We start from the raw sequence: 230,686 nt of genomic DNA, 5'->3' as shown, positions 1-230,686 counted from the left end.
TCGACCTTCAGATACTTGGTATTGGGCAAAATGGCCATATTGGTTTTAATGAACCTGGAACTTTTTTCACATCCGGTACACATGTCGTGACACTTGAAGATTCAACGCGCCAGGCAAATGCACGTTATTTCGACTCCCTAGACGAAGTTCCCACACATGCCGTTACGATGGGCATTTCAACAATCATGAAGAGTAAAGAAATTCTGCTGCTGATATCCGGTGAAGAAAAAGCCGAAACCTTAAAGAAATTGATACACGGTGACATTTCAGAGGAATTCCCTGCATCTATCCTAAAAAAACATAATAGTGTTACAATTATCGCAGACCAAAAAGCGTTATCCGGAGTGATACTTCCCTAAAAGGAGCGAAAGTCGATGATTGATAAAAACTCACCTCTTCCGATTTATTTTCAAATCGAAGAACAAATAAAAAGACAAATAGAAAACGGTGAGTTCCAAGCGCACAATGCCCTTCCATCTGAACGTGAATATGCGGAGCAGTTCGAAATTAGCCGAATGACCGTCCGGCAAGCCATAAATAACTTGGTTAATGACGGATACTTATACCGTCAAAAAGGCAGGGGTACCTTTGTTGCCGATAAAAAATTGGAGCAGCAGCTCAATGGGTTGACCAGTTTTACAGAGGATATGAAAGCCAGGGGATTAAATCCAAGCAGTAAGCTGCTGAGTTTTGAAATCATTCCAGCTGATAAGAAAATTGCCAGTGAATTGCTCATTTCCCTTCATGCACCCGTTTATGAAATAAAACGCATTCGGTTGGCTGATGATGTTCCAATGGCACTCGAGACCGTGTACATGTCTGCTAATTTAATTAAAGGGTTAACGGAAGAAATCATTAACCATTCCCTTTACCAATATGTGGAGAATTACGTAAAACTTAAAATAGATTATGCTACACAAACATTGGAATCATCGATTGCATCTGAATTAGAAGTCACCCATTTAGCGATTCCAAAGCACTCACCCATATTATTCATTCAAAGGAATACGTTCCTAATAGATGGAACTCCCCTTGAATATGTTAAATCGGCTTATCGTGCGGACAGGTATAAGTTCACTATCACCATAACCAGATAACTTGAATTTTTCGGATATAAAACAAGGGCAAATTTCATCACTAAAGTCTTTAATGCCAAAGGTAATCGGAGGTTGCACATATATGAGCTCATACTTTGAAGAAGTGCAGGCGTTACTCACAATTGTGGGAGAAGAGGAAAAGCATTCAATTAAGAAATCCGTGGAACATATCTCAAAAGCAGTGATGTCGGATGGAGTCATCCATTTATTCGGAAGCGGACACTCTCATATTTTGACGGAAGAGGTATTCTACCGGGCAGGTGGGTTAGCCGCGATTCGTCCTATTTTCGTTGAAGATTTGATGCTTTTTAAGGGTGCATCAAGGGCCTCCCAACTTGAACGGCAAAATGACCTAGCAGAGAAATTCATGCATGATGAGGATATCCGTCCTGGTGATATCTGTATCGTCATTTCATCATCTGGCGTGAATCCCGTTCCCATTGATGTCGCGACAATCGCAAAAGAAAAAGGGGCCTTTGTCATTGGACTAACATCACCGGAATATGCAAAAAGTTGTCTTTCACGGCATAAACAGAAGCATTATCTTCACGATGTCGTTGATTTGGTCATAGATAATCATATTTCCAAAGGTGACACATTACTGAAATCAAATAATATATCTTTTGGTTCTGGATCGACCGTGATCGGGGCCGTTCTCCTCAATATGATTTTTACGCAAGTCATCCAAACGATTATTGAATCGGGGGAAACCCCTCCCGTATTCCTAAGCAGTAATATCGAAGGGGCCGATGAACACAATCAAAAGATCATCGCGAAATATAAAACAAGAATCCCCCAATTGTGAATCGGTTTAGCCAAAAAGGAATACATAAGCTTTTATGTTCCTCATAAAGCAGTCACGATGAAATATTAAAGAAGGCATCCATGCGGATGCCTTCTTTAGTTTAAAGGTACTTCCCTTTATTCCTTATTTTTTAAAAACGGCCACCAATTCGCATTTCCAAACGTCGCAACCATCACTGGAATAAACAATGGCAATATGACAAACGCATATAAAGCAAGCCCCACCAATATTAAAGTGGCAATCTCCATTAGCGATAATACGCCTGCTGGCATCATGGCAGCAAAAGTTCCGCCAAGAATTACGGCTGCCGAGATGATCACCGTTCCCATTTTCCTCATGGATAGTAACATCGCTTCCTTGACCGGCTTATCTTTCCATTCGTTAAAGCGATCCATCAAGAAAATGCTATAGTCAATGCCAAGAGCAATCAAGATGACGAATGCAAAGAAAGGAACGGCCCAGCCGATGCCTGCATAACCGAGAATATTAACAAAAATCAACTCTGTAATGGCTGCCGCTGTATAATAGGTCAAAACGAGCGAAACAATCAAATATATCGGCATGACCAGGGATCGGAGCATGAAAAAGAGAATGATTGCGATACCCGACAGCATCAAAACGACCGTCCGGGAAAAATCCTCCTCAGACATCGTTCCCAAGTCATGATGCGTACTTGTGATACCGCCTATCGCCACTTGCGCATTTTCTAGCTTTGTATCTTTCGTTACTCTTTCAACGGTTGCTTCAATCGAATCGATTTGCTCGATTGCTTCATTGGAATATGGATTCGCCTTGAATACCACATCCATGGTCATGATCTTACCATCTTCAGATAAATACGAGTTCAATGCTTCCTTGAATTCTTCGCTTTCCACTACTTCTTTTGGAATGTACATACCTGTTACAGTTTTATCCGTTTTTGCCAGCCCTGATAAATAACCCTGTGCAGATGATAGTCCATCATGGACTTCATTCAGTCCATCCGCACTTTCATTCAATCCATCTGTCAAATCAGTAAGTTGCCCGCCGAGGCTTGAAAAACCATTTAGGAGTTCTTGCTGCCCATTACTTAAGCTGGTAAGTCCTCCTTTAAATCCTGACAGATTATTTATGACTTCACCCTGACCATTGGCCATGGTGCTTAGGCCTCTTTGTAAAGTGTCAACACCTGAAATCAATTGGTTCAGGCCCTCCCCAAGAGAGGTTTGACCCTTTACGATATTTGCCATACTTTGGTTCGCTGTATTCAAACCGCCGGACACTGTACCAAGACTCCTATTGAGTTCGGAAAGGCCTGCTGCCATGGGCTCCAAGCCACCCTGTGCCCCTTGTACGGTTTGCTTGATCGTTTGATAGGACTGATCAGCCTGTAATTCTGGATGAGTGGCTTCCATTTGCTCAAAGGAAGTATTTAAACCAGCAAGGCTTTGTGATACGCCCGTAAGGTTAGTTTGAATCTCTTTGTAACCCCCTGTGAGCTCACTTAACCCATTAGCTGATTGTTTATAGCCTTCGAGGAGCTGTCCGCTTCCGGTGGCGAGCTTCTCCAGATTTGCCTTGACCTCATTCAGTCCGTTTTTTATGTCCCCAGTCCCTGAAGACCCATCGCGTATGCCTGCTTCAATGCTTGTTAACGCCTTCTCGACCTGACCTACGCCACTTTTTAATTCATTGGTCCCGGATATGAGACCCCCTATACCGTCCGTCGCTTGCTTCAAGCGCGGCCCTGAATCGGAAAGCTCACTGCCTGCCGTTTTTAACCCCTCACTTATTTGTTTAATGCCTTCATTTCCTTCCCCGATACCCTTTTCCAAAGTTTCGGCTTGATTCGCGACAAATAAGTCCTTAATCGGTTCACCTGCCGGGCGGGTCATGGAACGAACTACATCGACTTCATCCACCTTGACGACTTCCTGGCTGATTTTTTCAGCAAGTGCGACGTAATCTTCCGAATCCATACGTTCGTCATTTTTGATGACAATCTGTGTTGGCATCGATTGTCCGGGACCGAATTCATCGGAAATGATATTAAATGCCATGATGGAAGGAACATCATCACCCGCTTCTTCAAGGGAGTTATAAGAAATTTCCCCATCATACATAACCAAAAAAGGAACACAGACGATTGCAACGATCATTAGCGCCAACAATGGGCGGTTCAAGGAGAAGTTACCGAGCATTCCCCATAGTTTACTTTCACTATGCGCAAGCTTCCCTTTTGCCGGCCAGAATAGCTTTTTGCCAAGAACCGCCATGAAAAATGGAACGATCGTATAAAGGGCGATCATTAAAATGAAAACCCCTATGGCAACGGCCGCCGCAGATTGATAGAGCTTAAAAGTAGAAAAACCTATTGCCGCAAAGCCAATCATTACGGTTAGCCCACTGAAGAATACAGTCTTACCGGCAGTTCGGTATGTTTCCATGATCGCTTCAGGTAAGGACTCCTGTGACGATAGCTCCTCCTTGAAGCGACTAAGCAGCAGTATGCAATAATCAGTCCCGATTCCAAATAAAATACCAACCAGGAATATTTGGGTGTAAGACGAAATCGGAAAGTCCCATTTATCCACCAGGAATGAGACGATGGATTGTGAACATAAATATGTGAAGCCGACTGTTACCAACGGAATGATCGGTGTCACCACTGAACGGAAGACTATCAGCAATACCGCCAGAATGAAGACAACCGTGATGCCTTCAGTTTTCTTAAGCCCCTCTTGGGAATTGGCATTAAGATCTTCATCGATCATCCAGCTGCTTGTGTAATAATGCTCGACATCCACTTCCTTCAACTCTTTATAAAGGGAATCGATCACTTCCTTAGCTTCTCGGTCACCCTTGACCATCGTGATGGATGTCAAAACCGTGGTTTCATTCTCCGAGACCAACTGACCTTTTAGCGAGGGCTCATTAAAATGGGTCATGACCTCTTTGATGCCAAGCTCCGCTTTATTCTTTTCAAGCTTTTGGATCGCTATTTCAATCTCTTTCAATTCCGAGGAAGACAACTTCTTATCACCATGAAATACGAGAGCCACTTGTGACTCATCCTTATCCTGGATCTCTTTCATTAGCTCATTGGCCATCCCAGAGGAATACTCTGCCGGTACATCCAGCTGTCCCTTATTCCGGACAAGGTCCGCCATATTCGGTGCGGCAAACAATAAACCTGCTGTAATTGCAACCCAAGCGATAATGACCAGCCATCTTCCCTTTATGATTCCCCTCATTTATATTTCCTCCCATTCCTCATTCTTCATTTGAATGAAAATTTGTGCCAGCTTCTCATATGTATCAAGGAATCTAACGATCTCTTCATAATCGAATTTCGTCATGATGCTCTCTACCAATTTATGAATCTTATTTTCCGTTTCCTGTAACAATGCTTTCCCCTCTTTGGAAAGCTTCAAGTGAAAGACCCTCCGGTCAACCAGGTCCTGTTCCCGTTCTATCAATCCTTTGCCTTCCAGCCTGTTGATATTGGAAGTGACGGCACTCTTATTAATATAAAAGGCATCACTGATTTCCGTCGAAGTACATAATCGTTGTTGTTCAATGAACCGTAAAGTATAGTATTGTTCGTTCGTCAGCACATCACAAATCTGATCTTTTATTAAAAGTTCCCCCATCTTATTTACATAGAAGGAGACTTTCATATATCGATCAATCAATTCGGAAACTTTTTCATTAGTCATCGTTACACCTCACAAAAGTAGTTCAGTCATTTAACTATATGTAGCTTACTATTGTTTTATTTATTTCGTCAATCCCATGAAAGTTTATTATTTCCAGTTTAACTTATGGTAAATAAGGGAAAACCAAAGTAAGCAAACAATCTACTATTCTTAAGGAGGAAATATAAATGACTCAAACAACTATCGAAACTCAATCGAATAGCAAACTATTAAAAGGGATTCTAATCGGGGGACTTGTTGGTGGTGCGTTAACCTTGCTTGACTCCAACACAAGAAATAAAGTGAAGCGTTCAGCCGTCCTTTTAAAAGACAACTCCATGAATATGATTGAACAGGTTAAGGAAAATCCCAGCGAAATGAAGGAACAGATGGTATCAGGAGTCAAAGGGGCAACAGAGACGATTAAAGAAGCCATCAACGACGTTGAAACCTTATATGAAACTGTCAATGAAGACGTGGTGGGTAAAGTTTCCGAAGTAAAGGATATCTCCACTAATGCCCTTGGTACAGCTAAGGACGCCACAAGTGAATTAAAAGACATCAGTTCAAAAGTGGTCGTTGCCGGTAAACAACTGAAAGAAACGCCATCACAATCATTGAAATCCGATAATAAAAAAGGTGAAAAAGAGAGTGATGAAGTCGTTACCAAATCAGGTTTATCCAATAAAAAATCCATTTCATCCAACTTTTAATATAAAAAAAGCTGAGGCAATATGCCCCAGCTTTTTTTATATCATTTAATAACCTTATTCAGAACCCTCTAGTTTATTCGTTATCTCATGGTCCTTTTTCACTTCAGCTAACCAAACGGGATATTCCTCTTGTAATCTTTCAGAAATCAGTGTTTCCTTGATCACTTCTTTACTGTCTTCTAAATTAGCTTTTTTTGCTTCCTTCTTACCGGTTACCTTTATGATGTGGTAACCATAATCGGATTTGACTGGATCACTGACTTTATCGATATCAAGATCAAAGGCAACATCTTCAAACTCATCCACCATATCACCTTTCCCAAAATACCCCAAGCTTCCACCCTTATCTGCCGTTTCTGTATCAGTGGAATATTTAGCTGCCAATTTAGCGAAATCACCGCCGTCTGCAATTTCCTTCGCAACTTTTTTAGCCGTTTTTTCGTCTTCGACTAAAATATGACTAGCCTCCACTTGTTCCGCTTGTGCAAATGTATCTTTATTATCCTCAAAATACGTACTGATTTCATCGTCTGTCACGGTAATTCTCGGTTCAATCAGTTTTTTCGTTTGCAGATAAACCACGATGTCCTTTTTCAAGGCTTCCATGGACGAACCGCTTGCTTCCAATTGCTCTTTTAATGCCTTTTCATCACCGTAGGACTCAACCATCGTATCGATTTCTTTCTGGATTTCTTCATCCTTAATTTTAATTCCTTCTTTTTCCGCTTCCAATTCAACCAATTTATTCGTAATTAACAGGTCTAAAGTATCTGCTCCGTACCCTGCAACAAGCGCGTCATACAGCTCATCCTTATTGATTTTCTCACCATCTATACTTGCCATTGTCTTATCCGTGGACGAAATCATCGCAAAAGCCATGATCCCGGCAATGATTAAAATGCTCCCTGCCCAAACATATGCCTTCGTGCTTCTTAATAGTTTCATGAATAGTCTCCCTTATTTTTTCTATTATCATAGCTTGGGAATATTAATTAATCCTTAAGATTTTAATTCCACCTGCAGTATGCATTAATTCAATCATTATACTAACATACTTATATCCCCACTGAAATTTTAGAGTATTACTAAAAAACTGACCTGCTACCAACTTACATTGCTATACAGTCTCAATCTAAATTATACCGTTATATTGACTTTGACCATATAGGTTACAGAGGTGAAGCTGTGGGAGAAAATCTCGTCAAAACCAGAAAAAAGCATGGTGTAAGGGGAATTCCTTTACACCATGCTTTTTCGTTTTATTTACGATGCATCTTAAATTCAAGGAAGAGTTCATTGTAATGGGCCAAGTTTTTCTTGCCAAGGTTTTCGTATACTTCCAGTTTCTTTGTCATTTCCGGTGATGGATAGAAACGTTCATCCTTCACCACTTCTTCAGGCATATATTTCAACGCTTCCTTATTAGGTGTCGAGTAGCTTACATATTCAGCATTCTGTGCTGCAACTTTCGGGTCCAGCATGAAGTTGATGAACTGGTGAGCCGCATCGACATTTTTGGTTGTTTTCGGGATGACCATATTATCAAACCATAAATTGGACCCCTCTTTTGGTACTACGTATTCGAGATCTTCATTTTCAGCCATTATTTCAGAGGCAACTCCAGACCAAACAAGACCAATCGCCGCTTCCTGGGCTTCCAATAGCATGCGGCTTTCATCTCCAACGATCGCTTTAATATTCGGGGTGAGTGCATCAAGCTTGGACTTTGCCTCTTGAAGGTGTTCTTCATCTATATCATTCAATGAATAGTTCAAAGAGTTCAGTCCCATGCCTATCACTTCTCTAGCCCCATCCGTCAAAAGGATTTCATTTTTTAAATCTTTATCCCATAAATCCGCCCAAGCCGTTATCTCTTTGCCACCGAGCATCTTGGAGTTGTAAACAATTCCAACCGTTCCCCAAAAATACGGCACGGAATATTTATTCTCCGGATCGAATGGCAGATTGATGAATCGTTCATCGATATTTTTCAAATTTGGTAGCTTGGAATGATCCAAGGGAACCAGTAAGTCCTCTTGCCTCATCTTATCGATCATATACTCAGACGGAATGGCAATATCATAAGTCGTACCGCCCTGTTCGATTTTCGTCATCATTGCCTCATTGGAATCGAACGTCTCATAAATGACCTTTATACCTGTTTCTTCTTCAAAACGGTCGATTAGATCCGTATCGATGTAATCGCCCCAATTATAGATGGTAAGCGTATTGCTGCTAGTAAACCCCTGCGATGAATTCAATCTGGAAATCGCATATAGCAGCAAAGCGGATACGAGGGATATGATCAAAAACATTTGGACCAGCCTTTTCATCGTTTCCCCCCCATTCCCGTTTGCCTTACACGTTGAGTTATATAGTAATAAACGACAACCAACAGTAGTGTCACGACGAATAGCAGTGTCGATAGGGCATTGATATTCAATGAAATTCCACGGCGGGCCAATGAATAGATTTCCACAGATAGAGTGGAAAAGCCATTACCGGTCACAAAGAACGTAACCGCAAAATCATCAAGGGAATAAGTCAATGCCATAAAAAAACCAGCAAAGATACCTGGTAAGATGTATGGCAGGATGACCTTCGTCAATACATCCCACCGACTTGCCCCTAAATCTCGGGCCGCATCAATTAAGGTAGGGCTCATTTCCTGAAGTTTCGGAAGGACCAGCAGCACAACGATCGGGATGCTGAAAGCGATATGCGACAACAGTACCGAGTAGAATCCAAGCTTGATCCCGGCCATTGTGAATAAAATCAGGAAGGAGGCACCGATGATGACATCGGGACTGACAATCAATACATTATTCAATGACAATACCGTATTCCTAGCTTTACTGCTCGTAAAGGACCGAATTCCAATGGCCCCTATCACCCCTATGATAGTGGCGATCAGTGCAGATAATAAAGCGATCACAAGTGTATTCAATACAATGATCAACAGCCTTGTATCTTGGAATAGCTCTTTGTACCACTCCATCGTGAACCCTTTAAAATCATACATCGTTCCACCGCTGTTAAAAGAGTAAAAGACTAAAAAGAAAATCGGTGCATAGAGTATGAGAAAAATCAACACGAGAAACGCTTTTGATATTGGTGATAATTTATTGCCCAATTTACACACCCTGCTTTCGGTTACCCGTTACAAACATAATCAGGAACATTATAATAATCAAAAATACCGCGATAGTGGAACCCATGCCCCAATCCTGTGTCACAAGGAAGTGCTGCTCGATAGCCGTACCAAGCGTAATGACGCGGTTACCGGCAATCAGCCTTGTAAGCATGAACAATGAAAGTGCCGGGATGAAGACTACCTGGCATCCCGTCTTCACACCATCTAACGTCAATGGAAAAATGACGCGGCGGAATGTCATCCATCGGGACGCTCCCAAGTCGTTGGCCGCATCCAAAAGGGTTGGATTCATTTTATCAAGCGCATTGAATATCGGTAAAATCATAAACGGGATGAAAATATAAACCGAAACGAAGATGAAGCTGAAATCCGTAAAGAGAATCTGCTGCTTTCCAATCCCTACAGCCTCCAGAAAACCATTCGCCACACCATACGTGCCAAAAATACCAATGAAGGCATAAGCTTTCAAAAGTAAATTGATCCAGGAAGGTACGATAATCAACAAAAGCCACAACTGCTTATGCTTGGTTTTCGTTAATAGATATGCTGTCGGGTAAGCCACTAAAAGGGATATTCCCGTAATCAGGAAAGCATACCAAAATGAACTTAAAGTCATTTTTAAATATACTGGCGTAAAGAACTTTTGATAGTTAATCAAAGAGAGATTGCCTTCAATGTCAAAGAAGGAATAGTAAAGGATTAACAAAATGGGTGCAATCACGAATAAAGCAATCCATAAGACATAGGGTATGAAGTAAATATTCCGGGATATTTTATTCTGCATGACTTTCCCCATCATGATAAGCTTCCAAACGCTTATCGAATTCTTCTTCAGTTTCACCCAATCGCATGACATGAATCGATTCTGGATCGAAATAAAGACCTATTTCATCTCCCACCGCCACTTTTTTCGTTGATTGGACAAGCCATTCATTTCCATCATGGTCATAACAGCTGATTTCATAATGAACACCACGAAATAGCTGGGAGTCCACCCGAACTTGCAGTTTTCCGCGATCGACGGAGGTTATCTCTAAATCTTCCGGGCGGATGACAATATCGACAGCTTCATTACTGTTCAATCCTTGGTCGACACATTCGAACTGTCTGCCGACGAATTCCACGAGGTAATCTTCAATCATTTTTCCTTTTACAATATTAGACTCACCGATGAAATCGGCAACGAATCGATTCAGCGGTTCATCATAAATATCCGTAGGGGTCCCACTTTGCTGAATTTTCCCTTTGTTAAGGACAAAAATCTCATCTGACATCGCTAATGCTTCCTCTTGGTCATGAGTGACGAAGATAAACGTGATTCCAAGTCTTTGTTGCAGCTCCCGCAATTCATATTGCATTTCTGTACGCAATTTCAAATCGAGGGCAGATAGCGGTTCATCAAGAAGGATGACTGCCGGTTCATTAACAATCGCCCTGGCAATCGCTACCCTTTGCCGTTGACCACCGGACATTTCCCTGATCTCCCGTTTATCATAACCCTCCAAATTTACAAAGCTAAGGGCTTCCTTCACCTTTTTTTCCACTTCCGTATTTTTCATTTTCTTGATCCGAAGGCCGAATGCTACATTTTCAAACACATTTAAATGCGGAAAAAGTGCGTAATCTTGAAATACCGTATTTACTTGCCTTTTATTGGCTGGTACATCATTGATCCTTTTTCCTTCAAAGTAAATATCACCTTTGGATGCCTCCGTAAATCCAGCAATCAAGCGAAGGATCGTGGTCTTCCCACAGCCGGAAGGACCCAAGAGCGTATAGAACTTCCCTCTCTCGATTTCAAAACTAACATTATCGAGAACTATCGTATCATCATCGAATTGCTTCGTAACCTGATCGAAGCGTATTATATTCCCGTTTGCCATAGCTACTTCCCTCTTTCCATTCCCTTACTTCATCCATCTTTACCTTAAATGAACCAATGCATTTGTCTTGAATTCTACAAGTAGGATTCCGTCACCACTAGCAATAACTCGGATGGACCTTTAAAATCATTGATGATTTGATGTTCATCTGAAGCATGAAAATAAATCGATTCCCCTGCCTTGACGAAATACGCATGAGTACCAAGCTTTACAATGACTCTTCCGCTTAATACATAACCGAATGTTTCCGACAAGGATGGTTCAAATTGTTTGAACTCCCCTTTTTCCTGAAGAGTCAAGCGAATCGGTTCCATTTCCTTCTCATTCGATTCAGGCACGAGCCACTGGATTTGATACCCTCGTTCCTCATCAATGAAAAATGTTTGCGCTTCTTCTTCATACACCACTTTTTGGACGTGATCCTCTTCATCGAAGAACTGCTTCGGCTTACAGCCGAGTACTTCTAAAATGTTGAAAAGAGTTTCAATTGAAGGGGAACTGAGATCCCTTTCTAACTGTGAAATATACCCTTTGCTTAAATCCGTTCTTTCCCCCAATTCTTCCTGGGTCAATCCTTTTTTCAAGCGAAGATTCTTAATTTTTTTTCCAATTTGCATCCTATTTACCCTCAATTGGTTTACTTATAGTAAACCCACAGTAGATAAAGTTTTATATAAGTAAACTTCCAGTTTAATTTTACGAATATTATTATACAGGAAATACTGGAAACTTCAATTGAAAGTTCCAGGAATGCATGAAAAAAGGACCGCCTACTGGCAGTCCTTCTTTTACAGCTTCAGACAAATCTCTTGCGCTTTCTTTTCGCCATCTGCAATACAGTCCGGGATTCCAACACCATTGTATGAACAGCCCGCAAGTAAAACATTCGGATAATTCTCGGAGATTTTCGCCTCCAGGGATTGAACGATTTGAGGATGTTTTATATGGTAGTTTGGCATATTTTCATGCCATTTCGTCACTTCACTTGTAATTGGAGTCCCAGAAATACTTAAACTTTTTTTAATGTCGCGTAAAGCCACCTGAATTAATTCCTGGTTTGTAAGGGACCGTAATCGTTCATATTCCGGACTTGAGCTTTTATAAAAAAGCCTTACTAAAAGCTGACTGTTTTCAGAAGTATGCTCCCATTTCCGGCTTGTCCAGGTACATGCATTACAGATCAAATCACTATTATCACCTGCAATGAAACCAGTCCCGTCTTTAGGAAGCTTACTGTCCGGGATATCGAATCCAAGATAAACGCTAATCATTGAACTATTGATCAAGCCAGCGAAGACTTGATCCAACTCCCGATCACCCAATAGTTTCTGGGCAGCTGTATGCGGTGTACTCAAAACAATGAAGTCCGTTTCCAGCGTTTCACCGTTTGCCAATGAAATGATATACCCCTGATCATTCTTTCTAATTTTTTCTGCCTTGATCCCTTTTAAAATTTCCACCATATCGAGGCTCTCCTCAATACGTTCAATCAATGCCGATAAGCCATTTTTAAACGAAAGGAACTTCCTATTTCCCTTGCTTTGGTATTTCTGCTTATTTTCCGATAAACCGCGTATTATGCTGCCATATTCATTTTTATAATCCAGCATCTCAGGCAGTGTTTTGGCAATGGTCAATTCATTTAATTTCCCTGAATAAACGCCCGATAGGACAGGTGATATCTGTTTTTCCACCAATTCCTTACCTAAGAAACTTTCAAGGAATAAACCGATTGAGTCATTTTTCGTAAACGTCTCATTTTTTGTATAGAAATCCTTTAAGGCGTCGACCTTCCCTTGTGCGGAAACCAGATCACTTTTCGCCAGGGACTCCAGGCTCATTGGAATTCCGAATAAGGCATCTTCCGGGATTCCCTTCAGCATGCCATCCGTATGGATAAATGATTTTCCCGTCGCATTATAGACAACTTGGTCCTCTAGGTTCAATTCTTCAAGAAATGGTACTATATTTTGCTTCCTTGCGACAATCGAATCGGCACCCGCTTCGATTTTAAAAGGACCATCATGCACTGTCCTGATTTTACCGCCTAATTTCTCATTTCCTTCTATTAATATCAATCGTACGGAGAGACTGTTCGCTTTAGCCGTTTTTTGTAAATAATACATGGTTGATAAACCGGTAATGCCTCCACCTACGACTACGATTGTTTTCATTAGGACTACACCTCGATTAACGAAATTTTCATTAAGTAAAGTGTACCATAAGGCAGCAGCAATATTAAAAACGGCCCTTCTAAATCATTAGTTTCGTAATGAAACCTGTAACAAATTGGACAAAAAAAGACCTCTCCTCTTTGGAAAAGGCTACATGCCAATTTGTCGTTTCTTATTCCATATCCTTGTTCATCGTATCTAATCTATACTCCATTATTTCCATCAACCCGCTTCTGCCTTCTTTTTGAATCCCTGTATCCTGATACCCCGCTTTCGCATAAAGCGTTTTTGCAATCACGTTCATGACGTCCACTGCCAGAATGATCGAATCCTTGTTTGGAAAAATCCCTTTTGCGAATTCCGGAAGGATTTGCAAAGCTTTCATTGCAACTCCTTTACCTTGATGCTTTTGATCAACAAGAAATCCACGGAGTAATATCGCTTTTTTATCGTTGGTGAAAGGGGTGATGGTCTCGCCAATATGTAAAACGAAAAAGCCAACTGGGATACCCTCAACCAATATTACGATAGGATGCCTGTCACAATCTTCCCGGCAATATTTCAGTGACTCTTCGGGCAAAGCTGAAAAAGGGGTTTGTGTATCCGGTAAATAAAACTGGGAAAGCTCGTGAAGATGTTCCGGTAAATAAGGCGTTAAGGTAACGGTCTTGATTTCCTTGTCCTGTTCCATTGGGCACACCACTTTCATCAATTATTGGATACTTAAAGATTCCATGCCTCCTCTTAAAATCCCTCCCCTAACGGGAAGAAGCACTGCCGAATATTTCGGCAGCGCTCCTTAAGTCAATCAATGGGTTTTTTCATTGATTGTCAGTGCTTCTCGTAAATTGATTTGCTGTCGGAGTATATTGGCAACATCACGGGAAATTTGTCGTTTTTCAAACATATCCTGCACTTCGTCCCGCTCCGCCTGAATCGCTTTATAAAATAGTTCCCTTTCATAATCGACCATTTTACTAGGGATTCGGCCTCTATTTTCCCGTTTGCATTTTAAAATCAACACTTTATACTCTTCTATGATCATCGAAGATGTCTCATGATTTTCAGAAGTGATACCCGCTTGCATCTCTTGGATGGCGGCTTTGTACATCCTGATTTTAAGGTCTCTCACCTTTTCCAATCTTTCTATATTGATCCTTCTTATTTCACTTTTATTAGGGAAAAATAATTTAAAAACCCTCAGCATACTTCTTCTGAAAAGCGTTACTGTCCTGAAAAAACGGAATTTCATTCGGTTTGTGACCGCGCCTTCCATACGCTGGATGTATTCCTTGCATATATACGCCGTCTCCCGATCCACTTTTTCATCCTTAATAAGTTTATCAAGGAATCTTTCCTCTGCTTCAAGGGCCTTGAAGCGAAGGACCTTCTCTTCTTCTCTTAATGCAGCTGGCTCTTTCTCCTGTTCTACATAGGACAATTCATTGATCTTTGAACAGTACCTCGAAATAATCGATAAAGCCGCTTCACGGTTTTCATCTGTCATTTGGGACTCAACCACCCGGATGGCCGCTTGATGTGTGTGAATGGCAGCAGCTTTCGTTTTGTCAGCCTGCTTGTCCACTACATCCTCCTCTTCGGATCGTGCTACGATTGGCAGAAATACACTTGCAACAATCAAGGTCAGCAATATGACGCCTGCTGCGATGAAGATGATTAACGAACGCTCAGGAAAAGGACTTCCATCTGCCAATACATATGGAATCGAGAACGAACCCGCTAACGTTACAGCTCCGCGAACACCGGAAATGGTAATGATTCCGGCAGCTTTGAAGTCTGGTTTTTGGGCGCCTGCTTTTTTCGTCATCCAACCAATCGACCAGGCAGCCGTAAGCCAAATGAATCGTAAAGCGAAGAGGAAAAGTGTAATGATCACGATATAAAGGAGCACTTGTCCATTATTGAAGGCTGGATCTTGAAAGATAGTCTTCGCAACGCTTGGGATTTGCAAGCCAAGCAAAACGAATACAAGTCCATTCAATACATATAAAATGACGGACCATGTACTCTTTGAAACGACCTGAAGTTCTACAGTTGGTGATATTTCCCGATCTCGTTCAATGGCATGGACAATTCCCCCAGCCACGACCGCTAAAATCCCAGAAAGGTGGAAATGTTCCACAGCGAGGAAAATAATAAAAGGAGTTAGGATTTGGATCAACATATGCATCGTGACGTCTTCCATCCCTAAGCGGCGAAGAAATACACGAAGCCTGATTACAACGAAAGCAAGTATTGCTCCACCTACAAACCCACCAATTGCAATCCATATGAAACTGAAGGTTGCGTCGACTAAGGAGAAAACACCAGTGACTGTAGCTGCTACGGCAAACTTGAAGGCAACCAGACCTGAGGCATCATTCATTAGCCCCTCTCCTTCGAGAAGGTGCATAATGCTCTTAGGCAGCTTAACCCGACTCGCCAAAGCGCTTACTGCCACTACATCTGTAGGTGACAAAATGGCAGCTAAAGCAAATGCTGCCGGCAATGGAATCGATGGAATCATCCAATTAATTAGATACCCGCCTGCCCAAACCGTTATGAATACTAGGCCCAGTGCAAGCATTAGAATGGGTGCTCTCAACTTCCATAGCGCTGTGCGGGGTACATTTTTGCCATCATTGAATAAAAGGGGCGCGATGAATAGCAGCAAAAACAATTCCGTCTCCATCTCAACATGCATACCCAAGGGTAAAAGTGCCAGTATGACACCTAGTGCTATTTGTATTAATGGTACAGGTATAAAAGGTATAAAATGGTTAATTACATTAGACACTCCAATCAATATAAGAAGGGCTAATATAACAAGGAAAAACTCCATACAAACATCAAACTTCCTCTCTCATCTATTATCATAACTATAAGCGTAACATATTTATACCCAACCATTCATGCATTAACTATTCTAACCTAGAACCCTCCTGAATAATGATGCTTTTTATATAAGCAAAGGACCTTATGAATACAAAATCAACCCAATACCTCAACGGATTTACATCGGAAAATATGGTGACCGTCTATTGAATGGAAAAAAGCTGATTGGCTATCCTAATCAGCTTTTCCCACATGATAATGACAATGGTCATTGTGAAAGATATGACCCACATAACAAGTTGGCACTAACACGCTCATTTTGTTCCCGGGACAAACAGACGAAGATGTTTGTGCAGTACATTCGCCTTAAAAGGAAGAAGAAAGCCTTCATCACCATCTATATTGACTGCAAGTTCCTCTGTTGTGGATAAATGGAGCTTGGATGTTTGAATATATTCAACCTCATCATGTCCTTTGATCTCTCCCCTCATTAAACTGGGAATGATCTTGACGATAAGAGGAAGAGATAAATCCTTAATGATGAATGTGTGCAGCTTTCCATCATTCACTTCCGCCTCCGGTGCAAGTTGTTCGAAACCGCCGACAGAGTTAGTCATTGTCGCAATCAGTAAATGAGCCTCACCCATCCACCTGCCCTGATCATGTTCAACCGTTAAAGGAAACGGATTCTTTTTAATGACTGCTTTTGCTCCTTCAATGAAATATGCAAAAGACCCCAGTCGGGTTTTTTGTTCAACGGACACATTATAGGTAGCCTCGGCGATTGCCCCTACTGCCAACACATTCATGAAGTAACGATCATTGATCTTCCCTATGTCCGATTCCTTAATATGCATATCCTTTAGTATCTCAATAGCTGCATCGGGATTCATGGGTATACCCAATGATCTAGCAAAATCATTAATGGTTCCTAGTGGAATGATTCCGAAAATTGGCCGATGTTGCTGCTCGCCCAAGCCATTCACTATCTCGTTCACCGTTCCATCCCCACCCATGGAAATGACCGCATCGAACCTTTCTTCACAGGCTTCCATAGCAAAACCCGTAGCATCCCCCTCTCCTTCGGTTTTCCTAACGGACACCTCATCATAAATATCACCAAGCGCCTTTTCCGCTTTCGGCAAAATCTTTCCTGCCTTTTCCTTACCTGAAGATGGATTTATGATAATCATCACTTTCGACATATGCTACCTCCCATTATTTGTACTTCTATTAGCAAGTTACCTCTTTACTGAAGTACTAAAACCAAACGGACAATTTTTCTGATTGTTGAATAAAGAAGTTATCCAGTAACTTCCAAATTATTGCTTCAGTTTAGACGGTTTGCTGTCATTTTAGAACAAGCTCTTATTGTTACATGGACTGTGAAACAGGCATTCATTGATCACTGATCTTCCTGTTCTACATCTGTTACAATTACACCTATTCATATCAATTGAAAATTGTCTGTCCCTTTCGCTCCTTCGTATTTTTTTTCATCTATAAAATGAATTTTCTCTTCAAATCCCTCCTTACCATGAAGAAAAAAACAAAAAATAATAGCTGATAAACCCCTTCTCTATAGGGTTTTCAGACTCTACATGAAATAAATTTCAAATTTTCTGTAAAATACCTATACATTTTCCAAATTCGGGTATATACTGTATTATAACAACAAACAAACAACAATAACTGTACTATAAAGAGGAGGAGCGAGACATGCAAGATTATCAATCAGATTCATTCATAATCGATTCATTTAAATATTGCCCTGAATGTGGTGAAACACATGTGGACCACTCAGATTCCTATCTGTTGGAATGCGATCGCTGCCTTTCCAAACGTGAAGAATAATTCGGTCGAAAAAAAAAACATTATTAAGGAGGAAATAATCATGCAACTGAAAAAATCCATTGAATTTTTCAACAATATCCCTGCTAAAAATTGCCCTGAGTGCGGTGACCATATTATTGAACACTCCGAATCCTACTTAATGGAATGTGATCGCTGCCTTTCCAAACGCGAAGACTAATTAAACCAATTCAAAAAGGAGGGAACCATCATGCAAACTAAAAACCCATTGGAATTCTTCAGGTCACTGCCACCTAAACAATGTACGGAATGCGGCACCCATATCATCGAACAAGCTGAATCCTACCTCTTGGAATGTGACCGCTGCCTTTCCAAACGCGAAGACTAATTAAACCAATTCAAAAAGGAGGAACCATCATGCAAACTAAAAACCCATTGGAATTCTTCAGGTCACTGCCACCTAAACAATGTACGGAATGCGGCACCCATATCATCGAACAAGCTGAATCCTACCTCTTGGAATGTGACCGCTGCCTTTCCAAACGCGAAGACTAACTAAACCAAATCATAAGGAGGAACCATCATGCAAACTAAAAACCCATTGGAATTCTTCAGGTCACTGCCACCTAAACAATGTACGGAATGCGGTACTCATATCACTGAACAAGCAGAGTCCTACCTCTTGGAATGTGACCACTGCCTTTCCAAAAAAGATGAATATTAAAAAAAGATGCTGACATCAAAAAGCTATAAAGGCCATTTTGATGTCAGCATTAACCTTGTATTAGTTTCCCTTTCCTTACATTCAAAAAAGGATGTCCTTGGGACACCCTGCAGTCGCAACTATTTTTTACTTACCAATATATTTATCTACATATTTTCCACTGACCTTCCTGCTGCTGTACTGTAAGAAGTCCAATGCAAAAATCATGAATTCAAGGCCAAGACGCTTATCTGAACGCATAAAATCCGCACCTAAAAGTTTCTCCAATTTTTCAAGCCTATGATATAGCGTTTGCCGGACAATGAATAGTTGTTTTGATGTTTCCTGTTTAGAACCATTACAAGCAAGATAGGTCTTCAGGGTTGGCATTAACTCACCATTGTTTTGCTTGTCATATTCAATGACGGGACCTAAATACTCATGCACCGTTTCCTCCAGATTACCATGTTTATTTATGAGCGAAATCATGCGATGCATATGTAAATCCTGATAAAAGAAGCTCCTGTTATCCTCTGGTAAGGTATCCTGAAGCAGCAGAGTCTCGCGGGCCGTTTCATAACTTTTATAAATCTCACTTAACCTTTGAACATGCTTTCCAAAACCAATGGAAAGCAGACTCATACGATTACGCCCGCTTACATCCATTTTCATGATTCGGTCCACTGCGCTTGTCACCCTTGATTTCCAATCTTCAGATGAACGATTATCACCTAAAATAAAAACTAGATGCTGATGTATTTCCATAGAAAATATCTGAAAGCCGTACTGTTCAAAAACTGTCTTAAACATTATCTTAAAATAGGTTCCATCTAATTTTGCAGAACTTTTATTATACCTTGGGTGTTGTTTGCAAATGCAAACAATTCCGCCATCCAACTGCATTTTCGGATCAATATAGGAAAGCCTTTCCCGGATTGCTTCGTCACTATACTCACCTTCAATCCAATTTGTAAGCCATTTACTCTCCTCCGACATTTTCTTTTCTTCTATATATAATTCCCTTAATAGATGCTGTGCCAATGCGGTAGCCGTTCGATCCAAAATCAGTGAATCAAAGTCCGTCAGTTCTCTGTCGTTGCTGCAAATAAGCAGTTCCGCATAATTTTCACCAAGTACTTGAATTGGCTGTCTAAAAACGGATTTATCCATTTTTCGCTTTTCTTCGTATATGTCCGCTACCATTTGATAGGTTATTTTTTTCTTTGTTTTTGGAATGCTGGCTATATCGTTCTCATTGAAGATAAGAATAACCTGTACATTTAAATAGCTGTGGAGAAATTTTAGAATTGGTTCATAATGGTCAATTTCGAGGAGATTTTTATTTAACTGCTGGGAGTAGTTTTCTAAGTTGGAGATCATTTGATATTGTTTATTGATGATAAGGGAATGAATATCCTGAGTGATTTCCACGAAAGGGACTTCTTCATGAAAAAGGATGATAGGGAATTGCTGTTCATTTGCAAGATCAATTGCACATTGCGGCACTGCCATGGTGTTGGCGCCAATCTCTATACAGAGTCCAGCTGCATTACATTCAATTAACTGTTTTAAGTAAGATAGAAATGTGTCATCGCAATCTTTCCACCCTAAACCGGTAGTCAGAATCAGTTCATTTCCATTTAACAAATGGCTGATTTGGGTGACTTCCATGCAGTGGACCCACTTCACTTGACGCTTTATCCCACTGCTACCTGCAATTATATCCGTCAGATTAAAATGCTTGCGTGTTAGAATTTCCTCGATTGTAATCGATGTATTCATCCATCCACATCCTTTTATAAAACTGCTTTAAAATCTATTATAAACGGACAATCCTTAAATCTCCAGACACTTGTCAGAAAATCTAACGTCAAAATTCTACAAAAAATTCGCCACTTTTCCACACGCACATGGCTCCTGGGAAAACAAAAATCCACATTACCTGTTCATTCACTTTCAACATCTATCATTACCCTCTTTTAATGAAAGTCTAAACAGGTACAAGAATAAGGACCCATTCATGTGGAATAGGCCCGGTTCATAACTATTTCAATTCAATTTCCTGAAAAGCAGGGTAGAGAAGTATTTTCTTCCTTCAGGGGTTTTGATGTTCAATTGCTTCCATTCCTGCTTCGTTCCTTCAATCAGTTCAAAATCGAGAAAAGCTCCGCTTAAATTTTCTGAAACCCGGGTGATTCGATATCCTCTTTCAAGTAAAAAATCAATTTGTTCCCTTTCTAAGCGATACTCTTGATATTCGGACATTTCCATTCCCCCTTTTTTTTACACGTTCCCCTTACCAGCTGAAGCCGTAATAACCATCTCTTCTTCAAGTTCTGGACCTTTTTCGACTTTCCAATCCCTGCCGACGGAAATACCCAAATATTTCTCATCGCTTGGATCAATGATTTCAGCTTGTTCATATTTCTTGAACCACCAATACTTAGCCAAGATATAATAACTTGCACTCCCAAGAACAAAGCCAATAATAAACGAATAATTTGAAAAAATCGTTGCACCGATTCCTCCAATCACCCAAGAAATGATTCCTGCCCAATTCACTCCATTCAAGTATTTATACTGACCATCGCTCTCATAGAGCTCCTGGACATTAACCCGCCGTTTACGGAGAAAATAATAATCCGCTATCAGGATGCCGACAATGGATGCCAAGATTCCACCTATTATTAATAAAACTTCTATTATGATGCCGAACAGGCTCCATGGCTGAACTACTATCCCAATAACCCCTGCTACAACGACGCCTGCCCAAAATGGCATTTTAGGACCCATGATATTGGAGAAAATGGTAGCTGCGGGAATGACATTGGCCGTAGTATTCGTCGACCATTGAGCAAATACGATCATGATTAATAGGACCCCGAGAGCAACTCCACTTGCTGATCCCTGAATAGCAACTACGGGATCATAATTGGAAACAGCCATATAAGAAACCGCTCCGATTATGACCATGAAAGTCTGAGTGATGGGATAGGTGATAATATTCCCAATTATCTGCCCCTTATTGCGCTTGAACCAATTTTTTTCATTTTTTGGTGCCTTTATATAGCGGGAGAGTGTTGGCATATCTGCAGTTAATGTGCCCCAAAATCCCATATTGGCCATAATGACGACCATGAATGCCGTAACGGCAGCCCCGCCAGTGACCGGACTTTCAATCCAGGACCATACATCCCTTCCTTGGGCCACAGCTTGATCGGAAAGAGTGAAATACATCCAGCCAGAAATTAAAATGATAACGGGCGCTGCCAAGTCGGCAAAACGTTCTATCGACTTTATTCCCATTGCTGTGTTGACCAATTGTAAAACGGCAAAAATGAGGAAGCAGATAAACCAATTATCAAAATCAAAAAGGGTTGTAAAGATAGCATTCATTGCGGTAGCTCCAAAGTATGTGTTAAGGCCAAACCAGCATGAAGCTACAAACCCCCGTACAACCGAAGGGATATGGGTGCCAATCGTACCGAACGGCGCCCTCATATAGACTGGGAAGGATATTCCGTGCTCAACACCAATATCCCCTGTCATTGTCATCAGAAAGCCGAGAACCACACAGGCAATGATCGTTGCAAGAACGACCCAGCCTAAAGATAAACTTTGAACACCGTTCCCACCGATCGCGAAGGCAGCCAATACTACAGCCATGCCCACCCAAATAAAACCAAATCCGGCTGCACTTATGTTTTTCTCACTATGAGGTATAGGCAGCAAATCGGGAGACTTTAAATAATCTTTCTTCTCACTCATATAAAATCCCCCTATATTAATTTGCATGATTCCTTACCGAAGTCAGACTGGAAGCTTTTTCCCTGAATGCGGCTTCAGAGCCGTATTATATTTTGCCCGTTTCAGGAATTGCCCTTTTCCAGCCTCACCTACAAATTGTTTGTCTTTAATGACGAATTGACCTCTGGATAAGACGGAAACCGGTTCACCTGTAATTTCCATACCTTCAAACGCATTATAATCCACAGCCATGTGATGAGTATCTGCAGAAAGGGTCCTTTCCACTTCCGGGTCAAAAATGACAATATCAGCATCAGACCCTACTGCAATCGTCCCTTTCTTAGGGAATAACCCGAATAGTTTCGCAGCACGCGTGGAAGTCAGGTCGACGAATTGATTCAAGGTAATACGCTCTTTCTTGACGCCTTCTGAAAAAAGGATACTCATGCGGTCCTCAATCGTTGGACCGCCGTTCGGTATTTTCGTGAAATCTTCACGTCCAAGGTCCTTCTGTCCCTTAAAGTCAAAAGAGCATTGATCTGAGCCGATCGTTTGCAGCTGTCCCATTTTTAAAGCATTCCAAAGCACTTCCTGGTTTTTCTTCTCCCTTAATGGCGGGGACCATACATACTTAGAGCCTTCGAAATTGGGCTTTTCGAGATAAGATTGGTCAAGGACCAAATATTGCGGACAAGTCTCCCCCCAAATATCCACCCCTTTATTTCTGGCCTCGATAATCTTTTCAACTGCATCTGCACAGGTGACATGAACGACATAGAGCTGACCGTTTGCCATTTCCGTCAGTTTAGCTGCCCGTCCAGTTGCTTCCCCTTCAAGCTCTGGCGGTCTTGTTAACGCATGATAAATTGGATCTGTGTTACCTTCAGCAAGCGCCTGCTTTGTAAGATAATCGATGACATCACCATTTTCAGCGTGAACCATGACAAGTGCACCAAGTTCCTTCGCTTGCAACAAAGTGCGGTATAGCGTGGCATCATCGGCTTGAAAAACATTCTTGTAAGCCATGAACACTTTAAAGGAAGAAATCCCTTCATTATCGATGATACTTGGCAACTCAGACAATACCTCATCATTAATCTCACTGATCATTAAATGAAAACCATAATCTATGGCCGCTTTTTCATTGGCCTTTTCATGCCATGTTTTTATCGCTTTCTTTAACGGCACCCCTTTTTCGGTCAAACAAAAGTCAATGATCGTTGTCGTGCCTCCATAGGCAGCCGCAATCGTCCCCGTTTCATAATCATCTTTTGTCGTTGTCCCCCCAAACGGCATATCGAGATGGGTATGTGGGTCAATGCCTCCCGGAAAAATATAAGCACCTTTTGCATCAATGATTTCAGCCCCCTCAGCAGTCAGGTCCATGCCAATCATTGCAATCTTCTCATTTTCAATTAATATATCGGCTTGATACGTATCTGCAGCCGTAGCGATCGTTCCATTTTTAATGATTTTCTTCAAATTCGTCCCCTCCATCATTTTACGAAATCAACACTTTCACTGCCGATGCCCCCAAGGAACGATTGGCGTTCATTCCACGTCATTGGCGGTAACTCATTTGTCAATTCGATCATATCGATAGCCCCATCTACCGGACAAACGATCGAGCAAAGATTACAGCCTACGCAATCTTCCTCGCGCACTCGCAAGAAGGAGCTGCCTGACGTGTCCTTTAACATATCTATACATTGATGAGAAGTATCTTCACAGGCAATATGGCATTTGTTGCAGTTAATGCACACATCATTATTAATGCGTGCAACGACCTTATAATTAAGGTCTAAATTCCCCCAATCGGAATAGCGCGGTACTGACTTACCGACAATATCCATCACAGACGAGATCCCTTTTTCATCAAGGTAATTGGACAGGCCATCAATCATGTCCTCCACTATCCTAAAACCGTGATGCATGGCAGCCGTACAAATTTGCACTCCCGTTGAACCCATCAATAAAAATTCCACTGTATCCTGCCAATTTGAAATGCCGCCTATTCCGGAAATGGGAACATTAATCATTGGATTCCTTGCACACTCTGCCACCATGTTCAATGCGATTGGCTTCACAGCAGGGCCACAATACCCTCCGTGAGCTCCCTTTCCGCCTACATGGGGAATCGTATTCCATGAATGGATATCCACTCCTGCCAAGCTGTTAATTGTATTGATCATGCTTATTGCATCCGCACCGCCGCGCACCGCCGCTTCAGCCGTAACTGTAATGTCGGTAATATTCGGTGTAAGCTTGACGATGACCGGTTTGGATGCAGCTTCCTTCGCCCAATATGTTTGCTTTTCCACAAGTTCGGGAACCTGTCCCGAAGCAGCTCCCATCCCCCGCTCTGCCATACCGTGCGGGCAGCCAAAGTTCAATTCGTAACCATCAACCCCTACATCTTCTATTCGCTTGATGATCTCATGCCACTTTTCCTGTTGTGGCTCTACCATCACTGATGCAATGATTGCATGATTAGGGAATCTCTTCTTCGTTTCATATATTTCTTTCAAATTCACTTCAAGCGGACGATCCGTAATCAATTCTATATTGTTGAACCCGGCAACTCTCTGTCCATTAAAACTGACAGCTGCAAAACGTGATGAGACATTCAGGATGGGGTCACCCAATGTCTTCCAAACAGCTCCTCCCCAGCCAGCTTCAAATGCCCGCTGTACTTGATAACCCGAATTAGTAGGTGGTGCTGAAGCAAGCCAAAAAGGATTGGGAGATTTAATACCTGCGAGATCAATTGATAAATCAGCCATGATTAGCCTCCTAATTTTCATAGTTATTAAGCAATATCCACCGCTTCGTTCATTAAAATCGAGTCAATTTCATAGGCTGTCTTCTTCCCTTGCTGGGCAGCTGAAACAACCATTGCTTCACCTTGGCCTTTTCCAAAAATCACGTCCCCGCACGCAAAAACTTTTTCATTAGATGTTCTGTAGGAATCTCCCTCCAATGTAACGACGCCATCTTCATGTTGTATGCCAAACTGTTCAATCAATCCTATATACCTGGATTGGCCTATAGCACGAATGACTCCATCAACCGGTATGACGAACTCTGATCCCGAAATCGGGACTGGACGGCGGCGGCCATCATCCCCTGCCTCGCTAAGAACCATTTTCACACACTCGATGCCCGTTACCTGACCGCTTTCATCCGATAGGATCCTGGAGGGGTTAGTCAGCCAGTGAAACCCGACACCCTCTTGTTTGGCAAACTCATATTCAAAATCATAAGCTGTCATTTCCTTTTGGGTACGACGATAAATAATGCTCACTTGTTCGGCACCCAGTCGGACAGAGCAGGTCGCTGCATCGATCGCCGTGTTTCCAGCCCCTATTACCGCCATCTTCTTCCCAATGAATTTATTAGTGATGGCCTCCGTTTTCGTTGCTTTGACGAACTCGATTGCATCATAAACTCCATCCAAATCTTCTCCTTCAATTCCAAGCTTCGGAACATCGGACATGCCAATCGCTAAAATGACCGCATCATAGTCGGCTGTCAGCTGATTTACGGAAACATCAACCCCGACCCGTGTACTCGTTTTAATTTCAACATCCAAACTCTTCACTTGTTCGACTTCCCAATAAGAAATGCTCTGAGGCAAACGGAAAGACACAATTCCGTAAGTATTTAAACCGCCTGGATTTTTTTCAGCTTCGAAAATGGTTACACTGTAGCCAAGCAAGGCTAATTCCCTTGCTGCAGATAAGCCCGCTGGACCGCTTCCTACAATGGCAACTTTTTTGCCATTCTTCTTCCCGGCCTTGAACAGGGCTTGTTTATTTTGGATGGCCCAATCTGTGGAATAACGCTGGAGATCGCCAATCATGATTGGCTTTGTAGAATGGTTCAGGACACATGCCCCCTCACATAACTCTTCTGTCGGACATACCCGCGCGCAGCTGGCACCGACAGGATTGGCCGTCATGATCGTCTTGGCTGAACCTTTAAAATTACCTGAAGCTATCTTCTTAATAAAACTTGGAATATCTATCCCTGTCGGACAGGCTTGGATACATGGGGCGTCATAGCAGTATAAACATCGATTCGATTCTTCCAAAGCTTCCCTAGGGGACAAACCCCTCTCCGCTTCCTGAAAGTTAATCTCTAGGCCACCTTTTAACGGGCTAGTCATACTCATCCACTATTTCTCCTTCCAAAAATTTATTTTTTGAAAAATAAAAAGGGAGGATTTGCATCCATTACTCTAAAAATACAATTCTCACACATTTAAAGGATTGAAAAAATTGCCACATGGCTTTCACCAATTTATTCAACAGACAGTCATGGCGATTTCCTTGCCAGAATTCTCTCGTTCCGTATATTATTTTCTATCATTCTCTCACTGGCCATGCCTCGGTCCCCGCTTCCTTCGGCCATAAAAAGCCCCCCCTACTAATCTTAAAAACTCAAATCCTGATGATTATCTTAGAAATGAGTATTCTTTATTTTATAATGTTGAAAAGTAAGTTACATTATACAAAGTGTAAAGTATTGCCAGCTGTAAGATATGCAATATGTAATATCCATGTTATATTTCCTAACAATAAATGATAAACATCGTCATTTTTCTACATTCAAACTTATTATTCATCATACCTAATGATATTCTTTGATGATTTGTTCCGAAAATCTACTTATCAACACTTTGTCCACATAAAAAAAAGCCCAGAAACTTTATTCAAGATTCCCTAGGACTTTTACTTTTATCCACAACTTATACACAAAACATATTGCTTTATTCTCTTTGTTTTCGCAGAACAGAAGCACATATACAAAAGTTATCCACATTTACCAATTTATTTTTCCACTTATCAACATGCTGTTAACAACTTATCAACAACCAATCTCATTCTTGATGAATAACGTACCGATTATATTTCTCATAATCTGTTTTCCTGCACTCAAGCTTAATTCGATATCCGTTTGCCTCATATTCAGTTTCCGTAATATGACCATTTTCATTGAAATAGGAAACCAGCTGTCCTTGATCAAATGGAATCAGCATTTCACAGTGAGTATAGTCGACAAAAATATGCTTGCGAATTTGATTGATCAATTCCTCGATGCCAACTTTGTTTTTCGCTGACATATATACAGAGCCACGATTCACCTGAGGGATTTCCAAATCGGTAAGGTCCGCTTTATTATAGGCAAAAATCGTTGGAATCCCTTTAATGCCTATCTCATTTAACGTCTTATCAGTTATCTCTATTTGCTGTTCATGATTAGGATTGGAAAAATCGACAACATGGATCAACAAATCCGCTTCCACCACTTCTTCTAAGGTGGATCGGAATGCTTTCACAAGATGATGGGGCAATTTAGACACAAAGCCCACCGTATCCGTCAATAAGAATTCCTTGTTATCCGGCAGCGGTATGTTTCGTATGGATGTCTCAAGTGTAGCGAAAAGCATATCCTTTTCCAATACCTGCTTTTCGGCTGTTGGATGGTACATCCCAATCAGAGCATTCATGATCGAAGATTTCCCTGCATTGGTATAACCGACTAAGGATACGACAGGGATGCTATTCTTTTTTCGCTGTTTCCTCTGCGTTTGCCGGTGTGCAACAAGGTCTTCCAGTTCTTTATTCAAAACACTTATATTTTCCTCGATTCTCCTGCGGTCAAGCTCTAACTGCTTTTCACCTGCCCCTTTGTTTGTACCGACTCCACCACTTTGACGCCCTAATGACTCCCTTAAACCAACGAGACGCGGGAGCATATACTGAAGCTTCGCCACTTCCACCTGAAGCTGCGCTTCCTTCGTTTTCGCCCGATGCGCGAAGATGTCCAGAATCAAGATTGTCCGATCGATCACCTTGCAATCCATGTCCCTCTCCAGATTCCGAAGTTGCGAAGGGGAGAGCTGATCATTAAAAATGACGACATTAGCTTCTTTATACTCAACGAGATTTTTTACTTCCTCAATCTTCCCGGTACCGATAAAATGTGATGAGTTCACCCGATGCAAATTTTGTGTGATGGTCCCTGCAACCTCTACCTCACACGCTTCCGTTAAATTGGCCAATTCCTCCATTGAATACTCAAAATCCTTTTGACCGTTGAGATTGACGCCAACCAAGATTGCCCTCTGCTGTAATTCCATCATTTCAAATCCTTTCCGTACATACCTTACTCCCTATATTATACTTAAACAAACCTACCATGCTTCTAAGTCAGCCACATTGTAGCATACTGACCATCTCTTGGATAACGATCTTGCCCAAGCAAATGTTCTTATTAGAATTCCTTTTACTTAAAAGAAAATTCAACAAAAAAATAACAGACTGATTAGGACCTGTCATTTTATATCCTATTGATATTTTTACTATAGATTGACTATCATGATTTTTCCCTTGGGACACCCTTAACATTTTCAGTGCTCTGATCCATTTACGTTTTCAAAGGAAAAATGGATGCATTTTTTCAAAGTTTCACATGAAACAATTGGAAAGTGCATAAAAAAAGGCTTCCCCGAACCTTAATAAGCACCAGGAAGCCCATATCATTCTATTCTTTTATTCTCAGTAATCTAAGACTGTTCAATGTAACTAATAACGTCGCACCCATGTCGGCAAAAATTGCCATCCAAAGTGTTAACCAGCCCGGTGCTATCAATAATAACGCCAGGATTTTTATCACCAATGAAAACGTGATGTTCTGCTTAATAATTTTTAATGTTTTGCGACTTAAGCTGATTGTATACGGCAGCTTCGATAAGTCATCACCCATCAAGGCAATATCGGCTGTTTCAAGGGCCGTATCAGTACCCGCCCCGCCCATTGCAATTCCTACCGTGGAAGCTGCCAAGGCCGGAGCATCATTGACACCATCGCCTATCATGGCCACTCGATCATATTTTTGTTTCCATTGTTTGATGATGGTCAGTTTATCTTGTGGCAATAGCTCCGCCTCGATCTCGTGAACGCCTGCTGCCGCTCCAATAGCTTTTGCCGTTCCAATATTATCCCCGGTCAGCATTATCGTTTTTTCAATGCCCAATGCATGCAGTTTCCGAATTGCTTCCTTACTGCTTTCCCTTATTTCATCTGCCACAGCAATGAGTGCCAGGAGCTTCATTTGATCGCCAAGCACCATCACCGTTTTCCCTGCATTTTGATAGCCGCTGATTAAATTAAGGACATCATCAGAGAATACTAGGCCTGTCACTTCCTCAAAGAGATGGGGTTTACCAATGTAATAGATTTCTTGATTGATTTTCCCTTTTATACCTTTACCCGTGATCGCAGTAAAATCCTCTACTACTACAGAATGATAATTCACATCATGATTTGCCGCCTTTTGAAGAATGGCCGTGGCAAGTGGGTGCTGTGATCTGCTTTCTAAAGCAGCAGCGATCGCCAGCACCTCCTGTTCATTCAACACATCGGATAACACTTTGAAATCAGTCACTTCCGGTACGCCCTTTGTTAAAGTACCCGTTTTATCGAATGCAATCGCCTTTAAGGCTCCTGTTTCCTCCAAATGGACCCCGCCTTTAATCAACACACCATGTTTCGCGGCATTTCCGATAGCTGTCACAATGGCGATGGGGGTAGAAATGACCAATGCACAAGGACAGCCGACAACCAGTACAGCCAATCCCCGGTAAATCCATTCACTCCAATCCCCGTTCATCACAATCGGGGGTACCACGGCAATGGCCAAGGCTATAAGCATAATGGCCGGAGTATAGAATTTTGCGAATCTATCCACGAATGCTTGGGAAGGGGCCTTTTCAGCCTGTGCTTCTTCAACAAGGTGGATGATTTTTGCAATAGTCGTATCCTCGACTCGCTTCGTGACCTTCACTTCGAGCAATCCTTCACCATTTAAGGTTCCGGCAAATACTTCACCCTCAACCGTTTTAAAAACCGGCTCAGACTCCCCTGTAATGGCTGCTTGATTAAGTGTCGACGCCCCTTTCATGATCCTGCCATCCATAGCAAGTTTTTGACCGGGTTTAACGATCATGATGTCGCCCACTTCAATCTCATCAACAGCAACCATCATTTCGTGATGTCCTCTACGGATCAAGGCTTCTTTAGGTGCGATATTCATTAATGATTCTATAGAATTCCGGGCTTTATCCATCGAATACTTTTCCAGTGCTTCACTTATTGCAAATAGAATGACAACAGTTGCCCCCTCACCCCATTCACCCAGCACAGCCGCTCCGATGATGGCAACCGTCATAAGGGTGTGCATATCAAAGCGAAGTCTGACGAGGTTTTTCAACCCATTGACAAATAATGAATATCCGCCAACAATGATTGCAGCCGCATAACCGATTACCGGCATGATGCCTCCATCAGCATATCGATTATCCAATATCCAGCTGATTAGCAAAAGGATAACCGAGAACACCACTTTAATATTTTCTTTTTGCTTCCAAAATGGTTCCTTTTGCGTCACCCGTTCCTGCTCACCACGGATTCTCAGGTTATCAAAAGCACCCGCCTTTTCAATCTCTTCAATGGTCGCGCTACCCTGTACCGAAATCTTTGAAGCCCCAAAGTTGATTTTGGCATCCTCCACACCCTCCAGATCACGGACATTGTTCTCAAATTTAGCCGCACAGTTCGTGCAAGATAGACCTTGAATACGATATGTTTTTAATGGGGACTCAGCCATCGATCCTTACCTCCTGCTGATGTTCTAATGCAATGAGAATCAATTGTTTAATATGGTGATCGTCCAAAGAATAAAAAGCTAACTTTCCTTCTTTTCGGTATTTTACGATTGCATGTTTATAAAGGGTACGAAGATGATGTGACGTTGTCGCCATCGAAGCACCAATGATATTGGCCAGATCGCACACACATAATTCCTCGTCCGTACAGAGCGCATAAGCTATCTTTGCCCTATTTTCGTCGCCTATCACTTTAAACAGCTTCGACATGCTGGATATATTCACCTGGCTCATTTCTTCTTGAATGCGATTAACCTTCACTTCATCATGCAGGTGGACATCACATATATCTTTCAGTTCCGCCATCTTCTCACACCTCTCATTCAAATCTTCGTTTGATTATAATATAACATAATTCCCTGAATATTCAAATCCATATTTGAATGTTTACTATTCTTGCTTCTCCTTTTCCGATACCTTAACGAAAGTGCCCTATATGCCTTTATATGAGGGCCATCGTTTTTTGTTTCACTTCCCACGATTTTGATCCGCCCTTAAAGGGCAGGCTGTCCTCTTTCCAGGAACCCATCCAACCTTCCCGAATCACTTTTATCTTCGTGACAAAAAAAAGAGGGGACAGAAATTCCTTCATGTCCCTTCAATCCAATGATTTCAGTAATTCCCTAACAGTACCTTGATAAGTATTATATATTTAATTTAGTATTTTCTAGAAAAACTATGATATACTTAGTCAAACCTTTTTAAGCGTTTTACTTTACTTGTACCGTTTACCCTGCTTTTCGTTGAGCAGGGTTTTTTGTAATGTTTTTTTCAAAACAAAAAAAGACAGATCCCATTACTAGGATCTGTCTTTTTTTGTTTTTGAAATTATGCTTTTTGAACGTTAGAAGCTTGAGGTCCACGTTGACCTTGTTCTACTTCAAAAGTAACTTCTTGGCCTTCGTCTAAAGATTTGAAACCTTCGCTTTGGATAGCTGAGAAATGTACGAATACGTCGTCTCCGTTTTCGCGTTCGATGAATCCAAAACCTTTTTCTGCGTTAAACCATTTTACTTTACCTTGTTCCATTGTTGTTGCCTCCTAGTGCATTTAAGCACATTGTATTACTATCCTTGCTCTAAGTCATCATCGAAAACGAAAAGTAGTACTTTTAGTATCCTTAGTACCGAACAAAAATAATTAAGACTAAGCATAACATTAAATGGCAGCGATTGCAAATGGTTTGGATAAACTTTTTTCAAGCAATTTTTAATACTCTATAAATTCACATAGAAATAATCTTGGTCTAATGTGACTCTATCTATTACAGCAAATGACCCACATGCCATTTCCACAAAAAAAAACCTCTTGTAAACAACGTTAACAAGAGGTTTTTTTTTACATCAAATATATCATTTTTCCGTAATGAACTTTTTTACCATCCCCTCTAATATGGCCGATTCATTTGCTAACTCTTCGTTTTGCTCCTTCAATCCAGTCATTATGGTACTTTGTTGAATTGCGGCTGCCGATATTTGCTCCGTTGTTGCGACTCCTTCTTCTGAAATCGCTGCAATTTCCTGAATGGATGCTAGGCTTTCATCCGAAGACTCATTGATTTTTTTCGAATGGCTTGCTAATTGTTCTGTGCCTTTCAACAATTTCTCTACGGATTCGAATATCTTATTGAAAATCTCTCCATTGTTTTCCACTAAGGAAACACCATTTATTATATCCTGAAAACTTTCATCATTATTTTGGATGACTTTGGCTGTTTGTTCATTGATCCGCGTAATCGACTCAGAAATGATATCGATTGATTCATCTGTTTGCACAGCCAATTTTTGCACCTCTTGAGCGACTACAGCAAAACCTCTGCCTGCATCCCCCGCCCGTGCCGCTTCAATGGAAGCATTCAATGATAGCAGGTTGGTCTGGGAAGCAATGCCCCTTATTAAGCCAATCACTTCGTTTATCTTCACTACATCAGCTTCCAGGCTCACCAAATTCACTTTATTCGATTGGCCGTTTTCCATGATTTTATCCATCTGTCTGGTTACATCCTGCACTTGTTTACTTCCTTGTTCAGCAAGTGTATTCGTATGCATCGTAAATTCATTCATTTCATTCGTTTGTTCGCTCATTAAACGGATTGTATCCGTTAAGTCACTGATCATATTGGAAATTCTGTCAATATGATGGGCACGTTCTTCTGAGGCTTTTGCTTCTTCCGTTGTCCCAGTCACTATCTGCCCATAGGATTCCACCATCTCCTCAAAGGATTGGTGAATGGACACTGTCGTTTGATTCATCGTTTGAGCGTGTTCACGGACATTCTGAATTATATGGGACAAACTTAATCTCATATCTTCGAATCCATCTGACAGATCGCCAATCTCATCCTGTCTACCAATGGGCATCGATTTACTTAAGTTCCCTTCTGCCATTTCATTCGTGTAACCTACAAGTTCATTAACGGGTCCCGAGATCTTTTTCCCGATGACAGCGGCGCATAGCACACCTAATATAATGGCACTTGCAAGAAATAAGATATTATAGAATAACATTGTGCTCTTCAATTCATCAATGAATTTTGCATCCATATCGATTCCCACAATGGCGTCTGTTCCTTCGATTGGCGTAAAGTACGACTTGTGTGTGCCCCACTTATCTTTATATATTTCACTCAATACGTCTTCTTTTCCATTTATCGATATTGCTTGTTCCGGCGTAAAAGGGGATTCCACCATGAAATCCGTGCTGCCATTCAAGGCTACAATCACATCGGCATCATTCTCCCGCTTCAATACATAAACGTACTCAATTCCCTTTTTATTTTCTACAAAAGCATCTAGCTGCCTCACAATCACTTCTCCCCGTTCCGAAGCATTCTTTATCAAAGTAGGATTGAGGCTTGCTGCTAAACTGTGGGCATTTTCAGAAAGACGCTCATCGAATTGCGGAAGGACATGCTCATTGATCATTTTATTAGTAATATAGGAAAAGCAAAGGCCCATCGCCCCTGCGAAAAGTATGAATGGAATGATATAAAACAAGAATAGTTTTGCCAGTAAAGATTTTTTAGGATTCAGCTTTGAAAATCTCATTCCCATGCCCCCCTTAGATAAAAGCCAGATGTTTTATAGTCAAATATGGTATTAAATCCAAATGAAGCAACTGGAGATTTTTGTTCAAATCCTCACTTCTATAAAATATGATTGCCATGCTCCGGTCATTTTGAAAAGGAAGCTGCCTATATTCCAAAACATGTTCAAATTCACGACAAAGTGCATCATGATCAATACGTGCAACATCTTCCAGATTTATTTCCAGTGGTAACTCTGCAAAGAAAAAGCTATATATATTATCGTCCATCTCTTCCAATATCCGATTCCAATCGGGTTTGGTACCTGAAAAATAATGTTCATACATATTCATCCCATACGCATGGTACCCTAGATCCGTTGTACCCGCTCCAGCAAAACGCAGAGGATTGATTTCGATAGGTATCACCCAGTTTCCTTTTTTGCGAATTTCGAAGTGTACAGGGTAATTCCTAAGTGGAAGGACCGTTTGGATATTCTTCATGAACTTTAGTGCATCATTATAGATTTCATTAATGGCCAACTTCGAAGTATAATAAATTCGATCGGAAGTTTCGTAATCGTCCTTGAATAATCGTTTGAAGACATTCAAAATGACCGGTTCGCCATCTTGATTGTAATAACCATCAATGGCATACTCTTCACCCTGAATCCACTCCTCTATTAAAACGGTCTGGGAACCGACCACTTCTGAATCATATAATCCATCCGAATGAAGTAAATCTGCTTTAAGCTGGTTCACGGCTATATCCCAGTCCTGTTCATTCTTGACTTTATGCACCCCTACACTTGAATAGCCAATATTGGGTTTGATAACTACCGGAAACGGTATTTGATTTTTATCCAGGTCACTTATCATGGATAAATCAATATCTTGGAAATAGAAATCAGGATATAAAGATTTCGTTAAATTCCGCACCTGACTCTTATCCTTCAATAACTTTGACCATATGTACTCATTGTTATTTGGTCGGAAATGACCTAATAATGTAATGCCATTTTCAGAGTTTGTAAGAATTCTTTGGCCCATTTCCATGGACTTGAAAAATTCGGTATCTTTTTGAATGTTTAGCTTTTCTGATGTTGATGTTTCTCCCCATTGCCCTTGTTCCAGCACTGGAATTTGCTGTTCCTCCAACACCTTTAGAAGAATTGGCGACACAATGGACTCATTCAAAATAATCATTTTTTCCACCTAACTTATACTGTTTTTTGTATCTCCATATTTAATCGGTTAAAAGCGGTAAGTATTTAGCTTATATAGGTATTTATTATTAATTTCACATTAAAAAAATAAAATTTCAATATACCTTTTTACCTATCGACTCCAACTAAAAAAAGCATTTGAGGACATAGAAAAAGCCCGGATCTAGCCCCGGGCTCTCCTTTTTTCTATGCTCATGTTGAAGGAACTCCTTTCATTCTTGTACATCTACAATAATACTTGATCGTTTTTCGATTAGATGCCGAACTTGAATAGGGCATACCCTAGCATTCCGCCAAACGTATTTAATAGAAGATCATCCACATCAAAGATGCCGATATTAAAGACAGCCTGAGAGACTTCATAACAAAGACTTACTATAAAGGAAATACAGCATACCCTCTTTAGATTTATATATCCCTTTCCAATAACGAGAGGTAGAAATATACCAAAAGGAATGAATAATGCGATGTTTCCTAGCAAATTGAATATATTGTGATACGTTCTATTTTGGACAGCACTCACTATTTCATTAAGCGGTATGAAATTACCGAACAATAATAATCTATCCTTCATATTTACTGGGTTCTTTAGATTACTTTGAAGCTGTTCCAGAAGAAAAGTTATATCAATATGGCCAAACTTAAATAAAATGACTTTGGTTAGCAAAAATATATAACTAGCAAACAAAGCTGGAATAATGATATCCTGTATTATTTATTTTCTTCATTTCTCTTGCCCATCACGTGCATGCACAGAAGAAAAAGCAGTCACGATGACTCCACCCATATTATCTCCAGATACTTCATACGCGTTGGCCTGTAGCTTAACCGTCTTTTTTGAGGATACAGGATAATAAGAGACTTCATATTCCACACCCGCTATGGTTCCCCCAATTTTCTTTTTCTCTTTTATATAAGTAAGGTATTCTTCCAATGTAAAATTCTTTTTCTGCATGATTCTACTATGGGGAAGACCAACATAGCGGAAATGCCATGGCTCATATTCTATTCCTGTAATAGCCTTTTTATTTTCCGGATAACGTAAAATAAAACCGTATTTCGAGGCATTCTTTTGCAGCCACCTTCCTTCCGGGGCTTCATTCATACCTGATAAGGTGGAGCCTATATCAAGTGATAACCCTAAGTTGTGCTCACTATAGCCAGCTGGTAAAGCAAATGCAGACCCCTTTTCTTGATAGAGCTGACTTTGCTCCTCTTCATTCCGATACCCGCTGCTAATCATGAAATGACGGACATTGTCTTTTTCAGCCGCACGAACCATTTCCAAGAATTTCTCTGCCACACCCTGTGACAAGCGAATCCTTTCGTCCGACAGACCATATCCCTCTATTAGTTCTTTGTGTTGAAATAGATTAACCACATCAGATTTGATCCCTCCCCGATGTACAGGATGTTCCTTATTGACCAATAACAAATTCCCTTGGTAAACCTGATCCTTAGCTATTTCTAACGTTCCACTCTCCTTCGGAACCCTTAGACCATGTCTTTCATCAATAATTTGAAAATCACCGTCAGATTTATATTCGTTTACTTCACGTGCAAACAGCAAAAATAAAACAAACAAAAAAACCCACTTCTTCATGAACAGTCCTCCTTACCTTCTTTCTATAGGTTAGGAAAAATAGTTTAAAAAAATAGTGGGGAAATTATAAAATTTTTCTTAAATCACTGCGGTAATCGCACTTCAAATAGAGTCTGTACAGAATCGCTTTTAACGGATATCGTTCCATTATGCTGTTCGACAATATTTTTTGCGATGAATAAACCGAGACCCGTGCTTCCATCTTTATGGGACCGCGCCCTATCATTTGTGTAGAACATATCAAAAACATAAGGTAGTTCTTCCTCAGGTATACAAGTTCCATAGTTGATAACTTGCACCACAACCTCCCCTTTATCAGTGAAACCAAGGATATCCACGAACTGTCCATCGTTTCCATAACGTACGGCATTGGTCAATAAGTTTTCGAATACACGCGCCAATAGGTCGCCATCACCTGAAATATCTAAATGCGATGGAAGAGTCGATCTTGCACTCAAGTGGTTTTTTTCGAAGAGTGGATATAGTTCTTCACTTAATTGAATGAGCAATTCACTTAAATTGAGGGATTTTTTCTCTAATGGAAGCATGCCATAGTTCATTCTGGTTATTTCAAAAAGTTCATCAATAAGTTTCTCTAAACGTTGGGATTTCGTATAAGCAATCTTCGTAAAATGCCTGATTCGTTCTGCAGGTAAATCTTCTTCTCGAAGGATAAAGTCCAAATATCCCAAAACGGAAGTTAGAGGTGTACGTAAATCATGGGCCAAGTTCAGAACCAATTGATCCTTACTGCTTTCTGCAAAATCGCCTCTTTCTACGGCTTCTTGTAATTTCTCACTTGCCCGGTTAATATCTTCCGCTATATCCTGGAACTCATCTTTTGATAAGATGTCGACTCTGCTTTTAAAGTCACCATTTGCGAGATCATTAATATTCCATTGGAAATCTTATTAAAGTATGTCGCATAAGGTTTTGTAAGGAAAAAGAAGAATAGTATCGAAAGTGGGACAAAAATGATTAAAAAGAAGTTTAGATCTCCATATATATTCATGATCAAACGCAAACGGAACAATGGATCTTCGACCTTTACATTCGTATGATAATAAAGTTGAAGCCCTTTATATATCAGGAAGGTAATGGTTCCGGCTATCAACATACTCAATGCAAGCAATACAATCATTTTAGCCCGGAAGCTTCGTAACATGTCAGCCATTGAATTTATATCCCACTCCCCAAACTGTCGTGATGAACTTGTTTTTATTTTTATCCTCGCCAAGCTTTTTTCTTAGCGTACGAGTATGAACCATGACAGTATTATTGCCCTTTCATAATACGCTTCGCCCCATACATTTTGAAAAATACTTTCCGCACTAAATACTTTTTGGGAATGACCGGCTAAGAGAACCAAAATATCGAATTCCTTCGGAGTTAGTTCGATGGCTTCATCATATAGTATCACTTTGCGCTGATCCGGATAAATGATCAAACCGCCGACTTCCAATATAGATTCGTTTTCGTTTGAAACTTGATTCAACTGCATTGCCCGTCGCAATTGCGCATTCACGCGTGCGACCAATTCCATTGGGTTGAAAGGCTTGGTCATATAATCGTCCGCCCCCATCACCAATCCGGAGATTTTATCCAGATCGGAACTTTTTGCACTAAGAAAAATGATAGGCATTTGATATTTCGCTCTAATTTGACGGGTAACTTCATAGCCATTCAGCTCCGGCATCATGATATCCAAGATGGCCAAGTCTATCTTCTGATCGCTAATAACACGAATGGCCTCTTTCCCATCCGATACCTTGATATAGTTATATCCCTCTTTCTCCAAATGCAAAGCGACCAGGTCAGCAATTTCCACCTCATCATCAGCTATCAATATAGTAATCCGCTTCATCTGTATCTTACTCCCTTTTACATATTCCCATTACTTTAATTGTACTCCATTCCATTCCGATTTTCCAAATTGCTACTGGTGACCCATTATAACTGATATGCCTTTTCATTAACCAAGAACTTCATATACCTAACATCCATATTCACCTGAATATTTCAGTCCGATTCTTTATTTTTCTTGTATCTTAATTAAAAAAAGCCGACACTATTTTAAGTGACCGCTATTTTTTCAACTTTATCATTCAGTAAAAATCCAACAGTAATTTCGTGGAATTTTTCTTTAATACCCAAAAGTTCATATTCAATTCATAACTTCTTTGTATACTTCCTCATGTAAAGGTCAAGAAAGGATGTATTTAAATATGTCAGAAGCAAAAAATCAAAAGGGATGGCGCCAGTTCATTCGGTTAGTTCAACAAACGAAGCCTTCTAAACTAATGATAGGGATTGCATTGGCATTAAGCCTAGGTACAACGGGTGTGGGTTTATTAGTCCCTTTATTCACAAAAAATTTAATTAATGATTTTTCGATCAGCTCACTAAGCACTGAACGGATCACCCTTCTCGTTCTTGCCATCATTGTTCAAGCATTGGCCAGTGGATTTTCCATCTATTTATTAAATCGGATCGGTCAATCTGTAGTGGCGGGTATCCGCGATCAACTATGGAAAAAAATACTCGTATTGCCCGTGAGTTATTTTGATGAACATCCGTCAGGCGAAACAGTCAGTCGAATGACAAATGATACAACAGTAGTGAAGGGATTAATCTCTGAGCACCTCTCTAATTTCGTTACAGGAATCATTTCCATCGTAGGTTCCATGATCGTGTTATTCGTACTGGATTGGAAAATGACATTATTGATGTTCACTGCAATTCCACTCTCTGTTTTGATATTAATGCCACTAGGGAAAAAAATGCATGAAATATCAAAAGGGATGCAGGACGAGACAGCAAGCTTCACCTCAGTCCTCCAGCAAGTGCTAACGGAAATCCGTCTTGTTAAAGCCTCAAATGCTGAAACTCTAGAATATGAAAATGGAAAAAAAGGAATCCATAAATTATTTCAATTCGGATTAAAAGAGGCAAAAATCCAAGCGTTGATTGCGCCGCTAATGAGTTTTGTCATGATGGCATTACTCGTGCTGATTTTAGGTTATGGGGGAATGCGCGTTTCTTCAGGAGCCCTGACTGCTGGAGCCCTAGTTGCATTCATCATGTATCTTTTCCAAATAATCATGCCAATGGCTCAATTAGCCAGTTTCTTTACACAATTTCAAAAAGCCACGGGTGCAACAGAGCGCATCATTTCCATTTTGGATTCAGTAGAGGAGGAAGATGCGAAGCAGCCAGTTCAGAATATAAGTCAATCAATCACCGTGGATCACCTGAACTATAGTTACAATAATGGAGAACAGGTACTTAAAGATATAAGCTTTAACGTTGAATCCGGTAAGGTCACAGCAATTGTCGGACCAAGCGGCAGCGGCAAAACAACCCTTTTCTCATTATTCGAGCGTTTCTACAAACCACAGCAAGGCTCCATTTCCATAGGCGGGAAATCCATAAATGATTTCACACTGCTTTCATGGAGAAGCCAGATTGGGTATGTTTCACAAGAAAGTCCGATTGTATCTGGCACAATTCGAGATAATATCTGTTATGGAATCGATCGGGATATAACAGATGAGGAATTAAACCAAGTAGCTAAAATGGCGTATGCAGATCAATTTATTTCTGAGCTTCCTAACGGATATGATACAGAGGTTGGCGAAAGGGGCATGAAATTATCCGGCGGTCAAAGACAAAGAATTGCAATCGCCCGAGCATTTTTAAGAAACCCAAAAATACTGATGCTTGATGAAGCTACCTCCAGCCTGGACAGCAAATCAGAAAAAGTTGTTCAACAGGCGTTAAATGAATTAATGAAAGGCAGAACAACAATAGTTATTGCTCACCGCCTATCGACCGTTGTTGGTTCAGATCAAATCATCTTTCTGGAAAAAGGGAAAATAACGGGCAGCGGAACACATAAGGAGCTATATAAAACGCACTCATTATATCGCGAATTCGCTGAACAACAGTTAAACAAACTTGAACTCGCCTAATTTACCGAAAGGAAAGAAGACGGATGACAAAAATACTAATTGTCGATGATGATGCACATATTCGTGAACTTATACAACTCTTGTTAAGAAAAGAAGGATTTGATCTATATGAAGCCTCAGATGGACTGCAAGCATTGAAAGTAATGGAGAAAGTGAAAATCGATTTGGCAGTCATCGACATTATGATGCCCAACATGGATGGATGGCAATTATGCAAAGAGTTACGGGAATTTAGTGATATCCCCATTTTAATGCTGACTGCAAAAGGGGAAACAACACAGAAAGTAAAAGGTTTCGGGCTTGGGGCAGATGATTATCTTGTAAAGCCATTTGAACCGATCGAATTGGTTCTGAGAATAAAGGCATTACTAAAACGCTATAAAATTACTATTTCACAAACATTAAATATCGGCGAATTAAAGATGAATCGCAACACACATGAAATTTCATTCAAAGAAAAGGAATTTACGATTCCCTTAAAAGAATTTGAATTGTTGTTTAAATTAGCAAGCTATCCTGGAAAAACTTTTTCCAGGGAAAATCTTATCGAAGACATTTGGGGCTATGATTATGAAGGTGATGAACGAACTGTCGATGTTCATATTAAAAGAGTGCGAGAACGGTTTCCTGAATCGGATTTCCCTTTCCGGATTAAAACGATCTGGGGATTGGGCTACCGTTTGGAGATAACGAGATGAGAAGCAATCGATTTTTCAAACAAATGCTTGGCACACTGTTTTTTATTGCATATATTTCCATATGTTTTTCCGCCGGTTATTATATCATTGAACTATTGCCCTTAAGATTAACCGATTATGTTCGGTTTCTGGCCACTATCATGACAAGCATCGCAATCATGATATCCATCGGTTATCTTATCCGCGCTATCCATCACAATAAACGGGTTAATATTTACCTCGAGATCATAGATGCCTTAAGGAAAATAGCAAATGGCGATTATAATGTACAATTGGATTTTAAAACGGGCAAGAAAAACGAAATGACGGATATCATTAACCACTTCAATCACATGGCCAAGCAATTGAAGCAAATGGAAGAAATGCGGCAAGAATTCATCTCTAACGTCTCACACGAAATACAGTCGCCCCTTACCTCCATTGTAGGATTTGCCCAGGCTCTTCAATTTAATAAGCTGACAACCGAAGAACGAAATCATTATCTTAATATAATTGAGACAGAAAGCCGGAGATTATCTAAATTAAGTGATAACCTTCTAAAGCTTACATCCCTTGAATCCGACCATCATCCTTTTGAAAGGACCGATTTCCGGCTCGATCAGCAAATACGAACCATTATTTTGGCATGTGAACCCGCTTGGTTGGAAAAAGAACTCGAATTGGATATATCCTTAGAAAAGGTTCCAATAGTTGCAGACCAGGACTTAATGAGCCAAGTATGGACGAATTTAATACACAATAGTATCAAGTTCACCCGCCATCGCGGAAAGATCACGATTCGATTACAACAGATTGATGACCGGGCATCCATAACGATATCCGACAATGGAATCGGCATTTCCGAAAACGACCAGTTCCATATATTCGAGCGATTCTATAAAGCCGACCTGGCAAGGGAACGCTCAAAAAGCGGCAGCGGTCTAGGTCTATCCATCGTGAAAAGAATTATAGAGATGCATGAAGGGACCATATCCGTGGAAAGTGAACTCGAAAAGGGAACTACTTTTACGATTCTGCTTCCTATTTCATAAAAACCAGCTGACTTGTCAGCTGGTTTAATTCTATTTGTAGTTATTGTTGCTTCAGATTAATATCCGACCACATTTTTGGCCTTCCGTAGAATTAAAATGAAAGCTAAATAAAATCACCTATCCTGGATAGGTTTTTGAGGGATTAAAATTTGAACGTTACTTTCCACTTTGTTTTAAGATGAGTTCGAGGCCAACCTTCCATTAATTTACATTTCAGAAAACCAAGCATTTCGAAGTACAGCAATTCCTTTTTCTATCTCTTCTTCTGAAAGTCCGCCAAAACCGATCATCACCAATGAAGGCTCCATCTCCTTTCCATCCATAATGGGCCGTTCTACTTCATTTCTTAACAAATATTCCGGTAGACTACTTAGAAAAGGCAGTAGATAGAGATATTACTTGAAAGAGTTATGTGCAATATGTTACCTCTTTTTTTCTTTTTCAATATTAGAGATGATTATTTTGATATTTTTAAATAAATCCGTCTGATAATAAACCCTATTCCTGCAATCGCCAATAACAGAATAATTGTTCCAACCAAACTAAAATTGTTTAAAACTTTAATCACCTTCTTTACTATATAAAAAATTATTTAGCAGTAACTCCGAGTGCCCCGCCACTATAACTAATAGTCGCTTCAGCATAAGTTGTCGAATATGCTACAGAGGCTGTATATGGATATGTTTGTTTAAGTGCACAAGACTTTCCAGAAGTGCATGACACTGTTAAGGTTTTATCTTGCACCTAACCAACACCACCAGATCCAACTAATCCATAGGCAGTATGCCTAATTTTTGTAGTGATTTTTGTAGGAGTTCCTTTGGTAACTGTTGTCGTTACATTACCACCAAAAGAATTATTAACAATTCCATGATTTGATGATACAGATCCTTTCAAATTTGCACTAATTTTTGAATTAGAATTACTTCCTAAGACGGTGGCAGTTTTTACAGGCATGATAGGAGAGTTTGATGTCTTCGCATAAAGCTTCACAAATTCAGCATCGTCAAAACTTAATTCTTCACCAACATCGTAGTAATCTGATATTTCTGAAAATTTTTGATAAATTTCTTCTTGTGTTAAATCCTTTTGAAGACTCTCAGCTGAAGAATTTACTTCTGGAAAACATACTAACATAACAAATACAGCAATGATTGGCCAAATGGTCTTTTTCATTTGAATCCCCTGTAATAAATATCTTAAAGTAGTTTGGTTGCAATATTTTTATATCTTCACTTTATCAAAAATCAATAGCACAAGGAGTTCCAAATTTGGAACACCCTGTGCTTTTTTTGAATTTAAAACTATTTATGACTCGCAACCGTAAAGGTGAGGTCATAAGGACCGAGGAATCTGCCTTTTTGCCTATGGAGTTAGATCAGACGGCAGATATGAGATATTATAACCTAAGGACCACATCGTTTCACTTTTTATATGAATAAACCCCGAATAATGGACACTTTAATAGAGGGTCAACTCACCCTTAATAATCAGCTTTTATTATTTCCGCCAAAAAGTTGAACAGTCTGTCTTATCAAAAATATTAAACTCAATCATTTTTTCAAGTAATGAGTAATCAACCGGATTATCCCACTTGATACGTACCAACTGCTTGGTGTAATCATAGCCAGCCTGCACGATTTCATCAGAGAAATGATCGATCCCTGCCTTTTCAGGGGCAACAGCCAAATGATGTTTGGCTACGCTAAAGCCAATGATATATGTGTCATGATCGGTAAACATAGGCTGATTCCACGCAATTTTCGGCATTAAATTTGGAAATTTCTTAGTTACCCAAGCCAAGACTTCTTCCGTTCGTTCCCTATGTTGCGGGTTATCAATATTCGCTAAAAATTCCGCAAAAACTTCCATGTCATTCTCTCCTAAATTAAAAAAATTTTATGAAGACTTCACTTTCAACAATGCACCATAGGAAGATCTTTAACTTTGCTCTAATGAATGCCGTGATTCCCTACCGATGGATGTAATAGAATGCATTAAACAACTTTATTGTCACTGCACATCGTTTCCTATTCCTTAGCCTGCTTTAATCCACTTATCAACTTGAGAGGTTCACGTTATTTTAGACATTAAAAATACCCCTTTGGCTAATCATAGCCAAAGGGGTAAAGCTTCGCAACTTTTTATAAACAGTTAATCTTTATTTAGATCTACTTAACTTCGTTGAGGAAAAAATCTTGTATTATCGTACCTCTACGACAAAAGTATAAGAGGAGTCTCCATTTGACCATTTAGCGTTCATTTCAATTACATACTTTCCTTTTTCCGACGGTAAGGTTATGTTGTGTTGATTCAAAGGTAATTCTTCGCCACGCTTTTCTTCTTCCCATAAATAAGCCTGTAATTGTGGTTGGGAGCCATCATTAAACTCTACATTTGCAACTGAACTTTGTTCAACTATTTCCGCTTTCATATCTTCAGCAATTTGAAAGGGTGCAGCAGCATCGGCGATAACCGTCGTATTGGAGAGGAAACTCTTTTTTTCCCACTGATAAGTACCTCTAGCTGTTTCGATATTTACATCGTTTATTTTCACTTTCGCTTCTGGTGGTTCTTCTTTGGTTTCATTCGAACAACCTCCTACTATAAGTAAGAGCAGCATCAATATAGCGTATAATTTCTTAACTTTCACGTTAATCCCACCTTTTTTTGTTAGACGTTAACTATGTATAAAAGTTACATGCCTACTTCTAACTTTTTGGGTTCACTTCAAATAGGTGGTCTCTTCTATTTGTTTTAAACCAACAATAAGATTAACAATCTTATCCAAAAGTAAATTAATACTGTATCTCGAAATAAAAAGGATAAATTTAAAGGACCAGCCTGATATCCAGGCTGGTCTTTTGGTTTATTCGTAACATGAATTATTTTTAATTACCAATCTCGTTAGAACAGGACTACCACAGGAAGAACTATCCTTTGATTCAGTTGCTGAAGTAACAGAATAGCAGCAACTAGAAGCTAGATTCATACTGCACACCATAAAAAAGTATTATATATAAAAAAAGAAGCATAGGATATAACCCTATGCTTCTAGTGCTTAATCTTTATATCGAGTACCCAACTTTGTTGTTCAGTACCCGACTTTGTTGTCTTTCAACAAACATACGTTGCATTCATTCCAACTTACTCAACCGTTACACTTTTCGCAAGGTTACGTGGTTTATCCACGTCACATTCGCGGTGCAAGGCAGCGTAGTAAGCAATGAGCTGCAGCGGGATAACAGAGATAAGGGGTGTTAATAGTTCATTCACTTCCGGGATGACGAAACGGTCATCCTCTTCTTCCAGACCCTTCATGGAAATGATGCAAGGGTTGGCGCCGCGGGCAACCACTTCTTTAACATTTCCACGGATGCTTAGGTTGACGCCTGCTTGAGTGGCAAGGGCTATGACAGGTGTACCTTCTTCAATCAAGGCGATCGTTCCGTGTTTAAGCTCTCCGCCAGCAAAGCCTTCTGCCTGGATGTATGATATCTCCTTCAGCTTAAGGGCCCCTTCAAGAACAACATAGTAGTCAAGGGAACGGCCAATGAAGAAGCAGTTTCTTGTAACGGACATATATTCACGGGCAATGGCTTCCATCTCTTCTTTCGAGTCACAGAGGGCTTCCATTGCTGTCGCAACGATTCCAAGCTCTTTTACAAGGTCGAAATCATACTCCATTTTACGGAATTTGCCAGTTACATTTGCTAATATGGACAGGACTGCCACTTGAGCTGTGTAAGCCTTTGTAGAGGCCACGGCTATTTCAGGGCCAGCATGCAGCAAGAGCGTATAATCCGCTTCACGTGACAATGTAGAGCCCGGTACGTTCGTGATGGTCAGAGCTTTATGACCAAGCGCTTTGATGGACACTAATACGGCACGGCTATCTGCAGTTTCACCACTTTGTGAAATGAAGATGAATAACGGTTTTTTCGATAATAACGGCATATTGTAAGTGAATTCCGATGCCACATGGACCTCAACCGGAATTTCAGTCATTTTTTCGATGAACTGCTTACCAATCAATCCTGCATGATAGCTGGTTCCGCAAGCGATGATATAAATACGGTCAGCCTCACTTACCGCTTCAGTAATGCTATAATCGATTGCAAGTTTACCTTCTTCATTTTGGTATGCTTGAATGATTTTACGTATGACAGCTGGCTGCTCGTCGACTTCTTTAAGCATATAGTGAGGATACGTACCTTTTTCAATATCACTTGCATCCAGTTCAGCAGTATATGGAGCTCGCATAACTTCTTCGTTGGAAAGGTTCTTGATCGTTACCTTTTCACTTGTCACGATAACCATTTCTTTATCCATCAGTTCAAGGAATTGATCTGTGACTTGCAACATGGCCATTGCATCTGAAGCGATAACGTTAAAATCATTTCCCACACCGATCAGCAGCGGGCTTTTATTTTTTGCGACAAAAATGGTTTCATCATTTTCAGCATCCAAAAGGGCAATGGCATATGAGCCTTCTAATAGAGTGAGTGTTTGACGGAACGCCTCTTCCACTTCCATACCATCGTTTACGAACTTCTCAATTAGTTGAACGATGACTTCCGTATCCGTTTCGCTTTTAAAGGCAACATCCTTTAAATATTCACGTTTTAGAATCGCATAGTTTTCAATGACCCCATTATGAACTAAAGTCAAGCGACCTGAATTACTTTGGTGAGGATGAGCATTCTCACGGCTTGGCACACCATGGGTGGCCCAGCGTGTATGTCCTATTCCAGTATATGCAATAGTGTTATCATCCACGGCACCGCGTAAGTCCGCGATTCGTCCCTTTTCCTTGAAGATTGTCACGCCTGCATCATTTTTCACAGCAATCCCTGAAGAGTCATATCCGCGGTATTCAAGTTTTTCAAGACCTTTTAATAAAATTTCCTTTGCATCACTAAGTCCAATATATCCAACAATTCCACACATAATTTCTGTTCCTCCAACCGATTCGAGGGAACAGGAATGCACGGGGGCATCCCTGCCCCCTCATCTCTAATATATTTTTATAAAGGAAATGCCCTAAAGCACTTTTTCCCATTGTGCATTTCCAACCCTTTGTGCAGTAAGTTGCCCTACTGTTTTATGATTGGAATTACTGCGGCTGTGCACTTCAGCCGGGAGGTATCCGCCGATCATTCGATAAACCTCCTCCTCGTCAACTAAGCCTTTCTCGACCAGACTTAGTTCAGGCGCTTTTGTAAATCTGTTTCTCCTTGCCTACCCTCCTTTTTAAAAACAACCATTTTAGAGAAAATGAGTTGTAAATCAGGATAATCATACCTTAAACAAGGGACATAGGTCAATTCTTTATTACCAAGACCTACGAAAAAGAACTTCTTTATAAAAATATGCATAAAAGGAAATTTCGTTCCTTTTATGCATTGGATTGGTTATTCGTTTATTCCCATTTCCGCTCTTACCACTGAGACGATGCGATCTACATAATTAGTGCATTCTTCAGCAGTCGGTGCTTCAGCCATAACACGGACTAGCGGTTCAGTACCGGATGGTCTCACCAAAATGCGACCGTTTCCGTTCATTTCCCCTTCGACTGCCTTAATGACTTCCTGTACCTTTTCATTATCAGTTACAGCATGCTTATCGGTAACTCTGACGTTGATGAGTGTCTGTGGATATTTCCTCATCTCGCCAGCGAGCTCTGATAAGGTTTTTTGGGTGTCACTCATGATGTTCACAAGCTGTAAGCCCGTCAATAAGCCATCTCCTGTGGTGTTATAGTCCAGGAAGATGATATGTCCGGATTGTTCGCCGCCAAGGTTATAGCCGCCTTTTCGCATCTCTTCCACCACATAGCGATCCCCCACTGCCGTTTGGGCGCTTTGTATACCGTGCTCTTCAAGACCTTTATAAAAACCAAGGTTGCTCATGATCGTAGAAACCACTGTTCCCTGTTTCAGACGATTATTTTCTTTCAAGTATTTCGCACATATATACATGATTTGGTCGCCGTCCACTATATTTCCTTTTTCATCTATGGCAATGACGCGGTCTCCGTCACCATCGAAAGCAAGTCCAACATCCGCACCTTTTTCTTTTAAGAATTCAGCAAGTGCTTCAGGGTGGGTGGAACCTACCTTGTCATTGATGTTCAAGCCATTGGGCGATGCCCCCATTGTAGAGATGTCTGCATCAAGATCCGCAAACAAATGCATGGCCAAGGCTGATGTCGCCCCATGTGCACAATCGAGCGCAACATGAATGCCTGTAAAGTCTTCATCCACTGATTGTTTCAAGTACTGGAGATACTTTTGCCCACCTTCGAAATAATCGTTCAAATGGCCTAAATCTCCGCCAACCGGGCGTGGAAGTTCATCCTTTTCCAAATCTAACAATGTTTCAATTTCCGCTTCTTGATCATCGGATAGCTTAAAACCATCCGGTCCAAAGAATTTAATGCCATTATCCTCTACTGGATTATGCGAAGCGGAAATCATGACACCTGCTTCGGCACTTAAGGCCTTTGTTAAATAGGCAACTCCCGGTGTCGAAATTACACCCAGGCGCATCACTTCAGCCCCAATGGATAATAGACCGGCAACAAGTGCACCTTCCAGCATTTCACCTGAAATTCGTGTATCGCGCCCTATGAGCACTTTGGGTTTTTCTGTATTTCTAGTAAGAACGTAGCCACCAAATCGGCCCAGTTTAAATGCCAGCTCCGGTGTTAATTCGCTATTCGCTATACCCCTTACTCCGTCTGTTCCAAAATATTTACCCATCTTTATCGCTCCTTCTTCGAATCGTTACTGAATTAAATGATGTTAAAGGAAGGTTATGTCTCTTCGGCTTTTGGAGTAATGGTGACCGAAACCGTTTCAGAATCCAGCTCCCAGTCCACTCCCTCAGGCACGTTTACCACCAGTTCTACATCATGCGTACCTTCATCTAAATTACTCACATCTACTGTAAGATTAATGTCGTCTTTAGTTATTTTCTTCAAGTCATCCGCCTCACCAAGCAAGGTGATGCTTGTTACATCGGATTCCAATTCGGCATCTTTGTCTTCCTGTATGCCCACAGGAACTATTTTTATATTGCTGAATGTTTTAGACTCAATGGCAGCCGGTTCATCTTCTTCGATTACTTGCTCTTTTTCTTCTTGTTTTGGTTCAGTTTCTGGTTCTTCCTCTTCTTCAACTGGCTCTGCAGTCACTTCATCTTCATCTACATCCACTTTCTCTGTACGAATCTTGACCTTTGCCTTACCCAAGGACATTTTTTGTACATTTTCCGGTTTAGTAAGATCGAGTTCCAATTCTGTATCACCATCAATTTTCGAGATATTTACAGGAAGATTTATTTCACTTATATCCCCAAGGCTCGTTTCTGAGCCAAATAAGGTGACCTCTTTTGGATCGACACTTATACTCTTGATCCTGATGCCATCCTTTGCCTTCCCAGTTTGCTTTGGTGTTATCGACACCGTTTTGGAAGGAATGCTCACTTTTAAGGAAACGGCAACTGAAGCTGGCTCAATCGTCACGTCCAACTTATTCAAGTCCCTGTCCAGGGCTTTAACGGTTGCCTTGCCGTTCACCGTTTCGTTAAGTCCCTTACTTATTTCAAGGTTTGCCTTTACATAGGAAATTTGTTCAATCGCATCTTTAGCACCCGTAATTTTGACAGTTTTCGGGCTAACTGTTGGTTGACCGGCAGTATATCCCTCTTCAAGTAAAGAGCTATTATACTCGGCTTCAACGGAGAATTCCTTCGTCACCCGTTCCTGAACGTTGACTTCCGCATATTCCGGATCGATCGTCGCCACTAACTTTTCATTCAACTCACTTATTTTAAATGTGACGGTTCTGTCCCCCATTGAGATTGCAGGATCAGAAAGGTCTACATACACTTTAAAGTCCCTTTGGTTTTTCGCATTTATCAATAGGCTTTTTGCTCCCTTTAGAGTAACATCAACCGTTTCCGGCACTCCGCTGACCACTAGATTCTCACGGTCATAGTACACTTCAACCGGTACATTTTCGATGGTCTCCGTACTGATTTCAGGGGCCGTCGATAAACCAAGGGATTTTTTATCCGACTCCATCTCAAAGTTAATGGAAATGAACAAAAGTGCTGCCAAGGCAAAAGCTACGATTCTCATAAACCAAGCGCTATTGGTGAATTTATCCATTCTTTTTCCCCCTCCAGTTAAAGATGCTTGAGGAAGTTGATTTGATGTTTTCCACTACCAGTTCACTTGTAAGCATGGCCCTAAATGATTCTTGATTCAAATCCCGGTAAAGTTCCCCGTTTTTAGTGACGGATATCCCACCCGTTTCTTCAGAAACGACAATCGTAAGACTATCCGTAACTTCACTCATGCCTATGGCTGCCCTATGCCGTGTGCCAAGCTCCTTTGATATGAATGGACTCTCTGATAATGGCAAATAGCATGCTGCAGCCGCCACCTGGTTATTTTGTAAAATAACTGCGCCATCATGGAGCGGCGTATTTGGGATGAAGATATTAATGAGCAGTTCTGAAGAAATATAGGATTTTAGGGGTATCCCCGTTTCAACATAATCCCCCAGCTCCGTACCCTTCTCTATCGTAATCAAGGCCCCAATCCGCCTTTTTGCCATATAAGTGGATGCCTTTAGGATTTCTTCGACTAAACGCTCTTGCTGATTCTCTTCTGGAACGGTGCCCCTTGCAAAGAGCTTCCCGCGTCCTAATTGTTCAAGTGCCCTTCTCAGTTCAGGTTGGAAAATGACGAGAATCGCCAATACTCCCCAATTCATGACTTGTGCCATTAACCATCCGAGTGTATTGAAACCAAACAGGTTGCTTAAGCTTTTTACAATGACAATTACAAAAATTCCTTTTAGCAGCTGAATAGCCTTCGTGCCTCGAATAATAGTTAACAATTTATATATCACAAACCATACAAGGAGAATATCAATGAAATTTACTACATAGTCCCAAACAGTCAAATTGGTTAAAGACATGTTGTTTCCTCCAGTCAGTATTACTCCAAATACCAATTACAATCTTTATACGATAACCTTAATAGTATACCATTTTTTAAATGATACATCTAAAAACTAGTGTGGGAAATTTACATGGCAAGAACGAACCATGCAAAATGGTTCTCTTCCCTTTAAAAAATAAAGCTGAGCGAAGTCACCGTATATGAAAAACGATGCTCTCCTCCCAGCTCTATTCCTTATTCATTTTTTTCCTCTTTAGCAGGAACCAACGAGGTTGCAGTATCCTTTACTTTATACCACATCCACTCAAAAGCTTGGTCAATAACATGGATGCTCCCAGTCACATTCCCTGCCTTAGACATATATTTATGCCCATTTATGACTGTCACATCTCCCTCTACTTCACCATCTATTTGAATGTTGCCATTTTGAACTACCACATCACCCTTGATTGTCTCACCCGCAGGCACAATCACAGTTTCACCTGCGACCACTAAGTTAGGCTGCTTTGATACTGAAAAATGTTCGTCCTGATTATAAGTGGAAAAAACAGATCCTGTCATCAATATGATGAACATCGCTGCCGCTGTCATGAAGGGATGGCTTTTGAACCAACGTTTGGCGCCCGTTGTTTTCGTTTCCTTTGGCAATTGAGCCATAACCTTTGCTGTAAAGTCATCCGGGGCCTTAATATGGGAAGTGCTTTGTACAAGAGCGACCGCCTTTTTCATTTCATGAAAGTAATTCCGGCATTCAGCACAGTTGTGCAAGTGCTCCCGTAAAACTTCTTTATGCTCCGGTTTGATGTCCTCATCTAAATAATCATGCATATATTCAATGATTTCCTCATGGCAGTTCATTTTTCTCACCTTCTTTTTATAAATGGCGTAGTTGTTTACGCAAGGCTTCCCGACCACGATGTATTCTCGTCTTAACCGTACCGACTGGCAAATCTAATATTTCACTGATTTCCTTTAAAGATAACTCTTCAATATACTTCAATACGATAACCGATCGGTATTTCTCGGGCAATTTCATTATTTCCACTTGAATGGTTTCCTGTAGTTCTAAAGATTCAACTTCTTCCTCGGGTTTCGCCATATCTGATGCTATTTGGGAATACATATTCAATCCCTCTGTCCCTGCCACCTCTGCATCTAGATAGTAATCCGGCTTTTTCTTGCGAAGGCGGTCAATACAAAGGTTGGTCGCAATCCGATATAACCATGTAGAAAATTTCATTTGTATATTGAAACTACGAATATTCACGAAGGCCCTTACAAAGGCCTCTTGTGCCAAATCCTCTGCTTCTTGCCTGTTTCCGAGCATCCTGAAACATATCTGGAAAACTTTGTCCTTGTAAATTTCGACAATTTCCCCAAATGCATTATGGTCTCCCTTTAATACTTGATTAATTCTCTCTTTAATGAGTGCATCCATTTTCCGGTATTACCCCCGCTCATGCGGCTATACGATTACTACGAATCGTAAGCTAAAAGGTTTCAAAAATTTAATACATTAATTTTAACAAAGTTTTACATTTAATGTTTAAGAAAAAAAAAAAAGGGCTATATAGTAAGAAATTGTAAAATTCGAGGGAGTGAATCTCTATATGACTGCTGAACAAATTTTAGACCATATTGAACAATACAGACAGAAGATGATGATTTTGGCTTCCCGTTCTTCGATGGTTGATAATGAAGTTATTGAAGTTAGCAGCAAACTGGATACTTTAATCAACCAATACCTCCATTTAACTAAAAATGGAGATCTCACACACCGACGTGCTCTTAAGTGAATATGGATATGCGATTGCAACCATCTATTTATAGATATGTTCATGTTACATACACCCTGGAAAATAAACCTACGTCTTCTAGCATATAAAAAACAGTAACCCATTACAAGCCGGTTACTGTTTCTTTTATTTTTTCAGTTATAATAACTTTTCTCCAAATAGCGAACCCATTAGAGCCACCGCAACGATTGCCGTTTTATTCCGCTCATCTAAAATGGGGTTCACTTCAACGAATTCAGCTGATGTAATCAAGTTGGCTTCAGCGAGCATTTCCATGGCCAAATGACTTTCCCGATAACTTATGCCACCAATCACCGGTGTCCCCACTCCGGGAGCATCTGCTGGGTCAACTCCATCCAAATCCAATGAAAGATGGACACCATCCGTTCTTTCCCTTAAATAATCTATGCATTCTTCCATGACCTTTGTCATTCCCATGCGATCAATCTCATGCATCGTAAATACTTTAATCCCTTTATCACGGATAAGTTCTTTTTCCCCTTCATCCAAAGACCTTGCCCCAATTATTACGATGTTTTCCGGTTTCACTTTTGGACCGGAACCATGGATATTGATCAGGTCCGGATGTCCAAGTCCAATACTGACAGCCAGGGGCATTCCATGTATATTCCCCGATGGCGAGGTTTCTTCCGTATTTAAATCCCCATGTGCGTCATACCAAATCACACCTACATTTTCATAGTGCTTTGCGACTCCCGCCAGTGTTCCTATAGCTATTGAATGGTCTCCTCCCAATACAAGCGGGAAGGAACCACCTTCTATTATTTCATCAACCCTTGCAGCTAACAGGGCGTTACCCTTTGCAACAAGCGGTAAGTTTTTCAGGTTGGTCCCAGGCTTATTTGCTTTTTCAGGCCGTCCTACAATTATATCTCCTAAATCCTCTACTTCTATATTTAACTGTTCAAGACGCTCGAAAATATCTGCGCAGCGGATGGCACTAGGTCCCATATCCACGCCCCGCCTTGCTTGACCAAGGTCCATAGGCAATCCAATGACGGAAATTTTCTGAATAGACATATAATTCCCCCTTTCACCCATTTTATATCGTATACGCCAAGTGGTTCAACTCGACATTTCCATGTATAATGATGCAACCTTTTCATACCTAATACGCTTTTTTTATAAGACCTATGAAAAAAAACCTTTCTAGACATAGGTTAACCAAAAAATGCTTTTATACAAAAAAAGTCTTAAACCATTTTGGCTTAAGACGTAAGTTTTGGTGTATGTAGTTGATGGTGGAGCCTAGCGGGATCGAACCGCTGACCTCCTGCGTGCAAGGCAGGCGCTCTCCCAGCTGAGCTAAGGCCCCTAAGGAATTTAAAATATATTAAGCGGAAGACGGGATTCGAACCCGCGACCCCAACCTTGGCAAGGTTGTATTCTACCACTGAACTACTTCCGCAAATGGCTGGGCTAGAAGGGATCGAACCTTCGCATGACGGAATCAAAATCCGTTGCCTTACCGCTTGGCTATAGCCCAATATATAATATGTAACAATTAATGTTCAACAAAATAAAAAGGTGGTAATCATATAATTCCCCATTAAAGAGAATATATAACTGATCCACAGGATTTTATTAAAATGGTGGAGGGGGGCAGATTCGAACTGCCGAACCCGAAGGAGCGGATTTACAGTCCGCCGCGTTTAGCCACTTCGCTACCCCTCCGCAATATATGGTTGTAAATGGTGCCGGCAAGAGGACTTGAACCCCCAACCTACTGATTACAAGTCAGTTGCTCTACCAGTTGAGCTACACCGGCAAGTAAAGAATAAATGGTGGAGGATGACGGGATCGAACCGCCGACCCTCTGCTTGTAAGGCAGATGCTCTCCCAGCTGAGCTAATCCTCCGGATTAATGAATTAAGAATGGTGACCCGTACGGGATTCGAACCCGTGTTACCGCCGTGAAAGGGCGGTGTCTTAACCGCTTGACCAACGGGCCGGACTACTTTGTGTACATAGATAGATTGGGAAGCTCCCAAGCGGATTCGAACCGCTGACCTCTTCCTTACCATGGAAGTGCTCTACCTACTGAGCTATGGAAGCATATGGCTCCGCAGGTAGGACTCGAACCTACGACCGTTCGGTTAACAGCCGAATGCTCTACCACTGAGCTACTGCGGAATAATATAATGTTTCCTAAAACCCATTTAAAGATTTAAATGAATTGCTTGGCGGCGTCCTACTCTCACAGGGGGAAACCCCCAACTACCATCGGCGCTGAAGAGCTTAACTGCCGTGTTCGGAATGGGAACGGGTGTGACCTCTTCGCTATCGCCACCAAACAATAAAGGAACGTTGTTCCTTCAAAACTAGATAATAAGAAGGTATTTCATTTTTTAAAAAGCGTTGGTTAAGTCCTCGATCTATTAGTATCAGTCAGCTCCACATGTCGCCACGCTTCCACCTCTGACCTATCAACCTGATCATCTTTCAGGGATCTTACTAGCTTGCGCCATGGGAAATCTCATCTTGAGGGGGGCTTCATGCTTAGATGCTTTCAGCACTTATCCCGTCCGCACGTAGCTACCCAGCTATGCCTTTGGCAAGACAACTGGTACACCAGCGGTGCGTCCATCCCGGTCCTCTCGTACTAAGGACAGCTCCTCTCAAATTTCCTGCGCCCGCGACGGATAGGGACCGAACTGTCTCACGACGTTCTGAACCCAGCTCGCGTACCGCTTTAATGGGCGAACAGCCCAACCCTTGGGACCGACTACAGCCCCAGGATGCGATGAGCCGACATCGAGGTGCCAAACCTCCCCGTCGATGTGGACTCTTGGGGGAGATAAGCCTGTTATCCCCGGGGTAGCTTTTATCCGTTGAGCGATGGCCCTTCCATGCGGAACCACCGGATCACTAAGCCCGACTTTCGTCCCTGCTCGACTTGTAGGTCTCGCAGTCAAGCTCCCTTGTGCCTTTACACTCTACGAATGATTTCCAACCATTCTGAGGGAACCTTTGGGCGCCTCCGTTACTCTTTAGGAGGCGACCGCCCCAGTCAAACTGCCCACCTGACACTGTCTCCCACCCCGATAAGGGGCGCGGGTTAGAATTTCAATACAGCCAGGGTAGTATCCCACCAACGCCTCCACCGAAGCTAGCGCTCCGGCTTCTCAGGCTCCTACCTATCCTGTACAAGCTGTACCAAAATTCAATATCAGGCTGCAGTAAAGCTCCACGGGGTCTTTCCGTCCTGTCGCGGGTAACCTGCATCTTCACAGGTACTATAATTTCACCGAGTCTCTCGTTGAGACAGTGCCCAGATCGTTACACCTTTCGTGCGGGTCGGAACTTACCCGACAAGGAATTTCGCTACCTTAGGACCGTTATAGTTACGGCCGCCGTTTACTGGGGCTTCGGTTCAAAGCTTCGCTTGCGCTAACCTCTCCCCTTAACCTTCCAGCACCGGGCAGGTGTCAGCCCCTATACTTCGCCTTGCGGCTTCGCAGAGACCTGTGTTTTTGCTAAACAGTCGCCTGGGCCTATTCACTGCGGCTTTTCCGGGCTATTCACCCTAAAAAGCACCCCTTCTCCCGAAGTTACGGGGTCATTTTGCCGAGTTCCTTAACGAGAGTTCTCTCGCACACCTTAGGATTCTCTCCTCGCCTACCTGTGTCGGTTTGCGGTACGGGCACCTTACATCTCACTAGAGGCTTTTCTTGGCAGCGTGGAATCAGGAACTTCGGTACTATATTTCCCTCGCCATCACAGCTCCGCCTTAATGGAAACGGGATTTGCCTCGTTTCCGGCCTAACTGCTTGGACGCGCATATCCAACAGCGCGCTTACCCTATCCTTCTGCGTCCCCCCATCGTTCAAACGATGTATAGGTGGTACAGGAATATCAACCTGTTGTCCATCGCCTACGCCTTTCGGCCTCGGCTTAGGTCCCGACTAACCCTGAGCGGACGAGCCTTCCTCAGGAAACCTTAGGCATTCGGTGGAAGGGATTCTCACCCTTCTTTCGCTACTCATACCGGCATTCTCACTTCTAAGCGCTCCACCAGTCCTTCCGGTCTGACTTCAACGCCCTTAGAACGCTCTCCTACCATCGACACCTAATGGTGTCAATCCACAGCTTCGGTGATACGTTTAGCCCCGGTACATTTTCGGCGCGGAGTCACTCGACCAGTGAGCTATTACGCACTCTTTAAATGGTGGCTGCTTCTGAGCCAACATCCTGGTTGTCTAAGCAACTCCACATCCTTTTCCACTTAACGTATACTTTGGGACCTTAGCTGGTGGTCTGGGCTGTTTCCCTTTCGACTACGGATCTTATCACTCGCAGTCTGACTCCCAAGAATAAGTATTTGGCATTCGGAGTTTGACTGAATTCGGTAACCCGTTGGGGGCCCCTAGTCCAATCAGTGCTCTACCTCCAATACTCTCATCTTGAGGCTAGCCCTAAAGCTATTTCGGAGAGAACCAGCTATCTCCAGGTTCGATTGGAATTTCTCCGCTACCCACACCTCATCCCCGCACTTTTCAACGTGCGTGGGTTCGGGCCTCCATTCAGTGTTACCTGAACTTCACCCTGGACATGGGTAGATCACCTGGTTTCGGGTCTACGACCTCATACTCATTCGCCCTATTCAGACTCGCTTTCGCTGCGGCTCCGTCTTATCAACTTAACCTCGCATGAAATCGTAACTCGCCGGTTCATTCTACAAAAGGCACGCCATTACCCATTAACGGGCTTTGACTACTTGTAGGCACACGGTTTCAGGATCTATTTCACTCCCCTTCCGGGGTGCTTTTCACCTTTCCCTCACGGTACTGGTTCACTATCGGTCACTAGGGAGTATTTAGCCTTGGGAGATGGTCCTCCCTGCTTCCGACGGGATTTCTCGTGTCCCGCCGTACTCAGGATCCACTCAGGAGGGAACGAAGTTTCAACTACAGGGTTTTTACCTTCTTTGACGGACCTTTCCAGGTCACTTCATTTACCCCGTTCCTTTGTAACTCCATGTTGAGTGTCCTACAACCCCAAGAGGCAAGCCTCTTGGTTTGGGCTAATTCCGTTTCGCTCGCCGCTACTCAGGAAATCGCATTTGCTTTCTCTTCCTCCGGGTACTTAGATGTTTCAGTTCCCCGGGTCTGCCTTCAGTACCCTATGTATTCAGGTAAAGATACTGTTCCATTACGAACAGTGGGTTTCCCCATTCGGAAATCTCCGGATCAAAGCTTACTTACAGCTCCCCGAAGCATATCGGTGTTAGTCCCGTCCTTCATCGGCTCCTAGTGCCAAGGCATCCACCGTGCGCCCTTTCTAACTTAACCGTTAAAAAGATCTTACAGATGCTTTGAAAAAAATTAATTGCCTTCTATCTATTATCTAGTTTTCAAGGAACAAAGCAGAAAGAATCCATCACATCGTGATGTTTTTCTTCCCTATCTGAATGAATTACTCATTCAAAACTGAACAAAACAAAAGCGCTCTCGTAATTATCCTTAGAAAGGAGGTGATCCAGCCGCACCTTCCGATACGGCTACCTTGTTACGACTTCACCCCAATCATCTGTCCCACCTTAGGCGGCTGGCTCCATAAAGGTTACCTCACCGACTTCGGGTGTTACAAACTCTCGTGGTGTGACGGGCGGTGTGTACAAGGCCCGGGAACGTATTCACCGCGGCATGCTGATCCGCGATTACTAGCGATTCCGGCTTCATGTAGGCGAGTTGCAGCCTACAATCCGAACTGAGAATGGCTTTATGGGATTCGCTTACCTTCGCAGGTTTGCAGCCCTTTGTACCATCCATTGTAGCACGTGTGTAGCCCAGGTCATAAGGGGCATGATGATTTGACGTCATCCCCACCTTCCTCCGGTTTGTCACCGGCAGTCACCTTAGAGTGCCCAACTGAATGCTGGCAACTAAGATCAAGGGTTGCGCTCGTTGCGGGACTTAACCCAACATCTCACGACACGAGCTGACGACAACCATGCACCACCTGTCACTCTGTCCCCCGAAGGGGAAAGCCCTATCTCTAGGGTTGTCAGAGGATGTCAAGACCTGGTAAGGTTCTTCGCGTTGCTTCGAATTAAACCACATGCTCCACCGCTTGTGCGGGCCCCCGTCAATTCCTTTGAGTTTCAGCCTTGCGGCCGTACTCCCCAGGCGGAGTGCTTAATGCGTTAGCTGCAGCACTAAAGGGCGGAAACCCTCTAACACTTAGCACTCATCGTTTACGGCGTGGACTACCAGGGTATCTAATCCTGTTTGCTCCCCACGCTTTCGCGCCTCAGTGTCAGTTACAGACCAGAAAGTCGCCTTCGCCACTGGTGTTCCTCCAAATCTCTACGCATTTCACCGCTACACTTGGAATTCCACTTTCCTCTTCTGTACTCAAGTTCCCCAGTTTCCAATGACCCTCCACGGTTGAGCCGTGGGCTTTCACATCAGACTTAAAGAACCACCTGCGCGCGCTTTACGCCCAATAATTCCGGACAACGCTTGCCACCTACGTATTACCGCGGCTGCTGGCACGTAGTTAGCCGTGGCTTTCTGGTTAGGTACCGTCAAGGTACCAGCAGTTACTCTGGTACTTGTTCTTCCCTAACAACAGAACTTTACGACCCGAAGGCCTTCTTCGTTCACGCGGCGTTGCTCCGTCAGACTTTCGTCCATTGCGGAAGATTCCCTACTGCTGCCTCCCGTAGGAGTCTGGGCCGTGTCTCAGTCCCAGTGTGGCCGATCACCCTCTCAGGTCGGCTACGCATCGTCGCCTTGGTGAGCCATTACCTCACCAACTAGCTAATGCGCCGCGGGCCCATCTATAAGTGACAGCGTAAACCGTCTTTCCATCTTCTCTCATGCGAGAAAAGAACGTATCCGGTATTAGCTCCGGTTTCCCGAAGTTATCCCAGTCTTATAGGCAGGTTGCCCACGTGTTACTCACCCGTCCGCCGCTAATCTCAGGGAGCAAGCTCCCATCGATTCGCTCGACTTGCATGTATTAGGCACGCCGCCAGCGTTCGTCCTGAGCCAGGATCAAACTCTCCGAAGAAATGTTTGACTTGCTCATTTTGCTTTTTTGATAGTGTGTGCTCACTTAAAATTTAACGTTGGCGCTTTGTTTTGTTCAGTTTTCAAAGAGCGATTTTTTCGCCATCTCTCTTAGCGACTTTAATATCTTAACATCTCATTACCACTTCGTCAATAACTTTTTAAAAAAGTTTTTTTCGCTTTTTTTAAAAGCTATTACTACGTTGCAGCAACTTTTATAATATACCAGCGTATAAATCAATAGTCAATAGATTTTTTGAATATATTTCACTTTTAAATATCATGACTGATTCCCCTTGGATAAGTTCGTTTTCACCCTCATATATATAAGGCATTCCTCCTCGGTGCTCACCCTTTTAAACAGTCTGAAAAGGATGTTATATTTCTCGTTTATTGCCCTTTTGACTAAGTGATCAATTCTGTCATCCTGTAAATCGAATAGTATTTCATCCATCTCTCTTTTTAACAGATACTCCAATTCCATCTTCTCCTTATCATTAATCAATAAACCGAGCATGATTCACACCTCCACCAGACATCTTTCCCCATTCCCTTCAATTTTATGAATTTCCAACTGATTTTTTTTGCATAACAATAATCCTTGCGCATAAATTTGAAGACAAGAGTCTTTTGGACAAGGGGATGGATTAATGAAATTTTTCATGGTGCTTCATGCAAAGAACATCAAATTTTATTCGTTAATTTTACTTACGGCACTTTTTACCGCTTGGTTCCTTTTTGTACAAAACATTCTTCATGCCCCTGTTTTTTCTACAGAAGATGGGCCAAAAGCGGTTTATAAAGGGGAAAAGAATGTCGCGATCACGTTCAATATTGGCTGGGGTGATGAGAAAGCCGCTCCAATAATAGAGACATTGAAAAGGGAAAAGATTGAGTCTGCCACTTTTTTCCTTTCTGGCTCTTGGGCTGAGCGTCACCCGGACATAGTAGAGGAAATTGGGAAAGAAGGATATGAAATCGGTATGCTTGGTTACGATTATAAGGATTATTCCGAAATGGAAGATCAAGAAATCATCCGGGATATTTCTAAAGCTCAGGAAGTATTCAAAAAACTGAATGTAAAGAATATAGAACTTTTACGAGCGCCCACAGGTCACTTTGATAAACGACTATTAAAGATCAGCGAAAATTTCGGATATACAGTTGTTCATTGGAGTATCGATTCAAAGGATTGGACCAATCCAGGTGTGGATCGAATCGTTCAGAACATCACCAAGGCCCAAAAGGGTGATATCATCTTATTACATGCTTCAGACTCAGCAAAACAAACAAATAAGGCTTTGCCTGAATTAATAAGTGAACTTCGAGCAAAAAATTTAAATTTCGTTAATGTTTCAGAAATGATCTCCAATTCATCAGCCAGCAGTGAGGAAATCCGCTGACTGAAAAAACTGCGTACTAATGTTCTCCATGAACTTTATTACGCAGTTTTTATGTTGGCTTCATTATGTATGGCCTACGACTTACATATAGGTTAGCTGCTGCCTTTACCTAATTCGCCAGCTTTCATTTTCTTCCCCTTTACTGGAGTTTGCACCTGTGCTCTTTTACTGGCCAATTCCTTTTGTGAACGTTCAATCAATTTGCTTAGGACCAATAATTGATATGCATTACAGACCAGTAACGGAAACAGCATGAAGTAAAGCCAGCTTTCATCATCGGAACTTAGGACAGGTATCCACTCCAAAACCGTGACTACGACCATGAAAAACAAAGCCGGTATAAACGATTGTTTATTCGTTTGTTTCATTTTGAAATAAGCTGTAATAAGTCCTGCAGCCAATACAACCAACGCCAGGACGATGTATGAACTAATCCCCTCACCTGAACCAAAATTAAGATATCGCAGATACACCAAATCAAATACAACAAAAAGAATGAGTACAATTTGAACGGCATTCCATAAGGTAGCGCTTTTAAATATTCCCAGACCGAAACGATGTATCGTTAAATAGGCAAAAAAGCCGGCTTGGCTTATGACACTGAAAATTAATCCAACACCGAATAACCAAATAAACGTTGATAGGATGGCACTGACTTCAAAAGAAGAAAAATAAGGCTTAAACTCACTCCATCGAGCCAAGAACCCTACAACTCCGCCCGTTACACCACCGATAAGCAATGTTGTTAAAAACAATTTAACTAAATTACGGCTGTTCATTGTTTTCCTCCATAAAATTTCTATTTCATTTCCTTAATTGTACCAACCAAATTTGGAAAAATCCACTTATTCCACCAAGGAATAATATCGCCGATTGGAACCATATTAACAATAAGAAGGATGAAAGGGGCCCTGCGTATGAGAGTGGGAGTTGCTTTGCTTTTCACGTCATTCTTACTCGTTTGTTCCGGTTGTGCTCAAAATGGAGCAGGCGCAGATAAAATGGAGTATGAAGAGACAAAGAAAATGGTCGTCGATATCTTGAAAACAGATGATGGAAAAAAAGCCATCCAGGATATCATTTCCGATGATAAAACGAAAGCTGAACTTATTATGGACTCGGATGTCATTAAGAAATCCATTGAAGATATGGTCACTTCAGATAAAGGGAAGGAATTTTGGAAAAAGACATTTAATGATCCTGAATTTGCCTCCGCTTATGCTAAAGCTTTAGAAGATGAACATAAAAAGGTATTGAAGGACTTAACTGCTGATCCTCAGTATCGTGGAATGATCATGGAAGTAATGAAAGAACCGGACTTGGAAAAAGAAATGAATAAATTATTAAAAACCAAGGAAATGCGCTCCGTCTATAAAGAGCTGATCATAGAAACCATGGAGAGTCCTCTCGTTCAAGCAAAAATGCAAGAGAGATTGGATAAAGCAGCTACTAAAGCGGTAGAGAAGGAAAACAAGGATAAAAAGGAAAAGTAATGAAATAAGGCTGATTCCAATTGGAATCAGCCTTCATTTTATTGTAGCTTTTCAATGACCTTTTTAGCAATATCCTCGTAAATCCTTCCAAGCCTATGGTCCGCTGCGTAAATGGAGGGAGCAAAGTCCTCTTCGTTCCAATCTGGCTGTTGCAGGGGCAGTTGACCTAAAACTTCTGTACGAAGTTCTTCTGCCAGCTTCGCGCCGCCGCCTTTTCCGAATACATATTCTTTTTCACCGGTCGTTTTACTTTCGAAGAATGACATATTCTCAATGACACCAATGACTTCATGTTCTGTCTTGATGGCCATTGCACCAGCTCTTGCAGCAACGAAGGCTGCAGTCGGATGCGGTGTCGTAACAATGATTTCTTTACATGAAGGGAGCATCGTATGTACGTCCAACGCAACATCGCCTGTACCTGGTGGTAAGTCAAGGACTAAATAGTCCAATTCTCCCCATTCCACTTCATTAAAGAAACTGTTAAGCATCTTACCCAGCATCGGTCCTCTCCAGATGATAGGCGCATTATCTTCTACAAAAAAGCCCATTGAAATAACTTGAACGCCAAATCGTTCTACAGGAATGATCTTTTCCCCACGAACAACCGGTCTTTTTGTTATCCCCATCATATCAGGTACACTGAATCCATAGATATCTGCATCAACCAGTCCGACCTTTTTACCCAAACGGGCAAGTGAAGTAGCGAAATTCACTGAAATCGTAGATTTTCCCACTCCGCCTTTACCACTGGCAATCGCGATGAATTGTGTCTTGTTGTTAGGTCCAAGCAAACCTTGGTCCGCTTCACCCTGCGGAATGCTTTCACGGTGCTTAGCCAACTCATCTTCAGTAAGTTCCGTGAAACGGATGCCTACAGATTCCGCTCCGTTCGTTTTCAGCAAGTCCACCACTTCCGATTGCATTTGCATTTGCTCGGCAGTCCCAGTTTTCGCAATCGCAAGTTTAACGCTTACATGATTCTTTTCAGGCTTTATTTTTATTTCTATAATTCCATTTGTCTCTTCAAGGTTTTTATGTAAAAAAGGGTCTTTAAGATCCTTCAATAAATTCAGTACTTTCTCTTCTGTTAACAAGTCGAGCACCCCTTTGAATTCGTTTTTTTTTCCCATTTTTCAGTATAACATATTACCGAAATAAAGCTTATTATCTGTCCTGTATTCGAAACCGATTATTTCCCATAGTAAAAAGGCCTTGTACTTTACAAGACCCAGACGTCACTCTTTATCCGATAGTTTTTCCTCTGTAAAGTAACGTAAAATGCCCATATAAATCGAACTGGCAACCTTTTCTTGATACCCATCACTGATAAGGCGTTCCCTTTCCTCAGTATTGGAAAGAAAGCCAATTTCCACAAGCGCTCCCGGTTTTTTAGCATAATTCATCAAATACACATTATTGATCGTTTTTGCATCACGCTTTGTATTTTCCAGGTTTCTAATGATTTCAGTCTGAATGAATTTGGCTACCTGTTCATTTTCCTCAAACCTGTTTGTATAAAAGGTTTGGGCACCTTTCGATGACGCTGATGGAAAAGAGTTCAAATGAATGCTTAAGAATAAGTCCGCTTCCGAATCATTGATCATTTCAACCCGATTCCGTAAATCTTCCTGTTTGCGCTGGCGAATCCCCTTTGTATTACCCTGTGCCAAATCCTCATCCTTCTCACGGGTCATGATGACAAGGGCACCCTGTTCCTGTAAATAGTCCCTTACCTTCAATGATACGGAAAGGGCAATTTCCTTTTCCATTACCTCTTGTACATTTGCCCCTCCGTCCATCCCTCCATGACCGGCATCCAAGATGATTACCTTACCTGCCAACGGAAGGTTCCAAGAGTCCCAAGAATCATCTTCAACAAATTTAAAAGTCACAATTAAAAAAAGGACAAACAATCCCATAGCGATTCCTGTATATTTCAGCTTTCTGCGCATGACCGTTCCCCTTCCATGATCCCTCTATTAAAAAGTATGGGACAAACCATGAAATTAGAACAAGGAACGAGATTTTTGCCTTCTTAATGCAATTTCATTTTATATCGTTTTTCACCAGTCTTAAAGCCGTCCAGCCACCACTCTCCCACAAACCCCTCACAGCAATAAAACAAACCTTCATCGAAAGCGTTATTTGCTGTAACTTCCCGCCAATACAAAATAAAGTTAAAAAGAGTATCGGTCAAAAACTTTTCTTCCTTCCAGGACCTGGCCCTTACATCGTCTTCTGACTCACCGTAATAGCCAAACTTACTATAGTTCGCCCCTAATAAATAAGCCTCGATAGCTACATCAAAGTAGCCTTCTTCCAAGACATCCATCAAATCCTGTCCAAAGTAACGCTGGATTCTTCCCTTCATATCCTCGATAGAAAGATCCCTGAGCAATCTACGTTCGAACTTCAGTTGCTTTTCCCTTTGCATCTCCTGTAAACCTAATATCACAGCCATATTTCACCTCCGGGGCTTTCCCCATTTCCCAAATTATTTCCCAAGACATAATTTAGTTTTTGCGTTCTATTTTGAACCATTCATTTATTCTATTGGCAAAAAATAATGAGGATAAGTTCAGCAAGCGCAGGACGATGATCTAGTTTTATAAGAATACTGTTAAAAGGAAGACTGCACATTACGGATGATAAAAGTCTGCCTGCACGGATTATAGAACAGAGATGTAAACCGTTGAGAAGGAGCCAGTATTTCCTTTGAAATATGATGTGATTCGCGCGGACCTGCAAACGCACCTCCTGGGTAACAAGGCATACGATTGAATTTTCCGGAGGTTTTCTCGTTTTACGCTTAGATCATATGGACCCAAGAAACTTTCCCCCCCGATAACTTGCAACTCAGGACGCTACCCGAGGCTGTCTTTGCCGACTTGGGTGCTCACCGGGCATATCTCTCTGGACATTGATTAATACTAGTTATTCAAGTCCTGTTCTTCTATCTCATGAGCATCAAGCTTATCCATGTTTTGTTTCCTCTTCTTTCCCCCTTAGTAAAGAGTCGATTAGGATGACAAATGAATCATCTTTAACAAAACAGACGGATGTCGTGGAAAAAATTCTAATCTTGGCTTTAAGATTAAATAAAAAGGACATCCCTGATAAACGGATGCCCATGATATAACTTTTTATAATAGCGAAGTCATTTAATAGCTGCTTAATTAGCAGGTATCTTATCTTTAATTGTCCGGAATTCCCGGCGCAGTTTGTCATCAAACGGATACTTTTTTGGTCGTAACATCAATCCCTATATCTGTCCGGCTCTTTTCTTTAAGCGGCCTACAAGCGGCACTACAATTATACCGGCTATTATGACCTGCATTACGTTACCAGGGACGGAGCCGAATGGCTGTATCCAGTTACCGTAAAGGATAACTTCAGCAAAATAATAGCCCACGATTTTTATGATCAACGCAAGGGCAATGGCCAATGTGTATACATATTCTCTTTTGCCGGGTACCTTTTCGGATATGAGTCCGACTAAAAAGCCCATTGCACCTACTATGATGAATGTAAACGGTGCCCATGCTGCCCAACCAGATAAAAGATCAAATAGGGCCATTCCGAATGCTCCTGCTATGGCCCCTGTTTTTTTGCCGTAAACCAAGGCTGCTATAAAAAGAGGAACGTTACCCAGATGGATTAGGCCTCCGTTACCCATTATCGGGAGCTTGATGTTGATGAATGTCGCTACAATGGTTAATGCGATGAAAAGGGCATTGATGACTAAGGCCTTTGTTTTAGTTCTTTCTGTCGCTGAGAATGTTGAATTCATATGAAGTCCTCTTTCTTTTTTTAGTATTATCATACTCCTAATCAGAAACTTAATAAATATGGATTTTACAAATAAACCTGTATTACATAAATAAACTCATCTTCCAACGAATGGCACGCAACTGTCTCCAACTCTGAAACGCCTTTACTGCGGCGTTTCATTTGTATTTGATGCTGGAAAGACTAGGATGAATTGAAAAATGACGCAGAAAGGCATTCAGAATTCATGATGTGGTCTAATCTTTTACAGGGCCTAAAAAAGACACTGAACCATGAAGGACGACTATTAAAAACTGTGAAAATCTAAAACATCAGAACAAAACCGCGACATTAATGAAATTCAAGTTTGATTCAAACGAAAGTAGAATTAGTGCACTCTGTACATTAAATAAATTTGATTGGCAATATAATCTGAACTAAAATGAAGCCCCAGTCTTAACCACCATATTATAATGCCTACCAATGAGGCTGTTTTAATATCAATGGCAACATAATCAGCTGGTAAATCCTTCTTGGAATTCTTCCTCCTTATTTCTACTAATTGCTTTAATAATGAAAACAATTGGTCCTCAAACTGATTCGTATTAAATAAAATAAGTAAATAATTTCGATGGATATATAAGTAATCAAGCAATTGTGTTAGCTGTTGTTTTTCTGATAAATCTTTTGCATGTATTAAAGCAACAATTTTATCAGAAAGCTCATTTAAAATCTCATCGGTGATTTGCGTTAGTAAATCTTGAATATCCTGATAATGTAAGTAAAATGTTGTTCGATTTAATCCTGCATTGGCTGCGATTTTCTGAACCGTTAAATTTGAAATTGCGGGATCCTCGCATAAGAGAGCAATGACAGCATGTTTAAACATTTCTCTTGAACGAATTGTACGAGGATCTTCTTTTTTAGGTATAGACATTTTTAACTCCTTTATAGCTTTTTTTTTTACTTTCTCAACAGCATATATTTCTATGTCGATTAGTGAACATTTTCATGAAAACTGTTCATGGTAAGGAACATATATTTTTGTTACCATCGATCTTATCGACACAATGTTGAGAATGCAAGTCAAAAATAAAGGGGTTGTCGACAGAAATGGACATAACAGAAGGAAATAAAAAAGTTTTATTAATTGTATTGATTGCTGGCTGTTTTTTATCAACATTAAATCAGACTTTATTAAATGTTGCATTGAGTGGTTTAATGGATGTATTTCAAGTAACGGCTGCAACTGTACAATGGTTATCAACAGGCTTTATGCTAGTAAACGGTGTTTTAGTACCAATTACGGCTTTTTTAATGAAACGGTTTACAACAAGGCAGCTATTTATTAGCTCGATGTTTTTTTTGCTCATCGGATCGGTAATTTGTGCATGTGCGATGAATTTTGGCATGCTGTTAACGGGAAGAATGATTCAAGCAATTGGTGCCGGGATTATTATGCCTCTAATGATGACAGTTATTTTATATTTATATCCTAGCGAAAAGCGTGGAAGTATTATGGGGACAATTGGCTTTGCGATGATTTTTGCTCCAGCCATCGCTCCTACATTTTCTGGTTTTATCATTGAGTATGTTTCATGGAGATGGCTATTTATTGGGTTAATCCCATTTATATTAATTGTCATTGTTCTAGCGTTCAAATACTTAATGAATGTTGCAGAGACAACAAAAGCAAAATTAGATATCACAACTGTCATTTTATCAACGATTGGTTTTGGCTGCATTTTATTTGGATTCAGTAGCGCAGGAAGCAAGGGTTGGGATAATCTCGTTGTCATTACTACAATTATCGTCGGAATAATCGTGACGACTCTATTCTGTTTACGTCAAATGAAATCCAGCGATCCATTATTAAATTTATCCGTATTTAACAATAGAATTTTCACTCTGACATCATTCATCAATGTACTAATTACGATGATTATGTATGCTGATTTAATTCTTTTACCAATTTACTTGCAGAATGGACGAGGTTTTACAGCACTTGAAGCAGGTTTGCTGTTATTACCTGGAGCTGTGATTAATGCCTTCTTATCCCCTATCACTGGTAAAATGTATGATAAATACGGTGCTAAACCACTCTTTATTACAGGTTTACTATTTATCATTGTTTCGATGTGGGGAGTCATTGATATAAACGAATCAACAACCTATATGTATTTAATGGTTCGTACCATTATTTTACGAATTGGATTAAGTTTTATTACCATGCCTTTAAATACAGCAGGGTTAAATGCTTTACCACGAGAATTGGGTTCCCATGGTTCAGCTGTAAATAATACCATTCGCCAATTGTCAGGTGCTATTGGCACAGCAGTTGTCATCACAGTGTATACAATGCAAGCAACTTTACATGCCTCTGAGCTATCAATGCAAAATGAAAACATTACAGCTATACGACTAGAGGCATTAGCTTCTATCTTTGGCTCAAGTGATGCCTATGTTTTTATGTTAATCTTATCTATTGTGGCGTTAATTTTTACATGTTTTATGCCTAAAAAAGCCACAATCAAAAAAAGTGAAAGTGAATCCCATAACTAAAATTATTAATAATGGAGTCTTTAAAATAAAGCATATCTGGGATATCCCAGATATGCTTTATTATTTTTAATATATCTCAGTCCCACATAATAAGGTTCATGGAGCATGATGTGATCAAAATATTTTTCCGGACAAAAAAAAGACCCCCAACCAAATGGTTGAGAGCTTTTCGAAACGATAATGGAATTAACGTTTTGAGAACTGAGGTGCACGACGTGCGCCTTTAAGACCGTATTTTTTACGTTCTTTCATTTATATATTAAATATGAAGAAACTAGGAATAAAATGATTTACTGAAGGCCTGATTTATCGGGCTTTTTTTCTTTTTAATGAGAATTAGAAAAAATATAGTTATATATGTTTGGTGGTCAGAATGTAGTCAAAAAATAATCTATGCTTTTCAACTAAAGCACCCTTTACTTTAAGTGCAATTCTTCACAATCTGCATCGATATTCCAACTAGAAAATTCCATGACTACTTAAAGCCATAAGCAGAAGGTTAAAAATAGGATAAACCATATCGGGCGACGCTTACTTAGCATCGCTTTTTATTTTTGCCATTAGAAACTACTTCAAGGGTTAATTCTTGTAATTAGGTATGTTCTTCTATCTTGACATGTGTAATTACTTGAATCGTTGTTTTTTAGACTCTAGAGGATTTTTTGGAAAATCGGGTACAAACCTAAAGCCTTTCTTAATCGTGATACATAAAATACAGTACAACATCACAAGAGGGATAGATGGAAGGGGGGGACAAGAGTGGACTTGCTCAATGAAGGGGTTAGGTCGTCTCATGAAAACATCATGAAAAACTAGCTAGAGAGAAGGAGAAAAATATGCAACCAATGGTTTGGATAACCGTTTTATCTTTTTTGGTTACCCTCGGATTGATTCTTTGGAGGCCTAGAGGCATTAATGAAGCTATACCTGCCACGATAGGTGCGATTATTGTCATACTCAGTGGAAGTGTTTCTCTAACAGACCTGGGTTTAATTGCAGAAACGATAAGTGGTGCTGCGATAACTATTATGGCAACGATTGTAATGGCGATTGTCTTAGAGAGTTTTGGATTCTTTAACTGGGTGGCAGAGAAGCTTGCGGAAAAAGCAAATGGGTCTGGCTTCAGATTATTCTGGTATGTCAATCTTTTATGTTTTCTCATGACACTCTTTTTCAATAACGATGGAAGTATCTTAATTACAACCCCAATTCTAATCATGTTATTAAACAACATGGGCTTAAAAAACCATCAAAAAATTCCGTATTTGCTGTCTGGAGCCTTAATTGCGACTGCTTCGAGTGCTCCAATAGGTGTAAGTAACATTGTCAATCTGATCGCTCTAAAAATCGTGCATATGAGCTTGTATTTGCATACGGCGATGATGTTTGTCCCTGCCACGCTTGGTTTACTACTGCTGACGTGGCTCTTGTTCCTTCGCTTCAAAAAAGTCTTACCGAAAACCGTTCCTACTAAGATTACTGGGCTGTCACACCCTTCTTACCATCCACTTAAGCCAAGCCCTATGAAACATGGTTCAGAGAAGGAACGTTCAAGGTTTATGCGAAACATCCTGCTGTTTGTATTTGCAGTCCGTGTCAGTCTATTTGTAGCTTCGTTTCTTTCCATTCCAGTTTCTCTTATGGCTGTAATTGGCTCTCTGGTCCTTTTAGGATGGAGATGGGCTTATTTAAAAATACCTCCAACCGATATGCTGAAAAAAACGCCGTGGTATATTATCGTGTTCGCTTTTAGTATGTATGTGATTATTTACGGTCTGAATAATGTCGGTCTAACAGACTGGTTGATCCAATTTATGCGTCCAATGGTTTCTGGAAGCCTGCTCAATGCAAGTGTGATGATGGGTGTACTTCTATCAGTACTCTCAAATATTTTTAATAATCACCCTGCACTCATGATTGGAACCCTCACGTTAACGGATATGAATCTAGATTTACTCTCCTTGAAAATCGCCTATCTGGCGAACGTCATTGGCAGCGACATGGGTTCCTTACTACTTCCAATGGGAACGTTGGCTACGCTGATGTGGATGCACATTGTAAAGCGTGGAAAAGTAAGAATCACTTGGTGGGAATATATAAAAGTAACAGCTGTCGTTATACCGCCTACTGTATTATTCACATTAGTGGTTTTATATTATTGGGTTTCTTGGCTCTTTGGTGGAGCACTTTAAGGATAAAACAATATGAGGAAAAAGGAGAATAAATATGCTTTCTGATTTTGTAGATTTATTGGGAAAATATATCGAGGTGGAAATTTCTGGAGGAGATTTTCACAAGGGAATCCTAATAGATGCTGGGTTGGACATCATTGTTTTAAACGATGGCTGGACAAATTCATTCCTCTACATTCCATTTGTTCATGTTCAAAGATGGAAAGAAGCCAGTTTAGATGAAGAATATACCTCTTTTAACCCTCCTTCAGAAAAACCAATTGAAGCTGATACCATTTCGTTTCGTAAAGTATTAACTATTGCTAAAGGTTTGTTTGTCAAGGTTTACGTCACAGGGAATAAATCCATTCATGGTTATATAACCAGCATTATGAACGACTATTTTGTCTTTCACTCCCCAGTGTACAAAACAATGTTTATTTCGATGAATCATGTTAAGTGGCTAATTCCGTATTCTCCTAATACAATACCGTATTCTTTAAACAAGGAAAATCTACCCCTTGTGCCTATATCCACTCCTTTAGCCAGATCCTTTTATGAACAGTTGAAAAGATTGGAAAATCAACTAGTGATTATTGATGGTGGAGACCATACTGAAAAAATAGGCTTACTCCAAAAGGTTCGAAATAACAAAATGATGCTGATAACAGCTGAAGGGGAAACGGTTTATCGGAATTTAGAGCATATCAAAACAATACAATTACCGTAAATACCTTATGTAATTGATAAGGAACTTAATAAACTCATCTTTAAACAAGAATAAGTAGGTAGGTGATGTTCACATGAGCAAAAAAATAAACAAAAAGAATAATCCACCCTGTTTTTGCTGACGAGGATGGATTACTCAATTACTTCTATAATTGTTTGTTAGACCGTGACGTTTGAGTCACGATCTTCTTTATGGTGTACCACATATTGTTATTATATGTTGTTTGGTTGAATTTTGTTTAAGGTAGAAAAAATTTTTTAGTTCTATTTTCATGTATTATCTCCTAAATTAATTAAGTCAATCTTAATTGGCACACCCAATAAAATAACTTTTGAAAATCCCTCATATTTAAATATTTTTGCATTTATTCTTCAACTAAACTGCCCCGCCTTAAAGACAGCTCCGATCTTCAGCTAACATACCTTTTAGTTCATTAAGAAAACCGATTCTTATTAAAGAATCGCGCCCGATTTTATCATCGGTTCCCGATTCACACCTCCTACGGTTCCGGAGGTGTCTTTTTATTTTTCGTTATACTGTGGTTTCATTCTTCCCACTCATAATCGGGATTAAATTCTTGCGGCTCTATTTCTGCTTCTTTATATGTAACGGGGGTTTTCACTTGGCAACGTGACAGTTATTTCGGTTTTTTCTTTATTTAATTCTAGCGTTAGAAAAGAAGTCTTGTTTGATTCTTTGCTAGATATTATACCTGTTAGTTTTGATCCAGTAGATTCTGATAACTGGAAATGCTTTATGATTTTATCTTTTCCCGTTTTAGTGAATTTTTCTAATGTGAACTTGGATCTACCCTCGCCATCGAACGGCTATTATTAATCTTAGCTAAATCTGATTCAGGGATAGGTTTAGGAGTGAAGAAATCATTCATCAGCTACCCCCACCATATCCTTTGTCTGTAACTTAGCTATGGAGGAACGTTACTTCCGGTAGAATGTTTGCTCACTTAAACTACCACCGTCCGGTTTCCATTTCTCTAATAGTTCCAGTATGGTCCCTTTCCCATTTATAAAAGTCCTCTATAGCTCCTTCATAAGCTTGGTCATGCTTAGACTTCGGACCAAATTTCGTACCTGACTTCATAGCCATTACACGTCCAGCATTAGTACGCTCTAATATGAATTGCCTTTCCATGTCTGCGAAAAGGGCCATCATAGTAACTTGTAAATTTGTTAGTGCTGTAATCAAAAGTTTTGTGCACCACTTCCGAATAGAAAAAGAAGCACATGTGAAAACACATACAATCAGCAGAAGAAAAGATTAAAAAAACAAAGGAGAAACTAAACAACTAATTGGAGGAACAGAGATGGCATCATTTCAAAAATATACAACCAAACAAGGTCAAATGTGGTTATTTAAAATAGATACAGGTATAAATCCTGAAACAGGAAAAAGACAAACAACCACACGTAGAGGATTTAAAACGAAAAAAGAAGCACAACTAGCTTTCGCGAAGGTTGAACTGGAGTTAGCTAATGGTGGTATATCACTAAACAATAATCATCTTACCTATAAGGACGTATTCGACCAATGGTTTTCATACCACTCTAAAACCATTAAAACAAGCACAAAAAAAAGCATTGAATCAAAATTCAGTAAGCACGTCTTGCCCCGCTTTGGTCAATTGAAGATTCGGGAAATAACGCGACCCTATTGCCAAAAATGATTAACGAAATAGCTCAATACATCGGTTAATGATATAAAGATTCAAGCAAACCAAGTTTTTAAATATGCTTTAAAAATGGATATTATCTCAAAAAAACCAATGGAGTATACAAGTATACCTAGACGGCAAAAAGAACTAATTAATGAGGAAAGTGAAAATGATGAGCGGAATTACTGGAGAAAGGATGAGATAAACAATTTCTTATCAATAACAAAACATGAATTATCTTTCCGTGACCATATTCTTTTTTACCTTTTAATTTATACTGGTGCACGTAAGGGGGAATTATTAGCAGTTACATGGGATGACATTGACTTTGAGGCTGGTTCAATTCGCTTAGCCAAGACACTTTATCACGCTGAGGGGGAATTCATCTTACAAACGTCAAAAACAAAGGAATCAAAACGTTTAATCAGTTTAGGCACTAATACCCTTACTTTGCTTAGAAAGTGGCGTATGCGGCAAAATGAGGCTAATCTAGGTAGTATCCATGACTGGGATGATAATAAAGTTATTTTCACCCGTGATGATGGTTCTCCACTCCGCTTAGCTTATCTAAATGAAAAGCTCGATATAGTGATTAAAAAACACAACCTTCATAGAATTACTATTCATGGGTTACGTCATACACATGCTTCCCTTTTATTCGAATCTGGTGCAAGTATAAAGGAGGTTCAAGAGCGGTTAGGTCACTCTAATATTCAAATGACCATGAACATCAATACACACGTAACAGACACCGTTAAAGAGCAAACAGCGACTAAGTTCCAAAGATTCATGGAGCTATGATGTGGGCAAAAAATATTTTCGTGGTCAAAATGTGGGCAAAACGATTTTTTAAGAATAAAAAAGACCCCCAACCAAATGGTTGAGAGCTTTTCGAAACGATAATGGAATTAACGTTTTGAGAACTGAGGTGCACGACGTGCGCCTTTAAGACCGTATTTTTTACGCTCTTTCATACGTGGGTCACGAGTTAGTAAACCAGCAGTTTTAAGAGATGGACGGTATTCTGGATCAACTTGAAGCAATGCACGAGCGATACCGTGACGGATTGCTCCAGCTTGACCAGTGTATCCACCACCGCTAACGTTTACTAGAACGTCGTAATTTCCAGTAGTTTCCGTTGCAACTAGTGGTTGGTTAACAACTTCACGTAATGCTGCGAAAGGAATATATTCATTAATGTCACGACCGTTAATAACGATGCGACCTTCGCCTGGTACTAAACGTACACGAGCTACTGAGCTCTTACGGCGACCAGTACCATAATATTGAACTTGTGCCAAGATAGTAACCTCCTTAGTAATTATCCGCGTAATTCGTATACTTCTGGTTGTTGAGCAGCGTGAGGGTGCTCAGCTCCAGCGTATACGTGTAATTTTTTGTAGATTTGACGACCAAGAGAATTCTTTGGAAGCATACCTTTGATAGCAAGTTCAAGCATTCTCTCAGGGTAGTTTGTACGCATTTCAAGAGCAGTTCTAGTTTTAAGACCGCCTGGATGCATAGTGTGACGGTAATAAATTTTGTCAGTCAATTTTTTACCAGTCAAGTGGATTTTTTCAACATTGATTAGAATTACATGATCACCAGTGTCAATGTTAGGTGTAAAAGTTGGTTTATGTTTACCACGTAAGATGGATGCTACTTCAGTAGAAAGGCGACCCAAAGTTTTGCCTTCAGCGTCAATCACATACCATTTACGTTCTACTTCATTAGCTTTCGCCATAAATGTCGTACGCATGGTTAACCTCCTAAAAAACTTTTTAATTTTTTATATTTATTTTCAATCACAATAAACTTCCGGGGCTTATCGTGGGATTAAAATACATACCATATTATATTAACTTCTCCCAGATTCATTGTCAAGGGAATGTTACACTAGGATAAGTTGTCTATAAAATACTCTCTGCAACTCCATGAAAAGGTCAGTATAGCGCCAAACCGCTCCATTACTGATTTCTTCCCGTTTATCAGTTGTAAAAAAACTGGTATCACACGAGAAATATTTTTATTTGTAAAATACTTTCCATAAATACAAGCCTTGGGCTGGTGCTGTTTTCCCTGCAAAACTGCGGTCTTTTTTATCCAATATCCCGATCATATCCCGGGGTGCCATCTTGCCGCTGCCGACTTCCAGGAGTGTCCCAACCAAGATACGTACCATATTATACAAAAAACCTTCCCCAACGAAGCGAAAAACCATGACACCATCGCTCTTTTCAAAATCGATTTCTTGAATAGTTCGAACTTTATCGACCACTTCCGTTTTTGCCGAACAAAAACTTGTAAAGTCATGTGTCCCTATCAAATAGGAAATGGCTTCCCTCATCGCCTTCCCATCTAATGGGTAGGGATAATGGTAGGCGTAATTACGTTGGAACGGATCCCGTAGATTGGATCGGGCTACGATATAACGGTACTCTTTCCCAGTCGTATGGAACCTCGCGTGAAAATCGTCAGGCACGATATCGACTTCCAAAACGACAATATCGGCCGGAAGAAGGGCGCTGAACGCCTTTACCCAATTTTCAGTAGGAAATGTAAGGGGTGATTCAAAGTGAATGACCTGCCCCTTTGCATGGACCCCTGAATCTGTCCTGCCTGAAGCAGTCACCTTTATAATTGAGCCTTTGTGCATTTGTGCTAAGACTGCCTCGAATTCACTTTGTATGGTTCGTTTCTCAGGCTGCACCTGATACCCAGCGAAATCCGTGCCGTCATACGCGATCACACATTTATATTTTGGCATAGTAGTCTTCCTTAATATGAACGTAATAAAAATAACATGACCGTAAGAAGACCTATTGAGACCATTAAAAGGCTATCACTCGTCTTCCAGTCCAATTGGCGGTATTTCGTACGGCCTTCCCCACCACGATATCCTCTTGATTCCATGGCAGTTGCCAATTCTTCTGCCCGTTTGAATGAACTCACAAATAAAGGAACAAGCAGCGGTACAATCGATTTAACCCTGTCCTTTACTGGACCAGATGAAAAGTCAACTCCCCTTGCCGTTTGAGCCTTCATGATTTTTTCCGTTTCCTCCATTAGCGTTGGAATGAACCGAAGGGCAATGGACATCATCAATGCTAGTTCGTGTACAGGCATTTTCCACTTTTTCAAGGGACCCAACAGCTCTTCCATTCCATCTGTAATGGATATCGGAGTTGTCGTCAATGTTAATAGTGACGTAACAAGGATTAGTAAAGTAAATCTTACGGATATGAACAAACCTTGAATCAAACCGCCTTCATAGATCTCGAACCAACCGTATTCAAAAAGCAATTCCCCTTCTTTCGTAAACAATACATGGAGAAGGAAAGTAAACACGATTAAGAAAAAGATAGGTTTTAACCCATTATAAAGATAGCGAAGGGGTATCTTCGAAAGGCTAATCAAAAGGATGGTGAATACCGCGAGTAAACCATAAGAAACGACATTATTCGCCAAAAAGATGACACAAACAAACAGAAACACAAGGAGCAATTTAGCCCTTGGATCCATCCTGTGTATCAGGGAGTCAGCAGGTACATAGCGCCCGATGATCATTTTATCCAGCATCAGCGGTTCCCCCGTTTCATGGCTTTATCTATTTCTATCGCTAAATCACCGATATTAAGACACGGTTGATCAAATCTAACCCCAAGTTCCTTCTGGAGCTTGAGCTGAAAACGCACCGTATCAGGTACATCCAGGCCAAGCTCAAGTAATTGTTCTGGCTCGGAGAAGATTTCCTGCGGAGTTCCTTTTTTGAACACCGTACCCTGATGCATGATAATTATGTCATCCGCGTACTTTGCTGCATCCTCCATACTATGTGTCACCAGAATTGTAGAAATGCCCCTTACTTTATGCAAATCATAAAACATGTTCATTATTTCTTTGCGTCCCCGTGGATCCAGTCCCGCTGTAGGCTCATCCAGTACCAATACTTCCGGCTCCATCGCAAGTACCCCGGCAATGGCCACCCGTCGCATTTGTCCGCCGGATAGATCGAATGGAGATTTTTCAAGAATTTCCTCACTCAATCCAACTTGAGCGATGGCTTTCCTGGCCAGTTTCTTAGCATCGGTTTCAGAAACCCCAAAATTCATAGGTCCGAAACATATATCCTTTTCAACCGTTTCATCAAATAGCTGATGTTCCGGAAACTGAAAAACAATTCCGACCTTTTGTCTAATTGGCCGCAATGCCTTTTCTTTTCTTCCAGCCTCGATCGTCCGGTCCCCAATGAAGACCCGACCCTTCGTCGGTTTTAAAAGAGCATTCAAATGCTGCAGTAGCGTCGATTTCCCGGACCCTGTATGCCCGATGATTGCGGTATAGGTTCCCGGCTCCATAGAAATATTGACATCATGAAGGGCGAGATGTTCAAAAGGAGTATTCACCTGATAGCGGTATTCTACATCATCGAGTGTAATTCGCATAAATCCTTCACCAACTCTTCCTCTGTCAAATGCCCATCAACCACACGAACACCATTTTTTTGTAACTCTTTGGTAAGTTTCACTGAAAAGGGAATATCCAGACCAAGAGCAATTAATTCTTCCTCTAATTCAAAAATATCCTGAGGCGGTCCTTCACGATATAACCGACCTTGGTTCATGACTATCATTCGATCAGCTTTCGCAGCTTCCTCAAGATCATGGGTGATTGATATGACGGTAATCTCGTTTTCCTGTTTTAACTCCCTAACTGTTTCAAGCACTTCTTCACGGCCTCTTGGGTCAAGCATGGAGGTTGCTTCATCTAAGATGATTATGTCTGGCTGCAAGGCTATTACACCTGCTATGGCCACTCTTTGCTTTTGACCGCCGGATAGATGGTGCGGCTCTTGATTAAGAAAGGCATTCATTTTAACCTTATTTAACGCACCATGAACACGCTCCACCATAACCTGCTGAGAAACACCGGCGTTTTCTAAACCAAAAGCCACATCATCCTGAACTGTAGTGCCTACAAATTGATTATCTGGGTTTTGAAAAACCATGCCAATTTTTTGGCGCGCATCCCAAACGGTTTCTTCCGTCAATAGTTGATCATTAATCGTAATGGTACCTGAGTTAGCGAACTGAAGTCCATTCAGTAACTTCGCTAATGTCGACTTGCCAGAACCATTATGCCCGACAATCGCAAGCCACTCCCCCTGATGAATATCAAATGAAACATCATCCAAGGCGTTTCGAGACTGACCCTCATATTTAAAAATAATATTTTTTAAAGAAACCAGCTTCTTCCCCATGTGGCCCTCCTCATCCTCGACTGCACTCGTCTAAACTAAACTCTGCTCAATCAACATAAACATAGTGGTATTTCTTCTGAAAATATAAAAAAACGCTGCACCCCTTCCACCGAAAGAATTTTCGGTAAATTAAGAGCAGCTTACAGCGGGCCTGTTACGAAAAACAGGTTATCTTATAATCGCTTATCAAAAGCGGGAAGGGATGCTTGAGCTAGACGTGAAGGCTCCCTGTATAAACAGGTTCCGCCAGCCATCGTAACACTCAATGCGAATTTCTAAATAACAGAATTTCTATTTTAAAAAAAGAAAAAGGGCATAGAACAAGTGAGTTTATTCATTTGTCCCGCCCTTTTTCATCGTTGTTATTAAACTAATTCAATAACCACGACTGGTGCACCGTCACCGCGGCGTGGACCAACTTTCATGATACGAGTGTATCCACCTTGACGTTCTTCATAACGTGGAGCCACGTCACTGAATAGTTTTTGAAGGGCATCTGTGCCATTCTCAGCGTCAGCGATTTCGTTACGGATGAATGATGCAGCTTGACGGCGTGCATGCAAGTCACCACGTTTACCAAGAGTGATCATTTTATCTACTACAGAACGTAATTCCTTTGCACGTGCTTCAGTAGTTTCAATGCGCTCATGGATAATAAGATCCGTAGCTAAATCACGAAGTAATGCTTTACGTTGTGCGCTAGTGCGTCCTAACTTTCTGTAACCCATTAGAGATTCCCTCCTTTGTTGAAGTTCTATATTGTGTGTCTAAACAAGGCTCACAACATAATGGATTGATTCCGCCATGTTATCAGTCGTCTTTACGAAGACCTAAGCCTAATTCTTCTAGTTTCGCTTTCACTTCTTCAAGTGATTTACGGCCTAGATTACGTACTTTCATCATATCTTCTTCCGTTTTATGAGCTAGCTCTTGAACGGTATTGATTCCAGCACGCTTCAAGCAGTTGTAAGAACGAACAGAAAGGTCTAATTCTTCGATCGTCATCTCAAGAACTTTTTCTTTTTGATCTTCTTCTTTTTCAACCATGATTTCAGCATTTTGAGCTTCATCGGTTAACCCAACAAAGATATTTAAATGCTCTGTTAAAATCTTAGCTCCAAGTGCTACCGCTTCTTGCGGACCCGTACTGCCATCAGTCCAAACATCGAACGTTAACTTGTCAAAGTTAGACAACTGTCCAACACGTGTATTTTCAACTTGGAAAGATACGCGTGAAACTGGAGTGTAAAGAGCATCGATTGGAATTACACCAATTGGCTGATCTTCTCTCTTGTTTTGAACAGCAGGAGTGTAGCCGCGGCCGCGACGTGCAGATAAACGCATACGCATATGACCGTTTTTACCAATTGTAGCAATATATAAATCCGGATTAAGAATTTCTACATCACTATCATGAGTGATATCAGCAGCCGTGATGACTCCGTCACCTTGAACGTCAATTTCCAGCGTCTTCTCTTCATCAGAGTAAATCTTAAGAGCTAGTTTTTTCACATTAAGAATGATAGATGTTACATCTTCCACGACGCCTTCAATTGTTGAGAACTCATGTAGCACTCCATCAATTTGTATAGCTGTGACAGCAGCACCTGGGAGTGAGGATAAAAGGATACGACGTAAGGAGTTACCCAATGTAGTACCATACCCACGCTCTAGTGGCTCTACGACGAATTTACCGAATTTGGTATCGTCGTTGATTTCAACCGTTTCGATTTTTGGTTTTTCTATTTCGATCATCAATAAACCCTCCTTCAAAACGTCAAAACCCCGGCAAGTAAACTAAGTCACTTAAACCGAAATTCCCCATGTATACGTTCCCGCTGTGCGCAACAACTGAAAATTAATCCTCTGTAAGAACGCAAACTCAGTATTATATCCCATTATTGACAGGAATACAAAATCTATACAGAAAAATTAAACACGGCGACGTTTTGGTGGACGGCATCCGTTATGTGGAACTGGAGTTACATCTTTAATTGCAGTTACTTCTAGGCCAGCAGCTTGAAGTGCACGAATAGCAGCTTCACGTCCAGCACCAGGTCCTTTAACTGTAACTTCAAGAGTTTTCATACCATGTTCAATTGATGTTTTAGCAGCTGTTTCAGCAGCCATTTGTGCAGCAAATGGAGTGGATTTACGAGATCCACGGAATCCTAGAGCTCCAGCACTTGACCAAGAAATAGCATTACCATGAGAGTCAGTGATCGTAACGATAGTGTTATTGAAAGTTGAACGAATATGTGCAATACCAGTTTCTATATTCTTTTTCACACGACGTTTACGTGTATTAGTTTTACGTGCCATGAAAAGTAACCTCCTTTACTAATTATTTTTTCTTGTTAGCTACAGTACGACGAGGTCCTTTACGCGTACGAGCATTGTTTTTTGTATTTTGACCGCGGACAGGAAGACCACGACGGTGACGTAAACCACGGTAAGAACCGATTTCCATTAAACGTTTGATGTTTAGGGAGATTTCACGACGAAGGTCGCCTTCTACTTTAAGCTTGTCAATGATATCACGAATTTTATTCAATTCGTCTTCCGTTAAGTCACGAACGCGAGTTTCTTCAGAAACGCCTGCTTCTGCAAGAACTTTCATCGCTGTTTGTTTTCCAATACCATATATATATGTTAATGAGATAACAATACGTTTGTCACGGGGAATATCTACTCCAGCAATACGTGCCATGCTTGAGTGCACCTCCTTCTATTTAGCCTTGTTTTTGTTTATGTTTAGGGTTTTCGCAAATAACCATAACTTTACCTTTTCTGCGGATAACTTTACACTTTTCGCAGATTGGTTTGACTGATGGTCTGACTTTCATTGCTATCTAACCTCCTTATACAGATCGGAGCGTAACCGGATTATTTGAACCGGTATGTGATTCTGCCGCGAGTTAGATCATACGGGGAAAGCTCAACCGTAACTTTATCTCCAGGCAAAATGCGAATAAAGTGCATACGAATTTTACCGGATACATGAGCTAAAACAGTATGACCATTTTCTAATTCTACCTTAAACATTGCATTTGGCAAAGTCTCTTGTACTGTGCCTTCTACTTCAATTACATCATCTTTCGCCATTAAAGTGATTCTCCCTTCTCTATGCGTGAACCTATTAAAGGTACACATCTTTCCGTCAACATTACTACAGTCCAATTATCCTCATAAGTCTTACAATTCTGCATCAAGTATTCACCATTTTGTAGAACCAGGCTTTAACTGAGGACCTTTATCAGTTGGACCGAAATGAGGATTTTATGGGTCCTCATGTAAGTCTTGACCGATTCCGTGACCGACATACTCTCGAATAGAGAAGCATTTAGTCTCGACATAGGTTTGAATAGCATGGGAGATGTTTGAAAGGCGCACGCCTGACATAGCTTCTTTCAACCCTCTATATCACGACTCTTTAGGAATCCCAATAGAGTCACTGCATTTCTTCATCAATTTTGCCGACCGGATATGTCCATGAAGATCACTTAAAAAGTAATCGCCCAATTCAGGGAATACCAAGTACAAGAACCTGATTAATAAATGTGCGAATGCTCTCGCGAAATCCATTATACCCTTTGTATTAAAGGAATGCACCAAGTTTAACTAGTAAGATATAAAAATGGTATGAATTTCATAAATCAATACGAATGATTAATTTTGTAAAGCACCTAATAACACATCGATATTTTCAAATACCTTATTAATATCTTGCTGTCCATTAATGTTGACCAAGTATCCTTTGTCTCCGTAGAAATCAAGAAGTGGCTTGGTTTGTTTCAAATTCACATCTAAGCGATTTTGAACCGTTTCTTCATTATCGTCAGCACGTTGATATAATTCTCCGCCACAGCGGTCGCATACATCATCTTTAGCAGGAGGATTGAATACAAGATGATATGTCGCACCACATGATTTGCAAATACGACGTCCTGTCAATCTTTCCATTAAGATGCTTTTATCCACATCGATATTAATGACAAAATTTATTTTTCGATCTAAATCAGTGAGAATGCTTTCAAGTGCCTCTGCCTGTGCCACAGTACGTGGAAATCCATCAAGCAAAAAACCCTTTAGGCAGTCTTCCTTGCTTAAACGTTCACGTACAATGCCAATGGTAACTTCATCAGGTACCAATTCGCCTTTGTCCATGAATGATTTTGCCTTTAGACCTAATTCTGTTCCATCTTTGATAGCTGTTCGGAACATATCTCCAGTAGAAATATGAGGGATATTATATTTTTCTACGATTTGTTCAGCTTGAGTGCCCTTACCAGCACCCGGCAGACCCATTAACACTAGATTCAATTTTCTTCCCCCTCAAACTCTATAATGGGTAAAGGGAACAAACCGTTCCCAAAACTCATTACTTTATAAAGCCTTTATAGTGTCTCTTCACAAGTTGTGATTCTAGTTGCTTCATCGTATCAAGGGCAACCCCCACTACGATTAGCAAACTAGTGCCACCAATCTGTGCAGATTGAGGTAGATCAGCAAGCTTAATGAAAAATACCGGTAAAACGGCAATGATGGCTAAGAATATAGAGCCTACAAACGTTAATCGGTATAAAACACGTGTTAAATATTCTTGTGTACTCTTACCTGGACGAATCCCCGGCACATAGCCACCTTGCTTTTTCAAATTCTCAGCCATTTGTTCAGGGTTAACCTGAATGAATGCATAAAAATACGCAAAAGCAATGATAAGAGCAACATAAATGATCATACCAATTGGCTTGGTGTAATCAAGATTTGTTGATATCCAACTAGTGACGCTGTTCTTTCCGAAGAAAGAAGCGATTGTAGTGGGAGTAATGATAAATGCCATTGCAAAGATTACCGGAATAACCCCCGCAGCATTTACTTTCAATGGTAAATGTGTAGACTGGCCACCCATTTGTGTACGACCTACCGCAGCACGTTTCGCATACTGAATAGGAATTTTTCGTAATGCCTGCTGAATGAAGATGACAGCAACCACGATTGCTAATACTGCTAAAACAATGAGGATAATCGTTATGATTCGTAAGAATAATTGATCCCCGGCATTTTCAAATTGTTGGGCGTAGATCTGATTTGCCGTAGTTGGCAAACTAGCTACGATACCAGCAAAGATTATGATGGAAATCCCATTACCCACACCCTTAGCAGTGATCAGCTCCCCTAACCACAAAAGAAAAGCTGTTCCTGCCGTTAAGACAGTCGCAATAAGCAAGTATGTTGCAATTCCAGGATTTTCAATCAACTGGCCACCTGACATATTATTGAACCCATAAGACATACCCAAAGCTTGGATGAATCCTAGGATAATAGTGAAGTAACGAGTGAATTGAGCTAATTTACGGCGCCCTGCTTCTCCTTGTTTAGACCATTCAGTGAACTTAGGTACAACATCCATCTGTAATAGTTGAACGATGATAGATGCCGTGATGTATGGCATGATACCCATCGCTAATATGGAAAAGTTTTGTAGTGCTCCGCCGCCAAAGGTATTTAAAAGACCGATGACGCTCAGCTGGTCCTGTTCAGCGAGAAAATCGGCATTCACATGCGGTACAGGTATAAATGTACCGATGCGATAGACGATTAACATTAGAAGGGTAAAAATAATCTTATTCCTTATTTCACCCACGCGCATAAAATTGGAGATCGTGCGAAACATTAGATCACCTCTGTATTACCGCCAGCAGCTTCGATAGCTTCTTTAGCAGTAGACGAGAATTTGTGAGCTTTAACAGTAAGCTTTTTCTCAATGCTTCCTTTGGCAAGAATTTTGATTCCTGCTTTTTCTTTACTTACAACTCCAGTCTCAAGTAAAAGAGCTGGTGTTACTTCAGTACCGTCTTCGAAAAGATTTAACGTATCGAGATTCACGATAGCATAGTCTTTACGGTTGATGTTGGTAAATCCACGTTTAGGTAGACGTCTGAATAGAGGAGTTTGTCCCCCTTCAAATCCAAGACGCACACCGCCGCCGGAGCGAGCGTTTTGTCCTTTATGTCCTTTACCTGCTGTTTTACCGTTACCAGATCCAATACCGCGACCTTTACGTTTACGTTCTTTACGAGAACCTTCTGCAGCTTTTAACTCATGAAGTTTCATGTTGGCACCTCCTTGTTAAGTTAAAAATTATTTTATTGTTCTTTTACAGTAACAAGATGAGCAACTTTGGTAATCATACCGCGAATCGCAGGGTTATCTTCATGAGTAACCGTTTGATGCATTTTGCGTAAACCCAAAGTGTTAACTGTAACACGTTGATCTTCTGGACGACCAATCAAGCTGCGAGTGAGGGTAATTTCTAATTTATTAGCCATAATTCGATTTCCCTCCTTATCCTAACAGTTCTTGTACTGATTTTCCACGTAACTTAGCTACGTCTTCAGCACGTTTCAATTGCTTCAATCCTTCAAGTGTTGCGCGAACCATATTAATAGGTGTATTAGTACCTAGTGATTTAGACAAGATATCGCTAACTCCGCCTAATTCAAGTACCGCACGAACAGGACCACCAGCAATTACTCCTGTACCTTCAGAAGCTGGTTTCAATAGAATGTGACCTGCGCCATAGCGACCGTTCACAAGGTGAGGAATTGTAGTTCCAACCATTGGTACTGTAATTAGATTTTTCTTAGCATCCTCAATAGCTTTACGGATAGCATCCGGAACTTCTTGAGCTTTACCAGTACCAAATCCAACATGACCATTTTTATCACCAACAACAACTAGTGCAGTGAAACGGAAACGACGTCCGCCTTTAACAACTTTAGCTACACGATTTACTGTAACTACGCGTTCTTCAAGTTCTAATTTATTAGGATCAATGCTACGCATCTGTTATGTCCCTCCTTATCCATTAAAATTCTAAGCCGTTTTCACGAGCAGCGTCAGCCAATGCTTTAACACGACCATGGAAGAGGTAACCACCGCGGTCAAATACCACAGCTTTGAAACCTTTTTCAACAGCACGTTTCGCAATAAGTTCGCCAACTTTTTGAGCTGCTTCAGCATTGCTACTAGCTTCGATACTGATCTCTTTATCAAGAGTTGAAGCACTTGCTAATGTTACGCCTTGTGCATCGTCAATTAATTGTGCGTAAATGTGTTTGTTTGAACGAAACACATTTAAACGAGGACGAGCTTCTGTTCCAGAAAGCTTAGCACGTACACGTGCATGTCTTTTCTGACGAGTAGCATTTTTATCAAGCTTCGTAATCATTTACGTCACTCCTTTCGTTTACTTATGCGGCATTACTTACCAGTTTTACCTTCTTTACGACGAACGAATTCGCCTTCGTAACGAATACCTTTACCTTTATACGGTTCAGGTGGGCGAACATCACGGATATTAGCTGCTAGAGCTCCTACGCGTTCTTTGTTTGCACCTTTGATGATTACTTTTGTATTAGAAGGAACTTCGACTTCAACGCCCGCTTCTGGTTCTATTTCTACAGGGTGGGAATATCCAACGTTAAGGATAAGCTTAGTACCTTGCTTTTGTGCACGGTACCCAACCCCAATAAGTTCAAGTGATTTTACAAATCCTGTTGATACACCTTCAACCATGTTAGAGATAAGTGCGCGAGTAGTTCCGTGTAAAGAACGGTGAGCCTTCTCGTCAGACGGACGTGTTACAGTTAACACGTTCTCTTCAACAACGATTGTAAGATCAGGATTGAATGATCTAGTTAATTCACCTTTAGGTCCTTTAACAGTTACTTCACTTCCGTTAACAGTAACTGTTACGCCTGCAGGGATTTCAATAGGTTTTTTACCTATACGAGACATATTGTGCACCTCCATTCTTGTGAAAATGTATTACCAAACGTATGCTAAAACTTCTCCGCCAACTTGTTTAGAGCGAGCTTCCTTGTCTGTTAAAACTCCGTGAGAAGTAGAAACAACTGCGATACCTAAACCGTTAAGAACGCGTGGTACCTCTCCAGTTTTTGCATATACACGCAAACCAGGTTTGCTGATACGTTTTAGACCAGTGATAACACGTTCGTTGTTTGCACCGTATTTTAAGAAGATACGGATGATACCTTGTTTGTTGTCTTCGATTAATTCAAAGTCACGTACGAAGCCTTCACGCTTTAAGATCTCAGCAATTTCTTTCTTGATCTTTGAAGCAGGAACTTCTAGTTTTTCGTGACGAACCATATTCGCATTACGGATGCGAGTAAGCATATCTGCAATAGGATCTGTCATGACCATTATATTTTACCTCCTTCCCAAACTCGGGTTTTACCAGCTAGCTTTTTTAACGCCAGGAATTTGTCCTTTATATGCAAGTTCGCGGAAACAAATACGACAAAGTTTAAATTTACGTAATACAGAATGTGGACGTCCGCAACGTTCGCAACGTGTATATTCTTGTACTTTAAACTTTTGTTCGCGTTTTTGCTTTACGATCATAGACTTTTTAGCCACGATTTCGCCTCCCTTTATTTAGAGATTACTTTTGGAACGGCATTCCAACTTGAGTAAGTAGTTCACGAGCTTCTTCGTCAGTGTTGGCAGTCGTTACGATAACGATATCCATACCACGAACTTTGCTCACTTTATCGTAATCAATCTCAGGGAAGATAAGTTGTTCTTTAACACCTAATGTATAGTTCCCACGTCCGTCAAAGGATTTCTTTGAAACGCCGCGGAAATCACGTACACGTGGTAAAGATACAGATACTAGCTTATCAAGGAATTGATACATACGCTCTCCACGTAATGTAACTTTCGCTCCGATAGGCATACCTTCACGCAAACGGAAGCCTGCGATTGATTTTTTAGCTTTTGTTATAACTGGTTTTTGACCAGTGATCAATGTAAGTTCTTCAACAGCTGTATCTAAAGCTTTTGAGTTAGATACTGCGTCACCCACACCCATGTTAATAACGATTTTCTCAATGTTTGGTACTTGCATTACTGATTGATAGTTGAATTTACCCATCAATGATGGTGTAATTTCACTTCTGAATTTTTCTTTAAGGCGGCTCATTGCTTAGTGTACCTCCCTTCATTTATGACTTATTTATCTAAAGATTCACCTGATATTTTAGCTACGCGTACTTTTTTACCATTTTCAATCTTATATCCAACACGAGTCGGTTTACCTGATTTAGGATCAAGTGGCATTACATTGGATACGTGAATAGCAGCTTCTCTGCTGATAATTCCACCTTGTGGATTAATTTGAGATGGCTTGGAATGCTTTTTCACGATGTTAATTCCTTCAACAAGCACACGATTTTGTTTCGGATATGCTTCAAGAATTGTTCCTTGTTTGCCTTTGTCCTTACCAGAGATGACTACGACTTTGTCACCTTTTTTAACATGCATTAGCTTGGCACCTCCTTGAAAGGCTTTATACAATTTTTACATATTATAGAACTTCTGGAGCTAGAGAAACGATCTTCATGAAACTATTGTCACGTAATTCACGAGCAACAGGTCCAAAAATACGAGTTCCACGTGGGCTCTTATCGTCACGGATAATTACACATGCGTTTTCATCAAAACGAATGTAAGAACCGTCAGGACGACGCATACCACGTTTTGTACGGACAACAACAGCCTTAACGACTTCACCTTTTTTAACAACGCCTCCTGGTGTTGCCTGTTTAACTGTACAAACGATGACATCACCGATGTTTGCAGTTTTACGGCCAGAACCACCTAGGACTTTAATTGTTAGCACTTCACGAGCACCTGAATTGTCAGCGACTTTTAAACGAGATTCTTGTTGAATCATGTACGGTACCTCCCTTCGGAATTAGCTTAATCCGAACTATATTAAATGATTACTGCTTTTTCTACTACTTCTACAAGACGGAAGCGCTTTGTAGCTGAAAGTGGACGAGTTTCCATGATACGTACTACGTCGCCTGCTTTAGCTTCGTTTAGCTCGTCATGAGCTTTTAACTTTTTAGAGTATTTCACGCGTTTACCGTATAAAGAATGCTTTTTATAGGTTTCTACAACAACTGTTACTGTTTTATCCATTTTATCGGATACTACGCGGCCAGTGTAGATTTTGCGTTGGTTGCGTTCGCTCATTCTGCAAACCTCCATTCATTATCGATTAGTGACACCGATCTCTCTTTGACGAACAACTGTTTTCATACGAGCAATCGATTTGCGAACTTCACGGATGCGAGCTGTATTTTCAAGTTGTCCAGTAGCTAACTGGAAACGAAGATTAAATAGTTCTTCTTTAAGAGATTTTAGTTTTTGTTCAATTTCAGCAGTGGTTAGATCTTTGATTTCATTAGCTTTCATTTGTTTCACCACCAATTTCCTCTCTTTTTACAAACTTGCATTTGATTGGAAGTTTGTGTGCTGCAAGGCGCAATGCTTCTCTTGCCACCTCTTCAGATACACCAGAGATTTCAAACAATACTTTGCCCGGTTTAACAACTGCTACCCAACCTTCAGGAGCACCTTTACCGGAACCCATCCGTACTTCAAGCGGCTTAGCTGTGTAAGGTTTGCTTGGGAAAATTTTGATCCAAACTTTTCCTCCACGTTTCATATAACGAGTCATCGCAATACGAGCTGCTTCGATTTGGCGGTTAGTGATCCAGGAAGCTTCTTGAGCTTGAAGTCCAAATTCTCCAAAATGAACTTCAGTGCCGCCCTTAGCCATCCCTCTCATCTTACCGCGGTGTTCACGACGGTATTTTACGCGTTTTGGCAATAACATATTATTTTCCTCCTTCCTCAGATTTCTTCTTAGTAGGAAGAACTTCTCCACGGTAGATCCAAACTTTCACGCCTAGCTTACCGTAAGTAGTATCTGCTTCAGCATGAGCATAATCTATGTCAGCACGAAGTGTGTGAAGTGGAACTGTTCCTTCGCTGTAATGTTCAGCACGAGCAATATCAGCACCGCCAAGACGACCAGAAACCTGAGTTTTGATTCCTTGTGCGCCAGAACGCATAGTACGTTGGATAGCTTGTTTTTGAGCACGACGGAATGAAACACGGTTTTCTAATTGACGAGCGATGTTTTCAGCAACCAATTTTGCGTCAAGATCTGCTCTTTTAATTTCAATGATATTGATATGAACTCTTTTGCCAGTTAACTGGTTCAAAGCTTTGCGAAGTGCTTCAACTTCAGTACCGCCCTTACCGATAACCATTCCTGGTTTAGCAGTGTGAACAGATACATTGATACGGTTAGCTGCACGTTCGATTTCAACTTTGGATACAGAAGCATCACTTAAACGTTTCGCGATATACTCACGAACTTTAAGGTCTTCATGCAAAAGAACTGCGTAGTCTTTATCAGCGTACCATTTGGATTCCCAATCACGGATGATCCCGATACGCAAACCGACTGGATTTACCTTTTGACCCACAGATTACCCCTCCTTCTTTTCTGATACAACGATTGTAATATGACTAGTACGTTTGTTAATTGCACTCGCACGACCTTGAGCGCGAGGACGGAAACGTTTTAATGTTGGTCCTTCGTTAACGTATGCCTCTGAAACGACTAGGTTATTGATATCCATTTCGTAGTTATGTTCTGCATTTGCGATAGCAGATTTCAGAATCTTTTCTACGACTGGAGAAGCAGATTTTGGTGTTAAGCGAAGAATCGCTACTGCTTCACCTACTTGTTTTCCTCGAATTAAATCTGCGACTAAACGCACTTTACGAGGAGCAATACGAACTGTTCTAGCGACAGCTTTTGCTTGCATGAGATGCCCTCCTCTCATTAACGTCTTGTTTTCTTGTCATCACTTGCGTGACCTTTATAAGTGCGTGTAGGCGCGAATTCGCCTAGTTTGTGACCTACCATATCTTCTGTTACATAAACCGGCACATGCTTACGACCGTCATAAACAGCGATTGTATGTCCGATGAATTGCGGGAAGATTGTTGAGCGACGAGACCAAGTTTTTACTACCTGCTTCTTGTCAGCTTCATTTAATTTTTCAACTTTTACCAATAAATGATCATCAACAAAAGGCCCTTTTTTTAAGCTACGACCCATGCGAGTACCTCCCTTCGTGACTGTTCTACGGTTCTATATATGAACCGTAGGTCAATCCCGTTATTTTTTACGACGACGTACGATAAATTTATCGGATTTGTTTTTCTTCTTACGAGTTTTGAATCCAAGAGTAGGTTTACCCCATGGAGACATTGGTGATTTACGTCCGATTGGAGCTTTACCTTCACCACCACCATGCGGGTGATCGTTCGGGTTCATTACTGATCCACGAACTGTTGGGCGTTTACCTAACCAACGGTTACGACCAGCTTTACCAATGTTGATAAGTTCATGTTGTTCATTACCAACTTGACCGATTGTAGCACGGCAAGTTGCAAGAATCATACGAACCTCACCTGAGTTTAAACGTACAAGTACATAACGACCTTCTTTACCAAGTACTTGGGCAGATGTTCCTGCTGAACGGACTAATTGTCCACCTTTTCCTGGTTTAAGTTCGATGTTATGAATTACTGTACCAACTGGGATGTTAATAAGAGGAAGTGCGTTACCCACTTTAATGTCAGCTTCTGGACCTGACATGATTTCCAAACCTACTTCTAGGTTTTTCGGAGCTAGGATATAACGTTTTTCTCCATCAACGTAATTAATTAATGCAATGTTTGCAGAACGATTTGGATCGTACTCAATAGTAGCAACGCGTCCTGGTATACCATCTTTATTCCGTTTGAAATCGATGATACGGTATTGACGCTTGTGGCCGCCACCTTGATGACGAACTGTTAACTTACCTTGGTTATTACGGCCGCCTTTGCTGTGTAAAGGAGCAAGTAATGATTTTTCCGGTTTGTCTGTAGTAATCTCAGCAAAATCGGAAGTTGTCATATTACGTCGACCGTTAGAGGTAGGTTTATACTTCTTAATCGCCATTTGTATTTCCCTCCTTCTCTAATGAATTAAGCCTCGAAAAGCTCGATTTCTTTGCTGTCAGCAGTTAATTTAACAATTGCTTTACGGCGCTTGTTAGTATAGCCTGCATGTTTGCCCATACGTTTAAATTTACCTTTGTAGTTCATGATGTTTACTTTCTCAACTTTAACGCCGAAAATTTCTTGAACAGCATCTTTAACTTGAGTTTTGTTAGCTCTAACATCAACTTCAAAAGTATATTTTTTTTCAGCCATTATGTCTGAAGAGCGTTCAGTGATTACGGGGCGCTTAATGATATCGCGTGCATCCATTATGCAAGCACCTCCTCTACTTTTTCGACAGCTGATTTAGTCAAGATCAATTTGTTGTGTGATACAACATCAAGAACATTAAGACCAACAGCTTCAACTACAGTAACACCAGGGATGTTACGTGCAGAAAGAGCAACTTTCTCATCTAATCCGTCAGTAACAATCAACGTTTTAGTATCAATAGAAAGGTTATTAAGTACTGCTACAAATTCTTTTGTTTTTGGAGCTTCGAAAGACAAGCTTTCAAGTACCAAAATGTTCTCTTCCAATGCCTTTGCAGACAATGCAGATTTAATAGCTAAACGACGTACCTTTTTAGGTAGCTTGTAAGCGTAAGATCTTGGAGTTGGTCCAAAAACAACGCCACCGCCACGCCATTGTGGAGAACGGATAGAACCTTGACGCGCACGTCCAGTTCCTTTTTGTTTCCAAGGTTTACGTCCACCGCCTGCAACTTCAGAACGGTTTTTAACTTTATGAGTTCCTTGACGTAAGGAAGCTCGTTGCATAATGATTGCTTCAAATAATACATGATTATTAGGTTCGATACCAAAGATGGATTCATTTAGTTCGATGTCGCCAACTTGTGAACCTGTTTGGTTGAACAATGTAACTTTTGGCATTCTATTGCTCCTCCTTTCTCAGAAATTACTTTGCTTTAACAGCAGTTTTAACTTTGATCAATGCTTTTCTTGCACCAGGTACATTACCTTTGATCAATAGTAGGTTGCGTTCAACATCAACTTTAACGATAGCCAAGTTTTGAACAGTAATTTGTTCCCCACCCATACGTCCTGGTAATAATTTACCTTTGAATACGCGGTTTGGAGCTACAGGACCCATTGAACCTGGGCGACGGTGGTAACGAGAACCATGTGTCATCGGTCCGCGAGATTGTCCGTGACGTTTGATAGCGCCTTGGAATCCTTTACCTTTTGAAATTCCTGATACATCTACTAAATCGCCTTCTGCGAAAATACTAACATTGACTTCTTGACCGATCTCATATTCAGTAAGATCCGTTCCGCGGAATTCGCGAATGAAGCGCTTAGGAGTAGTATTTGCTTTTTCAACATGTCCCTTTTCAGGTTTGTTAGAAAGCTTTTCACGTTTGTTTTCAAAACCAACTTGAACTGCTTCATAGCCATCAGTTTCAACAGTTTTCTTTTGAAGAACCACGTTATTAGCAGCTTCGATAACTGTTACCGGGATAAGTTCGCCGTTTTCAGCAAAAACTTGAGTCATACCGATTTTTCTTCCTAAGATTCCTTTGGTCATAAGTCACACCTCCTAGAGTAATTGTTCATATTTATATGAATTATAATTTGATTTCAATGTCAACGCCTGATGGTAAATCTAAACGCATCAATGAATCAACTGTTTGTGGAGTTGGATTAACGATATCGATTAGACGTTTATGCGTACGCATTTCGAATTGTTCACGAGAGTCTTTGTATTTATGAACCGCACGTAGGATCGTGTAAACCGATCTTTCAGTAGGCAATGGAATCGGACCAGATACAGCCGCACCAGAACGTTTTGCAGTTTCAACAATTTTCTCAGCAGATTGATCAAGAATTCTGTGATCATATGCTTTTAAACGGATACGAATTTTTTGTTTTGCCATAATTTTCCCTCCTTTTCGCCTATTTTAAAATAGACCTTCTCAATGGAAATTTCCCACACACTCGCCATGGCAAAGCGGCCGGGTGTGTCAGCAACCTTCCATATCATCGCAGTCAAAGACCAACATTGTCTATTATACATAAAGCACAAGTAGAATGCAAGTTAAACTTAAATTTTTCTTGTGCAACACACTTTTATTATTATACATACTATCTCAAGTATTTACAAGTACATTCTACACGGTCTTTCATATCCATTTTCTTCATTTGATAAATCAACAACATTCTCTTTGGAATACATCCATTTTTCAATGGATATGGATATTATAGAAGTAAACATGAAAAGTCCTCTAAATAGAAAAAAAGCAGATGGCGTCCCATCTGCTTTTCCCGGAAGGCGTCCCTTCCAATATTCATTTAAGAATTAATTACTCAGTGATTGTAGCAACGACGCCAGCGCCTACAGTACGTCCACCCTCACGGATAGAGAATTTAGTACCTTCTTCGATAGCGATTGGAGCGATAAGTTCTACAGTCATTTCGATGTTGTCTCCAGGCATAACCATTTCTACGCCTTCTGGAAGGTTACAAATACCAGTTACGTCAGTTGTACGGAAGTAGAACTGAGGACGGTAGTTTGTAAAGAATGGAGTGTGACGTCCACCTTCTTCTTTAGATAGAACATAAACTTCAGCTTTGAACTTTGTGTGTGGAGTGATTGTACCTGGTTTAGCAAGTACTTGTCCACGTTGGATATCTTCACGGGATACACCACGAAGAAGTGCACCGATGTTGTCACCAGCTTCAGCATAGTCAAGAAGTTTACGGAACATTTCAACACCTGTTACAGTTGTTGGTTTAGACTCTTCGTTGAAACCGATGATGTCAACAACGTCACCGACTTTAACTTGTCCACGCTCAACACGGCCAGTAGCAACTGTACCACGACCAGTGATAGAGAATACATCCTCAACTGGCATCATGAATGGTTTGTCAGTGTCACGAGTTGGTTCTGGGATATACTCGTCAACAGCTGTCATTAATTCATGAATTTTTTCTTCCCAAGCAGCTTCTCCTTGAAGAGCTTTTAGTGCAGATCCTTTGATAACTGGAATGTCATCGCCAGGGAATTCATATTCAGAAAGAAGGTCACGAATTTCCATTTCTACTAATTCAAGAAGTTCTTCGTCATCAACCATGTCGCATTTGTTCATGAATACTACTAGGAATGGTACACCTACTTGACGAGAAAGAAGGATGTGCTCACGAGTTTGTGGCATTGGGCCATCAGCAGCAGATACTACTAGGATTCCGCCGTCCATTTGTGCAGCACCAGTGATCATGTTTTTAACATAGTCAGCATGTCCTGGGCAGTCAACGTGTGCATAGTGACGAGTAGCTGTTTCGTACTCAACGTGTGCAGTAGAGATTGTGATACCACGTTCTCTTTCTTCTGGAGCACCATCGATTTGGTCATAAGCGCGAGCTTCTGCTCCACCAGTTTTAGCAAGTACAGTTGTGATTGCAGCTGTTAGAGTTGTTTTACCATGGTCGACGTGACCAATTGTTCCAACGTTAACGTGCGGTTTTGAACGATCAAATTTAGCTTTTCCCATTAGGAATTCCTCCTTAAAATTATAAATAAAAGATTAAGTATATAGGGCTGTGAAAGAAGACTAATTCTTCCATCACAGCTTACATAAGATAGTTATACTTTAATAAGAGGTGAAAATCAATTATTCACCTTTATTTTTTTTGATGATCTCTTCAGAAATGCTCTTAGGTACTTCTTCATAATGGTCGAAGTGCATAGAGAATGTTCCGCGTCCTTGTGTGTTAGAACGTAGAGATGTAGCATATCCGAACATTTCAGATAGTGGAACCATCGCTTTAACCATTTGCGTGTTACCGCGAGCTTCCATACCCTCTACGCGACCACGACGAGATGTGATATCTCCCATGATGTCGCCTAGATAATCTTCAGGAATAACTACTTCCACTTTCATGATTGGTTCAAGGATAACCGGTTTACACTTAGAAGCAGCATTTTTAAGTGCCATTGAAGCAGCAATTTTAAATGCCATTTCGTTGGAGTCAACGTCATGGTAAGAACCGTCAAATAATTTTGCTTTGATGTCGACTAGCGGGTAACCAGCAAGTACACCACGGTCAAGTGAATCAACTAATCCAGCTTGTACAGCAGGGATATATTCACGTGGTACTACACCACCGACGATAGCATTTTCAAATTCGAATCCTTTACCTTCTTCGTTTGGACCAAATTCAATCCATACGTGTCCAAATTGTCCACGACCACCTGATTGGCGAACGAATTTACCTTCAACCTTAGCTGAACCACGGAAAGTTTCACGGTATGCTACTTGAGGAGCACCAACGTTTGCTTCCACTTTGAATTCGCGACGCATACGGTCAACAAGGATGTCCAAGTGAAGTTCACCCATACCAGCGATGATCGTTTGACCAGTTTCTTGGTCAGTATGCGCACGGAATGTTGGATCTTCATCTTGTAGCTTTTGTAAAGCTTGAGACATTTTGTCTTGGTCTGCTTTTGATTTCGGTTCAACTGAAAGTGAAATAACCGGCTCTGGGAATACCATTGATTCAAGAATTACTTGGTTCTTGTCATCACATAGTGTATCTCCAGTTGTAGTATCTTTCAATCCAACAGCAGCAGCGATATCCCCTGCGTATACAGTTGATATTTCTTCACGGCTGTTTGCGTGCATTTGAAGGATACGTCCAATACGTTCACGTTTACCTTTAGTTGAGTTGATTACATATGATCCTGATTCTAATGTACCTGAGTACACACGGAAGAATGTAAGTTTACCAACGTAAGGATCAGTCATAACTTTAAACGCTAAAGCTGAGAACGGTTCAGAATCATCTGAATGACGTTCTACTTCTTCTTCTGAATCCGGCAGAATACCTTTAATAGCTGGTACGTCCAATGGAGATGGAAGGAAGTCGATAACGTTATCAAGCATTAATTGAACACCTTTGTTTTTGAAAGCTGATCCACAGATAACTGGGAAGAATTCAACATTAACGGTTGCTGTACGAATAGCAGCTTTTAATTCAGCAACGCTGATTTCTTCGCCGCCAAGGTATTTTTCCATTAAGTCTTCATTAACTTCTGCAACTGCTTCAACTAGCTTTTCACGGTATTCTTCAGCTAATTCGCGATGTTCTTCAGGAATTTCACCAACAGAGATATCAGTTCCTAGGTCATTACCATAGAAATGAGCTTTCATTTCAATAAGGTCAATGATTGCAGAGAATTGATCTTCAGCGCCGATTGGTAACTGAACCGGGTGTGCATTAGCTTGTAGACGGTCGATGATAGTTCCAACTGAGTAAAGGAAGTCTGCACCGATTTTGTCCATTTTATTTACGAATACGACACGTGGTACACCGTAAGTTGTAGCTTGGCGCCAAACTGTTTCAGTTTGAGGCTCAACACCTGATTGGGCATCAAGTACAGCTACAGCTCCATCAAGTACACGCAAAGAACGTTCAACTTCAACTGTGAAGTCTACGTGTCCCGGTGTATCGATGATGTTTACACGGTGACCTTTCCACTGTGCAGTTGTTGCAGCGGATGTGATCGTGATTCCGCGTTCTTGTTCCTGTTCCATCCAGTCCATTTGTGAAGCACCTTCGTGTGTTTCACCAATTTTATGGATTTTACCAGTGTAATATAGAACACGTTCTGTTGTTGTCGTTTTACCAGCATCGATGTGAGCCATGATACCGATATTACGAGTGTTTGCTAAGGAGAACTCTCTTGCCATTTGTCTTTCTCCTTCCTTCTATAAGGATTTTATAGTAATTAATCTTACCAGCGATAATGAGCGAATGCTTTGTTAGCTTCAGCCATTTTGTGTGTATCTTCACGTTTCTTAACTGCTGCTCCAGTATTGTTAGCAGCATCCATGATTTCATAAGCTAAACGCTCTTCCATCGTTTTTTCTCCACGAAGGCGAGAGTATTTTACTAACCAACGAAGTCCTAGAGTCGATTTACGGTCTGGACGCACCTCAACTGGTACTTGATAGTTAGCTCCACCCACACGGCGTGCTTTTACTTCTAATACAGGCATGATGTTTTTAAGTGCTTGATCAAAAACTTCGATCGACTCATTGCCAGTACGTTCTTTGATTAAATCAAATGCAGAGTAAAGAATTTTTTGTGATTTACCTCTTTGTCCATCAACCATTAATTTGTTGATTAAGCGAGTCACAAGTTTTGAATTATAAATTGGATCTGGTAATACGTCTCTTTTCGTTACAGGTCCTTTACGAGGCATTATATTTCCTCCTTTCAAGAAAGTTTAATTTTTGTTTGAGATTATTTTTTTGCTGCTTTCGGACGCTTAGTACCGTATTTAGAACGGCCTTGCATACGATTGTTAACTCCAGCAGTATCAAGAGCACCACGTACGATGTGATAACGTACTCCTGGTAAATCTTTTACACGACCGCCACGGATAAGAACCACGCTGTGTTCTTGTAGGTTGTGACCGATACCTGGGATATAAGCTGTTACCTCGATACCGTTTGTTAAACGTACACGCGCATATTTACGTAACGCGGAGTTTGGTTTTTTCGGTGTCATAGTACCCACACGAGTGCAAACACCACGTTTTTGCGGAGATGATACGTTAGTTTGTGCTTTTTTAAAGCTGTTGTAGCCTTTGTTAAGTGCTGGAGATTTTGATTTAACCTCTTTAGACTCGCGTCCTTTACGCACTAATTGATTAATAGTAGGCATTACATTTTTCCTCCCTTCACGTTTTCATTTCTAGTACCACACATCCAGGTGGTTCATAAATGGGTAAAAACAAAGTCTTTGCAAATATTATTGCAAAAACATTTTTACTTTTTAATGGCAACAGTTGCTGCTCCGACATCAATACCACATGCTTTGCCAAGCATTCTCATCGAATCAACATATGTGATAGGAACATCCAATTCTTTAGCGGTCTCAACGACACGCCCAGTCAAGTATATATCTGCATCATCAGCGATGATAACTTCTTGAATTAAATTGTTTTTAAGAGCTCTAACTGCTTGTTTCGTCCCTATAATCACTGACTTTGCCTGTATTACTTTTTCATAAGACATGGTCCATATCCTCCAAAGTTACAGGGTAACATAGGAGCACCTTTGCTATAGTATCATTATAAGTCGGATACTGTCAACTTCTTTCATAAAAAATATTTCAAGCAAAAGGTTTTCCTTACATAATTCTATTAAGATTATCAATTTGCCTAGAGGTAATATATCCATTCCTCATACTTCTTTTCAGGCTTCCTTGAGTAATAAGAGAGACCAGCACAATAAATTCTGACCCTTCAGCTCCACTCGAATACAGGAGTGCGGTTTTCAGTTTTAATTGAGCTGGTCCTTTTTCCTTTAATCCACTGTTACTGTATCGGCACTTTCGTCACCAACAACGACAGGGTTTGCTTTTCTGTATCTAAGCATTCCTGTTCCTGCAGGGACAAGTTTACCGATGATGACATTTTCTTTAAGTCCAAGCAATTCATCACGTTTTCCTTTTATTGCTGCATCAGTCAAGACTCTAGTCGTTTCTTGGAATGACGCGGCGGACAAGAAGGAATCCGTTTCTAGGGATGCTTTCGTGATACCCAGTAATACAGGGCGTCCTGTAGCAGGTAACTTGTTAGTCAGCAATGCATCTGTGTTTGCAGTAGTGAATTGGTTAACATCCAATAATGTTCCTGGAAGAACTTCAGTTTCACCTGCGTCAAGCACACGGACTTTACGCATCATTTGTCTAACCATTACCTCGATGTGTTTATCACCGATTTCAACCCCTTGCATCCGGTATACTTTTTGAACTTCATGAAGCAGGTATTCCTGAACAGTAAGTACATCTGTAACCTTCAGCAATTCTTTCGGATCGATAGAACCCTCTGTTAACTCTTCACCACGACGGACAGGCGTATCAACAGTTACTCTTAAACGCGCTGTGTACGGCGCAGTATATGTGCGTGATTCAACTGCTCCTTGAACAACGATTTCCTGTTGTTTATCCCGAATTTCATTAATCGAAACAATCGTTCCTTCGATTTCGGAAATGACAGCTTGACCTTTAGGGTTTCTCGCTTCAAATATCTCTTGGATACGAGGAAGACCTTGAGTGATATCGTCCCCAGCAACCCCACCAGTATGGAATGTACGCATCGTTAACTGTGTACCAGGTTCACCGATTGATTGAGCGGCGATAATACCGACTGCTTCGCCCACTTCAACTTCTTGACCGGTAGCCAAGTTGCGTCCATAACATTTTTTACATACACCATGGCTGGTGTTACATGTAAAGGCAGAACGAATCCAAGCTGTTTCAATTCCAAGTGAATCAATATAATCAGCAAGATCTTCAGTGATAAGATCATTTTCAGCCACGATCACTTCATTTGTTTCTGGATGTTTAATCGCTTTTCTTGCATAACGGCCTACTAGGCGCTCTTCAAGATGCTCGATTATTTCAGTACCCTCTCTCAAGGCTGAAATTTTCAAGCCGCGGTCCGTTCCACAATCGTCATCACGGATGATGACATCTTGGGCAACGTCAACAAGTCGACGGGTAAGGTAACCTGAATCGGCTGTTTTAAGTGCTGTATCGGCAAGACCTTTACGCGCACCATGTGTAGAGATGAAGTACTCCAACACTGTTAAACCTTCACGGAAACTTGACTTGATCGGTAATTCAATGATACGTCCAGCCGGGTTGGCCATCAAACCTCGCATACCAGCAAGCTGCGTAAAGTTGGAAGCATTACCACGGGCACCGGAGTCACTCATCATGAAGATCGGGTTGCGTCGGTCCAGTGAGTCCATAAGTTTGGACTGGATGGTATCCTTGGCAGCACTCCAAATTGAGATAACGCGATCATAACGCTCATCCTCTGTAATCAGACCACGTCTGAACTGTTTCAAGACGTTATCCACTTTGGTTTGAGCCTCAGTGATGATCTCTTGTTTTTCTTTTAAAACGACAATATCAGCCACACCAACGGTAATACCAGCTTTTGTCGAATATTTGAATCCAAGATCTTTCATCCGGTCAAGCATTTTGGATGTTTCGGTAATTTTAAAACGTTTAAAGACTTCCGCAATGATATTCCCAAGAATTTGTTTCTTGAATGGATCAATAGCCGGTTGGGCCTTAATCATTTCAGGGATATTAGCGCCTTTTTCCACAAAATATTTCTCTGGAGTTTTCGTTTCCAAATTATATCGTGTTGGTTCGTTAATATACGGGAATGATTTTGGTAAAATTTCATTGAAGATCAATTTACCGACAGTCGTAATTAGAAGTTGGCTGTTTTGCGCTTCAGTGAAAGTTTCATTATTTAGTGATGATGCATGTACGCCACAACGGGAATGCAGGTGTACATATCCATTTTGGTATGCAAGTAATGCTTCACTTGTATCTTTAAAGATCATACCCTCTCCGATAGCGCCTTCTCTTTCCAATGTTAAGTAATAGTTACCTAATACCATATCTTGAGAAGGTGTTACGACAGGTTTACCATCTTTAGGGTTCAAAATGTTCTGTGCTGCAAGCATAAGCATGCGTGCTTCGGCTTGGGCTTCAGAAGATAGAGGAACGTGGACCGCCATTTGGTCACCGTCAAAGTCAGCGTTGTAAGCTGTACATACGAGCGGATGCAAACGAATTGCGCGACCTTCAACCAACGTTGGTTCAAACGCTTGGATACCAAGTCTGTGAAGAGTCGGTGCACGGTTCAATAGTACTGGATGTTCTCTAATGACTTCTTCTAGTACATCCCATATTTCAGGAGATAAACGTTCAATTTTGCGCTTGGCAGATTTGATGTTATGCGCTAGACCTCTTTGAACAAGCTCCTTCATAACGAATGGTTTGAATAATTCAATCGCCATTTCTTTCGGAAGACCACATTGGTACATCTTTAAGTTTGGTCCAACTACGATAACGGAACGGCCAGAATAATCAACACGTTTACCAAGAAGGTTTTGACGGAAACGACCTTGTTTACCTTTTAACATGTGAGATAAAGATTTCAACGGACGGTTACCAGGTCCAGTTACCGGACGGCCGCGACGGCCATTATCGATAAGAGCATCGACAGCTTCTTGTAGCATACGCTTCTCATTTTGAACGATAATGCTTGGTGCTCCAAGGTCCAGTAATCTTTTCAACCGATTATTACGGTTGATAACACGGCGATATAAATCATTTAGATCAGATGTGGCAAAACGTCCACCATCAAGTTGAACCATCGGGCGAAGTTCCGGTGGAATGACCGGAAGCACGTCCAGGATCATCCATGAAGGCTCATTTCCGGAGTTACGGAATGCTTCAAGCACTTCCAAGCGTTTGATTGCACGGGTCCTGCGTTGTCCTTGAGCTGTTTTAAGCTCCTCTTTCAACGACTCTACTTCCTTTTCCGTATCAATATCTTGTAAAAGTTTTTTAATAGCTTCCGCACCCATGGCAGCTTGGAACTTCTTACCGTATTTCTCACGGTATGTACGATATTCCTTTTCAGAAAGAAGTTGTTTCTTTTCTAAAGTTGTATCGCCCGTTTCAGTTACTACGTAAGATGCGAAGTATATAACTTCTTCCAATGCACGTGGAGACATGTCAAGAACAAGACCCATACGGCTAGGGATTCCTTTAAAATACCATATGTGTGAAACTGGAGCTGCCAGCTCAATATGACCCATACGCTCACGACGTACCTTAGCACGAGTGACTTCGACGCCACAACGGTCACAGACTACGCCTTTATAACGAACACGTTTATATTTTCCGCAATGACATTCCCAGTCCTTTTGAGGTCCAAAAATTCTCTCACAGAATAAACCGTCTTTTTCTGGCTTTAACGTACGATAGTTGATTGTTTCTGGTTTTTTAACTTCTCCATGGGACCAAGAACGAATCTTGTCTGGTGAAGCAAGACCAATTTTCATATACTCAAAATTATTAACGTCTAACAAGGGGCCTACCTCCCTTTTAATCTCCAGGTTTAACCCTCGATTGCCGTCAAGTATCAGGCAATCTTACACCGGATGATGGTTGATTGAATCAATAAGGCTCTAACAAGGCAGCATGATCTTCAAAGAAACATCTTGCTGCCAGTCAGAGCGGGTGATATATAACTAGAAATGTTTATATTTATTCTTTGACAGGTGCCCCTACTTCGGAAGCAACCATATCTTTAGTTTCTGAATCAAGGCTTAATTTGTCTGCTTGGTTGGCTTCTTCTTCATCTTCCAAATCACGCATTTCGATTTCACGATCTTCGGCATTAAGAATTTTAACATCCAATCCTAAACTTTGAAGCTCCTTAATCAATACTTTGAAGGACTCAGGAACGCCTGGTTCAGGGACATTTTCACCTTTGACAATCGCTTCGTACGTTTTAACACGACCTACGACATCATCTGATTTAACGGTTAGGATTTCTTGTAATGTATAAGCAGCACCATAAGCTTCAAGTGCCCATACTTCCATCTCACCGAAACGCTGTCCACCAAATTGCGCTTTACCACCAAGTGGTTGCTGCGTAACAAGGGAGTAAGGTCCAGTTGAACGTGCGTGAAGTTTATCATCGACCATATGTGCCAGTTTGATCATATACATGACACCAACGGATACACGGTTATCGAAAGCTTCACCTGAACGGCCATCATAAAGAACAGTTTTTGCATCACGGGACATCCCGGCTTCTTCAATCGTACCCCAAACGTCTTCCTCAGTAGCACCATCGAATACAGGAGATGCTACATGAATGCCAAGTGCGCGTGCAGCCATACCTAAGTGAAGCTCCAACACTTGACCGATGTTCATACGTGAAGGTACACCCAATGGGTTTAACATGATGTCGACTGGAGTGCCATCTGGTAAATAAGGCATATCTTCTTCAGGAAGGATCCTGGAGATTACCCCTTTGTTACCATGTCGTCCAGCCATTTTATCGCCTTCATGGATTTTACGTTTTTGTACGATATAAACACGTGCGAGCTGGTTTACACCAGGAGGTAGTTCATCGCCGTCTTCTCTGTTAAATACTTTAACATCAAGAACGATTCCACCGCCGCCGTGAGGTACACGAAGTGATGTATCCCTTACTTCACGAGCTTTTTCACCGAAGATTGCATGTAATAGACGTTCTTCAGCAGTCAGTTCCGTTACACCTTTAGGCGTGACTTTACCAACTAGAAGGTCTCCGTCTTTTACTTCAGCCCCCACACGGATTATTCCGCGCTCATCAAGATTACGAAGCGCATCTTCCCCTACATTAGGGATATCACGGGTGATTTCTTCAGGTCCTAATTTCGTATCGCGTGATTCAGACTCATATTCTTCAATATGAATAGAAGTGTACACATCATCTTTAACCAATCGCTCACTCATGATGATGGCATCTTCATAGTTATACCCATCCCATGTCATGAAGGCAACCAATACGTTACGTCCAAGTGCTAACTCACCTTTTTCCATTGAAGGACCATCAGCAAGAATCTCACCTTTTACGACGTTGTCGCCAACACTGACGATAGGGCGTTGATTATAGCACGTTCCTTGGTTAGAACGAATGAATTTTAATAGACGGTATTTATCAAGGTTTCCTTTTACTTGCTGTCCGTCAACTTCACTTACCCTGCGAACCCATACTTCACGTGATTCAACGTGCTCTACGATACCAGGGTGTTTACAGATGACAGCAGCACCGGAGTCTTTCGCTGAAACATATTCCATACCCGTTCCGACTCGAGGGGCTTCCGGTTGTAGCAAAGGCACTGCTTGACGTTGCATGTTCGCTCCCATAAGGGCACGGTTGGAGTCATCATTCTCCAAGAAAGGAATACATGCTGTCGCAGCAGATACAACCTGTTTAGGAGATACATCCATGTAATCTACGCGGTCACGCGGAACAACGGTATTTTCACCGCGGAAACGTGCAACAACATCATTATCAAGGAATGAGCCGTCATCTGATAGACGTACATTCGCTTGGGCAACTACATAGTTATCTTCCTCATCAGCTGTTAAGTAATCGATTTGGCTTGTAATTCTACCAGTTTCAGGATTCACACGGCGATATGGTGTTTCAATGAAACCATATGGGTTTACCTTTGCAAAACTGGACAATGAGTTAATCAAACCAATATTCGGGCCCTCAGGCGTTTCAATCGGACACATACGGCCATAGTGGGAATAATGAACGTCACGTACTTCAAAGCCAGCACGCTCACGTGTCAGACCACCAGGCCCCAATGCAGATAGACGACGTTTATGCGTCAATTCTGCAAGCGGATTCGTTTGATCCATGAATTGGGAAAGCTGTGAGCTTCCAAAGAACTCTTTAATAGACGCAATGACTGGGCGAATGTTAATTAGTTGCTGCGGAGTGATTGTATTCGTATCTTGAATAGACATTCTTTCACGAACGACACGCTCCATACGGGATAAACCAATTCTAAATTGGTTTTGCAGCAATTCACCAACGGAACGCAGACGACGGTTACCTAAATGGTCAATGTCATCTGTGATTCCCACACCATGCAATAAGTTAAAGAAATAACTAATGGAAGAAATGATATCAGCCGGTGTAATGTTTTTGACCTGGTCGGTCACATATGCATTCCCGATGATATTGATCACTTTTTCGCCTTCAGCATCGTTTGGTGCAAAGACTTTAATAGGTTGAAGAAGAGTTTCTTCCTCTACTACGCCACCTGATGGATGGAAAGTTTTGAATCCGATTCCAGCTTCGATATGAGGCAGAATCCTATCAAGAGTCCGACGATCAAGCATTGTACCTTTTTCAACGATGATTTCCCCTGTTTCAGGATCAATCAAAGTCTCTGCAATACGTTGTCCGAATAAACGGTTCTTGATATGCAGTTTTTTGTTTATTTTATAACGACCTACGTTAGCTAAATCATAACGTTTCGGATCGAAAAAGCGGGATACTAAAAGACTTTTCGCGTTATCGACAGTAGGTGGTTCACCTGGGCGTAGACGCTCATAGATTTCTAGCAATGCTTTTTCTACACTCTCGGTGTTATCCTTTTCAAGAGTGTTGCGAAGGTATTCGTTGTCACCGATCAAATCAATGATTTCTTGATCAGTTCCGAATCCAAGGGCACGCATCAATACCGTTATCGGTAATTTCCTGGTGCGATCGATTCGAACATACACAACATCCTTGGCATCTGTTTCATATTCGAGCCATGCGCCACGGTTAGGAATGACGGTCGCAGAGAACCCAAGCTTACCGTTTTTATCCATTTTCCCATTGTAGTAAACACTCGGTGAGCGCACTAATTGGGATACAATTACCCGTTCAGCACCATTGATGACAAATGTACCTGTTTCAGTCATCAGCGGGAAGTCGCCCATAAATACATCCTGGTCTTTCACTTCCCCTGTTTCTTTGTTAACAAGGCGCACTTTCACACGAAGTGGTGCAGAATACGTAACATCGCGTTCTTTTGTTTCTCCCACAGAATACTTCGGCTCAGCTAAGCTGTAATCGATGAATTCTAACGATAAATTACCTGTAAAATCCTCAATAGGAGAAATATCCTGGAACATTTCCTTTAAACCTACATCTAGAAACCATTGATAAGAAGCTGTTTGAATTTCAATCAGATTCGGAAGATCCAAAACCTCACTGATTCTTGCATAACTTCTACGTTGGCGGTGTCGTCCATACTGAACAAGTTGACCTGTCAACTGATTCACCCCTTAAATCAAGCGTTATAAGGATCCATTTGCCCCGGAAAAGGAATCATTTCCATAGACAAAAAGAAAATGGTTTTTATTTTAAAAACCACTATTTCTCATAAAACGAACTATTATTTATATATTTTTCCCATATTATCCATTGGTTATACACCAATGGTATAAAAATTGCATAGTTACGGAATTATATATATGCATTTTATAATACTAACATAGCGAAAATTTAGAGTCAAACCTTTTTGGATAATAGTATATAGTAACCTTTTTTCTTAACGGGCACTTCAATATTGCCAAATAATTGCTCCATTTTATCCATTGCGGATGGAGCCCCTTGTTTTTTTTGAATGACAACCCATAATTCTCCACCAGCTACCAAACTGCGATAGCTTTCTTCTAAAATTTCGTGGACTACACTTTTGCCTGCGCGAATGGGAGGGTTCGTAAGAATTGCCGCGAATTGATTGGAGCCAACTTTGTCAAAACGATCACTTTCGTAAATCTTCACATTTGCGATCCCATTAGTAGCTGCATTCTCTTTTGACAACTCAACTGCCCGGCTATTTATATCAATCATTTCTATCGCTCTATCGGGATAAGCTGCCGCAATCGATATTCCGATTGGTCCATAACCGCAACCAACATCAAGAATATCTCCTTCCACAGCTTCATTAAGGTTAAAACTCTCAACCAAAAGACGCGATCCGAAATCAACTTCCTTTTTCGAAAAAACACCATTATCACTTTTGAAGCGAAAGGTACGTCCCTTTAATGTAAAATCCCAAAACTTCGGATTGCTTACGACATCCGGTTTATGTGAGTAGTAATGCTCTGTCAGAGTCATCTCCCCCTATCAGAAAGGAATATTGAAGATTTAATGAGAGAAGAGATTTGAAGAATGGATGCTTGCATGCCGGAATGTTTGAATAACGAAAACCTCTTAATTAATCAAACCATTAACGGCGTATTTCCGTCATTTCATTAAAATGAAGAAAAAAAGCCCGCCAGTGATAGCGAGCTTTTTGTTTATGCAAGATTACTTAACTTCAACGCCAGCTCCAACTTCTTCAAGTTTAGCTTTAACTTCTTCAGCTTCTTCTTTAGTAGCGCCTTCTTTGATTGCTTTTGGAGTGTTGTCAACAAGTTCTTTTGCTTCTTTAAGTCCAAGACCTGTAACTTCACGTACAGCTTTGATAACTTTGATTTTTTGATCTCCAGCAGATGTAAGGATAACATCAAACTCAGTTTGTTCTTCAGCAGCAGCGCCACCAGCAGCAGCTACAGCTACAGGTGCAGCAGCAGTTACGCCAAATTCTTCTTCGATTGCTTTTACAAGGTCGTTTAATTCTAAAACAGTCATGTTTTTAACTGCTTCTAAGATTTGATCTTTAGTCATTTTTATTTCCTCCTCGAAATGGTTGGTTTTTTTTTTGAATCAATAGGCAAAATAAGCGGTTAGCTTACGCGCCTTGTTCTTCTTTTTGATCTGCAACTGCTTTTGTAGCAATAGCAAGTCCGCGCATAGGTGCTTGTAGCACGCTGAGTAGCATTGAAAGTAGGCCTTCGCGTGAAGGTAGTTCTGCAAGAGCTTTAATTTCTTCAGCAGTTGCAACATTTCCTTCGATAACTCCAGCTTTGATTTCTAAAGCTTCATGTTTTTTCGCAAAATCGTTAAGGATTTTTGCTGGCGCAATAACATCTTCAGTTGAGAATGCAATTGCGTTTGGTCCTGTTAGAGATTCGTTTAAAGTGCTAAGTTCAGCACTTTCCGCAGCACGGCGAGTTAAAGAGTTTTTGTAAACTTTAAACTCAACGCCAGCTTCACGAAGTTGCTTACGAAGTTCTGTTAATTCAGCAACAGTCAATCCACGGTAGTCAACAACTACTGTTGATTGGCTTGCAGTTAATTTACCAGTAATCTCAGCAACGATTTTTTGCTTTTGTTCAATAATTGCGTTCATCCTTACACCTCCTGTAGATTTGCTTGAAAACATTTATACCGTTTCAAAGAAAAAGCCTTCATCTCTATTGCAGACATGAAGGCAGTAATTTCAAAAGTCATAGTCAAGGACTATTATTATCGAATTACCTCGGCAGGGAATTAAGCTCGTAACGAGCACCTACTGTCTACGGTACAAATGATATTCATTTATTCACAACAAAACTTATTATAACAACAATAGTTTTGGAATGTCAATTATTATTTATTGAAAGTAGAAGGATCAACTTTCACACCAGGGCCCATTGTAGTAGTTACAGAAACGTTTTTCATGTATGTTCCTTTAGCCGCCGCAGGTTTAACTTTCATTAACGTATCATAGATAGTAGTGAAGTTTTCCACTAGTTTAGCATCTTCGAAAGATACTTTACCGATTGGAGCATGGATGTTACCTGCTTTATCTACGCGGTATTCAACTTTACCAGCTTTGATTTCATTAACAGCTTTCGTTACGTCGAATGTTACAGTGCCAGTTTTAGGGTTAGGCATTAATCCTTTAGGTCCTAATACACGGCCAAGTTTACCAACTTCACCCATCATGTCTGGAGTCGCAACGATTACGTCGAATTCGAACCATCCTTGTTGGATTTTGTTGATGAAGTCAGATTCGCCAACGTAGTCAGCACCAGCAGCTTCCGCTTCTTTTGCTTTTTCGCCTTTAGCGAATACTAATACGCGTTGAGTTTTACCAGTACCATTCGGTAGAACAACCGCTCCACGAATTTGTTGGTCAGCTTTCTTAGGGTCTACGCCTAAACGGAAAGCAACTTCAACAGTCGCATCGAATTTTGCGAAGTTAGCTTTTTTAGCAACTTCGATTGCTTCAGTTACAGCGTAAGCCTTAGAAACTTCTACAAGCTTAGCTGCTTCAAGATACTTTTTACCTTTTTTCGCCATGATATAAATCCTCCTAAATTGTGGTTTTAACGGTATAACCTCCCACGAATAAAGGTTGCGAGTATCAATCGCAACCCCGTAGAAACAAATAGCAATTACATGGATTAGTCTTCGATGACAATACCCATGCTGCGAGCAGTACCTTCAACCATACGCATTGCAGCTTCAACGCTTGCAGCGTTTAGGTCAGGCATTTTAGTTTCAGCAATCTCGCGCACTTGATCACGCTTGACTGTAGCAACTTTATTACGGTTAGGTTCACCAGAACCAGACTCGATACCAGCTACTTTCTTAAGCAATACTGCAGCCGGTGGAGTTTTTGTAATGAATGTAAATGAACGGTCTTCAAATACCGTGATTTCAACAGGAATAATTAGACCAGCTTGATCTGCTGTACGAGCGTTGAACTCCTTACAGAATCCCATGATGTTTACACCAGCTTGACCTAATGCAGGACCGACTGGCGGTGCCGGATTCGCTTTACCAGCAGGAATTTGCAATTTAACCATTTTAATTACTTTTTTAGCCACGAGACACACCTCCTTATAAGTCCGTGATGTGGTAATAGGGATATACCCTCCCACTCATCTTGAATTCTTTATATATTAATAAAGAATGCTTGTATCGTTGAGGCCTAAAAATTGAAACATACTGACCTTTGAAATTTTACCACTTTCAAATGACAATTTCAAGTTTTTTTCCGTTTATAATTTTTCCACTTGATTAAAATCAAGTTCAACCGGTGTATCACGACCGAACATATTGACTAGAACCCTTACTTTACCTTTATCTTTATCAAGTTCTTCAATAGGTCCTGCAAAGGTTGCAAATGGTCCTTCTTTAACTTGAACCGTTTCACCGATTTCAAAATCAACTTCGAATTTACTTTCATCCACGCCCATTCGTTTAAGAACGACTTCAATTTCTTCCGGCAGCAACGCAGTCGGTTTTGACCCAGCTCCAGATGAACCTACGAAGCCTGTTACGCCAGGCGTATTCCGGACAACATACCAAGAATCATCCGTCATGATGATCTCAACCAGTACATAACCTGGGAATACTTTCTTTTTGGTCACTTTCTTTTTGCCATCTTTAATTTCTGTTTCTTCTTCTTCTGGAACTACAACGCGAAAGATCTTGTCTTCCATCCCCATAGTCTCAACACGTTTTTCCAAGTTAGCCTTAACCTTATTCTCATAACCTGAATAGGTGTGAACTACATACCAATTCTTTTCCATGTGTTAGGACTTTAACGTCCTTCCCTCCCTGCAATCAATCATTTTCTTTATTAATCTTTATCTTTGAACGTTTTAGCCAAAATACCAAACCGTCGTCATCCCGACTTAACTAGAATAAATTATGATGATTCATATTACAGCAGTGCTCGATTTTGAACTTCTTCACTTCTTAAAAAAGACAAATTAAAAAACCCGTTTCCGGGCTTTTCTGCTGACACATATTATTCTATCACTATTATACCTTATTTTCGAATCTCTTATTCAATAACTAAGCGAATTAATTCGGAAATGCCCAAATCGACCACTGTAAAGAATAAAGCCATAAACAATACAGTCGTCACTACCACGATTGTATATTTGGTAAGCTCCTTGCGTTTAGGCCAGCTTACTTTTTGCATTTCGCGAGCGACTCCGCTGAAAAATTCGGTAAAACGTTTCATGAATGTATCCTCCAAGCATTAGAAGCTTCTGTCAATCTATTTATAAAACGGTTATTTCGTTTCTTTATGAATCGAGTGTGAGTTGCACGTGCTGCAAAATTTCTTGATTTCCAGGCGGTCTCCGCTTGTCGATTGTTTGCTTTCATAACTATAATTTCTTGAACCGCAATCAGTGCAGGCAAGAACTATTTTTTTTCGCATTAGATACACCTATCCTATCTACTATATCCATAAAACCTTATCACGGCTGTTTTTTATTGTCAATGTCAAAGCGGGTTTAGCCCATTATGGATACCGGAAATCAAACCATTGGTTTCTTAACATGCCATTAAAAATTTCAGTGAATAATAAACTTCCATGTGGAGAAGGGACAGATGAAATTAAGCGGAAAAAGCGGAGGGATTATAAACTGATTTCCCTTACTTCCAGATAGCGCTCGAGCTTTCTTTTCACCCGCTGAAGGGCGTTGTCGATTGACTTAACATGTCGGTTCAACTCTTCCGAAATTTCTTGGTAGGTTTGTCCATCTAGGTAAAGAGCTAACACTTTTCTCTCAAGATCACTCAGGAGCTCGGCCATCTTTAATTCGATATCGTCAAACTCTTCTTGGTTGATGATAAGCTCTTCCGGGTCCAAAACTTTCGTACCCGATATAATATCCATTAGAGTTCGGTCCGAATCCTCATCATAAATGGGCTTGTCCAGGGAAACATAGGAATTGAGCGGAATATGTTTTTGACGTGTTGCTGTTTTGATAGCTGTTATGATCTGCCTCGTAATGCACAGTTCTGCAAATGCTTTAAAGGAAGATAACTTATCCCCTTTAAAATCACGGACGGCTTTATATAAACCAATCATACCTTCTTGCACGATGTCTTCCTTATCTGCACCAATTAAGAAATAAGTCCTTGCTTTTGCTCTAACAAAATTACGATACTTTTGGATCAAATAATCCAGCGCTTCACTATCACCAGTGTGAACCAACCCTATCAATTCATCATCCTCAAACTGCAGATACTTTTCGTTCAGCTTCATTCCGAATTTGAGACCCACATTATATCCCCCTGACCTGACTCAGATAGAAATATTATACAGCAGGTAAAATTTACCCGTCAATGGTTCAAATTTTACCTCGGCGCCATTTTTCGAAAATTTCTGCCACTTCTTCACTTAAAGGAATTTTAACAGCGGGTTTTATTGTCGTTGTTTTTCTTACATCTTTCTTGATTTCCCCTTGAATTTCTTTCATTTCAATAAGCAGTTCACGAGCGGATTTCCTTAGAGCCCCTTGGCCAAAGATCACCCACTGTTCTGTAAAGTCAGAGGTTGCCACTTGGATTTGCGTTTTAACGTTATTCAGTTCAATGGCCATCTTTTCTATTCTTTCATCCGCAGTTTCATTTTCTTTTGTGAAAATTACATCAACTTTATGATTTTTGAATATACGGGCAATCCCCTGAACATATTGAGCGTCAAATACGACAATTACACGGTATCCGGTAAATGCTTGATATTCCGCCATCATTTCAATCAACCGGTCTCTTGCAGCAGCAAGATCCCGTTCTTTTAATTCTCTCAGTTCCGGCCAGGCTCCAATAATGTTATAACCGTCCACCAACAGAATGTTCATCCCATCATTGCCCTAGAGGATTTCTTTTTCTATAAACCTCATACATCAATAAACCGGCTGCTACCGATGCATTTAACGAAGTTACCTGTCCTGCCATGGGAAGACGGATGAGAAAATCACATTTATCCTTCATTAACCGGGCCATACCTTTTCCTTCGCTACCGATAACAAGTCCGATAGGCATCTTTCCGTCCATGTTACGGTAATCATCGCTGCCTTTCGCATCGGTACCCACTATCCATACCCCTCGCTCTTTCAACTCTTCCACTGCCCTTGCCAAGTTTGTCACGCGAGCAACCGGAATATATTCAATCGCACCAGTTGAAGCTTTCGCCACTGTTGCCGTCAAGCCCACCGCTCTTCTTTTTGGAATGATGATTCCATGGGCACCGACTGCATCAGCCGTCCTCATGATCGAACCTAAATTATGCGGATCTTCAACTTCATCAAGAATCATGAAAAAAGGTGCTTCGTCCCGTTCAGCCGCTTTTGCGAATAGGTCATCCAATTCCACATATTCATATGCAGCCACTTGTGCGACAACACCTTGATGGATGCCTTCTGCCATTTGGTCAATTTTTTTCTTCGGCACGATTTGCACGAATACCTTCTTTTCCTTCGCCAGACCGATAAGTGGTTGCATCGAGCCTTTTTGCGAGCCTTCGGCTATCCAAATTTTATTAATATCCCGTTCGGAGCGAAGAGCTTCCAATACGGGGTTTCTGCCAATGATATATTCTTCGCTCATGGGTTACTCCCCTTTTCTTCTTCAATGTATTCAATAGATTTTTTGATTAGTTCTTCCATTCTTTCTATTCGACCGGATAAATACAAAAATCCCATAAGTGCCTCGAAAGCGGTACTGTAGCGATACGTTTGCACATCCGTATTCTTCGGGACCGAACCGGATTTTGCATTTCGGCCGCGCCGAACCACAGCGGATTCCTCTTCCGATAACCAATCTGACTCAAGGAAAAAATGGATAATCTTATTTTGAGCTTTAGCCGCTACAAAAGATGTAGCTTTTTTGTGAAGTAGATTGGGCTTGACCGCACCATTTTGAATGAGATGATGCCGGATATACGTTTCGTATACAGCATCACCTATATAAGCTAAAGCCAAACTGTTCAGCATTTTTGCATCTACGTTACTATCGTAATGAAGCATTAATTACCCTCTTTTCCATCTTGTACCTTGAGGGGTATCCTCTAATATGATATTCATGTTTTTCAAACGATCACGAATTTCATCAGATAACCCAAAATTGCGGTCTTTCCGCGCTTGAATTCTCTGCTGGATCAAACCTTCGATTTCTTCATCCAAAAGCCCATCTTCTTCAAGTGACAAACCTAGGACAGAAAATAAGGTATTGAATTTTTCAAGGAAAGCATCAATGACTTCCTTGTCTGTGTTTTTCTCCATCAAGTAATAATTTGCCTGTTTGGAAAGTTCGAAGAGTATGGATATTGCATTAGCTGTGTTGAAATCATCGTCCATTTCCTTAATGAATTGTTCATGTAATCCATTAAGCTTCTCCAACCAAATATCATTATTCTCAGTCAATCCGTCGCTTACCTGAAGGCGATGCTTTAAGTTTTGATAAGATGTCCTTAACCGATCAAGGGACGCTTTTACATTTTCAAGCACTTCTTCACTATAATTGATGGGATGACGGTAATGTACGGATAACATAAAGAAGCGTAACACTTGTGGATCATGCTTCTGAATGATGTCATGCACAAGAACGAAATTGCCTAATGACTTAGACATTTTTTCATTCTCAATATTTATATACCCGTTATGCATCCAATAATTCGCAAAGGTCTTACCTGTCAAAGCTTCGGATTGTGCAATTTCATTTTCATGATGCGGGAAAGCTAGATCTTGACCTCCTGCATGAATATCGATTGTATCGCCCAAATACTTTTTGACCATTGCGGAGCATTCTATATGCCAGCCAGGACGCCCTTTTCCCCATGGGCTCTCCCAAGATATTTCATCATCCTTGGCCGTCTTCCAAAGGGCAAAATCAAGGGAATCTTGTTTTTTCTCACCTATTTCAATACGGGCCCCTACTCGCAGCTCATCGATGGACTGATGTGAAAGTTTTCCATACCCCTCAAACTTACGGGTACGGTAATACACATCCCCTTCAGATTCATAAGCAAATCCTTTTTCAATCAATGCCGAGATGAATTCAATGATTGCATCCATGTTCTCCATTACGGTTGGGTGAGCATCCGCTTTTTTGCAGCCCAATGCGGACACATCTTCAAAATAAGCCTTGATGAAACGCTCTGATATTGTCGGGACATCTTCGCCCAATTCTTTTGCCGCGCGAATCAGCTTATCATCCACATCCGTAAAGTTCGAAACGAATTGCACATCATATCCACGGTAGTCCAAATACCTACGAACGGTATCGAATACGATTGCCGGTCGTGCATTACCAATATGAATGTAATTATAGACAGTGGGTCCGCATACGTACATCTTCACCTTTCCCTCTTCAATCGGGACGAAGGTTTCCTTTTTTCTTGTAGCTGTGTTATATATTTTAATCGCCATATTATAGACTCCTTTCTTCCTGCTTTTGTTCAGCCAGCTTCGCTCTTAAGGCCCTGAGTTCACTATCCAATTCCTTAAAGCGATCAGCGATTGGATCAGGAAGATCACAATGATTTAGGTCTTTGTTGATTTTGATACCATCTTGAATGACTACTTTACCTGGAATTCCCACCACTGTAGAATTAGGTGGCACTTCCTTTAAAACGACCGATCCTGCACCGATTTTTGAGTTTTCCCCAACAGTTATGGAACCCAGCACTTTTGCTCCTGTAGCAATCAACACATTATCCTTTATCGTAGGATGACGTTTTCCCTTTTCCTTTCCTGTCCCCCCAAGGGTTACACCTTGAAAGACAGATACATTGTCACCAATCTCACAAGTTTCGCCAATGACGATTCCCATACCATGGTCAATGAAGAAACGACGGCCAATGGTAGCTCCTGGATGAATTTCAATTCCGGTGAAAAACCGGCTGATTTGAGATATACTTCTCGCTAGGAAAAAGAACTTCTTCTTGAATAGCGCGTGAGCCATCCTATGACTCCAAATCGCATGTAAACCTGCATACGTCAAAATGACTTCCACATAACTGCGCGCAGCAGGATCTTGATCAAAAACCACTTCGATATCCTCTTTAAACATCTTTAACAAAATGATTCCCCCTATGTTCCGTCCTTTTCCTACATCCCCTTTTGAAGCTTTTAATGCATATAAAAAAGCGTCTCTGTCCAAATAGACAGAGACGCTTTAAGCGCGGTTCCACTCTGTTTGGAATATACGAAGCAGGTAAAGCTTTCCCCTGTTTTTTCATCCCCAACTTTAATCCCTGTAACGGAGGACATTCCGCCTGTGCCTACTATAGGTTAGTTCAGCAAAGGACTCAAGGGTGCATTTCAGAAAACGAGAGGCTTGAACCACTTTCAGCAGGTTATGGTTCTCTCTAAAAAGCTTCGTTTACTTACTTCTCCCCATCTACGCGTTCTTTTGTAAGATTATTAAATACTATATTACATTTTTGACAAATTGTTAATATAAAATACTCTGAATACGCTGTTTAATTTTTTCTTTGCCCAGTAATGAAATGGCCTTAGGCAAGTCAGGACCATGTGTTTGACCCGTGACGGCCGCCCTTATCGGCATGAATAATTTTTTCCCTTTATGCCCTGTGCTTTTTTGTACCGCTTTAATCGACTTCTTAATTTCATCCGCATTAAATTCTGCAAGCCCTTCGATTTCCTGAAGGAAAGCTTCCATGACTTCCGGTACCTGTTCTTCTGCCAATACTTCCTTAGCTTCTGGCTCAAACTCGACCTCATCCTTGAAAAACAGTTCAGATAGCTCAACTATTTCCGCTCCATAGCTCATCTGCTCTTGAAAAAGGGAAACAAGGCCATGTACCCACTCTTCTTCTTCAGCGGTTAGTGTTTCTGAGACCTTCCCAGCTTTAATTAAGTGAGGCATTGACAATTCCACTGCACGATTTACGTCCAATTGCTTCACGTATTGGTTATTCATCCATGTAAGCTTTTGCTTATCGAAAAGTGCAGGTGATTTAGACAACCGAGCAGCATCGAAAAGATTAATGAACTCTTCTTTCGTGAAAATCTCTTCCTCCCCGACCGGAGACCATCCTAATAATGTAATGAAATTGAATAAAGCCTCAGGTACATAACCAAGCTCTTCATATTGCTCAATGAATTGAATGATCGATTCATCACGTTTACTCAGTTTCTTCCTGCTTTCGTTTACAATTAGCGTCATATGTCCGAATACCGGCGGTTCCCAGCCGAATGCTTCATAAATCATCAATTGTTTCGGAGTATTGGAGATATGATCATCACCGCGAAGGACATGGGAAATCTTCATCAAGTGATCATCGACTGCCACTGCAAAGTTATAGGTCGGTATGCCATCTTTTTTAACGATAACAAAATCACCAAAACCATCTGTTTCAAACGAAACGTCATCCTTGACCATATCTTTGAAAGTAAGGACTTTCCCCGCTGGAACGGCAAAGCGAATGCTAGGTTTTCGTCCTTCAGCCACTAGTTCACTTTGCTCTTCTTCAGTTAAATGCCTGCACTTCCCTGAATATTTTGGCGTCTCATTCCGTTCGACCTGTCCTTCACGCTCTGCTTCAAGCTCTTCTTCCGTACAATAGCATTTATATGCCAAACCCTTATCTAAAAGCTCTTGATACAATTCCTGATAAAGGTCGTTCCTTTCTGATTGACGATATGGCCCGTATTCACCGCCAACATCCACACCTTCATCCCAGTCCATACCAAGCCATTTCAAATATTTAAGCTGACTTTCCTCTCCACCTTCAATATTTCTCTTTTGGTCGGTATCTTCAATCCGGATGATGAATTTCCCGCCTTTGTTTCGTGCGTATAAATAATTAAATAAAGCCGTCCGTGCATTACCTATATGTAAATGTCCAGTCGGACTCGGTGCATAGCGAACTCGAATATCACTGCTCATGATATATATAGACCTCCCAGTCGTTCTTTTCTATTGTTTATTTTATCATTTATATACATTTGGTTAAAGGCATACACTCTAAAAACAAATTAGTTTGATTTAACCAATAAGACAACAGCCTGTGCAGCGATTCCTTCGCTTCTGCCTGTAAATCCAAGTTTCTCTGTAGTGGTCGCCTTTACATTAATTCTATCTATCGAGGCATCTAAAAGTTCTGCAATCCTGCCTCGCATTTCCTCAATATACGGTGCCATTTTCGGGCTTTGTGCAATGATTGTACAGTCCGCATTACCTAAAGAATATCCTTCTTTTTTTACAATCGCCCAAATATACTGCAACAGCTTTGCCGAATCGGCATCTTTAAATTTAGGATCGGTATCCGGAAAATGCTTACCGATATCCCCTGCACCGATTGCCCCCAAGCAGGCATCAGCAACAGTATGCAAAAGGACATCCGCATCCGAATGACCTAACAAACCTTTCTCATGCGGAATCGTAATTCCGCCAATAATCAAAGGTCTACCCTCTACAAGCTGATGAACGTCATATCCTTGTCCAATTCGAAACATATCATTCTCCCCAATCATCGTTTTCCATGTTGTTGTTTATGTAAAATCGCTTCTGCAAAATATAGGTCTTCCTGAGTCGTAATTTTAATATTATCATAATTGCCCTCAATAATAACTACCTGTTCATTGATCCGTTCTAGCAAACTTGCATCGTCCGTCCCTAAAAAAGCTTCAGCCTCTGCCTGTTCATACGCCCTTTTTAATATGGATACACGAAAAGCTTGTGGAGTTTGCACCGCCCACAAGCTTGATCGTTCCACCGTTTCCAATACCATTTTATCAGTAACTTTTTTAATCGTATCCTTTACGGGCACTGCAATGACAGCACCTCCATGAAGGGAAGCTGCGGTAGTCAATTCTCCGATTTGCCCTGGATTGATAAAAGGGCGAGCCCCGTCGTGGACCAGAATGATTTCTTCCCCAGCATGTTGCAGCCCATTATAAACGCTTTGTTGGCGCTCCTTGCCACCCATGACGAGTTTCTTGACCTTTTTAAGCCCATACGTTGCTATCAATTGACTGAAATAATCCTTTTCTGCCGGGTTTATTGAAAGGATAATCCCCCGGCAGTCAGGATCTTCTTCAAAGACACGAAGTGTATAAACAATAATCGGGATACCCGATAGTTCAATAAAAAGTTTATTCTTGCCCGCCTTCATTCTTTTTCCTTGTCCAGCTGCAGGTATCACTACTTCATAAAACATAACGGTTTCTCCTACTCTTCTTTATAATGCTTTTTCTAATAGTTTCGGTTTAGCGAATATCATACGTCCTGCAGAGGTTTGCAGTACACTTGTGACAAGTACATCGATTCGTTTCCCAATATGGTCACGACCACCTTCTACAACGATCATTGTACCATCGTCTAAATAAGCAATGCCCTGATTCTGCTCTTTCCCGTCCTTAATGACCTGAACATTCATCTCTTCCCCAGGAAGTACAACAGGTTTTACGGCATTGGCAAGGTCATTGATATTAAGGACCGCCACATTTTGAAACTCGCATACTTTGTTTAAATTGAAATCATTGGTAACGACCATTCCGCCCGATATTTTGGCAAGCTTCACAAGTTTACTATCCACTTCCTGGATGTCTTCAAAATCTCCCTCGTACATCTCCACTTTAATCGGAAGGTCTTTTTGAATCCGATTCAGGATATCCAAACCACGTCTTCCACGATTCCTTTTCAATGCATCAGATGAATCAGCAATGTGCTGTAGTTCGTTTAATACGAATTGAGGGATGACTATGGTACCCTCCAGAAAGCCTGTCTGACAGATATCCGCAATTCTACCGTCAATGATGACGCTTGTATCGAGAATCTTCAGCCGCTTGCTATACCCCTCTTCGTCCTCTTCACTTACTTCACCATCAGTATTCTTTTTCTTATTACTTTTCGTAAATAAACTCAATAGTTCATCACGTTTTTTAAAGCCCACCTGGAAACCAAGATAACCAAATAAAAGCGTAAGGATGATAGGAACCACCTTGATGGCACTGAAGGCGGAACCAACCAAGAACGCCGCAAGCAGTCCCACTAAAAGACCGACGCTGCCAAAGATTATGTCCGTAATCGGTATCTTAACAAGCTGTTCCTCCAGCCACTTCATAAAATAGATCACATGATCTACTGCCCAAAAAGTAATAAGATAAAAGATAATGGCACCCAACAGTACACTTACATAAGGATTGTTTATTAAAGCAATATCGTCTGCATGTAAAACAATTAATAATTCTGGAATAAGTAACATACCAAGTGTTCCGCCGACTATTAAGAAGCATGCTTGTATAATGCGTTTTAACATCCCTTTCACCTCCCTCTACTCATTATTGACCAATAAAATAAAATGAAACCTTCGAAAATTCGTTTTCATTATATACGTGAAATTCACTTAAGGAATTAGTGGATTTACTAATATGACTCCTTCTCTTTTTCGTAATATTAGCCTAGCACCCTGAGTTTTGAGTGTCAAAAATAAACACTAATCAATTTCAAGCTAATCCAGGGAAATTTTGAAGGCCAGCTGCACCTTATTACATCCTTCTATTTGTGACCAACTGATTTTTTAAAATGCGGAGTCCTTCTTTAATTTTATTGGCACGAACTTCGCCAATACCCTCTACATCGTCAAGGTTTTGAACTGTTGCTTTATTGACTTCGCTAAAGCTTCCGAACTGTTTCACTAAATTTTCGATAATCAAACCCGGCAAGCGTGGAATCTTATGAAGAATACGGTAACCACGGGGATGTACTGACTCATCAAGATGTATGTATCCGTGATAGCCCAGCACCTTTAGAAGTATGCTTTCGTCCAATTTTTCCTGCATGGCCAACTCTTGAAGCCGAAAAATGATATCCTCTGGTTTTTCATCATTACTGGAAATATAGTCCTTGATAAGCCACTTTCCTTCCGTTTCAATATCTGCCAGGATTTCATTCATTTGCAGACGGATCAATCTTCCTTCCGTACCAAGCTCATTAAGGTAAGTAAGTAGCTCCGCCTTGATTCTGAGTACCATTACATAACGGTGCAATACCTGCAAAAGATCAGCATAGGTCACGATTTCCTCAAACTCTAATGCTCCTAATACTGATATGCTCTGCTGTAGGACCACCTTGTATTTTTCCAAGGTTTGAATGGCTAAATTAGCCTTAGCAAGTATGACCCCTATATCTTTGAGGGCATACCGGAAATTGCCTTGATATAAAGTGATGACATTCCGGCGTTGTGATATTGCGACGACCAACGACTTGGTCTCCCTTGCTACACGTTCCGCTGTCCGATGCCGCATTCCCGTTTCAGTGGAAGGTGTACTGTTATCCGGCACTAATTGGGCATTTGCGAAAATGATCGTATCGGCTTTTTCATTTAAAATGATGGCCCCGTCCATCTTCGCCAGCTCATACAATGTACTTGGGGTACAGCTACAGTTGATTTCGAAGCCGCCATCTACGATAGTGCGAACCTTCTCGTTATATCCAACCACTATCAAACCACCCGTATTTGCCCTCAGGACATTTTCAATACCCTCCCGAAGCGGGGTACCTGGAGCTACAATTTGCAGAATCTCCAATTTTGTTTTCTCATACCCTTTTTTATCTGTCATACTTACCCCCCTAACGATTGTTGAAGAGCCTCCGAGACCGATGAAACACCAACGACCTTAATACCTTTTGGCGCGGTCCATCCCCCTATATTATTAGCCGGTATGATCACCCGCTCAAACCCTAGTTTTGCTGCTTCTTGCACCCTTTGTTCAATTCTTGACACTCTTCTTACCTCCCCAGTCAGCCCCACTTCACCAATGATGCAATCGGTAGGGTTTGTTGGTTTATCACGGAAACTAGAGGCAATGCTGATTGCGACGGCGAGATCAATTGCCGGTTCATCCAGCTTGACACCACCAGCAACCTTTAAATACGCATCTTGGTTTTGGAGCAGCAAGCCCACTCTCTTTTCCAGAACAGCCATTAAGAGCGAAACTCGATTGTGGTCTATCCCTGTGGCCATTCGCCTTGGATTGCCAAAACTAGTAGGTGAAATCAATGCTTGAATTTCAACAAGCACCGGCCTTGTTCCTTCCATGGATGCGACTACTGTGGAACCCGAAGCTCCTTGAGACCGTTCTTCAAGGAAAATTTCCGATGGATTCGCGACCTCTTCCAAACCATGTTCTTTCATTTCAAATATACCCATCTCATTCGTCGAACCAAATCGGTTTTTGACAGCACGTATGATTCGATATGTATGGTGTCTTTCACCTTCGAAATATAAAACGGTGTCTACCATATGCTCAAGCAGCCGTGGCCCTGCAATGGCCCCTTCTTTTGTAACGTGTCCGACGATAAAGATCGCAATCCCATTCGTTTTAGCAATGCGCATGAGTGAGGCTGTGCATTCCCTAACTTGTGAAACGCTTCCCGGGGCAGATGTAACCTCCGAATGGTACACCGTTTGAATGGAGTCAATAATGACCAAATCCGGTTTTACCTCTGTAATCGCCTGTTGGATATAGTCCATATCGGTTTCAGCATAGACAAATAGATTTTCTGACATGGTCCCAAGCCGGTCCGCTCTCAATTTGGTTTGCTTGACTGACTCTTCACCTGATATATAAAGCACTTTTTTCTGTTTATGTGCCAATTGGGAGGATACCTGCAAAAGTAGAGTCGATTTACCTATACCCGGATCGCCTCCGATCAATACAAGTGACCCCTGTACGATCCCGCCCCCAAGAGCACGATTCAATTCCATTAAATCCGTCTTAATCCGTGGTTCTTTTTCTGATTGAATAGTAGTTATGGGCGCTGCCTTTTCCCTTTCCCCGGAACCTCTAACCTCGGAATGGGTAAAAGCACCTTTTCTAGCAGGTTTAACGATTTCAGTTTCCTCGACCATTTTGTTCCATTCACCGCAACCTGGGCATTTCCCCATCCATTTCGCGGATTCATATCCACAAGACTGACACATAAATTTGGTTTTCTTCTTTACAGCCATAAATTACTCCTCTTTCTTTGGAAAAAATACCTATTTTAAGGATATTATATCTCTGTTTTATTTAAACCTTCTTAAGGCTAAGTTTTTTAAAAAAAATAATCATTCTACATTGTCCAACTTATACTCATTTTTACCTATGGATAAAAAACAGAGGTACACTGCAAAAAAATCTGCCGTGTACCTCGAAGTTTAGAAACAGGTTATTCACTTACATTAACAGGCTCACCTTGTCGGATTGCAAACTCATTATTCACGACATCCATCACGACCGTTTGCCCTTTTTTCACGTTACCCTTAAGCAACTCCTCGGAAAGATAATCTTCTACATGCTTCTGAAGCGCCCTGCGGATTGGTCGTGCCCCATATTCAGGATCGAAACCTTCCGTAGCAATTTTTTCTCTAGCAGCATCTGTCAGTTCCAAGTATATTTCCTGTTCTTTCAAACGGGTAGTAAGCTGATTTGACATTAATGTGACGATTTGTTTTAAATGATCCTTCTCTAATGAGTGGAACACGATAGTTTCATCAATACGATTCAGGAATTCCGGACGGAATGCTCGTTTGAGTTCTTCCATCACTTTCCCTTTCATATTTTTGTAATCCTGGCCGGTATCCTGGATGTTAAAGCCGACATACTTATCAATTTTCAAGGCAGATGCCCCTACATTCGATGTCATAATCAGAATGGTATTCCTGAAATCGACAGTACGCCCCTTGGAATCTGTCAGTCTTCCATCTTCCAAAACTTGAAGAAGAATATTGAAGACATCTGGATGTGCCTTTTCTATTTCATCAAGCAGAACGACTGAATATGGTTTCCTCCGCACTTTTTCCGTTAACTGTCCGCCTTCTTCGTATCCAACATATCCTGGAGGGGATCCAACAAGACGTGAAGTCGAATGTTTCTCCATATATTCGGACATATCTATACGGATCATAGCATCTTCATCACCAAAAATGGATTCAGCTAAAGCACGGGCAAGCTCGGTTTTACCGACCCCTGTAGGTCCCAAGAAGATGAATGAACCAATTGGACGTTTAGGATCTTTTAAACCTGCTCTTGCGCGTCGTACTGCTTTAGAAACCGCAATGACGGCCTCTTCCTGCCCAATTACGCGATCGTGGAGGATTGATTCCATATTAAGCAGTTTATCTGACTCTGTTTGCGCCAGTTTAGTGACTGGAACTCCCGTCCAGCTGGATACGACGTGCGCAATATCATCCACAGTCACTTCACTGTTCTCTTGCCCTTGTTTTTCTTTCCAAGTCTTTTTCGTTTCTTCCAATTGTTCTCTTAAGCGTTGTTCTGTATCGCGAAGCGAAGCAGCTTTTTCAAATTCCTGGCTCTGAACGGAAGCATCCTTTTCCTTACGAACATCATCTAGCTTCACTTCAAGTTCCTTTAAGTTTGGTGGCGTTGTGTATGAACGTAACCTAACCTTGGATCCAGCTTCATCAATCAAGTCAATCGCTTTGTCCGGTAAAAAGCGATCGGAAATATAACGGTCGGATAATTTGACTGCGGCATCAATCGCTTCGTCAGTAATCGAGACACGGTGATGGGCTTCATAACGGTCACGCAAACCCTTGAGAATTTGAATGGATTCTTTCATGGTCGGTTCATCTACTTGGATTGGCTGGAAACGACGTTCAAGCGCAGCATCTTTTTCAATATACTTACGGTACTCATCCAAAGTGGTAGCACCGATACATTGTAATTCACCACGGGCCAATGATGGTTTAAGGATATTGGAGGCATCGATTGCACCTTCTGCACCGCCTGCACCAATCAATGTGTGCAATTCATCGATGAATAAGATGATATTACCCGCCTGACGAATTTCATCCATCACTTTCTTCAATCGGTCCTCGAATTCACCCCGATATTTAGTACCTGCCACAACAGTACCCATATCTAGGGTCATTACGCGTTTATCTCGTAAAATTTCAGGTACCTCATTATTGATGATCTGTTGGGCAAGCCCTTCAGCAATGGCTGTTTTACCTACCCCAGGTTCACCGATTAATACTGGGTTATTTTTTGTACGACGGCTTAATACCTCAATGACACGTTGTATTTCCTTACTTCTTCCGATAACGGGATCCAAGCTTCCTTCCCGGGCAATCGCTGTTAAATCACGGGCAAGGCCATCCAGTGTCGGTGTGCTAGCATTTGAAGCAGCTGAACCTTGATGACCACCTGATTCATTGCTGCCCAAAAGTTGTAATACCTGTTGTCGGGCTTTATTTAAACTTACTCCCAGATTATTCAACACGCGGGCGGCTACACCTTCCCCTTCTCGTATCAGACCAAGAAGTACATGCTCTGTTCCAACATATGAATGACCTAATTTTCTCGCCTCATCCATGGAAAGCTCAATGACTTTCTTAGCTCTTGGGGTATAATGTATCGTTTGAGCCGTATCCTGTCCACGGCCAATTAAATTTTCCACTTCTTTCTGAATCTTATCCGGTCCCAATCCAAGAGCATATAACGCTTTGGCTGCAATGCCATCACCTTCTCGGACCAGGCCCAGTAAAATATGTTCCGTGCCAATATTGTTATGACCTAAACGGATTGCCTCTTCTTGGGCTAATGCTAATACTTTCTGGGCTCTTTCAGTAAAACGACCAAACATCATAGGGAATTCCTCCTTAAGAATTTTCGTTTTGAATAAAGTTGTAGACAATTCTCTAAGTAATGGCAGGTTCTTGCTCCATATCTATTCATGAATATTGGTACTCACCAAAGAGGATAATGACCTCTATGAGGAGGAAGATTCCGTGAAATTCAAGCGTTCTCGGATGAGTGCTGCTCTACGGATATCCCTTTCATGGGATTTTAAAGGGCCACCTGCATACTTTTGTAAAAATCCCGACTGTGTCAAAATCATCAACTCATTTAGAATGCTTTTAGAAATATTTTTTATATACCCAAGATCTATACCTAGCCTAACATCTGAGATACAGGTAGCAGCTTCCTTGGTCTCGATGATTCGAGCATTGGACAATATCCCATATGAACGGAAAACTCTATCTTCTAATTGTATGTGGGAAGTCCTCGCTAATGCATCCCGCGCTGACCGTTCCTGGGCTATGATTTGTTGCACTACACTTGTTAGATCTTCAACGATATCCCTCTCCGACTTTCCGAGAGTGATTTGATTAGAGATTTGAAAGATATTCCCTAACGCTTGACTGCCCTCTCCATAAATCCCTCGTACCACCAACCCCAATTGGTTGATAGCCGGTATGATATTATTCATTTGCTGAGTAAGGACCAGGCCTGGCAGATGCATCATGACTGAAGCCCTTAATCCTGTTCCCACATTAGTTGGACAACTAGTTAGGTATCCTCTTTCTTCATCATATGCATAGTCTATGGATTCTTCAATCCAATCGTCAAGAACATTTGCAATCTTTAAGGTTTCCTTTAGCTGCAACCCCGACATTAAACACTGAATACGAAGATGGTCCTCTTCGTTTATCATGATACTGATTTCTTCATTTTCCGAAAGGAGACATGCGCTTTTCGCTGATTCCTCAACTAAATGAGGGCTGATTAAATGTTTTTCAACGAGAACGCGCTTTTCCAGTGGCTGTAATTGGTCAATCTCTAGAAGTTCCAGTTTCCCAATCTCTGGAGTAACTTCCTCTTCAATTCTTTTTTTGACCAATTCAATTATTTTTTTAGCTTCTTCGTTAGAAAAGGAGGTTGGGAAGGTAAAGTCTTTGAAATTCCTGGCCAATCGAATCCTGGAACTCAATACAATATCGATCTCCGGCCCTTCGGCACTCATCCAGGAACTCAAGGCGTTTTCTACAAACTTTTCCAAGCTCATAATTCCTCGCCTCCCTCTTGTGCATCATACCTTTTTTCAAGGGAACGAACCTTATCTCTTACCTCTGCCGCTTTCTCAAACTCCTCTTGAATAATGTGGGTCTTTAAAACTTCTTTCAAATCCAAAATTTGCTTTCGAAGATATATGGTGCCACCAATCCTTTTTGGAATTTTCCCTATATGTGCTGTATTGCCGCTATGAACCCTTTTTAAAATAGGGTTTAACTGTTCATTGAATGTTTTATAACATTCGGCACAGCCAAACTTACCAATATGGACAAATTCTTTATAGGAACGATGACAATTCGGGCAACGCCTCTCTTCCGATTTGGGAAATGCATTTGCCTTTGTCTGTTGAATATTCGACTCCATATTCAACAATCCTGCTAATAAATTATTTATTGAAAAACCAGGTCCCCCTGCATCCATGAACATCTCACCTTTTTCCTGAGCACATTTCTCACAAATCATGACTTCAGTCTTTTTTCCATTGATGATTTTGGTGAAGTGTAGGGTAGCAGACCTTTGATGACATTCTTGGCAAATCAACGTTCATCACCTCTGCCAGTTTCATTTATATTTTAAAGTCGTAAGCATCGCAGTTAAAATTCTTGCCCTAAGCTCATCGCGGTCAGGTAGGTCGATATAAATCACCGATCTATCTATGACACTCATCATAATCTTTGCTTCTCTTTCATTAATGACTTCCTCATTCATCAGCCGGGAAATTACTCCTTCAGCCATCGATTGAGTTACCCTAGAGCCAATAAGCGATAATAATTGGTTAATAAGTTGCACGGAATCCTGTGATTCCACTTTCATGATGCGTATATAACCGCCGCCTCCACGCTTACTCTCTACAACATAACCTCTCTCGATTGTAAACCGGGTATTGATTACGTAATTGATTTGAGAAGGAACACACTGAAATTTATCTGCTATTTCACTTCTTTTAATCTCTAAGATATCTTTTTGACTTATTTCCAGCACTTGCTTCAAATAAGTTTCGATAACATCAGATATGTTTCTCACTCAGCCTCCTCCATTCTGACTTTGACTATATTTGACTATTATTATACAAGGAAAAATGCATTTTGCAACTTAAACGCACTTTCTTTCTGTATTATCCATTTTCTCCAAATTATATGTAGTTACATACCCCATTGAACATTAAAGTTGAAATATCTTACATAAATACCCTGAAAAGATAAATGCAAAACCTGCAATTTTTTCTTCTCCTCAAAGCTCCTTCACCTAAATTCAACCTTTTTCTCCAGCTCGTCCGTTCCCTCTAATGGTATTTTAACCAACAAATAGATCCAGCCCTATGCTGACCCTGGAGATAAAAAACCTATTCGTTAATTAGAATATCAAAAAAGACCAGCCAGAATGGCTGATCTTAGATATGGCTTGGCGGCGTCCTACTCTCACAGGGGGAAACCCCCAACTACCATCGGCGCTGAAGAGCTTAACTGCCGTGTTCGGAATGGGAACGGGTGTGACCTCTTCGCTATCGCCACCAAACAATAAAGGAACGTTGTTCCTTCAAAACTAGATAATAAGAAGGTATTTCATTTTTTAAAAAGCGTTGGTTAAGTCCTCGATCTATTAGTATCAGTCAGCTCCACATGTCGCCACGCTTCCACCTCTGACCTATCAACCTGATCATCTTTCAGGGATCTTACTAGCTTGCGCCATGGGAAATCTCATCTTGAGGGGGGCTTCATGCTTAGATGCTTTCAGCACTTATCCCGTCCGCACGTAGCTACCCAGCTATGCCTTTGGCAAGACAACTGGTACACCAGCGGTGCGTCCATCCCGGTCCTCTCGTACTAAGGACAGCTCCTCTCAAATTTCCTGCGCCCGCGACGGATAGGGACCGAACTGTCTCACGACGTTCTGAACCCAGCTCGCGTACCGCTTTAATGGGCGAACAGCCCAACCCTTGGGACCGACTACAGCCCCAGGATGCGATGAGCCGACATCGAGGTGCCAAACCTCCCCGTCGATGTGGACTCTTGGGGGAGATAAGCCTGTTATCCCCGGGGTAGCTTTTATCCGTTGAGCGATGGCCCTTCCATGCGGAACCACCGGATCACTAAGCCCGACTTTCGTCCCTGCTCGACTTGTAGGTCTCGCAGTCAAGCTCCCTTGTGCCTTTACACTCTACGAATGATTTCCAACCATTCTGAGGGAACCTTTGGGCGCCTCCGTTACTCTTTAGGAGGCGACCGCCCCAGTCAAACTGCCCACCTGACACTGTCTCCCACCCCGATAAGGGGCGCGGGTTAGAATTTCAATACAGCCAGGGTAGTATCCCACCAACGCCTCCACCGAAGCTAGCGCTCCGGCTTCTCAGGCTCCTACCTATCCTGTACAAGCTGTACCAAAATTCAATATCAGGCTGCAGTAAAGCTCCACGGGGTCTTTCCGTCCTGTCGCGGGTAACCTGCATCTTCACAGGTACTATAATTTCACCGAGTCTCTCGTTGAGACAGTGCCCAGATCGTTACACCTTTCGTGCGGGTCGGAACTTACCCGACAAGGAATTTCGCTACCTTAGGACCGTTATAGTTACGGCCGCCGTTTACTGGGGCTTCGGTTCAAAGCTTCGCTTGCGCTAACCTCTCCCCTTAACCTTCCAGCACCGGGCAGGTGTCAGCCCCTATACTTCGCCTTGCGGCTTCGCAGAGACCTGTGTTTTTGCTAAACAGTCGCCTGGGCCTATTCACTGCGGCTTTTCCGGGCTATTCACCCTAAAAAGCACCCCTTCTCCCGAAGTTACGGGGTCATTTTGCCGAGTTCCTTAACGAGAGTTCTCTCGCACACCTTAGGATTCTCTCCTCGCCTACCTGTGTCGGTTTGCGGTACGGGCACCTTACATCTCACTAGAGGCTTTTCTTGGCAGCGTGGAATCAGGAACTTCGGTACTATATTTCCCTCGCCATCACAGCTCCGCCTTAATGGAAACGGGATTTGCCTCGTTTCCGGCCTAACTGCTTGGACGCGCATATCCAACAGCGCGCTTACCCTATCCTTCTGCGTCCCCCCATCGTTCAAACGATGTATAGGTGGTACAGGAATATCAACCTGTTGTCCATCGCCTACGCCTTTCGGCCTCGGCTTAGGTCCCGACTAACCCTGAGCGGACGAGCCTTCCTCAGGAAACCTTAGGCATTCGGTGGAAGGGATTCTCACCCTTCTTTCGCTACTCATACCGGCATTCTCACTTCTAAGCGCTCCACCAGTCCTTCCGGTCTGACTTCAACGCCCTTAGAACGCTCTCCTACCATCGACACCTAATGGTGTCAATCCACAGCTTCGGTGATACGTTTAGCCCCGGTACATTTTCGGCGCGGAGTCACTCGACCAGTGAGCTATTACGCACTCTTTAAATGGTGGCTGCTTCTGAGCCAACATCCTGGTTGTCTAAGCAACTCCACATCCTTTTCCACTTAACGTATACTTTGGGACCTTAGCTGGTGGTCTGGGCTGTTTCCCTTTCGACTACGGATCTTATCACTCGCAGTCTGACTCCCAAGAATAAGTATTTGGCATTCGGAGTTTGACTGAATTCGGTAACCCGTTGGGGGCCCCTAGTCCAATCAGTGCTCTACCTCCAATACTCTCATCTTGAGGCTAGCCCTAAAGCTATTTCGGAGAGAACCAGCTATCTCCAGGTTCGATTGGAATTTCTCCGCTACCCACACCTCATCCCCGCACTTTTCAACGTGCGTGGGTTCGGGCCTCCATTCAGTGTTACCTGAACTTCACCCTGGACATGGGTAGATCACCTGGTTTCGGGTCTACGACCTCATACTCATTCGCCCTATTCAGACTCGCTTTCGCTGCGGCTCCGTCTTATCAACTTAACCTCGCATGAAATCGTAACTCGCCGGTTCATTCTACAAAAGGCACGCCATTACCCATTAACGGGCTTTGACTACTTGTAGGCACACGGTTTCAGGATCTATTTCACTCCCCTTCCGGGGTGCTTTTCACCTTTCCCTCACGGTACTGGTTCACTATCGGTCACTAGGGAGTATTTAGCCTTGGGAGATGGTCCTCCCTGCTTCCGACGGGATTTCTCGTGTCCCGCCGTACTCAGGATCCACTCAGGAGGGAACGAAGTTTCAACTACAGGGTTTTTACCTTCTTTGACGGACCTTTCCAGGTCACTTCATTTACCCCGTTCCTTTGTAACTCCATGTTGAGTGTCCTACAACCCCAAGAGGCAAGCCTCTTGGTTTGGGCTAATTCCGTTTCGCTCGCCGCTACTCAGGAAATCGCATTTGCTTTCTCTTCCTCCGGGTACTTAGATGTTTCAGTTCCCCGGGTCTGCCTTCAGTACCCTATGTATTCAGGTAAAGATACTGTTCCATTACGAACAGTGGGTTTCCCCATTCGGAAATCTCCGGATCAAAGCTTACTTACAGCTCCCCGAAGCATATCGGTGTTAGTCCCGTCCTTCATCGGCTCCTAGTGCCAAGGCATCCACCGTGCGCCCTTTCTAACTTAACCGTTAAAAAGATCTTACAGATGCTTTGAAAAAAATTAATTGCCTTCTATCTATTATCTAGTTTTCAAGGAACAAAGCAGAAAGAATCCATCACATCGTGATGTTTTTCTTCCCTATCTGAATGAATTACTCATTCAAAACTGAACAAAACAAAAGCGCTCTCGTAATTATCCTTAGAAAGGAGGTGATCCAGCCGCACCTTCCGATACGGCTACCTTGTTACGACTTCACCCCAATCATCTGTCCCACCTTAGGCGGCTGGCTCCATAAAGGTTACCTCACCGACTTCGGGTGTTACAAACTCTCGTGGTGTGACGGGCGGTGTGTACAAGGCCCGGGAACGTATTCACCGCGGCATGCTGATCCGCGATTACTAGCGATTCCGGCTTCATGTAGGCGAGTTGCAGCCTACAATCCGAACTGAGAATGGCTTTATGGGATTCGCTTACCTTCGCAGGTTTGCAGCCCTTTGTACCATCCATTGTAGCACGTGTGTAGCCCAGGTCATAAGGGGCATGATGATTTGACGTCATCCCCACCTTCCTCCGGTTTGTCACCGGCAGTCACCTTAGAGTGCCCAACTGAATGCTGGCAACTAAGATCAAGGGTTGCGCTCGTTGCGGGACTTAACCCAACATCTCACGACACGAGCTGACGACAACCATGCACCACCTGTCACTCTGTCCCCCGAAGGGGAAAGCCCTATCTCTAGGGTTGTCAGAGGATGTCAAGACCTGGTAAGGTTCTTCGCGTTGCTTCGAATTAAACCACATGCTCCACCGCTTGTGCGGGCCCCCGTCAATTCCTTTGAGTTTCAGCCTTGCGGCCGTACTCCCCAGGCGGAGTGCTTAATGCGTTAGCTGCAGCACTAAAGGGCGGAAACCCTCTAACACTTAGCACTCATCGTTTACGGCGTGGACTACCAGGGTATCTAATCCTGTTTGCTCCCCACGCTTTCGCGCCTCAGTGTCAGTTACAGACCAGAAAGTCGCCTTCGCCACTGGTGTTCCTCCAAATCTCTACGCATTTCACCGCTACACTTGGAATTCCACTTTCCTCTTCTGCACTCAAGTTCCCCAGTTTCCAATGACCCTCCACGGTTGAGCCGTGGGCTTTCACATCAGACTTAAAGAACCACCTGCGCGCGCTTTACGCCCAATAATTCCGGACAACGCTTGCCACCTACGTATTACCGCGGCTGCTGGCACGTAGTTAGCCGTGGCTTTCTGGTTAGGTACCGTCAAGGTACCAGCAGTTACTCTGGTACTTGTTCTTCCCTAACAACAGAACTTTACGACCCGAAGGCCTTCTTCGTTCACGCGGCGTTGCTCCGTCAGACTTTCGTCCATTGCGGAAGATTCCCTACTGCTGCCTCCCGTAGGAGTCTGGGCCGTGTCTCAGTCCCAGTGTGGCCGATCACCCTCTCAGGTCGGCTACGCATCGTCGCCTTGGTGAGCCATTACCTCACCAACTAGCTAATGCGCCGCGGGCCCATCTATAAGTGACAGCCGAAACCGTCTTTCCATCTTCTCTCATGCGAGAAAAGAACGTATCCGGTATTAGCTCCGGTTTCCCGAAGTTATCCCAGTCTTATAGGCAGGTTGCCCACGTGTTACTCACCCGTCCGCCGCTAATCTCAGGGAGCAAGCTCCCATCGATTCGCTCGACTTGCATGTATTAGGCACGCCGCCAGCGTTCGTCCTGAGCCAGGATCAAACTCTCCGAAGAAATGTTTGACTTGCTCATTTTGCTTTTTTGATAGTGTGTGCTCACTTAAAATTTAACGTTGGCGCTTTGTTTTGTTCAGTTTTCAAAGAGCAATTTGATCCTTTTAAAGAATCAACTTTCTAATCATATCAAAGCCATTTGGGCTTGTCAAGTTTTTTTTGGTGGAGCCTAGCGGGATCGAACCGCTGACCTCCTGCGTGCAAGGCAGGCGCTCTCCCAGCTGAGCTAAGGCCCCAAAAAAATCATGGTCGGGAAGACAGGATTCGAACCTGCGACCCCTTGGTCCCAAACCAAGTGCTCTACCAAGCTGAGCTACTTCCCGAAAAAAATATGGTGCGCCCGGCGGGAGTCGAACCTACAACCTTCTGATTCGTAGTCAGATGCTCTATCCAATTGAGCTACGGGCGCATATTAAGATGGTGCCGAGGACCGGAATCGAACCGGTACGGTAGTCACCTACCGCAGGATTTTAAGTCCTGTGCGTCTGCCAGTTCCGCCACCCCGGCATAAATAAATAGTGGAGCGGAAGACGGGATTCGAACCCGCGACCCCAACCTTGGCAAGGTTGTATTCTACCACTGAACTACTTCCGCAAACATGCGGGTGAAGGGACTTGAACCCCCACGCCTTGCGGCGCCAGATCCTAAGTCTGGTGCGTCTGCCAATTCCGCCACACCCGCATAATAAAATGGTGAGCCATGAAGGATTCGAACCTTCGACCCTCTGATTAAAAGTCAGATGCTCTACCAACTGAGCTAATGGCTCATATAAACTATTTATATATGCTATATTAAGCTTGTATGAAGATGGTGCCGGCAAGAGGACTTGAACCCCCAACCTACTGATTACAAGTCAGTTGCTCTACCAGTTGAGCTACACCGGCAGGTGTAAAATGGTGGAGGATGACGGGATCGAACCGCCGACCCTCTGCTTGTAAGGCAGATGCTCTCCCAGCTGAGCTAATCCTCCATATATAACTGCTTGGCGGCGTCCTACTCTCACAGGGGGAAACCCCCAACTACCATCGGCGCTGAAGAGCTTAACTGCCGTGTTCGGAATGGGAACGGGTGTGACCTCTTCGCTATCGCCACCAAACAATAAAGGAACGTTGTTCCTTCAAAACTAGATAATAAGAAGGTATTTCATTTTTTAAAAAGCGTTGGTTAAGTCCTCGATCTATTAGTATCAGTCAGCTCCACATGTCGCCACGCTTCCACCTCTGACCTATCAACCTGATCATCTTTCAGGGATCTTACTAGCTTGCGCCATGGGAAATCTCATCTTGAGGGGGGCTTCATGCTTAGATGCTTTCAGCACTTATCCCGTCCGCACGTAGCTACCCAGCTATGCCTTTGGCAAGACAACTGGTACACCAGCGGTGCGTCCATCCCGGTCCTCTCGTACTAAGGACAGCTCCTCTCAAATTTCCTGCGCCCGCGACGGATAGGGACCGAACTGTCTCACGACGTTCTGAACCCAGCTCGCGTACCGCTTTAATGGGCGAACAGCCCAACCCTTGGGACCGACTACAGCCCCAGGATGCGATGAGCCGACATCGAGGTGCCAAACCTCCCCGTCGATGTGGACTCTTGGGGGAGATAAGCCTGTTATCCCCGGGGTAGCTTTTATCCGTTGAGCGATGGCCCTTCCATGCGGAACCACCGGATCACTAAGCCCGACTTTCGTCCCTGCTCGACTTGTAGGTCTCGCAGTCAAGCTCCCTTGTGCCTTTACACTCTACGAATGATTTCCAACCATTCTGAGGGAACCTTTGGGCGCCTCCGTTACTCTTTAGGAGGCGACCGCCCCAGTCAAACTGCCCACCTGACACTGTCTCCCACCCCGATAAGGGGCGCGGGTTAGAATTTCAATACAGCCAGGGTAGTATCCCACCAACGCCTCCACCGAAGCTAGCGCTCCGGCTTCTCAGGCTCCTACCTATCCTGTACAAGCTGTACCAAAATTCAATATCAGGCTGCAGTAAAGCTCCACGGGGTCTTTCCGTCCTGTCGCGGGTAACCTGCATCTTCACAGGTACTATAATTTCACCGAGTCTCTCGTTGAGACAGTGCCCAGATCGTTACACCTTTCGTGCGGGTCGGAACTTACCCGACAAGGAATTTCGCTACCTTAGGACCGTTATAGTTACGGCCGCCGTTTACTGGGGCTTCGGTTCAAAGCTTCGCTTGCGCTAACCTCTCCCCTTAACCTTCCAGCACCGGGCAGGTGTCAGCCCCTATACTTCGCCTTGCGGCTTCGCAGAGACCTGTGTTTTTGCTAAACAGTCGCCTGGGCCTATTCACTGCGGCTTTTCCGGGCTATTCACCCTAAAAAGCACCCCTTCTCCCGAAGTTACGGGGTCATTTTGCCGAGTTCCTTAACGAGAGTTCTCTCGCACACCTTAGGATTCTCTCCTCGCCTACCTGTGTCGGTTTGCGGTACGGGCACCTTACATCTCACTAGAGGCTTTTCTTGGCAGCGTGGAATCAGGAACTTCGGTACTATATTTCCCTCGCCATCACAGCTCCGCCTTAATGGAAACGGGATTTGCCTCGTTTCCGGCCTAACTGCTTGGACGCGCATATCCAACAGCGCGCTTACCCTATCCTTCTGCGTCCCCCCATCGTTCAAACGATGTATAGGTGGTACAGGAATATCAACCTGTTGTCCATCGCCTACGCCTTTCGGCCTCGGCTTAGGTCCCGACTAACCCTGAGCGGACGAGCCTTCCTCAGGAAACCTTAGGCATTCGGTGGAAGGGATTCTCACCCTTCTTTCGCTACTCATACCGGCATTCTCACTTCTAAGCGCTCCACCAGTCCTTCCGGTCTGACTTCAACGCCCTTAGAACGCTCTCCTACCATCGACACCTAATGGTGTCAATCCACAGCTTCGGTGATACGTTTAGCCCCGGTACATTTTCGGCGCGGAGTCACTCGACCAGTGAGCTATTACGCACTCTTTAAATGGTGGCTGCTTCTGAGCCAACATCCTGGTTGTCTAAGCAACTCCACATCCTTTTCCACTTAACGTATACTTTGGGACCTTAGCTGGTGGTCTGGGCTGTTTCCCTTTCGACTACGGATCTTATCACTCGCAGTCTGACTCCCAAGAATAAGTATTTGGCATTCGGAGTTTGACTGAATTCGGTAACCCGTTGGGGGCCCCTAGTCCAATCAGTGCTCTACCTCCAATACTCTCATCTTGAGGCTAGCCCTAAAGCTATTTCGGAGAGAACCAGCTATCTCCAGGTTCGATTGGAATTTCTCCGCTACCCACACCTCATCCCCGCACTTTTCAACGTGCGTGGGTTCGGGCCTCCATTCAGTGTTACCTGAACTTCACCCTGGACATGGGTAGATCACCTGGTTTCGGGTCTACGACCTCATACTCATTCGCCCTATTCAGACTCGCTTTCGCTGCGGCTCCGTCTTATCAACTTAACCTCGCATGAAATCGTAACTCGCCGGTTCATTCTACAAAAGGCACGCCATTACCCATTAACGGGCTTTGACTACTTGTAGGCACACGGTTTCAGGATCTATTTCACTCCCCTTCCGGGGTGCTTTTCACCTTTCCCTCACGGTACTGGTTCACTATCGGTCACTAGGGAGTATTTAGCCTTGGGAGATGGTCCTCCCTGCTTCCGACGGGATTTCTCGTGTCCCGCCGTACTCAGGATCCACTCAGGAGGGAACGAAGTTTCAACTACAGGGTTTTTACCTTCTTTGACGGACCTTTCCAGGTCACTTCATTTACCCCGTTCCTTTGTAACTCCATGTTGAGTGTCCTACAACCCCAAGAGGCAAGCCTCTTGGTTTGGGCTAATTCCGTTTCGCTCGCCGCTACTCAGGAAATCGCATTTGCTTTCTCTTCCTCCGGGTACTTAGATGTTTCAGTTCCCCGGGTCTGCCTTCAGTACCCTATGTATTCAGGTAAAGATACTGTTCCATTACGAACAGTGGGTTTCCCCATTCGGAAATCTCCGGATCAAAGCTTACTTACAGCTCCCCGAAGCATATCGGTGTTAGTCCCGTCCTTCATCGGCTCCTAGTGCCAAGGCATCCACCGTGCGCCCTTTCTAACTTAACCGTTAAAAAGATCTTACAGATGCTTTGAAAAAAATTAATTGCCTTCTATCTATTATCTAGTTTTCAAGGAACAAAGCAGAAAGAATCCATCACATCGTGATGTTTTTCTTCCCTATCTGAATGAATTACTCATTCAAAACTGAACAAAACAAAAGCGCTCTCGTAATTATCCTTAGAAAGGAGGTGATCCAGCCGCACCTTCCGATACGGCTACCTTGTTACGACTTCACCCCAATCATCTGTCCCACCTTAGGCGGCTGGCTCCATAAAGGTTACCTCACCGACTTCGGGTGTTACAAACTCTCGTGGTGTGACGGGCGGTGTGTACAAGGCCCGGGAACGTATTCACCGCGGCATGCTGATCCGCGATTACTAGCGATTCCGGCTTCATGTAGGCGAGTTGCAGCCTACAATCCGAACTGAGAATGGCTTTATGGGATTCGCTTACCTTCGCAGGTTTGCAGCCCTTTGTACCATCCATTGTAGCACGTGTGTAGCCCAGGTCATAAGGGGCATGATGATTTGACGTCATCCCCACCTTCCTCCGGTTTGTCACCGGCAGTCACCTTAGAGTGCCCAACTGAATGCTGGCAACTAAGATCAAGGGTTGCGCTCGTTGCGGGACTTAACCCAACATCTCACGACACGAGCTGACGACAACCATGCACCACCTGTCACTCTGTCCCCCGAAGGGGAAAGCCCTATCTCTAGGGTTGTCAGAGGATGTCAAGACCTGGTAAGGTTCTTCGCGTTGCTTCGAATTAAACCACATGCTCCACCGCTTGTGCGGGCCCCCGTCAATTCCTTTGAGTTTCAGCCTTGCGGCCGTACTCCCCAGGCGGAGTGCTTAATGCGTTAGCTGCAGCACTAAAGGGCGGAAACCCTCTAACACTTAGCACTCATCGTTTACGGCGTGGACTACCAGGGTATCTAATCCTGTTTGCTCCCCACGCTTTCGCGCCTCAGTGTCAGTTACAGACCAGAAAGTCGCCTTCGCCACTGGTGTTCCTCCAAATCTCTACGCATTTCACCGCTACACTTGGAATTCCACTTTCCTCTTCTGCACTCAAGTTCCCCAGTTTCCAATGACCCTCCACGGTTGAGCCGTGGGCTTTCACATCAGACTTAAAGAACCACCTGCGCGCGCTTTACGCCCAATAATTCCGGACAACGCTTGCCACCTACGTATTACCGCGGCTGCTGGCACGTAGTTAGCCGTGGCTTTCTGGTTAGGTACCGTCAAGGTACCAGCAGTTACTCTGGTACTTGTTCTTCCCTAACAACAGAACTTTACGACCCGAAGGCCTTCTTCGTTCACGCGGCGTTGCTCCGTCAGACTTTCGTCCATTGCGGAAGATTCCCTACTGCTGCCTCCCGTAGGAGTCTGGGCCGTGTCTCAGTCCCAGTGTGGCCGATCACCCTCTCAGGTCGGCTACGCATCGTCGCCTTGGTGAGCCATTACCTCACCAACTAGCTAATGCGCCGCGGGCCCATCTATAAGTGACAGCCGAAACCGTCTTTCCATCTTCTCTCATGCGAGAAAAGAACGTATCCGGTATTAGCTCCGGTTTCCCGAAGTTATCCCAGTCTTATAGGCAGGTTGCCCACGTGTTACTCACCCGTCCGCCGCTAATCTCAGGGAGCAAGCTCCCATCGATTCGCTCGACTTGCATGTATTAGGCACGCCGCCAGCGTTCGTCCTGAGCCAGGATCAAACTCTCCGAAGAAATGTTTGACTTGCTCATTTTGCTTTTTTGATAGTGTGTGCTCACTTAAAATTTAACGTTGGCGCTTTGTTTTGTTCAGTTTTCAAAGAGCAATATCTTTCGAAACAGCTTATTTATAATAACATTTTTCATTACTTTAAGTCAACAACTTTTTTAAAACTTTTTTAAAGTTTGTAATCCGTTTGTAACTCGTTCGTAACGACAGATATAAATATAACACCATTACGTTAACTGCGCAATACCTTTTATAAAGTTTTTTTGAGATAATGTTGTTTTTCTTTCAAACCCTAGAATCCAATCACTTAAAAGACATGAAATTATAATTAAAAAACAAAAACCGAATCGGACATACCAGGATCATGAGCTAAACCCCATGGACCCAGCCATCCGAATTCGGCCCTGCAATCATTACTCATCTTGCATTATTAGCGATGTCTCATTAGCGGGAATAACAGGACGTCACGTATAGAAGGAGAATTGGTCAATAGCATAACCAAACGGTCAACACCAATTCCCAATCCGCCAGTTGGCGGCATTCCGTATTCTAACGCCTCCAAGAAATCTTCATCCATTTCATGTGCCTCATCATTACCTTGCTCTCGCTCTTTCAATTGAGCTTCAAAACGCTGACGTTGATCAATAGGGTCATTTAGTTCCGTGAAGGCATTTGCATGCTCCCTACCTACAATGAATAACTCGAAACGATCTGTGAAACGGGAATCTTCCGGATTTTTCTTTGCTAACGGAGAGATTTCCACTGGATGTCCATAAATGAATGTAGGTTGAATTAACTTATCTTCTACCTTCTGTTCAAAGAATTCATTTACAATGTGACCAAACTCCATGGATTCCTTAACTTCAATCCCATTTTCTTTAGCGAGCTGTTGGGCTTCTTCTTTGCTCATTTGAGTCCAGAAGTCCACACCTGTATATTCTTTTACAGCGTCAACCATGTGAAGTCGTTTCCATTCCGGTTTTAACTCTATCTCATACTCCCCATACTGGATGGAAGTCGTCCCTAGAACTTCTTGGGCTATATGGGCAATCAGGTTTTCCGTTAAGCTCATGATATCTTGGTAATCCGCATATGCCTCGTATAATTCAATCAATGTGAATTCAGGATTGTGTCTTGTAGATACTCCTTCATTCCTGAAAACCCGGCCAATTTCATAAACTTTCTCTAAACCGCCAACGATTAAGCGTTTCAGATGAAGCTCGATGGCAATCCTAAGATTCAAAGGCATATCCAAAGCATTATGGTGAGTAAGGAATGGGCGTGCAGCAGCTCCACCGGCAACAGAGTGCAACAGAGGCGTCTCCACTTCAAGGTATCCATGATCGTCCAAATATCGTCTCATGGCTTGTACAATACGACTGCGCATGATCAACGTATTTTTACTTTCCTCATTTGTAATTAAATCAACATAACGTTTCCGATAACGCTCTTCAACATCCTTCAGGCCATGAAATTTATCAGGCAAAGGGCGAAGCGCCTTTGCAAGGAACACATATTCTTTAGCTTTAATGGAAAGTTCCCCGACTTTCGTTTTGAAAATAACGCCAGTGACCCCTACGATATCGCCAAGATCTGTTTGGTTGAAAATTTGGTAAGAATCTTCACCTATTTTATCTAAACGGACGTAGATTTGGATTTGACCGCTAATATCCTGGATATGGGCAAATCCCGCTTTCCCTTTTCCACGCTTAGTCATGACACGGCCAGCGATCGTAACTTCGATTTCTTTTTCTTCAAGATCTTCTTTTTCTAATTCCCCATAAGCACTAACTATCTCCTGAGTGTTATGCGTGCGCTCGAATCTGCTCCCGAAAGGGTCTTGTCCATTATCAATCATTGCCTGCATTTTATCGCGTCTTACCTGCAATTGGTCATTCAATTCTTCATGACTCACGAAAATCATCTCCATCTTTATTAATAAACGCTTTATATAATTAATCAAAAATTCTTTTGCATACGTATTTATTCTTACATAAAGTAAAGGAATTCAACAGCTTTTTATCTTAAAAAGTTGTTTATGTACATATAAAAACTGCCAGGATTACTGGCAGTTCAAGATAAGCGTATTATAGGAAAACAGGAAGGTAATGTCAAACATCAGACCATTTGGATATTCTGTTGCTTCGCTTCAATCTCATCAACAAGTTCATAAAGAAGACTTACAACATCTTCCCTTGTTTCACAATCATTAATCCCTTTACGAGCCTTAGCATTCCCTTTAACACCTTTTAAATACCAAGATGCATGCTTACGCATTTCACGAACGGCAACATTTTCATTTTTCAATGCTATTAGACGATCCATATGAAGTACGCAAACATCCATCTTTTCACGAACTGATGGTTCATCCATCAGTTGACCGGTTTCTAAATATTTTACAGTCCGGTAAATCATCCACGGGTTACCTAGAGCTGCACGGCCAATCATGACTCCGTCAACACCAGTTTCCTTCAGCATTCTTTCCGCATCCTGCGGAGTTTCCACATCACCGTTCCCGATAAGCGGAATATTAATCGATTTCTTCACTTCACGGATGATGTCCCAGTTAGCTTTTCCTTCATACATTTGAACCCGAGTTCTACCATGCATGGAAACAGCTTTACCACCTGCACGCTCAACTGCCTGAGCATTTTGAATGGCAAACACATGCTCTTCATCCCAGCCTATGCGCATTTTCACCGTTACCGGCTTTTCAACTGCATCTACCACTGCCGAAACCATCTCATAAATTTTGTTTGGATCGAGAAGCCACTTCGCACCCGCATCACATTTAGTGATCTTAGGGACTGGGCAACCCATGTTGATATCAATGATGTCAGCATTTGTATTTTTATCTACAAACTGTGCAGCTTCGACCAAAGATTTCTTTTCTCCGCCAAAGATTTGCAAACTCAATGGCTTCTCTCTTTCATCTATATAAAGCATATTCATAGTTTTAGCATTTTTAAGTACGATTCCCTTATCACTAACCATCTCCGCACAAACTAAACCAGCACCAAATTCCTTGACGGTCAAGCGGAATGCTGAGTTACAGACTCCCGCCATCGGTGCTAGCACTACCGGATTCTTCATTTCTATATCGCCTATTTTTAACACATTGTCACCTCCTATAACATTCGTTCATTTATCCTCAGGTGGCTGAAGCTCCTCAATGGAAACATGAAGAATTTCCGCCACTTCCAGTAAAAATGCCTCTGAAGGGTTGCGGTTTCCTCGTTCGACTTCTCCCAGCAAGGAAACGGAAACACCTATTTCTCTCGCAAACCCTTCCTGGGTATAACCCTTTAACTTTCGAAAAGCGCGAATACGCCTTCCCCATTTTTCACCTTCCATAATCGAACTCCTTCTTTATCCGAAATCTGTTCAAGCAGGTCGCTCAAAGGTGCATGCATTTGCGGAAGTGAGATATCAGGGTCCACTTCCATTAAGGGCACGATAACAAAAGCCCTCTCGTGCATACGAGGGTGCGGGACTGAAAGAATCTCTGTCTCAATATTTTCATGATTATATAACAAAATGTCAAGGTCTAAAGTACGGGGACCCCATCTGATTTCCCTTTTTCTCCCTAAATCTTGTTCAATTTTCATACAAGCATGAAGTAATTCCTCGGGTTCTAAATCGGTTATCACTTTAAGGACAGCATTTAAAAAACAGTCTTGATCGGCATATCCTATCGGGTCCGTTTCATATAAAGAAGAGCAGGCCACCAACTTGATATGTGGATTTTCAGATAATAATTGGAAAGCCCTTAGGAATGTTTCAAGGCGATCCCCTAAGTTCGACCCTATTGAAAGGTAAGCAATATTTACCACAGTCAGCGTCCCCTTACAATCTCTATGGCAACTGAATCATAGTGACCCGCTATTGGGGGATCTGGTTTATAAACCTTCACGGTGCATGTCTCGATGGAGGAATATTTATTAAGTAGTTCAGAGGCAATTTTTTCAGCGACAGCTTCCACTAACTTAAAAGGTTCTCCCTCAACAACACTTTTACACACTTCATATAACTCTCCATAGTTGATTGAGTCTTCAAGGTTGTCACTCTTCCCTGCCTTGGCTAAATCAGTCTGGACGATTAAATCCACTTTAAACCGCTGACCAAGCTTCGTTTCTTCTGGAAATACTCCATGATAACCGTAAAACTCCATTTTATTCACATATATCTTATCCATTTCATTCACCTTTTCCTAATAGAGCATCCATCATCTTTGCAGTCCGCGCCATTTCCTTCACATCATGCACACGAACCATTTGACAGCCTTGTTGAATTCCATGGCAAATTGTAGCCGATGTTCCTTCCATCCGCTCACTAGGCGGCAAGTCCAGAACATGTCCAATCATGGACTTTCTTGATGTGGCTAGCAACACGGGATAACCTAATGATACCAGCTTATCAAGATTCCTCATCATTTCCAAATTTAACTTTAAATCTTTCGCAAAACCAATACCTGGATCGAGAATGATGTTTTCATCCTTGACCCCCGCATCTTTTACCAACATGATGCTTTCGAATAAATCTTGAAGTACATCCCGGACAAAATGTCCATAACCCATATTATCCCGGTTATGCATCAAGATGATCGGCACCTTATATTCCGCAGCAACCTTTGGCATCAATGAATCGGCTTTACCTCCCCAAATGTCATTTAATATATGGGCTCCTGCTTTTACCGCCGCTTCCGCTACTCTTGATTTATACGTATCGACCGATATTGGAACCTCAATATTACGGGATATGGCTTCAATAATTGGGGCGACTCTCTCTATTTCCTCTTCATCCGATATCCTCTCATAGTTAGGACGGGTGGACTCTCCGCCTACATCCAATATATCCGCTCCATCGTTGACCATCCGTTCGGCATGCTTCAAAGCAGCATCTATCCGATTATATTTCCCGCCATCCGAAAAGGAGTCCGGCGTAACATTCAAAATCCCCATTATTAAGGTTTTAATGCTGTAATCCAAATCAAATGAACCGCATTTTATTTTTGACGCTCCAGCTAATGACATCCAACGTTCTCCTTCGCCTAAAGAAATCTATATATACGAGTTTACCCATTTACATAGGCATAGTGCAAGCTCCATGAAGATTTGGAACACTTCAGCTACTTTACTACAAAAAGAAAAGCAAAGCCCCTAAGGAACTTCGCTTCTCATTTTTAGTGTCTGGTTTTACTCAAAGTTATATAATGGTGTACTTAAGTAGCGTTCACCGTTACTTGGTATGATAGCAAGTACCTTTTTGCCTTTTCCCAGTTTGTCAGCCACTTTAATGGCAGCTGCAATTGCGCCTCCAGAAGAGATTCCACCAAGGATTCCTTCCTCTTTTGCTGCGCGGCGGGCATAATCAAACGATTCCTCTGTATTGACTTGAATGATTTCGTCATAGAGATCTGTATTCAAAATACTTGGAACGAAGCCTGCACCGATTCCTTGGATTTTATGAGGACCTGGAGTACCCCCCGATAATACTGGAGAGTCTGCAGGCTCAACAGCGTAAATTTTGATGTCAGGGTATTTTTCACGCAGGACTTCACCAGCTCCTGTTATGGTTCCACCAGTACCGATTCCGGCAACGAATGCATCCAGGCCTTCATCTCCAAAGGCTTCCACGATTTCAGGGCCAGTAGTGTTACGATGAACTTCAGGGTTGGCTTCATTCTCGAATTGCTGCGGGATGAAGTAACCTTTTTCTTTAGACAGCTCAGTTGCTCTAGCGATCGCACCTTTCATTCCTTCTGGTCCAGGTGTAAGAACTAACTCAGCCCCATAAGCGCGAAGCAAGTTACGGCGTTCCAAGCTCATCGTCTCCGGCATTACCAGAATTGATTTATAGCCCTTTGCTGCAGCTACCATCGCTAGTCCTATTCCAGTATTTCCACTTGTTGGTTCAATGATAGTATCACCTGGCTTAAGGTTACCGTTTTTTTCTGCTGCTTCGATCATCGCAAGGGCGATGCGGTCTTTAACACTACTGCCTGGGTTAAAATACTCAAGTTTCAAATAAATATCTGCACTGTTTTCATTTTGAAGCTTGTTTAACTTCACAATAGGTGTTTGCCCAATTAAATCGATTACAGAATTAGCTATACGTGCCATTTTCTCCACTCCTTATCATTTCAATACCGAGTATGTTTATTGGTTTTATTAAATTAAAGTTACCAGTTTTAATAGTTCATTGTCAATGATTATATACTATATTCTAAATTTTCTCACACAACCATTGACCTACTTTTGTTCTTTCAATCCATAAAACCATTCTACATCAAATTCGTCCCAGAAAATCTTCCCTGAGACCGGTGCCTGAATCTGTTCAAGAGCTATTTGGCGGCGAATTTTGTCTTTGACTTCAGCATATTCATACTGCTTGCCCTCTATTCTTTCATGCAGATAGAGAACGGCCCAGCCATCTTCCGTTTGGATTGCATCACTCCACTTTTTTACCTTCAATCTCTCGGCAGCACTAATGTATTCCTTGGAGACTTGCTCGTTATCCTGTGATATATAACCCATGTCGCCCCCTTGATTGGCAGTGAATTCATCAAGGGACTTTTCCATCGCTAAGACATCAAAAGAGACGCCTTTCTCCAGTTCACGTATGATTTGGTCTGATTGTTTTTTTGTAGACGAGGTAATATGGGAAATATGAAAAGTAGTAGGGATCCGGTAGATATCCTTATTATTATCATAATAATTCCGCATTGCTGTTTCGGAAACCGAAACATCCTTGGTGAGGAGCTTCTCTAGGAGGAGACTCGATTGAATCTCCTGCCTCAATTGATCGCTACTTTTATTAAGAGTCTGACCTGCAGTCCCATACATTGTTTTCATCATTTTAAGTTCCCGATCGAGCTCTTCATCCGTAATTTTCACTTTATATTTTTCTGCTGCCTGTTTGACTACCTCTTTATCGACCATTTCCTCAAGTACATCTTCCCCATATCTTTTTTCAAGCTCATTAATCCACGCTTCCCGGGAAATATCCTTGGAGCCAACCTTTGCGGCCGTTTCTTCCCCAATGACGGATTTTGAAATGATTAATGGTCTTATGAAAAAGATAATGATTGTCAATAGGTTCAACAAGGCAAGGCCGGCAATAATCGCCCGAAGCTTTTGTTTAGGCAAAACCCTTATCCCCCGTCAATTATTTTTTGGTTTCTGCTTCTAGTTCCTCGAGGTCTTCCTTCGAGAATTGGTAGGTCTCATTACAAAAATGACATTGCGCCTCTGCTTGTCCCTCTGTCTCAATGATATCCCGAATCTCTTCTTGTCCAAGGCTAATCAATGCATTGGCAATTCTTTCCCTTGAACATTGACAGGAGAACTCGACATCCATTTTTTCTAAGATATTTACATTGCCCTCACCTAAAATCTCGGTTAGGATTTCTTCAGGAGTCAGGCCATTTTGAATCATCTTAGAGACAGGAGTTATCGTGCTAAGTCTACTCTCGATTTTGGATATCGTTTCATCGGATGTACCAGGCATCAGTTGAATGATAAATCCACCTGCAGCAAGGATCGAATTATCTGGATTCACCAGAACCCCAACACCCACAGAAGAAGGCACCTGCTCGGAAGTAACAAAGTAATAAGTGAAGTCTTCACCTAACTCTCCCGATACAAGCGGTACTTGCCCTGAAAAGTGATCACGCAGACCAATATCTTTCACAACAGTCAACAATCCATCAGTTCCAACCGCTTTCCTGACATCAAGCTTCCCTTGTTCATTCAAATCAAAATGGGTTTGCGGGTGAGTGACATATCCACGGACTTCTCCTTTGGCATTGCTGTCGACCAGGATGGATCCAATCGGGCCACCACCCTCTATTTTAATCGTCAGCTTTTCTTCACCTTTTAACATTCCGCCCATCATTACACCTGCAGTCATTGCACGCCCAAGGGCAGCGGAAGCAGTAGGCCATGTATAATGGCGTCGCTGAGCTTCTCCTACAGTATCAGTTGTTGAAACAGCATATGCCCGAACCTGTCCTTCATAGCCTAACGCCTTTATTAGATAATCCTTCATTTATTTTGCTCCTTCCATGCTGTGTATTACTTCTTCACTTGCTCACGATTTCGTATATATATCAGCTGCAGCCCCTTTAGGGTCAAAAATGGCTCAACAACGTCAATGACAGTAGACTCATTAGCAATTAGGGTAGCCAGTCCGCCTGTCGCTATTACCGTTGGTTCTAGATTACTTTGCGCCTTAATTCGATTAACGATTCCTTCAACCTGTCCAACATACCCATATAAAATACCAGACTGCATGGCAGATACCGTATTTTTCCCAATGATTCCTTCAGGTCGGCTGATTTCTATCCTGGGAAGTTTGGCTGCTTTTGAATAAAGTGCTTCTGTGGAAATGTTTATACCCGGAGCAATTGCTCCTCCCATGTATTGTTTATCCTCATTTATATAGCAATATGTAGTTGCCGTGCCAAAATCCACGATAATGAGAGGGCTTCCATATTCCTGAATGCCAGCAACAGCATTAACAATTCGGTCAGCTCCCACCTCACGGGGATTTTCGTATTTAATATTCAATCCAGTTTTAATTCCAGGTCCAACTATAAGCGGTTTAACTCCAAAGTATTTTTTGCACATACGTTCAAGTGCAAACATAATAGGCGGAACTACCGAAGAAATGATGATTCCATCAAATTGATCAAACGAAAGACCTTCATGTTGCAGCAAAGACTTTATGACCATTCCATACTCATCTTCTGTCTTGTTACGGCTAGTCTCAATTCGCCAATGATATTTTAAAATATCTTCATCGTATACGCCTAATACAGTATTCGTATTCCCAACATCCAATACAAAAATCATCGTTTCATCACTCCGGTAAATTATTCTCCAACATCATACCACACTGTTATTTCCCACGCTATCAGTCGCACTTTTCGAATGGTACCCCAGCATCTTTTTCTTATATCCCAAATTCATTTAAGGGTTAAGAAAAGGGTATTTCCGAGGCGGAAATACCCTTTTGAATTTAGTCGATTTAAGACTTTTTATTGTCATCTTCGTTCGGGAAGGAAAGCGGCTGATCTTGAGGTGTACCTTCTTTGATTGGAGGAGTATTCAATCCTTCCTCCGTTATTTCAAGGTCCTCAGGTCCTCTCTTATCCAATGGATCTAATAGGGCCTCTTTTTCTTCCTTCTTCGTATTGATGTTCACCTTGACATTCTCATCAGTGGTTAAATTCCCATTTAGAGCGGTATAATCCCGTTCTGGCAATTTTCCGTTATGAAATAAACTTTTGATTTGTTCAGCATCAAGTGTTTCCACTTCAAGCAAGGTTTTTGCAACCAAATCAAGTTTTTCACGATTTTCAGTAAGAATCTTCTTACATCTTTCGTAAGCTTCCCTGATGATACGTTGAATTTCAAGATCGATTTCATATGCGATTGCATCTGAATAATTTTGATCATTGTTGAAATCACGGCCTAGGAAGACCTGACCTTGAGAATTACCGAATTGAAGAGGTCCGAGCTTACTCATACCATATTCCATAACCATGCTTCGAGCTATGCCCGTTGCACGCTGGAAGTCATTATGAGCACCGGTACTCACTTCTCCGAATGTTACTTCTTCGGATACGCGGCCACCCAAAAGTCCTACGATTTTATCTTTAAGTTCAGGTTCCGTCATGAAGAAACGATCTTCTTTCGGCAGCATAACTGCATAACCGCCAGCTTGACCACGAGGGACAATCGTAACTTTATGAACGACTTCCGCATCATCCAGAACCAATCCAATAATGGTATGGCCCGCTTCATGCCATGCAACAATATTCCGTTCCTTTTTGGAAATCACACGATTTTTCTTGGCAGGCCCCGCGATAACGCGATCCGAAGCTTCATCCAAATCGGACATGTCGATCTTCTTCTTATCTTGACGGGCAGCTACAAGCGCCGCTTCATTCAGTAAGTTTTCAAGATCTGCACCAGAAAACCCTGGTGTACGCTGAGCGATTGCTTTCAAATCGACAGTTTCTGCTAAAGGTTTATTACGTGCATGCACTTTCAGGACTTCTTCACGGCCCTTAACATCAGGGCGGCCTACCGTTATTTGACGGTCAAAACGTCCTGGACGCAATAATGCAGGATCCAATACATCAGCACGGTTAGTTGCAGCAATGATAATGATTCCTTCATTCCCACCGAAACCATCCATTTCTACCAGTAGTTGGTTCAGTGTTTGTTCACGTTCATCATGACCGCCACCAAGACCTGCGCCCCGTTGACGTCCGACTGCATCAATTTCATCGATAAAGATGATACATGGTGCATTCTTCTTAGCATTTTCAAACAAATCACGAACACGGGATGCACCGACACCCACAAACATTTCAACAAAATCAGAACCACTGATTGAGAAGAAAGGAGTACCGGCTTCACCAGCTACTGCCCGTGCAAGTAAAGTTTTACCTGTACCAGGAGGCCCAACTAAAAGTACCCCTTTAGGAATACGGGCTCCGAGCTCGGCATATTTGCGAGGATCTTTTAAGAATTCAACGACCTCGACAAGTTCCTGCTTTTCTTCGTCCGCTCCGGCAACATCATTGAAGCGTACTTTTTTCTTATCATCATTATACAATTTCGCCTTACTTTTCCCGAAGTTCATGACACGGCCACCACCGCCGCCCTGAGCTTGGTTAAGTAAAAAGAAGAAGAGGATAAAAATGATTACAAATGGAATGATGGAAGTGAAAAATGTCACCCAACCACTTGTCTTTTCTGGAGGTTCAACAGTGATGATGTCTTTATCCAACTTGGTTACGGCATCATTAATTCGACTCTGCGAATATTCACTGAAAGGCACGTAAGTCACAAAGAATTTATTTTCCTCATAACCTTTGAGCTTCCCTGTGATTTCAAATACACTGCTTTCGGGCTGCATCGTTAGTGCTGTGACGTCCCCACTCTCCAAATGCTTATAGAATTCATCTTGGGTCATTTTCTCTGTTGGTTCATTGTTATTATTAAAGATGCTTACAATCCCAATGATGACCAAAAAGATCAGTAAATAAAATATGGTATTACGGAAGATCCGATTCATCCCTTACCTCCTCCCACGGGTAAACAAACTATAGTAAATACTATCATACAAAATTAATGAATTACAATAATTTAACACCGCTGTTTTTATCTGGTCTTCTCTTTCAAACAGGTACGATTAATTCGAGTAAATTTCAGGCTTCAATATGCCAATATACGGGAGATTACGATACTTTTCTGCAAAATCAAGACCATATCCGACAACAAATGCATCCGGAACGATAAACCCAGCATAGTCCGGAGTGATATCCGCTTTCCTGCCTGTTGGTTTATCCAATAGGGTAACGATTTTAATTGATTTTGCTTTTCGATAACGGAAAAGTTCCGCAAGATAGCTAAGGGTTAAACCGCTGTCGATAATATCTTCGATGATTAAAATATCCCGGCCTTCTACAGATGCATCAAGATCTTTGATGATTTTCACTTCACCGGAAGATACAGTGGAGTTACCATAGCTTGAAACATCCATAAAGTCCATTTCAAGATGTGTATCCACACGTTTCAGTAAATCTGACATAAATGGCATGGCGCCTTTCAGCACTCCGATGGCCAACGGGAACTTTCCTTGGTAATCAGCTTCAAGCTGCGCACCCAATTCCCTGATTTTTTTTTGAAGTTCTTCCTCAGTTATTAAAACTTTTTCAATGTCGTTTTGCATGGTCATTGTAATTAATTGCCCCCCATGAAGAATTAAGCTTTTTTATATTCTAAGTAGATTAAAGATTTTTCATCAGAAATTATATCCGGTTCAACATTCGATTTCTTTAAACCAGGAAGCCAAATGGCCGTTCCAGCTTGATCGATGATGACCGGCCACACATTTCTTTCTAGCATCGGGATCTTTTCATTAATAAAAATCTCCTTCAACTTTTTAGTTCCACCCAATCCCTTGACTGCCATCCGTTCGCCTTCATTCCTGGTTCGGGCTGTAAGCGGAAACTGAACTGCAGATTCGGGAAGTATAAAAGAATTGTTTCCTCTAAGAGCCGGAATTTCTTCTTTTATATAGTGCGCTTTAATCTTATATCCATTCGGAAGAATAGTCTCACCGGGAATTTGTAATTTAAGGGAATATTTATGGCTTTTTTGCCGGAAAAATCTAAACGTGCAAGTTTGATATGATTTTTCAGCAATAAGGCCCTCCGGAAGATGCAATTCAGCAGATGGTTGAGGATTTAAAAACAAAACTAAAAGTTGGTCAATATGTAATGCCGAAAGCGATGAAGGTCTCTCCAAATAAAGATAGTTTAATATTAGTTGAATCGCCCTTCTTTGTAAAGGTTTAGGCATCGCGAGAACCTTATCAATCTGAATAACCGCTTGATCTTTATCCTGTTGTATCCAAACCTCTGACATTTTGCTTGAAACCAGGTTCTGAAAAAACTCTTCATCTTCATAAAGCTCTTCACTGAATCTTTGAAAATGCTCATGAACCTTTCTATTTTCTTTCTTTAAAAATGGAAGGACTTCATGTCTAAAACGATTTCTTACATAGACATCTTTTTCGTTACTCGGATCAAACCTTGGTTCAATATTATGAAGACCCGCATATTCGATAATTTGGCTTTTCGTGATTTCAAGAAAAGGCCTGATCAGGTGACCGGTATGAAAACGTCTCTTTATAGGAATACCTGCTCTTGCCTTACCTGTCGCCCCTCTTGTTAAACGCATGAGCATCGTTTCAATTTGATCATCTCCATGATGTCCCAGGACAAGGGTGGAGGCTTGATGCTTATCCATCATTTCTTCATAGAAAGCAAAACGTAACTTTCTTGACGTTATTTGGGAACTTTCCCCCGTCTGTTCCATCCTGGCAGGAACATCGATCCTTTTTCCTTCAAATGCGATGCCCCACCGTATACATATTTGCTCTACATATTTATAATCCTCATATGATTCTTCACCACGGAACATATGGTCAACACTTGCAACAATCATCTCGTAATGAAAAATAGATTGAATTTCCTTAAGGATATGGAGAAGCACCAACGAGTCCGGTCCCCCGGAAACGCCTATGAGCAACTTCGAGTTTTCCTGAATCAATTCGTTTCTATAAATGGTGTTCAGAACTTTTTCCTTTAACATACAATCTTCCTTCTTTATGACAGGCATTAGTTTATACGATTCAAACATGAAATGGTTTCAACTATTCCACGCATTCATCAATTAACTATATCATAACAACTGTTCATATATGTAAAGAACATAGAGCATCGATATTATGGCAACCAGAAAAAAAGTTTCAAAAAAACCTCCCCTTTTCTTATTGGAGTAGTTTTGGGACCTTCTAGCTTGCCTCGTTGAGGGTTGGATTGTTGATGGCTGACCTGTCGCTGCCTGACTCTGGCCCTTTTTCTTCAAGTTATTTTGCTTACTTATCACAGTTATCAAATCCTCCCGCATTTGGAGGGCTGAATCATACTGCCCGTGGAGTGCTTTATCCAACATCTTTCTATATGGGTGCAATTCCTTTTTCTGCTTAATCAAGTCGTTAAGCTGTCTATACCCCTCCCCTTTCTTATGGAAACGTCCAGGATAGGCAGAATTGATTATAATCATCGCCACAGCGAACAAGTCATATTGCGGATCAGCCTTTCTTGATCCAAGTCCCCAGTACCCTCTATCGAAGAACTCGGTGAATTCTTTAACAGATCGCCCAATCAAGGTGGTTCCGCCTACATCCACGCACCGGACTTTATAGGCTGGTGAAGTCACTATCAAATTCTCAGGTTTTAAATCCCCGAACACCCAGCCATTAGTATGCAAGGAAGCCAAACTGGTTAAAAGCTGAAGCGTCAAGACCCCAATCCACGATGACCCTTTCTTATCGATGAAACGCAAAAAATCGTGTCCATGGATATATTCCATGACATAAAAAGGGAGCTGCTTTCCTGTTTTCATGAAATCATCCGCTTCCAAAAAGGAAGGTCCAAGGGTAGACCCCTGGACCTTTGAAAAGGATTTTAGGATATTCATCTCCGAAATAATGGACGTCCCATTATCACTGAGCTTTAAAGCATAATGACGATTTTCTCTTTCAACCAAATAGACGATCCCGTTCGCTCCACACCCCAATTCCTTAATTATTTTGTACTGGTTCTTATTCCATTTTCCAGTGACCAAACTGTCAGGCAGGAGTTTACATTGATTCCTCAAAGTATTGTTCATCATCATGTGATAACAATCCCCTCAATGAACGTTTTTTATTGAAAAATGTTAAAGCTTCACGAATGGCCGGACCTGTCGGAGTGAGTCCCCCAGTACTAAGCTTAGGAAAAGTTGCCGTCAAGGCTTCAAGGTTCGGGGTCCAATCCAGCAACTTTTCCACATCATTTCTTTTCCCAGGAAATACGAATACGGAAAAACGGCTGTCACCCATTCTTGCATTCATACTCAGGGAAAGATCCAATAAAGAATCTTTTACGGTAGGCAGTTTATGCTTCATGCTTGCACTGGTATCGACAAGAATCAGTACTTCGAGCTTGCTTGTTTCCCCAAGCTCATCAACCACCTCCATCACTTCCCCTCGTTTTTCCGGCGGAAGATCTTCCATCGTTCTTGAGTCTCCAAGTATTTGTTGAAGTTCACGATTGATAACTCCCTGTATAGTTTGAGTCATTGCCTTTTGGGTCACCATTTGGACGGTTTGGGACAACTGCTGTGCATAGACTATTTGACTTACGCCACCTCCTGAACCAGCAATCTTCTCTATTTCCTTAAGTCCCTTTTCATCTATCACATCATTTTCCATAACACCTATGACATTGATGGTTATACCTTGCTTCCTTGCTAATTCGGCCATGGCAGAAGGCTCCTCACCATGATTTGAACATCCGTCGGTTATAAGCAAAATCTGTCTTAATGTTCCTGCTTTCATGTTTTGCTCTCCCTTCCTTTCAATCTGTTACCATAATTGACTAAAAAGGGGGAATTTATACGCCAAAGACATACGCAATCAAGTCACATTCATGGCCTTGTGTTCATCTTTTTACCTTTTATCCGTCTTCCAATAAATCACCTCATTTATCGTTTTATTTATTTGATATATATAAACGGCCCCCTACTGGGCCTTTTTTCGTTTTGGAGAAACGGGAATCGATGCCCATTTCGGTGTATTGTGTTTAATTTTGGATGTTACCACTGTCATATCATCATCTATAATCCCTTTTGTTCGGATGACCTCCTCCAATATTAAATCGGAAATTTCCTGTGGATCGTCTGTCTCCATTTCTTTTATTTTTCGTTTAAGCCAGAACTCGATATTTTCGACATGGGAGGGACCATCGAATACTCCATCGCTCATCATGATTAATATATCCCCTGCCTTTAGCTCTTCTGATACAACATCAACATCGAAATCCTGGATGATTCCCATAGGGAGGTTACTCGATTCAATTTTTATTATCCTATCCCCCCTTTTAATGAAACTCGGTATCGAACAGATTTTTAAAAACTTAGCCCTTGCGTCCTGAAGATCAATCATTGCCAAATCAAGAGTTGAAAAAATTTCATCGGTAGTGCGTAGAGATAATACGGAGTTTACGGATTTAATGGCTATTTTTTCTTCTATTCCCGATTGTAAAAATTTTTGAAGCAGCTTCAATGTCTCTGTACTCTCAAAATGGGCCCTTTCCCCATTTCCCATGCCATCACTAATGGCTATTGCGAATTTTCCGCAACCAATTTCCATGGTCGTATAACTATCTCCTGAAACAAGCCCTCCCCCCTTGGCAGCATGAGCCACACCCGTTTCGACCGTGAATTTTTTTGCTGACCTAAATATCACCTCACATTGCCCGTTTGGATACGTTGCACACTCTTCTGAATGAACGACTATCGTTTCCCCTAAAATGTCCGAAAGCATTGGTGCTATTAACTTTTCACATTCCCCTCTGCCCTGGCAGTATGGGACACTCATCTCTATATCAACATTTCCTTGTTCTAGACTGTATATTTCAACATAGCCTATATGCAGGCCAAAATCCTGGATGGCCTCCATAATGGATTCTTCATGTACATGATGATTCTTCCTTTCCCTTTGAATTTCTTTTGCAAAATCATCCATTACTGCAGAAACGCCCCGCAGCTGATCCGCAACCAGTTTCCGGCTTTCTTTCACCTGCCTTTTTAACTTTTGGTTTGCTTCAAAATAAGTAAGCTCCTGTGATATCGCCCCAATGACCTGAGGTCCGCGACTACAATATTTCCCCCATTCTTTCGAAGTCTTTTGGGGTAGTTGCCCACCATTTTCACTTAACTGAAGCATAATTTCCTGCATACCTTCATAAGTTGTATTAAAGTTCTTGGACCAGCATTGTTCCTTTTTAAAACAGAGCTGGCACGTCTTTTCCGTTACATTACTTAAGAAGTAGTCGAATTCTTTCTCATCTTCCTCCAATCTCCCCCTTTCATCCACTTGGGAAAAGCTATTTGAGAGCGCCTCAAATACATGCGAGAATTGCTCCACCCTTTGAGCGGTAACATCCCTCACTTTCCGGGCATACTGCTGCTGTTCATCGGAATTCTCGACGGTTCCCGGTATATGTTTCGCTATTTTGTTGATTATGGATGTCGGTGTTAATATAAATAAAGCCACCGCTACAAGTGATTCATAAAGGGTCACCATAATATTATTGGTGCCCTCACCATATAAACCTATCAGTGTCGTAGCGATTAAGAGGCCTGCTGCGACCCCTATCTTCCTTCCCTCCTTCAACAACCCGCCCAAAAGCCCGGAAAAAGCGAGAAGGCTCATTTGATAAAGACTTGCGATACTTGCCAAGCTGAATATCAATCCAGTAACTACACCTACAGTGGAGCCTATGGCGGCCCCTCCCGCCAGCCCGAAGAGGAGGACCAAGTATCGTGAGAATATATGGTCGAGTGATAAATCGTATATCATCCAGCCTATGGTTCCGGTCATCACCGAAGCCAGCAAGATGATGATACTGACGATTTCCTCCGTCTTTAATGATTGGGTTTTTGTCCGTACGGTTAGCAGCGGGATGGACTGTATGAAGATTAAGGTTAAGATCATGGCGAGTCCCGCCTCTACTCCTATCATCATCAGGTCGTACAGCTGAATCGTTCGAAATACCAGATATTGCTCGGCCAGGTTGACCAGGAATAGTGAAGCAAAGACGTACATCGACATCGTCTTGAATTGTCCTTCTACGGCGGGCTTCTTGATCTTATGAAATAACAGAAGCAGGAACGCCGATGCAAAGATGACTAAACTATTGGAATAGTGAACGGTCAGCCCACCTGCAATCAATCCGAATAATGCAAGTGGAGCCCTGTCACGCCTCATGAGAAAAACGGCTGCGAAAAACGGAAGTCCAAATGGTGCCAGCTGCGAAAGAATTAATGCTCGTCCTAATAAAAAACCGATAATGGCTAAAGAGATACCTTTCTTTATGAATATGTCTTCCGACTTCATTTGCAGTTGTTGGATCCAATTGATGGCTCCTGCCTTCGCTTCTTTTAACTGAACATCTCCAAGCGGTTCCATCATGGGTCTTTCTACTTTTTCCATTTCAACACCCCATTCGTATTAGTGATTTTTATTATATAGAGGGCTTGTTTATTTTTTTGTCAGAATTTTATAAGCTGATAAGAAAAACGTTCGACGAAATTCTTCTTGAACAATCATTTGTATACAGGTTTTTGTGCCTTTTTTCCCAATACAGAAACAGGCGTTCTTTTATTTTTGAAGAAAAGCAAAGTTTTTAGGTTATTTTTGCGGAAAATAACATGAATAAATAATCAGGAAATGGAAACCGACAAATTTTATTTTTTTTGTTGACATTTTTTCTTCACGAATGTAAGATATAACTTGTGCTTCAGTAGCACATACCATTTTGGCGGCGTAGCTCAGCTGGCTAGAGCGTACGGTTCATACCCGTGAGGTCGGGGGTTCGATCCCCTCTGCCGCTATCCTTTATTATTAAAATCACGGCCCGTTGGTCAAGCGGTTAAGACACCGCCCTTTCACGGCGGTAACACGGGTTCGAATCCCGTACGGGTCATCAAATACCAAAAGCGCCTCTGCACACTTATCCGAGTAAGTGTACAGAGGCGCTTTTTCTATTTATTGCCGTTGAATTCAATTCGATGAGTAAAACCTTATAAAATTAAAAGAAGACAAGCCGGCAAGCTTGCCTTTATCTACACTATGAATAATTTCACAGGAAAAGTTGCTAAACTATTATTTTTCAGCAGCAGTTTTATCCGCGTCTTCCTCCTCGACCTCCCCGTTTCGTTTCTGTGCTACGTTTAAGGGTCGTTAAGCGGTCTTCGCTATCTTTTAAGAATTTAGCCATTTTTTGCTCAAAGTTTTCCTTGGGTTGGAAACCATTACTTTTCGAGCGGAAGTCTTTGGAACGGCTGTCATTCCCTCTTCCTTGGCGCGGACGTGGTGTGTATGCAGGTTTTTGCTCACTTTCAGGTCGGTCTATCGCTTTTTTTATGGACAAGCCAATCTTGCCATCTTTCACATTGATGACTTTCACCTCAACCGTATCGCCCACTTTTAAATGATCATTGATATCTTTTACATAGTTATCAGCCACTTCACTGATATGGACAAGACCGGTTGAACCTTGAGGGAGCTCAACAAATGCACCAAAATTAGTTATGCCTGTTACTTTACCTTGTAACTTGCTGCCTACTTCGATTGACATAAAAAAAATGTTCCTCCTTAGAAATGTTAAAAAATCTCTTCACACTATATTATAACGAAAGTAAAAAAATAGTGTCAATATTAGTCACTATCTTCCTTCCCTTTTGGAAGGGTAAAAATGATTTCACCTTTTTCAGATAAGAAGTAATCACGTCTGGCTATTTTCGCTATATAGTCGTCGTCATTTAGCTTCACGATTTCTTCTTTAAGAAGGGTCTCGTCTTTTTCCAATTTAGCTAACTTTCCCTTCAATTCTTCCTTCTGTTGAACTTTCTCATCCAGTGCAACATTTTGCGTTATGAGGGTGGAAATAGCCAAAATCAAAAAGACAGCGGCGAAAACTGAGTATAGAGTTAATCTACGCATTAGACCACGCTTCTTTTTTTCTACGGTTTGCACTTTTTTCTCTTCTTGAGCGACGTAGGGATTTTCTATTTTTGCCACTTTCCTTTTACGAAGGCTACTCATTTTTTATCGCTCCTCATTTCTTTTTAGTTCTCCATCTATTTAGCATTCTAATTATAGAATTCTTTATTTTCAATAAAATCCCTTTTCCTTTATTATAAAACTTCCCGACGTTTTTCGTAACAAAAACCGGCAATAAATTCCATATATGGGTCAGAATCCATTTTACTGGCCTCCAGAAAACATTTAATATAAAGAGAAGTATTTTCCCCGCCCATTTTAATAATGCTAAAACGAACTTTCCCATCCCGATGATGATGGCTATTAAAGATACTATTACCCATTTTATCGGAAGAAATATCAGCATGTGAACCGAATTCGTTATAAATCTCGCCAACTTTATCACCAGTATTATCAAAAACTCCAAAAACCGTTGATAGAAACCTTTGAAAAGTGCTTGATAAGCTGAAAAACCGCATAATAAGGCCAAAAATAAATAGAGGCGAAACTCCCCCTCATTCACTAAAAACAAAACATAAAAAATAAGGAGACCCTGAATGATCCAGAAAAGGAAGTCATGGATGAAAACAATCCACCTTTTCCTTTCTGAACGCTTCAGAAACCGGCTATACGTATCTAGGGCAGCTCCAAAGCCACTGCCCATGCCTATCATCGCAAGCAACGTATAAAATTGGATCGTTAAGGTCATTTGAACAATTTGCCAAAGAAGCCTTTAGCTTTCTCCCCTGATTGCTCATCTAAATAAACAAGGTCGAAAATTTTTCCCTTAATGGAAACAATGCCTTTATCAACGTCCAAATTCTTCATTTGCAAGTTTTGACCCCTGATGGATAAGAACCCCATTACCGTTTCGAGCAGAAACTCTTCATTATCAAAGCTTTCCACTTGTTTGACACCGGTAATATCAAGTAAACGGCGGCCTTTCATCATTACATCATGCTCTTGGATCGTTCCCTTTGTATAACTAGCATTCGGATCATTATATTGGCTCATTTTTTCATCCCTCACAGTACCACTGATTTTGTACAAGTGTATGTCCGTAAGAATGGAATTAGAACCAAGCCTGTCTTTACTCCTCCGCTAGCTTTTCTTCCTTTACGATGGTATACATGTCTGCAGCCGCTTCTTTTTTCGTCGTTTCTTGAATTTTATCGACTCGTACCGTAACCAGCTTTTGACCGAATCGGACAGTCAACTCATCACCATCTTTAACATTCGAACTTGCCTTTGCCTGTTGTCCGTTAATCGTGATTCTCCCTTTATCCGCGACTTCTTTCGCAAGCGTACGGCGCTTGATCAATCTTGAAACTTTTAGGAATTTATCTAATCTCATCGACATTCAAATCTCTCCCTTAATTAAAGTCCTTTAGCTTTTGCCTCATCCCAATATGAATCCAGTTCTTCCAATGTATAGTCCTCAAACTTCTTGTCTGCCCTTTGAATGCACTCTTCTATATATGTAAAACGCTGGTGAAATTTCTGGTTTGCTTTGTAGACGGCTTCTTCTGCTTGTATGTCATAATAACGTGAAATGTTGACAAGCGCAAAAAAGAGGTCGCCCAGTTCCGATTTGATTCTTTCGACATCCCTGTTTGGGGTTAATACTTCCTCCTCTAATTCCTTCACCTCTTCCAAAACCTTTTTCCAGGCTTCGGAAACCTCATCCCAATCAAATCCAACCTTCGCAGCCCTTTTTTGGTACTCCTCGGCCCGAAGTAAGTTTGGCAGCGATTTCTCAATACCATCGAGTATGGAATGCATAGCTTTTGGTTCGCTCCCCTTTTCTTCTTCTTTGATTTTCTGCCAATTCACCAACACATCTTCCTCGCCATTCACTTCAACATTTCCGAATACATGAGGGTGCCGTCGAACCATTTTTGCCGTAATGCCTTCAATTACATCATCTATCGTGAACATGCCCTCATCTTCACCGATTTGTGAATGAAGCATCACCTGAAGCAGAACATCCCCGAGTTCACCAACCATGCCCTCATCGTCCTCTTGATCGATGGAATCAATAAGCTCGTATGCCTCTTCTATTAGATATTTCTTCAAGCTTTCATGAGTTTGTTTCTTATCCCAAGGACATCCTTCTGGACCTCTAAGTTCTGCGATGATTTGACGCAGCTTGGAAAACTCCCGATACTGTAACGCTTCTTCTCTAACAGGCGGGACATAAACACTCGTCAAGTTACTTAACTCCATCTGACGGTCGAGTTCGAACAGGGCGCACTTTGTCACTTTTTCCTGACTGCTGCCTGCCGCTGTAACGATATATACCTCGTAGTCATCCGGAAGCTTTTCCATTAAAGTCAACTTCACATTCGATGCGCTGAATGCGTCATAAACCTGTCCGATTATAATATGCTGGGTAATGTGCAGATCATCGGGTGAAAGATCTGTACCATCCAACAACTGGAACCCTTCAATCGGATCGATTCTAACAGCCTGAAACAGGGGGTCAAGGAAACTTTGGCCGCCTTCCAGCTTAATGGCTATTCCAAGGGCCGGCCCCTTTTCGAGCAAAAGCTGAACCGTTTTTTCCGCAACCATGGGATGCCCTGGAACCGCGTATAGAACGGAGCGGTTTAAAGCCTCTTGTAATAATGTTCCGGCTATTTCTTCATATACCGCTTCAAATTGGTCGTGCTTTTCATATATCTCGTCAAAAGCCGTGAAATTGACTCCTTCTTTTTTCAAGTCCCCGATTACCGGATGATCCATCGTTCTGACGAAGCATTGTTCAATTTGTGTCAATTTTTTATAAATCCCTAGCGGTAACTGATCTAAATCCCCTGCACCAAGGCCTATTATAGTTATCTCATTCATGATTTCGTATACTCCTATTCGTCATTATAAATCGTTTAAGCTTTGAACCTGCAGGGATAAGTGAAAGTTCTTCTTCACCAAATAAGCCTGCACGAATTGCGGTCATCACAAAAACGGCTGCACCGATCCCCACACCGATCAGCGCTTGGATCGTAGCTAACATCCGGCTATCACCTGAAAACACCAATTGGAATATGGCATTGAATAAAACGACAACCGTACCCATGTAAATCGTACTCTTCAAGATTATTAACAGGTACTTCTTTTCAATTAATGTCTTTTTGATATGTACTCTCAAAACCGTATAAAATAATACTGTCATGATCATAAATGCAAGTACTGTTGCAGAGGCTGCTCCCGCAATTTTGTAATGGGGAACAAGAACAAGGTTCAACGCCCACTTGCTTCCCACCCCCACAATCGTAATGATCACCGGTACAAACGAATAGCCTAAACTTTGGATCACTGCCGCTTTTGCCATTATGAGGGATGTGAATAAAATCGATAAGGAAAAAATCGCTAAAGTAATTGTCCCTTTGGAATTCGTGAACAGCATATGATTGACCGGCTTCATCGTCACTATCAGCCCAATCGCAGCAGCGATTCCAATCGTCGTACTTACACGCAGCGCCAATTTGATCTTATTGACTAATTCTTGTTCACTTCTCTTCTGAACGAATCCGGATATTACAGGTACAAGCGCCAAAGCAAAAGAATTAGCCACGACTGTCCCTAGCTGAAGCAAAGGCTGTCCACGGTCATATACCCCTTTCCACTCTTTAGCTTCCCTTTCCCCCATCCCCGTTTCCCTTAGTAGAGAATACAGGTGTAGTGAGTCGACAAACTGAAACAAGATAAGGATCAAGCCAGTTATGCAAAACGCCAATCCTTGGAAAACCAGGACTTTTGAAATTTTGATGAAATTTACCGGTTTGATTTTCACTTGTGAAAAAAGCTTCCATTCTTCTCTTAAAATAACGAAAGCAATAAGCAGGACAAGGCCGGTTATGCCGCCGGTAATCGAACCGAAGACGGCGCCCTTACCGACCACATAAGGAGAGTAGCCTAGAGACACGAATATCGTTGAAAGCACCAGTATCGTCAATACACGGATGCATTGTTCAGCGACCTGCGAACTTGCCGTGGGTAACATGTTGTTTATTCCTTGAAAATAGCCTCTTAAAACAGATGAAATCGGCATTAATAAGTAGGAATAGGCAATGATTCTCAGCAGACTGGCTAAATCCGGATCCTTCATCCATCCGGCAATCCAATCAGCGCCCAGGAACAGTGCCGCAAACATCATGATTCCTATTGAACTTAAGACGACGAATGATGTCACTAAAATGTCCTTGACCTCAAAATTATTTTTAGAAGACTCCCGTTCTGCGATCAGTTTGGATATGACAACCGGGAAGCCTAGTGTGGATAATGTAAAGGCTACACCGTAGAAGGGATATACCTGCTGATAGATATAAAACCCGATGTCACCCGCAATGTTCTGATAAGGTATGCGATAGGCCGCGCTCAAAACTTTTACGATAATCGCTGCTGCGCTCAGGATCAGCGCACCTCGCAAAAGTTCATTTGATGTTTTATTAGGCTTTTCAGCCATTCTTTTTCCCCTTTTCACTCATATGTGGTAGTTATTATAGCATAATTCAAGTGGTTATTTTTCAATTGCAACCATACTGTTAATTAATTTCCATGTTCATCTCAAAGAATTCTCTTTATTGCCCTTCCCAATCCGTTTAACCTTTAAGAAAGAGCAAAAAGGACAGCGATTGCTGCCCTTTCCACCTTCAAAAAATATAATGGCATGTCCAAGCTTACTGTTCCATTTGTCTTGCTAGGAAACTTGCTGCTGTTTCAACCGATTTCTGTTCCACTTCACCAAGTGTACCTTCTTTAGAGAAAATCAGGACGGCGCCAATCGGGTCGCCACTCGCAATGATCGGAGCTGCAGTATACGATTGGACTTCTTCATCATTTGAATCAACGAAAGAAATTTGTCCGTTCGGAGATTCCAAGACAGGATTTCTTTCTTCCATGATTTTTTCCACTAGTTCACTAACGCTTTTATTTAAGTATTCTTTTTTGGAGCCGCCTGCCACTGCAATGTAAGTATCCCTGTCACAAATCATAACTGGATTTCCAAGGCTATCATAAAGTGCTTCTGCATATTCTCTTGCAAAATCGCCTAATTCACTAATAGGAGAGTATTTCTTTAAGATTACTTCTCCATCTCTATCCACAAAGATTTCCAAAGGATCCCCTTCACGAATACGGAGGGTCCTTCGAATTTCTTTCGGGATGACGACTCTTCCTAAATCATCAATTCGGCGAACGATACCAGTTGCTTTCATCTAATGTTGCCTCACTTTCATCTAATTGATTTGATAAATCCTCTTTTTGTAGCATAAAATCATCACCAGCTATTGTACTTAGTATTTTTCTAATGGTAAGTTCTATGCACTTTGAAAAAATTTTTCTTTTTGTTGCATTTTTTTACCATGGTATCTTAAAAACAATTTCTTCAAGAGGACAATCATTCACTTCAGTTTTTTGTGGCTTGAGTCTCTTTTTTTACATGCTGTAAACCCTTGGCCATCTCAAATAGTATGTTAAGCCATTTGCTTTGTTCTACACCTTTTATGTGCAGGACTAGCTTCATTCGATTTCCATCCATGCCGAAGCCGACCATACGGCCATACTTTGACCCCAGCTCAAACACCTTTTGTCCATCCACATCGCTGCTTACCTTTTCCCTGAGGAGAATGCTGATTTCCTGCTTCAATTGTTTAATGCTTTCAATTCCAGCCTTTTCAGCATATACCTTCATTTCGGCAATCATGAATAAATAGGCTACTTCTTCTGGATACTCTCCGAAACGATCGAGCATTTCATCTTGTAATTCTTCCACTTCTTCAAGAGAAGTAATGCCTCTGAACCTTTTATACATTTCTATTTTCTGATGTCCATCCATTATGTAGGGATCAGGGATATAAGCATCCACTTCAACGTCAATTTCAAGGGTGTTCTTTTCTTCGGTTGGCTGGTCATTACGTTTCGCGTCAACTGCTTCTTTCAACATTTGTGAGTACAAATCAAAACCAACTGAATCGATGAAGCCATGTTGTTGAGCCCCTAGAATATTTCCAGCTCCCCTGATGGATAAATCACGCATCGCGATTTTGAATCCTGAACCCAACTCTGTAAATTCCTTAATGGATTGAAGACGTTTTTCCGCCACTTCCGTCAACACTTTATCTTTCCTATAAGTAAAGAATGCATATGCAACCCGATTGGATCGCCCTACACGGCCACGTAGCTGATAGAGCTGTGAAAGTCCCATTCTATCCGCTTCATTCACTATAAGCGTATTGACATTCGGGATATCAACACCCGTCTCTATAATGGTAGTACTTACCAAAACATCATATTCGCCTTCCAAAAAGCCGAACATAACCGCTTCCAGCTCTTGCTCTGTCATTTGCCCATGAGCAAAGGTGACTCGGGCATCGGGCACCAGCATGGAAATTTCTTCTGCTTTTCTTGCTATATCCTCTACCCGATTGTAAAGGAAATAAACCTGACCATCCCTGGCCAATTCCCGTTCTATCGCTTCCGTTACCAACGAGCCATTATACTCCATGACATAAGTTTGGATCGGGAACCGGTTCTCAGGCGGTGTTTCGATGACGGACAGATCCCTCACGCCCAACATGGACATATGAAGGGTCCTCGGAATCGGTGTCGCAGTCAAAGTCAGTACATCCACATTAGTTTTTAAGCGTTTGATCTTCTCCTTATGTGTAACGCCAAAACGCTGTTCTTCGTCAATGATAAGCAAACCCAAATCGCGATACACTATATCTTTGGATAAAATCCTGTGCGTGCCAACCACAATATCAACCGTGCCGGCCTTCAATCCTTTAATCGTCTCCGTTTGCTGTTTTTTCGTCCGGAAACGGCTCATATGACCAATCGAAATGGGATAATCCTGAAAACGCTCCCTTAGTGTTTCATAATGCTGCTGGGCGAGGATGGTGGTCGGAACAAGAAATGCAACCTGCTTGCCATCCATTATGGCTTTAAAAGCGGCACGGATGGCTACCTCTGTCTTTCCATATCCAACATCTCCGCATAATAAACGATCCATCGGCCGTTCCCGTTCCATATCCTTTTTGATTTCGACTATAGAACGTAATTGATCCTCCGTTTCGTTATAAGCGAATGATGTTTCGAAATCTCTCTGCATATCACCATCAGGTGAAAAGGCATAGCCCTTGGCCGCTTCCCTTTCTGCGTATAACTTGATTAAATCATCAGCAATGTTCTCAACGGATGATTGAACTTTACTTTTGACACGTTTCCATTCCGTTCCACCTAGCTTATAAAGCTTCGGTTCTTTCCCTTCAGAACCGACATATTTTTGCACAAGATCTATTTGGTCGACAGGAACATACAATTTGTCATCCGCTTGATAACGAATATGTAGGTAATCTTTATGGACCCCATTTATCGTAAGGGTTTCAATTCCCAAATATTTACCGATACCATGGTTAACATGAACGACATAGTCACCGATCTTCAGTTCGGAATAACTCTTGATTCGCTCCGCATTCGATAGTTTCTGTCTCCGTATCGATTTCTTTGATTTCTTATTAAACAATTCCGTTTCCGTAATGATACTGAATTTCTGCATGGGTAATTCAAAGCCGCTATTAAGGCTGCCTCGTAAAATCTGTACTTTACCTGGAAGAATGCTGTTCGCATCAAACAGTTCTGTGGCCTCTATATCATAATCGGCTAAAACCGAATGCAGCTTTTTTACCCGTTCTTCATCCTGTCCAAGTATGACGACTGTATATTTCCCTTTTTTCCAACGTTCCAGTTCAGCTTTGAACACATTCATCTGTCCATGGAAATTTTGCATTTGTTTACTGGCAAAATTCAGGATATTCTGAGGATTCGTATGCGGTACATGCCGTAAAAACAATGAAAGATATATAAACGGCCTGCTGGATTTCATTATTAATTCCTGCATGGGATGAGCCAATTTTACGTCATGGATAATCTGTCCCTGACTTAAAAGGTCTGTGTACCAACCAGCCTCTTCCTTTTCCAATGAATCATTGATTTCCTGGATTCTACTGATCTCATCTAAGAAAACCAAACCGTTTACCGGTAAATAATCTATTAAACTAGCTGGATCTTCATAAGCCAAACTTAAGTATTTAAAGATTTGGTCGGGTTTATTTCCCATTTTCAGCTGTTCTAGTTCATAGCTGATCGTTTGAACCAGTTGTTCCTTTGTTTTCTCATCTTTAAGTTTCTTCAAGCTTTTACTTAATCCGCTCTCGAGCCTTGTTATGATTCTTTCGATATGCTCTGTCTCTAGCAAGGCCTCACTGACGGGACCAATCATCACTTTCTTGAGTTTTTCGATGGATCGCTGATCTTCGCTTGAAAAAGTCCTTATTGAATCTATTTCGGTATCGAATAACTCTATTCGTATTGGATTAGGTTCCGTGATCGGATAAATATCGATTATACCGCCACGGATACTGAATTCACCTGGTGAAGCAACCATTTCAGACCGGTTATAACCCATAGCAATGAATTTATTCAGTGTTGGTTCGAGCTCGATGTCTTCCCCTAAATTAAACGTAAGCTGATGCCTCTTCCAAATATCTTTAGAAGGAAGCACACGACGGACCCCGGGAATTGGCGCAATGACAATCCCTTTCTTTCCCTCAGCCCAAAAGTTTAATGCCTCTACTCGTTGGGCCCTTAATTCCGGACTAGCCACACTCAAATCGGCCGCAATCAATTCATTGGCGGGATATATATATAATTCTTCCTCGGGAATGAAACTGGATAAATCCTCATGGAATTTTTGTGCTTGCAATAAATTATGGGTAACTAATAAAATCGGCCTATTCGTTTTTTCATATACGGAAGCCAGCAATAGTGATCTCGAGGAACCTGTCAGACCAGAGACTATTTGTTCCTTAAGTCCTTCATCAATGCCGGCGATTAACGAATGAACATCATCTTGTTTGGAGAACAAGTTTTGCAATCCATTCATTTTCTTTCCCCCCTCTCTTTAACGTGCGAAAACCATTTGTAATCCTTGTATTTAAACTTGGCCAATTCAACCAAGCGTCCTCTTTATTAACGGCAATTTTTCATTTTACGTGCCTTAGTAAACCAGACAAACGGAAAAATGCTTTGGATTTTGTCCAAAGCCCTCTCCCGCTAATGAATAATATAATCGTTTTCATATAATTCAGGGTTCCTTTGCAGCGATTCATGACAATCTTCACATATCGCCCTTACATGCATATCCCCTTCAGAATCATAAACGATCATCTCTTGTCGCTCTTCATCGGTAAGTTGATTAAAACCTAACTGCTCCGTACTCAGTGAGTGTGCCTCGATTGAGCCCAGCTTAGTTCCGCAATGTCGGCATCGATAATGGAGAGCCATTTCGTAACCCCCTATTTTTGTAATAGTGTTAGTATGTACAATTAGAGGGGATTTATTCAGCGAAACAGGAAGATATTATTCTTTACTTATATCTACTCTTTGCTTATTGGTTATATTCGTTCATGACCTGTATAAATGGTTTTTCCATCCAAGCTTCACAAGAAGCCGCGCTTTTTTCGATCGTTGCCCCTACATGATCCCATTCTTCAGGCGAAAAACGTCCTAATACATAATCAGGTACTGGAATACGGCCAATCGGGCGGCCAATGCCTATTCTGATGCGATTGAATTCTTGCGTACCCAAATGAGCTATTGAAGATTTTATCCCATTATGACCGCCTGCACTTCCTTTTTGACGCAGGCGAAGCTTCCCTGGAGGCAAATCAAGGTCATCATATATAATGACCACATCCGCGATCTCCACCTTAAAGAAATGCATAACAGCCGAAATGGATTCTCCTGATAAATTCATGTAAGTTAAGGGTTTAAGCAATAAAACTTTTTCTCCCTTTACCATTCCTACACCATAGATACCCTTGTGTTTTGCTTGATCAAGTGGAATTGACCATTTTCTGGATAACTCATCTATTACTTCAAAGCCGACGTTATGCCGAGTTTTTTCATATTGTTTACCTGGGTTCCCTAACCCTACAATAATTTTCATGATTCACACTCCGTCATTACGGTTATTTAGGGAGTTACGTCGGGACGAAGTTTTTCCAAGCTTATTGACCTTAGAAAAATAGTACCCTAATTTCAAGCTGGCCTGCAAGCGACCGGAGAACTAATTAGAAAAAAATCCTAATTAAAGGAATCAGTTCCGGAAAATGGCCCTGTTTAAATTGACGCATCCAGAGATTGAAAAGACGTAACTCATTAAGAGCTACGCCTATTATATCACGATTCACTTGTTTAATCCCTGCATCATGACTCTGGTGATGCCTTGGTCTCCCTGCCCTCTTCATTTTCAGGTATACCGCCATCTTGCTGTTCACCTGTACTTATTTCCTCTTCCTGACGAGGAGCCAAAACAGATGCAACTACTTCCTCACTATCGTTGTCGATTGTAACTTGCTTATTCGTTTGGATATCAGATATGTAGATTGTATCCCCTACCTGAAGTTCGGTAACGTCAACATCGATGGAGTCAGGAATGTCATTCGGTTTAGCCGTAACCGTCACTTCATGAAGAGACTGCTGAAGGACCCCACCGTCTTTCACGCCTTTACAAACTCCGACAAGGTTAATGCGAACTTGTGCCTGTAATTGAGCGGACATATCTACAATTAAAAAGTCTGCATGATAAATGGAGTTCTTTATAGGATCCTTTTGATAGTCAGAGAGCATGACTTTATAACTCGTTCCTTCCAAGTCCAAAGAAATGATACCATTACGGCCTATTTCCTTGATTGTCTTTTGAAGCTCAATATTATTGACTGAAATGGCTGTACTGTCATTTTTATTGCCATATACAATCGCAGGGATTTCGCCGCTTTCCCTCAAATTCCTTAAATTAGAGTGTTTTGAATCCGTACGTTCTTTTGCAGCTAATATATTACTCATACATCCTCCGCCTTCCTAAATATGAATTACAAGTCTCTCTATATTTAACATTTCCCTAAATGGCGAATCATTAAACATGAAAGGTAAAATCTGAAGGCTGCCACAAGAAGCTAAACATATGGTAAACATAGGAATTCACCGTATAATCTTTTTTCTTGAATTTAAGCGTGAATCGCTTTGTTTTCCCTTTCCCCCTCAACTTGCATGACTCGGTTAAGGATTTGGGCTGCTAGTGAGGAATATTGAATGCTATCCTTTTTCCGTGGTCTCGGCAGATTGATTTCCTTATTCATGGCGACTTTGCCTTCCTCAATTAATATGACACGGTCGGCAAGCAGTACGGCTTCTTCAACATCATGTGTAACAAGTAAGGCAGTAAAATTCCTTTTCCTCCATAATTCTTCAATCAGCCTTTGCATGCCAATTCTCGTCAAAGCATCCAATGCCCCTAACGGCTCATCCAAGAGGAGAATGTCAGGTTGGTTCACCAATGCCCTCGCTAAGGCTACCCTTTGCTTCTGCCCACCAGATAAAACGGACGGCCAATCATTTGCTCGATCTGCAAGGCCCACTTGCTCCAGTAATTCCATAGCATTTGACTTCCAATCCCCTTTTAAGCCGATACCAATATTTTGAAGGATTCTTTTCCAAGGAAAAAGCCTTCCATCCTGAAACATCGTACGTGACGATTTATTCAATCCATTCAATGGTTTTCCATTCACCAGTATCTTCCCGCCCGTCGGCTTTTCCAGTCCTGCCACAAGACGCAGCAAGGTGCTCTTTCCACATCCACTCTTACCGACAATGGCTACGAATTCCCCTTTTTTAAAAGTGAGATCCATTCCCTTTAAAACTTCAAACTCCCCAAACCCCTTTCTTACGCCCTGCAATTCCAACGAATTTCCATTTTTCATATTAATGACCTCCTCATTGGTATGACGGATGCCACTTTAAGCATCTTTTTTCAATTATTTTGGCCGCAACGTCCGATACTTTTCCTAATATTGCATATAAGAGAATACTGAGAACAACAATATCCATCCTCATGAATTCCCGTGCATTCATAGCCATATATCCAATTCCAGAATTAGCGGATATTGTTTCTGCGACAATTAATGTGACCCACATGATTCCAAGGGAGAAGCGAATCCCCACCAAAATGGATGGAAAGGCTGCAGGTAGGATCACATTCCAGAATAAAGAAAAACCACTTAAACCATAAACCCTTGCCGCTTCGATTAATTCCTTATCCACCGATTTCACTCCATGAAATGTATTTAAATAGATGGGAAATAGAACCCCTAAAGCGACAAGGAAGATTTTCGCTTCTTCTTCTATACCAAACCATAGAATCACCAGCGGTATTAAAGCTAAATGCGGAATATTACGCAACATCTGAAGCGAGGTATCGAATAAGGTTTCAGCAATGGACGATAATCCATTTAATAAACCTAGTACAAAACCTATAATCCCTCCTATTAAAAAGCCGATGAAGGCACGCTGGGCACTGATGCCGATATAATCAATAAGTTCACCTGTCCCCAATAAAGCGGCACCCGCTTGAAACACTTCAGTCGGGGCAGGCAATATCCGTTCCGACAGAATTCCCCACAAAGACAGCAGCTGCCAAGTTACCAATAGCAGTATGGGTACAAGCCATGAAATGAGGTGAAACCTATTGAATTTTTTGTTTAACTTTTTCTGCATCTTCATTTTCACTTCCTTTTGTAGGGTAGTGGTCATTAGCCAGTATTTCACCGAATGGGCTCGTAGCTTTTGAAATGGGAACTTGCAGCCGTTCAACAGGTAGCAAAGGAAATAATAATTCCGCAACACGATACGCTTCCTCCAGATGAGGGTATCCAGATAAAACAAAGGATTCTATACCGATTTCTTCATATTCCTTCATTCTGGCAGCAACATTTTCCGCACTCCCGACTAGTGCCGTACCGGCGCCTCCGCGCACAAGACCAACACCTGCCCATAAGTTAGGGCTGATTTCAAGTGAATCCCTTTTTCCGTTATGGAGTTTCGACATCCGCTTCTGGCCCACTGAATCAAATCTTTCAAAAATCTTTTGTGAATTTTCAATCATTTCGTCATCCACATATTTAATGAGTTCCTTCGCTGCCTGCCATGCTTCTTCTTCCGTTTCCCTCACTATGACATGCATCCGTATGCCAAACCTGACCTCACGTCCATACTCTGCAGCTTTTTTACGTACCTTTTCAATTTTTTCAGCTACTTGCTCCGGCGGCTCACCCCAAGTTAAGTACACATCAATATGCTTTCCTGATATATCGATGGCAGGGTCGGATGAACCACCAAAATAGAGTGGTGGGTACGGTTTTTGTACAGATGGCAACAGAATGTTCCCGCCTTCAACCTTTAAGTGCTCCCCTTCAAAGTCCACTTTGTCCCCAGTCATTTCTTTTCTCCAGATATCAAGAAATTCATCTGTTTGTCCATATCGTTCCTTATGATTCAGAAATACGCCATCACCTGCCAATTCGACCGGGTCCCCTCCAGTTACTACATTGATTAATAGACGGCCATTCGACAACCTGTCGAAGCTTGAAGCCATCCTGGCAGCCAAGGTCGGCGACATTAAACCAGGTCTGACCGCAACTAAAAATTTCATTCTTTCCGTTGCGGAAATCAATGAAGAACCCACTACCCATGCATCCTCACAAGACCGCCCCGTTGGAAGCAACGCTCCTTCAAAACCTAAATGATCGACTGCCTGTGCTATTTGTTTTAAATAAGGGAGTGTAATCGCCCTCCCTCCCTTTGTCGATCCTAAATAGCGACTTTCTCCATGTGATGGCAAAAACCAAAATACTTTCATTTTATTTCCCCCTTAATTTTTTTTAACATCTGCAGATGCATCTAGAATATTAATCTTGCTTGGAATTAATTTAAGATTAAAAAATGTATCGGCAATCTTTTGTTGATCATCCAAAACCGTACTGGAAATCTCCTCAAGTCCATATTCTTTTCTTTTTAATGTTTTTTCTAATGATTCCACACTAATCCCAATTTCTGGAGATAAAAATTCAGCGACGTCGCTTGGGTTTTCTTCAATCCATTTATCAACCTTTATCAGTTCTTCTTTGATGATCTTCAAAGCCTCTTTGTTCTCGGAAAATGAATCCGTCGCCAAAAAGAATTCACGATTCGCCACTAGTCCTTCTCCATCCCGGATCGTTTTCGTTTCTAGTTCCAATTCGGCCGCTGATAAAAATGGATCCCATATTACCCAGGCATCGATTTGGTTTCCTTCAAAAGCGGCCCTCGCATCTGCCGGCGGTAGGTAGACAGGAGTAATATCATCAAGAGTAAGACCTGCTTCCTTTAAAGCTTTGACCAATAGATAATGAACATTGGAACCTTTATTCAAACCAACCTTCTTTCCCTTTAAATCTTTCACATTTTTAATGGGCGAATCCTTTTGCACGACTATAGCCTCTCCTGAAGGGTTTGCGGGCTGATTAGCAATATAGACAAGCGGAGCCTTGGCTGCCTGTGCAAATATCGGTGGCGCCTCCCCTGTGTGCCCAAAATCAAGGCTGCCGACATTCAAGGCTTCAAGTAGCTGAGGTCCCGCAGGGAATTCAGTCCAATCGACGGTATATCCCAATTCTTTTAAATGTGTTTCCAGCTCCCCTTTGGATTTTAAAATATTTAATGTCCCGAATTTTTGATAACCGATTCGAATGGTCCTATCCGTTTCTTTTGCGTCAGCACTTTTGGAACTGTTCTTTTCCTGCCCACATCCACTTAATATCAGCATGAAGATGCTAATAATGGAAATCAGCCACAAATTTCGTTTTTTCTTCATATTCTGCACACCCTTCTTAAACTATTTATATAAAAATAAAAGGCTCCTTTCCTTCACCAATAGGACAATAGGGCAAAAAGATGCCTAATGTTCAATGGTAAGTGAAAAAGAGCCTTCGGTAGTCCGATCGGCGTTAACCAGTATGCACTTGCGTTAGTACAGTTTTTCATTTCAGAAAATATGAATTGAATATTTGTATAGTCATTTTATTATCAGTATTCATATCTGTCAACTAAGAATTAAATATTTTCTGAAACTTTTAAACGAAAACACGGCGAGCCCGAAGGCCCGCCGTGTTTTCGTTTATTTTATTATCAATCGAATAATGTGCTGACTGATTGTTCCTCATGGACACGAATAATCGCCTCTGCGATCAAAGGTGCTACAGAGAGTCCAACAATTTTATCGATTTTCTTATCTTCAGATAGGGCAATCGTGTTAGTCACGACCAATTCCTTAATCGTTGAATTTTGAATCCTTTCGATCGCAGGACCTGAAAGGACTGGGTGTGTACAACAAGCATATACTGCTTTAGCACCATTCTCTACAAGGGCATTGGCCGCTAGTGTAATAGTGCCTGCGGTATCGATGATGTCATCAATCAGTATTGCTGTCTTCCCTTCAATATTACCAATGATGTTCATGACTTCAGCCACGTTCGGTCTTGGGCGGCGTTTATCGATAATGGCAATCGGTGCTTTTAGGCGATCAGCCATTTTACGTGCCCGTGTAACCCCACCATGATCAGGGGAAACGATGACGATATCACTTAAATCTTTTTCCTTGAAGAAATCAGCTAAAATTGGAACAGCAACAAGGTGATCAATCAGAATATCGAAGAAACCTTGTATTTGTGGCGCGTGAAGATCTAATGTGATTACACGATGGGCACCAGCAGTTTCTAAAAGATTTGCGACAAGTTTAGCTGTAATTGGTTCACGCGCACGTGCTTTACGATCTTGTCGGGCATAACCGTAATATGGCATTACAATATTGATCGTTTTAGCTGAAGCACGTTTAAGAGCATCGATCATAATTAAAAGTTCCATTAAATTTTCATTGACTGGTTGGCTTGTTGATTGGATTACGTAAACATCACAGCCACGAATACTTTCTTCAATATTAATCTGAACTTCACCGTCACTGAAACTTGTTACGCTACATTTTCCAAGTTCAACACCGATTGCAGCAGCGATTTCTTGTGCTAAATCGAAGTTTGAATTTAAAGAGAATACTTTTAAATTAGGATCTAAATACTGATTTGACATGATGACCTCCGTCGGTTATTTATTAAATTTCAAATTCTTGACATAATCTTCTTTGTTAACTTGACGAGCCCGAGCAACGGATAGGGCTTCCTGCGGTACATCTTGCGTGATGGTTGACCCAGCAGCCACATATGCTCCTTCTCCAATCGTCACAGGTGCAACTAGATTAGAATTGCAGCCTATGAAGACATTGTCTTCAATCTTCGTCAAATGTTTATTTTTCCCATCATAATTCACGGTAATAGATCCGCAGCCTATATTAACATTCTCCCCAACCTCTGCATCGCCAATATAACTCAAATGAGAGGCCTTGCTTCCTTTTCCAAAAACGGCCTTTTTAATTTCGACAAAATTACCGATTTTAACGGAATCCTTAATATCTGATTGAGGTCTAACATGTGCGAAAGGACCGATTTTAACAAAACTTCCAATATTGCTTTCGTGTACAACCGATTGTAGGACTTCCGTTCCATCACCGATTTCACAATTACTGATTTCCGTATTCGGGCCAATCAAGCAATCCTGTCCGATAATACTTTTTCCTTTTATGAATGACCCAGGGTTAATGACCGTATCCTGTCCGATTTGCACATCCGCTTCAATGAACGTTGTAAGCGGATCGACGATCGTTACGCCATTCCTCATATGCGATTCATTAATGCGTTTCCGTAAAATATGCTCAGCCTGCGATAAAGCCACTCGGTCATTTACACCTAATGTCTCTTCGAATTCACTGGATTGGAAGGCCGTCACCACTTCCCCTTCTTCTTTTAAAATTTCAATAACATCCGGTAAGTAATATTCTCCCTGGACATTTTCATTTGAAACCTTTTTCAGCGCGCTAAATAATGCTTGGTTATCGAAGCAATATGTACCGGTATTTATTTCCTTAACATATCTTTCTTCATCAGTGGCATCCTTATGCTCGACGATTTTTTCTACAAGTCCGCCTTCACCGCGAAGGACCCTTCCATAGCCAGCTGGGTTATCTGCATATGCTGTTAAGATTGTTGCTTTCGCCTGACTTTGCTCATGCAATGCTATAAGCTCTTTCATCGTTTCCGCTTTGATCAAAGGCGTATCACCGCAAATCACAAGGGTCGTTCCACTTTTAACGGATAAAACGCTTTCCGCTTGCATTACAGCATGTGCCGTACCTAATTGCTGATCTTGTAAGGCATACTTGCATGAATCACCAAGCTGTTCTTGAACTTTTTCAGCTCCATGGCCAATGACTGTTACAATATCTTCTATTTGAAGTTGATTGACTTGATCGATAACATGTTGTACCATTGGTTTCCCGCAAACAGGGTGCAAAACCTTATAAAGCTTAGATTTCATCCTAGTACCTTGCCCAGCGGCCAATATTATTGCATAGCGATTACTCATAACAGGCCTCCAATTCACCTTTTTATCCACTAAAAATATTATCTCATATAGTGATTCTTTTCAAGGTAACAATTAAAAGTACATATAATTGTCAACCGCGAAGGTAAGAAAAATTTCAAATTCCGACTTCCTTCAAACATTATTATTGGACCTGTTAGCAGTCTTTTGAATCATTCAAATAATAATATTTGCTTGATCAATGTCATTTTCATTATTAGCATAATACAGAAATCGCGCCTTCTTCCCCTGTTACACCAGTAACCCCCCCATCATCCCAAAACACTACCATGATCGCACTACGCCCTATGTACAGGCCATTAGGAAGCACTGCATCCTTTGTTAACTCCCATTCCGATATCAGGTTGCCGATTCATCTCATATTCACGTCATTGGAGGTTATGATAATTTTCATAATGGTATTCCTTCCATCCGCTTACAGGGATTTTAATATATCAGGATGTATAAAAAGGTTTGAAAAATAAAAAGGAGGGGTACTTAAACCATTGAAGATGGCATCATAATATATACCATTTTAGTCAAATTACTAACTGGAAAGGGAATAAGTTCTAAACTTATCGTTTCAGAATAAAATAAAAAAGAGCACTACTAATGAAGTAGGCTCTAGATGCACGAATTATAAAATAAAAGTTTAAAGGTAAGTTAATTAAGAAGCACCTGCTCCAGCTTCCTCTAGTTCAGTTTCAAGTTCTCCCAATCGGTGATATTCTGTCAAGACAGCTTCTTGAATTTTCCCGCGTGTCGAGGAATTGATTGGATGAGCGATATCCCGGAATTCTCCATCTGGAGTTCGTTTACTTGGCATTGCTACAAATAAACCATTGTTTCCGTCGATCACACGAATATCATGAACCACAAATTCATTATCCAGTGTAATTGATGCGATAGCTCTCATACGACCATCCGTATTCACACGGCGTAATCTTACGTCAGTTACTTCCATTTAAGCTCACCATCCCTTTTTGTTGTTGTTAAAACTTAAAGTACATATTCAACAAAAAAACGTGAACTCCTTCTATTATCTGTAATTTTTTTAGAAAATTCAGCCTAGTTTTCAAAAATACTATAAATACCCCTTATATTTCAGGAAAATTACCCATTACGAATTCCCCTTAAAAAATAGGCTTTGTTAAAGATTAATGTTGATTTTTGAACAAATTAAAGAGACCACCCAAAAGTGGTCATCTTAAGTGCATCCTATGGAACTAACGCACCTGTCAGCTTAATATTTTTCTATTCTTTATTTCTGTTCATTAAGTTGAAGTTTGAAAATAGAGGATAATGTTTCACCGTCTTTCCCTTCCAAAACGCCCCATACCTGCTTTTCATCCTGCACGTCCGCAGAACCACTTTCGTCGAACCACACCTTATATTTTTGCCCTTCCTTGTTATCCTCGTCTATAAACCAAAAAACAGCATCTTCTTTGCTATCTTTATTAACTGATGCTGTTTTATCCCATTTTACATCTGCCGTAATGTTTTCAATCTTTTTCACATCATCTTTCTCTGATATACCTTTTCTATCACTTAATACACCGTTCTTCTGTACCATTTCATAACCAACAACTTTTGCTTTTACCTCGGAAGAACCCGAAGTTTTAGAAGAACTTGAACATCCTCCTAACGCCATAATGATAACAAGCAAACCGAAAATCCATAATAATTTCCTCATACTCACACCTCTTTTTTCCAATTATACCATTCATAAACAGTGTTGATTGAGGAAATCAACAACAGCCATTAACAGAGCCAAAAAATAAAAAAAACGCCCGTTTATTTAACGAGCGCAACCACTTCTATTTCCACTAGTGCATCTTTAGGAAGCCGAGCAACCTCTACACATGAGCGAGCAGGTTTATGGCTAGAAAAATATTCTCCGTATATTTCATTAATCGAACCGAAATCTTCCATACTTTTAATGAATACAGTAGCTTTAATGACCGTTTCCAATGAGGCTCCTGCTTCTTTCAATACAGCTTGGAGATTCTTAAAGACCTGGTGTGTTTGTTCCTTAACATTCCCTGTTATCATCTCGCCAGATGCAGTAAGTGGGATTTGTCCTGAACTGAAAAATAACTTATCCACGATCACGCCTTGTGAATATGGGCCGATCGCTGCCGGTGCTTCATCCGTATGTATCGTTTTCATGAAATGATTCCCCCTATTCCTTTTTCGAAAAATAGTTCCCGCGGCTGACATTGATTTTTTTGTCTCTTTCGACCACCTGCGTTAACTTGATTAATGAAACATAGTCCTCTACAAGGCATTCTTCCGTATGTTCGGATTCGACCAGCACCGCTATTCCGGCAACTGTTGCCTTAAATTCATCCAATAAACTGACCATACCGTTAATGGTACCCCCGGCCTTCATGAAATCATCTACAATCAATACATTCGAACCCTCAACCAAGCTTCTTTTAGAGAGTACCATCGTCTGAATCCTCTTTGAAGAGCCTGAAACATAATTGATGCTCACTGTAGAACCTTCCGTTACTTTATTATTCCTACTTACAATGACAACTGGAACATTCAAATAATTTGCCACGGCGTATGCTAATGATATCCCTTTAGTTGCCATTGTCATGATGACTGAGACATTTTTCTTGGCATACATTGAAGCGATTATCCTTCCAACCTTATTCACGGTTTGCGGATGTCCTAATATGTCTGTCATATATAGATAACCGCCAGGAAGTAGCCTTTCGGGACTAGCGATCGTATCGCATAATCCGTCAATGAAAACATTGGTTTCTTCTTCCTTGATGGAGACAATATATTTCACTCCACCCGCCGCACCTGGAACGGTCGTTAAAGATCCTATCCCGCGTTGTTCAAAGGTATCCTTGATGATTGTCAAATCTTCACTGATCGAGGACTTTGCCGAACTGTACCTTTCAGCAAAATAAGTCAGTGAAACCAATTCCCCCGGATGTTCTAATAAATAATTGGTCATATCGACTAGCCTCTCGCTGCGACGAAATTTCATTGAGACACCCCCTTTGTGAATTCCGAATATTATATAGCAACTATACCACTAATGTACGTTTCTATTCAAGATTGTTTCGATCACCCAATAAACGGACCGCATAAACTTGATCACAAAATCCCCGAAGCCCATTATAAATTCTTTGCATGCGCGAATCATGTTCCACCAAACCAAAAACGGTCGGACCACTTCCGCTCATCAAGACCGAATCTGCTCCAAATGTCTTCATTTGATCTTTAATGTTCGCAACCTCTGGGTATAACTGCAATGTCACTTGTTCCAGAACATTGCCCAATCCCCCACATACATCGTGATAATTGTTTTCCTTAATAGCCGAAATCATTCCAGGTACATCCGGATGCTCCATTTTTGAAATTTGGAGCCTTTTGTATATATCAGCAGTCGAAACACCGATTGTCGGTTTGGCCAAGATGACCCAGCATTTTGGCGGTGCAGGAAGATGCGTGATTTTTTCCCCGCGCCCTCTGGCCAATGCCGTACCTCCATATACACAAAATGAAACATCAGAGCCAATTTCAGCTCCTATTTCCGCAAGTTCATCCATGGAAAGACCAAGCTTCCACAGTCTATTTAATCCTCTCAACGTAGCTGCGGCATCACTGCTTCCACCAGCAAGTCCTGCGGCTACAGGTATATTTTTCTCTATAGTTATAGAAACACCTTTATTGATTCCAAAACGTTCCTTTAGAATAAATGCGGCTTGATAAGCTAAATTCCGATGATCATCCGGAACAAATCGATTATGGGATAGAATTTGTATATGATTTCCCTTTATTTCCTTTAGTTCAATTCTATCGGCAAGGTCGACTGTCGTCATGATCATTTCCACCTCATGATACCCATCAGGCCGTTTGAAAAGCACATCCAAAGCCAAATTAATTTTAGCCGGGGCTTTTTCCATAAGCTTCAATATGTCCACCTACTTTTACGTTCTTAAAAGTTCTTGTCCTATTCTATCATATTTGTTTATATTCTAAAGGTTTTTTCATCGTAATTTCAATGTAATGAAGCTAAGACTGACCTTTAGAGGAGAATAGACACATGTAGGCACATGGGTGAGCAGCACGTTCCTACTTCCCAAAAGACTTGCTACATATCCATATAGCATCACCGATACATAAAAAAACCAGACTCCATATCTACAATGTAAGCAAAAATGAATATAGCTATACATTGTATAAAGAGTCTGGCTTCTTCAATAGGACAGCATGATGCAATTAAGTGTTTTATCTTACTCCTTGTTCACCAATTGACGTTGTGCTTTTTCGATAGCAAGTTTTACCATGTTCCCTGCGTCCTTGGCCCGGATTCCTCCCCAGCCTTCTTTCTGGACAACATCGTAAAATCCAAGTTCTTTTGCCAATTCTTCTTTAAGATCATTTGACATAATCCCTTTTTTCCTGCCCAAGCGAAACAACCCCTTTCACATGCTGTCACATGCCTAGTGTTTGCATCATACGCTATTTCATTACATCCTTTTTAAGCCTTTATTGGAGTTCACAGGATATTTTATACAAAACAAAAAGCAGCAAACATAATTGTTCGCCGCCTCCTCTAAGTTACATCTCTTGTTGTTTGTTTAAAAATGTTAGTTCTACGGTTTCCGTTAAAACATCCGCATAGCTGTAAGATACTCTTTCAAACGCATTTTCATCTTGGTCGAGCTCAATTACAAAAACAGCCGGATAAGTTTCCGCCAAAGTTCCAAAACGTTCTACAGTCTTTCTTCTTCCACCGTTTGCTTTTAAGAGCAATCTTTTACCTAGGTTTGAATCAAGTGCAGTTTTAATGTCAGCTAGAGTTTTTGGCATTTTCGGTCCACCTCACTAAGTTAAGTATATCACATTTTACAAATATACGCAAACAAAATAATAAATTATATCAGCACTTAAAAATGTAGTCAATATATTTTTATCTGAAATTCGGCAAAATCGCGAACATTTTTATTATATCCTGGGAAATGAAAAATTATGTAGACGAACTATTTCATTATTCATTAAGCCGAATTTTCGTAATTAAATCCTCACCTAGTGTCATTTCTTAACAAAAACCCTGGTATTTTGTGATAATATCCGAATTCTGACACGATGAAAGCAAGCTGCATTCTTTCAAAATGCAGCTCGTTCATTCTTCCTGAAATGGCTTGAAAGGCAACCCGGTCCGGAGCACTCCTTTTGTCTCAATTCCCCCTAACCCCTTCTCTCCCGTTAGTGTATTCCGAAGGACATCCCATACATGAATATGCTCAGAAAAAGGCGTAAAGCTTATCTTTCCGACAATATACACTGGATCAAGAGCATGTATATTAACACGGGAAGGGGAACTTGCAAAGTTTGCCCCCGCTTGTATTAGCGATTCAAAATGCGATTGACAAGCTCCGGCAAATATAATCAGTTGGTCTAAATGAGAAACCTTCCTTCTCGCTTCTCTTACTGTCTGTACAAAATCCTTTGAGTGACGGTAGGCGTTGATATCGGACATTGGTCCTTTTGATTTTGAATAGGCATCATGACCGGTGACAACAAGGATATCCGGCCGATAGTGATCCAATAACCCCCCGATTCTTTGGGGCATTTCCTTTTCATTGCAATAGATACCATTGACCGGAATACCGAATTTCTGATATAGATCCATGCATTTCCTTAAGTATGATGCATCCCCATCAACATGGAGGACCCTGCCTGGTATCTGAAAATATTCACCGCTATAACGATATCCATTACTGGATTGATAGCCGTTTTTTTGTTGTTGTAACTCTAAATCTTGTGTTAATAAGCGGTAAGATTGTTCTTGAAGTACCTCATTCGACCTTTGCCGATCATGTCTTTCATTATCATTTATGATTATTAAATCTTGAAAAGGTGCATCTGCAATCAATCGGATATCTTCCCCATAAAGAACAGCTTGCCGTCTTCCGTCAATATCATGGATATCGATTACCCGGAACAACACGTCACATTTATAAGAAACCCGACCAACAATATCGTTTATTTGAATATTCATGGCCCCACCCCATGAGAAGACTTATTTTCAGCCCGCCTCAGTTTATTTTCATTCTTAAGTTATGCGAACCATTCTTGAATGGTGAAAGGTGGGATTGACTTCATTTTGGTTACGTTCCATTCATGGTAGGCCAATTTAAAAATAAAAAAGCCGGAAGCTGGGAGTAACCCCGTTCCGACTTTGAATTTTCTCATATCCTTTATTTAAAATTTGGCAATAACGCATCACTCAAGCGTCCAAATTCTTTGATGCTCAGTGTTTCACCACGTCTGGAAGGATCCACTTCCGCGGCTTCGAGAGCAGCAAGTATGAGTTCTTTTTTCGATTTACCATCTGGCAGCTGACTGGTTAAGTTGTTTAAAATCGTTTTCCGACGCTGCGCAAAACTCGCCCGGGTCACAATGAAGAGGAAATCCTCATCCAGGACAACGACGATTGGCTTAACCCGCCTAGTAAGGCGGATTACAGCTGAATCAACATTAGGTTGAGGCATGAATACCGTTTTGGGTACGATCATCACTGTTTCAGCTTCGGTATAATATTGAATGGCAATGGATAAAGAACCGTATTCCTTTGTCCCAGGTTTAGCGGCAATTCGATCAGCCACTTCCTTTTGCAGCATGCACACGATGCCTCTAATGGGCAGATCCTCGGACAATAGCTTTAAAATGATGGGCGTCGTGACATAGTAAGGCAGGTTTGCAACAACCATCAGGTCCGAGAAGCCAGCAAATTCTTCCTCGATGACCTTCTTAACATCAGCTTTTAGAACATCGCCATGAATGATGTTTACATTGTTATAAGGAGACAGTGTATCCGATAAGATGGGCAGTAGTCGCTGATCAATCTCAAAGGCCGTAACTTTTTTGCTACTTTTCGCTAATTGTTCCGTCAGCGCGCCGATCCCCGGCCCAATTTCAATGGCACCGCTTTCCTCTGTCAAATTTGCATGTTCGACAATACGTTTCAAGATATTCGTATCGATTAAAAAGTTTTGACCTAAGCTCTTTTTAAAAGAGAATCCGTACTTCTTTAATATATCTTTCGTTCTGACAGGGGTTGCAATATCCTTATTCATTTTTTTCCTCCTGATTTATCTGTACCATCGCTTCAGCAAAAGCCTCAGTTGATATTTGGAACATTTTTAGTCTCTTATATAACTGTTTACCATTGGTAAACCCGATTTTCAAAATGGATCCAAGTTTTTCCCTTCGTTCCTTGGCACCGGATCCTCCAATTAAACCTGCATCTATTAAATCCTGCTGTGAAATCTCTTCTGAAGCCTCTTCATCCATTAGTTGGGCATCCTTTAAAGCATTACGAATTGCCTCAGGAGAAGCATGTTCAACTCCTATCCCTCTACCTGACTTAGGAAGGGCTTCCTTCTTCGTTAAAAAGGCGTGTTTGCAGCCTTTTACTTGTTCTGAAATTGCATTCCTGATTTTTTGACCAGGAAAATCAGGGTCTGTGAAAATGATGGCTCCACGTGTCTTTTGTGCAAGCCTCACCTGCTCAATACAGGAATCATTCACCGCGGAACCGTTCGTTTCTATTGTATCAGCATTAACAGCCCTTTTTATCGCTACCGTATCGTCTTTACCTTCTACAACAATAATTTCTTTAATCTTTTTCATGTTTTCCTCCATACAGAAAAGCGCAAGCGCTTTGATTGGCTCTTTATAAACGTAACTGGTCCCCGTAAGACACCCACCCATTTTCATAGGAATGAAACCAGTCAACATCATTTATGAAAGTTTAAACGATTATGAAATCTTATGGAATATTGAGACGTCTATCTTATTAAAACAGTTTTATATAGGGTTTTTCAACAAATGGAAAATAAAACGTCAAAAAACAGGAGACGAATTCATCTCCTGCGAGAGAAACCTTATTAGTTCAATACGCGAATCTTAACTTTCTTTACACCCCAGCGATAGGCATCATCTTTTGAGGAAAAGAAGACATCAATCCTATTTCCCTTTATTGCTCCGCCTTTGTCAGCAGCCACTGCATAGCCATAGCCCTCTACATATACTTTCGATCCCATAGGAATCACACTTGGATCGACAGCTATGATTTTCGCCCCCGGATTACTTTTTAGATCCACGCCTGTAGACGTGACACCGGAACAGCCCTTACAACTGGCAGTATAAGCCGTTGATGATACGTATATTTCTTTTCCACTTGAAGAACTAACGTTAGTTACTCCGCGTGATGCCTGGGCAACCGTCGTTTGAGTTCCAACCGTGACAACTTTATCCTGCTTTTTATTAACTACTTTTTCTGATAGTAATTCTCTTTTGACCTCTTTGCCATTTTCTTTAATAACTTCATATTTTTTGGAAATCAGTCCGTCTTTTCCTGCTTTGACAACTTTCTCTTTCCCTTTTGATAAAGAGTCATCTTTTTTAGTTATGACAGCAAAGTCAACTGGTTCTTCCACTACATCGGTGACTTTTTCAATTCGAATTACGTTTACCGTATTCTCAGCTTCAACTTTTCCGGCTAATTCTGGCTCAACTCGGTCCAAATCATTGAGCTTTACTCCTTGTTGCTTTAAAAAGTCAGCGACAGTAGTCGAAGTTGACCATACCTGCTTTTCTTCCCCACCTACAACTAATTTCAGTGAAAAGGCTTTGTCTATGGCAACTTCCATATCCGCTTTCAGCTTCGTATTTTTTGAAGGCGTGATCTTATCATGTTCCTTCACACTAAGATCTTGTTCTTTTAAAAGTTCGTCTACCGTATCGGCAGTGGACCAAACTTCCTTCGGTTTACCGTCTTGTACCATGACGATTTTTTGTGCAGGCTTCCAAACCACCTCTAAATCACCATCAACCTCTGTGTTTCTTGATGGGTGGACATAGTCTGCTGCTTGAACGGTAATCTCTAAATCTTTCAACATATCATTTACAGTAGCCGCGTGTGTCCGCACTACCTCTTTTTTTCCATCTAGCATAATTGTGACTGTATGCTTTGTTCCTTGATAGATAAGTATTCCCAATGCTGTAGAAACAAGAATCGCACTGCATATGGCAATTGCCATTCTCTTCTTCCCAAAAGGTTTGGGAATAAGGTTTTTCATAGTTTTTAATAGAATGAAAAACTCCTCCTTCCTCCCGGTGATTATATAGACATAGTTATCAAGCTGTCAACCCATTCACTTCTCATTAAGGAAATTAATACCTATTATGCATATTCCACATTAAAAAGGAAAGGGCGAATTCTCGACATAATAAGCCTATAATTGGAGTGAGATTTGTAGAATCCTAAAAAAATGCGATTTTAGCTAGCGAATCCCGGGAGATATTGTAAAAAAAACTGTCAGTTAATGCCGAATAATTTCTTGGCATTTTCCGTTGTTGCCTTGGAAACTTCCTCTATTGTGAGCTGTTTGATTTCTGCGATTTGTTCAGCAACAAACTTCACATACGAAGGTTCATTACGCTTCCCTCTATAAGGATGGGGAGCCAAATATGGACAATCGGTTTCAATCAATAAACGGTCTAAAGGTACGGCTGCTGCCACCTCTTTTGGTTTTTTTGCATTCTTGAAGGTCACAGGGCCGCCCAATGAAATATAAAAATTCATATTAATGCATTCCAAGGCAGTTTCTGCACTTCCGCTAAAGCAATGCATGATTCCTCCTACCTCTGAGGCCTCTTCTTCCTTTAATATCTTCACGATATCCGCAGTCGCTTCCCGATTATGGATGATAATGGGCAGACCCAGTTTTTTCGCCAAACGGATTTGCTTCCTGAACACCTCCATTTGAACATCTTTCGGTGATTTATCCCAATGATAATCGAGGCCCATCTCACCTATAGCCACAACCTTTGGATGATTGGATAATTCCTCGATCCATAGTAAGTCCTCCTCGGTCATATCGATAGCATCAACAGGATGCCATCCGACTGCGGCATACATGAAATCATAAGCTTCTATTAATTCCATTGCCCTTATAATAGTAGGCCGGTCAAAACCAACGACTACCATATTGTTCACTCCTGCTTCCTTAGCTCTTTCTATGACGTCCTCTAGATCCTCGTTGAATTGTTCCGCATTAACATGTACGTGTGTATCAAATAACATTATTTCTCTTCCTTTCTAGCACTATTTTATTAAAAAATGAAAGTTTTATGTTTCACATTTAGGTAACAAAAAGATTACAAAGGAGCCTATATGCCCAACAAGTAAATATAGAACTAATAAAACCTTTATAATTTACTGTTTCCAAAAGCATAAAGAAAAAAACATAAAAATGTTTCATATGAAACACCTTTATGTTTTCGAGGGTTTATTTCACCTTTGAACCATTTGGAATCGATGAATCTATTGTAGCGACTGAGAGCACACCATCCTGGCTGCCCGCCAAAATCATTCCTTGTGAGAGCTCGCCACGAAGTTTAACAGGTTTCAAATTAGTTACGCATATCACTTTTTTGCCTACTAAATCTTCAGGTTTATAGTGCTGTGCAATGCCTGATACGACTTGCCGTTTCTCATAACCTAAATCAAGCTGCAGTTTAAGAAGCTTATCCGCTTTCTTTACCGGTTCGACTTCCAAGACCTGGGCAACACGAAGTTCCACTTTTGTAAAGTCATCAATAGTGATTTCATCAACCTCTGGAATCGTCTCCACCACTTTTTCCTCGGCCTTAGGGGCTCCACCCTGCATTTGTTCTTTTATATATGAAACTTCCTCTTCCATATCCAAACGAGGGAATATCGGGTCACCCTTCAAAACTTTTGTTTCAGCAGGAATTTGACCGAACTCCGCTAAACTGTCCCAGGATTTTAAAACACTATCCGTGATGTTAAGTTGAGCAAAGATTTTTTCCGGTGTTTGCGTCAAGAAAGGTTTCAAAAGAATGGCCGTCCTGCGTAATGATTCCGCCAAATGAACCATGACACTACCAAGGTCTTCCTTCCTTGATTCATCTTTAGCAAGAGTCCAAGGCTGGGTTTCGTCAATGAATTTGTTAGTTCTGCTCACGAGTTGCCAAATGGATGTTAGTGCAACTGAAAATTCCATGTTTTCCATGGCTTCCTCATACTTGCCTACCGTGTCTTGGTTCATTTCAAGCAAAGCCTTTTCAAATTCGCCATTGGATCCTTCGTAACTTGGAATCACACCATCAAAATATTTATTGACCATTGCTACTGTCCGATTTAATAAATTACCTAAATCATTTGCCAGGTCAAAATTGATCCGTTCCACAAAGCCTTCCGGTGTAAATACACCATCAGAACCAAATGGGACTTCACGCAATAAGTAGTAACGTAAAGAATCCAAACCGTATCGATCAATCAATGTAACGGGATCCACTACATTCCCTTTTGATTTGGACATTTTACCATCTTTCATGAGAAGCCAGCCGTGTGCAAAGACTTTCTTTGGAAGCGGTATGTCCAGAGCCATTAACATAATCGGCCAATAGATTGTATGGAAACGAACAATTTCCTTTCCGACCAGATGTACATCGGCAGGCCAATAATTCAAGTATTTAGAATCATTATCAGTTCCATACCCTAATGCCGTTATGTAATTGGTCAATGCATCAATCCATACATAAATAACATGCTTTGGATCTCCAGGTACCTTAATGCCCCAATCGAAAGTAGTACGTGAAACGGCCAGATCTTCCAATCCAGGTTTGATGAAGTTATTGATCATTTCGTTTTTTCGGGATTCCGGTTGAATGAAATCAGGATTTTCCTCGTAAAACTTCAGTAATCGGTCCGCATATTTACTCATCTTGAAGAAATAAGACTCTTCTTTCACCTTTTCAACTGGTCTGCCGCAATCTGGACAGTTACCATTGCTTTCTTCAACCTGACGTTCCGTGAAGAAAGATTCACAAGGTGTACAATATAACCCTTCATATTGGTCCAAGTATATATCACCCTGGTCCAAAAGCCTTTTGAAGATCTTGGCTACAACCTCTTTATGGCGATCTTCCGTCGTCCTAATGAAATCATCATAAGATATATCAAGCTTTTCCCAGAGCTCTTTAATCCCTGATACGATATTATCTACATATTGCTGTGGAGTGATTCCTTCTTCAGCCGCTTTACGCTGAATTTTTTGACCATGTTCATCAGTGCCTGTTAAATACATGACATCAAAGCCACGCATCCTTTTATAACGAGCCATGGCATCCCCTGCCACTGTCGTATACGCGTGCCCTATATGTAAATTACCACTCGGATAATATATGGGTGTCGTGATATAGAATGTTTTTAATTTATCTTGCACTTCGTTCCCTCCTCATCTTTTGGAAAACCGGCTTTGGGTCTAGGCCAAAGCCATTAGACTATATTTAAGCTATTATCTCTATTTTAACGCTATATACCATTCTACGCGACAATAATCACTAATCAACTCATCATGTTAATAGAATAGAAAATATTATAAGTAAATGTCATTTTAAACTAAGGGATCATGATGTAAAATTCCCTTATTTCAGCATTACCTCTTACCTCAACAAAATATACCTAAAATTCTTTTTTTGTGCAACAACTCACATATTCGAACTTTTTCGGAAAATTATCCTTAATTCAGAACTTTTGTTTTGAAACTAAATTGTAATTAATCATATAATAAAAGAGGAGAGGTATGTTCTTATATGCACACTTTGTCGAATTGTGATGAAGTGAGTAGTTCTTTGTAGCCTATCATTTCTTGAATTATAAAGACATAACCAGTTTTTTCTCATTAAAGCCGTTTGTTTCAGCGGAATGCAGCCACACTATTTCTTACAAAAAAATGAAAATAAATCATTGACGAATTTGGGAATGGCTGGTATTATAAATTTATAAAAAAATTTGTCGAATATTGGCGAAAAAAATAGAAATAGGGTACTAGATTGTAACTGAGAGGAGAATTTTTAAAAATGAAATCTACAGGTATTGTTCGTAAAGTTGATGAGTTAGGCCGGGTGGTAATTCCAATCGAACTTCGTCGTACATTGGGTATCGCTGAGAAAGACGCTCTTGAAATCTATGTTGATGACGAGCGCATCATCCTGAAAAAATACAAACCAAACATGACTTGCCAAGTTACAGGTGAAGTTTCCGATAACAACCTTACACTTGCTAATGGTAAATTGATTCTTAGTCGTGAAGGTGCAGAATTACTTATCCAAGAAATTCAACAAAACTTCACTACTTCTAAATAATTGATATAAATAAAAAACTTCCGATCTTCGGAAGTTTTTTTATGCTTATTTATCATTATATATCAATGTGATACGCTTGATATACATCACGTTTTTGTATATTGCGGTCTTTTGCGACCTGCTTGATTGCGTCCTTGGAAGTGAACTGCTTGGCTTCCATATAATGATTAACATGACCGACTATATCAAGGGCCATCCACCAAGCTTCTTCAGGTTCATCATCCGACCATTGCCCACCTTCTATTATTAAACAGAACTCACCGCGAATCTCGGATTCCATTGCCCAAGTCAACGCTTCACTCACCGTCCCCCGAATGAACTCTTCAAATTTCTTAGTTAATTCGCGGCATAAAACTATACGGCGGTCACCTAAAATTTCATGCATATGTTTCAACGTTTCTTTCAATCGATGTGGCGATTCATAAACGATCCAAGTCGTTTCCATTTTTTTTAATTTTTCCAGCTCCTGCTTTTTTTCTTTTGCTCCCCGTTGTAAAAAGCCATAAAAGTAAAAAGGCTGCGGAATGAGTCCAGATGCAATCAATGCAGTTAATGCAGCATTGGCCCCCGGCAACGGTATGACTTTAAACTTTTCGGCAATGGCATCTTTGACCAGTTCATATCCCGGGTCGGATATCGTCGGCAATCCAGCATCACTTACCAATGCGATGACCTCTCCTGCTCGAAGCCTCTCAAGCATCTGCTTCCCGCTATATTCCTTATTATGTTCATGGTAGCTGACGATAGGTGTCGAAATTTCAAAGTAGTTACATAATTTCTTCGTATTTCGCGTGTCCTCAGCAGCAATGACATCAGCTTCCTTTAAGATTCTTAGAGCCCGAAAGCTCATATCCTCAAGGTTTCCTATCGGTGTAGGAACCAGATAAAGAGCTGGCTCCAACCCTTCTTTTTCAAAACTCTTTTGCTGCCACATATCATGTATCCTCCTTTGCCATCCACTTTTGCTTTTGTTTTCTTGTTAATTGCTTAAACTGGTATTCAGCCTGCATGGCCATTGTCTGTGTTTCAAAAATTTCATGGTAAATCAATTCAACCGGAGTCCGCCCTCGCGTATACTTTGCCCCCCTGCCTTGATTATGAGCATCAATCCTGCGATCCAGATTATTTGTATACCCAGCATAATAGCTGCCGTCCCTGCATTTTAAAACATAAAAATAATGCTTATTCCTCTCCATATAAAATCCTTCTGATTTCCGGATTATAATCATTTTGATCATTATACACAACGAGCGGAGGAAGAATCTTCAAATCGGGGTTACCGTCCTTTATCCCTTCAATAAGAATCGTATTCGCTTCCTTTGAACTTTTTGGATAAACGAACTGCAGCCGCTTCGGTTCAATTCTGTACATCCTCATTAAATGGAGGATATCCATAAGACGGCCCGGTCTATGAACGAATGCCGCTTTCCCACCTTGACGCAGCAACTGACTTGAAACACGTATGACGTCCTCAAGATTACACATTATTTCATGTCGGGCAATTGCAAAATGCTCATTTTTATTTATTTCCTCGATAGATGGCGTCGGGAAATAGGGTGGATTGCAAGTAACAACGTCATATTTGCTATACCCTATCTGTTTTGGAATCTCTTTTATATCCCCATGAATCATCTCGATCCGGGAGGATACGCCATTATAGTCCATGCTCCTCTGGGCCATGTCATATAACCGCTCTTGAATCTCCACACCCGTAATTTCCCCCTTAGTTCTTGTACTCAGCAGCAAAGGTATGACCCCATTCCCTGAGCAAAGATCTACGATTTTCCCCTTTTGAATCGGGACATTTACGAACCTTGATAATAAAACCGCATCTAATGAAAAAGAGAAAACCGATGGGCTCTGGATGATCCTTAAATTCTCAGCCAATAGATAATCCAGGCGTTCATCTCCTTTAAGTTCTACCATTGCTGTTACCCTCCTAATTATGTAGCGAAAAAGCATGTTTAGGGTCCATGCTACGACATTCATATCGAACAAAAAGGGGCCTGACTCATAGTATGCGTCAGACCCCGAATCACTATATATTGTAAACGGTCCACTATCACGTAAAAGAGATGGAACATCTTTTATATTATTCCATTATCACTTCTTGTTTAAAAAAGATAAACAGAACAGGCAATCCCCTTCTTTTCGCAAACTGCCGAAATGCAGATTGCAAATATGAAAGCCTTCTTGATAGATACGGGCTAAATTATCATAGCCTTCCCCGATATCCATAACCTTGTCCGCACTAGCAGTACGGTTTTTCACTTTTTGCTTAACCTTTACTGCAGCAGGCGCGCTTTCTACTTCCACAAGGCCTAACCGTTGGCGCAAGTGCTCGTTCTCCAGCTTGAGCGACTGGTTTTCCTCTAGTATTTCAGCTAAGTTCTGCTTCAATTCTCCAAGCTGCTTATATAATTGGCCTATCTGGGTTTCCATATTGGTCACCGACTCAAAAATATCTTTCTTATCCACGCTCTCCCACCACCTTAATAATCTGTGGCTTGAATAGAAACGGCTCCCTCTTTTAGAATCTCATCTAGAGTATACTCTAATACTCTTTCCTGCTCGATTAGTTCAATCTGAAGTACGCGTTCTAGAATATTAAGCCCCACTACCTTGCCTTTGCCACCAGGCGTATTAATCATTTCACCTAAATCAGGAAGCATTTCCTTCGCACTTTCATACTCATCATTTTCATATTTCAGACAGCACATCAATCGACCGCATAATCCTGAGATTTTTGTAGGGTTTAGTGATAAATTCTGATCCTTCGCCATTTTGATGGAAACCGGTTCAAAATCACCAAGAAATGTGGAGCAACAAAGCATTCTGCCACAAGGCCCGATGCCACCAAGCATCTTTGCCTCATCCCTGACCCCAATTTGGCGCAGTTCTATACGAGTTCTGAATATGGCAGCTAAATCTTTGACTAAATCACGGAAATCCACGCGACCATCCGCTGTAAAATAAAACACGACTTTATTTCTGTCGAAAGTATATGACACATCAACCAGCTTCATATCCAGCTTATGCTCAACAACCTTTTGACAACATATAGAGTAAGCCTCTTCTGCAGCCGCCTTGTTCTCGTCAACTATAATCTTATCTTTTGCATCAGCGACCCGAAGCACTTTTTTCAATGGCAGGACAACATCGTTTTCATCTACTTGTTTACGGGCTGTAACAACTTTACCGAATTCAACACCGCGGACAGTCTCCACTATTACAAAATCGTCCTTAGGAATAGCGAATTCGCCCGGATCAAAGTAGTATATTTTGCCCGCCTTTTTAAAACGGACACCTACAACATCATACAAATCATGATCCCTCCTGCAAATTCAGCACAAGCTGTTCCATCAACAGCTGTGGATTCGTGTTGGACATCAGCTTCCTTTTTGCTTCCAAAATACAACCCATATGTTCAGCAAGGCGTCTTGGGGAAAGATGAAGAGCGTGAGTTTCAAATTCCTTCAGTTTATTTTGGAAAACAACGAAGTCCTTTTTGTCCAACTGAATGTATAATAAATCCTTATATATAAGAAGTAACAAATCAAGACCTCTGTCAACCTGTTCTCTTTCTTTAAAGTGTGCAAACCAATCCGTCTGAAGGTACAACAATGCCTTCAAGGAATTAAGTTTTAACACTTCATATAATTTTACCACTATTTTTTGAGCTTGTACAAACCATTCATCATGGCTAAGCTCGATTCCGGCTTCCACATTCTGTGTTATATGCGAGATTACCGAGGCAAGCTGTGGTTCTAAATCATGTTCCATCAGCTTCCGTTTCACATTCTCCGGGGATAATGGCTTGAATGAAATCACTTGGCATCTTGATAATATGGTCGGTAGAATCCTCTGAATCTGTTCAGTCATCAATATCGCAACGGTATCGGCCGAAGGTTCTTCTAAAAATTTCAATAGACTGTTGGCGGCCCCCACCGACATTTTGTCTGCATCGGCAATCATATAAACCTTTCGATCGGCCTCTACGCTTTTTTTCGAAAATTCTTCTTGGAGCCCCTTAATTTGTTCTTTCTTTATCGAGAGACCGTCTCTCTCAATCAAATGGACATCCGGATGATTCCCGCTTGAAATCCGTTTGCAATTCCGGCAAAGTTCGCATGGCTTATAACCTGCTGTCGGGGCTTCACATAGTAAGCTTTTGGCAAAGGTCTTGCTTATATCTTGCTTACCTGTACCTTTTTCCCCTTCAAATAAATACGCATGAGCCACTCTGTTCTTCGTTATGCTATTTTGCAGCATCGTCATTACCTGCGGCTGAATTTGACTCATGTCCTGCCATGTTTTATCCAAAACCATCAACTCACTTAAGTATATAAATTAATCAGAAGCCCTTTAATTTCACCTATCATTTCCAATATTTCAAGCGAGCTTTTTTCTTTATTAAGAATTTCCTCGCTTAACTGAACTAGTCTTGCATCTATCGTTTCCACGGTTTTCAACGGCCGGCTCTGTCCAAATTGGTTCCAGCTCGTGGATTGCTTCAGTTCCAGTCCATATTCAACAGCTTCTTTTACAAACCGTTTCACCAATGCTTTATATTTTGCCAATTCCCTAAAAGTACGTGACCTTACCAAACGCTGGCCCGCACCTTCAATATCGCTTATCAAACGGTTTAATGTTTGGATTTGCATCTTTTGATCCTGTGTTTGGACCATTTGCTGAAATCCCCCATTTCCGGTTTGAAACTGTTTGGCATCCTGTCGGGATTTATCAAGCTTAATAGGGATATCATGGTTGATTTTCATAATGAACCTCCCTGCAACTAACCGTTAAAATTGTAAAAAGTTTTCGACCGGCAGAACAAAAATGGTCGCACCGCCTACTTGAATCTCCACTGGATAAGGTACATAGGACTCGGCATTCCCGCCCATCGGTGAAACCGGTGATACTAACTGGGATCGTGACTGACAATTCTGTTTGATGATCTGGATGGCTTGATCAACACGTCCATCCTCGGTGCCAATCATAAAGGTCGTATTACCTGATTTTAAAAACCCGCCAGTGCTGGCTAGCTTGGTTGTTCCGAAATTATTTTCCACTAATTCATTCAGCAGGCGATGACTATCCTTGTCTTGAACGACAGCAATGATCATTTTCATTCTCATCATCCTCCGGTTACTCTGAATTTTTCCTAACTCCATTATAGCAACTAGTCTTTGCCTGGAATAGTATTCGGTTGAATAATATGGAAACCTATATTCATTTTCCAAATTTTTCTAAAAAATCTAACAAACCTGCTTTCGTTTCTTCAAAAACTTCATCAATTGTCCCGCCTGCATCCACGATAATGAAACGGTCTTTCCATCTATTTATAATTAACTGATACCCGTCACAAACTTTTTTATGAAAATCCAGGGCTTCAAGATCCAGCCGGTTCACTTCCCGTTCTCCATTGGACTGGATACGCCTCAATCCTTCTTCTGGGTCGATATCAAAAAAGAACGTGGCATCCGGCATCATATCTCCAATTGCGAATTTATTGATATTATAAACCTCTTTAATATCCAAGCCCCTTGCATGGCCCTGATAGGCTAGAGAACTATCAATAAATCGATCACAGAGGACAATTCCCCCTCGTTCCAACTCCGGCATGACCACTTCCACTAAATGCTGACGTCTTGCTGCTGCGTATAATAAAGCCTCTGTTCTCGAATCCATAGCTGTATTATCCTTATTAAGGATCACTTCCCTAATTTGTTCTGAAATGGGGACTCCTCCTGGCTCACGCGTTAATAGCACTTGGTAGCCTTCTTGTTGCAGAGCCTTGCCAAGCATTTGGGTAATTGTTGTTTTCCCAGCACCCTCGGGCCCTTCCATTGTTATAAAAATACCGCGTTTCATCGATGTACCTCCAAGGTTCTTTGTTTGTAGTATATCATTTTAACCAGCCTGACCGCTTTCATAAACGATCAACTCTCCGTTTGAAAGGGAGGAACCGCCATGAAACCTTGATCCCAGTTCAAGCAGTCTCCTTAAATTGGTTATATGCTCCGGAGTAATCATTTCCCCGGACATAATTAAAGGGATTCCCGGCGGATAAGGAATGACCATCTCCGCTGAGACCTTTCCTATTGCTTTCCTTAATAAAACAGGTCTCGACTTACTATGCTTCATGACGGAATATGGCATTTCTAGACCTGTCATTGACCTTCCTTCAGGCCAGCTAACCCCAAGATCTGCTTCCCCGTTTCCGGTTCTGTCTTTAGTGGCACTTTTTATATTTTGAACGATTTCATGAAAAGGAAAATCGGTACTCATATTTAATAAGGGTAAAATCATCAATAAATTATTAGGATCAGCTAATTCTGTAAAAATGCCTTTTGTTTCACATAGCTGCTGTAACTCAAACCCGCTTAAACGACTTGTTGATTGAATGACTACTTTCAATGGGTCTGCTGAAGTACCTAGTGGTGCCTCCAGCACCCTTACTGTTTGAAGGGAACCTAATTCCCCTCTGAAATCTGATATCTTTTTAATAAGGGATTTTTTATCTTCTGATGTAAAAGCGGCTAAGTAGGCCCTGGCTAAGTCGAGCGATCCCATAATCGGGTAGGATGGACTGCTCGACTGAAGCATTTGTAAATAGAATGATACTTGATCCACATCAACTAAGGATGAATTGACATGAAGATACGACCCCATCGTCATAGCCGGCAGTGTTTTATGCGCTGAATGGACAACGGCATCTGCCCCTGCCAAGATGGCTGTTTTAGGAAACGGACTCCCTAACTGAAAGTGAGCGCCATGTGCCTCGTCCACCAGCACCGGGATTCCCTTTTGATGTGCAAGTCTAACCATTTCCGTCAAGTCTTCACCAAGACCATAATAATTCGGATAGGTTACAACGATGGCTTTTACATCTGGATGGGCACTCAAGGCTTTTTCAATTAATTTTGATCCTACACCGCCAGCTATGCCCCATTTCTCATAAAAAACCGGTTGTAAAAAAATCGGTTGTACATTCGCTAGCATCAATCCATGTAAAATTGATTTATGGCAATTTCTTTGGACAAGCACCTTATCACCTTCGCGGCAAGTAGCAAGAATCATCGCTATGTTACCTACGGTTGACCCGTTAATCAGAAAATAACTCCTCTTTACTCCATATAATTCAGCGAGTAGTTGCTCGGACTTTAAAATCGCTCCCTCTGGAGCATGCAGGTCATCTAAACCGCTTAGCTCCGTGGCATCTATACCAAGCAGTGGGTTATACAGCGCTTGGCCCTTTTCACTAAATACCCAACCATTTTTATGTCCTGGGACGTGCAGGGATATTGGCCTTTTTTTATAAAAAGCACTCATTGCATCGAACAATGGTGTCTGTGATTGATTCATTTATCTCTTCCCTCAAATCATAGTATTCCTTCATTTTATCAAATAAGTTCAAATTTATCTCATATTGCTTCGACAGAAAGGCAATTATATATCTCCCAACAGTCTGTTTGGAGGGAACCTACAGAAACATGCAGCTTGTTGCCAAGCATTCTTCTAAAGTACTAAAAAAAGAGTCAGAGAATAAAGAAAACAATCATTTTCTTTATTCTCTGACTCTTCAACTTTCCATAAACTATTTTTTCATGAAAATATTTCAGGATTAGTGATTTTTCTTAATTGCTTTAAGTAATATTTGTACTTGGGATCGTTCGTATCCGTCCCGATCATATCCCTTTCGCATTCCTCACAAATAAAAGTCGTATATAGATGTATTCCCAGCCCTTTTATTTGTTCACAAACCACGCACGATTCCCCTGCCGTTGTTTTGGTTGTTGTTGTTCCCAACATCTCCACCTCCATACCTGCATTCTCCCCAAAAACCATTGTTCGCATACATTAATTTAAATAGTTTAAGAGAACCCGGGATGCTTTTAACAATGTATGATGAAGATTTTCATTACGTGTATGTCTTTATAAAAGTTTCCATAATTGATAAACCCTTCATATCCAATGGTTTTTCTTTTCATTAAGCAAAAAAAGACCAGCCAGATGGCTGATCTTGGAAATGGCTTGGCGGCGTCCTACTCTCACAGGGGGAAACCCCCAACTACCATCGGCGCTGAAGAGCTTAACTGCCGTGTTCGGAATGGGAACGGGTGTGACCTCTTCGCTATCGCCACCAAACATATCAGGAACGTTGTTCCTTCAAAACTAGATAATAAGAAGGTATTTCATTTTTTAAAAAGCGTTGGTTAAGTCCTCGATCTATTAGTATCAGTCAGCTCCACATGTCGCCACGCTTCCACCTCTGACCTATCAACCTGATCATCTTTCAGGGATCTTACTAGCTTGCGCCATGGGAAATCTCATCTTGAGGGGGGCTTCATGCTTAGATGCTTTCAGCACTTATCCCGTCCGCACGTAGCTACCCAGCTATGCCTTTGGCAAGACAACTGGTACACCAGCGGTGCGTCCATCCCGGTCCTCTCGTACTAAGGACAGCTCCTCTCAAATTTCCTGCGCCCGCGACGGATAGGGACCGAACTGTCTCACGACGTTCTGAACCCAGCTCGCGTACCGCTTTAATGGGCGAACAGCCCAACCCTTGGGACCGACTACAGCCCCAGGATGCGATGAGCCGACATCGAGGTGCCAAACCTCCCCGTCGATGTGGACTCTTGGGGGAGATAAGCCTGTTATCCCCGGGGTAGCTTTTATCCGTTGAGCGATGGCCCTTCCATGCGGAACCACCGGATCACTAAGCCCGACTTTCGTCCCTGCTCGACTTGTAGGTCTCGCAGTCAAGCTCCCTTGTGCCTTTACACTCTACGAATGATTTCCAACCATTCTGAGGGAACCTTTGGGCGCCTCCGTTACTCTTTAGGAGGCGACCGCCCCAGTCAAACTGCCCACCTGACACTGTCTCCCACCCCGATAAGGGGCGCGGGTTAGAATTTCAATACAGCCAGGGTAGTATCCCACCAACGCCTCCACCGAAGCTAGCGCTCCGGCTTCTCAGGCTCCTACCTATCCTGTACAAGCTGTACCAAAATTCAATATCAGGCTGCAGTAAAGCTCCACGGGGTCTTTCCGTCCTGTCGCGGGTAACCTGCATCTTCACAGGTACTATAATTTCACCGAGTCTCTCGTTGAGACAGTGCCCAGATCGTTACACCTTTCGTGCGGGTCGGAACTTACCCGACAAGGAATTTCGCTACCTTAGGACCGTTATAGTTACGGCCGCCGTTTACTGGGGCTTCGGTTCAAAGCTTCGCTTGCGCTAACCTCTCCCCTTAACCTTCCAGCACCGGGCAGGTGTCAGCCCCTATACTTCGCCTTGCGGCTTCGCAGAGACCTGTGTTTTTGCTAAACAGTCGCCTGGGCCTATTCACTGCGGCTTTTCCGGGCTATTCACCCTAAAAAGCACCCCTTCTCCCGAAGTTACGGGGTCATTTTGCCGAGTTCCTTAACGAGAGTTCTCTCGCACACCTTAGGATTCTCTCCTCGCCTACCTGTGTCGGTTTGCGGTACGGGCACCTTACATCTCACTAGAGGCTTTTCTTGGCAGCGTGGAATCAGGAACTTCGGTACTATATTTCCCTCGCCATCACAGCTCCGCCTTAATGGAAACGGGATTTGCCTCGTTTCCGGCCTAACTGCTTGGACGCGCATATCCAACAGCGCGCTTACCCTATCCTTCTGCGTCCCCCCATCGTTCAAACGATGTATAGGTGGTACAGGAATATCAACCTGTTGTCCATCGCCTACGCCTTTCGGCCTCGGCTTAGGTCCCGACTAACCCTGAGCGGACGAGCCTTCCTCAGGAAACCTTAGGCATTCGGTGGAAGGGATTCTCACCCTTCTTTCGCTACTCATACCGGCATTCTCACTTCTAAGCGCTCCACCAGTCCTTCCGGTCTGACTTCAACGCCCTTAGAACGCTCTCCTACCATCGACACCTAATGGTGTCAATCCACAGCTTCGGTGATACGTTTAGCCCCGGTACATTTTCGGCGCGGAGTCACTCGACCAGTGAGCTATTACGCACTCTTTAAATGGTGGCTGCTTCTGAGCCAACATCCTGGTTGTCTAAGCAACTCCACATCCTTTTCCACTTAACGTATACTTTGGGACCTTAGCTGGTGGTCTGGGCTGTTTCCCTTTCGACTACGGATCTTATCACTCGCAGTCTGACTCCCAAGAATAAGTATTTGGCATTCGGAGTTTGACTGAATTCGGTAACCCGTTGGGGGCCCCTAGTCCAATCAGTGCTCTACCTCCAATACTCTCATCTTGAGGCTAGCCCTAAAGCTATTTCGGAGAGAACCAGCTATCTCCAGGTTCGATTGGAATTTCTCCGCTACCCACACCTCATCCCCGCACTTTTCAACGTGCGTGGGTTCGGGCCTCCATTCAGTGTTACCTGAACTTCACCCTGGACATGGGTAGATCACCTGGTTTCGGGTCTACGACCTCATACTCATTCGCCCTATTCAGACTCGCTTTCGCTGCGGCTCCGTCTTATCAACTTAACCTCGCATGAAATCGTAACTCGCCGGTTCATTCTACAAAAGGCACGCCATTACCCATTAACGGGCTTTGACTACTTGTAGGCACACGGTTTCAGGATCTATTTCACTCCCCTTCCGGGGTGCTTTTCACCTTTCCCTCACGGTACTGGTTCACTATCGGTCACTAGGGAGTATTTAGCCTTGGGAGATGGTCCTCCCTGCTTCCGACGGGATTTCTCGTGTCCCGCCGTACTCAGGATCCACTCAGGAGGGAACGAAGTTTCAACTACAGGGTTTTTACCTTCTTTGACGGACCTTTCCAGGTCACTTCATTTACCCCGTTCCTTTGTAACTCCATGTTGAGTGTCCTACAACCCCAAGAGGCAAGCCTCTTGGTTTGGGCTAATTCCGTTTCGCTCGCCGCTACTCAGGAAATCGCATTTGCTTTCTCTTCCTCCGGGTACTTAGATGTTTCAGTTCCCCGGGTCTGCCTTCAGTACCCTATGTATTCAGGTAAAGATACTGTTCCATTACGAACAGTGGGTTTCCCCATTCGGAAATCTCCGGATCAAAGCTTACTTACAGCTCCCCGAAGCATATCGGTGTTAGTCCCGTCCTTCATCGGCTCCTAGTGCCAAGGCATCCACCGTGCGCCCTTTCTAACTTAACCGTTAAAAAGATCTTACAGATGCTTTGAAAAAAATTAATTGCCTTCTATCTATTATCTAGTTTTCAAGGAACAAGTTGTCCCAATCACAACGTGATTGATTCATTGGTGGAGCCTAGCGGGATCGAACCGCTGACCTCCTGCGTGCAAGGCAGGCGCTCTCCCAGCTGAGCTAAGGCCCCGTTTTGGGAAATGGAATGGTGGGCCTAAATGGACTCGAACCATCGACCTCACGCTTATCAGGCGTGCGCTCTAACCAGCTGAGCTATAGGCCCATTCACATAAATAATAAGCTTCTGCTTCCCAAGCTTATCGCGGGATTACTATTAAATTGAATGAATCACTCATTCAAAACTGAACAAAACAAAAGCGCTCTCGTAATTATCCTTAGAAAGGAGGTGATCCAGCCGCACCTTCCGATACGGCTACCTTGTTACGACTTCACCCCAATCATCTGTCCCACCTTAGGCGGCTGGCTCCATAAAGGTTACCTCACCGACTTCGGGTGTTACAAACTCTCGTGGTGTGACGGGCGGTGTGTACAAGGCCCGGGAACGTATTCACCGCGGCATGCTGATCCGCGATTACTAGCGATTCCGGCTTCATGTAGGCGAGTTGCAGCCTACAATCCGAACTGAGAATGGCTTTATGGGATTCGCTTACCTTCGCAGGTTTGCAGCCCTTTGTACCATCCATTGTAGCACGTGTGTAGCCCAGGTCATAAGGGGCATGATGATTTGACGTCATCCCCACCTTCCTCCGGTTTGTCACCGGCAGTCACCTTAGAGTGCCCAACTGAATGCTGGCAACTAAGATCAAGGGTTGCGCTCGTTGCGGGACTTAACCCAACATCTCACGACACGAGCTGACGACAACCATGCACCACCTGTCACTCTGTCCCCCGAAGGGGAAAGCCCTATCTCTAGGGTTGTCAGAGGATGTCAAGACCTGGTAAGGTTCTTCGCGTTGCTTCGAATTAAACCACATGCTCCACCGCTTGTGCGGGCCCCCGTCAATTCCTTTGAGTTTCAGCCTTGCGGCCGTACTCCCCAGGCGGAGTGCTTAATGCGTTAGCTGCAGCACTAAAGGGCGGAAACCCTCTAACACTTAGCACTCATCGTTTACGGCGTGGACTACCAGGGTATCTAATCCTGTTTGCTCCCCACGCTTTCGCGCCTCAGTGTCAGTTACAGACCAGAAAGTCGCCTTCGCCACTGGTGTTCCTCCAAATCTCTACGCATTTCACCGCTACACTTGGAATTCCACTTTCCTCTTCTGCACTCAAGTTCCCCAGTTTCCAATGACCCTCCACGGTTGAGCCGTGGGCTTTCACATCAGACTTAAAGAACCACCTGCGCGCGCTTTACGCCCAATAATTCCGGACAACGCTTGCCACCTACGTATTACCGCGGCTGCTGGCACGTAGTTAGCCGTGGCTTTCTGGTTAGGTACCGTCAAGGTACCAGCAGTTACTCTGGTACTTGTTCTTCCCTAACAACAGAACTTTACGACCCGAAGGCCTTCTTCGTTCACGCGGCGTTGCTCCGTCAGACTTTCGTCCATTGCGGAAGATTCCCTACTGCTGCCTCCCGTAGGAGTCTGGGCCGTGTCTCAGTCCCAGTGTGGCCGATCACCCTCTCAGGTCGGCTACGCATCGTCGCCTTGGTGAGCCATTACCTCACCAACTAGCTAATGCGCCGCGGGCCCATCTATAAGTGACAGCCGAAACCGTCTTTCCATCTTCTCTCATGCGAGAAAAGAACGTATCCGGTATTAGCTCCGGTTTCCCGAAGTTATCCCAGTCTTATAGGCAGGTTGCCCACGTGTTACTCACCCGTCCGCCGCTAATCTCAGGGAGCAAGCTCCCATCGATTCGCTCGACTTGCATGTATTAGGCACGCCGCCAGCGTTCGTCCTGAGCCAGGATCAAACTCTCCGAAGAAATGTTTGACTTGCTCATTTTGCTTTTTTAATAGTGTGTGCTCACTTAAAATTTAACGTTGGCGCTTTGTTTTGTTCAGTTTTCAAAGAGCGATACTTCGTTGTCCGCTTCATAAGCGACTTTATTATCTTATCACTTAGCTAATCTAATGTCAACATTTATTTCATATTGTTTTTTGATTGAGCATTTGTGATGTCGTTATTGGCGACTCCTAATATATTATCAGGTTAATCGGCTATCGTCAATGGTTAAATCAGTTTTTTTCAAAAAACATAAATGACCTATAAACATGATAAAAACCCCAAGGAGGTATCCATGAGGTTTTCATTAAAGTGACATCGACGCAAATAGCCTTTAAATGATCCAATAACCAATGGCCGCCAAAGCTGCTACTCCTGGTATTCCAAGCAGGCCGGCGACTGCCGAGGTAACAGGGTTGATGGGTACATGGATGCCCGCTTGATTCCCAAGTGTATTCAAAAAGAACAAAAAGGCTGCACCGATGATGATTTTTATAATCCCCTGCCCTATAAACCGGACGGGTCTTAAAGGCGCCCCGATAATGAGAAGCATTAAAATCAGGCCGCCAACTACGGCAACAAAGACAACTGGTTCCAAACTCATTCCTCCCCGCAAGCTTGTACTACACTTATATGAACGGATCTATGGATTAAGAACTGAAACAAAAAAATGGCTATGAGGAAAATGCAATCCTTCACAGCCATCTCCTTATCATCTTTTCAAGCGGACGTTCCTTCTTTTAACTTCCCTGAATAAGTAGAAATATTTCACTTCCGCCAGTCTTGCTTGGGCGATTACTTCCTCAGATGGATCAACGCTTTTTTCAAGTAATGATTTTTGATTATGCCAATTCCATTTCAAATGTTCAAGCTCTTCGATTAATGAATCATTGAATTCATTTCGAAGTTTCTTTTTTTTACGAAAGAACAAGTGAAGTCCTCCCAGCTATCTTATATTTCTCTTCTTCCTTCTATTGCTTTTGATAGCGTCACTTCATCCGCATACTCCAAATCTCCGCCAACTGGAAGTCCGTGGGCAATTCGGGTCACTTTAATCCCTGACGGTCTGAGCAACCGCGAAATATACATGGCTGTCGCTTCACCTTCAATGTTAGGATTAGTAGCCAAAATGACCTCCAACACAGTTTCATCTTGCAGGCGCTTTAATAAATCAGGAATATTTATATCCTCCGGACCTATTCCGTCCATCGGGGAAATACTGCCGTGCAGTACATGGTATAAACCACTGAACTCTCTCATCTTTTCCATGGCTATTACATCTTTTGGGTCCTGAACCACACAAATCAAACTTCTGTCCCTCTTTTGATCTTCACATATATAACAGGGATCTTGATCTGTAATATGACCACAGACTGAACAATACATTAGATTCCGCTTGGCATTCACAAGTGCTTTTGCAAAATCCAAAACAGTATCTTCCTTCATGCTTAGTACATGAAAGGCTAATCGAGCAGCAGTTTTAGGCCCAATCCCCGGCAATTTCATAAAACTGTCAATGAGCTTGGAAATTGGTTCTGGATAATGCATCGAATTCCTCCTAAAAATTTCAAAAGAAACCTCCTGAAAGGAAGTTTCTTTTGAACTTGCTTAAAACATACCTGGAAGGTTCATTCCCTTAGTGAATTGTCCCATCGTTTGGTTTGTCAATTCTTCCGCCTTTTTCAAAGCATCGTTAGTTGCAGCCAGGACTAAATCCTGAAGCATATCGATATCATCCGGATCGACAACTTCCGGTTTAATGATTACATCAACTATTTCCTTATGGCCTGTCACGATAACCGTTACCATTCCACCGCCAGCAGTGCCTTCGATCTTTTTTTCACCTAATTCTTCTTGTGCCTCTGCCATCTTCTTTTGCATCTTTTGCATTTGTTTCATCATGTTTTGCATATTACCGCCGCGCATACCCATTTTCCTTACCTCCAATTATTCTTTAATTTCAAGTAAATCATCGCCGACTAATTTTCTAGCCTCTGCTATAAAGGGGTCTTCTTCTTTTGATTCCGTTTCTTCTGGACCGTCGAACTGCTGTGTTGAGATGAAGTCCTCCCGCAACCTTTGCCACTGGCTCTCCGGAACACCAGCGATTTCCATTCTGTGTCCGGTCAATTGCTGCATGATCGAGGCAATCACTTCCACGAAACGGTTATTTTCCATTGCCATTTGACAATGAATATCATATTTGAATTTTACCACAAAAGCTTCAGTTGACGCAGCAACAGGTTCTGCCTCCGTTAATAAAGCTGCCAATGACTTTTGGTTTTGCTGACCTAACTGTTCAAGGACTTCCCCCCACTTACTTTTCACAGCACTAAGACCTGGCTTAGTAGCTTGTTTCAAAACTTGATTGATCTTTCCTGCAGGAGCTTTATACGCTTTTTTAATGGACCTTTGTGCCTTTGCCTGCTCTGCAGGTTTTTCTGTCATGGCTGATGGAATGCCATTTTTCTGCATTTCCAGTAATTTCTTCTCTAAATCCTCTATTTTCTGCTGCAGCTGTTGAAGCTGCCCATTATCCACTTGATTGGATCTCTGCTCATTACATAACTTCACAAGTGCCACTTCAAGGAAAATCCTTGGATGATTTGTCCATTTCATATCCTGCTGTGTTTGATTGAAACTTTCAATAATGGAGTAAATCGATTCAGATGAAATTACTTCTGCCAATTCTTTAAATTGGGGATCTATCAATACACGCTCGAAGGATTCTGCCAGTGCCGGTGCCGTTTGAAACAAAAGCATGTCACGGAAATAATAAATCATGTCTTCTATGAACCTAGCCGGGTCTTTTCCCATAGCTAGCAACTCTTCAAGGACTTCAAGTGCCACCGCTACTTCTTTATCATATATAGCTTTTGCCAACCGGCTTAAAAATGCCTGCGAAACTGAGCCGGTGACAGTCAATGCATCTTCCACAGAAACCGTCTCTTCACTGAAGGAAATCGCTTGATCAAGAAGGCTTAGGGCATCTCGCATCCCGCCTTCAGCTGCCCTTGCAATGATATGCAGGGCTTGTTCATCGCATGAAACACCTGTCTCTGCAATGATCTGTGACATCCTGCCAACTATATCTTGAGGCTGAATCCTTTTAAAATCAAACCTTTGGCAACGGGAGATGATAGTTAGTGGAATCTTATGAGGTTCAGTCGTCGCCAATATGAAAATTACGTGCTTCGGGGGTTCTTCCAATGTCTTTAAAAGCGCATTGAAAGCCCCTTGTGAAAGCATATGTACCTCGTCAATGATATAAACTTTATATGTAACCGCGTTCGGTGCATATTTGACCTTATCACGAATGTCACGGATTTCCTCGACACCATTATTGGATGCTGCATCAATTTCTATAACATCTGATATGGAGCCATCAGTGATTCCGCGGCAGGTAGCACATTCGTTACAGGGCTCACTTGTCGGGGCATGCTCACAATTCACTGCTTTTGCAAGAATTTTGGCAGCACTCGTTTTCCCTGTCCCACGTGGACCGGAAAATAAATAGGCATGCGAAACCTTTTGCCCGACCAAGGCATTCTGCAACGTTTTCGTTACATGTTCCTGCCCCACTACATCAATGAATTGTTGTGGCCGCCATACCCGGTATAATGCTTGATACCCCACGGAAATCCCTCCTTTTTTTCTCCATCTTGTTTATTATACATTACTGATTTCCTTAATTTCAAAGCCTAAAAAGAAATTTCATGATTGCCTCATTTTTTTCAAAACGCCAATCAGTTTACCTTCTTGGCATAAAAAAAAACCCACCCGAAACGAATGAGTTTTTTGTTTATGTAAAATAACTGCCGTGCACCTTCTGTCGATTAGCAACCATAAGCGTTACTTAAGCAGTTAGCTCGGCCCAGGCAACCCTGCGGCACATGAGAACTTCCACTTAATGCTGCTTCCTTCCGGACCTGACATGGTTCATGGAGTCCCATTGCGCAGGACCCGGGCGTCAACACCACTTACTTAAGGCAGGCCCTACAGAATGCTAACCTCGAGAAGGGATTCAACCTCGCTAGAGCGGATTGCGAGTACAGGGCACCGCTACCTCCCCGTCTAGCACGGCAAATGTAATACCAATTTCGCAGCGTCATTACGACGCATAATTCATTATACTAAGGTAACAAAAAAAACGCAAGTGTTGTTAACGGAACAGTATTGTTCCATTTTTTTCAAAAGAAGCAAGGCCGCATGTTCAATGAGCATTTTTCACCTATTTATTTTCTTCGACTCTCTTTAGTGCCTGCTCTCTTTTCAAAGTTTTCTTTCTATCCCTAAGCACTTTAAAAAAAGAAGTCAATATCCAACCACACTCTTCGCCTAATACACCGCTAGTTACTTCACATTGATGGTTAAAGCGTTCATCTCGAAGTAAATCCATGAATGTCCCTGCACAGCCAGCCTTTGGATCGTGCGCTCCAAAAACAACCCGTCTTATCCTCGATTGCAAAATGGCACCGGCACACATGGGACAGGGTTCCAACGTTACATATAACGTCGCATCCTCAAGACGCCAACTGCCAAGTGCATTGCAAGCCTCATTGATCGCAAGTAGCTCCGCATGTGCCGTCGCATTCTGTTCCGTTTCCCTCAGGTTATGCCCGGTCGAAATAACTTGATCATCTATTACAATTAAAGCGCCAATCGGCACTTCATTCAACATCTGCGCCTTTTCTGCTTCCTTTAAGGCTAAATTCATGTAATAAAAATCATCCTTCATAAAAAAACCCCCTCATATAAGTAGGAGTAAACAGACAAATATAAGACAAAATAAAGGTCATACTACTTATTCTAATGAATAGTAACGCAATCTGCATATGTGCCGCAAGTAAATTCTCACATTAAAGGAGCATATACCATGAACCGACCTGAATCGCCTACTTTCGCCTTGCTCATCATTGATATGATCAATGATTTTGATTTCAAATACGGGAATATGCTCCTTGAACATACGATGGATATAGTCGATCCGATATTGAAGTTAAAAAAGCAAATGAAAGAAAAAGGATTCCCAATCATATATATCAATGATCATTACGAGTTATGGCAGGCTGACTTCGATAAAATTATTGAAACATGTAAAAATGATCGAAACGCCTCTTTAATCGAACGGATAAAACCTCAGCAGGACGAGTTCTTTCTCATCAAGCCGAAGCATTCTGCATTTTACGGGACAGCCCTCAACACATTACTCAAACGATTAAAGGTGGATACCCTGATCATTACCGGCATAGCCGGTAACATCTGTGTACTATTCACGGCCAATGATGCCTATATGCGTGAATATCAATTGTGGATACCCAAGGATTGCATCGCTTCAGCCTCAAAGGAAGATAATCATTATGCATTAAAGATGATGAAACATGTTCTCAAGGCATCCATAAAATGTGGGGAAATTTAACAGATAAACAAGGCACTAAGCTATCATATCTCCTCGGTAAACAATCTTTCATTCTCCTTCATTAGCAAGCTGACAAAAATATCACTTAAGACCCAAGTCTGTGTTACAATATCTCTTGGCTGAAATACCTAATAAACTGGGAATTTTAGTTTGATACCTCATGAAGGAGGACAGATTGGATGAAATCCACCCCATTTATCACTGTCGAAGGTCCAATTGGTGTGGGAAAAACATCACTTGCAAAAGTTATCGCAGATCATTTTCAAATTTCATTATTGAAGGAAATCGTTGATGAAAATCCATTTCTCGGGAAATTCTACAACGATATTGATGAGTGGAGCTTTCAAACAGAAATGTTTTTCCTATGTAACCGTTATAAGCAATTGGAAGATATCGAAAAGAATTATCTTACCAATGACCAAGCCGTGGTCGCTGATTACCATATATTCAAGAACTTGATATTTGCTGAACGAACTTTAAAAAATGAACAGTACAATAAATACCTTGAAATATTCAATATTTTAACACGGGATATGCCCAAACCTAATATGGTCATTTATTTAAACGCAAGTCTAGATACCCTTCTCTCCCGAATCGGTAAAAGAGGCCGTGAATTCGAAAAAAATATATCCTCCGTTTATTTAGAGCAGTTATCCGCGGATTATCGAACATTCATGGAAACGTTCGAGATACGGCACCCTGACATACCTGTTCTTACGTTCAACGGAGATGAACTGGATTTCGTAGGCAACCAGGATGATTTGAAAACGATAATCAACCAAATAGAGAATGCCCTGCAAAAAGGAGTAAAGTCAAATGAACTTACGAAAGAAATATAATATTCCAAACAACGCCGTCATTACGATAGCAGGGACGGTTGGAGTAGGAAAATCGACCATGACCAATGCATTAGCCGATGCCCTTCAATTCAGGACATCCTTTGAAAAGGTTGATACGAACCCCTACCTGGATAAGTTTTACGATGATTTTAATCGTTGGAGTTTCCACCTGCAAATCTATTTCCTCGCTGAACGTTTTAAAGAGCAAAAAAAAATCTTTGAATATGGCGGCGGTTTTATCCAAGACCGTTCCATTTATGAAGACACTGGAATATTTGCAAAAATGCATTATGAAAAAGGTACGATGAACGATGTCGACTACGAAACATACACAAGCCTTTTCAACGCGATGGTTATGACGCCATACTTCCCGCACCCTGATTTACTTATCTATCTCGAAGGTTCACTGGATGATATCCTCGACCGGATCCAAGAGCGTGGCCGTCCAATGGAACAGCATACCCCAATTGAATATTGGCAGGAGATGCATGGCCGTTACGAAGAATGGATCGATCAATTTAACGCCTGTCCTGTCCTTCGATTAAATATAAACGAATATGACCTAATGCAGGATGGAGCAAGTATCGAACCTCTTATAAAACGGATTGCCGAATATATGGAGCAAACCAAGTTGTTACGAAATATGTAAAACAGAAAAACCACCGATTATCCGGTGGTTTTTTAATATATTAGAAAACAAAAATTCCGTTACATTTCTGTAACGGAATTCATCGATATCCAATTTATGCGCTGTGGTTATTAATAAGTTATGGAGGAGGTAGAGGGATTCGAACCCCCGCGGGATTTGACTCCCCTGTCGGTTTTCAAGACCGATCCCTTCAGCCGAACTTGGGTATACCTCCGTATCAACATTTATTATAATACATTGATTTAAAATTAAAGTCAAGCAGTCTACAAAGTTTTTTTAAAATAATTTTCAAACTTAGATAAAAAGGAGAATCAGCCTCTTATATTCAGAAGCTGATTCCTTTAACTTACGGTTTAATGACTTCCGCACCGCGCATATATGAACGTAACACTTCAGGAATGATGACACTGCCATCTTCCTGCTGATAATTTTCCAAAAGCGCGGCGACTGTGCGGCCGATTGCCAAACCTGATCCATTTAGAGTATGGACATGTTCCGGTTTACCTTTTGCATCACGTCGGAAGCGGATATTGGCACGTCTAGCCTGGAATGCTTCAAAGTTACTGCAAGAAGAAATTTCGCGATAAGTCCCATAACTCGGGATCCAAACCTCGATATCATACTTTTTAGCAGCAGTGAAACCAAGATCTCCCGTACACATGCTTAGTACTCGATATGGAAGACCTAGCAATTGAAGGACCTTTTCGGCATGACCTGTAAGATTTTCCAATTCCGTATAAGAATCTTCCGGCTTCACGAACTTCACTAACTCAACTTTATTGAACTGGTGCTGACGAATTAAGCCGCGGGTATCACGACCAGCAGATCCTGCCTCTGAACGGAATGAAGCACTGTATGCCGCATAGCTTATTGGCAGATCGTCCATGCCCATGATTTCATCACGATGGAAATTTGTCACCGGGACTTCAGCTGTAGGAATCAAGAAATAATCTTCACTTTCAATACGGAAGGCATCTTCCTCGAATTTTGGCAATTGACCTGTGCCAGTCATGCTTGCACGGTTCACCATATATGGAGGCAGCATTTCTTCATATCCATGTTCTTCAACATGAAGGTCTAACATAAAGCTAATTAAAGCACGCTCTAATCGAGCACCAAGACCCCTATAAAATACAAATCGGCTTCCGGTCACTTTTGCTGCCCGTTCAAAATCCAGGATACCTAGATCTCCAGCAACATCCCAGTGTGGTTTCGGTTCAAACTTGAATTCCGGCAATTCTCCCCATTTACGGATTTCAACATTATCGTCTTCGGTTTCACCCACTGGCACACTTTCATGCGGAATATTAGGAATGGAAAGAAGTAATGTTCCTAACTGGGCTTCCACTTCACGAAGCTCATCATCGAATCCTTTGATTCGATCGCCAACTTCACGCATTTCAGCAATCAACTGATCAGCATCTTTTTTCTCCCGTTTCAATACGGCCACTTGATTTGAAACTTCATTTCTTTTACTTTTCAATTTTTCCGTATCAGCAATCAAAGCCCGACGCTTTACATCCAATTCCTCAAATTTACCTAAATCGGTTAAATCTTCACCTCTAAATTGCAGTACACGTTTCACTTCTTCAAAATTATTTCTTACATATTTCAAATCCAACATACTCAGTTCCTCCTTAATATTTTGATGATCTATCAAAGAACGCAAAAAACTCCCGTCCCCTGAAGAAGGGACGAGAGTTAACCCGCGTTGCCACCCTAGTTGAAGACATATGAAAAATGCCTACCACTTATCACGATAACGGCTTTTAACCGAAAGCATTTACTGACCCAAAAGGCTTTCCATACTCTGCTCCAGGAGGGATTCACAAAACTCTCTCACCGATTTTCACCAACCATCGGCTCTCTATAGAAAGAAATACTTGTTACTATATCCTGTCATTGCTTTCTTATATATCAGATTGTTTTCCATAATGTACTATAATTTTGTACATTACGCAACCGTTTTATACACGAAACTTAAAACCAGCCTTTAACAGTAGAAGCTACACTGCTCCATACATCACCAAAGAATCCGCCAACCGCTCGCATTGATAACACGAACCAGTTTGCCTTTTCAACAGATTCAGCAGCTACGACGTTAACCTTCACTGGATCACCGTTAATGTACCCGTAATCTTCGCCGTTTTTAGGAGTGGCTGTAATGTAACCAAGCTTTTCACCTTTTTTGATTGGTGCAGTCAACTTACCATCATCATTCAATTTGTTTTTATCGATCACTAAGTCTGTTTTATAGTTATCTTTCTCGCCATTCTCAACAAGCAGCTCGATCGCTTTTTCAGATTGAATCTTAACGTTTTTTTCCTTACCTTTTACTACCGAAAGAGTTTCTTTCCCTTTCACCTGGTAATTGGCTGGAAGGATTTTTTCTTTTTTAAAGGTTGCATAAGCATAGTTCATCAGCTTAGTGCTATCTGCAAAACGTTCATTTTTATTAGTGGACTTCATAACCACCGTAATATAGCGCTGACCATCTTGGATAACCGTCCCTGTATGACCATAACCGGCAAAGTCGGTAGATCCAGTTTTCAGTCCATCTACGCCTTTATATTCAAATATCAGGCCAGGCAACATCCAGTTGAAGTTCGGATATTCTTTTCCATCACGGAACTTCAATTTAGAAATACTTGCGATTTTTAACACTTCCGGATAATCGTTTATAAGACGATAAGCAAGAAGAGCAGTATCTTTTGCTGTCATGATATTTTCTTCATCTTCTTTACCGGCAGGATACTGCCCTAATAGATCGGTGTTATTCAAACCGCTCGCATTAACGAATTTATGGTTTTTCAAGCCTAATTGTTTTGCTTTTTCGTTCATTAATTTAACGAAACTCTTTTCACTTCCGGAAACCAACTGTGCTAAAGCAACTGTTGCCGCATTTCCAGAATAGACGGCCATAGCTTGATATAGTTCCTTAACTGTATAATCTTCACCTTCTGTTAACCCAACATTCGACAAATTCGGTGCTTTTGAAAGATCATGTACGTATTTATTTATTTTAACTTTTTGATCCCAACTGATTTTCCCATTTTCAATTGACTCCATTATGATGTACTCAGTCATCATTTTTGACATGGATGCAATCCCTAATACTTTATCGGCATTTTTTTCATAAACGATTTGTCCTGTTTCGCCATCAATGATGATGGCTGCTTCTGCTTTTAAATCTAAATTATCAGATTCAGCAACAGCTTCCCCCGGTTGATAGGCAAATTGCGACATAACAAGAACAAAAACAAAAGTGAAAATGAGGGTCATCTTGCTGATTTTTTTCAATTTCCAATACCTCCAACTTTTAAGCTAATCTCTATAACAAAGATGAAACTTTATGTAATTCCCTTGACACCTTGTCTAGTTTATCACAGAAAAAATAAAAAAAATAGACAGAGTAATCGTAGACTCTGTCTATTTTAACAATAAATTTTAATGACGATTATATGTTAAATTCATTACATTGAGTAGTTAGGTGCTTCTTTAGTAATTTGGACATCATGAGGATGGCTCTCCCTTAATCCGGCACCAGTCATTTTGACAAATTGAGAGTTTTCTCTTAACTCTTCCAATGTGGCTGTACCGCAATATCCCATACCTGAACGAATGCCGCCGATCAGTTGGAAAATGGTATCTGAAAGAGGTCCTTTGTATGGAAGGCGCCCTTCGATGCCTTCCGGTACGAATTTCTTGTTATCTTCTTGGAAGTAACGATCCTTAGATCCCTTTTCCATTGCAGCAACAGAACCCATACCCCGATAAACTTTAAAACGGCGACCTTGGAAAATTTCCGTTTCACCTGGGCTTTCAGTTACACCCGCAAGCATACTGCCTAGCATTACTGCATGTCCACCTGCAGCGAGGGCTTTAACGATGTCACCAGAGTATTTAATTCCGCCATCAGCGATAATCGTTTTACCATATTTTCTTGCTTCTGTCGCACAATCGAAGACTGCCGTGATTTGAGGAACACCTACACCAGCTACAACCCTTGTCGTACAGATCGATCCTGGACCGATTCCTACTTTCACTACATCAGCTCCGGCTTCAATCAACGCTTTCGTTCCGTCAGCTGTTGCCACATTACCAGCAATGATCGTCAATTCAGGATATGCCTTGCGGATTTCCTTCACCATTTCAAGGACGCCTTCTGAATGACCGTGAGCAGTATCAAGTACAATTGCATCGACTTGAGACTTAACAAGCATTTCTACACGTTTCATTGTATCTTTTGTCACACCGACAGCAGCACCTGCAAGTAATCTTCCTTGCTTATCTTTCGCCGAGTTCGGGAACTCGATGACTTTTTCAATATCCTTGATCGTAATGAGTCCTTTAAGAACACCATTATCGTCTACAAGGGGAAGCTTTTCAATTTTGTATTTTTGAAGAATCTTTTCTGCTTGTTCCAAGTTAGTTCCCACTGGCGCTGTAACTAGATTCTCAACAGTCATGACACTGGAAATCTTCAAGGAAAAATCGGAAATAAATCGCAAATCACGGTTTGTAATGATACCCACAAGTTTTTGATCCTCTATATTGTTGACTACAGGCACACCCGAAATGCGATATTTGCCCATTAGATGCTCTGCATCAAATACTTGATGATCTGGCGTTAAGAAAAACGGATCGGTAATAACTCCGCTCTCTGAACGTTTTACTTTATCCACCAGTTCAGCTTGTGCTTCAATAGACATATTTTTATGAATGATACCTAATCCACCTTGACGAGCCATGGCAATTGCCATTTCAGCTTCTGTCACGGTATCCATTCCTGCGCTGATGATAGGAAGGTTGAGCTTTAAATTTTCAGACAAGCTGACTTGAAGGTTAACATCTTTCGGCAAAACCTCTGATTTCGCTGGAATTAATAGGACATCATCAAAGGTTAAACCTTCTTTTGCAAATTTATTTTCCCACATTATTTTCCCCTCCTGCTTAAAAATATTATTTGTAGGTTATCAATAGGACATACTACTGTCAAGAAGGGAAATAAATGTTTGATTATTCTATTAATTCGAAGGAGAGGCTGCAATGCCTGAAAACAATGATAATTTCGATAAATATACACCTTTTTTTTCCGCATCTGCCTCACAACTTTTTTTACAAAAATGTTACACGCATGAAAAAATTGCAGAAGCGGAAATAAAAAGTTACGAAAATTGTTATCCATTTATATACCATCTTGAACATGCTAAAACTTATTATAATCAGGCTGCCATCGCTCCACTTTCCATACAACCAATCCTAACATTTTATGGATTCGCCCAATTGTTGAAGGCCTGTCTGCTCACGATTGATCCCAACTATCCGGAATCAACATCGTTACTTGCCCATGGGGTAACTACGAGAAAAAGGAAAAAACAACAATACGAATTTTTAAAGGACGAAGTGAAAACGCAAAAGAATGGACTTTTCACCTGCATTGCCGAGAAGTTATTCCATATCAAGCATCTGGAGGGCGAAAAATTTTCCATGGGTACGTTATTGAAGGAAATACCAGATATGCAAAACTTTACATGGTCTATTTCCAAGAAAAATTTCGTGGCCCTGTTACCCTCTTCAAACGACTTTCAATTACCCTCATCAGTATTGGATAGCTATCAAATGTCCAGCAGTCGATTGGAAGAATTTTTAAAATCCAAAACGAATCAAGTTTACAGTATTTCAGAATCTCCTGGGACACTGCATTTAATAACAGATAACGTTCCTATTCATAATGCTACCTCTCCAATACGGTATAATTTGGCAGAAGGACAGTTCATGCTATCACTCAATAAAGATTCGTCGGCTTTTTCATTACCTGAACTTTTAATACATTATTTGATTTCTTATAACCTTAGTATAATAGCCCGTTATGAAACAGAATGGTGGGCAGAGCTGATGAAAACTATGCCTAATGATGATTACCCTTGCATTGTGCAATTCCTTAAAATAAGCCAAGCTAAGGTGCCATTCTTAATATTTGAATGGATTAAGACAGAAAGGTTAAACTTTTCATCCTTTTAACTATCAATGTTGAAATGATCTATCCCGAAACGACGAAAAAAGACCAGCCAAAATGGCTGATCTTAGAAATGGCTTGGCGGCGTCCTACTCTCACAGGGGGAAACCCCCAACTACCATCGGCGCTGAAGAGCTTAACTGCCGTGTTCGGAATGGGAACGGGTGTGACCTCTTCGCTATCGCCACCAAACAATATCAGGAACGTTGTTCCTTCAAAACTAGATAATAAGAAGGTATTTCATTTTTTAAAAAGCGTTGGTTAAGTCCTCGATCTATTAGTATCAGTCAGCTCCACATGTCGCCACGCTTCCACCTCTGACCTATCAACCTGATCATCTTTCAGGGATCTTACTAGCTTGCGCCATGGGAAATCTCATCTTGAGGGGGGCTTCATGCTTAGATGCTTTCAGCACTTATCCCGTCCGCACGTAGCTACCCAGCTATGCCTTTGGCAAGACAACTGGTACACCAGCGGTGCGTCCATCCCGGTCCTCTCGTACTAAGGACAGCTCCTCTCAAATTTCCTGCGCCCGCGACGGATAGGGACCGAACTGTCTCACGACGTTCTGAACCCAGCTCGCGTACCGCTTTAATGGGCGAACAGCCCAACCCTTGGGACCGACTACAGCCCCAGGATGCGATGAGCCGACATCGAGGTGCCAAACCTCCCCGTCGATGTGGACTCTTGGGGGAGATAAGCCTGTTATCCCCGGGGTAGCTTTTATCCGTTGAGCGATGGCCCTTCCATGCGGAACCACCGGATCACTAAGCCCGACTTTCGTCCCTGCTCGACTTGTAGGTCTCGCAGTCAAGCTCCCTTGTGCCTTTACACTCTACGAATGATTTCCAACCATTCTGAGGGAACCTTTGGGCGCCTCCGTTACTCTTTAGGAGGCGACCGCCCCAGTCAAACTGCCCACCTGACACTGTCTCCCACCCCGATAAGGGGCGCGGGTTAGAATTTCAATACAGCCAGGGTAGTATCCCACCAACGCCTCCACCGAAGCTAGCGCTCCGGCTTCTCAGGCTCCTACCTATCCTGTACAAGCTGTACCAAAATTCAATATCAGGCTGCAGTAAAGCTCCACGGGGTCTTTCCGTCCTGTCGCGGGTAACCTGCATCTTCACAGGTACTATAATTTCACCGAGTCTCTCGTTGAGACAGTGCCCAGATCGTTACACCTTTCGTGCGGGTCGGAACTTACCCGACAAGGAATTTCGCTACCTTAGGACCGTTATAGTTACGGCCGCCGTTTACTGGGGCTTCGGTTCAAAGCTTCGCTTGCGCTAACCTCTCCCCTTAACCTTCCAGCACCGGGCAGGTGTCAGCCCCTATACTTCGCCTTGCGGCTTCGCAGAGACCTGTGTTTTTGCTAAACAGTCGCCTGGGCCTATTCACTGCGGCTTTTCCGGGCTATTCACCCTAAAAAGCACCCCTTCTCCCGAAGTTACGGGGTCATTTTGCCGAGTTCCTTAACGAGAGTTCTCTCGCACACCTTAGGATTCTCTCCTCGCCTACCTGTGTCGGTTTGCGGTACGGGCACCTTACATCTCACTAGAGGCTTTTCTTGGCAGCGTGGAATCAGGAACTTCGGTACTATATTTCCCTCGCCATCACAGCTCCGCCTTAATGGAAACGGGATTTGCCTCGTTTCCGGCCTAACTGCTTGGACGCGCATATCCAACAGCGCGCTTACCCTATCCTTCTGCGTCCCCCCATCGTTCAAACGATGTATAGGTGGTACAGGAATATCAACCTGTTGTCCATCGCCTACGCCTTTCGGCCTCGGCTTAGGTCCCGACTAACCCTGAGCGGACGAGCCTTCCTCAGGAAACCTTAGGCATTCGGTGGAAGGGATTCTCACCCTTCTTTCGCTACTCATACCGGCATTCTCACTTCTAAGCGCTCCACCAGTCCTTCCGGTCTGACTTCAACGCCCTTAGAACGCTCTCCTACCATCGACACCTAATGGTGTCAATCCACAGCTTCGGTGATACGTTTAGCCCCGGTACATTTTCGGCGCGGAGTCACTCGACCAGTGAGCTATTACGCACTCTTTAAATGGTGGCTGCTTCTGAGCCAACATCCTGGTTGTCTAAGCAACTCCACATCCTTTTCCACTTAACGTATACTTTGGGACCTTAGCTGGTGGTCTGGGCTGTTTCCCTTTCGACTACGGATCTTATCACTCGCAGTCTGACTCCCAAGAATAAGTATTTGGCATTCGGAGTTTGACTGAATTCGGTAACCCGTTGGGGGCCCCTAGTCCAATCAGTGCTCTACCTCCAATACTCTCATCTTGAGGCTAGCCCTAAAGCTATTTCGGAGAGAACCAGCTATCTCCAGGTTCGATTGGAATTTCTCCGCTACCCACACCTCATCCCCGCACTTTTCAACGTGCGTGGGTTCGGGCCTCCATTCAGTGTTACCTGAACTTCACCCTGGACATGGGTAGATCACCTGGTTTCGGGTCTACGACCTCATACTCATTCGCCCTATTCAGACTCGCTTTCGCTGCGGCTCCGTCTTATCAACTTAACCTCGCATGAAATCGTAACTCGCCGGTTCATTCTACAAAAGGCACGCCATTACCCATTAACGGGCTTTGACTACTTGTAGGCACACGGTTTCAGGATCTATTTCACTCCCCTTCCGGGGTGCTTTTCACCTTTCCCTCACGGTACTGGTTCACTATCGGTCACTAGGGAGTATTTAGCCTTGGGAGATGGTCCTCCCTGCTTCCGACGGGATTTCTCGTGTCCCGCCGTACTCAGGATCCACTCAGGAGGGAACGAAGTTTCAACTACAGGGTTTTTACCTTCTTTGACGGACCTTTCCAGGTCACTTCATTTACCCCGTTCCTTTGTAACTCCATGTTGAGTGTCCTACAACCCCAAGAGGCAAGCCTCTTGGTTTGGGCTAATTCCGTTTCGCTCGCCGCTACTCAGGAAATCGCATTTGCTTTCTCTTCCTCCGGGTACTTAGATGTTTCAGTTCCCCGGGTCTGCCTTCAGTACCCTATGTATTCAGGTAAAGATACTGTTCCATTACGAACAGTGGGTTTCCCCATTCGGAAATCTCCGGATCAAAGCTTACTTACAGCTCCCCGAAGCATATCGGTGTTAGTCCCGTCCTTCATCGGCTCCTAGTGCCAAGGCATCCACCGTGCGCCCTTTCTAACTTAACCGTTAAAAAGATCTTACAGATGCTTTGAAAAAAATTAATTGCCTTCTATCTATTATCTAGTTTTCAAGGAACAAGTTGTCCCAATCACAACGTGATTGATTCATTGGTGGAGCCTAGCGGGATCGAACCGCTGACCTCCTGCGTGCAAGGCAGGCGCTCTCCCAGCTGAGCTAAGGCCCCGTTTTGGGAAATGGAATGGTGGGCCTAAATGGACTCGAACCATCGACCTCACGCTTATCAGGCGTGCGCTCTAACCAGCTGAGCTATAGGCCCATTCACATAAATAATAAGCTTCTGCTTCCCAAGCTTATCGCGGGATTACTATTAAATTGAATGAATCACTCATTCAAAACTGAACAAAACAAAAGCGCTCTCGTAATTATCCTTAGAAAGGAGGTGATCCAGCCGCACCTTCCGATACGGCTACCTTGTTACGACTTCACCCCAATCATCTGTCCCACCTTAGGCGGCTGGCTCCATAAAGGTTACCTCACCGACTTCGGGTGTTACAAACTCTCGTGGTGTGACGGGCGGTGTGTACAAGGCCCGGGAACGTATTCACCGCGGCATGCTGATCCGCGATTACTAGCGATTCCGGCTTCATGTAGGCGAGTTGCAGCCTACAATCCGAACTGAGAATGGCTTTATGGGATTCGCTTACCTTCGCAGGTTTGCAGCCCTTTGTACCATCCATTGTAGCACGTGTGTAGCCCAGGTCATAAGGGGCATGATGATTTGACGTCATCCCCACCTTCCTCCGGTTTGTCACCGGCAGTCACCTTAGAGTGCCCAACTGAATGCTGGCAACTAAGATCAAGGGTTGCGCTCGTTGCGGGACTTAACCCAACATCTCACGACACGAGCTGACGACAACCATGCACCACCTGTCACTCTGTCCCCCGAAGGGGAAAGCCCTATCTCTAGGGTTGTCAGAGGATGTCAAGACCTGGTAAGGTTCTTCGCGTTGCTTCGAATTAAACCACATGCTCCACCGCTTGTGCGGGCCCCCGTCAATTCCTTTGAGTTTCAGCCTTGCGGCCGTACTCCCCAGGCGGAGTGCTTAATGCGTTAGCTGCAGCACTAAAGGGCGGAAACCCTCTAACACTTAGCACTCATCGTTTACGGCGTGGACTACCAGGGTATCTAATCCTGTTTGCTCCCCACGCTTTCGCGCCTCAGTGTCAGTTACAGACCAGAAAGTCGCCTTCGCCACTGGTGTTCCTCCAAATCTCTACGCATTTCACCGCTACACTTGGAATTCCACTTTCCTCTTCTGTACTCAAGTTCCCCAGTTTCCAATGACCCTCCACGGTTGAGCCGTGGGCTTTCACATCAGACTTAAAGAACCACCTGCGCGCGCTTTACGCCCAATAATTCCGGACAACGCTTGCCACCTACGTATTACCGCGGCTGCTGGCACGTAGTTAGCCGTGGCTTTCTGGTTAGGTACCGTCAAGGTACCAGCAGTTACTCTGGTACTTGTTCTTCCCTAACAACAGAACTTTACGACCCGAAGGCCTTCTTCGTTCACGCGGCGTTGCTCCGTCAGACTTTCGTCCATTGCGGAAGATTCCCTACTGCTGCCTCCCGTAGGAGTCTGGGCCGTGTCTCAGTCCCAGTGTGGCCGATCACCCTCTCAGGTCGGCTACGCATCGTCGCCTTGGTGAGCCATTACCTCACCAACTAGCTAATGCGCCGCGGGCCCATCTATAAGTGACAGCCGAAACCGTCTTTCCATCTTCTCTCATGCGAGAAAAGAACGTATCCGGTATTAGCTCCGGTTTCCCGAAGTTATCCCAGTCTTATAGGCAGGTTGCCCACGTGTTACTCACCCGTCCGCCGCTAATCTCAGGGAGCAAGCTCCCATCGATTCGCTCGACTTGCATGTATTAGGCACGCCGCCAGCGTTCGTCCTGAGCCAGGATCAAACTCTCCGAAGAAATGTTTGACTTGCTCATTTTGCTTTTTTAATAGTGTGTGCTCACTTAAAATTTAACGTTGGCGCTTTGTTTTGTTCAGTTTTCAAAGAGCAATTTGCATCGTTCGTTTAGAAACGACTTTAATAATATATCAACTATATTATTTTTTGTCAACAACTTTTTTCTTTCGCTGTCGACTTAGTTATTATATCTAGTATCAGAAATAAAAGCAAGAGTTATTTTAAAATAAATAAAATACATGAATCCATAGATAACAATGAATTTGGTTGTCCACCTAATAGCAAGAAAAAGCTTATCTTTTTAGGAGTAAACTTTTCTTTAGCATTATAGTATTTCTTCTATATATCATTCACGATTAAACCCTAAATTGATTATTTGATCACTATCTTTCACCTTGATGATCAGTCTTGTTTGCGAGCTGGCATCAATAAAAATGATTTCAGCGATGAATTCAAGTTCAGTTTGACCTTGTTTCCCATGGAAAAGTTAGCGAATCCTGTTGCCATCCCGCAGTCTGCCAAACACCCGCCAATTGTGGCCTGGTAGACATCCGCCCTATTGCATTTCATTTCATATGCAATATATCCCCCCTATCAATCCAATTGAAATGGCATGATGGTATACATAGTCTTCTGCAATAGTGGTGCAGCATCAAAATGTTTCCTGGTTCCTCTAAAGCTTTGTCCATTAAAGGAACCAGGATTAAACAAATCATGGCCACATCGACTTTACTGCCTGCTTGCCAATTTTTAAGTTCTCGTATGTTTGTACTGACTCAAGATACAAATCCATATTTATTAGCATTATAATCTTTAATATACTGGGATCATAAGAATTTTTACCCACACCCAAACACTGTAGTATATTTTTTGTAAAATCATCTAATACCAAAAAAAGACCCAGCATAATTGCCTGGGTCTTTTTTTATGGAAGAATTATTCTTCCGTATCTTTTTCAGTTACTTCATTTTCTTCGATTACAGTAGGTTCAGAATCAGAATCGGTATCTATTGTTGGACCCTGTTCTGTATCCATCTCTATTTCTTCTTCTTCTTCTCTTCCAACGATGGCTACCGTAGAAACATATTCATTATCTGCGGATTCGAGTCGGATGAGCTTAACACCCTGTGTGTTACGGCCCGTTTTAGAAATGCCTTCGACTTCCATTCGGATCAATACACCAGCTGCTGTAATCAGCATCAAATCCTCATCTACACCCGTTACTGTTTTCACAGCTATAAGTTCACCATTTTTCTCAGTGACATTACATGTTTTTATCCCTTTGCCTCCACGGCTTTGAATACGGTACTCTTCCGCAGAGGTCCGTTTTCCATAGCCGTTTTTCGTAACGATAAGGACTTCTTCATCATCTTCAAGAATTTCCATGCCGACCACTTCATCATTGGCCCTTAAGGAAATCCCTTTCACTCCCGCTGCAGTACGTCCCATTGTCCGTACATCCGTCTCAGGGAAACGAATCATCATCCCGGCTTTCGTTCCAATTATGATTTGCTTCTCTCCATTCGTAAGACGGACAGAAATCAATTCATCATCTTCACGTAAACCTAGGGCAATTAAACCGTTATTACGGATATTTGCAAACGAAGACAAAGGTGTACGCTTAGATATCCCATGTCTGGTCGTGAAGAATAAATACCAATCGTCAGCAAATTCCTTCACAGGTATGATTGCATTGACCCACTCACCTTTATCGACTTCCAACAAGTTGATAAGCGGCAACCCTTTTGCCGTCCTACCATATTCAGGTATTTCATATCCTTTGGAACGATAGACCTTACCTTTGTTAGTGAAGAATAATAGAGTGTCATGAGTCGAAGTGGTTAACAAGTGACCGACAAAGTCATCTGTATTCGTTCCCATACCCTGTATCCCGCGCCCTCCGCGTTTTTGACTGCGGTACGTGGTTGCAGGCAAGCGTTTAATATAACCGTTATGCGTCAGTGTCACGATTATATTTTCCTCTGGAATTAAATCCTCATCTTCAAGGCTTTCAAAGCCGGCCAATGTGATTTCAGTTCTCCGTTTATCATCAAAACGTTCTTTAATTTCAATAAGCTCTTCACGAATAATTTCAAGAACCTTTTCCTCATCAGCAAGAATAGCTTTATATTCTGCAATTATAGCCATTAAAGCCTGATACTCATCTTCTATTTTTTCACGTTCCAGACCTGTCAAACGTTGTAAACGCATATCCAGGATAGCTTGCGCCTGTTTCTCGGAAAGCGAAAATTGTGTCATTAAGCCTTCACGGGCAATTTCCGTCGTTTGGGAACCACGGATTAATGAAATGACCGCATCCAAATTATCAAGTGCAATGCGCAAACCTTCCAAAATATGAGCACGGGCTTCCGCTTTCCGTAATTCAAATTCAGTCCTGCGCCGTATGACTACCTGCTGATGCTCTAAGTAATAGTGTAGGCATTGTTTTAAATTCAGCACTTTAGGCTGACCGTCCACCAAAGCAAGTAGATTGATTCCGAAGGTTGTCTGCATTGCAGTATGCTTATACAGGTTGTTTAAAAGGACATTTGCATTAACATCCTTGCGAAGTTCCATTACGATACGCATGCCATTACGATCCGATTCATCCCGTAAATCGGTAATGCCTTCGATTTTCTTATCTCGAGCAAGTTCTGCAATTTTTTCAATCAATCTTGCTTTATTCACTTGATAAGGGATTTCTTTAACAAGGATTACCTGTTTTCCATTGGGTTTTTCTTCAATCTCGACTCTCGCCCGTTGAATGATTGACCCTTTTCCAGTTTCATAGGCCTTCCTGATTCCGCTTCGTCCTAAAATTAAACCGGCTGTCGGGAAATCCGGACCAGGGATATATTCCATTAACTCTGGAATTGTAATTTCAGAATTCTTGCTTAAAGCCAATACGCCGTCAATTACCTCACCTAACTGATGGGGTGGAATATTGGTTGCCATCCCTACTGCTATACCTGATGAACCATTCACTAACAAGTTCGGGAAACGGGCTGGCATAACGGCTGGTTCTCTTTCTGAACCATCGTAGTTATCCTGGAAATTAACCGTATCTTTATTTAAATCGCGAAGTAACTCCATCGAGATCTTCGACATCCTTGCTTCTGTATACCTCATTGCGGCAGCTTGGTCTCCATCGACCGAACCGAAATTCCCGTGACCATCGACAAGCATATAACGATAGTTAAAAGGCTGCGCCATCCGTACCATCGTTTCATATACGGCAGAATCACCATGCGGGTGATATTTACCGATTACTTCCCCTACAATACGGGCTGATTTTTTAAATGGTTTATCCGAAGTCATTCCAAGATCATTCATTGCATAAAGAATTCTTCGGTGTACCGGTTTTAAACCGTCCCTTACATCAGGCAAAGCCCGAGACACAATTACGCTCATCGCGTAATCCAGAAATGATGTCCGCATCTCGGTACTTATATTTATTTCTTTTACACCTGATCTTTCATTTTCTGACATGGAGCCAACCTCCTATAAAAAGCTTATACTCTCATTTAGTTTTTACTGTACGTGCACTATGTAAAGAACAGGATGTAAAAAGCATCCTGTCAAAAATTCAGATATCGAGATTTTTTACATAAATTGCATTTTCTTCAATGAAGTTACGTCGCGGTTCCACCTTGTCGCCCATCAACATCTCGAAAGTCTCATCTGCCTCGGCAGCATCTTTCAAACTGACTTGAAGTAGAGTTCTTGTATCTGGGTTCATGGTCGTTTCCCACAATTGCTCTGGATTCATTTCCCCCAGCCCTTTATAACGCTGCAGGTTAGGCTTTGGAGTACTTGGCATACTAGCCATGATTTCTTCAAGCTGCCGATCATTATAGGCATAATCCACTTTTTTCCCTTGCTGAATTTTGAAAAGTGGCGGCTGAGCAATATATATATATCCATACTCGATAATTTTTCTCATATAACGGTAGAAGAATGTCAACATCAGCGTTCTGATATGGGCACCATCCACATCTGCATCGGTCATGATAACAATTTTATGGTATCTAGCCTTTTCAATATTGAATTCATCACCAATGCCTGTTCCAAGTGCTGTGATGATCGTACCTATTTCTTCATTGTGCAGGATTCTATCCAATCGTGCTTTTTCAACATTCAGGATTTTACCTCTTAGCGGCAAAATGGCTTGGAAATGGCGGTCCCTTCCTTGTTTAGCAGAGCCTCCCGCCGAGTTTCCTTCAACGATGTACAATTCGCTGATAGCCGGATCCTTAGATGAACAATCTGCCAATTTCCCCGGTAGATTGGATACTTCCAAAGCACTTTTCCTTCGTGTCAATTCACGGGCTTTCTTGGCTGCCATACGGGCTCTTGCTGCCATAAGCCCTTTATCTATAATTTTTCTGGCCACTGCAGGATTTTCGTATAAGAAAGAATCAAGCCGTTCCGAAAGGATGGAATCAGTAACCGTCCTTACTTCAGAGTTTCCCAGTTTGGTTTTCGTCTGACCTTCAAATTGTGGTTCAGGATGCTTAATCGAAATGATTGCCGTTAGACCTTCCCGGACATCTTCACCGGAGAAATTGGAATCGGCTTCTTTTAAAAGACTATTTTTCCGTGCATAATCATTAATGACACGGGTCAAAGCAGTCTTGAATCCTGATTCATGTGTACCGCCTTCATAGGTATGGATATTATTAGCAAAAGAAAAGACATTACTGATATAGCTGTCATTATATTGCAATGCTAATTCAACAGAGATTCCATCTCTCTCGCCTTCCATGAAAATCGGTTCCTCATGAAGGACCTCTTTTGAACGGTTCAAATGCTCCACATAAGATTTGATGCCGCCCTCATAGTGGTATTCCCTGATTTTCTCTTCCTCTTCACGTTTATCTTCAATGATCAGTTTCAAGCCTTTATTCAGGAACGCAAGCTCACGGATACGTGTGGCTAATGTATCAAAATCATATTCCAAGGATTCCGTGAAAATTTGACCATCAGGAATGAAGTGTACAGTCGTACCTGTATGATCGGTTTCCCCGATAACTTTCAAATCTTCTTTAGGAACCCCACGGTTGAATTGCTGATAATGGATTTTACCTTCACGATGAACATAAACTTCCAATACCGTGGATAAAGCATTTACTACTGAAGCTCCCACACCATGCAGACCACCGGAGACCTTGTAACCTCCGCCGCCAAATTTACCGCCCGCATGAAGGACCGTCATGATTACTTCTACAGCTGGCCGTCCCATTTTTTCATGGATACCTACTGGAATACCCCGACCATTATCGACTACTGTTATGCTATTGTCTTCTTCGATCGTCACTTTGATTTCAGTACAGAAACCAGCTAGTGCCTCATCGATACTATTATCGACAATTTCCCAAACAAGATGGTGAAGTCCTTTTGCAGAGGTAGTACCGATATACATCCCCGGACGTTTACGAACTGCTTCTAAGCCTTCTAAAACCTGTATCTGATTCTCATCGTATGCCTGAGCTTGTACTTCTTTTTGTTCCATTGTCATACGTATCACCTACACTTTTCTTTTGGCATTTATCAATTTTTCAGGAGTAATTATTACGTTATGGCTACAATTCAAAGAATATCTATATCATCGATTAAGAACGATGGCTGCATTGAACGCTTTTTTAAAGTGGACGATGCAAGCGGTGAATAATAGACCTGTTTATCCGTTACCACAATCGATTTAACCGAGTTTTTTGCTAAATGGTAAGTTACATCAGACTTTTTCTCCAGAAATTCACTCATGATTGGAGAAGCCTGGAGCAGCTTCTTATCTAAAATGGCTATGACATCGTCCGTTTTCACAAGAATGTCTTCACCAATATGGAGATACATTCATTCACCTCATCATTTAACCTTTTTTATACTTCCTTGACTAACATAAAAGGTGGACGCTTCTCTTAGGGTTTGATGATCGATTCCATCAACGGAGGGTGTCGTCACAAATGTTTGCACTTTCCCTTGTATCGTATTTAGTAAATGGGATTGACGGAAATCGTCGAGTTCCGATAACACATCATCCAATAATAAAATGGGATACTCGCCGATTTCTTCATGGATCAGCTCAATTTCGGCAAGTTTCAATGACAGGGCAGTTGTACGTTGTTGTCCCTGTGAACCATATGTCTGGACATCACGGTCATTCACAAAAAAAACCAGGTCGTCACGATGAGGACCTACCAGTGTTACACCCCGTTCAATTTCCCTTGTTTTTATTTTATCAAATTTTTCTGTGTATACTTCTATCATTTTCGTCAAATCCATAGATTCTGATACATCAAGCGACGGTTTATATTGGATTTTCAATACTTCTAGATTTCTGGAGATCCCCGAGTGAATCGGCTCTGCCCATTGCTGGAGCTTTAAAAGAAACTCGTACCTTCTTTCGACAATTTTCGCTGCATACTGAATAAATTGGTCAGTTAGCACGTCAAGCATCGTCGTATCCGTTTGTTTCCGGGTCTGCAGAAGCTTTAAGTAATGATTTCTTTGTTGAAGTATTTTATGATATTGGCTCATATCATGAAGGTATACGGGAGAAACCTGGCCAATTTCCATATCTATAAAACGGCGTCTGACTAAAGGACTCCCCTTTACAAGGTTAAGATCCTCAGGCGCAAACATGACCACATTCATATTTCCGACATATTGACTCAACTTTCTTTGTTCAATATGGTTGCACTTCGCCTTTTTCCCTTTTTTTGAAATGGTCAGCTCAAGTGGTATTGAGGTATTTCTCTTTCTAACTCTTCCTTCTATTTTAGCATACTCTTCATCCCAGCGAATAAGTTCTTTATCATTTGAGGTACGATGAGATTTTGCCATTGCTAAAACGAAAATGGATTCCATGACATTTGTTTTCCCTTGAGCATTTTCGCCGAGGATTACGTTGACTTTATTTTCAAAAGTCAGATTCAGTTCGGTATAGTTGCGGTAATTTCTCAAACTTATATTTTCAATATACATATTCCGCTCTTCCCTTATGTTTTAGCTTGTAATTGTGTAGGTGCCAAATCCAGGAATTTCTATTTTATCACCTGATCTTAATTTTCTGCCTCTTCTCACGTCTAATTCGCCATTAATGTAAACTTCGTATTCACTTAAGAACCATTTTGACATTCCGCCGCTTTGGATTAAATCGGCCAATTTCAAGAATTGTCCTAGTGTAATATATTCTGTGCTGATTTTTATGGAGTCCATTTCATGCTTCACTCATTTCCAAGTAGTCTTTTAATACTTCATTTTACTAAATTAATCCCATTAAGACAAAGTATAGCTTTTTCAGCTCTGTTTTTAGCGGTTCTGAGTTCCGTACGGAATTTAAAAAATCCTAAAAACCCTTTGGGAACCTATGTTAAAAATAAAAAAAATAAAGGCCTGCTAAACAAGCCTTTAATTTTTTTGAAATATTATTTTTGCTTAATAAGTCCTTACCGGCAGAATTAATTGCAGCATGGAATCATCATGTAGTGGACGAATGACAAACGGTCGCATTGCACCGGTGAAATTAATTTTTATATCGGAACCTTCCAATGCCTTTAAAGCATCCATTACAAATTTGGCACTGAATGAGATTTTCAAATCTTCGCCTTCAATGGCTTCTGCCTGAACCTCTTCAATTACTTTACCAATTTCAGGGGTATTGGAAGAGACTTCGATTATACGGCCTTCCAGGGTTGTCAATTTGACGACATTATTTCTTCCTTCTCTCGCCAATAGAGAAGCCCTATCGATAGCTTGGAGAAAATCTTTAGTATGAACAGTTACATCCGTTTTACTATCTGATGGAATCAAGCGTGATGTATCAGGATAATTCCCTTCAAGAAGTCTTGAGAAAAATAGTAAATTTTCAGCTTTGAAAAGTACTTGATTGTCGGTAATGACGATCTCAATGAGTTCGTTTGTATCATCAAGGATTTTACTCAACTCATTCAGACTTTTACCTGGGATTACAACGCTATAAGTCCCTGTAATTTTATTTTCTATTTTGGCTGTTCTCATGGCCAGCCTATGACTGTCTGTTGCAATACAGGTCAATTCGTCATCTTGAACCTTCAAGTTTACACCTGTCAAGATGGGACGTGTTTCTGACGTGGACACTGCAAAACCCGTTTGGCGAATAAGGGTCTTTAAAAGATCCGTTGGAAGTTTGAAAATATTTTCTTCTTCAATGATCGGAAGATGTGGATATTCCTCAGGATCTAGTCCATTTAGATTAAATTCAGCTTTACCTGAGCGGATAATCGTTTGAAAGTTGTTTTCCACTTCAATTTCTACAGTATCCATCGGTAGCTTTTTGACAATTTCACTGAAAAAACGGGCATTTAGTACAATACCGCCGCTACTTTTAACTTCAACAATCTCATCTCCGTCAACTTCAGCTGGGATGAATGATTGGATGGAGATATCTGAGTCACTTCCTGTTAGAGTGACGCCCTCACTAGTAACGCTTATTTTTATTCCCGTCAGAATCGGAATCGTCGTCCTTGATGTGACTGCTTTCATTACTTCTTGGACACTATGAACTAATCGATCTCTTTGGATTATAAATCTCATGTTTCATCCTCCAATTTTTTTATTGCCGAATAGGCATATTTATTAATAATTTTTATTAAAAAAGATAGTAGTAATAGTAGTAGGGCCTGTTGATATGTGGATAAGTCCACTTAACCTAAGGAAAAACAGTCTATCCACTTGTGGACAGACTGTGTGTAAGTAGTCGTCAGTTATACACAATATCCAGAATCGATTATACCCTCAGCTGGTCCTGTATTTCTTTAACCTGGCGTTGAAGCTGGGTATCCGTTTGCATGAGTTTAGAAATCTTTTCATGCGCATGGATAACGGTCGTATGATCGCGACCTCCAAATTCATCTCCTATCTTAGGCAGGGATGAGTCCGTTAATTCCCTGGAAAGATACATGGCAATCTGTCTTGGAAAGGCTACGGATTTAGTCCGTTTTTTCGCCTTGAAATCCTCAAGTTTGACACTATAATGTTCACCAACCGTCTTCTGGATTTCTAAGATGGTGATTATTTTAGGCTTTGAGCTTGGGATGATGTCTTTTAATGCTTCAGCTGCCAAATCGGCATTTATATCTTTATTAATTAATGAAGAATAAGCGACGACACGAATAAGTGCACCCTCAAGCTCACGAATATTGGAATCGATTTGGTTGGCAATATAGAGCATGACTTCATTCGGGATATCAAGACCCTCAGCTTTTGCCTTTTTACGCAAAATGGCAATCCGCGTTTCTAGATCAGGAGGTGTGATATCCGTGATCAAACCCCACTCAAACCTGGAACGGAGGCGATCCTCAAGTGTAGGGATCTCTTTTGGTGGACGGTCACTGGAAATGACGATCTGTTTGCTTTCTTCATGCAACGCATTGAATGTATGGAAAAACTCTTCTTGGGTTTGTTCTTTTCCCGCAAGAAATTGAATATCATCAATTAATAAAACATCTACACTCCGGTATCTATCTCGAAATTCCCCAGCTTTATTATCCCGGATGGAGTTTATGAATTCATTCGTGAATTTTTCAGACGATAAATAAACGACCTTTGCATTTGGATTATGCTCAAGAACATAATGCCCGATTGCATGCATTAAATGAGTTTTCCCAAGGCCTACGCCTCCGTATATAAATAAGGGATTATAAGCTTTGGCTGGAGCTTCTGCGACAGCGAGAGACGCGGCATGGGCAAACCGATTGCCGGAGCCGATGACAAATGTATCGAAGGTATTTTTCGCATTCAGCATATGCTGTGGAAATGCAGCATGCTCTTTATCCCGTTTCTTAATCTTTTTAGGCTGAACAGGAACGGTAAAATCATCATCTTCTTGATTGGGGGGAATGATGAATTTTGCTTCCAATTCCTCACCTGTAAGTTCAAACAATACATCAGAAATAAGATGGGAATAGCGTTCTTCAAGCCAATCCCTGGCAAATTCATTGGGAGCGGTGACTGTTAATGTATCACCTTGCAGTAAATAGGCCTTGGTGGATTTAAGCCAAGTTTCAAAGCTTGGTTTACTGATTTTTTTTTCGATTTTTCCGAGCGCCTGGTTCCAGAGGCTATCGATATTATCCAA

Annotated in this window: 212 protein-coding genes, 25 tRNA genes, 15 rRNA genes, 1 other RNA gene, 3 pseudogenes and 3 other annotated features (1 of these 259 cut by a window edge); of the genes and pseudogenes, 27 read left to right on the top strand and 229 right to left on the bottom strand. The window is 41.8% G+C overall.

The annotated features are described in order from the left end of the window. The 3 genes in view from nagB to QUF78_RS02000 are tightly spaced (at most 52 nt apart) and all read left to right on the top strand, a layout consistent with a single transcriptional unit that may run on beyond the window. Positions 1-359, top strand: the end of a protein-coding gene (gene nagB / locus QUF78_RS02010; RefSeq protein WP_289323385.1) for a glucosamine-6-phosphate deaminase. Its footprint begins 376 nt before the window's first position; 359 of the gene's 735 nt are visible here — the last part of the coding sequence; the start codon falls outside the window, past its left edge; its stop codon occupies positions 357-359. Positions 360-374: 15 nt separating this feature from the next. Beyond that, positions 375-1,097, top strand: coding sequence for a GntR family transcriptional regulator (locus tag QUF78_RS02005; RefSeq protein WP_289323384.1), 723 nt, complete (start codon positions 375-377; stop codon positions 1,095-1,097). 52 nt (positions 1,098-1,149) lie between these two features. Then, a complete protein-coding gene (locus QUF78_RS02000) occupies positions 1,150-1,902 on the top strand; it encodes an SIS domain-containing protein (RefSeq protein WP_483313821.1) in 753 nt (250 codons plus the stop codon). A gap of 116 nt (positions 1,903-2,018) precedes the next feature. Here the strand turns inward: QUF78_RS02000 and QUF78_RS01995 are convergent, their stop codons facing one another. Beyond that, positions 2,019-5,135, bottom strand: a complete 3,117-nt coding sequence (locus QUF78_RS01995; protein ID WP_289323383.1) for an MMPL family transporter — start codon at positions 5,133-5,135, stop codon at positions 2,019-2,021. Continuing rightward, positions 5,136-5,600: a MarR family winged helix-turn-helix transcriptional regulator gene (locus tag QUF78_RS01990; protein WP_289318710.1), complete on the bottom strand. Its 465-nt coding sequence runs from the start codon at positions 5,598-5,600 to the stop codon at positions 5,136-5,138. Between the two features lie 167 nt (positions 5,601-5,767). Here QUF78_RS01990 and QUF78_RS01985 point away from each other — a divergent pair, with 167 nt between their 5' ends. Beyond that, on the top strand, positions 5,768-6,292 hold the full coding sequence (locus QUF78_RS01985; RefSeq protein WP_289323382.1) for a YtxH domain-containing protein: 525 nt from the start codon (positions 5,768-5,770) through the stop codon (positions 6,290-6,292). A gap of 54 nt (positions 6,293-6,346) precedes the next feature. Here QUF78_RS01985 and QUF78_RS01980 read toward each other — a convergent pair whose 3' ends face one another. The 10 genes from QUF78_RS01980 to QUF78_RS01935 all read right to left on the bottom strand — a co-directional run bounded on the left by QUF78_RS01980 (position 6,347) and on the right by QUF78_RS01935 (position 17,543). Further along, positions 6,347-7,237 (bottom strand): peptidylprolyl isomerase, encoded by an 891-nt coding sequence (locus QUF78_RS01980; RefSeq protein WP_289323381.1) that lies wholly within the window; start codon positions 7,235-7,237, stop codon positions 6,347-6,349. 314 nt (positions 7,238-7,551) lie between these two features. Continuing rightward, on the bottom strand, positions 7,552-8,625 hold the full coding sequence (locus QUF78_RS01975) for an ABC transporter substrate-binding protein (protein WP_289318707.1): 1,074 nt from the start codon (positions 8,623-8,625) through the stop codon (positions 7,552-7,554). Continuing rightward, a complete protein-coding gene (locus QUF78_RS01970; RefSeq protein WP_289318706.1) occupies positions 8,622-9,425 on the bottom strand; it encodes an ABC transporter permease in 804 nt (267 codons plus the stop codon). Before QUF78_RS01970 ends, QUF78_RS01975 begins: the two co-directional genes overlap by 4 nt. 1 nt (position 9,426) lies before the next feature. Continuing rightward, a complete protein-coding gene (locus QUF78_RS01965) occupies positions 9,427-10,230 on the bottom strand; it encodes an ABC transporter permease (RefSeq protein WP_289323380.1) in 804 nt (267 codons plus the stop codon). Further along, a complete protein-coding gene (locus tag QUF78_RS01960; RefSeq protein ID WP_289318704.1) occupies positions 10,220-11,329 on the bottom strand; it encodes an ABC transporter ATP-binding protein in 1,110 nt (369 codons plus the stop codon). The genes QUF78_RS01965 and QUF78_RS01960 overlap by 11 nt, the downstream gene beginning before the upstream one ends. 74 nt (positions 11,330-11,403) lie before the next feature. Further along, a complete protein-coding gene (locus QUF78_RS01955; RefSeq protein WP_289323379.1) occupies positions 11,404-11,946 on the bottom strand; it encodes a helix-turn-helix domain-containing protein in 543 nt (180 codons plus the stop codon). Between the two features lie 171 nt (positions 11,947-12,117). Continuing rightward, a complete protein-coding gene (locus tag QUF78_RS01950) occupies positions 12,118-13,503 on the bottom strand; it encodes a protoporphyrinogen oxidase (RefSeq protein ID WP_289323378.1) in 1,386 nt (461 codons plus the stop codon). A gap of 172 nt (positions 13,504-13,675) precedes the next feature. Further along, positions 13,676-14,212 carry a GNAT family N-acetyltransferase gene (locus QUF78_RS01945; RefSeq protein WP_289323377.1) on the bottom strand — a complete coding sequence of 179 codons (537 nt, stop codon included), beginning with the start codon at positions 14,210-14,212 and terminating at the stop codon, positions 13,676-13,678. A gap of 99 nt (positions 14,213-14,311) precedes the next feature. Next, positions 14,312-16,345, bottom strand: a complete 2,034-nt coding sequence (locus QUF78_RS01940; protein WP_289323376.1) for a Na+/H+ antiporter — start codon at positions 16,343-16,345, stop codon at positions 14,312-14,314. A 307-nt stretch (positions 16,346-16,652) separates the two neighbouring features. Next, positions 16,653-17,543 carry a diacylglycerol/lipid kinase family protein gene (locus tag QUF78_RS01935; protein WP_289323375.1) on the bottom strand — a complete coding sequence of 297 codons (891 nt, stop codon included), beginning with the start codon at positions 17,541-17,543 and terminating at the stop codon, positions 16,653-16,655. A 514-nt stretch (positions 17,544-18,057) separates the two neighbouring features. Here QUF78_RS01935 and yhfH (QUF78_RS01930) point away from each other — a divergent pair. The 5 genes from yhfH (QUF78_RS01930) to yhfH (QUF78_RS01910) are packed head-to-tail and all read left to right on the top strand — an operon-like array spanning position 18,058 to position 18,874. Further along, positions 18,058-18,192: a protein YhfH gene (gene yhfH / locus QUF78_RS01930; protein WP_289318698.1), complete on the top strand. Its 135-nt coding sequence runs from the start codon at positions 18,058-18,060 to the stop codon at positions 18,190-18,192. Between the two features lie 40 nt (positions 18,193-18,232). Continuing rightward, positions 18,233-18,370: a protein YhfH gene (yhfH, locus tag QUF78_RS01925; RefSeq protein ID WP_289323374.1), complete on the top strand. Its 138-nt coding sequence runs from the start codon at positions 18,233-18,235 to the stop codon at positions 18,368-18,370. Positions 18,371-18,400: 30 nt separating this feature from the next. Then, a complete protein-coding gene (yhfH, locus tag QUF78_RS01920; protein ID WP_289318696.1) occupies positions 18,401-18,538 on the top strand; it encodes a protein YhfH in 138 nt (45 codons plus the stop codon). A 29-nt stretch (positions 18,539-18,567) separates the two neighbouring features. After that, positions 18,568-18,705 carry a protein YhfH gene (yhfH, locus tag QUF78_RS01915; protein ID WP_289318696.1) on the top strand — a complete coding sequence of 46 codons (138 nt, stop codon included), beginning with the start codon at positions 18,568-18,570 and terminating at the stop codon, positions 18,703-18,705. Between the two features lie 28 nt (positions 18,706-18,733). Next, a complete protein-coding gene (yhfH, locus tag QUF78_RS01910) occupies positions 18,734-18,874 on the top strand; it encodes a protein YhfH (protein WP_289318694.1) in 141 nt (46 codons plus the stop codon). A gap of 126 nt (positions 18,875-19,000) precedes the next feature. Here the strand turns inward: yhfH (QUF78_RS01910) and QUF78_RS01905 are convergent, their stop codons facing one another. The 16 genes and pseudogenes from QUF78_RS01905 to QUF78_RS01830 all read right to left on the bottom strand — a co-directional run bounded on the left by QUF78_RS01905 (position 19,001) and on the right by QUF78_RS01830 (position 39,048). Beyond that, positions 19,001-20,635, bottom strand: coding sequence for a PucR family transcriptional regulator (locus QUF78_RS01905; RefSeq protein ID WP_289323373.1), 1,635 nt, complete (start codon positions 20,633-20,635; stop codon positions 19,001-19,003). Positions 20,636-20,902: 267 nt separating this feature from the next. Beyond that, positions 20,903-21,118: a hypothetical protein gene (locus tag QUF78_RS01900; protein ID WP_057915016.1), complete on the bottom strand. Its 216-nt coding sequence runs from the start codon at positions 21,116-21,118 to the stop codon at positions 20,903-20,905. Between the two features lie 18 nt (positions 21,119-21,136). Further along, a complete protein-coding gene (locus QUF78_RS01895; protein ID WP_289323372.1) occupies positions 21,137-22,621 on the bottom strand; it encodes an NCS1 family transporter in 1,485 nt (494 codons plus the stop codon). A 42-nt stretch (positions 22,622-22,663) separates the two neighbouring features. Then, positions 22,664-24,082 carry a dihydropyrimidinase gene (gene hydA / locus QUF78_RS01890; RefSeq protein ID WP_289323371.1) on the bottom strand — a complete coding sequence of 473 codons (1,419 nt, stop codon included), beginning with the start codon at positions 24,080-24,082 and terminating at the stop codon, positions 22,664-22,666. Positions 24,083-24,096: 14 nt separating this feature from the next. After that, a complete protein-coding gene (preA, locus tag QUF78_RS01885) occupies positions 24,097-25,383 on the bottom strand; it encodes an NAD-dependent dihydropyrimidine dehydrogenase subunit PreA (protein ID WP_289323370.1) in 1,287 nt (428 codons plus the stop codon). Between the two features lie 26 nt (positions 25,384-25,409). Further along, a complete protein-coding gene (locus QUF78_RS01880) occupies positions 25,410-26,768 on the bottom strand; it encodes an NAD(P)-dependent oxidoreductase (protein WP_483313875.1) in 1,359 nt (452 codons plus the stop codon). Between the two features lie 714 nt (positions 26,769-27,482). Then, the gene (hflX, locus tag QUF78_RS01875; RefSeq protein WP_289323368.1) at positions 27,483-28,748 is read right to left on the bottom strand and encodes a GTPase HflX; all 1,266 of its coding nucleotides are present in this window, start codon (positions 28,746-28,748) and stop codon (positions 27,483-27,485) included. 401 nt (positions 28,749-29,149) lie between these two features. After that, positions 29,150-31,273, bottom strand: a complete 2,124-nt coding sequence (locus tag QUF78_RS01870) for a heavy metal translocating P-type ATPase (RefSeq protein ID WP_289323367.1) — start codon at positions 31,271-31,273, stop codon at positions 29,150-29,152. Next, positions 31,266-31,637 carry an ArsR/SmtB family transcription factor gene (locus QUF78_RS01865; RefSeq protein ID WP_289323366.1) on the bottom strand — a complete coding sequence of 124 codons (372 nt, stop codon included), beginning with the start codon at positions 31,635-31,637 and terminating at the stop codon, positions 31,266-31,268. The genes QUF78_RS01870 and QUF78_RS01865 overlap by 8 nt, the downstream gene beginning before the upstream one ends. A 522-nt stretch (positions 31,638-32,159) precedes the next feature. After that, positions 32,160-32,360: a cold-shock protein gene (locus tag QUF78_RS01860; RefSeq protein ID WP_034304915.1), complete on the bottom strand. Its 201-nt coding sequence runs from the start codon at positions 32,358-32,360 to the stop codon at positions 32,160-32,162. A 323-nt stretch (positions 32,361-32,683) separates the two neighbouring features. After that, positions 32,684-34,378, bottom strand: a complete 1,695-nt coding sequence (locus QUF78_RS01855; protein WP_289323365.1) for a methyl-accepting chemotaxis protein — start codon at positions 34,376-34,378, stop codon at positions 32,684-32,686. 13 nt (positions 34,379-34,391) lie between these two features. Beyond that, the gene (locus QUF78_RS01850) at positions 34,392-35,561 is read right to left on the bottom strand and encodes an ATP-grasp domain-containing protein (RefSeq protein WP_289323364.1); all 1,170 of its coding nucleotides are present in this window, start codon (positions 35,559-35,561) and stop codon (positions 34,392-34,394) included. A gap of 273 nt (positions 35,562-35,834) precedes the next feature. Continuing rightward, positions 35,835-36,269 carry a VanZ family protein gene (locus tag QUF78_RS01845; protein WP_289323363.1) on the bottom strand — a complete coding sequence of 145 codons (435 nt, stop codon included), beginning with the start codon at positions 36,267-36,269 and terminating at the stop codon, positions 35,835-35,837. A gap of 36 nt (positions 36,270-36,305) precedes the next feature. Further along, positions 36,306-37,184, bottom strand: a complete 879-nt coding sequence (locus QUF78_RS01840) for a M15 family metallopeptidase (protein ID WP_289323362.1) — start codon at positions 37,182-37,184, stop codon at positions 36,306-36,308. Positions 37,185-37,267: 83 nt separating this feature from the next. Next, a pseudogene (locus QUF78_RS01835) lies at positions 37,268-38,358 on the bottom strand (sensor histidine kinase). Beyond that, positions 38,351-39,048 (bottom strand): annotated as a pseudogene (locus QUF78_RS01830) (response regulator transcription factor). The pseudogenes QUF78_RS01835 and QUF78_RS01830 overlap by 8 nt, the downstream one beginning before the upstream one ends. 349 nt (positions 39,049-39,397) lie before the next feature. Between QUF78_RS01830 and QUF78_RS01825 the strand changes: the two are divergent. From QUF78_RS01825 to QUF78_RS01815, 3 genes are read left to right on the top strand one after another with little or no spacing between them, the layout of a single operon-like run. Next, a complete protein-coding gene (locus tag QUF78_RS01825; protein WP_289323361.1) occupies positions 39,398-41,155 on the top strand; it encodes an ABC transporter ATP-binding protein in 1,758 nt (585 codons plus the stop codon). Positions 41,156-41,178: 23 nt separating this feature from the next. Then, the gene (locus QUF78_RS01820; protein ID WP_289323360.1) at positions 41,179-41,853 is read left to right on the top strand and encodes a response regulator transcription factor; all 675 of its coding nucleotides are present in this window, start codon (positions 41,179-41,181) and stop codon (positions 41,851-41,853) included. Continuing rightward, positions 41,850-42,884, top strand: a complete 1,035-nt coding sequence (locus QUF78_RS01815) for a sensor histidine kinase (protein ID WP_289323359.1) — start codon at positions 41,850-41,852, stop codon at positions 42,882-42,884. Before QUF78_RS01820 ends, QUF78_RS01815 begins: the two co-directional genes overlap by 4 nt. 744 nt (positions 42,885-43,628) lie before the next feature. On the opposite strand, the gene QUF78_RS01810 is transcribed toward QUF78_RS01815, so the two are convergent. The 9 genes from QUF78_RS01810 to sigW all read right to left on the bottom strand — a co-directional run bounded on the left by QUF78_RS01810 (position 43,629) and on the right by sigW (position 53,299). Then, positions 43,629-44,060 carry a hypothetical protein gene (locus QUF78_RS01810; protein WP_289323358.1) on the bottom strand — a complete coding sequence of 144 codons (432 nt, stop codon included), beginning with the start codon at positions 44,058-44,060 and terminating at the stop codon, positions 43,629-43,631. A gap of 324 nt (positions 44,061-44,384) precedes the next feature. Then, entirely contained in the window at positions 44,385-44,756 is a 372-nt protein-coding gene (locus tag QUF78_RS01805) for an iron chaperone (protein ID WP_289323357.1), read from the bottom strand. Positions 44,757-45,087: 331 nt separating this feature from the next. Continuing rightward, positions 45,088-45,537 carry a hypothetical protein gene (locus QUF78_RS01800; RefSeq protein WP_289323356.1) on the bottom strand — a complete coding sequence of 150 codons (450 nt, stop codon included), beginning with the start codon at positions 45,535-45,537 and terminating at the stop codon, positions 45,088-45,090. 494 nt (positions 45,538-46,031) lie between these two features. Further along, positions 46,032-47,834, bottom strand: a complete 1,803-nt coding sequence (gene glmS, locus QUF78_RS01795; RefSeq protein WP_289323355.1) for a glutamine--fructose-6-phosphate transaminase (isomerizing) — start codon at positions 47,832-47,834, stop codon at positions 46,032-46,034. A gap of 464 nt (positions 47,835-48,298) precedes the next feature. Beyond that, positions 48,299-49,648: a phosphoglucosamine mutase gene (gene glmM / locus QUF78_RS01790; RefSeq protein WP_289323354.1), complete on the bottom strand. Its 1,350-nt coding sequence runs from the start codon at positions 49,646-49,648 to the stop codon at positions 48,299-48,301. Between the two features lie 53 nt (positions 49,649-49,701). Beyond that, on the bottom strand, positions 49,702-51,060 hold the full coding sequence (locus tag QUF78_RS01785; RefSeq protein WP_289323353.1) for a CdaR family protein: 1,359 nt from the start codon (positions 51,058-51,060) through the stop codon (positions 49,702-49,704). Beyond that, positions 51,053-51,877 (bottom strand): diadenylate cyclase CdaA, encoded by an 825-nt coding sequence (cdaA, locus tag QUF78_RS01780; RefSeq protein ID WP_034304935.1) that lies wholly within the window; start codon positions 51,875-51,877, stop codon positions 51,053-51,055. Before cdaA ends, QUF78_RS01785 begins: the two co-directional genes overlap by 8 nt. A gap of 218 nt (positions 51,878-52,095) precedes the next feature. Continuing rightward, complete coding sequence (locus QUF78_RS01775; RefSeq protein WP_289318671.1) at positions 52,096-52,719, bottom strand: anti-sigma factor family protein; 624 nt, start codon at positions 52,717-52,719, stop codon at positions 52,096-52,098. Between the two features lie 16 nt (positions 52,720-52,735). Next, on the bottom strand, positions 52,736-53,299 hold the full coding sequence (gene sigW, locus QUF78_RS01770) for an RNA polymerase sigma factor SigW (protein ID WP_289318670.1): 564 nt from the start codon (positions 53,297-53,299) through the stop codon (positions 52,736-52,738). 172 nt (positions 53,300-53,471) lie between these two features. On the opposite strand from sigW, the gene QUF78_RS01765 reads away from it, so the two are divergent. Further along, positions 53,472-53,657, top strand: a complete 186-nt coding sequence (locus QUF78_RS01765) for an aspartyl-phosphate phosphatase Spo0E family protein (protein WP_289323352.1) — start codon at positions 53,472-53,474, stop codon at positions 53,655-53,657. 138 nt (positions 53,658-53,795) lie between these two features. Here the strand turns inward: QUF78_RS01765 and rocF are convergent, their stop codons facing one another. The 14 genes from rocF to QUF78_RS01695 form a co-directional block, all read right to left on the bottom strand. After that, complete coding sequence (gene rocF / locus QUF78_RS01760; protein ID WP_289323351.1) at positions 53,796-54,698, bottom strand: arginase; 903 nt, start codon at positions 54,696-54,698, stop codon at positions 53,796-53,798. 219 nt (positions 54,699-54,917) lie between these two features. After that, positions 54,918-54,993 (bottom strand) — tRNA-Ala (locus tag QUF78_RS01755). Between the two features lie 21 nt (positions 54,994-55,014). Beyond that, positions 55,015-55,086 (bottom strand) — tRNA-Gly (locus QUF78_RS01750). A gap of 3 nt (positions 55,087-55,089) precedes the next feature. Continuing rightward, positions 55,090-55,164, bottom strand: a tRNA-Gln gene (locus QUF78_RS01745). Positions 55,165-55,268: 104 nt separating this feature from the next. Next, a tRNA-Tyr gene (locus tag QUF78_RS01740) sits at positions 55,269-55,352 on the bottom strand. Positions 55,353-55,370: 18 nt separating this feature from the next. Next, positions 55,371-55,446, bottom strand: a tRNA-Thr gene (locus QUF78_RS01735). Between the two features lie 14 nt (positions 55,447-55,460). Beyond that, positions 55,461-55,536 (bottom strand) — tRNA-Val (locus tag QUF78_RS01730). A gap of 18 nt (positions 55,537-55,554) precedes the next feature. Continuing rightward, positions 55,555-55,629 (bottom strand) — tRNA-Glu (locus QUF78_RS01725). Positions 55,630-55,660: 31 nt separating this feature from the next. Next, positions 55,661-55,733 (bottom strand) — tRNA-Thr (locus QUF78_RS01720). A gap of 3 nt (positions 55,734-55,736) precedes the next feature. Beyond that, positions 55,737-55,811 (bottom strand) — tRNA-Asn (locus QUF78_RS01715). A gap of 45 nt (positions 55,812-55,856) precedes the next feature. After that, positions 55,857-55,972: ribosomal RNA gene (gene rrf, locus QUF78_RS01710) — 5S ribosomal RNA — on the bottom strand. A gap of 64 nt (positions 55,973-56,036) precedes the next feature. Next, positions 56,037-58,969 (bottom strand): 23S ribosomal RNA (locus tag QUF78_RS01705). Positions 58,970-59,144: 175 nt separating this feature from the next. Then, positions 59,145-60,695, bottom strand: a 16S ribosomal RNA gene (locus tag QUF78_RS01700). The 16S, 23S and 5S rRNA genes sit together here with 9 tRNA genes alongside, the layout of an rRNA operon. Before the next feature lie 279 nt (positions 60,696-60,974). Beyond that, entirely contained in the window at positions 60,975-61,211 is a 237-nt protein-coding gene (locus QUF78_RS01695) for a hypothetical protein (RefSeq protein ID WP_289318667.1), read from the bottom strand. Between the two features lie 133 nt (positions 61,212-61,344). Here QUF78_RS01695 and pdaB point away from each other — a divergent pair, with 133 nt between their 5' ends. Next, the gene (gene pdaB, locus QUF78_RS01690; RefSeq protein WP_289323350.1) at positions 61,345-62,097 is read left to right on the top strand and encodes a polysaccharide deacetylase family sporulation protein PdaB; all 753 of its coding nucleotides are present in this window, start codon (positions 61,345-61,347) and stop codon (positions 62,095-62,097) included. Between the two features lie 92 nt (positions 62,098-62,189). Here the strand turns inward: pdaB and QUF78_RS01685 are convergent, their stop codons facing one another. After that, on the bottom strand, positions 62,190-62,876 hold the full coding sequence (locus QUF78_RS01685; protein WP_289323349.1) for a KinB-signaling pathway activation protein: 687 nt from the start codon (positions 62,874-62,876) through the stop codon (positions 62,190-62,192). Between the two features lie 138 nt (positions 62,877-63,014). Here QUF78_RS01685 and gerD point away from each other — a divergent pair, with 138 nt between their 5' ends. Then, positions 63,015-63,590, top strand: a complete 576-nt coding sequence (gene gerD, locus QUF78_RS01680) for a spore germination lipoprotein GerD (protein ID WP_289323348.1) — start codon at positions 63,015-63,017, stop codon at positions 63,588-63,590. Between the two features lie 38 nt (positions 63,591-63,628). Here gerD and QUF78_RS01675 read toward each other — a convergent pair whose 3' ends face one another. From QUF78_RS01675 to QUF78_RS01655, 5 genes are all read right to left on the bottom strand, one after another. Beyond that, positions 63,629-64,687 carry an Mrp/NBP35 family ATP-binding protein gene (locus tag QUF78_RS01675; protein WP_289327209.1) on the bottom strand — a complete coding sequence of 353 codons (1,059 nt, stop codon included), beginning with the start codon at positions 64,685-64,687 and terminating at the stop codon, positions 63,629-63,631. Positions 64,688-64,828: 141 nt separating this feature from the next. Beyond that, entirely contained in the window at positions 64,829-65,545 is a 717-nt protein-coding gene (gene cwlD / locus QUF78_RS01670) for an N-acetylmuramoyl-L-alanine amidase CwlD (protein ID WP_289323347.1), read from the bottom strand. A gap of 83 nt (positions 65,546-65,628) precedes the next feature. Further along, the gene (locus QUF78_RS01665; RefSeq protein WP_289323346.1) at positions 65,629-66,054 is read right to left on the bottom strand and encodes a DUF2521 family protein; all 426 of its coding nucleotides are present in this window, start codon (positions 66,052-66,054) and stop codon (positions 65,629-65,631) included. Positions 66,055-66,855: 801 nt separating this feature from the next. After that, positions 66,856-67,383: an ECF transporter S component gene (locus QUF78_RS01660; protein ID WP_289323345.1), complete on the bottom strand. Its 528-nt coding sequence runs from the start codon at positions 67,381-67,383 to the stop codon at positions 66,856-66,858. A 366-nt stretch (positions 67,384-67,749) separates the two neighbouring features. Beyond that, positions 67,750-68,298, bottom strand: coding sequence for a TetR/AcrR family transcriptional regulator (locus tag QUF78_RS01655; protein ID WP_289323344.1), 549 nt, complete (start codon positions 68,296-68,298; stop codon positions 67,750-67,752). Positions 68,299-68,474: 176 nt separating this feature from the next. On the opposite strand from QUF78_RS01655, the gene QUF78_RS01650 reads away from it, so the two are divergent. Continuing rightward, positions 68,475-69,923, top strand: coding sequence for a DHA2 family efflux MFS transporter permease subunit (locus QUF78_RS01650; RefSeq protein ID WP_289323343.1), 1,449 nt, complete (start codon positions 68,475-68,477; stop codon positions 69,921-69,923). A 186-nt stretch (positions 69,924-70,109) separates the two neighbouring features. On the opposite strand, the pseudogene rpsI (QUF78_RS01645) reads toward QUF78_RS01650, so the two are convergent. After that, positions 70,110-70,175, bottom strand: a pseudogene (gene rpsI / locus QUF78_RS01645) (30S ribosomal protein S9); the annotation flags it as partial. Positions 70,176-70,768: 593 nt separating this feature from the next. Between rpsI (QUF78_RS01645) and QUF78_RS01640 the strand changes: the two are divergent. After that, complete coding sequence (locus QUF78_RS01640) at positions 70,769-72,115, top strand: arsenic transporter (protein WP_483313874.1); 1,347 nt, start codon at positions 70,769-70,771, stop codon at positions 72,113-72,115. Between the two features lie 34 nt (positions 72,116-72,149). Further along, on the top strand, positions 72,150-72,824 hold the full coding sequence (locus QUF78_RS01635) for a DUF2642 domain-containing protein (protein WP_289323341.1): 675 nt from the start codon (positions 72,150-72,152) through the stop codon (positions 72,822-72,824). Between the two features lie 969 nt (positions 72,825-73,793). Here QUF78_RS01635 and QUF78_RS01630 read toward each other — a convergent pair. Beyond that, positions 73,794-74,030: a hypothetical protein gene (locus QUF78_RS01630; RefSeq protein WP_289323340.1), complete on the bottom strand. Its 237-nt coding sequence runs from the start codon at positions 74,028-74,030 to the stop codon at positions 73,794-73,796. Positions 74,031-74,148: 118 nt separating this feature from the next. Here QUF78_RS01630 and QUF78_RS01625 point away from each other — a divergent pair, with 118 nt between their 5' ends. Together QUF78_RS01625 and QUF78_RS01620 are read left to right on the top strand one after the other, a co-directional pair. Continuing rightward, positions 74,149-74,508 (top strand): Arm DNA-binding domain-containing protein, encoded by a 360-nt coding sequence (locus tag QUF78_RS01625; protein WP_289323339.1) that lies wholly within the window; start codon positions 74,149-74,151, stop codon positions 74,506-74,508. A gap of 75 nt (positions 74,509-74,583) precedes the next feature. Continuing rightward, the gene (locus QUF78_RS01620; RefSeq protein ID WP_289323338.1) at positions 74,584-75,297 is read left to right on the top strand and encodes a site-specific integrase; all 714 of its coding nucleotides are present in this window, start codon (positions 74,584-74,586) and stop codon (positions 75,295-75,297) included. A gap of 107 nt (positions 75,298-75,404) precedes the next feature. Here the strand turns inward: QUF78_RS01620 and rpsI (QUF78_RS01615) are convergent, their stop codons facing one another. The 99 genes from rpsI (QUF78_RS01615) to spoIIE form a co-directional block, all read right to left on the bottom strand. After that, on the bottom strand, positions 75,405-75,797 hold the full coding sequence (rpsI, locus tag QUF78_RS01615) for a 30S ribosomal protein S9 (protein ID WP_034304957.1): 393 nt from the start codon (positions 75,795-75,797) through the stop codon (positions 75,405-75,407). A gap of 20 nt (positions 75,798-75,817) precedes the next feature. Then, entirely contained in the window at positions 75,818-76,255 is a 438-nt protein-coding gene (gene rplM, locus QUF78_RS01610; RefSeq protein WP_034304960.1) for a 50S ribosomal protein L13, read from the bottom strand. Positions 76,256-76,522: 267 nt separating this feature from the next. Then, a complete protein-coding gene (truA, locus tag QUF78_RS01605; RefSeq protein ID WP_289323337.1) occupies positions 76,523-77,263 on the bottom strand; it encodes a tRNA pseudouridine(38-40) synthase TruA in 741 nt (246 codons plus the stop codon). 11 nt (positions 77,264-77,274) lie between these two features. After that, a complete protein-coding gene (locus tag QUF78_RS01600) occupies positions 77,275-78,075 on the bottom strand; it encodes an energy-coupling factor transporter transmembrane component T family protein (protein WP_289323336.1) in 801 nt (266 codons plus the stop codon). Further along, complete coding sequence (locus QUF78_RS01595) at positions 78,075-78,941, bottom strand: energy-coupling factor ABC transporter ATP-binding protein (RefSeq protein WP_289318654.1); 867 nt, start codon at positions 78,939-78,941, stop codon at positions 78,075-78,077. Before QUF78_RS01595 ends, QUF78_RS01600 begins: the two co-directional genes overlap by 1 nt. Continuing rightward, positions 78,917-79,756, bottom strand: coding sequence for an energy-coupling factor ABC transporter ATP-binding protein (locus tag QUF78_RS01590; protein ID WP_289323335.1), 840 nt, complete (start codon positions 79,754-79,756; stop codon positions 78,917-78,919). Before QUF78_RS01590 ends, QUF78_RS01595 begins: the two co-directional genes overlap by 25 nt. A gap of 365 nt (positions 79,757-80,121) precedes the next feature. Then, entirely contained in the window at positions 80,122-80,484 is a 363-nt protein-coding gene (gene rplQ, locus QUF78_RS01585) for a 50S ribosomal protein L17 (RefSeq protein WP_034304973.1), read from the bottom strand. An 82-nt stretch (positions 80,485-80,566) separates the two neighbouring features. Continuing rightward, a complete protein-coding gene (locus QUF78_RS01580) occupies positions 80,567-81,511 on the bottom strand; it encodes a DNA-directed RNA polymerase subunit alpha (RefSeq protein WP_053349049.1) in 945 nt (314 codons plus the stop codon). A 177-nt stretch (positions 81,512-81,688) separates the two neighbouring features. After that, positions 81,689-82,078 (bottom strand): 30S ribosomal protein S11, encoded by a 390-nt coding sequence (rpsK, locus tag QUF78_RS01575; protein ID WP_028390438.1) that lies wholly within the window; start codon positions 82,076-82,078, stop codon positions 81,689-81,691. Between the two features lie 22 nt (positions 82,079-82,100). Then, on the bottom strand, positions 82,101-82,466 hold the full coding sequence (rpsM, locus tag QUF78_RS01570; protein WP_057915228.1) for a 30S ribosomal protein S13: 366 nt from the start codon (positions 82,464-82,466) through the stop codon (positions 82,101-82,103). A 22-nt stretch (positions 82,467-82,488) separates the two neighbouring features. Continuing rightward, positions 82,489-82,602, bottom strand: a complete 114-nt coding sequence (gene rpmJ / locus QUF78_RS01565) for a 50S ribosomal protein L36 (RefSeq protein WP_003156543.1) — start codon at positions 82,600-82,602, stop codon at positions 82,489-82,491. A 40-nt stretch (positions 82,603-82,642) separates the two neighbouring features. Next, the gene (infA, locus tag QUF78_RS01560) at positions 82,643-82,861 is read right to left on the bottom strand and encodes a translation initiation factor IF-1 (RefSeq protein WP_028390440.1); all 219 of its coding nucleotides are present in this window, start codon (positions 82,859-82,861) and stop codon (positions 82,643-82,645) included. 174 nt (positions 82,862-83,035) lie between these two features. Beyond that, positions 83,036-83,158, bottom strand: a complete 123-nt coding sequence (locus QUF78_RS27955) for a M24 family metallopeptidase (protein ID WP_289323334.1) — start codon at positions 83,156-83,158, stop codon at positions 83,036-83,038. Between the two features lie 21 nt (positions 83,159-83,179). Then, positions 83,180-83,341, bottom strand: coding sequence for a hypothetical protein (locus tag QUF78_RS27950; RefSeq protein WP_214773328.1), 162 nt, complete (start codon positions 83,339-83,341; stop codon positions 83,180-83,182). An 84-nt stretch (positions 83,342-83,425) separates the two neighbouring features. Beyond that, positions 83,426-84,079: an adenylate kinase gene (locus QUF78_RS01545; RefSeq protein WP_289318651.1), complete on the bottom strand. Its 654-nt coding sequence runs from the start codon at positions 84,077-84,079 to the stop codon at positions 83,426-83,428. 58 nt (positions 84,080-84,137) lie between these two features. Continuing rightward, positions 84,138-85,433 (bottom strand): preprotein translocase subunit SecY, encoded by a 1,296-nt coding sequence (secY, locus tag QUF78_RS01540; protein ID WP_289318650.1) that lies wholly within the window; start codon positions 85,431-85,433, stop codon positions 84,138-84,140. Further along, a complete protein-coding gene (gene rplO / locus QUF78_RS01535; RefSeq protein ID WP_034304982.1) occupies positions 85,433-85,873 on the bottom strand; it encodes a 50S ribosomal protein L15 in 441 nt (146 codons plus the stop codon). The genes secY and rplO overlap by 1 nt, the downstream gene beginning before the upstream one ends. Positions 85,874-85,905: 32 nt before the next feature. Continuing rightward, the gene (rpmD, locus tag QUF78_RS01530; protein ID WP_289318649.1) at positions 85,906-86,088 is read right to left on the bottom strand and encodes a 50S ribosomal protein L30; all 183 of its coding nucleotides are present in this window, start codon (positions 86,086-86,088) and stop codon (positions 85,906-85,908) included. Positions 86,089-86,104: 16 nt separating this feature from the next. Then, entirely contained in the window at positions 86,105-86,605 is a 501-nt protein-coding gene (rpsE, locus tag QUF78_RS01525; RefSeq protein ID WP_289323333.1) for a 30S ribosomal protein S5, read from the bottom strand. Positions 86,606-86,627: 22 nt separating this feature from the next. Continuing rightward, a complete protein-coding gene (gene rplR / locus QUF78_RS01520; RefSeq protein ID WP_061440390.1) occupies positions 86,628-86,990 on the bottom strand; it encodes a 50S ribosomal protein L18 in 363 nt (120 codons plus the stop codon). Positions 86,991-87,022: 32 nt separating this feature from the next. Further along, positions 87,023-87,559: a 50S ribosomal protein L6 gene (gene rplF / locus QUF78_RS01515; RefSeq protein WP_289318648.1), complete on the bottom strand. Its 537-nt coding sequence runs from the start codon at positions 87,557-87,559 to the stop codon at positions 87,023-87,025. A gap of 30 nt (positions 87,560-87,589) precedes the next feature. Then, positions 87,590-87,988: a 30S ribosomal protein S8 gene (rpsH, locus tag QUF78_RS01510; protein ID WP_053349057.1), complete on the bottom strand. Its 399-nt coding sequence runs from the start codon at positions 87,986-87,988 to the stop codon at positions 87,590-87,592. Positions 87,989-88,018: 30 nt separating this feature from the next. Then, complete coding sequence (locus QUF78_RS01505) at positions 88,019-88,204, bottom strand: type Z 30S ribosomal protein S14 (protein WP_034304998.1); 186 nt, start codon at positions 88,202-88,204, stop codon at positions 88,019-88,021. 25 nt (positions 88,205-88,229) lie between these two features. Next, positions 88,230-88,769, bottom strand: coding sequence for a 50S ribosomal protein L5 (rplE, locus tag QUF78_RS01500; protein ID WP_034305000.1), 540 nt, complete (start codon positions 88,767-88,769; stop codon positions 88,230-88,232). A 29-nt stretch (positions 88,770-88,798) separates the two neighbouring features. Then, positions 88,799-89,110, bottom strand: coding sequence for a 50S ribosomal protein L24 (rplX, locus tag QUF78_RS01495; RefSeq protein ID WP_061440387.1), 312 nt, complete (start codon positions 89,108-89,110; stop codon positions 88,799-88,801). 43 nt (positions 89,111-89,153) lie between these two features. Then, positions 89,154-89,522 carry a 50S ribosomal protein L14 gene (gene rplN, locus QUF78_RS01490; protein ID WP_061440386.1) on the bottom strand — a complete coding sequence of 123 codons (369 nt, stop codon included), beginning with the start codon at positions 89,520-89,522 and terminating at the stop codon, positions 89,154-89,156. Between the two features lie 41 nt (positions 89,523-89,563). Further along, positions 89,564-89,827: a 30S ribosomal protein S17 gene (gene rpsQ / locus QUF78_RS01485; RefSeq protein WP_034305007.1), complete on the bottom strand. Its 264-nt coding sequence runs from the start codon at positions 89,825-89,827 to the stop codon at positions 89,564-89,566. A gap of 18 nt (positions 89,828-89,845) precedes the next feature. Then, positions 89,846-90,049, bottom strand: coding sequence for a 50S ribosomal protein L29 (rpmC, locus tag QUF78_RS01480; protein WP_034305010.1), 204 nt, complete (start codon positions 90,047-90,049; stop codon positions 89,846-89,848). Continuing rightward, a complete protein-coding gene (rplP, locus tag QUF78_RS01475; RefSeq protein WP_053349061.1) occupies positions 90,039-90,473 on the bottom strand; it encodes a 50S ribosomal protein L16 in 435 nt (144 codons plus the stop codon). The genes rpmC and rplP overlap by 11 nt, the downstream gene beginning before the upstream one ends. A 1-nt stretch (position 90,474) precedes the next feature. Further along, complete coding sequence (gene rpsC, locus QUF78_RS01470; protein ID WP_289318647.1) at positions 90,475-91,131, bottom strand: 30S ribosomal protein S3; 657 nt, start codon at positions 91,129-91,131, stop codon at positions 90,475-90,477. 3 nt (positions 91,132-91,134) lie between these two features. After that, positions 91,135-91,476, bottom strand: coding sequence for a 50S ribosomal protein L22 (rplV, locus tag QUF78_RS01465; RefSeq protein WP_061440384.1), 342 nt, complete (start codon positions 91,474-91,476; stop codon positions 91,135-91,137). Positions 91,477-91,493: 17 nt separating this feature from the next. After that, on the bottom strand, positions 91,494-91,772 hold the full coding sequence (rpsS, locus tag QUF78_RS01460) for a 30S ribosomal protein S19 (RefSeq protein WP_034305018.1): 279 nt from the start codon (positions 91,770-91,772) through the stop codon (positions 91,494-91,496). 60 nt (positions 91,773-91,832) lie between these two features. Beyond that, positions 91,833-92,663 carry a 50S ribosomal protein L2 gene (gene rplB, locus QUF78_RS01455; RefSeq protein WP_061440383.1) on the bottom strand — a complete coding sequence of 277 codons (831 nt, stop codon included), beginning with the start codon at positions 92,661-92,663 and terminating at the stop codon, positions 91,833-91,835. Positions 92,664-92,689: 26 nt separating this feature from the next. After that, on the bottom strand, positions 92,690-92,974 hold the full coding sequence (gene rplW, locus QUF78_RS01450) for a 50S ribosomal protein L23 (protein WP_034305023.1): 285 nt from the start codon (positions 92,972-92,974) through the stop codon (positions 92,690-92,692). Further along, positions 92,974-93,597: a 50S ribosomal protein L4 gene (rplD, locus tag QUF78_RS01445; protein WP_289318646.1), complete on the bottom strand. Its 624-nt coding sequence runs from the start codon at positions 93,595-93,597 to the stop codon at positions 92,974-92,976. Before rplD ends, rplW begins: the two co-directional genes overlap by 1 nt. 25 nt (positions 93,598-93,622) lie before the next feature. After that, a complete protein-coding gene (gene rplC / locus QUF78_RS01440; protein ID WP_061440382.1) occupies positions 93,623-94,252 on the bottom strand; it encodes a 50S ribosomal protein L3 in 630 nt (209 codons plus the stop codon). 40 nt (positions 94,253-94,292) lie between these two features. After that, on the bottom strand, positions 94,293-94,601 hold the full coding sequence (rpsJ, locus tag QUF78_RS01435; protein ID WP_019244375.1) for a 30S ribosomal protein S10: 309 nt from the start codon (positions 94,599-94,601) through the stop codon (positions 94,293-94,295). A gap of 426 nt (positions 94,602-95,027) precedes the next feature. Beyond that, complete coding sequence (gene tuf / locus QUF78_RS01430; RefSeq protein WP_053349066.1) at positions 95,028-96,215, bottom strand: elongation factor Tu; 1,188 nt, start codon at positions 96,213-96,215, stop codon at positions 95,028-95,030. Positions 96,216-96,335: 120 nt separating this feature from the next. Further along, positions 96,336-98,414 (bottom strand): elongation factor G, encoded by a 2,079-nt coding sequence (fusA, locus tag QUF78_RS01425; protein WP_289323332.1) that lies wholly within the window; start codon positions 98,412-98,414, stop codon positions 96,336-96,338. A gap of 44 nt (positions 98,415-98,458) precedes the next feature. Then, positions 98,459-98,929: a 30S ribosomal protein S7 gene (gene rpsG / locus QUF78_RS01420; protein WP_034305035.1), complete on the bottom strand. Its 471-nt coding sequence runs from the start codon at positions 98,927-98,929 to the stop codon at positions 98,459-98,461. A 41-nt stretch (positions 98,930-98,970) separates the two neighbouring features. Beyond that, entirely contained in the window at positions 98,971-99,393 is a 423-nt protein-coding gene (gene rpsL / locus QUF78_RS01415) for a 30S ribosomal protein S12 (protein ID WP_061440379.1), read from the bottom strand. 104 nt (positions 99,394-99,497) lie between these two features. After that, positions 99,498-99,746, bottom strand: a complete 249-nt coding sequence (locus tag QUF78_RS01410) for a 50S ribosomal protein L7ae-like protein (RefSeq protein ID WP_034305040.1) — start codon at positions 99,744-99,746, stop codon at positions 99,498-99,500. Between the two features lie 291 nt (positions 99,747-100,037). Next, positions 100,038-103,637, bottom strand: a complete 3,600-nt coding sequence (rpoC, locus tag QUF78_RS01405; RefSeq protein WP_289323331.1) for a DNA-directed RNA polymerase subunit beta' — start codon at positions 103,635-103,637, stop codon at positions 100,038-100,040. Positions 103,638-103,815: 178 nt separating this feature from the next. After that, complete coding sequence (rpoB, locus tag QUF78_RS01400; RefSeq protein ID WP_289323330.1) at positions 103,816-107,385, bottom strand: DNA-directed RNA polymerase subunit beta; 3,570 nt, start codon at positions 107,383-107,385, stop codon at positions 103,816-103,818. A 238-nt stretch (positions 107,386-107,623) separates the two neighbouring features. Next, positions 107,624-108,229, bottom strand: a complete 606-nt coding sequence (locus QUF78_RS01395; RefSeq protein ID WP_289318829.1) for a class I SAM-dependent methyltransferase — start codon at positions 108,227-108,229, stop codon at positions 107,624-107,626. Positions 108,230-108,427: 198 nt separating this feature from the next. Next, entirely contained in the window at positions 108,428-108,787 is a 360-nt protein-coding gene (gene rplL / locus QUF78_RS01390) for a 50S ribosomal protein L7/L12 (RefSeq protein WP_289323329.1), read from the bottom strand. A 64-nt stretch (positions 108,788-108,851) separates the two neighbouring features. Then, positions 108,852-109,352 carry a 50S ribosomal protein L10 gene (rplJ, locus tag QUF78_RS01385; protein WP_289323328.1) on the bottom strand — a complete coding sequence of 167 codons (501 nt, stop codon included), beginning with the start codon at positions 109,350-109,352 and terminating at the stop codon, positions 108,852-108,854. Between the two features lie 39 nt (positions 109,353-109,391). Continuing rightward, positions 109,392-109,542: a sequence feature (ribosomal protein L10 leader region), on the bottom strand. Between the two features lie 49 nt (positions 109,543-109,591). Next, entirely contained in the window at positions 109,592-110,287 is a 696-nt protein-coding gene (rplA, locus tag QUF78_RS01380; RefSeq protein ID WP_061440375.1) for a 50S ribosomal protein L1, read from the bottom strand. A gap of 104 nt (positions 110,288-110,391) precedes the next feature. Then, entirely contained in the window at positions 110,392-110,817 is a 426-nt protein-coding gene (rplK, locus tag QUF78_RS01375; protein ID WP_034305057.1) for a 50S ribosomal protein L11, read from the bottom strand. 174 nt (positions 110,818-110,991) lie between these two features. Further along, positions 110,992-111,525, bottom strand: coding sequence for a transcription termination/antitermination protein NusG (nusG, locus tag QUF78_RS01370; RefSeq protein WP_289323327.1), 534 nt, complete (start codon positions 111,523-111,525; stop codon positions 110,992-110,994). A gap of 257 nt (positions 111,526-111,782) precedes the next feature. Next, positions 111,783-111,965: a preprotein translocase subunit SecE gene (gene secE, locus QUF78_RS01365; protein WP_214751063.1), complete on the bottom strand. Its 183-nt coding sequence runs from the start codon at positions 111,963-111,965 to the stop codon at positions 111,783-111,785. Positions 111,966-112,016: 51 nt separating this feature from the next. Continuing rightward, complete coding sequence (gene rpmG / locus QUF78_RS01360; RefSeq protein WP_289323326.1) at positions 112,017-112,166, bottom strand: 50S ribosomal protein L33; 150 nt, start codon at positions 112,164-112,166, stop codon at positions 112,017-112,019. A gap of 201 nt (positions 112,167-112,367) precedes the next feature. After that, positions 112,368-113,000, bottom strand: a complete 633-nt coding sequence (gene sigH, locus QUF78_RS01355) for an RNA polymerase sporulation sigma factor SigH (protein ID WP_289327208.1) — start codon at positions 112,998-113,000, stop codon at positions 112,368-112,370. Positions 113,001-113,085: 85 nt separating this feature from the next. Next, complete coding sequence (locus tag QUF78_RS01350) at positions 113,086-113,595, bottom strand: NYN domain-containing protein (RefSeq protein ID WP_289323325.1); 510 nt, start codon at positions 113,593-113,595, stop codon at positions 113,086-113,088. Positions 113,596-113,599: 4 nt separating this feature from the next. After that, positions 113,600-114,343 carry a 23S rRNA (guanosine(2251)-2'-O)-methyltransferase RlmB gene (gene rlmB, locus QUF78_RS01345; RefSeq protein ID WP_289318639.1) on the bottom strand — a complete coding sequence of 248 codons (744 nt, stop codon included), beginning with the start codon at positions 114,341-114,343 and terminating at the stop codon, positions 113,600-113,602. Beyond that, positions 114,340-114,762, bottom strand: a complete 423-nt coding sequence (locus QUF78_RS01340) for a Mini-ribonuclease 3 (protein ID WP_289323324.1) — start codon at positions 114,760-114,762, stop codon at positions 114,340-114,342. Before QUF78_RS01340 ends, rlmB begins: the two co-directional genes overlap by 4 nt. A 3-nt stretch (positions 114,763-114,765) precedes the next feature. Beyond that, positions 114,766-116,163: a cysteine--tRNA ligase gene (cysS, locus tag QUF78_RS01335; protein ID WP_289323323.1), complete on the bottom strand. Its 1,398-nt coding sequence runs from the start codon at positions 116,161-116,163 to the stop codon at positions 114,766-114,768. A 1-nt stretch (position 116,164) separates the two neighbouring features. Beyond that, positions 116,165-116,815: a serine O-acetyltransferase gene (gene cysE, locus QUF78_RS01330; RefSeq protein WP_289323322.1), complete on the bottom strand. Its 651-nt coding sequence runs from the start codon at positions 116,813-116,815 to the stop codon at positions 116,165-116,167. An 84-nt stretch (positions 116,816-116,899) separates the two neighbouring features. After that, positions 116,900-117,148, bottom strand: a binding site (T-box leader). Positions 117,149-117,190: 42 nt separating this feature from the next. Continuing rightward, a complete protein-coding gene (gene gltX / locus QUF78_RS01325) occupies positions 117,191-118,648 on the bottom strand; it encodes a glutamate--tRNA ligase (protein WP_289323321.1) in 1,458 nt (485 codons plus the stop codon). Positions 118,649-118,737: 89 nt separating this feature from the next. Beyond that, a complete protein-coding gene (gene ispF, locus QUF78_RS01320) occupies positions 118,738-119,217 on the bottom strand; it encodes a 2-C-methyl-D-erythritol 2,4-cyclodiphosphate synthase (RefSeq protein WP_289323320.1) in 480 nt (159 codons plus the stop codon). 14 nt (positions 119,218-119,231) lie between these two features. Continuing rightward, positions 119,232-119,921 carry a 2-C-methyl-D-erythritol 4-phosphate cytidylyltransferase gene (gene ispD, locus QUF78_RS01315; protein WP_289323319.1) on the bottom strand — a complete coding sequence of 230 codons (690 nt, stop codon included), beginning with the start codon at positions 119,919-119,921 and terminating at the stop codon, positions 119,232-119,234. Between the two features lie 21 nt (positions 119,922-119,942). Then, positions 119,943-121,022, bottom strand: a complete 1,080-nt coding sequence (locus QUF78_RS01310; RefSeq protein ID WP_289323318.1) for a PIN/TRAM domain-containing protein — start codon at positions 121,020-121,022, stop codon at positions 119,943-119,945. A gap of 229 nt (positions 121,023-121,251) precedes the next feature. After that, a complete protein-coding gene (gene disA, locus QUF78_RS01305; protein WP_289318632.1) occupies positions 121,252-122,325 on the bottom strand; it encodes a DNA integrity scanning diadenylate cyclase DisA in 1,074 nt (357 codons plus the stop codon). A 2-nt stretch (positions 122,326-122,327) separates the two neighbouring features. Continuing rightward, positions 122,328-123,716, bottom strand: a complete 1,389-nt coding sequence (gene radA, locus QUF78_RS01300; protein ID WP_289323317.1) for a DNA repair protein RadA — start codon at positions 123,714-123,716, stop codon at positions 122,328-122,330. Between the two features lie 200 nt (positions 123,717-123,916). Further along, positions 123,917-126,358 carry an ATP-dependent protease ATP-binding subunit ClpC gene (clpC, locus tag QUF78_RS01295; protein WP_289323316.1) on the bottom strand — a complete coding sequence of 814 codons (2,442 nt, stop codon included), beginning with the start codon at positions 126,356-126,358 and terminating at the stop codon, positions 123,917-123,919. A gap of 123 nt (positions 126,359-126,481) precedes the next feature. Beyond that, positions 126,482-127,558 carry a protein-arginine kinase McsB gene (gene mcsB / locus QUF78_RS01290; RefSeq protein ID WP_289323315.1) on the bottom strand — a complete coding sequence of 359 codons (1,077 nt, stop codon included), beginning with the start codon at positions 127,556-127,558 and terminating at the stop codon, positions 126,482-126,484. Further along, entirely contained in the window at positions 127,555-128,106 is a 552-nt protein-coding gene (mcsA, locus tag QUF78_RS01285) for a protein-arginine kinase activator protein McsA (protein WP_289323314.1), read from the bottom strand. The genes mcsB and mcsA overlap by 4 nt, the downstream gene beginning before the upstream one ends. Positions 128,107-128,127: 21 nt before the next feature. Beyond that, positions 128,128-128,589 carry a CtsR family transcriptional regulator gene (locus tag QUF78_RS01280; RefSeq protein ID WP_289318627.1) on the bottom strand — a complete coding sequence of 154 codons (462 nt, stop codon included), beginning with the start codon at positions 128,587-128,589 and terminating at the stop codon, positions 128,128-128,130. A 376-nt stretch (positions 128,590-128,965) separates the two neighbouring features. Next, positions 128,966-129,081 (bottom strand): 5S ribosomal RNA (gene rrf, locus QUF78_RS01275). Positions 129,082-129,145: 64 nt separating this feature from the next. Continuing rightward, positions 129,146-132,078 (bottom strand): 23S ribosomal RNA (locus QUF78_RS01270). 175 nt (positions 132,079-132,253) lie between these two features. Continuing rightward, positions 132,254-133,804 (bottom strand): 16S ribosomal RNA (locus QUF78_RS01265). Between the two features lie 159 nt (positions 133,805-133,963). Further along, a tRNA-Ala gene (locus QUF78_RS01260) sits at positions 133,964-134,039 on the bottom strand. Positions 134,040-134,049: 10 nt separating this feature from the next. After that, positions 134,050-134,126, bottom strand: a tRNA-Pro gene (locus QUF78_RS01255). Between the two features lie 9 nt (positions 134,127-134,135). Beyond that, a tRNA-Arg gene (locus tag QUF78_RS01250) sits at positions 134,136-134,212 on the bottom strand. Between the two features lie 9 nt (positions 134,213-134,221). Then, positions 134,222-134,310: transfer RNA gene (locus QUF78_RS01245), tRNA-Leu, on the bottom strand. A gap of 12 nt (positions 134,311-134,322) precedes the next feature. Further along, a tRNA-Gly gene (locus QUF78_RS01240) sits at positions 134,323-134,397 on the bottom strand. 5 nt (positions 134,398-134,402) lie between these two features. Beyond that, positions 134,403-134,484, bottom strand: a tRNA-Leu gene (locus QUF78_RS01235). A gap of 9 nt (positions 134,485-134,493) precedes the next feature. Continuing rightward, positions 134,494-134,569, bottom strand: a tRNA-Lys gene (locus tag QUF78_RS01230). Between the two features lie 42 nt (positions 134,570-134,611). Next, positions 134,612-134,687: transfer RNA gene (locus tag QUF78_RS01225), tRNA-Thr, on the bottom strand. Positions 134,688-134,697: 10 nt separating this feature from the next. Then, a tRNA-Val gene (locus QUF78_RS01220) sits at positions 134,698-134,773 on the bottom strand. Positions 134,774-134,783: 10 nt separating this feature from the next. Then, positions 134,784-134,899, bottom strand: a 5S ribosomal RNA gene (rrf, locus tag QUF78_RS01215). A 64-nt stretch (positions 134,900-134,963) separates the two neighbouring features. Then, positions 134,964-137,896, bottom strand: a 23S ribosomal RNA gene (locus QUF78_RS01210). A gap of 175 nt (positions 137,897-138,071) precedes the next feature. Further along, positions 138,072-139,622, bottom strand: a 16S ribosomal RNA gene (locus QUF78_RS01205). 425 nt (positions 139,623-140,047) lie between these two features. Next, a complete protein-coding gene (lysS, locus tag QUF78_RS01200; RefSeq protein ID WP_289314066.1) occupies positions 140,048-141,547 on the bottom strand; it encodes a lysine--tRNA ligase in 1,500 nt (499 codons plus the stop codon). Positions 141,548-141,735: 188 nt separating this feature from the next. Then, positions 141,736-142,734: a tRNA dihydrouridine synthase DusB gene (gene dusB, locus QUF78_RS01195; RefSeq protein ID WP_289323313.1), complete on the bottom strand. Its 999-nt coding sequence runs from the start codon at positions 142,732-142,734 to the stop codon at positions 141,736-141,738. A 24-nt stretch (positions 142,735-142,758) separates the two neighbouring features. After that, entirely contained in the window at positions 142,759-142,971 is a 213-nt protein-coding gene (locus QUF78_RS01190) for a helix-turn-helix domain-containing protein (protein ID WP_289323312.1), read from the bottom strand. Further along, on the bottom strand, positions 142,923-143,450 hold the full coding sequence (folK, locus tag QUF78_RS01185; protein ID WP_289323311.1) for a 2-amino-4-hydroxy-6-hydroxymethyldihydropteridine diphosphokinase: 528 nt from the start codon (positions 143,448-143,450) through the stop codon (positions 142,923-142,925). The genes QUF78_RS01190 and folK overlap by 49 nt, the downstream gene beginning before the upstream one ends. A gap of 2 nt (positions 143,451-143,452) precedes the next feature. Beyond that, positions 143,453-143,812: a dihydroneopterin aldolase gene (gene folB, locus QUF78_RS01180; RefSeq protein WP_076372983.1), complete on the bottom strand. Its 360-nt coding sequence runs from the start codon at positions 143,810-143,812 to the stop codon at positions 143,453-143,455. A 1-nt stretch (position 143,813) separates the two neighbouring features. Beyond that, positions 143,814-144,650: a dihydropteroate synthase gene (gene folP, locus QUF78_RS01175; RefSeq protein WP_289323310.1), complete on the bottom strand. Its 837-nt coding sequence runs from the start codon at positions 144,648-144,650 to the stop codon at positions 143,814-143,816. Between the two features lie 162 nt (positions 144,651-144,812). Next, positions 144,813-145,739 carry a cysteine synthase A gene (gene cysK / locus QUF78_RS01170; RefSeq protein ID WP_289314072.1) on the bottom strand — a complete coding sequence of 309 codons (927 nt, stop codon included), beginning with the start codon at positions 145,737-145,739 and terminating at the stop codon, positions 144,813-144,815. A gap of 129 nt (positions 145,740-145,868) precedes the next feature. Next, a complete protein-coding gene (locus QUF78_RS01165; protein ID WP_289323309.1) occupies positions 145,869-146,765 on the bottom strand; it encodes a peptidyl-prolyl cis-trans isomerase in 897 nt (298 codons plus the stop codon). A 19-nt stretch (positions 146,766-146,784) separates the two neighbouring features. Further along, complete coding sequence (hslO, locus tag QUF78_RS01160; protein ID WP_289314074.1) at positions 146,785-147,666, bottom strand: Hsp33 family molecular chaperone HslO; 882 nt, start codon at positions 147,664-147,666, stop codon at positions 146,785-146,787. Positions 147,667-147,692: 26 nt separating this feature from the next. Further along, positions 147,693-148,472, bottom strand: a complete 780-nt coding sequence (locus tag QUF78_RS01155) for a type III pantothenate kinase (protein WP_289323308.1) — start codon at positions 148,470-148,472, stop codon at positions 147,693-147,695. Positions 148,473-148,647: 175 nt separating this feature from the next. Then, entirely contained in the window at positions 148,648-150,708 is a 2,061-nt protein-coding gene (ftsH, locus tag QUF78_RS01150; protein WP_289314076.1) for an ATP-dependent zinc metalloprotease FtsH, read from the bottom strand. 117 nt (positions 150,709-150,825) lie between these two features. Continuing rightward, complete coding sequence (gene hpt / locus QUF78_RS01145) at positions 150,826-151,365, bottom strand: hypoxanthine phosphoribosyltransferase (protein WP_064462624.1); 540 nt, start codon at positions 151,363-151,365, stop codon at positions 150,826-150,828. A 32-nt stretch (positions 151,366-151,397) separates the two neighbouring features. After that, on the bottom strand, positions 151,398-152,792 hold the full coding sequence (gene tilS, locus QUF78_RS01140) for a tRNA lysidine(34) synthetase TilS (protein ID WP_289323307.1): 1,395 nt from the start codon (positions 152,790-152,792) through the stop codon (positions 151,398-151,400). Positions 152,793-152,882: 90 nt separating this feature from the next. Next, complete coding sequence (locus QUF78_RS01135) at positions 152,883-153,875, bottom strand: protein kinase domain-containing protein (protein ID WP_353957884.1); 993 nt, start codon at positions 153,873-153,875, stop codon at positions 152,883-152,885. Continuing rightward, positions 153,847-154,584 (bottom strand): VWA domain-containing protein, encoded by a 738-nt coding sequence (locus QUF78_RS01130; RefSeq protein ID WP_353957883.1) that lies wholly within the window; start codon positions 154,582-154,584, stop codon positions 153,847-153,849. The genes QUF78_RS01135 and QUF78_RS01130 overlap by 29 nt, the downstream gene beginning before the upstream one ends. Before the next feature lie 183 nt (positions 154,585-154,767). Continuing rightward, the gene (gene spoIIE, locus QUF78_RS01125) at positions 154,768-157,242 is read right to left on the bottom strand and encodes a stage II sporulation protein E (RefSeq protein ID WP_289323306.1); all 2,475 of its coding nucleotides are present in this window, start codon (positions 157,240-157,242) and stop codon (positions 154,768-154,770) included. 327 nt (positions 157,243-157,569) lie between these two features. Between spoIIE and QUF78_RS01120 the strand changes: the two genes are divergently transcribed. Together QUF78_RS01120 and QUF78_RS01115 are read left to right on the top strand one after the other, a co-directional pair. After that, positions 157,570-157,643 (top strand) — tRNA-Met (locus QUF78_RS01120). Between the two features lie 20 nt (positions 157,644-157,663). Continuing rightward, positions 157,664-157,735, top strand: a tRNA-Glu gene (locus QUF78_RS01115). 198 nt (positions 157,736-157,933) lie between these two features. On the opposite strand, the gene QUF78_RS01110 is transcribed toward QUF78_RS01115, so the two are convergent. From QUF78_RS01110 to metG, 31 genes are all read right to left on the bottom strand, one after another. Then, entirely contained in the window at positions 157,934-158,389 is a 456-nt protein-coding gene (locus QUF78_RS01110) for a S1 domain-containing RNA-binding protein (RefSeq protein ID WP_289314079.1), read from the bottom strand. An 80-nt stretch (positions 158,390-158,469) separates the two neighbouring features. After that, on the bottom strand, positions 158,470-158,856 hold the full coding sequence (locus QUF78_RS01105) for an FtsB family cell division protein (protein WP_289323305.1): 387 nt from the start codon (positions 158,854-158,856) through the stop codon (positions 158,470-158,472). Positions 158,857-158,869: 13 nt separating this feature from the next. Next, positions 158,870-159,502 (bottom strand): spore cortex biosynthesis protein YabQ, encoded by a 633-nt coding sequence (gene yabQ, locus QUF78_RS01100; protein WP_289323304.1) that lies wholly within the window; start codon positions 159,500-159,502, stop codon positions 158,870-158,872. Then, positions 159,499-159,807, bottom strand: coding sequence for a sporulation protein YabP (yabP, locus tag QUF78_RS01095; RefSeq protein ID WP_289323303.1), 309 nt, complete (start codon positions 159,805-159,807; stop codon positions 159,499-159,501). The genes yabQ and yabP overlap by 4 nt, the downstream gene beginning before the upstream one ends. Positions 159,808-159,883: 76 nt before the next feature. Further along, positions 159,884-160,147, bottom strand: coding sequence for an RNA-binding S4 domain-containing protein (locus tag QUF78_RS01090; protein ID WP_034316386.1), 264 nt, complete (start codon positions 160,145-160,147; stop codon positions 159,884-159,886). Positions 160,148-160,170: 23 nt separating this feature from the next. After that, positions 160,171-161,643, bottom strand: a complete 1,473-nt coding sequence (gene yabN, locus QUF78_RS01085) for a bifunctional methyltransferase/pyrophosphohydrolase YabN (RefSeq protein WP_289323302.1) — start codon at positions 161,641-161,643, stop codon at positions 160,171-160,173. After that, positions 161,636-163,258 (bottom strand): putative polysaccharide biosynthesis protein, encoded by a 1,623-nt coding sequence (locus tag QUF78_RS01080; protein WP_289323301.1) that lies wholly within the window; start codon positions 163,256-163,258, stop codon positions 161,636-161,638. Before QUF78_RS01080 ends, yabN begins: the two co-directional genes overlap by 8 nt. Positions 163,259-163,472: 214 nt before the next feature. Continuing rightward, the gene (gene spoVT, locus QUF78_RS01075; protein WP_289314085.1) at positions 163,473-164,009 is read right to left on the bottom strand and encodes a stage V sporulation protein T; all 537 of its coding nucleotides are present in this window, start codon (positions 164,007-164,009) and stop codon (positions 163,473-163,475) included. 191 nt (positions 164,010-164,200) lie between these two features. Then, complete coding sequence (gene mfd / locus QUF78_RS01070) at positions 164,201-167,737, bottom strand: transcription-repair coupling factor (RefSeq protein ID WP_289323300.1); 3,537 nt, start codon at positions 167,735-167,737, stop codon at positions 164,201-164,203. A 170-nt stretch (positions 167,738-167,907) separates the two neighbouring features. Next, positions 167,908-168,138, bottom strand: coding sequence for an anti-sigma-F factor Fin (gene fin / locus QUF78_RS01065; RefSeq protein ID WP_061440335.1), 231 nt, complete (start codon positions 168,136-168,138; stop codon positions 167,908-167,910). Positions 168,139-168,241: 103 nt separating this feature from the next. Next, the gene (pth, locus tag QUF78_RS01060) at positions 168,242-168,802 is read right to left on the bottom strand and encodes an aminoacyl-tRNA hydrolase (protein WP_289323299.1); all 561 of its coding nucleotides are present in this window, start codon (positions 168,800-168,802) and stop codon (positions 168,242-168,244) included. Positions 168,803-169,062: 260 nt separating this feature from the next. Beyond that, on the bottom strand, positions 169,063-169,701 hold the full coding sequence (locus QUF78_RS01055) for a 50S ribosomal protein L25/general stress protein Ctc (RefSeq protein ID WP_289323298.1): 639 nt from the start codon (positions 169,699-169,701) through the stop codon (positions 169,063-169,065). 161 nt (positions 169,702-169,862) lie between these two features. Next, positions 169,863-170,615 carry an ATP-binding cassette domain-containing protein gene (locus QUF78_RS01050; RefSeq protein ID WP_289323297.1) on the bottom strand — a complete coding sequence of 251 codons (753 nt, stop codon included), beginning with the start codon at positions 170,613-170,615 and terminating at the stop codon, positions 169,863-169,865. 13 nt (positions 170,616-170,628) lie between these two features. Next, on the bottom strand, positions 170,629-171,414 hold the full coding sequence (gene ssuC / locus QUF78_RS01045; protein WP_289323296.1) for an aliphatic sulfonate ABC transporter permease SsuC: 786 nt from the start codon (positions 171,412-171,414) through the stop codon (positions 170,629-170,631). Continuing rightward, entirely contained in the window at positions 171,377-172,549 is a 1,173-nt protein-coding gene (ssuD, locus tag QUF78_RS01040; RefSeq protein WP_289323295.1) for an FMNH2-dependent alkanesulfonate monooxygenase, read from the bottom strand. The genes ssuC and ssuD overlap by 38 nt, the downstream gene beginning before the upstream one ends. A 12-nt stretch (positions 172,550-172,561) precedes the next feature. Beyond that, positions 172,562-173,542, bottom strand: a complete 981-nt coding sequence (locus QUF78_RS01035; protein ID WP_289323294.1) for a sulfonate ABC transporter substrate-binding protein — start codon at positions 173,540-173,542, stop codon at positions 172,562-172,564. 314 nt (positions 173,543-173,856) lie between these two features. Further along, a complete protein-coding gene (locus tag QUF78_RS01030; RefSeq protein ID WP_289314093.1) occupies positions 173,857-174,810 on the bottom strand; it encodes a ribose-phosphate diphosphokinase in 954 nt (317 codons plus the stop codon). Positions 174,811-174,825: 15 nt separating this feature from the next. Then, complete coding sequence (glmU, locus tag QUF78_RS01025) at positions 174,826-176,199, bottom strand: bifunctional UDP-N-acetylglucosamine diphosphorylase/glucosamine-1-phosphate N-acetyltransferase GlmU (RefSeq protein ID WP_289323293.1); 1,374 nt, start codon at positions 176,197-176,199, stop codon at positions 174,826-174,828. 664 nt (positions 176,200-176,863) lie between these two features. Then, positions 176,864-177,160 (bottom strand): septation regulator SpoVG, encoded by a 297-nt coding sequence (gene spoVG, locus QUF78_RS01020; protein ID WP_034316332.1) that lies wholly within the window; start codon positions 177,158-177,160, stop codon positions 176,864-176,866. A gap of 297 nt (positions 177,161-177,457) precedes the next feature. Next, positions 177,458-177,889, bottom strand: coding sequence for a hypothetical protein (locus QUF78_RS01015; protein WP_289323292.1), 432 nt, complete (start codon positions 177,887-177,889; stop codon positions 177,458-177,460). 101 nt (positions 177,890-177,990) lie between these two features. Next, on the bottom strand, positions 177,991-178,365 hold the full coding sequence (locus tag QUF78_RS01010; RefSeq protein WP_289323291.1) for a RidA family protein: 375 nt from the start codon (positions 178,363-178,365) through the stop codon (positions 177,991-177,993). 13 nt (positions 178,366-178,378) lie between these two features. Further along, positions 178,379-179,203 (bottom strand): pur operon repressor, encoded by an 825-nt coding sequence (gene purR, locus QUF78_RS01005; RefSeq protein ID WP_289323290.1) that lies wholly within the window; start codon positions 179,201-179,203, stop codon positions 178,379-178,381. Between the two features lie 61 nt (positions 179,204-179,264). Next, complete coding sequence (ispE, locus tag QUF78_RS01000) at positions 179,265-180,134, bottom strand: 4-(cytidine 5'-diphospho)-2-C-methyl-D-erythritol kinase (protein ID WP_289314097.1); 870 nt, start codon at positions 180,132-180,134, stop codon at positions 179,265-179,267. Positions 180,135-180,455: 321 nt separating this feature from the next. Beyond that, entirely contained in the window at positions 180,456-180,632 is a 177-nt protein-coding gene (locus tag QUF78_RS00995; protein ID WP_089364277.1) for a small, acid-soluble spore protein, alpha/beta type, read from the bottom strand. 151 nt (positions 180,633-180,783) lie between these two features. Further along, positions 180,784-181,035: a biofilm formation stimulator Veg gene (gene veg / locus QUF78_RS00990; RefSeq protein ID WP_034316343.1), complete on the bottom strand. Its 252-nt coding sequence runs from the start codon at positions 181,033-181,035 to the stop codon at positions 180,784-180,786. A 313-nt stretch (positions 181,036-181,348) separates the two neighbouring features. After that, entirely contained in the window at positions 181,349-182,227 is an 879-nt protein-coding gene (gene yabG / locus QUF78_RS00985; RefSeq protein WP_289314098.1) for a sporulation peptidase YabG, read from the bottom strand. Between the two features lie 199 nt (positions 182,228-182,426). Beyond that, a complete protein-coding gene (gene rsmA, locus QUF78_RS00980) occupies positions 182,427-183,305 on the bottom strand; it encodes a 16S rRNA (adenine(1518)-N(6)/adenine(1519)-N(6))-dimethyltransferase RsmA (protein ID WP_289323289.1) in 879 nt (292 codons plus the stop codon). Further along, on the bottom strand, positions 183,298-183,861 hold the full coding sequence (gene rnmV, locus QUF78_RS00975) for a ribonuclease M5 (RefSeq protein ID WP_289323288.1): 564 nt from the start codon (positions 183,859-183,861) through the stop codon (positions 183,298-183,300). The genes rsmA and rnmV overlap by 8 nt, the downstream gene beginning before the upstream one ends. A gap of 257 nt (positions 183,862-184,118) precedes the next feature. Continuing rightward, positions 184,119-185,312, bottom strand: a complete 1,194-nt coding sequence (locus QUF78_RS00970) for a resuscitation-promoting factor (RefSeq protein WP_289323287.1) — start codon at positions 185,310-185,312, stop codon at positions 184,119-184,121. A gap of 239 nt (positions 185,313-185,551) precedes the next feature. Beyond that, a complete protein-coding gene (locus QUF78_RS00965; RefSeq protein WP_289323286.1) occupies positions 185,552-186,319 on the bottom strand; it encodes a TatD family hydrolase in 768 nt (255 codons plus the stop codon). 205 nt (positions 186,320-186,524) lie between these two features. After that, positions 186,525-188,486, bottom strand: a complete 1,962-nt coding sequence (gene metG / locus QUF78_RS00960) for a methionine--tRNA ligase (RefSeq protein ID WP_289323285.1) — start codon at positions 188,484-188,486, stop codon at positions 186,525-186,527. A 637-nt stretch (positions 188,487-189,123) separates the two neighbouring features. On the opposite strand from metG, the gene QUF78_RS00955 reads away from it, so the two are divergent. Continuing rightward, positions 189,124-189,408 (top strand): transition state genes transcriptional regulator AbrB, encoded by a 285-nt coding sequence (locus tag QUF78_RS00955; protein WP_057915383.1) that lies wholly within the window; start codon positions 189,124-189,126, stop codon positions 189,406-189,408. Between the two features lie 55 nt (positions 189,409-189,463). Here QUF78_RS00955 and rsmI read toward each other — a convergent pair whose 3' ends face one another. The 23 genes from rsmI to tadA form a co-directional block, all read right to left on the bottom strand. Further along, the gene (rsmI, locus tag QUF78_RS00950; protein ID WP_289323284.1) at positions 189,464-190,342 is read right to left on the bottom strand and encodes a 16S rRNA (cytidine(1402)-2'-O)-methyltransferase; all 879 of its coding nucleotides are present in this window, start codon (positions 190,340-190,342) and stop codon (positions 189,464-189,466) included. A gap of 1 nt (position 190,343) precedes the next feature. Continuing rightward, positions 190,344-190,604, bottom strand: coding sequence for a GIY-YIG nuclease family protein (locus tag QUF78_RS00945; protein ID WP_289323283.1), 261 nt, complete (start codon positions 190,602-190,604; stop codon positions 190,344-190,346). Further along, entirely contained in the window at positions 190,591-191,334 is a 744-nt protein-coding gene (locus tag QUF78_RS00940; RefSeq protein ID WP_289323282.1) for a tRNA1(Val) (adenine(37)-N6)-methyltransferase, read from the bottom strand. Before QUF78_RS00940 ends, QUF78_RS00945 begins: the two co-directional genes overlap by 14 nt. Before the next feature lie 177 nt (positions 191,335-191,511). After that, positions 191,512-191,886, bottom strand: coding sequence for a DNA replication initiation control protein YabA (gene yabA / locus QUF78_RS00935; protein WP_289323281.1), 375 nt, complete (start codon positions 191,884-191,886; stop codon positions 191,512-191,514). A gap of 14 nt (positions 191,887-191,900) precedes the next feature. Beyond that, positions 191,901-192,731 (bottom strand): PSP1 domain-containing protein, encoded by an 831-nt coding sequence (locus QUF78_RS00930; protein ID WP_289323280.1) that lies wholly within the window; start codon positions 192,729-192,731, stop codon positions 191,901-191,903. A 1-nt stretch (position 192,732) separates the two neighbouring features. Then, positions 192,733-193,737 (bottom strand): DNA polymerase III subunit delta', encoded by a 1,005-nt coding sequence (holB, locus tag QUF78_RS00925; protein ID WP_370013548.1) that lies wholly within the window; start codon positions 193,735-193,737, stop codon positions 192,733-192,735. A gap of 8 nt (positions 193,738-193,745) precedes the next feature. Next, positions 193,746-194,186, bottom strand: coding sequence for a YaaR family protein (locus tag QUF78_RS00920; protein WP_289323278.1), 441 nt, complete (start codon positions 194,184-194,186; stop codon positions 193,746-193,748). A gap of 24 nt (positions 194,187-194,210) precedes the next feature. Continuing rightward, positions 194,211-194,540, bottom strand: coding sequence for a cyclic-di-AMP receptor (locus tag QUF78_RS00915; RefSeq protein WP_289323277.1), 330 nt, complete (start codon positions 194,538-194,540; stop codon positions 194,211-194,213). A gap of 100 nt (positions 194,541-194,640) precedes the next feature. After that, positions 194,641-195,282, bottom strand: coding sequence for a dTMP kinase (gene tmk, locus QUF78_RS00910; RefSeq protein WP_289323276.1), 642 nt, complete (start codon positions 195,280-195,282; stop codon positions 194,641-194,643). Between the two features lie 39 nt (positions 195,283-195,321). After that, positions 195,322-196,776 carry an aminotransferase class I/II-fold pyridoxal phosphate-dependent enzyme gene (locus QUF78_RS00905; RefSeq protein WP_289323275.1) on the bottom strand — a complete coding sequence of 485 codons (1,455 nt, stop codon included), beginning with the start codon at positions 196,774-196,776 and terminating at the stop codon, positions 195,322-195,324. 240 nt (positions 196,777-197,016) lie between these two features. Continuing rightward, positions 197,017-197,235, bottom strand: a complete 219-nt coding sequence (locus tag QUF78_RS00900; protein ID WP_289327205.1) for a sigma factor G inhibitor Gin — start codon at positions 197,233-197,235, stop codon at positions 197,017-197,019. 208 nt (positions 197,236-197,443) lie between these two features. Further along, positions 197,444-197,559 (bottom strand): 5S ribosomal RNA (gene rrf, locus QUF78_RS00895). A gap of 64 nt (positions 197,560-197,623) precedes the next feature. Beyond that, positions 197,624-200,556, bottom strand: a 23S ribosomal RNA gene (locus QUF78_RS00890). Positions 200,557-200,659: 103 nt separating this feature from the next. After that, positions 200,660-200,735, bottom strand: a tRNA-Ala gene (locus tag QUF78_RS00885). Positions 200,736-200,751: 16 nt separating this feature from the next. After that, positions 200,752-200,828 (bottom strand) — tRNA-Ile (locus tag QUF78_RS00880). Positions 200,829-200,944: 116 nt separating this feature from the next. Next, positions 200,945-202,495, bottom strand: a 16S ribosomal RNA gene (locus QUF78_RS00875). A 354-nt stretch (positions 202,496-202,849) separates the two neighbouring features. Continuing rightward, positions 202,850-203,119 (bottom strand): pro-sigmaK processing inhibitor BofA family protein, encoded by a 270-nt coding sequence (locus tag QUF78_RS00870; RefSeq protein ID WP_375090815.1) that lies wholly within the window; start codon positions 203,117-203,119, stop codon positions 202,850-202,852. Between the two features lie 108 nt (positions 203,120-203,227). Next, complete coding sequence (locus tag QUF78_RS00865; protein WP_260288908.1) at positions 203,228-203,446, bottom strand: YaaL family protein; 219 nt, start codon at positions 203,444-203,446, stop codon at positions 203,228-203,230. A gap of 20 nt (positions 203,447-203,466) precedes the next feature. Continuing rightward, a complete protein-coding gene (gene recR, locus QUF78_RS00860; protein WP_289314114.1) occupies positions 203,467-204,063 on the bottom strand; it encodes a recombination mediator RecR in 597 nt (198 codons plus the stop codon). A gap of 60 nt (positions 204,064-204,123) precedes the next feature. Beyond that, positions 204,124-204,441, bottom strand: coding sequence for a YbaB/EbfC family nucleoid-associated protein (locus tag QUF78_RS00855; protein WP_053348895.1), 318 nt, complete (start codon positions 204,439-204,441; stop codon positions 204,124-204,126). Between the two features lie 21 nt (positions 204,442-204,462). Then, complete coding sequence (gene dnaX / locus QUF78_RS00850; protein WP_289323274.1) at positions 204,463-206,151, bottom strand: DNA polymerase III subunit gamma/tau; 1,689 nt, start codon at positions 206,149-206,151, stop codon at positions 204,463-204,465. Between the two features lie 182 nt (positions 206,152-206,333). Next, an RNA gene (gene ffs, locus QUF78_RS00845) (signal recognition particle sRNA large type) lies at positions 206,334-206,598 on the bottom strand. Between the two features lie 148 nt (positions 206,599-206,746). Further along, positions 206,747-207,253 carry a tRNA adenosine(34) deaminase TadA gene (gene tadA, locus QUF78_RS00840; RefSeq protein ID WP_289323273.1) on the bottom strand — a complete coding sequence of 169 codons (507 nt, stop codon included), beginning with the start codon at positions 207,251-207,253 and terminating at the stop codon, positions 206,747-206,749. A 138-nt stretch (positions 207,254-207,391) separates the two neighbouring features. On the opposite strand from tadA, the gene QUF78_RS00835 reads away from it, so the two are divergent. From QUF78_RS00835 to QUF78_RS00825, 3 genes are all read left to right on the top strand, one after another. Continuing rightward, positions 207,392-207,934 carry a cysteine hydrolase family protein gene (locus QUF78_RS00835; protein ID WP_289323272.1) on the top strand — a complete coding sequence of 181 codons (543 nt, stop codon included), beginning with the start codon at positions 207,392-207,394 and terminating at the stop codon, positions 207,932-207,934. Between the two features lie 179 nt (positions 207,935-208,113). Next, on the top strand, positions 208,114-208,773 hold the full coding sequence (locus QUF78_RS00830; protein ID WP_289323271.1) for a deoxynucleoside kinase: 660 nt from the start codon (positions 208,114-208,116) through the stop codon (positions 208,771-208,773). Next, the gene (locus tag QUF78_RS00825; protein ID WP_289323270.1) at positions 208,751-209,422 is read left to right on the top strand and encodes a deoxynucleoside kinase; all 672 of its coding nucleotides are present in this window, start codon (positions 208,751-208,753) and stop codon (positions 209,420-209,422) included. The genes QUF78_RS00830 and QUF78_RS00825 overlap by 23 nt, the downstream gene beginning before the upstream one ends. 121 nt (positions 209,423-209,543) lie before the next feature. On the opposite strand, the gene QUF78_RS00820 is transcribed toward QUF78_RS00825, so the two are convergent. The 4 genes from QUF78_RS00820 to guaB all read right to left on the bottom strand — a co-directional run bounded on the left by QUF78_RS00820 (position 209,544) and on the right by guaB (position 214,359). Then, positions 209,544-209,636, bottom strand: a tRNA-Ser gene (locus tag QUF78_RS00820). 132 nt (positions 209,637-209,768) lie between these two features. Then, positions 209,769-211,046 (bottom strand): serine--tRNA ligase, encoded by a 1,278-nt coding sequence (gene serS / locus QUF78_RS00815; protein ID WP_289323269.1) that lies wholly within the window; start codon positions 211,044-211,046, stop codon positions 209,769-209,771. A 63-nt stretch (positions 211,047-211,109) separates the two neighbouring features. Then, positions 211,110-211,334: a binding site (T-box leader), on the bottom strand. A 68-nt stretch (positions 211,335-211,402) separates the two neighbouring features. Then, the gene (locus QUF78_RS00810; protein ID WP_289323268.1) at positions 211,403-212,722 is read right to left on the bottom strand and encodes a D-alanyl-D-alanine carboxypeptidase family protein; all 1,320 of its coding nucleotides are present in this window, start codon (positions 212,720-212,722) and stop codon (positions 211,403-211,405) included. 173 nt (positions 212,723-212,895) lie between these two features. Further along, positions 212,896-214,359 (bottom strand): IMP dehydrogenase, encoded by a 1,464-nt coding sequence (gene guaB, locus QUF78_RS00805; RefSeq protein ID WP_289323267.1) that lies wholly within the window; start codon positions 214,357-214,359, stop codon positions 212,896-212,898. Positions 214,360-214,471: 112 nt separating this feature from the next. Here guaB and QUF78_RS00800 point away from each other — a divergent pair, with 112 nt between their 5' ends. Further along, positions 214,472-215,446 (top strand): YaaC family protein, encoded by a 975-nt coding sequence (locus tag QUF78_RS00800; protein WP_289323266.1) that lies wholly within the window; start codon positions 214,472-214,474, stop codon positions 215,444-215,446. A 71-nt stretch (positions 215,447-215,517) separates the two neighbouring features. Here QUF78_RS00800 and rrf (QUF78_RS00795) read toward each other — a convergent pair. The 13 genes from rrf (QUF78_RS00795) to dnaA all read right to left on the bottom strand — a co-directional run bounded on the left by rrf (QUF78_RS00795) (position 215,518) and on the right by dnaA (position 230,686). After that, a 5S ribosomal RNA gene (gene rrf, locus QUF78_RS00795) occupies positions 215,518-215,633 on the bottom strand. A gap of 65 nt (positions 215,634-215,698) precedes the next feature. Next, positions 215,699-218,631 (bottom strand): 23S ribosomal RNA (locus tag QUF78_RS00790). 103 nt (positions 218,632-218,734) lie between these two features. Beyond that, positions 218,735-218,810 (bottom strand) — tRNA-Ala (locus tag QUF78_RS00785). 16 nt (positions 218,811-218,826) lie between these two features. Further along, positions 218,827-218,903: transfer RNA gene (locus QUF78_RS00780), tRNA-Ile, on the bottom strand. Positions 218,904-219,019: 116 nt separating this feature from the next. Further along, a 16S ribosomal RNA gene (locus tag QUF78_RS00775) occupies positions 219,020-220,570 on the bottom strand. Positions 220,571-220,971: 401 nt separating this feature from the next. Further along, positions 220,972-221,139 (bottom strand): hypothetical protein, encoded by a 168-nt coding sequence (locus tag QUF78_RS00770; RefSeq protein WP_289323265.1) that lies wholly within the window; start codon positions 221,137-221,139, stop codon positions 220,972-220,974. Between the two features lie 366 nt (positions 221,140-221,505). Beyond that, a complete protein-coding gene (gene gyrA / locus QUF78_RS00765) occupies positions 221,506-224,058 on the bottom strand; it encodes a DNA gyrase subunit A (RefSeq protein WP_289323264.1) in 2,553 nt (850 codons plus the stop codon). 97 nt (positions 224,059-224,155) lie between these two features. After that, a complete protein-coding gene (gene gyrB / locus QUF78_RS00760; RefSeq protein WP_289327204.1) occupies positions 224,156-226,081 on the bottom strand; it encodes a DNA topoisomerase (ATP-hydrolyzing) subunit B in 1,926 nt (641 codons plus the stop codon). A 77-nt stretch (positions 226,082-226,158) separates the two neighbouring features. Then, the gene (remB, locus tag QUF78_RS00755) at positions 226,159-226,422 is read right to left on the bottom strand and encodes an extracellular matrix regulator RemB (protein ID WP_289314127.1); all 264 of its coding nucleotides are present in this window, start codon (positions 226,420-226,422) and stop codon (positions 226,159-226,161) included. Between the two features lie 12 nt (positions 226,423-226,434). Then, entirely contained in the window at positions 226,435-227,553 is a 1,119-nt protein-coding gene (gene recF / locus QUF78_RS00750; RefSeq protein WP_053348304.1) for a DNA replication/repair protein RecF, read from the bottom strand. A 21-nt stretch (positions 227,554-227,574) separates the two neighbouring features. Further along, a complete protein-coding gene (gene yaaA / locus QUF78_RS00745; protein WP_289314128.1) occupies positions 227,575-227,787 on the bottom strand; it encodes a S4 domain-containing protein YaaA in 213 nt (70 codons plus the stop codon). A gap of 219 nt (positions 227,788-228,006) precedes the next feature. Continuing rightward, positions 228,007-229,143, bottom strand: coding sequence for a DNA polymerase III subunit beta (dnaN, locus tag QUF78_RS00740; protein WP_289323263.1), 1,137 nt, complete (start codon positions 229,141-229,143; stop codon positions 228,007-228,009). A 193-nt stretch (positions 229,144-229,336) separates the two neighbouring features. Then, positions 229,337-230,686, bottom strand: coding sequence for a chromosomal replication initiator protein DnaA (gene dnaA / locus QUF78_RS00735; RefSeq protein ID WP_289314130.1), 1,350 nt, complete (start codon positions 230,684-230,686; stop codon positions 229,337-229,339).

It is taken from the genome of Peribacillus sp. ACCC06369, from assembly GCF_030348945.1.
Classification (GTDB): Bacteria; Bacillota; Bacilli; order Bacillales; family DSM-1321; genus Peribacillus.
This window is presented reverse-complemented; position numbering and strand designations above follow the sequence as displayed.

What these genes read in the sequence shown, in the direction of transcription:
- QUF78_RS02005 (WP_289323384.1), top strand. Translation starts at nt 375, where the DNA reads ATGATTGATAAAAACTCACCTCTTCCGATTTATTTTCAAATCGAAGAA.
- QUF78_RS02000 (WP_483313821.1), top strand. Translation starts at nt 1,150, where the DNA reads ATGCCAAAGGTAATCGGAGGTTGCACATATATGAGCTCATACTTTGAA.
- QUF78_RS01995 (WP_289323383.1), bottom strand. Translation starts at nt 5,135, where the DNA reads ATGAGGGGAATCATAAAGGGAAGATGGCTGGTCATTATCGCTTGGGTT.
- QUF78_RS01990 (WP_289318710.1), bottom strand. Translation starts at nt 5,600, where the DNA reads ATGACTAATGAAAAAGTTTCCGAATTGATTGATCGATATATGAAAGTC.
- QUF78_RS01985 (WP_289323382.1), top strand. Translation starts at nt 5,768, where the DNA reads ATGACTCAAACAACTATCGAAACTCAATCGAATAGCAAACTATTAAAA.
- QUF78_RS01980 (WP_289323381.1), bottom strand. Translation starts at nt 7,237, where the DNA reads ATGAAACTATTAAGAAGCACGAAGGCATATGTTTGGGCAGGGAGCATT.
- QUF78_RS01975 (WP_289318707.1), bottom strand. Translation starts at nt 8,625, where the DNA reads ATGAAAAGGCTGGTCCAAATGTTTTTGATCATATCCCTCGTATCCGCT.
- QUF78_RS01965 (WP_289323380.1), bottom strand. Translation starts at nt 10,230, where the DNA reads ATGCAGAATAAAATATCCCGGAATATTTACTTCATACCCTATGTCTTA.
- QUF78_RS01960 (WP_289318704.1), bottom strand. Translation starts at nt 11,329, where the DNA reads ATGGCAAACGGGAATATAATACGCTTCGATCAGGTTACGAAGCAATTC.
- QUF78_RS01955 (WP_289323379.1), bottom strand. Translation starts at nt 11,946, where the DNA reads ATGCAAATTGGAAAAAAAATTAAGAATCTTCGCTTGAAAAAAGGATTG.
- QUF78_RS01950 (WP_289323378.1), bottom strand. Translation starts at nt 13,503, where the DNA reads ATGAAAACAATCGTAGTCGTAGGTGGAGGCATTACCGGTTTATCAACC.
- QUF78_RS01945 (WP_289323377.1), bottom strand. Translation starts at nt 14,212, where the DNA reads ATGAAAGTGGTGTGCCCAATGGAACAGGACAAGGAAATCAAGACCGTT.
- QUF78_RS01940 (WP_289323376.1), bottom strand. Translation starts at nt 16,345, where the DNA reads ATGGAGTTTTTCCTTGTTATATTAGCCCTTCTTATATTGATTGGAGTG.
- QUF78_RS01935 (WP_289323375.1), bottom strand. Translation starts at nt 17,543, where the DNA reads ATGTCGAAAGTGATGATTATCATAAATCCATCTTCAGGTAAGGAAAAG.
- yhfH (WP_289318698.1), top strand. Translation starts at nt 18,058, where the DNA reads ATGCAAGATTATCAATCAGATTCATTCATAATCGATTCATTTAAATAT.
- yhfH (WP_289323374.1), top strand. Translation starts at nt 18,233, where the DNA reads ATGCAACTGAAAAAATCCATTGAATTTTTCAACAATATCCCTGCTAAA.
- yhfH (WP_289318696.1), top strand. Translation starts at nt 18,401, where the DNA reads ATGCAAACTAAAAACCCATTGGAATTCTTCAGGTCACTGCCACCTAAA.
- yhfH (WP_289318696.1), top strand. Translation starts at nt 18,568, where the DNA reads ATGCAAACTAAAAACCCATTGGAATTCTTCAGGTCACTGCCACCTAAA.
- yhfH (WP_289318694.1), top strand. Translation starts at nt 18,734, where the DNA reads ATGCAAACTAAAAACCCATTGGAATTCTTCAGGTCACTGCCACCTAAA.
- QUF78_RS01905 (WP_289323373.1), bottom strand. Translation starts at nt 20,635, where the DNA reads ATGAATACATCGATTACAATCGAGGAAATTCTAACACGCAAGCATTTT.
- QUF78_RS01900 (WP_057915016.1), bottom strand. Translation starts at nt 21,118, where the DNA reads ATGTCCGAATATCAAGAGTATCGCTTAGAAAGGGAACAAATTGATTTT.
- QUF78_RS01895 (WP_289323372.1), bottom strand. Translation starts at nt 22,621, where the DNA reads ATGAGTGAGAAGAAAGATTATTTAAAGTCTCCCGATTTGCTGCCTATA.
- preA (WP_289323370.1), bottom strand. Translation starts at nt 25,383, where the DNA reads ATGGCTGATTTATCAATTGATCTCGCAGGTATTAAATCTCCCAATCCT.
- QUF78_RS01880 (WP_483313875.1), bottom strand. Translation starts at nt 26,768, where the DNA reads ATGACTAGCCCGTTAAAAGGTGGCCTAGAGATTAACTTTCAGGAAGCG.
- hflX (WP_289323368.1), bottom strand. Translation starts at nt 28,748, where the DNA reads ATGATGGAATTACAGCAGAGGGCAATCTTGGTTGGCGTCAATCTCAAC.
- QUF78_RS01870 (WP_289323367.1), bottom strand. Translation starts at nt 31,273, where the DNA reads ATGGCTGAGTCCCCATTAAAAACATATCGTATTCAAGGTCTATCTTGC.
- QUF78_RS01865 (WP_289323366.1), bottom strand. Translation starts at nt 31,637, where the DNA reads ATGGCGGAACTGAAAGATATATGTGATGTCCACCTGCATGATGAAGTG.
- QUF78_RS01860 (WP_034304915.1), bottom strand. Translation starts at nt 32,360, where the DNA reads ATGGAACAAGGTAAAGTAAAATGGTTTAACGCAGAAAAAGGTTTTGGA.
- QUF78_RS01855 (WP_289323365.1), bottom strand. Translation starts at nt 34,378, where the DNA reads ATGAGATTTTCAAAGCTGAATCCTAAAAAATCTTTACTGGCAAAACTA.
- QUF78_RS01850 (WP_289323364.1), bottom strand. Translation starts at nt 35,561, where the DNA reads ATGATTATTTTGAATGAGTCCATTGTGTCGCCAATTCTTCTAAAGGTG.
- QUF78_RS01840 (WP_289323362.1), bottom strand. Translation starts at nt 37,184, where the DNA reads ATGAAGAAGTGGGTTTTTTTGTTTGTTTTATTTTTGCTGTTTGCACGT.
- QUF78_RS01825 (WP_289323361.1), top strand. Translation starts at nt 39,398, where the DNA reads ATGTATTTAAATATGTCAGAAGCAAAAAATCAAAAGGGATGGCGCCAG.
- QUF78_RS01820 (WP_289323360.1), top strand. Translation starts at nt 41,179, where the DNA reads ATGACAAAAATACTAATTGTCGATGATGATGCACATATTCGTGAACTT.
- QUF78_RS01815 (WP_289323359.1), top strand. Translation starts at nt 41,850, where the DNA reads ATGAGAAGCAATCGATTTTTCAAACAAATGCTTGGCACACTGTTTTTT.
- QUF78_RS01810 (WP_289323358.1), bottom strand. Translation starts at nt 44,060, where the DNA reads ATGAAAAAGACCATTTGGCCAATCATTGCTGTATTTGTTATGTTAGTA.
- QUF78_RS01805 (WP_289323357.1), bottom strand. Translation starts at nt 44,756, where the DNA reads ATGGAAGTTTTTGCGGAATTTTTAGCGAATATTGATAACCCGCAACAT.
- glmS (WP_289323355.1), bottom strand. Translation starts at nt 47,834, where the DNA reads ATGTGTGGAATTGTTGGATATATTGGACTTAGTGATGCAAAGGAAATT.
- glmM (WP_289323354.1), bottom strand. Translation starts at nt 49,648, where the DNA reads ATGGGTAAATATTTTGGAACAGACGGAGTAAGGGGTATAGCGAATAGC.
- QUF78_RS01785 (WP_289323353.1), bottom strand. Translation starts at nt 51,060, where the DNA reads ATGGATAAATTCACCAATAGCGCTTGGTTTATGAGAATCGTAGCTTTT.
- cdaA (WP_034304935.1), bottom strand. Translation starts at nt 51,877, where the DNA reads ATGTCTTTAACCAATTTGACTGTTTGGGACTATGTAGTAAATTTCATT.
- QUF78_RS01775 (WP_289318671.1), bottom strand. Translation starts at nt 52,719, where the DNA reads ATGAACTGCCATGAGGAAATCATTGAATATATGCATGATTATTTAGAT.
- sigW (WP_289318670.1), bottom strand. Translation starts at nt 53,299, where the DNA reads ATGGATGCACTCATTAAAGAGAGAATTAATCAAGTATTAAAGGGAGAC.
- QUF78_RS01765 (WP_289323352.1), top strand. Translation starts at nt 53,472, where the DNA reads ATGACTGCTGAACAAATTTTAGACCATATTGAACAATACAGACAGAAG.
- rocF (WP_289323351.1), bottom strand. Translation starts at nt 54,698, where the DNA reads ATGTCTATTCAGAAAATTTCCGTCATTGGATTGCCTATGGACCTTGGT.
- QUF78_RS01695 (WP_289318667.1), bottom strand. Translation starts at nt 61,211, where the DNA reads ATGCTCGGTTTATTGATTAATGATAAGGAGAAGATGGAATTGGAGTAT.
- pdaB (WP_289323350.1), top strand. Translation starts at nt 61,345, where the DNA reads ATGAAATTTTTCATGGTGCTTCATGCAAAGAACATCAAATTTTATTCG.
- QUF78_RS01685 (WP_289323349.1), bottom strand. Translation starts at nt 62,876, where the DNA reads ATGAACAGCCGTAATTTAGTTAAATTGTTTTTAACAACATTGCTTATC.
- gerD (WP_289323348.1), top strand. Translation starts at nt 63,015, where the DNA reads ATGAGAGTGGGAGTTGCTTTGCTTTTCACGTCATTCTTACTCGTTTGT.
- cwlD (WP_289323347.1), bottom strand. Translation starts at nt 65,545, where the DNA reads ATGCGCAGAAAGCTGAAATATACAGGAATCGCTATGGGATTGTTTGTC.
- QUF78_RS01665 (WP_289323346.1), bottom strand. Translation starts at nt 66,054, where the DNA reads ATGGCTGTGATATTAGGTTTACAGGAGATGCAAAGGGAAAAGCAACTG.
- QUF78_RS01660 (WP_289323345.1), bottom strand. Translation starts at nt 67,383, where the DNA reads ATGAATTCAACATTCTCAGCGACAGAAAGAACTAAAACAAAGGCCTTA.
- QUF78_RS01655 (WP_289323344.1), bottom strand. Translation starts at nt 68,298, where the DNA reads ATGTCTATACCTAAAAAAGAAGATCCTCGTACAATTCGTTCAAGAGAA.
- QUF78_RS01650 (WP_289323343.1), top strand. Translation starts at nt 68,475, where the DNA reads ATGGACATAACAGAAGGAAATAAAAAAGTTTTATTAATTGTATTGATT.
- QUF78_RS01640 (WP_483313874.1), top strand. Translation starts at nt 70,769, where the DNA reads ATGGTTTGGATAACCGTTTTATCTTTTTTGGTTACCCTCGGATTGATT.
- QUF78_RS01635 (WP_289323341.1), top strand. Translation starts at nt 72,150, where the DNA reads ATGCTTTCTGATTTTGTAGATTTATTGGGAAAATATATCGAGGTGGAA.
- QUF78_RS01625 (WP_289323339.1), top strand. Translation starts at nt 74,149, where the DNA reads ATGGCATCATTTCAAAAATATACAACCAAACAAGGTCAAATGTGGTTA.
- QUF78_RS01620 (WP_289323338.1), top strand. Translation starts at nt 74,584, where the DNA reads ATGGATATTATCTCAAAAAAACCAATGGAGTATACAAGTATACCTAGA.
- rplM (WP_034304960.1), bottom strand. Translation starts at nt 76,255, where the DNA reads ATGCGTACGACATTTATGGCGAAAGCTAATGAAGTAGAACGTAAATGG.
- truA (WP_289323337.1), bottom strand. Translation starts at nt 77,263, where the DNA reads ATGCCAAAATATAAATGTGTGATCGCGTATGACGGCACGGATTTCGCT.
- QUF78_RS01600 (WP_289323336.1), bottom strand. Translation starts at nt 78,075, where the DNA reads ATGCTGGATAAAATGATCATCGGGCGCTATGTACCTGCTGACTCCCTG.
- QUF78_RS01595 (WP_289318654.1), bottom strand. Translation starts at nt 78,941, where the DNA reads ATGCGAATTACACTCGATGATGTAGAATACCGCTATCAGGTGAATACT.
- QUF78_RS01590 (WP_289323335.1), bottom strand. Translation starts at nt 79,756, where the DNA reads ATGGGGAAGAAGCTGGTTTCTTTAAAAAATATTATTTTTAAATATGAG.
- rplQ (WP_034304973.1), bottom strand. Translation starts at nt 80,484, where the DNA reads ATGGGTTACAGAAAGTTAGGACGCACTAGCGCACAACGTAAAGCATTA.
- QUF78_RS01580 (WP_053349049.1), bottom strand. Translation starts at nt 81,511, where the DNA reads ATGATCGAAATAGAAAAACCAAAAATCGAAACGGTTGAAATCAACGAC.
- rpsK (WP_028390438.1), bottom strand. Translation starts at nt 82,078, where the DNA reads ATGGCACGTAAAACTAATACACGTAAACGTCGTGTGAAAAAGAATATA.
- rpsM (WP_057915228.1), bottom strand. Translation starts at nt 82,466, where the DNA reads ATGGCACGTATTGCTGGAGTAGATATTCCCCGTGACAAACGTATTGTT.
- rpmJ (WP_003156543.1), bottom strand. Translation starts at nt 82,602, where the DNA reads ATGAAAGTCAGACCATCAGTCAAACCAATCTGCGAAAAGTGTAAAGTT.
- infA (WP_028390440.1), bottom strand. Translation starts at nt 82,861, where the DNA reads ATGGCGAAAGATGATGTAATTGAAGTAGAAGGCACAGTACAAGAGACT.
- QUF78_RS27955 (WP_289323334.1), bottom strand. Translation starts at nt 83,158, where the DNA reads ATGTCAGGCGTGCGCCTTTCAAACATCTCCCATGCTATTCAAACCTAT.
- QUF78_RS27950 (WP_214773328.1), bottom strand. Translation starts at nt 83,341, where the DNA reads ATGGATTTCGCGAGAGCATTCGCACATTTATTAATCAGGTTCTTGTAC.
- secY (WP_289318650.1), bottom strand. Translation starts at nt 85,433, where the DNA reads ATGTTTCGCACGATCTCCAATTTTATGCGCGTGGGTGAAATAAGGAAT.
- rplO (WP_034304982.1), bottom strand. Translation starts at nt 85,873, where the DNA reads ATGAAACTTCATGAGTTAAAAGCTGCAGAAGGTTCTCGTAAAGAACGT.
- rpmD (WP_289318649.1), bottom strand. Translation starts at nt 86,088, where the DNA reads ATGGCTAATAAATTAGAAATTACCCTCACTCGCAGCTTGATTGGTCGT.
- rpsE (WP_289323333.1), bottom strand. Translation starts at nt 86,605, where the DNA reads ATGCGTAGCATTGATCCTAATAAATTAGAACTTGAAGAACGCGTAGTT.
- rplR (WP_061440390.1), bottom strand. Translation starts at nt 86,990, where the DNA reads ATGATTACGAAGCTTGATAAAAATGCTACTCGTCAGAAAAGACATGCA.
- rplF (WP_289318648.1), bottom strand. Translation starts at nt 87,559, where the DNA reads ATGTCTCGTATAGGTAAAAAACCTATTGAAATCCCTGCAGGCGTAACA.
- rpsH (WP_053349057.1), bottom strand. Translation starts at nt 87,988, where the DNA reads ATGGTCATGACAGATCCTATTGCAGATATGCTTACTCGCATCCGTAAT.
- rplE (WP_034305000.1), bottom strand. Translation starts at nt 88,769, where the DNA reads ATGAGCCGCCTTAAAGAAAAATTCAGAAGTGAAATTACACCATCATTG.
- rplX (WP_061440387.1), bottom strand. Translation starts at nt 89,110, where the DNA reads ATGCATGTTAAAAAAGGTGACAAAGTCGTAGTCATCTCTGGTAAGGAC.
- rplN (WP_061440386.1), bottom strand. Translation starts at nt 89,522, where the DNA reads ATGATTCAACAAGAATCTCGTTTAAAAGTCGCTGACAATTCAGGTGCT.
- rpsQ (WP_034305007.1), bottom strand. Translation starts at nt 89,827, where the DNA reads ATGAGCGAACGCAACCAACGCAAAATCTACACTGGCCGCGTAGTATCC.
- rpmC (WP_034305010.1), bottom strand. Translation starts at nt 90,049, where the DNA reads ATGAAAGCTAATGAAATCAAAGATCTAACCACTGCTGAAATTGAACAA.
- rplP (WP_053349061.1), bottom strand. Translation starts at nt 90,473, where the DNA reads ATGTTATTGCCAAAACGCGTAAAATACCGTCGTGAACACCGCGGTAAG.
- rplV (WP_061440384.1), bottom strand. Translation starts at nt 91,476, where the DNA reads ATGCAAGCAAAAGCTGTCGCTAGAACAGTTCGTATTGCTCCTCGTAAA.
- rpsS (WP_034305018.1), bottom strand. Translation starts at nt 91,772, where the DNA reads ATGGGTCGTAGCTTAAAAAAAGGGCCTTTTGTTGATGATCATTTATTG.
- rplB (WP_061440383.1), bottom strand. Translation starts at nt 92,663, where the DNA reads ATGGCGATTAAGAAGTATAAACCTACCTCTAACGGTCGACGTAATATG.
- rplW (WP_034305023.1), bottom strand. Translation starts at nt 92,974, where the DNA reads ATGGATGCACGCGATATCATTAAGCGCCCCGTAATCACTGAACGCTCT.
- rplD (WP_289318646.1), bottom strand. Translation starts at nt 93,597, where the DNA reads ATGCCAAAAGTTACATTGTTCAACCAAACAGGTTCACAAGTTGGCGAC.
- rplC (WP_061440382.1), bottom strand. Translation starts at nt 94,252, where the DNA reads ATGACCAAAGGAATCTTAGGAAGAAAAATCGGTATGACTCAAGTTTTT.
- rpsJ (WP_019244375.1), bottom strand. Translation starts at nt 94,601, where the DNA reads ATGGCAAAACAAAAAATTCGTATCCGTTTAAAAGCATATGATCACAGA.
- tuf (WP_053349066.1), bottom strand. Translation starts at nt 96,215, where the DNA reads ATGGGAAAAGCTAAATTTGATCGTTCAAAACCGCACGTTAACGTTGGA.
- fusA (WP_289323332.1), bottom strand. Translation starts at nt 98,414, where the DNA reads ATGGCAAGAGAGTTCTCCTTAGCAAACACTCGTAATATCGGTATCATG.
- rpsG (WP_034305035.1), bottom strand. Translation starts at nt 98,929, where the DNA reads ATGCCTCGTAAAGGACCTGTAACGAAAAGAGACGTATTACCAGATCCA.
- rpsL (WP_061440379.1), bottom strand. Translation starts at nt 99,393, where the DNA reads ATGCCTACTATTAATCAATTAGTGCGTAAAGGACGCGAGTCTAAAGAG.
- QUF78_RS01410 (WP_034305040.1), bottom strand. Translation starts at nt 99,746, where the DNA reads ATGTCTTATGAAAAAGTAATACAGGCAAAGTCAGTGATTATAGGGACG.
- rplL (WP_289323329.1), bottom strand. Translation starts at nt 108,787, where the DNA reads ATGACTAAAGATCAAATCTTAGAAGCAGTTAAAAACATGACTGTTTTA.
- rplJ (WP_289323328.1), bottom strand. Translation starts at nt 109,352, where the DNA reads ATGAACGCAATTATTGAACAAAAGCAAAAAATCGTTGCTGAGATTACT.
- rplA (WP_061440375.1), bottom strand. Translation starts at nt 110,287, where the DNA reads ATGGCGAAAAAAGGTAAAAAGTATCTTGAAGCAGCTAAGCTTGTAGAA.
- nusG (WP_289323327.1), bottom strand. Translation starts at nt 111,525, where the DNA reads ATGGAAAAGAATTGGTATGTAGTTCACACCTATTCAGGTTATGAGAAT.
- secE (WP_214751063.1), bottom strand. Translation starts at nt 111,965, where the DNA reads ATGAAACGTTTTACCGAATTTTTCAGCGGAGTCGCTCGCGAAATGCAA.
- rpmG (WP_289323326.1), bottom strand. Translation starts at nt 112,166, where the DNA reads ATGCGAAAAAAAATAGTTCTTGCCTGCACTGATTGCGGTTCAAGAAAT.
- sigH (WP_289327208.1), bottom strand. Translation starts at nt 113,000, where the DNA reads ATGAAGCTGAACGAAAAGTATCTGCAGTTTGAGGATGATGAATTGATA.
- QUF78_RS01350 (WP_289323325.1), bottom strand. Translation starts at nt 113,595, where the DNA reads ATGAACATTCTGTTGGTGGACGGTTATAACATTATTGGAGCCTGGCCG.
- rlmB (WP_289318639.1), bottom strand. Translation starts at nt 114,343, where the DNA reads ATGAGCGAAGAATATATCATTGGCAGAAACCCCGTATTGGAAGCTCTT.
- QUF78_RS01340 (WP_289323324.1), bottom strand. Translation starts at nt 114,762, where the DNA reads ATGCTTCATTACGATAGTAACGTAGATGCAAAAATGCTGAACAGTTTG.
- cysS (WP_289323323.1), bottom strand. Translation starts at nt 116,163, where the DNA reads ATGGCGATTAAAATATATAACACAGCTACAAGAAAAAAGGAAACCTTC.
- gltX (WP_289323321.1), bottom strand. Translation starts at nt 118,648, where the DNA reads ATGAGCAGTGATATTCGAGTTCGCTATGCACCGAGTCCGACTGGACAT.
- ispF (WP_289323320.1), bottom strand. Translation starts at nt 119,217, where the DNA reads ATGTTTCGAATTGGACAAGGATATGACGTTCATCAGCTTGTAGAGGGT.
- ispD (WP_289323319.1), bottom strand. Translation starts at nt 119,921, where the DNA reads ATGTTTTATGAAGTAGTGATACCTGCAGCTGGACAAGGAAAAAGAATG.
- QUF78_RS01310 (WP_289323318.1), bottom strand. Translation starts at nt 121,022, where the DNA reads ATGTTAAAACGCATTATACAAGCATGCTTCTTAATAGTCGGCGGAACA.
- disA (WP_289318632.1), bottom strand. Translation starts at nt 122,325, where the DNA reads ATGACAGATAAAAAAGGGTATGAGAAAACAAAATTGGAGATTCTGCAA.
- radA (WP_289323317.1), bottom strand. Translation starts at nt 123,716, where the DNA reads ATGGCTGTAAAGAAGAAAACCAAATTTATGTGTCAGTCTTGTGGATAT.
- clpC (WP_289323316.1), bottom strand. Translation starts at nt 126,358, where the DNA reads ATGATGTTTGGTCGTTTTACTGAAAGAGCCCAGAAAGTATTAGCATTA.
- mcsB (WP_289323315.1), bottom strand. Translation starts at nt 127,558, where the DNA reads ATGAGCTTGGAAAAGTTTGTAGAAAACGCCTTGAGTTCCTGGATGAGT.
- lysS (WP_289314066.1), bottom strand. Translation starts at nt 141,547, where the DNA reads ATGGAGATGATTTTCGTGAGTCATGAAGAATTGAATGACCAATTGCAG.
- QUF78_RS01190 (WP_289323312.1), bottom strand. Translation starts at nt 142,971, where the DNA reads ATGGAAGGTGAAAAATGGGGAAGGCGTATTCGCGCTTTTCGAAAGTTA.
- folB (WP_076372983.1), bottom strand. Translation starts at nt 143,812, where the DNA reads ATGGATAAGATATATGTGAATAAAATGGAGTTTTACGGTTATCATGGA.
- folP (WP_289323310.1), bottom strand. Translation starts at nt 144,650, where the DNA reads ATGTCATTAGCTGGAGCGTCAAAAATAAAATGCGGTTCATTTGATTTG.
- cysK (WP_289314072.1), bottom strand. Translation starts at nt 145,739, where the DNA reads ATGGCACGTATAGCTAATTCTGTAATCGATTTAATTGGGCAAACACCT.
- hslO (WP_289314074.1), bottom strand. Translation starts at nt 147,666, where the DNA reads ATGAAGGATTATCTAATAAAGGCGTTAGGCTATGAAGGACAGGTTCGG.
- QUF78_RS01155 (WP_289323308.1), bottom strand. Translation starts at nt 148,472, where the DNA reads ATGATTTTTGTATTGGATGTTGGGAATACGAATACTGTATTAGGCGTA.
- ftsH (WP_289314076.1), bottom strand. Translation starts at nt 150,708, where the DNA reads ATGAATCGGATCTTCCGTAATACCATATTTTATTTACTGATCTTTTTG.
- hpt (WP_064462624.1), bottom strand. Translation starts at nt 151,365, where the DNA reads ATGCAAAACGACATTGAAAAAGTTTTAATAACTGAGGAAGAACTTCAA.
- tilS (WP_289323307.1), bottom strand. Translation starts at nt 152,792, where the DNA reads ATGTTAAAGGAAAAAGTTCTGAACACCATTTATAGAAACGAATTGATT.
- QUF78_RS01135 (WP_353957884.1), bottom strand. Translation starts at nt 153,875, where the DNA reads ATGAACAATACTTTGAGGAATCAATGTAAACTCCTGCCTGACAGTTTG.
- QUF78_RS01130 (WP_353957883.1), bottom strand. Translation starts at nt 154,584, where the DNA reads ATGAAAGCAGGAACATTAAGACAGATTTTGCTTATAACCGACGGATGT.
- spoIIE (WP_289323306.1), bottom strand. Translation starts at nt 157,242, where the DNA reads ATGGAAAAAGTAGAAAGACCCATGATGGAACCGCTTGGAGATGTTCAG.
- QUF78_RS01110 (WP_289314079.1), bottom strand. Translation starts at nt 158,389, where the DNA reads ATGTCAATCGAAGTAGGCAGCAAGTTACAAGGTAAAGTAACAGGCATA.
- QUF78_RS01105 (WP_289323305.1), bottom strand. Translation starts at nt 158,856, where the DNA reads ATGAGTAGCCTTCGTAAAAGGAAAGTGGCAAAAATAGAAAATCCCTAC.
- yabQ (WP_289323304.1), bottom strand. Translation starts at nt 159,502, where the DNA reads ATGACCTTAACGATCCAATTTTATACGTTGCTTGCGATGATAGGCATG.
- yabP (WP_289323303.1), bottom strand. Translation starts at nt 159,807, where the DNA reads ATGAGCCAATATAATGATCCGAATGCTAGTTATACAAAGGGAACGATC.
- QUF78_RS01090 (WP_034316386.1), bottom strand. Translation starts at nt 160,147, where the DNA reads ATGAGATTAGATAAATTCCTAAAAGTTTCAAGATTGATCAAGCGCCGT.
- yabN (WP_289323302.1), bottom strand. Translation starts at nt 161,643, where the DNA reads ATGAATGAGATAACTATAATAGGCCTTGGTGCAGGGGATTTAGATCAG.
- QUF78_RS01080 (WP_289323301.1), bottom strand. Translation starts at nt 163,258, where the DNA reads ATGGCTGAAAAGCCTAATAAAACATCAAATGAACTTTTGCGAGGTGCG.
- spoVT (WP_289314085.1), bottom strand. Translation starts at nt 164,009, where the DNA reads ATGAAAGCAACTGGTATCGTTCGCCGAATTGATGATTTAGGAAGAGTC.
- mfd (WP_289323300.1), bottom strand. Translation starts at nt 167,737, where the DNA reads ATGAATGGATTGCAAAACTTGTTCTCCAAACAAGATGATGTTCATTCG.
- fin (WP_061440335.1), bottom strand. Translation starts at nt 168,138, where the DNA reads ATGGCTCTCCATTATCGATGCCGACATTGCGGAACTAAGCTGGGCTCA.
- pth (WP_289323299.1), bottom strand. Translation starts at nt 168,802, where the DNA reads ATGAAAATTATTGTAGGGTTAGGGAACCCAGGTAAACAATATGAAAAA.
- QUF78_RS01055 (WP_289323298.1), bottom strand. Translation starts at nt 169,701, where the DNA reads ATGAGTAATATATTAGCTGCAAAAGAACGTACGGATTCAAAACACTCT.
- QUF78_RS01050 (WP_289323297.1), bottom strand. Translation starts at nt 170,615, where the DNA reads ATGAAAAATGGAAATTCGTTGGAATTGCAGGGCGTAAGAAAGGGGTTT.
- ssuC (WP_289323296.1), bottom strand. Translation starts at nt 171,414, where the DNA reads ATGAAGATGCAGAAAAAGTTAAACAAAAAATTCAATAGGTTTCACCTC.
- ssuD (WP_289323295.1), bottom strand. Translation starts at nt 172,549, where the DNA reads ATGAAAGTATTTTGGTTTTTGCCATCACATGGAGAAAGTCGCTATTTA.
- QUF78_RS01035 (WP_289323294.1), bottom strand. Translation starts at nt 173,542, where the DNA reads ATGAAGAAAAAACGAAATTTGTGGCTGATTTCCATTATTAGCATCTTC.
- QUF78_RS01030 (WP_289314093.1), bottom strand. Translation starts at nt 174,810, where the DNA reads ATGTCAAATCAGTATTTAGATCCTAATTTAAAAGTATTCTCTTTAAAT.
- glmU (WP_289323293.1), bottom strand. Translation starts at nt 176,199, where the DNA reads ATGAGTAATCGCTATGCAATAATATTGGCCGCTGGGCAAGGTACTAGG.
- spoVG (WP_034316332.1), bottom strand. Translation starts at nt 177,160, where the DNA reads ATGGAAGTAACTGACGTAAGATTACGCCGTGTGAATACGGATGGTCGT.
- QUF78_RS01015 (WP_289323292.1), bottom strand. Translation starts at nt 177,889, where the DNA reads ATGAGGAAATTATTATGGATTTTCGGTTTGCTTGTTATCATTATGGCG.
- QUF78_RS01010 (WP_289323291.1), bottom strand. Translation starts at nt 178,365, where the DNA reads ATGAAAACGATACATACGGATGAAGCACCGGCAGCGATCGGCCCATAT.
- purR (WP_289323290.1), bottom strand. Translation starts at nt 179,203, where the DNA reads ATGAAATTTCGTCGCAGCGAGAGGCTAGTCGATATGACCAATTATTTA.
- veg (WP_034316343.1), bottom strand. Translation starts at nt 181,035, where the DNA reads ATGCCAAAAACTCTAGCTGACATTAAAACTGCACTTGATTCAAACCTA.
- yabG (WP_289314098.1), bottom strand. Translation starts at nt 182,227, where the DNA reads ATGAATATTCAAATAAACGATATTGTTGGTCGGGTTTCTTATAAATGT.
- rsmA (WP_289323289.1), bottom strand. Translation starts at nt 183,305, where the DNA reads ATGAATAAGGATATTGCAACCCCTGTCAGAACGAAAGATATATTAAAG.
- rnmV (WP_289323288.1), bottom strand. Translation starts at nt 183,861, where the DNA reads ATGAAAAAGATTAAAGAAATTATTGTTGTAGAAGGTAAAGACGATACG.
- QUF78_RS00970 (WP_289323287.1), bottom strand. Translation starts at nt 185,312, where the DNA reads ATGAAAAACCTTATTCCCAAACCTTTTGGGAAGAAGAGAATGGCAATT.
- QUF78_RS00965 (WP_289323286.1), bottom strand. Translation starts at nt 186,319, where the DNA reads ATGTTATTTGATACACACGTACATGTTAATGCGGAACAATTCAACGAG.
- QUF78_RS00955 (WP_057915383.1), top strand. Translation starts at nt 189,124, where the DNA reads ATGAAATCTACAGGTATTGTTCGTAAAGTTGATGAGTTAGGCCGGGTG.
- rsmI (WP_289323284.1), bottom strand. Translation starts at nt 190,342, where the DNA reads ATGTGGCAGCAAAAGAGTTTTGAAAAAGAAGGGTTGGAGCCAGCTCTT.
- QUF78_RS00945 (WP_289323283.1), bottom strand. Translation starts at nt 190,604, where the DNA reads ATGGAGAGGAATAAGCATTATTTTTATGTTTTAAAATGCAGGGACGGC.
- QUF78_RS00940 (WP_289323282.1), bottom strand. Translation starts at nt 191,334, where the DNA reads ATGGTAGAACTTAAAGGAGATGAACGCCTGGATTATCTATTGGCTGAG.
- holB (WP_370013548.1), bottom strand. Translation starts at nt 193,737, where the DNA reads ATGGTTTTGGATAAAACATGGCAGGACATGAGTCAAATTCAGCCGCAG.
- QUF78_RS00920 (WP_289323278.1), bottom strand. Translation starts at nt 194,186, where the DNA reads ATGAAAATCAACCATGATATCCCTATTAAGCTTGATAAATCCCGACAG.
- QUF78_RS00915 (WP_289323277.1), bottom strand. Translation starts at nt 194,540, where the DNA reads ATGAAAATGATCATTGCTGTCGTTCAAGACAAGGATAGTCATCGCCTG.
- tmk (WP_289323276.1), bottom strand. Translation starts at nt 195,282, where the DNA reads ATGAAACGCGGTATTTTTATAACAATGGAAGGGCCCGAGGGTGCTGGG.
- QUF78_RS00905 (WP_289323275.1), bottom strand. Translation starts at nt 196,776, where the DNA reads ATGAATCAATCACAGACACCATTGTTCGATGCAATGAGTGCTTTTTAT.
- QUF78_RS00900 (WP_289327205.1), bottom strand. Translation starts at nt 197,235, where the DNA reads ATGGAGGTGGAGATGTTGGGAACAACAACAACCAAAACAACGGCAGGG.
- QUF78_RS00870 (WP_375090815.1), bottom strand. Translation starts at nt 203,119, where the DNA reads ATGAGTTTGGAACCAGTTGTCTTTGTTGCCGTAGTTGGCGGCCTGATT.
- recR (WP_289314114.1), bottom strand. Translation starts at nt 204,063, where the DNA reads ATGCATTATCCAGAACCAATTTCCAAGCTCATTGACAGTTTTATGAAA.
- QUF78_RS00855 (WP_053348895.1), bottom strand. Translation starts at nt 204,441, where the DNA reads ATGCGCGGCGGTAATATGCAAAACATGATGAAACAAATGCAAAAGATG.
- tadA (WP_289323273.1), bottom strand. Translation starts at nt 207,253, where the DNA reads ATGAAGGATGATTTTTATTACATGAATTTAGCCTTAAAGGAAGCAGAA.
- QUF78_RS00835 (WP_289323272.1), top strand. Translation starts at nt 207,392, where the DNA reads ATGAACCGACCTGAATCGCCTACTTTCGCCTTGCTCATCATTGATATG.
- QUF78_RS00830 (WP_289323271.1), top strand. Translation starts at nt 208,114, where the DNA reads ATGAAATCCACCCCATTTATCACTGTCGAAGGTCCAATTGGTGTGGGA.
- QUF78_RS00825 (WP_289323270.1), top strand. Translation starts at nt 208,751, where the DNA reads ATGAACTTACGAAAGAAATATAATATTCCAAACAACGCCGTCATTACG.
- serS (WP_289323269.1), bottom strand. Translation starts at nt 211,046, where the DNA reads ATGTTGGATTTGAAATATGTAAGAAATAATTTTGAAGAAGTGAAACGT.
- guaB (WP_289323267.1), bottom strand. Translation starts at nt 214,359, where the DNA reads ATGTGGGAAAATAAATTTGCAAAAGAAGGTTTAACCTTTGATGATGTC.
- QUF78_RS00800 (WP_289323266.1), top strand. Translation starts at nt 214,472, where the DNA reads ATGCCTGAAAACAATGATAATTTCGATAAATATACACCTTTTTTTTCC.
- QUF78_RS00770 (WP_289323265.1), bottom strand. Translation starts at nt 221,139, where the DNA reads ATGAAATGCAATAGGGCGGATGTCTACCAGGCCACAATTGGCGGGTGT.
- gyrA (WP_289323264.1), bottom strand. Translation starts at nt 224,058, where the DNA reads ATGTCAGAAAATGAAAGATCAGGTGTAAAAGAAATAAATATAAGTACC.
- gyrB (WP_289327204.1), bottom strand. Translation starts at nt 226,081, where the DNA reads ATGGAACAAAAAGAAGTACAAGCTCAGGCATACGATGAGAATCAGATA.
- remB (WP_289314127.1), bottom strand. Translation starts at nt 226,422, where the DNA reads ATGTATCTCCATATTGGTGAAGACATTCTTGTGAAAACGGACGATGTC.
- recF (WP_053348304.1), bottom strand. Translation starts at nt 227,553, where the DNA reads ATGTATATTGAAAATATAAGTTTGAGAAATTACCGCAACTATACCGAA.
- yaaA (WP_289314128.1), bottom strand. Translation starts at nt 227,787, where the DNA reads ATGGACTCCATAAAAATCAGCACAGAATATATTACACTAGGACAATTC.
- dnaN (WP_289323263.1), bottom strand. Translation starts at nt 229,143, where the DNA reads ATGAGATTTATAATCCAAAGAGATCGATTAGTTCATAGTGTCCAAGAA.